The following is a 226377-nucleotide window of genomic DNA, read 5'->3' as shown; positions in this document are numbered from 1 at the left end:
CTCATTGATTTGGCTCAAAGAAATTGAGCGTCCCCAAGTGCGTATCTGGTGCTCTGACATGCGTTTTTTGCATGGAAAACGGCGCGAAAACACTTGCGCTTTGTGCGCCGCGGTCGCACATTGTTGCGGTGCGGTAGCGCCTCGCGCTATCGCTGCCCTCCTTGGGCGTTTCCTCCCTAGACTTGGGCCGCTTGCCATCGCAAGCGGCCCTTTTTTCTTTTGGCCTTTTGCGCGCCGCGCGACTGTCAGCGAGTCTTGTCAGTCCGCGCTTCGTCGGCCAGCGCCTCGTCGGCATGTGTCGTCGCCGCCATGCCGGCCGGCGCCATCAGTCTGCATCACCGGCCCGCGCATGATGCTTGTTACTCTGCAGCGGTCTGCAACGGTCCGAGATCGGCCTGCGGAATCGTGGCGAGCGCGTCGGCCAGCACGGTGAAATCCTCGGCGACCCGCTCGAAGCGCTCGCTGCGCTGGCGCAACCGTTCGTCCATATAGATCGCGCGGTTGAGTTCGACCTGCACGGCGTGCAGGCCGTTCGACGGGTCGCCATAGTGCTCGGTGATGAAGCCGCCCGCATAGGGCTTGTTGCGGCCGACCGAATAGCCTCGCGCCGCCAACGTTTCCTCGACCAAAGCGGGAATCAGCGGCGCGCAGCTGGTGCCGTAGCGGTCGCCGATCACGATGTCGGGCCGTCGCGGCTCGTCACGGGCGACGCCGACCGACGGCATCGAATGGCAATCGACCAGGATCACCGTGCCCCAGCTCTGGTGCGCCTTGTTCACCAGCCGGCGCAGCGCGCGATGATACGGCTTGTACAGCGTCTCGATCCGGCCGAGCGCCTCGTCGACCGGAATCCGCTCGCGATAGATCTCCTGGCCGTCGCCGACCATGCGCGGAATCGTGCCGAGCCCCCCGGCGACCCGCATCGAGCGGGTGTTGGCGAAACTCGGCAGCCGGCCGTGGAACATGCGGGGATCGAGTTCGTAGGGTTCGCGATTGACGTCGATATAGGACCGCGGAAAATGCACCCGGACCACCGGAAAGCCGCGGTCGTAAAGATGGTCGATCAACTCGTCCATGAACGAGTCCTCGGAGCGCCGCAGCGCCTCGAGGTCGATCCGGGAAGCGTCGAGGAAGGCGTCCGGATACACCGAACCGGAATGCGGCGAATTGAAAATGATCGGAGCACGCCAGACCGCCGGCTCGGCGATCGCAAAGGCCGGCGAGAATTCGTCGTCGAAGCCGGTCATCGTTGTCCGTCGTCCGTCAAATCGCCGACCTCCGGCTCGCCACAACCCTGCGGTGATATCTTGAACGATTGTCGGCGTTCGCTCCGGTCGTGCCAAGCAAAATCATTCCAAGCCGGGGCTAACGGGCGTCGTCGCGGAAAGTGCCGCGGATTGTTGCTTCGCCGGGGGATCGGGCGCAGAATCGATTTGACCTGCGAAAGGCCCGCGGCGGAAACTTCACCCGAAATTTACCGAGACGCCGTCTAACTGAATCGTAGTTCTCCGATCCGGATTGAAGCCAGCCCCATGCACAAGATTCTCCTCGCCGAAGACGACAACGACATGCGCCGGTTCCTGGTGAAGGCGCTGGAAAACGCCGGATTTCAGGTGTCCTCCTTCGACAACGGCATGTCGGCCTATCAGCGGTTGCGCGAAGAGCCCTTCGAGATGCTGCTGACCGACATCGTGATGCCGGAGATGGACGGCATCGAACTGGCTCGGCGCGCTTCGGAACTCGACCCCGACATCAAGATCATGTTCATCACCGGTTTTGCCGCGGTGGCGCTGAATTCGGATTCGGAAGCGCCGAAAAACGCCAAGGTCCTGTCCAAGCCCGTGCATCTGCGCGAATTGGTCAGCGAAGTGAACAAGATGTTGGCCGCCTAATTCCTTCTTTCGCGTCCTTGCCTAGCTCCTCAGGAGCCGATATAGGGACGCGTCCCGACTTCGACGGCGTTTAGGGCGCGTAGCTCAGCGGGAGAGCACCTCGTTGACATCGAGGGGGTCACAGGTTCGATCCCTGTCGCGCCCACCATCCCTGCCGGAATCCTCTGGCGGGACTGCCGTCTCATCCCCGGCCGACGATTCGGACGCAGACCCACCGATCCTCCGCTTGCGTGGTCATCTGCCCGGTTCGGCCGCGCTTCCGGCGCGGTAGCGCAGCCCGTCGATCAGCAGGCCGACCATGCGGCGCGTATGCGCCGGGTCGCCGCCGGGTGCCGAGGTGCAGAGCTGCGCCACCGCCTTCAGCAGATCGAACGGTTCGATGTCGCGCCGGATCTCGCCGGCCGCACCGGCCGCATCCAGCAGCGCCTGCAGCGCCGGCCGTAGCTTCTGCTCGAAATAGGCCGGCAGGCTGTCATAGGCCGGGTCGCCCGAATACAGCGCCGCGGCGAGCCCGCGTTTGGTGGCCACGAAGTCGACATAGCGTTGCATCCAGAGGCTGAGCGCTTCGAACGGCGCATGCGACGCGGCCAGCTCCGCTGCCGCCCCCGCGCAGGCATCGACCCCGTTGCGAAACACCGCGACGATCAGGTCCGACCGCTGTGGGAAGTGGCGATACAGCGTGCCGATGCCGACGCCGGCCTTCTCGGCGATCTCCCGCACCGGCGCTTCCACCCCGGAGGTCGCAAACACCGTCAGCGCCGCGTCGAGCAGCGTCTTCAGATTGCGCTGCGCATCCGCGCGGACCCGCCGCGGCGTGCCTTTCGGCGGCGGCTTTTCGGACACGAGAATACCTCTTGATAAACGGAACAATGTTCCGTATAAGGAGTTGCCGGTCCGTTATCTCACATCGATGCCTGCCGGGCTACGCAGCATCGGTGCCAGCAACCCAGGCCCAGAACCAATAAGCCGCTTCGCGGTTAGCGCTTTCTCCGTCCCGTGCAGCGATGCGGCGGATGCCGCCGGCTGCGCCTTTGTATCAAAACATCCTCGAAGGAGACCACATGACCGCCGATCGAAGTGCTGCTTCAGCCGGATCGATCCGGATCAATGGAGTCGACTGCCCGGTCCCGTCCGATCCCCGCGTCTCCCTGCTCGACCTGCTGCGCGAGACCCTGCATCTCCACGGCACCAAGAAGGGCTGCAACCAGGGCGCCTGCGGCGCCTGCACCGTGCTGGTCGACGGCGAGCGCATCGTCTCGTGCCTGACGCTCGCCGTGCAATATGCGGGGCGCGGCGTCACGACGATCGAGGGCCTCGCCGACGACCACGGGCTGCATCGGTTGCAGCAGGCCTTCATCGATCATGACGGCTTTCAGTGCGGCTATTGCACGCCGGGCCAGATCTGCTCCGCAATCGGCATGGCGGCCGAGCTGAAGCGCGGCCTGCCGAGCCACGTCACGCAGGACCTCGGCAGCGAACACATGGCGTTCAGCCACGACGAAGTCCGCGAGCGGATGAGCGGCAATCTGTGCCGCTGCGGCGCGCACAACGGCATCATCGATGCGATCAGCGAAACCTATGCGGAGGCTGCGGAATGACTCCTTTCGATTATTCCCGGGCCGGCGATGTCGCCGAAGCGCTGCGGGCCGGCGCCGGCGTGCAGACCAAGTTTCTCGGCGGCGGCACCAATCTGATCGACCTGATGCGGGAAACGATCGAGCGCCCGGCGGCGCTGGTCGATATCACCGGTCTGCCGGCCGAGATCACCGCGCGCGACGACGGCGGCCTGCTGATCGGCGCGGCGGTGCGCAACACCGCGCTGGCCGAGCACCGCGCCGTGCGGACGCGCTATCCGATGCTGTCGCGCGCCATTCTGGCGGGCGCCTCGGCGCAGATCCGCAACATGGCGACGGTCGGCGGCAATCTGCTGCAGCGGACGCGCTGCGCTTACTTCTACGACGATGCCGGCTCGCGCTGTAACAAGCGCCAACCGGGGCAAGGCTGCGATGCCATCGACGGCTTCAACCGCAACCACGCCATCCTCGGCGCGTCGGAGTCGTGCGTGGCGACGCATCCGTCGGACATGTGCGTGGCGCTCGCCGCGCTCGATGCGGTGGTGCATCTCGCCGGCAGCGGCGGCCAGCGCACGTTGCCGTTCAACGACGTCCATCGGCTGCCGGGCGATCGGCCGGACCTCGAAACCATGCTGCGGCCCGGCGAACTGATCACCGCGATCGAACTGCCGGCGCAGCCGATCGCGGCGCGCTCGACCTATCGCAAGGTGCGCGACCGCTCGAGCTACGCGTTCGCGCTGGTCTCGGTCGCGGCCGCGGTGGAGGTCGAGCGCGGCAGCGTCAAGGATTTGCGGCTGGCGCTCGGCGGCGTCGCGCACAAGCCGTGGCGCGCGCACAAGGCCGAGCAGGCGCTGCGCGGCGGTCCCGCCACGGTCGAGGCGTTTCGCGCCGCGGCCGAGGCCGAACTCGCCGACGCCGTGCCGCTTCGCGACAACGGCTTCAAGATCGAACTGGCAAAGCGCACCATTATTGCCGTGCTCGGCGAACTGGCAGGAGTGGCCCGATGAGGATCGCGGAAGAAACCAAGCAGGCCATGCGCGGCGCGATGCAAGGCGCGATGGAGAAGGTGATCGCGCTGGCGCCCGACAGCTGGATGCCGGGCGGCCAGCCCGATCCGCTGATCCTCAGCAAGCACGGCCAGATCGGCGCCTCGGTGCCGCGCGTCGACGGTCCGCTGAAAGTCCGCGGCGCGGCACCTTTCGCGGCCGAGTTCGCGCTCGACGGCATGGTCTATGCCGCGCTGAAATTCAGCACCGTGCCGAAAGGCCGGATCGCGTCGCTCGAGACCACGCAGGCGGAGGCGGCCCCCGGCGTCGTCGCGGTGATGACCCATCGCAACGCCCCGCGCATGGCGCCGATGCCGATGTTCATGACCGCCGAAAAAGCCGGCGGGAGCGACGAACTGCCGATCATGCAGGACGATCGGATCTACTGGAACGGGCAGCCGGTCGCGGTGGTGGTCGCCGAGACTCAGGAGCAGGCGGACTACGCCGTTTCGCTGATCCGCGCCACTTACGAATCCGACGCGGCCATCACCAGCTTCGCGACCGCCAAACGCAAAGGCACCGAGCCTGCCCTGTTCATGGGGCAGCCGCTGAAGGTGGAAAAGGGATCGGCCGACGCGGCGTTCAAGGCCTCGGCCGCCAAGGTCGACGAGACCTACACCACGCCGCGGCACAATCACAATGCGATCGAGCCGCACGCCGCCACGGTGACGTGGGACGGCGATCGGCTGATCGTGCACGATGCCTCGCAGGCGGTGTCGCACACCGCGTGGTCGCTGGGCCAAGTGTTCGGCATCGCCGAGGATCAGGTGCGTGTGACGTCGCCCTTCGTCGGCGGCGGTTTCGGCGGCAAGTGCCTGTGGCAGCATCAGGTGCTGGGCGCGGCAGCCTCGAAGCTTGCCGGCCGCCCGGTCCGGATCGCGCTTTCGCGCGAGGGCGTCTATCGCCTGATCGGCGGCCGCACGCTGACCGAGCAGCGCGTCGCCCTCGGCGCCGATCCGGACGGCCGCTTCAACGCCATCATCCACACCGGCGCGGTGGCGATGAGCAACCACAGCGTGATGCCTGAGCCGTTCATCCTGCCGACGATGTCGAGCTATGGTTCGCCGAACATCAAGCTGGACGTCCAGGTGGCGCGGCTCGACATGCTCGCCAACACCTTCATGCGGGCGCCTGGCGAATCCGTCGGCACCTTCGCGCTGGAATCCGCGATCGATGAGCTGGCGGTGGCGCTCGGCATGGACCCGGTCGAACTGCGCATCCTGAACCAGCCGGACGAGGACCCATTGAAAGGCACGCCGTTCTCGTCGCGACACATCGCCGAGGCGTGGCGCGCCGGCGCCGAGCGGTTCGGCTGGTCGAAACGCAACCCGACCGCCGCCAGCGTGCGCGACGGCGAATGGCTGGTCGGCACGGGCTGCGCCACCGCGACCTATCCGTATCACCGGATGCCGGGCGGGGCGGCGCGGATCACGCTGACGCGTGACGGCGCGGCCAAGGTCGAGGTCGCGGCGCACGAGATGGGAATGGGCACCGCCACCGCCCACACCCAGGTCGTTGCCGAACGCCTTGGGCTCACGCGCGATCAGGTGAGCTTCGCCTATGGCGACTCGCTGATGCCCGGCGTCGTGCTCGCCGGCGGCTCGCAGCAGACCGCCTCGATCGGCGCCTCGGTGATCGCCGCGCATCACGTGCTGATCGCCGAGCTGCTCAAGCTCGCCGGCAACGACTCGCCGCTGGCGGGGCTGGGCGCCGACGAGGTCGGCACGGTGAATGGCGGCCTCGCCAAGCTCGACGATCCGTCGCGGCACGAGAGCTACGTCTCGATCCTCACCCGCTCGGGCCGCGATCACGTCGCCGTCGAAGGCAGCGCCTCGGCGCCGCTCGAGACCCAGCATTGGTCGATGCATTCGTTCGGCGCGCTGTTCTGCGAGGTCGGCGTCAACAGCGTCACCGGCGAAGTCCGGGTCCGGCGTTTTCTCGGATCGTATGATTGCGGCCGCATCCTCAATCCGAAGACCGCGGCGAGCCAGTTCCGCGGCGGCATCATCATGGGCCTCGGCCTGGCGCTGATGGAGGAGACCCAGCTCGACGACCGCAACGGCCGGGTGATGAATCCGAGCTTCGGCGATTATCACGTCCCGGTGCATCTCGATGTGCCGGCGATCGACGTGATCTGGACCGACATTCCGGATCCGCGCGCCCCGATGGGCGCCCGCGGCATCGGCGAGATCGGCATCACCGGCGTCGGCGCCGCCGTCGCCAACGCGGTCTTCAACGCCACCGGCAAGCGCGTGCGCGATCTGCCGGTCACGCTCGACAAGTTGCTGTGAGCTGCGGGTCGGCGGCGAGGCCCGCCGGTCCGAAAACGTCGACGCCGACGTCGAACGGCCTCCCGAGCGGGAGGCCGTTTGTCGAGAGCGGATCGATTGCAGCGGGGCGTCGTTGCCCCGGACCTTCAGTCTGCGTCGGGCGGCGTGACGCCGGTGCAATCGCGGCATTGCCGCTTGCCGTGGGTGGCGATGCTGAGGCTCTTGCAGACCAGCCGCTTGGCCATCACCTGCAGCGGGCTGCGGGCGAGCTGAAGCATGAAATACATCTCGATCATTCGTCCATCTCCGAAGGTCGTTCGGAGATGGGGGCGGCGGGGGGTGCGTAGAAGTGCCGCAGGCGGCGGAGCTGCCATGCAGAATTAGATGCATCTGCATTAAAAGCGGCGGGGCGGCCCGGCGCCGTCGACATCCTCGCTGAACCGGTGCGACCGGGCGATCAGCAGGTCGAGAAAGCATCGGGCCCGCAGCGACATCCATTGCGTGTCGGCATAGACCGCATTCAACGGCAGCGCCGGAACGGCGAATTCCGGCAGCACGATCTCCATCTCGCCACTTCGCACCGCATCGGCGGCACTCCACGCCGGCAGAATGGCGACGCCGAGATTCTGCAGCACCGCCTGCTTCATCGCATCGGCGTCGTCGACCATAATGGAGGCGGAGATTTGCACGACATGGCGCCCCAGCTCGGAGTCGAAGGCCCATTGGTTGGCCGGCGACAGCCGCGCGTAGGCGATGCAATGCAGGTTCTTCAGATCGCCGGGGAGCTGCGGCTGCGGCTGCCGGCGCAGATAGGCCGGCGTCGCCACCAGGAAACGCCGCACCAGGCCGATCCGCCGCGCCTTGAGTGAGCTGGACTCCAGATCACCGATCCGCAACGCCAGTTCGATGCCGTCCTCGACCAGATTGACGGTCTGTTCGCTGAACCGGATGTCGACCTTCACCTGCGGATAGTCGCGCAGATATTGCTCGATCACCGGCATGATGTAGTGCCGGCCGAACGACGACGGCACGCCCAGCCGCAACATCCCGGTCGGCACCGCCGGCGCCTCCGCGATGCTCGCCCGCGCCATCTCGATACAGCTCAGCGCCTGCCGTGCCAGGTCGTAGATGCGGTGGGCCTCCCGGGTCGGCGTCAGCTTGCGGGTGTTGCGCATGAATAGCTGCGAGCCGAATTCCTTCTCGAGCAATGCGATCCGCTTGCTGACAGCCGGCTGGCCGAGACCGAGCTCTTTGGCGGCGCCGGAGAAACTGCCGCCTTCCATCGTCTTCACGAACGCTCTGAGGCAATCGAGACGATCCATCGATCATTCCTGAGTGGAATAAATCATATCCTGTTCATTCCGTAGACGCCCGTCAAGGCCGCTCCTACGCTGCGATCAACCAGAACAACAACTCATCCAAGGGAGGCTGACATGAAGCGGACGATCGGAATCATCGGGGCCGGCGTGGGCGGCCTGCATCTGGCCCTGTACCTGCAGAAACACGGCGTCGACGCCGTCATCATCACCGATCGCGAGCCGTCCGACTATCGTGACAGTCGCCTGCTCAATACCGTGGCGCACCATCACGTCACCCTCGCGCGCGAGCACTATCTCGGCATCGATCAGTGGTCGGCCGCCGAGCTGCACTACACGTATCACGACCACGTCTTCAATTTTCCCGAGCCGTTGCGATTTCGCGGCGACTTCAGCAGGCCGAGCCGCGCGGTGGACTACCGCGTCTATCTGCCGGTGCTGATGGAGGAATTCATGCGCCGCGGCGGCAAGATCGAATGCCGCAGGATCGAGGAAGACGATATCCCGGCGCTGGTCGATCGCTTCGAGCTGCTGGTGGTGTCGACCGGCAAGGGCGGCTTCGGGCAGTTGTTTCCGTATCGTCCGGATCTCACGCCCTACACCCAGCCGCAACGTCGCCTCTGTGTCGGGCTGTACAAGGGCGTCCGGCAGAACAACCCGATGAATGTCACGCTGTCGGTCTCACCCGGCCACGGCGAGATGATCGTGATTCCGACCCTGACCTTCGACGGCATCGCCACCGCGCTGCTGATGGAGAATGTGCCGGGCGGCGATCTCGAAGACCTCGCGACGCTCGACTATGCGAAGAACCGGGCGCATTTCCTGGACACGTTGCTGGCGAAGCTCGAGAAACATCACCCGACGACGTTCGACCGGATCGACACCGCGCGCTTCGACCTCGCGCAGGAGCAGGATCTGCTGCAGGGCGGCGTGGTGCCGACGGTGCGCAACACCACGTTCGAATTTCCCGACGGCAAATGTGCGATCGCGCTCGGCGACGTTCATTCGGTGGTCGACCCGATGATGGGGCAGGGCGCCAACATGGCTTCTTACGCCGCCTTCGTGCTCGGCGAGGAGATCGTCGCCAGCGAGGTACTGGATGTCCGCTTCTGCGAGAAGGTCGATCTGAAACGGCAGGACCGTGTGCTCGCGGCGTCGCGCTGGACCAATCTGATGCTGGCGCCGCCGTCGCCATCGCTCGGTGCGCTGCTCGGCACGATGGGCCAGAACAAGGCGCTGGCCGACGAATTCACCGAGAATTTCAACTATCCGGAAGTGCAGTGGGACCGGATTTCGACCCCGCGACGGATCGAGGCCTGGATCGCGCGTGCCAGCTCCGAGCGCGCGCAGCAGCCGCAGGCGGCGTGAGTGGTGTGGGCTTAAACCCCGTCATTGCGAGGAGCGAAGCGACGAAGCAATCCAGCTCGGTGCACTGCGCTGGATTGCTTCGCTTCGCTCGCAATGACGGAGAGAGAGTTGATGGAGAAGACCAATGCATTGCCTCACCGTACTGTATCCGCCGCCGGACGATCCGGCCCGCTTCAAGGATTACTACGTCAAGATTCACGTGCCGCTGGCGAAGCAATTGCCCGGGCTGGGATCCTGCGCCTACGGCTTCCCGGCGCCGCTCGGGCCCGGCGATGCGCCGTTCTGTGTGTTCACCGCGTTGTTCGATAGCGCCGAGGCGATGGGGCAGGCGCTGCAATCGGAGATCGGCGCCAAGGTCGCCGCCGACGTGCCGAACTACTCGCCGAAGGGTGCGCAGCTGATGCACTATGCGGTGGAGGGCTGAGCGATGCCGCGCGCCGATCCGGAGCGGTTTCGCGCGGCGGCGTCACGCTTCGCCACCGGCGTGACGGTGATCACGGCGCTCGACCGAGACGGCGAGGTCTGCGGCATGACGGTGAACAGCTTCGTCACCGTGACGCTGTCGCCGCCGACGGTGCTGTTCCTGGCGAAGCCCGGCCGTACCCGGGCGGCGATCACGGCGAGCGGCCGCTACGGCGTCAACGTGCTGGCGGACACCGCGGCAGCGCTGTCCAGCCACTTCGCCGGCCGCGGCGCTGCCCGCCACGACCTTCGCTACGAATGGACCGACGCGCTGCCGCGGCTGCCCGACTGTCTCGCCTTCTTCGCCTGCAGCCTGGTGCGACAGATCGAGCTCGGCGATCATCTGATGCTGATCGCCGAGGTCACCGCCTGCGATCATCGCGACGACGCACCGCTGGTGTTCTTCGGCAGCCGCTATCACGCCGGCGCCGGTGTGCCGGCGCTCGACGCCTGACCGGCCCGGCTGGGTGCGGCGCGCGGGATCGCGCACCGCGCCCGTCGCGGCCGATCAGCCGTGCAGCTTGATCGCGGTCTCGGCGATGGTCTTGCCCTGATAGCGCGCGCCGGCGAGTTCGTTGGCGCTCGGCTGCCGCGCGCCGTCGCCGCCGGTCAGCGTGGTCGCGCCGTAAGGGGCGCCGCCGGTGATTTCGCCGAGCGTCATCTGGCCCTGGAAGCCGTAATTGAGGCCGACCACCACCATGCCGAAATGCAGCAGGTTGGTGATGATCGAGAACAGTGTGGTTTCCTGGCCGCCGTGCTGGGTCGCGGTCGAGGTGAAGGCGCCACCGACCTTGCCGTTCAGCGCGCCCTTCGCCCACAGCCCGCCGGCCTGATCGAGGAAGTTCGCCATCTGCGACGCCATCCGGCCGAACCGGGTGCCGGTGCCGACGATGATCGCGTCGTAATTGGCGAGATCGTCGATGGTCGCGACCGGCGCGGCCTGGTCGAGCTTGTAGTACGACGCCTTGGCGACGTCCGGCGGCACCAGCTCGGGGACGCGCTTGATATCGACCGTCGCGCCGGCCTCGCGCGCGCCTTCCGCGACCGCATTGGCCATCGTCTCGATGTGGCCGTAAGCCGAGTAGTAAAGAACCAGAACCTTCGCCATGGGAGTCTCCGTTGGGGTGGGGATGGGTGGGGAGTCGTCGAGTTGTTAGTCAGCCGTCATGGCCGGGCTTGACCCGGCCATCCATCTCCTTCGTCAGGACTCTCTTGCGAAGAAGGATGGATGCGCGGGTCAAGCCCGCGCATGACCTGAGGGAAGCGATGCGACGCCATGCCAACGCACGGCGCCGCTTCGGGTTTGCGGCTGCAGCCTTACGCCGCGTCGACCAGCACCAGCTCGGCGTCTTCGAGCGCGGTGATCGTCAGCCTGGCTTCGTTGCGGATCGCGGCGCCGTCGCGGGCATCGACACGGACGCCGTTGACCTCGACGCTGCCCGCCGCCGGCACCAGATAGAGATGCCGGCTGGCGTCGGCGTCGTATTCGGCGCTCTCGCCGGCCTTCAGCGTGGTGGCGAGCACCCGCGCATCGGCCCGGATCGGCAGTGCGTCATGGTCGCCCTTGAGGCCGGAGGCGATGGTGACGAGCTTGCCGGAGCGGTCGGCCTTCGGGAACGGCTTGGAACCCCAGGTCGGCTGGCCGCCGGCCTGCGTCGGCTCGATCCAGATCTGGAAGATCCGGGTGGTCTCGGGCTCCAGATTGTATTCCGAATGCCGCACGCCCGAGCCTGCGCTCATCACCTGCACGTCGCCGGCCTCGGTGCGGCCGCGGTTGCCGAGCGAATCCTCGTGGGTGATGGCGCCGTCGCGGACATAGGTGATGATCTCCATGTCGCGATGCGGGTGCGGCGGAAAGCCGGTGTTGGGAGCGATCTCGTCGTCGTTCCAGACCCGCAGGGCGCCGTGGCCCATTTTGGCAGGGTCGTAATAGCTCGCGAACGAGAAGTGATGCCGCGCCTTGAGCCAGCCGTGGTCGGCGCCGCCGAGCTTGTTGAAGGGTCGAACTTCGATCATGGGAAATCTCCCGTGTTTGGCGCCGTCATCGGGCGCCGGTGAGGTGTTGGGTATTGGAATAGTGGCTCGCTTGCATTTCAGAAATAGAAATGATTGAAACTAATTGTTTCCAATAACGTCCTAATGCGAGCTGAGGCATGACCAAGCTGCCGGATTTCGAAGCGCTGGCGATCTTCGCCAAGGTCGTCGAGTTGCGATCCTTTGCGGCCACCGCGGCCGAGCTGGCGCTGTCCAAGGCGACGGTGTCGAAGGCGGTGACGCGGCTCGAGGCGCGGCTCGGCGCCCGGCTGTTCAATCGGACGTCGCGGCGGCTGGCGCTCACCGACGCCGGCCAGCGGCTGGCCGAGCGCGCCGCGCAATTGCTCGCCGACGGCGAGGCGGCGGAAAGCGAGGCGCTGGCGCAGTCGGCCGCGCCGCGCGGCCTGGTGCGGCTGGCGGTGCCGATGACCTTCGGCGTCAAGGTGATCGCGCCGCTGCTGCCGGACTTCCTCGCCGCCTATCCCGAGGTCTCGATCGACCTGCATCTGTCGGATGCGATGGTCGATCTGATCGGCGAGGGCTTCGACGCAGGCGTGCGGATCGCCTCATTGCCGGATTCGTCGCTGGTGGCGCGGCGGCTGTGCGCGATGCCGCGCTACACGGTGGCATCGAAGGCCTATCTGGCGCAGCACGGCCGCCCGACGCATCCGATGCATCTCGCCGCGCATCGCTGCTTCGGCTACGCCTATTTGTCGACGCCGAATGTCTGGACCTACACCAATGCGGAAGGCGAACAGGCGTCGGTGCGGCCGTCCGGCCCGCTCCGTGTCAACAATGGCGAGGCGGTGCTGCCGGCGGTGATCGCGGGGCTCGGCATCGCCGATCTGCCGGAGTTCATCGTCGGCGACGCCATCGCTGCCGGCGCGGTCGAGGTGATCCTGCAGGGCTGGCACCAGCGCGAAGGCTCGGTGCATCTGGTGATGCCGCCCGGCGGCCCCCGGCCGGCGCGGGTCGAGGTGCTGGCGGCGTTCCTGGCCGACCGGCTGGGGCCGAAGCGCCGCCTCCCGAGCTGAGCGCGCGCGTGCTGGCGCGACGCGCTCAGTTCAGATTGACGTTGAACTCGTAGGATTTCTCCGGCCCGACCAGGGTGAATTTCAGCGCCGCGCCTTCGGCATGCGCGCCCGAAGGCAGACCTTCGAGGGGAAAGGTGAAGCGTTGCACGCCCTCCGGTGCATTCGGACTCCGTTTCGGGATCGGCAGCGCCCAGTCCGGCGTCGGGCCTTCGACGAACAGGCGGACCTCGTTCGCCGGAGGCGCGACGACATCGACCCACACTTCGGTATCGCCGCGCAACACCACGTCGCGGATCGTCAGCGGATTGGGATCGCCGACATTGGCCGGTACCGGAACGGTGTCGAGCGCCGCGGCGAGCGCGCTGTCCTGCGTACTCGCCACGTTGTTGAAGGCGAGTTCGGCACTGGCTTCGACCGGAACGCACAGCTTCTCGCACACCGCGTAGCTGATCGCGGCGCGCAGCGTCACCGGCTTGTCGGCATTCTTCGCCACAATGCGCAGCGGCAGCACGACATGCGACTCGTAGCCGAGCGACGTGCCGCCCGCACCGTCGGGGAAGGCCGTCGGCGCCGGCCACAGGATCGTCACCGCCTCGACATTGTCGGACTTGGAGAAGTCGAACCGCGGCGGCACGCCGGAATCGCCCGGGGTGCGCCAATAGGTCTTCCAGCCCGGCTGCAACTGGAACGCAATTCCACCCAGCAGCACCGCGCCGCTGCGCGACCCGGCGAGCAGCCGCACGGCGGAATAGGGTTCATTGATCCACGGCGAGGCGTCGTCGGCGCGCGCGCCGGCGCAGACGACGAGGAGAGCGGTGAGCAGGGCCGCGCGGAGCGGAACGATTGCGATCATGTGACGTATTTACGCACTGGGACCAGGAAGAACCACTGAATTGGCCGTGATTCGGCGGCCAGCCTGCGGCGACTGGTTGATTGACAGGATGCGCACCCAATATCAGGATAATGATGCAACGCGAGGATCCCTGATGGTGACTAAGTCCAAAAGACCCAAGTCAGGCGATAGATCGGGCCGAGAGCCCGGCAACGCGGGGCCGATCGAGCAGGGCGACTATCTCGACGGTCAGTTGCTGATCGCGATGCCGGTGATGGAAGACGAGCGCTTCGCGCGGTCGGTGATCTACATCTGCGCGCATTCCTCGGAAGGCGCGATGGGCATCATCGTCAATCGCCCCGCCGGCAGCATCGATTTTCCCGAATTGCTGGTGCAACTCGACATCGTCGAGAAGCCCGAGCAGATCAAGCTGCCGGATCACGCCGAGTCCATGAAGGTGTTGCGGGGCGGGCCGGTGGAAACCGGCCGCGGCTTCGTGCTGCATTCGAGCGACTTCTTCATCAAGGACGCGACCCTGCCGATCGATGACGGCATTTCTCTGACCGCGACCGTCGACATCCTCCGGGCGATCGCCAGCGGCGCCGGCCCGAAGCACGCCATCCTGGCGCTCGGCTATGCCGGCTGGGCGCCGGGCCAGCTCGAGACCGAGATCCAGGACAATGGCTGGCTGCATTGCGACGCCGACGCGGATTTGGTGTTCGGCAACGACATCGAAGAGAAATACGACCGCGCGCTGCACAAGCTCGGCATCGAGCCGGGCATGCTGTCGGCCGAAGCCGGCCACGCTTAAAGTGTCTTCGAGGCAACTGCATTTATATTGCGACCAATCGGTGCACCATTTCAGAATCAGCTCTGACGTAATGACTCGTCTTCGACTCTATCCGGCTAGTGCGGGAAACGCCCGCCATAGCTTCGACCATCGAGGCGGACAGGATGATCGAGTTCGAAGAACATAGTGTATGCATATGAGATATGGGACGAAAATCCCGTAAGATCGTTGTGGGCGATGACTTCAAAGACCACGCTTGTCGGGTCATTGTATCCAAATCCCGGCGCAATTAGCCATGATGACCCCATAGTTTCCAAGCCAAGACGGGCATACTTCGAACGTGTGTTCAAAAATCCGATCAGTCTCTCAGAGACCGAAAGACGTTCAACGGAAAATGCGAGTCCCCATTCTCCACGCATCATTCCCCTTGGAGCCAATGGCCGCTCAATTGCTGCTGGAGGAGAATCTTGTGATAGATTGATCGGTCCCTCTATCTGTTGAAGTCTGTTTTGCAGCCGAAGTCCGATTCGAAAATCGTCAAGAAATACAATCCGATTTTCATCCGCTACTATACGCAGATCACCGAGTTCCATGAGTCTGTTCAATCTTTCAGAATTACATAGACGCATTGGAATTCCTCATGCCGCCCATTTGTTCGATGCATCTGCTATGTCCCAATATACGAGTCGATAATCTGCGAGTATCCCTGATGACAACACGAAGGCACTCGTTTTCTGCCGATTGAAGCGATACTGAAAAACCAACTGTCCCATCTCAAAAACGCGCTTAAATGCATTGAACGGGAAGCTAGCGAACCTTGGGCGAAGAGCCGACGTGTATCCGTGCTGCAGGAGCCAAGTGCGAGTGCGGGCTTCGCTGTCCGCGGATCCTCGGAAGTCGGCTCCAAAGCTGGGGAGAACATTTTGGCAGATGCTATGTAGTCGCGATTTTGTCCTCTCTTCCATTGAGACTGTTGAGAGCACTTCTATCGAAAAATTGTGAGCTCTGATGTGGGAATATTGAGCTGGGTGCATCGGTAGTCCATAGCAAACGAATTCTGGGATCGTATCGCCTCGCTGTAGATCGCTAGCATCAAAACCGGGGCCAAGGATCTCCGCGCGCCAGCATCCATCGCCATCGACGCCCAAGTTGATTGTGGTCAAATTTGTCAAGCGATTCGTTGGTTCTAGCGCAATAACGCCCCTTCCGGCTGTAAGCAATTGAGTCGTATATTCAGCAGCTTGGTCGAGGGAATAGCTATTACCCCCCCGCACGTATGATGCATTTTCCTTCCGCCTGTCTGTTCTTATCATGACTCGACTGTTCCCGATTACTTGGGAAAAATGTTGAAGCACGCCCCTTACCCCGGGAGTGGAAGGGATGATTTGATCCGGGTCTAGGAGCACTGCATTCAGCGTGGTTCCGCCCAAGCTGCGAAGCAAGCACATCGTATTCCACTTTGGGTAACGGTCGGCTTCGGCTTGGCAAAGGAGTTGATCGAGACTCAGAGTTTGCAACAACATGTGAGCATTCCCGACAAGCTTTTAAGCACTTCGGCGCCGCAAGTTATTCAAATCTTGAGGGAGAAGCATTTTGCATGCGAGCTTTGTCCGGACCATACGATCGACAAATGCATGCTCGCGCCAATTGAAATAGGGGCTAATGCCAAGGAGGTCTGCACATACGCGCCTAACAAATTGTCGGCCAAACTTGTGTGTTGCGCGCCAAAACTCGTAACGACCTCGATCGGTAGATAGCATTATATAGGGATCGCCGCGATAATTCTCGAAAGCGGCTGTGTCGCCGCAGACCGAAGGCTCGGCTCCAGCTTCCAGGAAAGCATTCCGGACCGCCGAACAGCGTTTCCCCATTGGGATCAGATGCAGATGGGCATGGTCGCAACAACCTGCGCCAAGATCGCAACTATCGGCGGCGCCATGCTCTGCAATGATAAAATCGCCGTACAATTGAGCGAGTCGCTCACGCGCATCTTCGGCTAAAGCCAAGCCCGCCTGCCTCTCGCCATGAGGGAGCGATGCATACGATACGGCATGCTTTCTTGGCAAAACGAGGCTGTACCCGTCAACGAAGCAGCCGATGGTGGGCATCACTACAAATCCATCTCGCTCGCAAGAAATCCTCGATTTCTCAGTCAGCGGACGTCTGAACTCCTCGCAAAAATCGCACATGACCAGATCTCGCTCTGTCGTTGTGACAAGCGAAATCTGCCGCTGAATGATCTTAGTGAAAAGGTTGGATTATCTGTCTTTGAGGCACCGATTGACGATAATTGGTCGAAAATGTTATAAACACAACCAATCGATTAGGACGGTTCCAATGGCAAAGGCGAATCCTGGAGTCGGTTCGGGCCGTTCCGCGCAACGTAGTCAGGTAACCTCCCTGGATACCTTTGTGAGAGACGAGCGTAATGCCGAGCTGTTCAAAATAACGCTTGAGCAACTCCGGCTCCTATACGTACTGGGCTCTGCCGGATCAATCTCTCAGGTGACGAAGCAGCTCCAGCCCAAGCACCAGTCTAGCGTTGTGAAATCATTGGAAAGCTTGCGAAATCACACCAGCACAATCCTAAAGTCTGAGCTATTCGACCGCAAGGCCGGAAGGGGGAGAAACCCCCTCACACCAGCTGGACGAGCTGCATTTGAGCTCGCGGAAAGCAGCTTGCTGGCTCTCAAAGAGTTTACGGAAAAGGTAACATCTGACGGCCGCTTCGTTGTCCACGTTGGGCTCACGACGTTCTTGCTGAATCTAGTCAAAGGGCTTGTTCCCCGATTGCATAGTGAGCGCCAGAGCTTCGAAAGCCGTCTTGTTCACTTGCGTACGGGAAAGCTAGAAGAAAGCGTCCTCAAACGCGAGGTCGACTGTGCATTCGGGGGCCGAACAGTAAAAATTGGTGAGTCTTCTGTGCAGGAAGTCGGGCTCAAAGTCAGAACAATAAGAGAAGATACGTTTGGATTTATGCTAAACTACACAACTAATAACGACCAGCTTACGATCAAAGATATATTTGCCGAGAGAATCCCGCTCATACTTCCAACTTCTGGAGTAGTCTTCGATTTCGTCCGCGAGAATCTCGGTGTTTCCAGTGTTGCCGAAATTCAGCAGCAAATAAATGTTGTGGAATGGTGCGATGACGTTCATTTCGCTTTCGAGATTATGCGCCTTAGGTTGCATGATGCTGGAATGTTTGTTTTGAAAGGAGTGTACGATGGCCACTTCCAGCGGTTTTACGATTCAGCGAATGGCGATGCGCCATTGACACGCTACTTTAGCCTCGCCGATGTGCAACACAAGAGTATGGTAACGTTTATGACCAACGAAGAGTTCGTCGCGTCGTTGTCAAAAGAACACCCGGTTAGGCAGTGCATTGCGGTAATAGATAGCTGGCTTGACAATGTTCAGCTTGACGCGGTTCAATGAACTTTGTTTGGCAAAATCTGCGTAAGCGTGGGCAGAACAAAGCCGCAATTCGATCACTGGAACGATTGGTCTCGTCGCCCTCCGCGGACTTGGTGTTGTTGCAGGAGACTTTTGCTCGACGTATACTTGAGATTGATCGTCTTGCTCATACTGTGCCAATTTACGTGTCGCGCGATTTGTCTGCATTTGTGGGGCCGGCCATCGGCAATGTTGCAGTATTCTGTGATGAGCCATTTGTTCTTGGCTTAACCCTCAATGCGCTTACGGTGTTGAACGTGCACCTTTCAGCATACCAGGGCGCCAAACGAAGCCAGCAGCTCGAGTGCATGCTTAGGCTTCTGGACAAATCAATCAATAACAATATCGTCATAGGTGGAGATTTCAATCTTGCTCCGTATGATCGTGATGGACTGTTCAACGGGGCCTTTAGTTCTTGGACACTTGATAGTGAACGTCGCGTACTCCGAGAGCTTATGAAGCGTCATGGCCTCTTTGACGTCTTGGGTGAAAGCCCACCGCAAGAGTTCACAATTGAGCGACATCTACGCGGGGGGTTGGTCCAATTCCGATGTGATTTTATTCTTTGCTCAGAGGCGCTACGATCGTCAGCGCAAGCGAGTTATATTCACGAGGCGAGGACGGGCTCGTGGGCATTCACTGACCACAGCGGAATGCGGTTGTCCTTGGAGACGAGAAAATGAATCGGAAGCAGTTCGACCTATTTGACGCCGCGCCGATTGACTATCGAAGGCCGCTTCAGCCGGCGCGGACTGCTATGCAGCGAAAAGAGGCTTCACCGGTGGCGCGGGAGCTGTTGTCTTCAGGTACTTTGCAGCAGTTTAATGTACGCACGATTCTCGATTTTGGCTGTGGAGTAGGTCAGGATGTAGCCTTTTACAGAGCTCATGGTTTAGTAGCTGCAGGTTATGATCCTCATCCTCAATTTGGCTTCGAAGAAGCACCTGTTGGCGAGTATGACCTCGTTTCTTGCCTTTTCGTTTTGAATGTGATCGCTGACGATATGGAGCGCCGCCAGCTGTGTGCGAAGCTTTTCGCTCATGCGCGAGATGGCGGTCTCCTGGTGGTAGCGGCACGGTCGCCGAGGGCGATAGAGCAGGAGGCCCATCGCAAAGGGTGGGTGAGGTTCCGTGATGGCTATCTTTCTTCACCGAAGAGGGGGACATTCCAACGTGGAATTTCGGAAGGGGAGATTCGAGCTTGCTTTGGAAGTGTTCCGTTGGTGTTACAAAGTAGTCCATTCTCAGTCCGGCCGGATGTCAGTGTGCTTGTATTTAGGAAGACAGCCACTGGCAAAACGAAATATTAAGTGAGGAATGCTTAGTGGCATTGGGGGGAAATTGTCCATGATCCTCAGCTCGCGGCTTCCAGACGTTCTTCCGTCAGCAGCCGCATCGCGGCGTCGGCGTCCATCGGCTCGCCGAAGGCGAAGCCCTGGGCGTATTCGCAGCCGAGCTGATACAATTCGACCGCGTCCGAATCCGTCTCGGCGCCTTCCGCCACCACGTCCATGCCGAGATCGTGCGCCAGCGCGATGATCGATTTCAGGATCACCGGGCGGGTGCCGCGGCTGGTGGTGCGGACGAACGACTGATCGATCTTGATGGTGTCGAACGGGAAGCGCTGCAGATAGGCCAGCGACGAATGGCCGGTGCCGAAATCGTCGAGCGACAGGCCGGTGCCGAGTTCGCGAATCCGCGTCAGCATCTGGGCGGCGTGCTCCGGATTTTCCATCACCAGCGATTCGGTGAGTTCGAGCTTCAGCGTGCCGCGGGCGATCGAGGAGCGCGACAGCACGGTGCGGATGTCGTGGAGCAGGTCGTGGCGCAGCAATTGCCGCGACGACACGTTGACGCTGGCGAAGATCGGCTCGCGCGCGCGCATCGCGCGCTGCCAGATCGCGAGCTGCTTGGCGGTCTGGTCCATCACGAACAGCCCGAGCTCGACGATCAGTCCGATCTCCTCGGCGATCGCGATGAATTCGGAGGGCGCCATCCGCCCGAGCTTGGGATGGTCCCAGCGCGCCAGCGCCTCGAAGCCGGCGACCGAGCGATCCTCCAGCCGCACGATCGGCTGATACAGGATGGTGATCTCCTGCCGCTCGATGGCGCGGCGGAGTTCGGATTCCAGCGTCAGGCGATCGGATTTGCGTGCGCGCATCGCCGGCTTGTAGACGTCGATGCGGTCGCCGCCGATCCGCTTGGAGTGATACATCGCCAGCTCGGCGTCCTTGATGATCTCGTCCGAGAGCTGGGTCTGCGGGTCGCTCAAGGCCAGCCCGATCGAGGCGGTGAGGAAGATCTCGCGGTCGTTGAAAGCGATCGGCGCCTTGATGGTCTTGCGGATGGTCTCGGCGAAGGCGGTGATCTTGGCGGGGTCCTGCTCCGACAGCAGGATCAGGCCGAACTGGTCGCCGGCGATCCGCGCCAGCGTGTCCTGCGGCTTGAGGATGCGGGTGAGACGGCGCGCCAGAGTCAGCAAGATGGAATCGCCGACCGCGATGCCGACGGAATCATTGACCTGCTTGAAGCGGTCGAGGTCGATCACCATCAGGGTCGGCCGCAGCGTCGGCATCGTCTTGGCGAAATTCGCCACCGCGCCGAGCCGGTCCATGAACAGCTTGCGGTTCGGCAGGCCGGTGAGATTGTCGTGCACCGAATCGTGCAGCATCCGTTCTTCGGCGTTCTTGGCCTCGGTGACGTCGGTCAGCGTGCCGACCACGCGGGTGACTTCGCCGTCGGCGCCGACCACCGGCCGCGCCTTCAGGGCGAACCACATGAAGTGCCCGTCCGGCGTGCGCAGCCGGAAATGCTGGGTCAGCCGGCCGCGGCGCTGGTCGAGCACCGAGTCGAGCGCGGCGCGAAAACGGTCCTGATCGAGCGGATGCAGCACTTCCAGCCAGCTCGCCGCCGAGCCTTCCAGCGCGCCGCGCTTCAGGCCCAGCAGCGCCTCGGTCTCCGGACTGGTGAACACCTTGTCGGCGGAGACGTCCCAGTCCCAGATGAGGTCGCCGGAGCCGATCAGCGCCAGCGCCCGGCGTTCGACGTCCGACACCACGCCGCCGGTGGCGCCCGAGCCAGCGAAGGCGTGCTGCATCACGGTGAAGCCGATCAGCATCACGATCAGCACCAGGCCGCCGAGCAGCGCCGGGCCGACGATGTCGTTGGTGACCGAGCCCGCGACTGCCATGCCGGACGCGATCACCCAGATCACCAGCAGGAACCAGGTCGGGATCAGCAGCACCGCGCGATCGAAGCCGTGGGTCGACAGATACACCACCAGCCCGAAACCGGCGAAGGCGATCAGCACCAGCGACATCCGCGCGATGCCGGACGCGACCGCGGGGTCGAACAGCGCCAGCCCCACCAGCGAGCCCAGGAAGGCGAGCCAGCCCAGCGTGATGTGCGAGTAGCGCACGTGCCAGCGACTGAGATTGAGATAGGCGAACAGGAACACCAGCAGCGTCGCGGCGAGGATCGCTTCGCCGGAGGCGCGCCACACCCGCTCGGCGCCCGCCGACATGTCGAACACCTTGCTCCAGAACCCGAAGTCGATGCCGATATAGACCAGCACCGCCCACGCCAGCGCCGCGGCGGCGGGGAACATGATGCTGCCCTTGACCACGAACAGGATCGTCAGCACCAGCGCCAGCAGGCCGGAGATGCCGATCACGATGCCATGGTACAGCGTGAACGAGTTGACCTTGTCCTTGTAGGCCTCGGGTTCCCATAGATACAGCTGCGGCAGCTTGTCGGTGCGCAATTCGGCGACGAAGGTGATCACCGAACCGGGGTCGAGCGTGACGCGGAAGATGTCGGCGGTGCCGGAGTCCTGACGTTCGGGGCGGTCGCCGGTCGAGGGTGTGATGGTCGCGATCCGCGACAGGCCGAGGTCGGGCCAGAACAGGCCGGACGACACCATCCGGTAATGCGGCGCGACGATCAGGCGGTCGAGCTGATCGTCGGTGTTGTTGGCGAGCGCGAACACCACCCAGTTCTGGCCGCCCTCGCGGGCGCGGACCTCGACGCGGCGGACGATGCCGTCGCTGCCCGGCGCGGTGGAGATCTGGATGCGGTCGGTGTCGCTGCGCTGGTGGTCGAGCACGCCAGTGAGGTCGATCGCCGGCGCGTCGCTGCGGACGCTGACGGCGTCGAGCGCATGTGCCTGCGGGGCGGCCGCAATCATCATCAAGCCGAGCGCCAGAAGCGCAAGGCATCGGGTCAGACGCAAGTCAGTTCTCCGCGTTCACACCGGTCTGGAAGCGCGGCCCCCGCGCGTGTCCGACGACGGATAAATGACATGAAACCCGGAGAAAACATAGGCGTAACAACCGGGGACCGATTCAGACCGTCAACACAATTTTGCCAATATGTTGGCTGGTCTCCATCCGCCGGTGGGCGGCGGCGGCGTCTTGCAACGCGAAGGTGCCGTCGATCAGCGGCTTGATCCGGCCTTCGGCGAGCAGCGGCATCACCCTGGTCTCGATCGCGGCGACCATCGCGGCCTTGTCGGCATTGCTGCGCGGCCGCAGCGTCGAACCGGTGTGGTGCAGCCGCTTGATCATCAGCTTGGTGAAATTCACCGTGGTCTTGGCGCCGCCGAGGAACGCAATCTGGACGATCCGGCCGTCCATTGCGGCGGCATCGTAATTGCGCTCGATGTAGTCGCCGCCGACCATGTCGAGGATCACGTCGGCGCCCTTGCCGCTGGTCGTTTCCTTGACGGCTGCGACGAAATCCTCGGTCTTGTAGTTGATCGCCCGGGTGGCGCCGAGTTTCAGGCAGGCCTCGGCCTTGTCGGGCGCGCCGACGGTGGCGATCACCTTGGCGCCAAATGCGACCGCGAGCTGGATCGCCATCGTGCCGATGCCGGACGAGCCGCCATGCACCAGCAGGGTTTCGCCGGGCTGCAGCGCGCCGCGCTCGAACACGTTGTGCCACACCGTCATCAGCGTCTCCGGCGTGGCGCCGGCCTCGATCATCGAGAAGCCGGCCGGCACCGTCATCGCCTGGGCATCCTGCGCGATGCAATATTCGGCATAGCCGCCGCCGGCGACCAGCGACATCACCTTGTCGCCGAGCTTGTGCCGGGTCGCGCCGTCGCCGATCGCCACCACCTCGCCGGCGATCTCCAGGCCGGGCAGGTCGCTGGCGCCGGGCGGCGGCGGATAGCTGCCGGAGCGCTGTGCCACATCGGGACGGTTGACCCCGGCCGCCGCGACCTTGACCAGGATTTCACCGGGGCCGGGCGTGGGCACGGCGCGCGTTTCCGGCAGCAGCACCTCGGGTCCGCCGGGCTTGCTGATCCCGATCACGGTCATTTGCGAAGGGACCGGTTCCATGATTTGTCCTTGGCTGGCGGGGTGGCGGGTGCCATCTGATGAGACAGCCTGATTAGACAGCCGCGGCGCGGCTGGCAACCGGACCGGATCACGAACGGCGTGAGGGACGCGATGGCGATCGAGGACGACGACAAGCCGAGCAGGAAAATCAGTCACGAGATCGGGCAGGATCTGTCGCTGCTGTCGGTCGAAGAACTCGCCTCGAGGGTCGGGCTGCTTCAGGAGGAGGTCGCCCGGCTGCAGGCGGCGATGACGATGAAGCGCGCCACCCGCGAAGCCGCCGACCGTTTCTTCAAGGCCTGAGCGCCGCCTGCCGCCTCGACCGAACTAACAGCCGTGGCCGGATGCCGCGGGTGATGCGGCTGCGCCGCGTCGCCGATTGTCTCGTTGTGGCACAGCGCTTGCGCGCGTGGCGCATGGCGAATGCTTTGTCAACAAAGTCGCTCATTTACGAGCGATTAAGCTTTCCGGTGTATTACTTCGATTGTCCATCTTTGGACCGAGTGGCTCCTGTCCACTCTGTTTTGACGCCTCCCTGTTATCAACTTCAAAGCCGCCGGAAACGGCGGCTCTTTTTTGCGCTTTTTTAACCCTGTCACGGGGTCGTCACCCGCCGTGGTGATCATCCGGGCGCCGCCGGCGTTAACCGTTGCAAGCGCGCGCGCTGGACTCCCGGCGTCGCCCGCGCAATGATTTGTTCATCATAAGTCGGCGTCTGAGCCGGCGGCGTAATCGATAGCGTGAGGCGTCTACCATGTCGGAAGTTTCGCAGAGCGAAGCCCCGCTCGTCGTTCTGAGCGAACGGCTCACCAATTCGGCGGCCTTCACCGCGCTGTTCCGCGAGGGGATGGATCTCGTCGAGGAAACCGCCGCCTATCTCGACGGCGATGGCCGCGCCGAGGCCAAGATGCTCGAACGCACGGTCAGCCTGACCTACGCCACCGAGAGCATGCGGCTGACCACGCGGCTGATGCAGCTCGCATCCTGGCTGCTGCTGCACCGGGCGGTGAAGGAAGGCGAAATGACGCTGATCCAGGCCAACCGGGAGAAGTCCAAGGTCAAGCTGTCGGCCGCCGATCCCGGCGCACCGGACATGCTGGAGCGGCTGCCCGAGCAATTGCAGTCGCTGATCGCCCGGTCGATGAGCCTGCAGGCGCGGATTCGGCGGCTCGATGCCTCGATGCACCTGCCGCCGCCGTCGGAGCGGGCCGCGATCGGGAACCCGCTGGTGCCGCAATTGAACATGCTCAAGGCGGCGTTCGAGCGCTGAGCCGGACGGCCCGCGCTGTCGAAGCGCCCCTTCGCAAACGCAAAACGCCCCGCAAGCTGCGGGGCGTTTTCGATTCCTGGGTTCGATTCCTGGGGCCGGATGGCGAGGCCGAAGCCGCGCGACCATCAATCTTTTTTGAGAAAGCCCGAAAATTTCTTCTGGAAGCGCGAGACGCGGCCGCCGCGGTCGAGCACCTGCTGGGTGCCGCCGGTCCACGCCGGATGCGAGCGGGGGTCGATATCGAGGTTCAGCTTGTCGCCTTCCTTGCCCCAGGTCGATCGCGTCTGATATTCGGTGCCGTCGGTCATGACGACAGTAATGTTATGATAATCCGGGTGAATTTCGGTCTTCATGGGATATCCCTTGCGCGCGATGGCGCCACGGTCGCGATGATGTCGGGCGAATTTGCGCGCTCTATATCGCAGCGGGGCCGGTAAGACAAGGTTTCGACGTGGTCAGGACCTCAATACCGCAATGTCCCGGATTTGCCAGCTGCAGCGGTTGGGGCCTATGTGGGGATCGGCTGGAAAAGCTCTAATTCAACGATGTCGCAGTTCGATTGGCAGTTCCGATGACGACAGCAAGCAAACGGCAGAGCTCAGAGTCCAAGGGGCTGGAGCCCAAGGTGCTGGAGCCGGCCACCTCGGCGATCGCCCTGTCGCTGGATGCGATCGCGGCCACCGAGAATGTCGGGCCGCGCACCGGCACGCTGCGCGCCGACGCCGATGTCAGCGCGGTCGAGGACGTCGCCAGGCGCGGCCGGCTGCGCCCGCTGCTGGCGCTGGCGCCCTACGTCGCGCGCTATCGCGGCCGGGCGCTGATGGCGCTCACCGCGCTGATCGTCGCCGCGCTGACCACGCTGATGGTGCCGCTCGCGGTGCGCCGGCTGATCGATATCGGCTTTTCCGGCGACGGCATCGAGCTGATCAACAGCTACTTCAGCGTGATGCTGATCGTCGTCGGCGTGCTCGCCGTCGCCAGCGCCGCGCGCTATTATCTGGTGATGACGATCGGCGAACGGATCGTCGCCGACGTCCGCCGCGACGTCTTCCGGCATCTCACCGCGCTGTCGCCGTCGTTCTTCGATTCGGCGCGCAGCGGCGAGCTGATCTCGCGCCTCACCGCCGACACCACCCAGATCAAATCCGCGGTCGGCGCCTCGGTGTCGATCGCGCTGCGCAACATCCTGCTGTTCGCCGGCGCCATCACCATGATGGTGATTTCGAGCCCGCGCTTGAGCGGCTTCGTGCTGGCGGCGATTCCGCTGATCGTGATTCCGCTGGTGGCGTTCGGCCGTTGGGTACGGCGGCTGTCGCGCAACGCCCAGGACACGCTGGCGGACGCTTCCGCTTTCGCCTCCGAACTGGTCGGCGCGATGCGCACGGTGCAGGCCTACACCAACGAGCGGCTCGCCAATGCGCGGTTCGGCGCCGAGGTCGAGCAATCCTACGAGGCGGCGCGCAGCTCGACCCAGGCCCGCGCGATCCTCACCGCGATCATCATCTTCATCGTGTTCGCCAGCGTGGTGGCGATCCTGTGGGTCGGCTCCAACGACATCGCCACCGGCACGATCACGCCGGGCCGGCTCGGCCAGTTCATCCTGTACGCGGCGTTCGCCGCCTCCAGCCTCGGCCAGCTCAGTGAAGTCTGGGGCGAAGTCTCCGCCGCATCCGGCGCCGCCGAGCGGCTGTTCGAGATCCTGCGGATCAAGCCGGCGATCGCCGCGCCGGCGAAGCCGCGCCCGCTGCCGGTGCCGGTGCGCGGCGAGGTCACCTTCGACAATGTTTCCTTCGCCTATCCGACGCGCCCGGATCATCTCGCCGTGAACGGTCTGTCGCTGTCGATCAGAGCCGGCGAGAAGGTGGCGATCGTCGGCCCCTCGGGCGCCGGCAAGAGCACGCTGTTTCACCTGCTGCTGCGGTTCTACGACCCCGCCGCCGGCACGATTTCGATCGACGGCGTGCCGATCGCGCAGGCTGATCCGCAGGCGGTGCGCGAGCGGATCGCGCTGGTGCCGCAGGACTCCGTGGTGTTCGCCGCCACCGCGCGCGACAACATCCGGTTCGGCCGCGACGACGCCAGCGACGCCGATGTCGAGCGCGCCGCGCAGCAGGCCCACGCCACCGAATTCATCACCCGGCTGCCGAACGGCTTCGAGGCCCAGCTCGGCGAGCGCGGCGTCACGCTGTCGGGCGGCCAGCGCCAGCGCATCGCCATCGCCCGCGCCATCCTGCGCGACGCGCCGCTGTTGCTGCTCGACGAGGCGACCTCGTCGCTCGACGCCGAAAGCGAGACGCTGGTGCAGACCGCGCTGCAGGGACTGATGCGTGACCGCACCACGCTGGTGATCGCGCATCGGCTGGCCACCGTGCTGTCCTGCGACCGCATCCTGGTGATGGAAAACGGCCGCATCGTCGAACAAGGCACCCACGCCCAGCTCGTCGCCCGCGGCGGCCTCTACGCGCGGCTGGCCAAGCTGCAATTCGAGGCGGCGTAGTCGTAACCCTCTCCCCTTGTGGGAGAGGGTGGCTTCGCAAAGCGAAGCCGGGTGAGGGGGTGCCGCAAGCACGGCATTCGAGGCACCCCTCATCCGTCGCAGGCTCCGCCTGCGCCACCTTCTCCCACAAGGGGAGAAGGGAAGAGGACCAGCCGATTACTTGGAGCGCAGCCTCACAGACCGTGCTTGTGATGAGGCCAGCCTAGCAATTCTCGGCTGCTCACGGCGCCCACCGCATGTTCAGCACCGGCCGGGCCGAGGAGTTCACCTCCTCGCCGGTGGTGATGAAACCGGCGCGCTGGTAGAATTTGAGCGCGCGAACATTGTCGGCGTTGACCTTGAGGGTGACTTCGCGCGGTGACAGCCGCTTGGCCTCGTCGACCAGTGCGGCAGCGAGGCCTGTGCCCCATTGCTCCGGGCCGACCACGAGCTGATCGAGATAGCCCGAGGCATCAATGGTGACGAAGCCGGTCAGCGCGCCGTCCTGTTCGGCGACGACGATCGCGGCTTGGGGGACCAACTCGCCGCGCCAGCGCGCGCGCCACCAGTCGACACGCTTGTCGAAATCGATCGCCGGATAAGCCAGCTGCCAGGTACGGTGCCACAGGTCGATCGCGGCGTCTTCGTCGGCGTCGCGATAGGGGCGGAGGGTGAAGGGCGTCATATGTGCACAATCGTCATGCCCGGACTTGATCCGGGCATCCATCTTCTTCGAAATCATTTCCCGTGATGGATGGCCGGGTCAAGCCCGGCCATGACGGCTGATAGGTGCCAATGCCATTCACCGCTCCGTCAGCTTCAGCTCGATGCGGCGGTTGCGGCGGTAGGCCTCATCTGTGTTGGCGGTGTCGAGCGGCTGGAATTCGGCGAAGCCGGCGGCGACCAGGCGCTGCGCCGGGACGCCGAGCGACACCAGATACTGCACCACCGAGATCGCGCGCGCGCTCGACAGCTCCCAGTTCGATTTGAACACGCCGGTGATCGGCCGCCGGTCGGTGTGGCCGTCGACGCGCAGCACCCAGGGGATCTCCGACGGGATCTTCTTGTCGAGTTCGGTCAGCGCGGCGGCGAGCTTGTCGAGTTCGGCGCGGCCTTCGGGCAGCAGCAGCGCCTGTCCGGTGTCGAAGAACACTTCCGACTGGAACACGAAGCGGTCGCCGACGATGCGGATGTCGGGGCGGTCGCCAAGGATCGCGCGCAGCCGGCCGAAGAATTCCGAGCGATAGCGCGACAGCTCCTGCACCCGCTGCGCCAGCGCCAGATTCAGCCGCTGGCCGAGATCGGCGATCCTGCCCTGCGATTCCTTGTCGCGCCTTTCGGTGGCCTCCAGCGCCTCTTCCAGCGCCGCGAGCTGGCGGCGCAGCGCCGAGATCTGCTGGTTCAGCACCTCGACCTGCGCCAGCGCCCGGGCCGAAAGCTGCTTCTCCGATTCCAGCGCCTTGCCGAGTTCGCCGGCGCGGCCGGCGGCGTCGCTGCCGGCGCCGGCGAGGCCGTCATACAGTCCCTTGACGCGGTCGCGCTCGCTCTGCGCCGCGGACAGGCCGGCGCGGACTTGCGACAGCTGCTCCTCGATATCAAGTTTGCCGAGCTTCTCCAGCGACAACAGATCGTTGAGCTGCGCGATCCGGGCGTTGAGCTCCTGCAGCGCCTTGTCCTTGCCGGTGACCTCCTGCGACAGGAAGAATTGCACCACCAGAAACACCGACAGCAGAAACACGATGCCGAGGATCAGCGTCGACAGCGCGTCGACGAATCCCGGCCAGTAGTTGAACCCTGTCTCCTGCCGCCGTCCGCGGGCCAGCGCCATTAATGAGCTCCTGTGAGCCGCAGCTCCGCAACGACGGCAGCGCGCTCCCTCTCCCCGCGCGCGGGGAGAGGGGTGGGGTGAGGGGGCGTCTCCGCGAGTCTGAGCCGCTCGGCCTCGGCGAGGCGCCCCCTCACACGGATCGCATCTGGCGATGCGATCCGACCTCTCCCCGCACGCGGGGAGAGGTGAGGCACCGCACGCGGGGAGAGGTGAGGCGCGCGCCGTTCGCGCACCGCCGCCATCAGTTCTTCTCCCGCTGGCGCACCATCGCGGTCAGCAGGTCCTTGATCTCGCGGTTCTGCTCGCCCTGGGCGTCGGCCCATTCGCGGATCATCTGCTGCTCGTTGCGCATATGGGCGACGAGATTCTGAATCGCGTCGGCGAGGTTGGCCATCGCCGCGGTGGTGGCGCGGTTGGCACCGCCGTCCTCCAGCGTCAGCCGCAGCCGTTCGATTGCGTTCTGCAGATCGCCGCTGCCGGCGATGCCGCCGTCGGCGGTGGCGCCGCGCACGGTCGAGGCCAGCCAGTCCTCGAGGTCGGTATAGAACCGGTTCTGCGCCTGGCTCGATTGCAGATCGAGGAAGCCGAGCACCAGCGAGCCGGCGAGGCCGAACAGCGACGACGAGAACGAGATGCCCATGCCGCCGAGCGGCGCGGCGAGGCCCTCTTTCAGCGTATCGAACAGCGAGCCGGCGTCGCCGGTCACCTTCAGCCCGCCGATCACCCCGCCGATCGCGCCGACCGTCTCGATCAGGCCCCAGAACGTGCCGAGCAGGCCCAGAAACACCAAGAGTCCGGTCATGTAGCGCGAGATGTCGCGCGCCTCGTCCAGCCGGGTCGCGATCGAATCCAGCAGATGCCGCATGATCTGCGGCGAGATCGTGATTCGGCCGCTGCGTTCGCCGCCGAGCAGGGCGGCCATCGGCGCCAGCAGCGTCGGCCGCCGCTCGATCGCCAGACCCGGATCGCTGATGCGGAATGTATTGACCCAGGCGACCTCGGGATACAGCCGGATCACCTGCCGGAACGCCAGCACGATGCCGATCAGCAGCACCAGGCAGATCAGACCGTTGAGCCCGGGATTGGCCATGAACGCGGCCATGACCTGCTTGTACAGCACCACCGTGATCAGCGCGCACAGCACCAGAAACACCAGCATCCGCACCAGGAAAATCCGCGGCGACGACAGCTTGGTGAGTTCGATCTCCATCGCCGGGCGGGAAGAGGGGCCAGATGCCATCGCGCGTTCGATCTCCGGTTTGCCGGGAGGGTTGTTTCCATCAATATGGCACAGTGCGACGCGGAAGGAAGGCTCGGCAGCGGTTATCCCGCACCTCCCTGCGCCACGCCGCGCAGCGCGGAACCGGCCGCTGAAACCGGGACTTGAACGATCGCGTATTTGCGGGGAACGTGGCGCGGCGATCAAGGATGATTTGATGACGGTTTTATATCTCGAGGCTCTGGTGGCGATCGGGCTGGCGCTGTCGGCGCTGATGGCGGGCGCCTGGGTGGTGCAGCAGAAGACCGGCAATTCCGGCTGGGTCGACACGATCTGGACGTTCTCGCTCGGCCTGACCGGCGCCGCCGCGTCGCTGTGGTCGGTCGACGGCGCGGAGGCGAATGCGCGGCAATGGCTGGTGGCGGCGCTTGTCGTCGCCTGGTCGGTGCGGCTCGGCTCGCACATTGCCGCGCGCAGCCGGCATATCGGCGATGATCCGCGTTATGCCGCCTTCGCCAAGGATTGGGGCGCCGACGCGCCGAAGAAGATGTTCGTCTTCCTGCAGCAGCAGGCCTACGGCTCGATCCCGCTGGTGTTCGCGATCTTCGTTGCGGCGCGCGCGCCGGCGGGCGACCTGCGGCTGCAGGACTGGCTCGGCATCCTGATTCTCGTGATCGGCATCGCCGGCGAGGGGCTGGCCGATTCGCAACTGAAGGCGTTCCGCCAAAATCCCGCCAACAAGGGCCAGGTCTGCGACGCCGGCCTGTGGGGCTGGTCGCGGCATCCGAACTACTTCTTCGAATGGTTCGGCTGGCTGGCCTATCCGGTGATCGCCATTCCGTTCGCCGATCCGTTGTCCTATCCATGGGGCTACGCCGCGCTGCTGGCGCCGCTGTTCATGTACTGGATCCTGGTGCACCTCACCGGCATTCCGCCGCTGGAGGAGCAGATGCTCAAATCCCGCGGCGAGCGCTACAAGGCGTATCAGGCGCGCACCAGCAAGTTCTTTCCGCTGCCGCCGGGGAACCCCGTGTCGAGAGGTCCTGCAACGTCATGAGTCTGATCTCCTCGATCATCGAGGCCGCCGAACGCGTTCCGCTGCCCGATCCGGTGATCCGCGTCGCGATCAACCGGCTGTGCGCGCGCACGGCGGCCAAGATGGCACGTGGCAACGAGGCCGCCGACGCCGCCTTCGCCCGCGAGATGGCGGCGCGCGCGGTCGCCGAGCACACCGACGCCGCCAACGCCCAGCACTACGAGGTGCCGGCGGCGTTCTTCGGCAAGGTGCTGGGCCCGCACCGCAAATACTCGTCGTGTTTCTATCGGGAAGCCGACACCACGCTGGCGCAGGCCGAAGAGGAAGCGCTGCGGCTGACGATGGACCACGCCGATCTGCGCGACGGCCAGAGCATTCTCGAACTCGGCTGCGGCTGGGGCTCGCTGTCGCTGGCGATGGCGCAACGGTTTCCGTATGCCCGCATCGTCGCCGTGTCGAATTCGGCGTCGCAGCGCAACTACATCGAAGCCGAGGCGATCGCCCGCGACCTGCCGAATCTGCAGGTCGTGACCAGCGACATGAATGTGTTCGAGCCGCACGCGCAGTTCGACCGCATCGTCTCGGTCGAGATGTTCGAGCACATGATGAACTGGCGCAAGCTGTTGACCTGGATCCACGGCTGGTTGAAGCCCGGCGGTCTGTTCTTCATGCATATCTTCACCCACCGCTGCGGCGCCTATCTGTTCGATCGCGCCGACCGCGCGGATTGGATCGCGCAGCATTTTTTCACCGGCGGGGTGATGCCGAGCCACAAGCTGATCCGGCAATATGCCGATCTGTTCAGCGTCGAGGAGCAGTGGCGCTGGAGTGGCCGACACTATCAGCAGACTGCCGAGCACTGGCTCGCCAATTTCGACGCGCACCAGGACGAGATCGAAAAGATCCTGCGCCCGGTCTATGGCGACGACACCGCGCTGTGGATGCGGCGCTGGCGCTGGTTCTTCCTCGCCACCTCCGGCCTGTTCGGCTACGCCGATGGGGACGAATGGGGGGTCAGCCACTACCGGCTGAAGCCGGTGTGAGTCGGTTGTGATGCTGCAATGCGTCCGCACCACTGGAACTGGTCACGACTTGGTGAGTCCGTCGACCCGGTCCACGTTCGCGGCGAAAAACGATTAACGTTCAAATAACTACACGCTATCATCGTGGCGTTCGGAGGGCTCCGCGAGGCGGCAAAATTGATCCGGCGCAATGCCGTCCAGCGGTACTGGCGTCTACCTTTCCGTCACCAAGACAGGAGATGTAGCGTGTATCTCAATTCGCTCGGTTCGTTGGTGTTGTTCCTGACCTGTGCCGTCGCGCCCGCATTGATTGCGTATCTGGTGGTCGACGACATTCGGCAGAGGTTGTTCCGCCGTGCACAACCGCGAAAGCCGGAACCGGTGGTGGCTGCGCCCGCGCCGGTGCGCGCGCGGAGGATCGGTTTGTTTGCTTGGGCGAATAGCTGATCTGACGAGACAGGCGGCGCACCCGCCGCCCACGATCCGGGTGCAAAGCAACAGAAACCACAGTGAGGATGAAGCCTTGACCATTGTTGCATTGATCGCTGCGATCTACGTGCTGGTCGGCCTGATCGGCATCGTCGCCCTGTTCGTCGGTGGACGTGAGATGATGTCCCAGACGGCGCACTGGAAGCGCTTCGACGACGCGCATTACTGGGACGAGACGGCCGAAGACTGGCGCCCCCACGAGCACCTCGCCGTCGCCTCGCAGGCGCGCTGAGGCGCGGCGCACGCGCATCCAAGACCGATGATTTGAAAGATACACCGGCATCCGCCTCGTCAGGCGGGTGCCGGTTTCGTTTCGGAGGTGCTCGCTTCGGAAGGATCGGGCACGAATTCGAGAATATCGCCGGGCTGGCAATCCAGCGCCGCGCAGATCCGCTCCAGCGTATCGAAGCGGATACCCTTCACCTTACCCGACTTCAGCAGCGAAACGTTCTGCTCGGTGATGCCGATGCGCTCGGCCAGTTCTTTCGAACGCATCTTGCGCCGCGCCAGCATCACGTCGAGATTGACCACGATCGCCATCGGTTACACGAAGCTCGCATTCTCGTCGGCGATCCGCGTCGCCTCGCGCATCACAGTCGCGACTGCGATCAGCACGCCGCCGACGATCACCGAGATGTAGTCGTTGCTGGAGAAGGTCAGCACCAGCAGCCGCTGACCCGGCGGGTTGCCGAGCGACAGCACCAGCGCCAACACGGTCGCCGTCAGCGGGCCGAGCGCGCCCTGCGCCGCCACCGCGATGCCGAACCGCTGCAGATGCGTCGCCGTCGCCGCCGTGAAGACGCGCCCACGCGCGAAGTCGCCGAACAGCGCGCGCACGTTCAACAATCCCCACACCAGCACGGCGACCGGCACCGCGATGATGATCGCCGCCAGCGCCTGATTGCCGGCGTCGAGCGGCAGCCGGTTGCCGACGTCGCCGAGCTTCGTCAGCAGCAGGTTGCGGGTCCAGTTCTGGAACACGAAGGCGGCGCCGAGCAGGCCGACGATCAGCACGATGCCACCCGTCGTCACCCATTCCATCGCGCGAGACAGCCGCACCAGGCGGGCCGCGGCCGGGTCATCAGGCGCCATCGAGGCGATCGTGGAAGGGGCTTGCATTGCGGAACTCCATCATCTATTTCGAGATGAAATTATCGTATAACGATAAATTATCATCGTCAAGGTAGGGTCCACTTATGAACATCTCAGCTTTCGCCAGACCGCTCGCCGCTGCTGCCGCCGTCCTGGCGGTCGCTGCGCTGACGGCCTGCAGCTCCGTGCCGGTGACCTCGATGGTCAAGCTGGCGCGCACCGATCTTGCCACGGCCGATCCGGCGGCGCTGCGCATTGCCGTGCGGCTGCCGCAGGGCCTGCGGCCGCGCCGCGTGACGCTGCGGATCGCTGTCGCGGTGGGCGCCGACAAGAGGGAGCAGGCGTTCGTGCTGGCCGATCTCGACGATCCGGCCGAATTGCTGTCGCTGGCGGGCGAAGTGACCAACGACACCATGATCTACGCCTTCCGCATCGCGCCGGCGGACGTGCCGCGCGTGCTGGCGCTGCGGGACGAGATGGCCGCGCACAAGGCGAAGGGTGAGCGCGGCTCGCTGACGCTCGGCGTCGGCGCTGAAGCGTGCCGCATCGGCGCGCTGCCCGCCAAGGCGCTGATCACCAGCTATCTGAAGACCGAGCGCGCCGGCGATTTCTTCCCGCTGACGCGCGACGTCGATCTGCGCAAGGATGTGCCGAAAGAGGCCGCCCCCGAACGCATTCCGCTGTGCGGGTAATGCGCGGGCAGCCTAACCTCTCCCCGCGCGCGGGGAGAGGTCGGCCCGGCGGAGCGTAGCGTAGCCGGGCCGGGTGAGGGGGCGTCTCCGCGCGCCTGAGCGTCTCGAACTGTTGTTTGTAAGTCCCGATGACCGCCATCCGCGCTCGGCCGCGCGGAGACGCCCCCTCATCCCACCCTTCTCCCCGCACGCGGGGAGAAGGAGCAGGCCGTGCATCGAAGGGGCTCATCAGCTCTTCGGACACGTCGGAGGCGTATCATCCGACCATTCCGGCGCGGACAATTGCAGATCGTCGAGGCCGAGCAGGCCGATCGCGCGCAGCGCGATGTGGTCGATCATCTCGCTCAATGAGCGTGGTCGCTGATAGAACGCCGGCGAGATCGGCGCGACGATGCCGCCGATTTCGGTGACCTGCGCCATGGCGCGGATATGGCCCAGATGCAGCGGCGTCTCGCGCAGCATCAGCACCAGCCGGCGGCGTTCCTTGAGCTGCACGTCGGCGGCGCGCACCAGCAGATTGTCGAGATTGCCGGTGGCGATCGCCGACAGCGTGCGGATCGAGCACGGCGCCACGATCATGCCGCTGGTGCGGAACGAGCCCGACGCGATGCTGGCGCCGACATCGTTGAAATCGTGATGGCGGTCGACCAGCTCGAGGGTGTGGTGGAGCGCCTTGTCGCCGACCTCGTAGGCGATGGTCCGCTCGGCCGCCGCCGACACCACGAGATGCAGCTCGCAATCCGTGGTGGCGAGCAGTTCGACGATGCGCAGTCCGACCGCGGCCCCCGATGCGCCGCTGATGCCGACCACGATGCGATGCGGCGTGCTCATCGCAGCAGCCTGCGTTGCGCCAGGGCCGGCGTCGGCGCCGGGGGCAGCCCGAGGCTCGACCACATTGCGTCGACCCGCGCGATCACGTCCTTGTCCATCTCCAGCACCTTGCCCCATTCGCGCTCGGTCTCGGTGCCGATCTTGTTGGTGGCGTCGATGCCCAGCTTGCCGCCGAGCCCGGATTTCGGCGAGGCGAAATCGAGATAGTCGATCGGCGTATCGCTGATCGACAGCATGTCGCGCGAGGTGTCGGCGCGGGTCGACACCGCCCACATCACGTCGGCCCAGTCGCGCACGTCGACGTCGTCGTCGACGATGATCAAAAGCTTGGTGTAGCTGAACTGCGGCAGCATCGACCACAGCCCCATCATCAGCCGCCGCGCCTGGCCGGGATAGCGTTTCTTGATCGAGGCGACCGCAATTCGATAGGAGCACGCCTCCGGCGGCAGCCACAGATCGACGATCTCCGGAAACTGCCGCCGCGCGACGGGGAGGAACACGTCGTTGAACGCCTCGCCGAGCCGCGACGGCTCGTCCGGCGGACGCCCCGTATAGGTCGACAGATAGATCGGACTGCGCCGCATCGTGATCGCGGTGATCCGCATCACCGGGAATTCCTCGACCGCGTTGTAATAGCCGGTGTGGTCGCCATAGGGGCCCTCCGGCGCGGTCTCGGTCGGCGACACGAAGCCTTCCAGCACGATCTCGGCGTCGGCCGGCACGTTCAGCGGAATCCCGACGCAGGGCGTCATGCTCGGGCGGTCGCCGCGCAGCAGCCCGGAGAATTTGATCTCGGAGATATTCTCCGGCAGCGGCAGCACCGCCGACAGGATCATCGCCGGGTCGGCGCCGATCACGATCGCGACCGGCATCTCGCGCCCCTCGGCCTTCCATTGGTGGTGATGCTTGGCGCCGCCGCGATGCGCCAGCCAGCGCATGATGATGCGATCCTTGCCCAGCACCTGGATGCGGTAGACGCCGACATTGTCGGTGCCGGGCGCGCCGGGTGGCGGCCTGGTGAACACCAGCGGCCAGGTGATCAGCGGCGCCGGCTCGCCCGGCCACGGAATCTGGATCGGCAGCCGGCCGAGATCGACCGCGTCCCCGGTCAGCACCACGTCCTGCGCCGGTGCGGTCTTGGCGGTCTTCGGCCGCATCGACAGCGCTGCGCGGGCCATCGGCAATTTGCTCAATGCGTCGGTGAGGCTTTGCGGCGGCGCCGGCTCGCGCATTTCGGCGAGCGCTTCGCCCAGCGCCGACAGATTTTGCGGTTCGATGCCGAGCCCCCACGCCACCCGCTCGACGGTGCCGAACAAATTGACCAGAATCGGCATCTCCGACGGCGTGCCGTCGGCCTTGACCGGATGTTCGATCAGCAGCGCCGGGCCGCCGGCGTGCAGCACGCGGCGATGGATTTCGGTCAGTTCGTGGACCACCGAGACCGGCTTCTTGATCCGGTGCAACTGCCCGCGGGATTCCAGATAGGCGGCGAAAGCGCGGAGGTCCGGAAAGGGCGGTTTGACGCGGCTCAGCATGGTGTCTCCGTGCGGACGCTTCTGGTCAGCACTTGGGATCGGGTCTGTCTTTGATCAGGCGCAAAGAAGTACCGGCGGGACTGGTTAAACGGAAGACTCCTCATAAGGTGGCCCATGTCGGTATCCAATTCGTCCGTCTCCAGGATGCCCGCGCCGCTTGCCCTCGCGACGCGGGTTCTGCCGCTGTTGCCCCTGCAGGTGTTGCTCGGCATTTGCCTGCGGGAGATCCGCAGTCGGCATCCCCGCATCTTCGATCGGCTGGGCTCGCACACCGGCAAGCGCTACGGCCTCGATCCGAGCGATCTGCCGATCGCCTTCGTGCTCGAGCCGCGACGGATGAATCCGCGCGTCACGGTGGTGCGCACGCTGCCGTCGAACATCGACGCGCGCATCGCCGGTCCGCTGTCGGCGCTGATCGGCATGACCGACGGCTCCTATGACGGCGACGCGCTGTTCTTCTCGCGCGACATCGAGATCGACGGCGACATGGAGGCGGTGGTCGCGCTGCGCAATGCGATCGACGATTCGCGGGTCGATTTCCTCAAGGAGTCGGTGGCGTGGTTCGGCCCGCTGGCGACGCCGATCGAGCGGATTCTGCGGAGCATCGTCGGCGCGCAGCCGACCTATCGCGAAGAAATGGGCGTCGGAGGCGGAGGCTAGAGCATGGAACTGATCTGTCCGGCGGGCACGCCCGCGGCGCTGCACGATGCCGTCGCGGTGGGGGCCGATGCGATCTATTGCGGCTTCAACGACGAGACCAATGCGCGCAATTTCCCGGGGCTGAATTTCAGCCGCGAGGAAATGCGCGAGTCGATCGCGCACGCGCATCGCTACGGCGTCAACGTGCTGGTGGCGATTAACACCTTCGCCCGCGCCGGCAATGTCGAGCTGTGGCAGCGCGCGGTCGACGACGCGGTCGAGGCCGAAGCCGATGCGGTGATCCTCGCCGATGTCGGCGTGATGGATTATTGCGCCAGGACCCATCCGCAGCAGCGCCTGCACGTCTCGGTGCAGGCCGCCGCGGCGAACGCGGATTCGATCCGGTTCTATGTCGACAGCTTCAACGCCAAGCGCGTGGTGCTGCCGCGCGTGCTCAGCGTGCAGGAGATCGCCGCGATCACGCGCGAGGTCAAGTGCGAGACCGAAGTGTTCATCTTCGGCGGGCTGTGCGTGATGGAGGAGGGTCGCTGCTCGCTGTCGTCCTACGCCACCGGCAAATCGCCGAACATGGACGGGGTCTGCTCGCCGGCGGGCGCGATCCAGTATCGCGAGGAGAACGGCGCGCTGATCTCGCGGCTCGGCGATTTCACCATCAACAAATTCGCCAAGGGCGAGGCGGCGGCCTATCCGACGCTGTGCAAGGGGCGCTACCAGACCGACGAGGGCTGCGGCTATCTGTTCGAGGACCCGGCTTCGCTCGACGCCACCACGATGCTGCCGGAGCTGCGCGCCGCCGGCGTCGCGGCGCTGAAGATCGAGGGCCGCCAGCGCGGCCGCGCCTATATCGAGCGCGTGGTGAAGACCTTCAAGGAGGTGCTGAGCGCGCTGGACGACGGAAGGCCGTTGCCGGTCGACGCGCTGCGCGGGCTCAGCGAGGGCCAGTCCAACACCACCGGCGCCTACAAGAAGACCTGGCGCTGAGCCACGCGTCGCCGCAGACCTGCAGCGCGACAACAAGGCGCGCAAACGCAGCACCGCCAACTCACAACGAGGCTATTCCCATGCAACTCACGCTCGGACCGGTGCTCTACAACTGGAAGCCGGAGGCATGGCGCGACTTCTATTTCCGCATCGCCGATGAAGCGCCGGTCGACGTCGTGATCGTCGGCGAGGTGGTGTGCTCGAAGCGATCGCCGTTCCTCGAGCCGCACATCCCGGCGGTGGTCGAACGGCTGTCGAATGCCGGCAAGACCGTGCTGATGGGCTCGCTGACGCTGATGTCGCTGCCGCGCGAGCGCAAGGCGATGCTCGAGCTCGCCGGCGACGATCAGTTCACCATGGAAGTCAACGATCTCACCTGTCTGGGGATGCTCGGCGGCAAGCCGCATGCGATCGGCCCGTTCGTCAACATCTACAACGAGGCCACCGCGAAGTATTTTGCCTCGCGCGGCGCGACCAGAATTTGTCTGCCGCCGGAATTGCCGCTGTCGGCGATCCGCGCGATCGCGCGCTCGCTGCCCGAGGTGACGTTCGAGGTGTTCGCGTTCGGCCGGGTGCCGCTGGCGATCTCGGCCCGCTGCTATCACGCCCGGCTCAACAAGCTGTCGAAGGACAATTGCCGATTCGTCTGCGAGCAGGATCCCGACGGCCTCGCGGTGACGACGCTCGACGACGAGCCGTTTCTGGCGATGAACGGCGTGCAGACGCTGTCCTACACCTGCGCCAGCCTGCTCGGCGACATCGACAAACTCCGCGACGCCGGCGCCGGCAGCCTGCGGCTGTCGCCGCAGCAATGCGACATGGTTGCGGTGGCGCAGCTGTTCCGCGACGTCATCGACGGCAAGCTGGCGGCGAGCGACAGTGCGGCGAAGCTGTCGGCGATCTATCCGCTGCAACAGTCCAACGGCTTCCTGTTCTCCAAGCCGGGCGCAGCGTTCATCACAGACTCGGGCGACGTGCGGCGGATCGTGCCGGCGGCGTGATAACCCTCTCACCGGGTGCTGACCAACCCTCTCCCCTCGTGGGAGAGGGTGGCTTCGCGCAGCGAAGCCGGGTGAGGGGGCCGCGGGCACGGCGTCCGCGTCGACCCCTCATCCGACGCGGACTTTCGTCCGCGCCACCTTCTCCCACAAGGGGAGAAGGAAGAAGCGCCACGCTCCGTCTCAGCTCAGCGGCTTCAGAATCTTCGCCAGCGTGCCGTGGATGATTTCGTTGCCGGCGACGATGTCGCCGGTCTTCAGCGGGTCGCCGCCGTTGATGTCGCCGACGGTGCCGCCGGCTTCGCGGACGAAGACGATGCCCGCGGCGATGTCCCAGGGCGACAAATTGCGCTCCCAATAGCCGTCGAAGCGGCCGGCCGCCACGAAGGCGAGGTCGAGCGAGGCGGTGCCCATCCGGCGCAGCCCCGCGACCTTCGGCTGCAGCGCCGCCATCTCGCGCTGGTTCTGGGCGAAGTCGCCGCGGCCGAGATGCGGCAGGCCGCAGGCGATGACGCAGTCGTGCAGTTCACGGCGGCCGGCGACGCGCAGCCGGTGGTCGTTGACGAAGGCGCCCTTGCCGCGTTCGGCGATGTAGAGGTCCTCGGTCGCCGGATTGTAGATAAGCCCGGCGATCAGCGTGTCGTCGCGCTGCAGGCCGATCGAGATGGCGAAATGCGGGATGCCGTGCAGGAAGTTGGTGGTGCCGTCGAGCGGATCGACGATCCAGGTGTGGCTCTTGTCGGCGCCCTCGCGGATGCCGCCCTCCTCGCCGAGGAAGCCGTAGCCCGGCCGCGCCTTGGTGAGGTCCTCGTACAGCATCTCCTCGGCGCGCTTGTCGGCGAGCGAGACGAAATTCGCCGGGCCCTTCAGTGACACCTGCAGGTTCTCGACTTCACCGAAATCGCGCTTGAGGCTGCGGCCGGCGCGGCGCGCGGCCTTGACCATGACGTTGATGAGGGCGGAATGGATCATGGACTGAGGTCTCGCAGCGACCTGCGACAGGTCTGAATGAGGTTTTTGGGGGGATTATGCCGAAGGGGTGCCCTGCGCAGGGGGGCGCGTCAACCCCGGATCATTTCCCGCCGACCCATTTCTTCGCGGCCTCCTGGGCCTTGGCGCGGTCCTCGGCGCTGAGCTGGGCCTGCGCCTCGTCGAGCATCAGGTCGCCCTTGCCGGCGGTCTTGGCGACCAGGTGCCATTTGATCGCCTCGACCGGGTCGCGCGGCGCGCCCTGGCCGCTGAGCAGCACATGCGCCAGCCGGTTCTGCGCGATCGGGTTGTTGGCGCGCGCCGCCTTGCGCAGCAGCGCCACCGCGGCCGGCTCGTTCTTCACCGTGCCGGTGCCGTTGTAGAGCGCGATCGCGTATTCGACCTCGGCGGGAACATTGCCGGCGACCGCCGCGGCCTGCAGCAGCCGCACCGACTGCTCGACGTTCTTCTCCACCCCGGTGCCCTCCTTGTAGAAGGTCGCCAGCGCATATTGTGCCTCGGGATTGCCGGCGTCGGCGGCCACCCGCAGCAGTTCGGCGGAGCGCTTGATGTCCTGCGGGAAGGTCTGGCCGTCGAGATACAGCAGCGCCAGATTATACGCCGCGCGCGGCTCGCCGAGCTTGGCCGAGGACGCCAGCCATTTGGCGGCTTCCTCGCGGTTCGCCGGCCCGCCGCCGCGCCCCGCCATCCGCGCCATGGCCAGCGCGAACATCGCCTCGCGGTCGCCGAGATCGGCGGCGCGCCTGTACCATTCCACCGCCTTGTCGTAGTCGCGCTTGATTCCGAGCGCGTTGGCGTAAAGCTCGCCCAGCATCGTCATCGCCTTGGGATCGTTGAAATCCCGGGCGCGCTGCAGCGCGATTTCGAACGCGGTCTTGTAGAACCCGCGCTGATACGCGCCATAGACCAGATCGACATTGGGATCGTCGACATCGGTGGTGGTCTCTGCGCCCTCCGCCGTAGCGCCGGACTTGGCCGCGCCGGCCTTGTCGGCGGAAGGCTTTTTCGCCTTGTCCTTGTCGGCCGGGGCGGCGGCAGGTTTCGGCCGCGGCTTGGGCTTTTCCGGTTCCAGCGGCTTGGGAAACGGGTTGGGCGGCGACGGCGTCAGCGACAATTGCGCCGACGCGCCGGTGGCGAGCAGCAGCATGGCCGCAGCGATCGAGATCGGGCGTAGCGCCTTCATGGATTATCCTTGCGCCGGCGCCGGCGCGGTCCCGGCGAAGCCCTGCTTCAGCGCCGCCTCGGCGTCCGCGAGCGCCGCCGCAGCGCCGTCCGCTTCGGCCCAGATGTGGTCGCCGACCAGCACGAAATCCGCGCCGGCGGCGGCGAATTCTCCAACCTCGTCGCGCGAGATCGCGTAGCCGACGCAGGGCGGCTCGAACAGTTCGGCCCACCAGTTCAGCCGGTCGGCGATCGCCTCGGTCGAGGGCCGGGTGCCATCCGCGGCCGGCTCGCCGAACAGCACATAGTCGGCGCCGGCTTCACCCGCGACCATCGAATCGTGCCGCGTCTCCAGCGCGCCGACGCCGGCGATGCGCTGCGGCTGCAATTGCGGCAGCCATTCCTGCATCGCGGCGAGCCCCGACAGATGCGCGCCATCGGCGCCGCCACGCGCCACCAGATCGGCGTGGCCGTCGAGCAACAGCGCCGCGCCGCCGGCCTGTGCGACCGCCGTCACCGCCTTGATCCGGGTGATCAGCGTGCGCGGGTCGGAGGGCGCGAGCCGCAGCAGCACCGCCGCCACATCGGCGGCGGCGAGCAGGTGCGGCAACGCTGCCAGCAACTGTGCGGGATCGTCCACGACCGGCGTCGCGAGATAGAGGCGCGGCGCCGGGCGCGGCGGGGCAGGCTTGGCCATCGGCGTTATGCGGCCTTCTTGCTTTCGAGGTCGGATGACCACTCGCCCTTGCTGGCGAGCGAGTTCATTTTCGCCCGGTGGGTGAATGCGGCCTGGCCGGCCGCGACGTTGTCGGCCTTGCCGGACCACGCCTTCTGCGGCGCGGCCTGCAGGGCACGGCCGTAGGAGAAGGTGAGGCCCCAAGGAAGGCCCGAAGTCAGGCCGCCGATTTTGTTCATGGCGTCGAGATGCGCGGTGGCGTCCTCGTCGGACTGGCCGCCCGACAGGAACGCGATGCCCGGCACCGCCGACGGCACGCAGGCCTTCAACAGCTTCACGGTCTTCTCCGCGACTTCCTGCACGCCGGCCGACTTGGCCGACTTCTTGCCGGCGACCGCCATGTTCGGCTTCAGCACCATGCCTTCGAGCGCGACCTTCTGGTAGTACAGCTCCTGGAAGGTCTCCTTGAGCACGAATTCGGTGACCTCGTAGCAGCGGTCGATGTCGTGGTCGCCGTCCATCAGCACCTCGGGCTCGACGATCGGCACGATCTGCGCCTGCTGGCACAGCGCCGCATAGCGCGCCAGCGCATGCGCGTTGGTGTGGATCGCGGCGTAGCTCGGAATGCCGGCGCCGATATCGATCACCGCGCGCCATTTCGCGAAGCGCGCGCCCTGCTTGTAATATTTCGCCAGCCGCTCGGCGAGCTTGTCGAGACCGACGGTGATGGTTTCGCCCGGGCAGTTCGGCAGTGGCTGGGTGCCTTCGTCGACCTTGATGCCGGGGATGCTGCCGGCCTGCTCGATCAGCTTCACCAAGGGCGTACCGTCGGCGGCGTTCTGCCAGATCGTCTCGTCGTACAGGATCACGCCGGAGATGTAGTCGTTCATCGCCTCTTTGGAGCGGAACATCATCTCGCGATAGTCGCGGCGGCTGGTCTCGGTCGATTCGACGCCGATCACGTCGAACCGCTTCTTGATGGTTCCCGAGGATTCGTCGGCGGCGAGAATGCCCTTGCCGGGCGCGACCATGGCGCGGGCGATCGTGTTCAGGTCGGCGAGATTCATCGGCTTCTCCGTTGGGCTGTTTTCTTGGTTGGTTTTGCGGTCCGCAAGGGTCTCGAACGTCCAGACCGTCTTAGACAATGCCCAGGAAAATGGCGAGGGCGCGATTGACCGCGGAGATTTCTTCGGGAGAGAGGCGGCCGATGACGGGGCCGGTCTTCTCGCGCAGAACTGTCGCGGGCTTGTCGACCATCACGAGCGAGCGTTCGCGCAGACCATTCATCGACGATGGTTCGATCAAGACGCGGCATGGCTCGCTGTCGGTCAGGTAGCTCGTAAGCGGCAGCACGGCGACGGAATTCAGATGCAAGTATCTATTCGACTGGACGATCAAGGCTGGCCTGGGTTTCCCGTATTCGCCCCGCAGCGAAACAGTGACCAGTTCGCCATACATCATCGCCAGTCGCTGAAGTCGCCGAGTTCCAGCATTCCTTCCAGAACCCGGCGGCTTTCTTCGTCCTCATTGATGACGTCGATGGCCCGCGCCAGTTGCGCCTTGAACTCGGGCGTGTCGACATCCGGAACCCAGATGGTCACCGGCTTCAACCCCATCGCCTTCATCCTCTCGCGGTGGCGCCGCACGCGTTCGGCGCTGGGGCTGCGCGACTTGGCTCTGCTCATCGTGGCCGCCCGCTTGCCCTTGGCGGGCTTGTCGGCCTTCTTATCCATCGCGGCCTCCGTCGGAAGCGTTACATGTAACGCAACATAGGCTTTGGATGGGCCGGCCGCAAGCCGGCGCCTGAGCGCCGGCCGCAGAGCCTCACTTCACCCGCAGCACCTCGACGCCGGGCAGCGGCTTGCCTTCCATCCATTCGAGGAAGGCGCCGCCGGCGGTCGAGATGTAGGTGAAATCGTCGGCCACGCCGGCGTGGTTCAGCGCCGCCACGGTGTCGCCGCCGCCGGCGACCGAGATCAGCATCCCGGCCTTGGTGCGGCGGGCGGCGTGCCTGGCCGCCTCGACCGTGCCCTTGTCGAACGGCGTCAGCTCGAAGGCGCCGACCGGGCCGTTCCAGACCAATGTTGCGGCGTCGTCGATCGCCGCATGGATGCGCTCGATCGAGCGCGGGCCGACGTCGAGGATCATGGCGTCGTCCGGAATCGCGTCGAGGCCGTAGGCGAAGGACGGCGCGTTGGCCTCGAAATGATACGCCACGGTGGCGTCGACCGGCAGGATGATCGCGCAGCTGGCGGCCTCGGCCTTGTTCATGATCCGCAGCGCGGTCTCGGCCAGATCCTTTTCGCAGAGCGATTTGCCGACCTTGAAGCCCTGGGCGTGCAGGAAGGTGTTGGCCATGCCGCCGCCGATCACCAGCGCCTGCACCTTGGTGACGAGGTTTTCCAGGAGGTCGATCTTGCTCGACACCTTGGCGCCGCCGACAATGGCGATCACCGGCTTGGTCGGCGCTTCCAGCGCCTTGTTCAGCGCCACCAGCTCGGCCTGCATGGTGCGGCCCGCATAGGCCGGCAGCTTGTGGCCGAGGCCCTCGGTGGAGGCGTGGGCGCGGTGCGCCGCCGAGAACGCGTCATTGACCCAGATGTCGCCGAGCTCGGCGAGCTTGGCGACGAACGTCGGATCGTTCTTTTCCTCTTCAGGATGGAACCGGGTGTTCTCGAGGCAGAGGATGTCGCCGTCCTGCATCGCCGCGATCGCTGTCGCGGCGGGCTCGCCGACACAGTCCTCGGCGAAGCCGACCGGCTTCTTGATGACGTCCGCGAGCGCGGCCGCGACCGGCTTCAGCGAGTTCTTGTCGTCCCGCCCCTTCGGCCGGCCGAAATGCGCCAGCAGGATCACCTTGCCGCCCTTGCCGGCGATCTCGGTGATCGTCGGCGCGACACGGTCGAGCCGCGTGGTGTCGGTGACCTTGCCGGAATCCATCGGCACGTTGAGATCGACGCGCAGCAGCACGCGTTGGCCTTTGACGTCGACGTCGTCGAGGGTGCGGAATGATTTGGTCATGTGATGTGTCCCGGACGCGGTGCAGCGCGAAGCGGTGCACCGCTGAGCCGGGACCGCCACAAACGATACGGTCCCGGTTCAGCAGCGCATCACGTCGTGCTGCGCTGCGCCCGGGACAAGTAACTCAGATCAGCTTGCTCATCGCGACAGCCGTATCGGCCATGCGGTTCGAGAAGCCCCATTCGTTGTCGTACCAGGACATCACCCGCACCAGCGTGCCGTTCTGCACCTTGGTCTGGTCCATGTGGAAGGTCGACGAATGCGGATCGTGGTTGAAGTCGATCGAGACGTTGGGCGCGAAGGTGTAGCCGAGGATGCCCTTGAGCTCCTGATCGGCGGCGCGCTTCATCGCCTCGTTGATCTCTTCCTTGGTGGTGGCGCGCTTGGCGATGATCTTGAGGTCGACCACCGAGACGTTCGGGGTCGGCACGCGGATCGCGACGCCGTCGAGCTTGCCCTTCAGTTCGGGCAGCACCAGGCCGATCGCCTTGGCGGCGCCGGTCGAGGTCGGGATCATCGACATCGCCGCGGCGCGGCCGCGATACAGATCCTTGTGCATCGTATCCAGCGTCGGCTGGTCGCCGGTGTAGGCGTGGATGGTGGTCATGAAGCCGGTCTCGATGCCGACGGTGTCGTTCAGCACCTTGGCGACCGGGGCGAGGCAGTTGGTCGTGCACGAGCCGTTCGACACCACCATGTGGTCCTTCGAGAGGGTCTCGTGGTTGACGCCATAGACGATGGTCGCATCGGCGCCGTCCGACGGCGCCGAGACCAGCACGCGCTTGGCGCCGGCGGTCAGCAGCGTCGCGGCCTTGTCGCGCGCGGTGAAGATGCCGGTGCATTCCATCGCGATGTCGACGCCGACGTCCTTATAGGGCAGCGCCGACGGGTCCTTGATCGCCGTGACCTTGATCTTGCCGCGGCCGATGTCGATGGTGTCGCCGTCGACCTTGACCTCGAACGGGAAGCGGCCGTGCACGGAGTCGAAGCGGAGCAGATGGGCGTTGGTCTCGACCGGGCCGAGATCGTTGATCGCGACGACCTCGATGTCCTTACGGCCGGATTCGTAGATCGCCCGCAGCACGTTGCGGCCGATACGGCCAAACCCATTGATCGCGACCCGGACTGCCATCCAAATTCTCCTCGCTGCTCGTGATTTTCAATTGTTGCGACGGGGCGACCCCCGTACTTGTGCGGTTTCATGCCCTGAATACCGAGCGGTTGCAATCCGCTCGTTCATGATTCAGATCAAAGCCTTACTTGCCGCCGAGACGGCTTGCCGCAGCCTCTGCGACCGCCTCGGCGGTAATTCCGAAATGCTTGTACAGATCCTTCGCGGGCGCGCTGGCGCCGAAGCTCGACATGCCGATGAAGCCGCCCTCCGGGCCGATCACCGCGTCCCAGCCGAACCGCACCGCGGCCTCGACCGCGACCTTGACCGGGGCGTCGCCGATGATCGCCTTGCGGGTGGCGTCGTCCTGCTGCAGCAAGAGATCCAGCGACGGCACCGACACCACGCGCGCAGCGATGCCCTTGGCGGCGAGCAGCTTGTGCGCCGCGACCGCGATCTCGACCTCGGAGCCGGTGGCGAAGATCGTCACCTGAGCCTTGCCGTCGGCGGCGATCAGCTCATAGGCGCCCCGGGCGCAGCGGTTGTCGTCGGATTTGCTGGTGCGCACCGGCGTCAGATTCTGCCGCGACAGCGCCAGCACCGTCGGGCCCTTGGTGTTCTCCAGCGCGAGCTGCCAGCATTCGGCGGTCTCGACCGGGTCGGCCGGGCGGAACACCCGCATATTGGGCATCGCCCGCAGCGAAGCGAGGTGCTCGACCGGCTGATGCGTCGGGCCGTCTTCGCCGAGCCCGATCGAATCATGGGTCATGATGTAGACCACCGGGACATGCGACAGCGCCGCGATCCGCATCGACGGGCGGGCGTAGTCGGCGAAGCACATGAAGGTGCCGCCGGCCGGCGCGAAACCGCCATGCATCGCGATACCGTTCATCGCCGCCGCCATGCCCATTTCGCGGATGCCGTAATGGATGTAGCGACCCGAGAAGTCGTCCGGGGTGACGTCTTTCGCGTGTTTGGTGCGGGTGTTGTTGGACGGCGTCAGGTCCGCCGAGCCGAGCAGCATTTCCGGCACCACCTCGACGATGGCCTCCAGCGCCAGCTCGCTGGCCTTGCGGGTGGCGATGGTCTGCGGCTCCGCGACGAGCCTGTCCTTGAGCTTGCGGATCGCGCCGTCGAGCGCCGCCGGCCGCTTGCGGTCGATCACCCGGCGCTGGAATTCGGCGCGCAGCTCCTTGTCCATCGCGTCGAACTTCGACTGCCATTCCGCGTGGGCCTTGGCGCCCTTGGCGCCGACCGCGCGCCAAGCGGAGAGCACGTCGTCCGGAATTTCGAACGGGCCGTAGTCCCAGCCCAGCGCCTTCTTGGCGCCGGCCAGTTCTTCGGCGCCGAGCGGCTCGCCATGCGCCTTGGAGGTCCCGGCCCGGGTGGGGGCGCCGAAGCCGATCGTGGTCTTGCAGGCGATCATGGTCGGCCGGTCGGAGGCTTTCGCGGCCTTGATCGCCTCGGCGATCGCCTTGTGATCGTGGCCGTCGATCCGCATCGCATTCCAGCCATGCGCCTGGAAGCGCGCGACCTGATCGACATTGTCGGTCAGCGTCAGCGGGCCGTCGATCGAGATGCCGTTGTCGTCGTAGAGGAAGATCAGCTTCGACAGCCTGAGATGGCCGGCCAGCGCGATCGCCTCGTGGCTCACGCCTTCCATCAGATCGCCGTCCGAGCACAGCACGTAGGTGGTGTGATCGACGATCTCGCCGAATTCGGCGGCGAGCAGACGCTCCGCCAGCGCGGTGCCGACCGACGACGCCACGCCCTGGCCGAGCGGGCCGGTGGTGGTTTCAACCGAATCTGTGATGCAGTTCTCCGGGTGCCCGGGCGTCTTGGAGTCGAGCTGGCGGAACGCCTTGATCTGGTCGAGCGTCAGCTCGGAATTACCGGTGAGGTACAACAGCGCATAGAGCAGCATCGAGCCGTGGCCGGCGGACAGGATGAAGCGGTCGCGATCCGGCCAGTGCGCATCGGCGGCGTCGAATTTCAGGAACTCGGTGAACAGCACTGTGGCGACGTCGGCGGCGCCCATCGGCAGGCCGGGGTGGCCGGATTTGGCCTTCTCGACCGCGTCCATCGCCAGCGCCCGGATTGCGTTCGCCATACGGGAATGATCGACCTTCGCCATGATGTAACCACCTGAAATCGTGTGTTTGCCGGCGTTCCGCGAGCCGGAACGCGCTGTCGGTCCGGCTCAGCCAGACATGCGATAAGGCCGAGAGTACCGGGGTGCCAGCGTGGCATAGCACCCTGATCAGGCGAGTCCAAGGCGAGCACCTGCGACAAACCCGAGGCCTGCGCTTTATGGTGCATAGTTGAGCAGCAGCGTTGCGCTCGGCTCTCTTGCCACGTAAATTTCGCGCTCTAAAGGCTTGTCTGATCGTGGCTTTTATTTTGGACGCCTGAAGCTGCGAGGGGTCGCGCAACAAACCATGACCGATCGTCCCGTCCCCGGTTCCATCAGCGCCGATCAGGCTCCGACCGAGATCGTCGCGGCGACGCGTCGTATTGCCGCTGCGCTCGAGGCACTGGAGAGCGCGGTGGAGCGTCGTGCCGAGGCCGATCGCGACGAGGACGAGCTGGCTTCGCGGATTCAGGCGCTCGGCGCCGACCGCTCGCGGCTCGCCGACGAGCTCGACGGCTCGCTGGTGCGCACCCGCCGGCTGGAGCGCACCAATCGCGAGATCGCGCAGCGGCTCGACGCCGCAATCGGCACCATTCGCGCCGTGCTCGACACCGAGCCGGCCGACGAGGAGGAGCCGTCATGAATCCGAAGGACGCGGCCGCCTCCGCCAATCATGTCAGCGTCACCATCAACGGCCGGCAATACCGGATGGCCTGCGAGCCCGGCCAGGAGCCGCAGCTGCTCGGCCTCGCCGACAATCTCGAGAGCCGGATCCAGAGTCTGCGTGGCCGGTTCGGCGAGATCGGCGATGCGCGGCTCACGGTGATGGCCGCGCTGATGATGGCCGACGAACTGCTCGACGTGCACGGCCGCCTCGCCACGTTGCAGCAGGAAGTCGAGGTGCTGCGCGAGGACCGCACGCAGGCGCTCGACCGCACCGTGACGACCAACCGTGCCGTCGCCGCCGCGCTGAATTCGGCGGCCGAGCGCATCGAACGCACCACGCAGGTGCTGAACCGCACCATCGGCGGCGGCATCGCGATCGGGTAGTTCGCGTTCTCGACCCGACACTCAACTACGTCATTCCGGGGCACGCGCGCAGCGCGTGAACCCGGAATCCCGAGGTTCAGAGCACATCGAGATTCCGGGTTCGCGAGCTATCGCTCGCGCCCCGGAATGACATGATCAACGAAACAACATTCAAGAGCCGCAGCCTTCACCTCTCCCCGCGCGCGGGGAGAGGTCGGACCGCATCGAAGATGCGGGCCGGGTGAGGGGGCGTCTCGCCAAGGCCGAGCGCTGCTATGAAATCGAGAAGTGGCCGCGGCGATGCAGTTGTGGTGATCGGCTGCTCCGGCTCGTCGCGACGCCCCCTCACCCGGTCCGACCGCGCTTCGCGCGCTCGGTCCACCCTCTCCCCGCAAGCGGGGAGAGGGTTGCAATGCGCGCCCCGGAACGACGAATGATAGCGTGTTGCTTGTTGCTGGACGCGCGGGAAGTTATTACTTCCGCAATACGCCCACCAATTCGACGTGCGGCGTGTATTTGAACTGATCGACCGGCGTCACCTTCTCCAGCCGATAGCCGCCGTCGATCAGGAGCTTTGCATCGCGCGCGAAGGTCTGCGCGTTGCACGACACCGCGATGATCAGCGGCACTTTGCTTGCCGCTAGTTGCGCGGCTTGCGCCTGCGCGCCCTGGCGCGGTGGGTCGAACAGCACGGCGTCGAAATCGAGCAGTTCCGGCGGCGCCAGCGGGCGTCGGAACAAATCGCGCGGTTCGGCCTTGATCGGCTTCAGCCCGGAGGTGGCCTGCGCGGCCTTCTGCAGCGCGTTCACCGCCGGCGCGTCGCTGTCATAGGCGACCACCCGCGCCTTGGTCGCGAGCCGCAGCGCGAACGGGCCGACGCCACAGAACAGATCGGCGATCAGCTTCACGCGCTTGATCTCGGAGAGCGCCAGTTCGGCCAGCGTCTGTTCGCCGAGCGCGGTCGCCTGCAGGAACGCGCCCGGCGGCAGCGTGACGCGTGCGCTGCCGATTGCGATCGTCGGCGGCGTGCGCATCAGCACCAACTCGCCGTGCCGCGTCAGCCGCGCCAGTCGGTGCTTTTCAGCGAGCAGCGACAGCGCGCCGATCAGCTTCGGCGGCAGCGGACCGGAGCCGCGGACGTCGACGTCGAGCCCGTTCTCGGCGGCGGTGACCTGGATGTCGAGCGGCTTGCCGATCAGGGTCAGCGCTTCGGCCAGCGCCCACGCCGCCTCGATCGCGCCGTCGAGCGCCGGGTCGAGGATCGGGCAGTGATCGATCGCGATCACGTCGTGGCTGGCCGCGGCGCTGAAGCCGACCTTCAGCACGTCGTGGGTGCCCTTGCGGGCGTGCAGGGTGATGCGGCGGCGACCCGCGCCATGGGCGTCGATCAGCGGACCGACGGCACAGTCGATCCCGGCCTGCGCCAGCGTTTCGACCACGAGATTGCGCTTCCACGCCTGATACGCATCGCTCTGCCAATGCTGGATCGCGCAGCCGCCGCACATCCCGAAATGCGGGCAGAACGGATCGATCCGCTGCGGGCTCGCGACCGCCACGCGCCGCAATTTGCGGCGGTCGGGATGGCCGGCGACCGGCTCGGCCTCGATCGTCTCGCCGCCGAGCGCATAGGGCACATAGACCGCGCCGCCGTGGCCCAGGCTGACGCCGTCGCCGCGGTGGCCGACGTGATCGATTGCGATGAGTTCGTTCATTGCGATCCGATAGGCTTCGCGCCGCGATGCGTAAAGCCGGAAGTGATCAGCTTTGCGCCGGAACCGGCGGCGGCGCGCGCGTCAGCAGATGGAATCGCGCCACCAGCAGCGCGGCATAGACCGCGAGCCCGATCGCCAGCCCGATCCAAACGCCGAACGGGCCGAAGCCGCCGGGGAAGCCGAGCAGATAGCTGAACGGAAAGCCGACCACCCAGAACCCCAGCACCGCGAACAGCAGCGGGATCCGGGTATCGCTCTTGCCGCGCAGCGCGCCGTTGGCGACCACCTGCAGGCCGTCGGCGATGAAGAAGCTGGCGCCGACCAGCAGCAGCGACGCGGTGAGCTGCGCGGTCTCCACGGCCGTCGTGGAATTGCCGAGAAACAGTTGCGGAATCTCGTGCCGCGTCAGCGCCACCAGCAGCGTCATCAAGGCCATGAAGACGAATCCGAGCCCGATCGCGGTGAAGCCGGCGCGGCGTGCGCCGGCCGGATCGTGACGGCCGATCGCATGGCCGACGCGCACGGTGGCGGCGAGCGAGATGCCGAGCGGCACCATGAACATGATGGCGGCGATCTGCAGCGCAATCTGATGCGCGGCGAGCGCCGCGGTGCCGATCTGGCCCATCAACAGTGCGGCGGCGCCGAACACGCCGTATTCCAGCACGGAGGCGCCGGAGATCGGCAGGCCGAGCGCCAGCAGCCGTCGCATCAGCGGCGCATCGAACTTCATCAGTTCGCCGAACACCTGATATTTGCGGAAAGGCTGCAGCGTCACGCAGGCCACCGCCGCGGCGATGCCCATCGCGATCGAGATGATGCTGGTGGCGAGGCCGGCGCCGAAAATGCCGAGCTGCGGCAGCCCGAACGCGCCGTGGATCAGCGCGTAGGCGAGCACGCCGTTCAGCGGCACCGCGGCGAACATGATCCACAGCGCCGGCTCGGGGCGGTTGACCGCGCCCATGAAGCTGCGCAGCGCGATGAAGATCCAGCCCGGCACCAGCGACCAGGCGAGCCCATGCAGATAGCGCCCGGCGAGCTCAGCCACCTGCGGCTCCTGGCCAGCGGCCAGCAGCATCCGCTCGCCGTAGAACTGGCTCAGCGTCAGCGGGATGCCGGCGATCACCGCCGCCCACATCCCGACGCGCAGCGATGCGCGGACCTGGCGCGGCTCGCGTGCGCCATAGGCCTGCGCCGCCAGCGGCGCCACGGCGGAGACGAGGCCGATGCCGAGCATGAAGGCGATGAACAGCACCGTATGGGCGAGCGCCGCCGCGGCCACGGCGGAATCGCCGAGCCGGCCGATCAGCGCGAGGTCGGTCGTCATCATCGCGATCTGGCCGAGCTGCGTCAGTGCCATCGGCACCGCGAGCCACAGCGTCTCGACGATTTCAGTCCGCCACGCAGACGATTGCGCCGGCGCGCGGGCGCCGGCGGCGAGGTGCAAATCCGAGGAGGTCATGGCGCGCACCATAGCCCAACTTGCGGCTGCAGCGTGACCATCGGATCACGACGTGCAAGAATATGAAACTCAACCCCTGCGTGCGCCGAGGAAGAACTCGATATTGCCGTCGCCGCCCGCGATCGGCGAGGCGAACACGGCGATATCGGTGCAGCCGAGCGAGGCCGCGAAGGCGGTGATGTCGTCGATCACCGCGCGATGCGCTTCGGCGTCGCGGACGATGCCGTGTTTCGACGGCACCTCGAATTGCGGCTTGATCAGCGCCAGGAGGCTCATCGGCGCGGCGGCCAGCGACAATGCGGCGGGCAGCACCAGTTTCAGCGAGATGAAGCTGGCATCGATCACCACCACGTCGGGCCGCTGCGGCAGCCGTTTGCCCTCCAGGCTGCGGATGTCGGTGGCTTCCATCGACACGATCCGGGGGTGGCCGCGCAGCGACGGATGCAACTGATCGCGGCCGACATCGACCGCGAACACCAGCGCGGCGCCGTCGGCGAGCAGTACTTCGGTGAATCCGCCGGTCGAGGCGCCGACGTCGAGGCAGACGTGATCCTCGATGGCGATCGGATAGCGCTCCAGCGCGCCGGCGAGCTTGACCCCGCCGCGCGACACCCACGGATGCGCCGGCTGCGCGTCGAGCGCGGCGTCGAGCGGGATCTGTTCGGACACCTTGGTAACTTGCTTGCCGTCGGCGAACACCAGCCCGGCCTCGATCGCCGCCTGCGCGCGGGCGCGGCTCTCGAACAGGCCGCGCTCGACCAGCACGACGTCGGCGCGCTTGCGGGGCGATGGATCGGTCGGCTTGGCCATGCTCAGCCCGATGGGAACGTCATCGCCGATCTCCAGAGCGTCAGGTGCAGGACATCGGCAGCGACGAGGTGGATCTTCATGATCCGTGAGAGCGTTGAGTACACCTCTCCCCGCGCGTGGCGGCGATCGCACCTGAAAGCTAGCGGTCGCCGCGAACATCACCCTCCCCTGGAGGGGGAGGGTCGCTCGCGCAGCGAGCGGGTTGGGGTGGCGAAGAGTTCATCCGCAGTGCTCGCGGCTCACCCCACCCCGGCGGGCACCGCGCTTCGCGCGCTACCCGCCGACCCTCCCCCTCCAGGGGAGGGTGAAGAGAGTCGGAAGCGTCGTGGCGCTTACGCCAGCTTGACGGTCTCGGCGGCGTGTTCCTTGCCGAGCGCTTCGAACACCTTCTTGACGATCGCCTTGGCGTCGAGGCCGGCGGCGGCGTACATCGCCGCGGGCGTGTCGTGGTCGAGGAACACGTCGGGCAGCACCATCGCCCGCATCTTGACCTCGCCGTCGAGCTTGCCGTGGTCGGACAGCGTCTGCATCACGTGGCTGCCGAAGCCGCCGATCGAGCCTTCCTCGATGGTGATCAGGATCTCGTGCTCGTTGGCGAGCTTGATCACCAGATCGACGTCGAGCGGCTTCATGAAGCGGGCATCGGCGACGGTGGTGGAGAGACCGAGCGTCGCCAGTTCCTCGGCGGCCTTTTCGCACTCGGCGAGCCTCGTGCCGAACGACAGCAGCGCGACCTTGTTGCCCTGGCGAATGACGCGGCCCTTGCCGATCTCGAGCGGGACGCCGACATCCGGCATCTCGACGCCGCGGCCTTCGCCGCGCGGATAGCGCACCGCGCTCGGCCGGTCGTTGATCGCGACTTGCGTCGCCACCATGTGCACCAGCTCGGCCTCGTCGGAGGCGGCCATGATCACGAAATTCGGCAGGCAGCCGAGATAAGCGTTGTCGAACGAGCCCGCATGGGTCGCGCCGTCGGCGCCGACGAGGCCGGCGCGGTCGATCGCGAAGCGAACCGGCAGGCTCTGGATCGCGACGTCGTGGACGATCTGGTCGTAACCGCGCTGCAGGAAGGTCGAGTAGATCGCGCAGAACGGCTTGAAGCCCTCGGTGGCGAGGCCGGCCGCGAAAGTCACCGCGTGCTGCTCGGCGATGCCGACGTCGAAGGTGCGGTCCGGGAAGGCCTTCTCGAAGATGTCGATGCCGGTGCCCGACGGCATCGCCGCGGTGATGCCGACGACCTTGTCGTCCTTGGCGGCTTCCTTGACCAGGCTCTGGCCGAACACGTTCTGATAGGACGGCGCGTTCGACTTGGCCTTGGCCTGGGTGCCGGTGGCGATGTCGAACTTGACCACCGCGTGATACTTGTCGGACGCGGCTTCGGCCGGGGCGTAGCCCTTGCCCTTCTGCGTGACGACATGGATCAGGAACGGGCCGGTCTCGGCATCGCGGACGTTCTGCAGGATCGGCAGCAGATGATCGAGATTGTGGCCGTCGATCGGGCCGACGTAATAGAAGCCGAGTTCCTCGAACAGCGTGCCGCCGCCCATCATGAAGCCGCGGGAATATTCCTCGGCGCGGGCGGCACGGTCGGCGATCAGCTTCGGCAGGTGCTTGCCGATCTGCTTGCCGGCCTCGCGCAGCGAGCGGTAGGTCTTGCCCGAATACAGCCGCGACAGATAGGCCGACATGGCGCCGACCGGGGGCGCGATCGACATGTTGTTGTCATTGAGAATGACGATAAGACGGGAGTTCATCGCGCCGGCGTTGTTCATCGCCTCGTAGGCCATGCCGGCCGAGATCGAACCGTCGCCGATCACCGCGATGACGTTGTTGGTCCCGCCGGCGAGGTCGCGCGCCACCGCCATGCCGAGGCCGGCGGAGATCGAGGTCGAGGAATGCGCGGCGCCGAACGGATCGTAGTCGCTCTCGGTGCGCTTGGTGAAGCCGGACAGCCCGCCGGCGGTGCGCAGCGTGCGGATGCGGTCGCGGCGGCCGGTCAGGATCTTGTGCGGATAGGCCTGATGGCCGACGTCCCAGATCAGGCGGTCGCGCGGCGTATCGAAGACGTAGTGGATCGCCGTGGTCAGTTCGACGACGCCGAGGCCGGCGCCGAAATGGCCGCCCGTGACCGAGACCGCGTCGATGGTTTCCTGCCGCAATTCGTCGGCAACCTGCTGGACCTGGTCGATGCGGAGCTTGCGCAGATCGTCCGGTGTGCGGATGGTGTCGAGAAGCGGCGTTTTACTCAATTCGGTCACGGCGATCTTCCAGTCTTGACTATGGGGGTGGTGAGGCCCGCGACGAATGGTCCGAACTTGTCCAATTCACGGGAGCCCACCTGGCTTCCGCCTCCTTGTGCAGGAGAAAATCAACGATCAAAGCGTAAGGTGCGCCTCGATCAGTCGAAGTGATCTGGATCACTTTATTGCGGCAGCACACGTCCACCGAACCTGACACTGCCATTGGGCATTTGTGTCACGCGCGGCACATAAGTTCATACCTTTACACAAAGCTGAATTCAAAGCCAACCATGGGCTGCCTAACGCCTGGCCAGCCTGCGTAAACTTTCGGCCAATAAGGTTGATCCACGAATTTCCGAAGCGGGTTGTTGCCTGTCGGTCACGGTTTCGAGACCGGCGGCGGGCGGTTCTGGATCAGCTAAGACGGATGGAAGCTGTCAGTTTCCTGAACGACCTGTCAGGTCGCATCTGGGGCGCATTTCGCGCGGAATCCTATCGAAATAGCCCGAAAATGCTCTACTGGACGTCGAGCGGCTCGGTTCCGACCGGCTGCCCCTGGGCATCGGTGGTAATCTTGTCCACGCGGGCCTCGGCCTGGCGCAGCAGTTCCTCGCAGCGCCGCTTCAGCGCCTCGCCGCGCTCGTAGATCGCGACCGACTCCTCCAGCGGAACCTTGCCGTCCTCGAGCCGCTTGACGATGGTTTCGAGTTCCTCCATCGCGCGCTCGAAGCTCAGCTTCTTGACATCGGCGGGGGCGGCGTCGGCCATCGGCGGCTCCTGGATGCGCCGCGGCGCGGCCGGCGGCTTGTTGTTGTGAGCCGTCGAGGCGGAGGCGCCGGTCAGGCGCCCATCAGCGCGCCGACATGAGCGGCGACCGATTCACTCAGGCCCTGCAAGTCATAGCCGCCCTCGAGCACCGAGACAATGCGGCCGCCCGCGGTCTTGTCGGCGACCTCCATCAGCTTCTGCGTCACCCAGGTGAAGTCTTCGGCCTTGAGATTGAGGCTGGCCAGCGGATCGCGGTAGTGCGCGTCGAAGCCGGCGGAGATCACGATCAGTTCCGGCGCGAACCGCGTGAGCTGCGGCAGGATCACGGTCTCGAACGCGAAACGGAACTCCTTGCCGCCGTCTTCCGAGGCCAGCGGCGCGTTGACGATGTTGTCGTGCTCTCCGCGCTCGCCGGCCGAGCCGGTGCCGGGGAACAGCGGCATCTGGTGCGTCGAACAGTACATCACGGTGCGGTCGCCCCAGAAGATGTCCTGCGTGCCGTTGCCGTGGTGGACGTCGAAATCCACCACCGCGGCGCGTTCGATGCCGTATTTGCGTTGCGCATAGCGCGCCGCGATCGCGGCGTTGCCGAAGAAGCAGAAGCCCATCGGCTTGGTGACTTCAGCGTGGTGACCGGGCGGCCTCGTCGCCACGAAGGCGTTGGCGGCCGAGCCCTTCATCACCGCGTCGACCGCCGACACCGCGCCGCCGACGCCGCGCAACGCGGCTTCGAACGTGCCCGGCGACATCGAGGTGTCGCCGTCGACATAGACGATGCCGGTCGAGGGCGCCATGTGGCGCATCTCGACGATGTGGTGATCGGTGTGGCACAGCGCGATGTGCTCGAGCGAGCCGATCGGCGCCTCGCCGCGCGACAGCATCGAAAACCGCTCCGCGGTCAGCGCCTCGTTGACGGCGATCAGCCGCTCGGCGCGTTCGGGATGGCCCTCCGGCGTGTGATGCTCGAGACACGCGGAATGGGTCAGAAAGAGCGTGGTCATGCGGGGAGCGCCTGCAACGTCCGGTGCGTGGTGACGACGATAACTTCAGATCAACCTAGTTATCCGTCGCGTGTCGCGAAAGGCCAGCTTAAGGCTTAGAGCATCTTTCGGCAAAGTGGAAACGGTCCGGCGCAAGAAAATGCTGCATTCGATCAGCAGCGCGCGCGGTGGCAATACGTTCACCACGTTTACGTGATACGCGCGCGGCCGCTCAGTTCATGCGCGAGATCCGGTCCAGCGGCGCCGGCGCGATCGGGCTGTGCGCCCGGAAATAGCCGAACAGGGCGTCGACGTCGTAGACGCCAGTCAGGCGGTCGGTGCCCTGCGTGAACGGCGTGAAGCCGTCGCCGCCGGCGGCCAGATAGGCGTTGATCGTGACGCGGTAGCTGCGCTCGGCCGTGATCGGCTTGCCGTGCAGCAGCATCCGCTCGGCGACGATGCGCGCGCCCGGTGCGGCGGTATTGTCCCACGCATAGCTGAAGCCGCGCGACACCTGCAGGATGCGCGGACGCGCCGGATCCTGCCATTGCAGCTCCAGCGCCGCTTTGAGCTGCGCGCCGGTCAGCGTCATCGTCACCAGCTGATTGCGGAACGGCTGCGCGGCGAAGACATCGCCGAACGTCACCTTTCCATCTTCCGCGGCGTTGATATCGGCGCGCAGCCCGCCGGGATTGGTGATCGCGATCTCGGCGCCGCCGGTCTCGCGGTCGCGCGTGGCGGCGAGATGAGCGTCGGCGACCAGATCGCCGAGCGCGCTTTCGCCGGCCGCATTCGGCATCCGCGACACCGCTGCGGTGACGCTGCCGGCGGGCCGCGCCGCGATCGGCCCGGCGAGCCTGTCGTAGCTGTCGATCAGCGCGGTCTGCGCCGGGTCCTTCGCCAGCGTCTCGGTGCGCACAACGACATTATCAGCCCTGGCGCTGACGACGTCGCGGGTCTTGGGATCGAGCACGAGGTCGATCGCGGTGACCAGCGTGCCGTACCGGTCGCCGCTGGTGACCAGCCGGCCGTCGATCGTGCAGGTGTAGGCGCGGTGGGTGTGGCCGCTGATCACCAGGTCGACGGCCCTGTCGAACTTCCTGACAATCTCGACGATCGGCCCGGAGATTCCCGGACAGTCGTTGATGCCGCCGGTCGGAAAGCCGCCTTCGTGGATCAGCACCACGATGGCCTCGACGCCGCGGGCCTTCAGCTCGGCGACCTGTTCGTTGACGGTCTCGGCCTCGTCCCTGAACTGCAGCCCGGCGACGCCCGGCGGCGACACCATGGTCGGCGTCGTCTTCAGCGTCAGGCCGATGAAGCCGACCGGGATGCCGCCGAAGTCACGCACCGCGGTCGCCGGCAGCAGGGTCTTGCCGGTCGCGGTATCCACCGTCGAGGCGGCGAGATACTGGAATTTCGCCCCGGTAAACGGATGCGGCCCGAGGCAGCCGTCGACCGGATGGCAGCCGCCGTGCTGCATCCGCAGCAGCTCGGTCCGGCCCTCGTCGAATTCGTGATTGCCGACCGCCGACAGCGCCAGCCCCATCAGCGACATCGATTCGATCGTCGGCTCGTCGTGAAACATCGCCGACAAAAACGGGCTGGCGCCGATCAGGTCGCCGGCGGCGACGAAGATGCTGTGGGCGTGTCCCGCGCGCAACTGTTGGACCAGCGTCGCCATGTGCTCGGCGCCGCCGGCCGGCACGCTGGTCTTCTTGTCCGGATCGGCCGGGTCGGGCAGCGCCAGGCCGCCCGGCGGCGGCTGCAGATAGCCGTGGAAATCATTGATCGCGAGAATCCGCAGCTCGACCGACGTCGCCGCATCGTCGGCGCGGAGCGCGGTCGAGGCCAGCGCCAGCGCCAATACGGGCGCGAGCAGGGCGAGGCGACGTTTCAAAAGGGTCATCATGTGTCCGGTGTGCTACGCTCGGCGCGGGCATCGCTCAGGCGGGGCGCGCTGGCAACCTGTTTGTGGCGCGTCGGCGCCGTCCATCGGCGCGGCCAAGCGCCGCTGCCGGGTGTTTACGCGGCGACGATTGAGGAATCGCAAACCGCCGATGCGGGCATCATGATCACCTGTCCGCGTCGCGCCGGTCGGCGCATTGTCTCTACAGGTGCCGCATGCGCTCGAAACCGGTCACGCTCGTCCTCGCCACGCTCCTGCTCGCCACCCTCGCGCCCGCCGCCGCGCAGCAGCCGCCGGCGCCGCAGCAGGCCGACGCCATCAAGCCCGGCAATTCGCGCCTCGCCGATCTGATGGAAGCCGCCCAAATGCGGCACATCAAGCTGTGGTTCGCCGGCATCACGGGCAACTGGAAACTCGCCGGCTACCAGACCCGCCAGATCAAGACCCGGCTGCAGGACGCCGCCTCGCTGTACCAGAGCCTGCCGGTCGACGACGTCACCACCATGGCCAAACCGATCGCCGCGCTCGCCGTCGCGATCGCCGCCGAAGACAGCAAGGCCTTCGTCAAAGCCTATGGCGACCTGACAGCCGGCTGCAATTCCTGCCACCGCGAGCTGAAGATCGGCTTCATCGAACTGAAAGCGCCCGCGGCGAACCCGTTCAGCGATCAGGTGTTCGGGGCGGGGAAGGGGAAGTAGTTAGGGCTCAGGGGCACAAAAAATCGACGCCCCTCATTCGTCATGGCCGGGCTTGTCCCGGCCATCCACGTCTTGCCACGCCGATGCGCTCCAAGACGTGGATGCCCGGCACAGGGCCGGGCATGACGGAGCCAAGGGTATCGACTTGCGGCGTGTCGTTCGAGGAGGTGGGCTCTCCGCGGCGAACTAATCGTCCCCGCGCTGCCTACCCCTTCTTCCTCTGAAAGAACCGCGTGAACGCCCCGATCGCTTCCTGCGACTTCATCCGCTCGCCGAACAGTTTGCTCTCCTGATCGATCCGCGCGATCAGATCCGTCGGTGACGGCTTGATCAGCTTGCGCGAGATCGCCACCGCTTCGGCCGGCAGCGCGCAGATGTCGCGGGCGGCTTTCATGGCTTCCTCTTCGGTGTGGCCGGGCGCCACCACGGCGTTGACGAAGCCGGCGTCGCGGGCGTCGTCGGCGGAGAGTTTGCGGCCCATCACCAGCATGGCGAAGGCGCGGTGATGGCCCATGGCGCGCGGCGCCAGCAGGCTGGAGGCGCCCTCCGGCACCAGGCCGAGCTGGATGAACGGCGTCGAGAACACCGCCGAGGTCGAGGCCAGCACATAGTCGCAGTGGAACAGCAGCGTGGTGCCGATGCCGATCGCCAGCCCGTCGACCGCGGCGATCAGCGGCTTGGTATTGCGCGCGAGCGCGTAGAGAAAATCCGTCGCCGCGGTGACGCGCGGCGCGCCGCTCGCATCGGTGCCGGCCTTGAGGAAATCCTCGAGGTCGTTGCCGGCGGTGAACACGCCGGAGCCGCCGGTGATGATCAGGCAGCGGATGGTCGGATCGTTCTGCGCGCTGTCGATCGCCGCGGTCATCGCCCGATACATGTCCTGCGTCAGCGCGTTCTTCTTCTCCGGCCGGCGCATGGTGATCACGCGCACGGCGTCTTCATCGCTGACGATCAGATAGTCCGACATGGCATTTCCCCCAAAAGCCCGCAATTGTGGCGCGGTTGTCGTGAATGCGTCGCCGTCTACGCGGTCAGCACGGCGTCGGCGGTGGCCAGGACCGCGGCGGCGTCGACCACGCTGCGCTCCAGCGCGCCCGCCTGCACCGCGACGGTCTCGGCGAAGAACCGCGCCAGCGTGATCGCGCGCGCCGGATCGCTCGCGCCGTCGAGGTTGCGCGCGGCCAGCGCCTCCGCGGCCAGCGCGCAGCCGCCGAGCGTCGATCCGAACAGCCGCAGATACGGCGTCGCGCCGGCCAGCGCGTCGTTCGGCGAGGCTCCGAGCTTCTCCAGCAAGTATCTGCTGGTGCGGTCGAGCGCGCCCAGCGCGTCGCGCAGCCGCACGCCGGTGGCGCCGAACGCCGGATCGTTCGAGGCTTCGACGTCCTTGACGATGATGGATAGTTCGTCGAGCAGCGCGAACACCGAGGCGCCGCCTTGGGCGCCGAGCTTGCGGGTGACGAGATCGATCGACTGGATGCCGTTGGTGCCTTCGTAGATCGGCGCGATGCGCGCGTCGCGATAATGCTGCGCGGCGCCGGTTTCCTCGATGAAGCCCATGCCGCCGTGGATCTGCACGCCGAGCGAGGCGACCTCGGTGCCGATGTCGGTGGAGAACGCCTTGGCGATCGGCGTCAGCAGCGCCGCGCGCGCGGCCGCCGCGGCCTTCACCTTCGGATCGCTGCTGCGCGCCGCGATGTCCAGCGCCACCGCGGTCGAATAGCAGATCGTGCGCGCCGCGCCGGTCAGCGCCCGCATCAGCAGCAGCGTGCGCTTGACGTCGGGATGCTTGATGATCGGGTCGGAGCCTTTGCTGTCGCTACCGATGGCGCGGCCCTGCTTGCGCTCCTGCGCATAGGCCAAGGCCTGCTGATAGGCGCGGTCGGCGATGCCGACGCCTTCGAGGCCGACGCCGAGGCGGGCCTGATTCATCATCGTGAACATGCACTGCATGCCGCGATTTTCCTCGCCGATCAGATAGCCGATCGCGCCGCCCTGATCGCCCATCTGCATGGTGCAGGTCGGCGAGGCGTGGATGCCGAGCTTGTGCTCGACGCCGCTCGGGAAGATGTCGTTGCGCGCGCCCAGCGTGCCGTCGGCATTGACCAGGAATTTCGGAATCAGGAACAGCGAAATGCCCTTGGTGCCGGCGGGCGCATCGGGCAATCGCGCGAGCACGAAATGCACGATGTTGTCGGTCATGTCGTGGTCGCCATAGGTGATGAAGATCTTGCTGCCGAAGATCCTGTAGCTGCCGTCGGCCGCGCGCTCGGCGCGGGTGCGCAGCGCGCCGACGTCGGAGCCGGCCTGCGGCTCGGTGAGCTGCATCGTGCCGGTCCATTCGCCCGACACCAGCTTGCCGAGATAGATGCGCTTCAACTCGTCGCTGCCGTGCGCATGCAGCGCATCGATCGCCGACAGCGTCAGCAGCGGGCACAGCCCGAACGCCATGTTCGACGCCGCCCAGAGTTCGGTGCATACCGCGTTGAGCGCGCCCGGCAGGCCCTGGCCGCCGAAGTCCTCCGGGCCCGACACCGCATTCCAGCCCGCCGCGATCCAGCGCTGATAGGCGTCCGGCCAGCCCGGCGCGGTGGTGACGGCGTTGTGCGCCAGCTTGATGCCGTGCTTGTCGCCGATCCGGTTCAGCGGCGCCAGAATGTCGCCGGCGAACTTGCCGGCCTCTTCCAGCACCTGCGCGGTGAGCTCGCCGTCATAGTCGCCGAGATGCCCCGCCGCCACCGCGGCTTGCAGGCCGGCGCCATGGTTGAGGGAGAGCAGGATGTCGTCGATCGGAGCGCGATAGGTCATGGCGTTGTCCCGGCAAAGGAAAGCTGGCCCGCCTTCTTCCATGAAACGCCGCTGCTCTCAACCTTTCGTCACCTCCGGCCGCCCGGCTGCAATTTCGCGGTTCCATGCGGGCCCTCAGCGGTTGAAAACCGGCCGCCGTCTCTATAGACCGGCGGGGCCGGCCGGCGATTCAGCCGCTGCGGTCGCCTTGGCGCGGCCGTGCGGCCGATGATGGGGCGTAGCCAAGCGGTAAGGCAGGGGATTTTGATTCCCCCATGCGGAGGTTCGATCCCTCCCGCCCCAGCCAATGATTTCAATAGCTTGTATGAGCAGCTGACCGCCTCTGTGTTGCGGCATTCTTTCGAGTCGACCCCGAGTCGTCGACCCCAAGTCGACCCCAAGTCGACCTAATAGGTTCGAACTGGAATCTCCAGAATCCGACGTCCGTCACCGACGTGCAAACCATCGCGCTATTCACCGCGCTGCTGCCGAGCATGGTGGTGCAGGAGCAGGCACATCCGGGTCAGCCCCTGACGACTCGGTCGGCGGGGTTCCGGTGTCAGGAATTGCGGCACAAGGTCTTGCTTGAGCATGTTCACCTAGAGCGGCACGCGCGCGAACACCGCCGTGCCCTTTTCTGGATGAGATTCGAGTTCGACCGTTCCATTGACGAGAGCCAGCCGCTCGCGCATACCCAGCAGGCCCAGTCGACGCGACGTTTTTTCAGCGACGCCCGACTCGACCTCGGGCACACCGCAGCCATCGTCTTCGACGATGCAGATCAGTTCGTTGCCCCGCATCTCCAGGATCACCCCGACCCGGGTCGCCTTTGCGTGGCGCACCACGTTGGTGATGCCTTCCTGAATTACGCGATACAGGGCGCTTTCGACATCAGGCGGCAACCTCCGGTCGCCGAGCCCGAAGTGAAGATCGAAGCACAGGCTGCAATGCGGCTCCCACTCGGCGACGAGCTGGCCGATCGCGTCCTCCAGGCCGAGTGCATCGAGCGCCGTCGGGCGGACCTCCCAGGCGATCCGATGCAGGCTCCTACTCATATCGTGCGTGATGCGTTTCAACGACGCGGCCTTGCTCGCGATGTCGCTCTGCGCCGACGCGCTGCGTGCGATCGAGTCGAGGCCGAGCTGAACCAGCGTTACCGACTGGCCGAGATTGTCGTGCATTTCCCGGGCAATCCGCTGACGCTCGGCCTCCTGGTCCGTCATCGTCTGTCTGAGCACCTGGAGAACATCCGCCTCGGCGGCGGCGCGCCGCTTGGTCTGCTCCATTAGTTCGCGGGCGGTCGCCCTGCTTTCGACCAGGCGGCGTCCCACCTCCGCAAGCGCGTCGGCGTTGCGCGAGGCATAACGAATCGACCGCTCGAGCAGCACCGCGTCGAACTCCCCCTTCACCAGATAATCGTTGGCGCCAGCGTCGGTCGCCGCCTTGTCGACCGCCGCGCTGCCGTGGCCGGTCAACACGATGATCGGCTTCGTCATTCCGTTCACTCGTGCACGACGCACGAGATCGAGGCCGTTGTCCGGACCGAGCCGGAAATCGACGAAATACAAATCGTGCTGGTCGCGATCGAACGCCACGAGCGCATCGGCATAGGTCGAGACCCAATCCAGTTGCAGGCGGTGGAAGGGAATCTTGTGTAACTGGCGCTCGAAAGCGAGACATTCAATCTGCGCGTCGTCGACCAGCAGAATCCTGGTCGCGAGCCTACTCATGGCCGAACCTCTCCGTCATCGGCAGAGACGCAGTCTTCATCCAGAATTGCCAGAGCGATTCGATCGCGGAGACGTAGTCGGGGATACTGGCCGGCTTGACGAGGTAGGCGTTGATCCCAATCGAGTAGGCCTCGGTGATGTGCTTCGGGCTCTCCGAGGTGGACAGCGCGATCACCGGCAGATGGCGAATAGCCTCGTCGGCGCGCAGGATGCGGATCACCTTGCGCCCGTCCAACCGCGGCATGTTGAGGTCGAGCAGGATCAGCGTCGGCGTCGGCGCCGAGCCCTCCTCGGCGTAGTGGTGGCGGCGCTTGAGATAGTCGAGCATCTGCTCGCCGTCACTGACGAATCGGATATCCGCCTTGATGCCGGCTCGACCGAACACTTCGGTCAGGATCAGCTTGTCGTAGTCGTGGTCCTCGGCGACCAGCACCGTCGGCAAAATCGGATCCCGGTTCATGACGGCCGCTCCGCATCATCCGCGCCGCGCAAAGGCAGTGTGAAGTCGAACACCGAGCCCTCGCCGGGCCGGCTGGTGGCCGTGATCGACCCACCATGGCGGCTGACGATCTTGCGGCAGATCGCCAGCCCGATGCCGGTTCCCTCGTATTCGTCCGGACCGTGCAGGCGCTGAAACGGCTCGAAGATCTGTTCGACGTATTTCGGGTCGAAGCCGATGCCGTTGTCGGCGATGCTGACGCGCAGCCGGCGAACACTTTCGCTGCCGGTGGATTCGTTCTCGACCACCGAGCCGATCGTGATTTGCGGCGCGCGGCCGTTGTCGCGATATTTGAGCGCGTTGGAGATCAGGTTCTGCAACAACTGGCGGATCTGGCTGGCATCGCACAGCACGACGGGAAGATCGCCGGCCGTCACCGCCGCGCGGGTGTCCTGCAGAATCGGCTTCAGATCGGCGAGGACTTCGGACAAAACCTCGTTCAGCGAGATCGGGGCCAGTGGACGTGCCTGCCGTCCGACCCGCGAATATTCGGCGAGGTCGTTGATCAGCGCTCGCAGGCGCCGCGACGAGGCTTCGATGCCGCTGACCATGACGTTGAGTTTGGCCTTGGCCTCAGGGGCGAGCAGATCGCTCAACAGACCGGCGAACGCCTCGATGTGCCGCAGCGGTTCCTTGAGATCGTGAGCGGCGACATAGGCGAAGGATTCCAGCTCGTCATTGCTGCGCGAGAGTTCTCGGTTCGCGCTCTCCAATTGCTCCGCCTTGCCGAGAATGACATCGACGACCAGGTCACGGATTTCGACGGCCGCAGCGATCTCGTGGCTGCGCCACGGAATCGAGCGGCCGCGCACCTCCTCGCGCCAGGCGTCGAACGACGCTCGGGTTTGCAGCCGTCGACCGTGCGGGCCGATCCGCACCGGCTTGTGCGGATCGCCGCCCCACGTCACCGTCTGCGCGACTTCCGGCCGGAACCACAACAACAGGGTTGTCGATGCCCGTCCGAGCGGGATGCCGAGCACGCCGCTGGTGATATCGCTGTAAGTCGCGGCCTCGTCGTAGATTGCCGCGAGGCGGTCGGTCTCGAATACGCCGTTGGGCTGGGTGCAGTTGATCCAGCGCGCGAGGTCGCGCAGTTGCACCGGCGACGGGGTCTGCCCGAACGACGTGATGTTGTCGAATCCGCACAGCGCAAATCCGGAGGCGCTCATCAATGCGAGCAGTTCGTCCCCGATCCGGCTCAGCCCTCCGTGGAGGCTCTGCTCGTCGCCGAACTGGTGCAGCAGCTTGTTCTGCGTGGCGCGCACCTGGACGCTGTGATGGACGATCTCGGCTTCCTCGAGCACGCTGATCTGCCAGGTCAACACCTGCGCGATCAGTTCACAGGCCTGACGGATCTCGTAGGCGACGAAACGGGGCGAGGTGTTGTGGCACGAGATCATGCCCCAGAGGCGGCCCTCGCGCACGATCGACACCGACATCGCCCCGTACACCGCCATGTTGACCATGTATTCGACGTGGATCGGCGAGACGCTGCGCAGCACCGAATAGCTGAGATCGATCGGACCGCCGGTCACCGGATTGCGGTCCGGCAACAATGGAGACGGGCGATAGCCGATATCCGGAATGATCCGGACGGTGTTGCTGGTGTACAGCGCGCGCGACTGCGCCGGAATATCAGAGGCCGGAAAGTGGAAATCCAGCAGCGATGGAATGCTGTCGATACGATCTTCGGCGATCACCTGTCCGCTCCAATCGGCCGAAAATCGATAGATCTTGATGCGGTCGAAACCGGTGATCCGGCGCACTTCGCGGGCCGCGATGTCGCAGGCCATCAGCACGCTGGTCGCCTTCTGCAGCCGCCTGATTGCAGCGCGAACGCTTCGGAAGAATTCGCTGGACGATTCGGTGGTGTCGCGCGGCTCCAACTCCAGGATGCAGAGACTATCGTGACGATGCAGAATGCCGTTGAAGGTCCGGGTGCCCGAACTGGTCAGGAATTCGACGTGAAGTGGATTGGCCGCGGCGAGGTCGCCGGACAGCGCATCGCGGAGCAGGCTGGCGCTGTCGGCCGACAGATGCGCCGACAACGGCTCCGCCAGCACGGCCTCCGGCGATAGTCCGAGCACCGCTTCGATGTTGGCGCTGACCGAGACGGGTCGCAGATCAGGTTCGGCGAGAGCGATCAGAACGCCGTGAGGCTGGATCGAACCGGGAATGTGGATCGGCTCCCGATCGCATTCGGTGAGATCGGCAGCCAACGCAAATTCATCCCGCACCTGGGAGGATGCGTCTGGCGCGGTCGTCGGTGGTTGCGGTTCGTTCATCGCGGTGTCCGGTTCAAGGCGTGGCCGACAGGGCGACCGCAATCGGCAGCGTGAACCAGAAGGTGGAGCCAGAACCGGGGATCGTGTCGACGCCGACCTGGCCTCCGTGCCGCTGCACGATCTTGCGGCAGATCGCGAGCCCGATGCCGCTGCCCTCGTAGTCGTCGGGGCCATGGAGACGCTGAAACGGCTCGAAGATCTGCTCGGCGTATTTCGGGTCGAAGCCGATGCCGTTGTCGCTGACGCAGATCCGTGTGGAGGCGGCCGCCCTGCCGACCTCCCCGCGAGGCTCCTCCGCGCTGCGCTGCTCGGCGTACACGCGAATTCGGCAGGGTCGGCCGGGATGCCGATACTTCAATGCGTTCGACAACAGATTCTGTAGAACCTGCCGCATCTGGTTGCGATCGCATTGCGCGACCGGGAGCTGTTCGATCCCCACGACCGCCGCCGCCTCTTCGATCCGCTGATGCAGATCGGTGGCGACGTCCTGGGCGACTTCCATCAAAGACGTCTGTGCGAGCGGCTTGGAGCGGCGGCCGAGCTGCGAGAATTCGGCGAGGTCGTTGATCAGAATGCGCAGCCGCTGCGACGACTTTTCGATGCCGCTGACCATCAGGCCGAGGCGCTCGTCGCCCATCTCGCGGATCGACTCGCCGAGCAGTCCGGCGAAGGCCTCGATGTGACGCAGAGGCTCCTTGATGTCGTGCGAGGCCACGTTGGCGAAAGCCTCGAGTTCTTCATTGCTGCGCGCGAGCTGAGTGTTCACGCGTTCGAGCTTCTCGGTGTTGCGCAGGATCACGTCGATGACCAGATCCCTGATCTCGACCGCGGCCGCGATTTCATGCGGCTGCCAGGGCAACGCGCGCCCGCTGGTTTCCTCGGTCCAGGCGACGAACGATGTCCGTGGCCGCAATCGCCCGGACTCCGCCCTGACCGATTTGTCGGGATTGCCGGCCCAATAGACGGTCTGCGACACTTCCGGGCGAAACCACAGCATCACCCGCCGCGGCGTCGTGCGCGACAGCGGAACGGCGAGCACCCCGCTGGCGACGTCGGCGAAGGCTTTGGCCTCCGGAAACAGGGTGGACAGCTGATCGGTCGCGAACAGCTCGGCGCTGTCATTGCGCCCGACCAGACCGGCCAGCATCTCGATCGCCGCTTCGGGTGGCGTGCGGCCGATCGAGGTGATGCCTTCGCGTCCGAACAGGCACAGGCCGGACGCCCCCATCAATTCGAGCAGGGCTTCGCTGTTGCGCACCAGACCCGCGCGATGGTCGTGCAATTGTTCGATGTCGCTGATCAGGCTGCGCTGGATCGCCTTTCCCTTCAGGGTCTGGCGGGTCGCAGCCTGCTCCTCCATCACGCCGACCTGCCATGCCAGCACCTGTGCGACCATGTCGCAAGCCTGGCGAGCGTCGTGGCCGACGTAGCGCGGCTGCCGGTTGTGGCACGCGATCAGCCCCCACAGCTTGTCGCCGCGGAGGATCGAGACCGACATCGTGCCGCGCATGCCGATATTGCGCATATATTCGAGATGGATCGGCGAAACGCTCCGCAGCACGGCAAAACTCAGATCGATCGCCTGCCCGGTGGACGGATCGTGGCCGGGCACGATCGGAACGGGGATGTAGTCGATATCGGGAATGATCCGGATCGGATTGGTGGCGTAGAGCCTGCGCGCCTGCGCCGGGATATCCGACGGCGGAAAGTGCAGCCCGAGAAACGACTCGACGCCTTCGGTACGGTCCTCCGCGATCACTTCGCCGCTGAAGTCGGGCGCGAAGCGGTAGATCTTGACCCGATCGAATTCGGTGATCTCGCGCACTTCGCGCGCCGCAGCGCTGCAGGCGCCTTCCAGGCTCTGCGCCGCCTGCAGGCGCTTGATCGCGCCGCTGGTCCGGCAGAAGAACGCGTGCGACTCCGCCGCCTCGTGCCGTGGTACTTCGAGTTCGAGAAACGTCAACCCGCCGTGGCGATGCCAGAGGCCGGTGAACTCGGCGTCGCGCCGGCGCAGCCGGATGGCGACCGGCGAACCGCTGGCATCGACCGGCTCACGCATGGCGCTGCGGAGCCGCGCCTGGCTGTCGGCGTCGAGTGCCTCGGCGAGCGATCTGCCGAGCAGATCGTCCGGGCCGAGGTCGGCGAAGGTCGCGATGTTGGAACTGACGGCAACCGCCCGCAGATCATCGTTGAACGCGATCAATAGTCCATGCGGCTGGATGGACCCGGGAATGTGTATCGGCTCGCGGTCACAGTTCGTCAGGTCGACGTCACCGGCAGCCGAATTCATGCCCAACTCACGTGCACTTGCTGGTCCGGATCGACCGATCTCGAGAATCGGCCGCGACCGCGGGCGCGGCCGGGTCCTTGGAACGATGAAGCAAGCCTTGCGCCGATGGCTCCCATCGATGTTGCGATAGATCAAGGGTCGGCATCGGTTGCAGGAGCCCGAGGTCCGGGGACAGACTATCGCGCAGGAGCCACCGTCACGGCTCCGCGCTCTCCAGCCAGCCCATGCTGAGAGCGAAGCGGATCAACTCGACCCGGTTGGTGAAACCGAGTTTGTCCATGGCGCGCGCCTTGTAGGTCTCGACGCTCTTGGAACCGACCTGGAGTTTGGCGGAGATCACCTTGTTGCTGTGGCCGACAGAGGCCAGCCGCAGGACTTCCAGCTCGCGGGTGCTGAGCTCCGAGATCGGGCTGGTTTCGCTGTCGATGGACACCTGCTGGACGCCCCGACCGATGGCGCGCCCCGCGATCGCCGGATCGAGATACAACCCGCCGGCTGCGACGGCGTGGATGCCGCGGATCAGTTCGTCGGTCGCCGAGCGCTTGAGGATGTAGCCGCCGACGCCCATTTTGAGCAGCCGCCGCAGATAAGCACCATCCTCGTGCACCGATAGGACGAGCACGCGCGCCTTCGGCTGCGCCTCGAGGTACTTCTCGGTGACGTCAATTCCGTTCATGCCCGGCATCGACAGATCGAACACCGCGACGTCGGGCCTCAGCTCGATGGCGCGCCGCAGCGCCTTGGGTCCGTCATTGGCCTCGCCGACCAGCTCGAGTTCGGGATCTTCGGCGACGAGCATCTTCATCCCACTCAGAACAATCGGATGATCGTCGGCGAGAAAGATCCGCAAACGTGAGCCATGGGGTGGGTTCGGTGATTTCGCGTCCATCGTTCACACAGCCAAACCCACACAGCTTGGCTGCCTCCTCGAGCGACCGCACGATTTCGGCCGACTGCATTGCAGGACCCGCGTTCCGATGCTGTAGGGCCCGACCAGCTCGCCTCGTGACTACGCCGGTCGTCGGATTATGGGCTTGGCCCAAATCAATTCCCGGCGTCAGGAAAACCTGACCGCTGTACCGACTACTCCAGCAAGATACGGACGCCGCGCTTCTGTCAACACAAATTGACTAACTCGTGTGTCAAGTTGATTTTACAGTCACTGGGAGCGGAGACGTCTCCCGGCGACTATCCAACAGGAAATCTGGCACCGCCTCGCATCGGCACTGCGCATTCACCCCTTTCAGCCGTTTTGGGCGAAGGCGCAACTGTCGAGGCAAGGCAAGGACAGTGCTGCGACCACACGAACTCGCGTTCGAGGCCGCGGCGAAACGACCTACGTGCAGGTTCAGCACGGAACTAATCGTAAGTCTCTTAGGAGGTTTCACTATGGCAGACGATCCCAACAAGGTCTGGCCGACTGGCCTGACGATCGCGGAGTCGGAAGAACTCCACAAGCACGTCATCGACGGTACGCGCATCTTCGGCGCGATCGCGATCGTCGCGCACTTCCTGGCGTATGTTTACTCGCCCTGGCTGAAATAAGGAGTATCGACAATGAATCAAGGTAGAATCTGGACTGTGGTCAAGCCGACCGTCGGCCTTCCCCTGCTGCTCGGCAGCGTTGCCGTGATGGTTGTGCTGGTTCACTTCGCCGTCCTCACCCACACCACCTGGGTCGCGAAGTTCATGAACGGCAAGACCGCGGCGATCGAGAGCTCGATCTCCATCGGCTGATAACAGCGTCTGTTGCTGTTCGGCTGGCCGGGACCCATGGGTCCCGGCCGGTTGTCCAGCGGCGGAGCCGGCAGAGAAGCCGGACCGCCCCTCGCATGCCGGAGAGCGCGGCGGCGAGTTTGTATCGGAGACAGTGTCGACCATCCCTGTCCCCCGCTTTGGACCCAAGACTTTGGACCCAAGACGATGAACCCCGTCAGCCAAAAAGCGATGAAGCTGTGGGCCTCCTTGGGGTCTCGCTTTCTGCCGTTCGCGGATGCGGCGACGCCGGATCTGCCGCTGTCGCGGTTGCTGCGCCTGTCGCTGTTTCAGGTGGCGGTGGGCATGTCGCTGGTGCTGCTGGTCGGCACTTTGAACCGCGTGATGATCGTCGAACTCAACGTGCCGGCCTCGATCGTCGGCGTGATGGTGTCGCTGCCGTTGCTGTTTGCGCCGTTCCGCGCGCTGATCGGTTTCAAATCCGACGTCCACAAATCCGTGCTCGGCTGGCGCCGCGTTCCCTTCCTCTATAAGGGCACGCTGGTGCAATTTGGCGGCCTGGCGATCCTGCCGTTCGCGCTCCTGGTGCTGTCCGGCAGCGGCGATGCGGGCAACGCCCCGGTGTGGATCGGACAATTCGGCGCGGCGCTGGCGTTCCTGCTGATCGGCGCCGGCGTGCACACCACCCAGACCGTCGGCCTCGCGCTCGCCACCGACCTCGCCTCGCCGGAATCGCGGCCGAAGGTCGTCGGCCTGATGTACACCATGCTGATGTTCGGCATGATCGCCGCGGCGATCGTGTTCGGCATGCTGCTCGCTGATTTTTCGCCCGGCCGCCTGATTCAGGTGATCCAGGGCTCGGCCGTCGTCACCATCGTTCTCAACGGCATCGCCGTCTGGAAGCAGGAAGCGCGGCGCACCTCCGGCGCGACGCAGGCGACCGCGCATCCCGGCGCGCCCTCCGCGAGCTTCCGCGAATCCTGGGACGTCTTCATCCAGGGCAAGGACGCGATGCGCCGGCTGATCGCGGTCGGCTTCGGCACCATGGCGTTCAGCATGGCGGACGTGCTGCTCGAACCCTATGGCGGCCAGATCCTGTCGATGTCGGTCGGCGACACCACCAAGCTCACCGCGGCGCTCGCGGTCGGCGGTCTGCTCGGCTTCGGCCTCGCCTCGCGGGTGCTGAGCCGCGGCGCCGATCCGTTCCGGATGGCGAGCTTCGGCTCGCTGGTCGGAATCCCGGCCTTCCTCGCGGTGATCTTCGCCGCCGAACTGCAGGGCGCCGCGTCGGTGCTGACATTCGGCTGCGGTACCGCGCTGATCGGCTTCGGCGCCGGCCTGTTCGGCCACGGCACGCTGACCGCGACGATGAACGCCGCGCCGAAGGACCAGGCCGGCCTCGCGCTCGGCGCCTGGGGCGCGGTGCAGGCCTCCGCGGCCGGCGTGGCGATCGCGCTGGGCGGCATCATCCGGGATGTCGTGACGGCGTTCGCTCCGCAGTTCGGCCCGGCCGCCGGCTACAACGCCGTCTACGGCCTCGAGCTGCTGCTGTTGCTGGCGACGCTCGTGACGATGGTCCCGCTGATCAAGCGACGGGACACATTGTTGATGCAGGGACAACTGAACTGATGCAGGGCGGCTCTCTCCGCCCTGAGACTGAAACGGAGTAACTATGACCCAGATTGTCACCCGGTTGTACGATTCCAGCAGCAAGCTCGCTGCGTTGGAAACCGACCTGAAGACGAACAACTACAAATATGCCGTCGTCACCGGCACTCAGGCCGGCAAGTCGAGTTCGGTGGACGACATCATCGCGGCGATGGGCCGGGCTTACGTGTCGCGCGGCGACGCCCGGACCTATGCCGACTACGTCAAGAAGGGCGCCGTCGTGGTCGCGGTTCAGGCCGAATTCGGCTTCGCCGCCAAGGCGACGACGATCCTCGACAGCTACGGTCCGAACAAGATCAGCGTGCAATCGTCGGCCTCGGCCGCCATGGAGATGAGCGAAGCGACGCCGTTCTCCAACATGATTCACGCCAAGACTCTGCTCGACACCTCGGGCAAGTACAAATCCTATTCCGGCGACTGGCTGCTCGTCGACAGCGACAAGACGTTCTCCGGAACGCCGCTTGTGATCAGCAGCAAGGGCCCATACCAGTCGTTTTCCGGAACGCCGCTGCTGCTCGACAGCAGCGGTCCCTACAAGTCCTTCTCGGGGACTCCTCTGTTGCTGGACGACAGCGGTCCGTACAAATCCTATTCGGGCGAGCCGCTGCTGCTCAACAATCCGACCATCTTCTCCTCCTGGCTGGGCCTGCCAGTGCTCTCCAAGTAAAGGAATTTGACCATGAGCGAATACAAAGGACACTCCGGCACGCCGCTGATTCTCGAGCAGAAGGGCGAGTACCAGAGCTTCTCCGGCACGCCGCTGCTGCTGAAGCAGGAGGGCGAATACCAGTCGTTCTCCGGCATGCCGCTGCTGCTGAAGCAGGAAGGCGAGTACAAGTCGTTCTCCGGCTATCCGCTGCTGCTCAATCTCTGGGACTAGTGGACCGTCCCCATCACAGGCGGATGGCCACAGCCGTTCGCCGAAAGGAAGTTCGATGTCGAACGAACAATATCGATCGCTCTCCGGAACGCCGTTGCTCCTGAACACGTCGGGCTCCTATCAATCGTATTCCGGAACCCCGCTGATCATCGCGCAGAAAGGCGAGTACCATTCGTATTCCGGCTCGCTGATCCTGCTCCCGGCCCTGAAATCGTACTATTCGTTCTCGGGGACGCCGCTGCTGATCAATACGACCGGACCGTACAGATCGTTCTCGGGAACACCCCTGCTTCTGAGCCAGAACGGGGCCTATCGATCGTTCTCGGGAATGCCGCTCCTCATCGGAACTTCCGGACTCTACAAGTCGATGTCCGGAACGCCGCTGATCCTCCAGCAGAAGGGGGCCTATCGGTCGTTCTCGGGCCGCCCCCTGCTGATCGACCGGCCGACACCGTTCTCGTCGCTGTTCGGTCTGCCGACACTCTTGAAGTAACTGGACCCAACGAGCCGGGAACGTCACGCCCGGCTCGCACCTCCCAGGTTACTCCATTGCGCCGACGTCTCCCCGAAGGTTCGGGGAGACGTCGGCGTGTCGTGGCTGCTCCGTCCGCAACGAACGACGAAACGAACGACTCCGGCGAAGGCCGTTAGCGTCGCCATGCGAACGCTTCCACAATGACAGGACAGCGGCTCGCCGGGCCTGCCGAAGGGCGATGTGCCGACCACGCCGCGACTCGCGCTAGTGGATGCTGTTCCGCTTCAGATTGTCGACGGTCTCGATGAAGAGGTTGAGTCCCACCCGCCGGGCCGACTGCCGGAGAATCAACTCCCCGTCGGTCCTGTCGGCCAGGAAGTGCGGATCCAGATAAAGACCTCCGGCCGCCACCGCGTGGATGCCGCGAGCGAGCTCGTCGGTCGCCGAGCGTTTGAGAATGTAGCCGGTCACGCCACATTGCAGGACCTTGCGCAGATAGGCCGCGTCTTCGTGGACCGTCAGCACCAGCACGCGGGATGTCGGGCAGATCGACAGAAACTGGCGGGCGACATCCAGCCCTCTGAGACCCGGCATCCACAGGTCGAGGACCGCGACATCCGGCTTCAATTCGATCGCGCGCTGGAGTGCGCTCGGTCCGTCGGAGGCGTCGCCGACGAGTTCCAGGCCGGCGTCGTTCCCGATCAGCATCTTCATGCCGCGGAGCACGAGCGGGTGGTCGTCGGCCAGGAAGACGCGCAGGCGGGGTGTTGTTCGACCATCCATGGTTCATGGTCCCGACGGAGCGAAGAAATGGCAAGATAGATTTGCACGGCTACGAAGGATGCGCCTAGCGGCATCGCCGTAGTCCAATCACTGGATGAGGCGATCGTGAGGACGTCGTGTGAACACGAAATCCCGTGCCGCTCGGCTCGAAGCCTCGACCATGCGACCGTTCGACAGAACGCGACGGCTGGTGCGGAGGTCCTGCTCACGGCAGTGCGGCTTGAGCCTAGATCGTCGCCGTGACGGCAACCATAGCGAAGAGGAAGCGGCGTCCTCGGAAAAGGCCGCCGCTTCCGGGAGGTGTCTACTTCTTGGCGGGGGCCGCGGGAGCGGCGGGGGCCGGCGCAGCCGCGACGACCTTGCCGTTCATGAACGCCGACACCCAAGTCGTGTTTTGGAGCACGGCGAAGTGCACGAGAAACGCCATGGTCGCCACGCCGCCGAGAAGCAGCGGCAGGCCGACGGTGGGATTGACGACGGTCCAGAGTTTACCTTGATTCATGATCGATACTCCTCAGTGCAGCCAGGGCGAATAAACATACGCCAGGAAGTGAGCGATGATCGCGATCGCGCCGAACACGCGCGTTCCGTCGATCACGTGCTTGTGGAGTTCTTCCGACTCCGCGATCGTCAGGCCGGTCGGCCAAACCTTGTTCAGATCTTCTGCCATTCCAAACTCCCAAAAAATAGAACTCTGGAGCGTCGCGCCACGCGCAGCCGCTCGATTGATACTCGCAGCGGCCGAACCACGGTCGCGGCAAGTCGCTTCTGATCGGAACTGGCGCGGAATCCGGATGGTCTCGCCCGAACTTACCTTCGAGCGTGATTGCGGACTCCGCCAGTGCGACTGAGGTGATCGCGCCGACGCCGGCCCAACTCAGAGAGTAACGCGAGACTAACCGGCTGCGTTCCTCGGTCAATTTGGGAACGCGCTGTCCGACGGTCCGTTTGATCCCTGAAACGACGAAACAACGTCAGGATATCCCGCTTCAATCGGCCCCGAGACGCCTGCGGCGGCATCGACCTTCGCAACGGCGCGCGACGACCGACGTCGAGCGGCAGGAATCTGAAGCAGATCTCGTCGTCAGGATTTCCCCAATCGAAGGATCATTCAAATTGCCGTATGCGAGTTCGTCACAATTCTGGATCGACTGATGCGAGACAAAGAATGTTGCGACTTGTGTCAAGCTATCAAGAGCTTGCTGAACAGTCCACTGCGCCCGGGCTATGAGGTTCTCGAACTGGTCTGTCCCAAGTGCGGCACGGAGATCGGCGTCGTCGTAAGAACCGACAAGGTTTGCAAACGCGCCGAGCAAACGGAGTGAATGCGCAGATGCGCGTGGCGGGCCGTTGGCGGCAAGCCATCGCGCAATGCTGACCGGCAAGGAGCTGCCCCAGGAGGACGAGGAAGCATCGGCGTTCGAGACCTCGCGGGCCGACACCGAACGCCTGGTCGCCGGCACGCTTGCTGACATCGTCATGCTGGTGCGCTACGCCCTCGGCGAGGCTGAGTCGCTGGACTCCTTGCCCTCGGTCGTGGCCGGCCGGTTCAACCTCTGGCTCGGCCGCGAGGAGAAGGCCGGGCGAAGCTATACGGATGAGCAACGGGCCTGGCTGACGGCGATCCGCGATCATGTCGGCGTCAACATCGAAATCCGCCCCGAAGACATGATGGATGCCCCGGAGTTTTCTGCGCGCGGCGGTATCGTCAAGGCGCGGGCGCTGTTCGGTGCGCGGCTGCCCGGCCTTCTGGACGAATTGACCGATGCGCTGGTCGCATGATAGATATCAATGGTGAATACCAATCTTGAGGGCCGCCGATGTCTTCACCCGCCAGCAAGTCCGGCACTGCACGTCGCAACGCCAAGGGAGCGCCCGGACCGGACGCGCCGGCGACCGCGAAGCTTTTCATGCATGGCCGCAGCCAGGCCGTGCGGCTGCCCAAGGAGTTCCGCTTCGAGGGCACCGAGGTGCGCGTCCGCCGGGTCGGCGACAAGGTGATCCTGGAGCCGATGGAGAAGAAACCGTTCGATTACGCCGCTTGGCGCGCGCGGCTGGATGCACTCGGCGCGCGAGATTTCCTCGCCGATGGCATGCCGGACGATCCGTCGGTCCAGCCCGAAGATTTCGGGATCGATTGAGTATGATCTGCCTCGATACGAATGTTGTCATCGGCATCATCAATGGCCGTGCCCCCCAACTAGAAGCGCGATTTCGGGAAACCATCGGCGTTGTGCCCGTCGCCTTGCCGGTGATCGCGCTGTTCGAATTGCGCTATGGCTACGCCAAGAGTCATCGGCGGGTACAGATGGAGGCCTTGCTGGGTGAGTTTCTCGCGCCCGGAGTCACCATTCTGCCGTTCGGCGAGGAGGATGCAGCCGAGGCGGGCGACATCCGGGCCAATCTCGAGGTGCAAGGCGTGCCGATCGGTTTCTATGATGTGCTCATCGCCGCGCAGGCGCGCGCCCGCGGCGCGATCCTGGTCACCGCCAACCGGCGGGAGTTCGAACGCGTGCCCGGGCTTATGGTGACCGATTGGGCGGCGTGACGGGTTGAGCGTGCGCTGATCGCGCACGCGGGCCCGACCTGTTGGATGAGTTGAACTGGTGGTGGCGTAATGGATTGTCGCGTTGCGTTGGCGGAAGAAAGTCGGCAGTCGTCCGATACGCAACAGTCGCCTGCGCTTTGGTATGGCAGTGCATGTCGATCTCGAACGAACCGACCCTGTTCGACGCCATGCCATAGGTGACGACCGGGCGCGTGACCTCGTCGGGCTCGATCCAGTCGGACGCAACGGAGCTGTCGGTGAGAATGGGCATCGTTCAATCTACCATGGCGCTTGGCGAAAATGGATAATTATCTATCCAGACTTCGTAATGACGCCAATGCGGTCTCCCTTTACGCATACCGAGGGTCGCGGCCGAAGCGATCTCGGCATCACCGAAAGGGACTTTCATGACCGTGCTGAGCAGCGAGCGCGTCGCACAGACGCTCGACAAACTCCATGCCGACGCCGACGCGGCCGATCGCGACCTGATGACCAGGATGATGGCGCAGGTCGAGACCTCCGGTGCGACGGATCTACCTTGCGGCTGCGCTTCGCGACAATGGCGGCGGCAAGCTGATCGGCTCCGAGCTCGAATCCACGAAAGTGACGCGGGCGCGGGCGCATCTCGAAGCGGCGGGGCTTGCCGATCTGGTCGAGATCCGCGAGGGCGATGCGCTCGACACGCTCGCGGACGTCGGCGGCGAAGTCGATGTTCTATCGATCGACGGCGCGTTTTCGCTGTATCTGCCGGTGCTCAAAATGATCTAGCCACGGTTGACGCCCGGCGCGGTGATCCTCGGGGAGAACGCCTTTGCGCAGGATTATCTCGACTACGTCCGCACGCCCGCCAATGGTTATTTCTCCCGGTCGCTCGACATCGACGAAGGTCGCGGCAACGAATTCACCGTGCGGGTCGGGTGACGCTGCGGCGCGGCCGATGGGCGGCTGCGTCTCGCGGCGTAGTCCGTCGGAATTGAAGCTGGAATGGCCCGCAGATTGATCTGCTGCGCGGGCGGAGGCCGGCGGAAAAATGCGAGGCACTTTTCCGGCCGGGCTCCGAGCGTCGGGGGCCGGTCAGTTCGCCAGCGAGACTTCCTTCAGGATCTTGACCTTCTTGTCGGCCACGCCTTCGATCAGCACGACCTTGCCACCCTGGTTGTGGTCGTCGAAGGTGACTTTGGCCCCCATGACGTTGGTGAACTCGATCTTCTTGATCGCGTCGCGGATCGCCGTCGGGTCGGTCGCGCCGGCGTTCTTGATCGCCGCCAGCAGCAGGCGCATGGCGTCGTAGCCGGCCCAGGTCTGCAGCACCGGCGTTGTCTTGTGGCGCTTCTCGATCTCCGCGGCGAAGGCCTTGTTGGCGGCCGTATCGACCAGATAGCTGTAGGTCCACGCGGTGATCGAACCCTCCATGCCGCCGGCCTGGATGATCTGCAGATTGTTGCCGCCGGGGTCGAAACGGCCGATGAACGGAATCCGCACGCCGAGCTGCATCGCATTGCGCAGGAAGTTGAGCTGATCGCCGGCGAGCTGGAAGATCGCGATCGCGTCCGGCTTGCTCTGCTGGATACGCGTCAGCAGCGCGGTGAAGTCCGGATAGCTCTGCGGGTGGAAGTCGGTCGAGATCACCTCGAGTCCGTGCTTCTTGGCGACCGCCGCGAAGGCCGCGGCGCCGCCGCGTCCGAAGTCGGTGTCCTCGCCCAATATGGCCACACGCTTGATCTTCGAGCTGCCGCTCAGATAGATGCCGAGCGCGTTCATCATGTCGTCGTCGGAGGGGTTGATGCGGAACGTCCATTCGTTGCCGCCGACGCCGGACAGATCGGTGATCTTCGGGCTCGACGCGATGCCGTCCACCAGCGGAATCTTCGCCGCGGCGATCAACGGCATCGTGGCGAGCGTCGCCGACGAACAATGCGCGCCGACGATGGCGACGACTTTGGCCTCGATCAGCTTGTTGGCGACGTTCACCGCTTCGGACGGATTGCAGCGGTTGTCGTAGGCGAGCATCTCGACTTTCTTGCCGAGCACGCCGCCCGCCGCATTGGCCTCGTCGAGCGCCAGCTGGTAACCCCACCGCTGCCATATCGCGGGCGCGGCGGCCGGCCCGGTATCGGGGATGCTGGCGCCGATCACGATGTTCTGCGCATCGGCCGCCACCGGCGCAGCGAGCGCAAGCCCGATCGCCACCATCAATCTCTTCATCAGCATCGTCGTGCCTCTCTCGACTACGGGTTCAGGTTACAGCAACAGCAATGTTCGTTTCGCGTCGTGCTCACGCCGCGCCCCGGGCGGCGCTCACGAAGGCGCGGACGTCGTCGGCCGAGGTCGCGAAGGACGTCACCAGCCGAACCAGAACGTCGTTCGTCCCGAGCGTCAGCATCCGCCCGAAGCCGCGGTCGCCCCATTCGTAGTAGCGCGCGCCGGCCTTCCTGAGCGCCGCATCGACCGGACGGGGCAGCGCGGCAAAGAGCTGATTGCCGCGCGGCTCGAAAGCCAGCCGCACGCCAGGCACCTTGGTGAGGCCGTCCGACAATTCGGCGGCGCGCCGGTTGGCCAGCCGCGCGAGGTCGAGCCAGTGTCCGCCGGCGAGATAGGCCGCCATCTGCGCGCCGAGCATCCGCCCCTTGGACAGGACGTGTCCGGCGCGCTTGCACTGATAGGCGAACGCCGCGGCCTTCGCCTCGTCGAAGAAGATCACGGCCTCGCAGGCCAAAGCGCCGTTCTTGGTGGCGCCGAAGGAGAGGACGTCGATGCCGGCCTTCCGGCTCATCTCGGCCGCCGTGCATCCGATCGCGACCAGCGCATTGGCGAAGCGCGCGCCGTCCATATGCACCGCCAGGCCGCGATCGTGGGCGATGGCGGCGAGTTCGGCGATCTCGCCGCAGTCGTAAAGAGTGCCGCATTCGGTCGCCTGCGACAGCGACAGCGAGGCCGGCTGCACCTGCCGCACCGTGCCCGCGGGAAATCCGCTGAGGATGTCGCGCAGGGCGGCCGGATCGATCTTGCCCTGCACGCCGTCGACGCCGATCAGTTTGGCGCCGGCGGTGAACATTTCCGGCGCGCCGCATTCGTCATTGGCGATGTGGGCCTGGTGATGACAGAACACCGCGCCCCAAGGCGGGGTGATCGCGCCGAGCGCGAGCGCGTTCGACGCCGTTCCGGTCGCGACGAAGTAAGCGGAGACCTCGCATTCGAACACCTCGTTCAGCAGCGCGCGCGCGCGGTGGCTGTAGCAATCGTGGCCATAGGCCGGCTCGGCGCCGTCATTGGCCGCGAGGAGAGCCTCGAGCACACGCGGGCTCGCGCCGACGGCGTTGTCGCTGGCAAAATCCATCACGGCCGATACGCCATTGCCAATGTTCCGATTAAGAGAACGTCGTTCCGAAACAGATTAGAGAAGACGGGCGCCGGCCTGTCAAGCGACGCACTGCCCATGAAACCATCGAACGCTGCACAGATTGCGGGACGAGCCGACAAGCGGTGAGCAGACGCCGTGCTTTCGGCTTGGAATCCAGCCGCCCCGTCGCTATAGATGAACGCTGTTACGTTTATCGGAATGGTCGGGATGGGTGCTGAAAGTCAGTCGGTTGCACGCGCGGTCGATATCCTGCAGCTGCTGTCCGACAACGGTTCGCTCGGCGTGCGTGAGATCGCCCGGCGCATGGAGTTGTCGCCGACCATCGTGCATCGGCTGGTGAGCACGCTGGCCTCGACGGGCCTCGCGGAGCAGGCCCCGGACACCCAGAAGTACCGCATCGGCTATCGCGCATTCCGCATCGGATCGTCGTTCCTGTCGCAGAACGATCTCGACCGCGCCAGCACGCCCGAACTGGTGGCACTCGCCGAACAGCATCAGATCAGCAGCTTCCTCGGCGTGCTACGTGGCGGCGCGATGGTCTATCTCAAGGTCGTCAAGAGCAACGGCCCGATCGCGATCAACAATCAGCCCGGCTCGCTCGCCGCGATTCACTCCACCGCCTTCGGCAAGGTGATGCTCGCTGCGCTGCCCGACAAGGAGGCCGCCGAGGTGCTCGGCAAGGAACCCTACAAGCGGCTGACGAAGAAGACCAAGGTGACGTTCCGCGCGCTGCTCGGTGAGTTGCGCGAGATCCGCGAGACCGGGATCGCGATTTCCGACGAGGAGAATCTGGTCAACGTCTATTCGGTCGGCGCCGCTGTGCGGGACGCTTCGGGCGAGGTGATCGCCTCGCTCAGCGGTGCAGTGCCGCGACAGGGGATGACCAAGCGCGAGATCGAACACGTCAACGCGCTGGTGAAGTCGGCGGCCGACAGCGTCTCGCGCAAGATGGGGGCGCCGTCGGCGCCATCCGGCGGCCGCGGGCGCTGACGCAACTATTCGAGCGCCTCGAGGAGTTGCCGCAGCTCCGCGGGGGTGCCCATGCCGGACGCCACGATCTCGTCGACGCCGACATCCTCATACGCCGCGAACGCCGCACGGACCTGCTCCGGCGTGCCGCTGGCGCTGTGGCGCATCACCACGTCGTCCGTCACCAGCGCGTTCACCGCGTCCCAGTCTTCGCGCGCATAGGCCGCGGCGAGCGCGGCCTGGTCGAGCTTCGTGCCCGCGAGTTCGAGATTGCGGGCATGGTGCTGGCCGCGCAGGATGAAACCGAGGGTGCGGCGCAGGCGGTCGCGGGCGGTGGTCTCGTCGGCATCGGCCGAAACATAGACGAGCGCCGTCTTCTTGATGACCCGGCCGGCCTTCTCTTCGCCCTTGCGGACGAGATCGAGCGTCCAGCGGATGAAAGCCGGCGAGGTCGCCGCGCTGATCAGCACGCCGTCGGCGGCGGCGCCGGCGAGTTCGAGCATCTGCGGGCCCGAGGCGGCCAGATAGATCGGGACGGCGCGCGCGCCGGTCGACAGCCGTCGGCCCGAGACCTTGAAGCGCTCACCTTTGAAATCGACCGTTTCGCCGCCGAGCAGCGCACGCGACAGCGCGATCGCCTCGCGCAGGGTGCCGAGCGGATGCTCGGCGACGAGGCCCGCAGCTTCGAGATCGCGCGGCGCGCCGACGCCGAAGCAAAGTTTGACGCGGCCGGGAAAATACTCGTCCAGCGTCGCCGCGGCCATGGTGGCGTAGAGCGGATGCACCGAATACGGGCTCATCGCCATCAGGGCGATGCTGATCCGGCTGGTGGCGCCGAGTGCGATCGCAGCCGAGGAGATCGGTTCGCGCTGGAACAAATGCGAGGCGAGCCAGGCCGTCGAGGCGCCGCCGCGATCGCCCAGTTCGATCATCGCGCGAAATGAGTCGGAGGTCTCGCCGCCGTCGAAAGAGAGGCCGAGCGTGCTGGTCATGGGGCGCCTTTCCGGAAATGCGCGATGCGCGGTGTCACTCGATCCGCGGCATCACCTCTTCGGCGAAGAATTGCATCTGGTCCAGCAGTTCCTGGACGTCGTTCGCCGCGAAGTACATGCCGAGCAGATGGGTGACGCCGGCGTCCTTCAGCTTTGCGATCTTCTCCAGAATCACGTCCGGCGTGCCGATCAGGTTGATGTCCTCCATCGCCAGCCCGGCTTCCTCCTTGAGCGTCGATTTCGACAGCGACAGGAGGTGCTTGTGCATTTGGCTCTGCTTGTAGCGGGCGACGGCGGCTTCCTGATTCCTGGCGCCGTGGACGATGAATTGCGGCGCGACGGAAATCTGCGCGGGATCGCGACCGTTGGCCACCACCATCTCCATCATGCGCGCGGCCATGCTCTTGAGCTTGGCAGCCGGCATGCCGGCCGGGATCCAGCCGTCCGCGGTCTCCGCGACGCGGCGGATGTGGTTCTCGTTGTTGCCGCCGAAATAGATCGGCAGCCGCGCCTGCTTCGGCTTCGGGAAGAACTCGACGTCCTTGTAGTTGTAGTACTTGCCCTCGAACGAGGCGACGCGGTCCTTGAACAGCAGTTGCAGCGCCTTGACGCCCTCCTCGACCATGTCGCCGCGATGGGCGCCGCCTTCGGGACGGAGCGCGTCGAATTCCTCCTTGTAGGCGCCGACGCCGACGCCGATTTCGAGCCGGCCATTGCTGAAGTGATCGAGCGTCGCGATCTGCTTGGCGACGACCACGATGTCGCGGCGCATCGGCAGCACGAGGATGCCGGTGCCGAAGCGCAGCGTCGTGGTGTTCGCGGCGATGAACGCGTAGGTCATCAGCGGTTCCCAGAACCGCGGCGGCACCGGGAATTCCTCGCGCACATAATGCTGCGTGGTCATGTGGTCGTTGCCCCAGACCGAGTGATAGCCGAGCTTCTCGGCGTGCTGGGCGATCTTGATCAGCGTCTCCGGGGTGGAGAAGGGGATCGGATAGGTGAGGCCTTCCATTCCAGTGGGCAGGCCGGCGCTCAGGATCAGGCTCATCTTCGGTTTCCTCGGCGAATGTGGAATCGGTGTGGATCGGATCAGGCGCGATGGCCGCGGCGTGCGGCGGTCGCGGTTTCGTCGACGGAGTGGTCGCCGCGCAGCACGACGCCGTAGGCCGTCTCGGCGGCCTCGCGCGACACCATGCCGAGATGCACGTCCGCGGCGACCGCCGCGGCATCGCGGCTGAAGGGATCGCCGAGGCCGCCGCCGCCGGGCATTTCGATCAGCACGGCTTCGCCGCGCGGAATGGTCTGCTGGCCCTTGCTCTTCAGCAGCCTGCCGGAGCCGAGCGAGATCTTGCCGGCCTTGCCGTCGGCGCCGCCGTCGCGGCCGCGGGCGGGGAAATCGACGCGGTCGTAGTTGGCGGAGATCGCGAAGGCGGTGTCGTCGAGGCTGACGACTTCCATCACCTGGCCGAGGCCGCCGCGGAATTGGCCGGGGCCGCCGGAGTCGGTGCGATATTCCTTGCGCTTGATCAGCAGCGGCGACATCGCCTCGGTGACCTCCACCGGCACGTTGCGCACGCCGCTCGGGAAGGCGGTGGCCGACAGGCCGTCCTTGCCCGGCCGCGCGCCGGTGCCGCCGGAATGGAACGACATCACGTTGAACACGCGGGCCCGCATCATCTCGGTGGAGTCGGCGTCGATCTGGCTGGAGCCGCCGAAGGCGAACAGGTTCCAAAGACAGGAGGTGCCTTCCGCCGGGACGTTGCCGTGAAGCGCCTGGCCGAGGCAGCCGATCACCAGATCGGGCAACATCTGTCCGACGATATGGCGCGTGGCGACGGGCAGCGGCGGCTGCGCGTTGAGGATGCAATCCGCCGGTGCGCGCATGCGCAGCAAGGCGAGCGAGCCCTCGTTGTTCGGGATCTTCGGTGCGATGATGCATTTCACGCCGAAGCTCGCATAGGCCTCGGTGTAGCAGAACGGCACGTTGATGCCGAAGGACGAGGGCGGCGAGGTGCCGGCGAAATCGACATCGATGCCGTCGTCGGAGATCGTCATCGTCGCGACCAGATCGAGCGGCCTGTCGTAGCCGTCGACGCGCATGCTGTTGCGGAACGTACCTTTCGGCAGCGCGCGGATCGCTTCCAGCGTGGCGACGCGTGACCGTTCCAGAATGTGATCGCCGAGACGGTCGAGAGTCTCGATACCGAATTCGTCCATCATCTTCAGGAGCTGCCGGCCGCCGACATCGTTGCAGCCGGCCAGCGAATAGAGGTCGCCGACGACCTGCACGGGCTCCCGGACATTGCCCTTGATGATCTCGAGCAGCGTCTCGTTGGTGCCGGCGGCGCTGGCGAAGCGCATGATCGGGATGAAGACGCCTTCCTCGAACACTTGGCGGGCGTCCGGGCCCATGCCGCGTCCGCCGATGTCGATGACGTGGCAGGTGCTGGCGAACAGCGCGACCAGCCGGTCGGCGCGGAAGACGGGCGTCACCACCGTGAAGTCGTGGAGATGGCCGGTTCCCTTCCACGGATCGTTGGTGATGAAGATGTCGCCGGGCTGCATCGTCGTCGCGGGAAACTTGTCGAGGAAATGCACCACCGCGCGCGCCATCGAATTGACGTGGCCGGGCGTGCCGGTGACGGCCTGCGCGAGCATGTGACCGGCGGTGTTGAACACGCCGGCCGAGACGTCGCCGGCTTCGCGGGTCGAGGTGCTGAAGCCGATCCGGATCAGCGTCTGGGCCTGTTCTTCGACCACGGAGATCAGGCGATCCCACATGATCTGCTGATGGATCACGTTCATCGGATCGGCGTGAGGGGCGTGGACGTCCATGATCAGGTCCTCGTCATGACGATGCTGCCGAGCGCGTCGATGCGGGCGGTGTAGCGGTGGGTCACCATCGTCGTGGTTTCGTCCTCGACGATCAGCGCGGGGCCCGCGACGATCGCGCCCGGCACGAGGTCGCGGCGAGTGTGGAGCGCGATGGATTCCGTCTTGCCGGTCTGCGGCGCCACGACATCGACATGCGCCGCCGGCTCGGCGGCCGTGCCGGACGGCATTGGCGGGCAGGGGAGGATCGGCGGACTGACGGTGGCGAGCCGCAGCGACCAGCCGAGAATCTCGACGTCGAGGTCGGGAATCCGGCGGCCGAATTGCTGTTCGTAATCGGCGAGGAACAGCCGCTCCAGCTCGGCGACCGAGCCCGCGGTGAAATCGCTCGCCGGGATGGTGACGGTGAGTTCGTGGCCCTGGCCGCGATAGCGCATGCTGGCGCTCCAGCCTTCCACGAGCTCGGCGGTCGGCGCGCCGAGGCGGACGACGTCTTCGGCCTCCTTGCGCATCTCGCTGCGCAGCGCGTTGAGCGGCGCCGGATCGAAACCGTCATCGAGCCGCACATGGCGCGTGCGCACCACCTCGTAGGCGATCGGCGCCAGTAGGAAGCCGAAGGCGGAGCCGACGCCGGCGCCGGCCGGGACGATCACCGTCGCAATGTCGAGCTTCTCGGCGAGGCGGGCGGCATGAATCGGTGCGGCACCGCCGAACGCGATCATGACGCGATTGGCGAGTTCGCGGCCACGCTCGACCGCATGGACGCGCGCGGCATTGGCCATGTTCTCCTCGACCACCTCGATGACACCGAGCGCCGCCGTCGCGGCATCGAGCGACAACGCGCGACCGACCGAGGCCTGCAGGGCGGCGGCCGATGCGTTGGTATCGAGCTGCATTTTGCCGCCGGCGAAGCGATCGGCCTGCAGACGCCCGAGCAGCAGATTGGCGTCGGTCACCGTGCCGTTCGCGCCGCCGCGGCCGTAACAGGCCGGGCCCGGCTCGGAGCCGGCGCTCGCCGGGCCGACCTGGACGCGTTGCATGGCATCGACCGACGCGATCGAGCCGCCGCCGGCGCCGATCTCGACCATCTCGATCACCGGGATGCGGATCGGAATCCCGCTGCCCTTCAGAAAACGATATTGCCGCGCGACTTCGAAGGAGCGTTCGAAATGCGGCTCGCCATGATCGATCAGGCAGATCTTCGCGGTGGTGCCGCCCATGTCGAACGACACGATATGATCGTGCCGGCGTTCGTTGGCGATATGCGCGGCCAGAATGGCGCCGCCGGCCGGGCCGGATTCGACGAGGCGGATCGGGAAGCGCCGCGCGATCTCGACGGTGGTCAGGCCGCCGGCGGACGTAATGAGATAGATCGGACAGCGGAAGCCGCGGGCGCGCAACGCTTCCTCGAGCAGCTTCAGATAGCGGTCCATCACCGGCTGCACATAGGCGTTGGCGCAGGCCGTGGACCAGCGCTCGTATTCGCGCATCTCCGGGCAGACCTCGCTCGACATGGTGATGGCGAGGTCGGGCGCCAGCGTGGTGAGGATGTCGCGGCTGCGGATCTCGTGGGCCGGATTGGCGTAAGAGTGCAGATAGCCGAGCGCGACGCTGGTCACGCCTTCGGCGCGCAAGATCGGCACGAGACCGGCGAGGGCGGCCTCGTCGAGCGGTTCGACGACGCCGCCGTTGGCGTCGATGCGCTCCGGCACTTCGAGGCGCAGATTCCGCGGCACCAGCGGCGGCGGCTTGTCCATGAAGATGTCGTATTGCTCGAAGCGATGCTCATAGGCCATCTCGATGGCATCGCGAAAACCGCGCGTCGCCAGCAGCGCCGTCTTCGCGCCCTTGCGTTCGATGATCGCGTTGGTGGCGAGCGTGGTGCCGTGAATGATCAGGCCGAGATCGGAAGGCGCGAGGCCGGCATCCTGCATGATCAGGCCGACGCCGGTGAGCACGCCCTGTTCGGGCGCGGTCGGCGTCGTCAGCACCTTGCGGCTGTAGCGCTTGTCGCCCACTTCGAGCGCGAAATCCGTGAACGTGCCGCCGATATCGACGGCCAGGCGGGCGGGCGTCATTCCTCGATCGTCTCCTTGATGTTGCCGCCCAGATAGGCCTCGCGGATGCGCGGATCGTCGCGCACTTCGCGGGCAGGGCCTTCGAGAAACTTGCGGCCGAGCTCCATCACGATCGCCGTATCGGAAACCAGCAGCGCGCCATGGACGTTCTGCTCGACCACCAGCACGGTGACGCCGGCGCCGGCGATCTCCTTGGCGACGGCAAAGACCTCGGCCTGGGTCTTCGGCGACAGGCCGAGCGACGGCTCGTCGAGCAGCAGCAGTTGCGGACCGGTGAGCAGCACCATCGCGGTCTCCAGCACCTGCTGTTCGCCGCCGGAGAGGTTGCCGGCCAACTCCGACCACTTCCGCTTCAGCATCGGAAATTGCTCGGTGACGCGCGCGATCGCCGCCTGATGCTTCCGGCCGGGCAGCGTGTAGCAGCCCATTTTCAGGTTCTCGGCGACCGTCATCTGCGGGAAATTGCAGCGCCCCTGCGGTACGAAGCCGACGCCGCGCTTGAGCCGCTCCGCCGGGCTGAGTTGATGGATCGGCTCGCCATCGAGCACGATCTGGCCGGCGAACCAGCGATTGGTGCCGTAGATCGCCCGCAGCAGCGTCGATTTGCCGGCGCCGTTGCCGCCGATCAGCGTGGTGATCGAGCCGGGCGCGAGGCGGGTGGAGAAATCGCGCACGATCGGCACATCGGCGTAGCCGGCGCTGAGATTGATGATCTCCAGTTTCGGGTAGCTGCTCATGATGCCTCGGCCTCCGCCGCCGCGGCGGCCGGCCGGGCGATGCCGAGATAGGCCTCCAGCACGCGTGGATCGTTGCGGATCTGCGCCGGCGTGCCTTCCGTCAGCTTGCGGCCCTGTTCGAGCACGATCACCTTGTGACAGAGGCTGTTGATGAACTCGACATTGTGCTCGACGATCAGGAAGGAGATGCCGGTGGCGTTGGCCTTGCGCAGGATGTCGGCGACTTCGTTGACCCGCGTCGGGTTGACGCCGGCGACCGGCTCGTCGAGTACGATCAGGCGCGGCTTCGCCATCATCGCCGCCGCGAAGGCGAGCAGCTTCTTCTGGCCGTAGGACAGCACCGTGGCCGGCGCATCGCTGAGCCGGGTCAGACCGACCAGGTCGATCAGCCCGCGTGCGCGGTCCTCGGCGGCGTCGCGGACCCGGCGATAGCGCGGCGTCCGCGCCAGCGCATCGAACCAGTTCAGATCGCGGAAGGCTTCTCCGGCGACGAGCAGATTGTCGAGCAGGCTGTAGGAATCGTAGACGCGCACGTTCTGGAAGGTGCGGATCATGCCGGCCTTGGCGATCTCCGCTGGCCGCAGCCCGGTGATGTCGCGCTCGCCGAGCAGGACGCGGCCGGCATCGAGGGTCTGAAAGCCGCTGATGCAGTCGATGGTCGTGCTCTTGCCCGAGCCGTTGGGGCCGATCAGGCCGGTGATACTGCCCGCTTCCACCTCGAACGACGTGCCCTGCACCGCATGCACGCCGCTGAAGGCCTTGCTGACATCCGCGACGTTCAGGATGGCGCTCATCGCAGCGCCTTCCGCAAGGCGGCGATCCGCCGATCCTCGAGCCAGCCGGCCACGCCGCGCGGCATGAACATCATCACCGCGACCAGCACCACGCCATAGATCACCATGCGCAGTTCGTTGGAAAAACGCAGGGCTTCAGGCAGCACGACCATCGCGGCGCCCGCCAGCACGACGGCCCAGAAGCTGCCGGCTCCGCCGATGATGACGATGATCAGGAAGGTCTGCATGTAGTAGAAATCGAGGAAGCTCGGATCGATCACCTTGAGGTTGAACGCATAGATGCCGCCGGCCATGCCGGTGATGACCGAGGCGATCACGAAGGCGGCGAGCTTGTAGGGGCCGGGCGCGATGCCCTGGGATTCCACCAGCGGATCGTTCTGTTTGATAGCCTTCAGGATCAGGCCGATGCGCGAGGTCTTCAGGCTGTACAGGAAAGCCAGCGCGATCAGCGCGAAGACCAGCGCGATGTAGTAGAACCGGGCGCCGGTGTCGAAGGCGAATCCCATCAGGCTCGGCGGCGGCAGGCCGGGGATGCCGAGCGGGCCGCGGGTCACGCCCACCCAGTCGCGTGCGATCAGGCCGGCGAGCAGCGCGAAGGTCAGGGTCACCACCACGAAGGCGTGGCGCGTGGTGCGTGTGATGACGATGCCGATGACGACGGAGAGCAGCAGGTTGACGACCCCGGCAAAGGCGATGCCGAACCAGAAGCTCTGCCCGAGATCGACGACGGCGATCGCCGCGCAATAGCCGCCGACGCCCCAGAAGCCGAGCTGTGCGAAGGAGAGTTGGCCGGCATAGCCGTAGACGAGGTTGAGCGCCGCCGCGGCGGTGAGGAAGATCAGCCCCGAAATCGCGATGCCGACGATGTAGTTGGAACCGGTCATCAAAGGCAGCGCCGCCAGCAGGGCGATCGCGACGAGAACGGCGTAGGGAGTCCAGCGGGGCTCGGTCATCCGACGCGCATGCTCCCGCGCTTGAAAAGTCCGTCCGGACGGAGCAACACCGCGACGATCATGATCACGAAGATCGCGCCTTCTTGCCAGACGATGCTGAAGAAGCCGCCGATCCAGCTCTCGATCATGCCGAGCGCGATGGCGACCACGACGGCGCCGGTCATGTTGCCGAGGCCGCCGATGACGACCAGAGCGAAAGCCTTGAAGATCATCGCCTGGCCCATCGCCGGGTGCAGCAGCTGGATCGGCGCCAGTGCAGCACCGGCGAGGCCGCACAAGGCGGCGGCGAGCGCGACGGCATTGCGGGCGACGTGGCGCGGCTTGATGCCGACCATCAGCGCGGCTTCGCGGTTCTGGGCGATGGCCCGCATGGCGCGGCCGAACTGGGTGAATCTCAGCAGACAATAAAGACCCGTGAAGGCGGCGACCGACAGCGCGCCGGCGATCAGGCGGGTCAGCGTGATGCGGATCGAGCCGATCTGGACACCGTCGAACCCGTAGGCGGTGTCCACCATCATCGGCGTCGCCGTGAACAGGTACTGCATGCCGTAAAGCAGGATCATCGAGATGCCGAGCGTGGTCAGGATGCTGCGCTCGAATTCCTTCTGGCCGATGTGACGCAAGAAGACTTCGTAGAGCACGACGCCGACCAGCGAAGTCACGATCACGGCGACCAGCAGCGAGGGCCAATACGACAGGCCGACCAGCGGCAGAGTCAGCGCCATGGCGTAACCGCCGAGCATCAACAGCTCGCCATGGGCGAAGTTGATCACCTCGAGCACACCGAAGATCAGTGCCAGGCCCACCGCGATCAACGCGTAGATCAGGCCGAGCATCAGGCCGTTCATAAGTAGTTGCAGCAGATATGTCGCGCTGACTTCCATTGCATCCCGCGTCTGACGTCTCGACAAGTGTTTCGATAAAGAGAACACCGTTCCGGTCAATCTAGGGGAGCGGGATCGGCGCGTCAATTTGCCAATGAACGCGCGTTGCTCATTCCCGCGGCAAAGCTTGCGCATTTGCCGGTCATTCGGCTTCTGCGGCGCGGATGTTGCGGGCAGCCGCGACCGAGCCGCTTGACCCGCCGGAACGGCGCCGCCTACATCACTTCATTCACAACAGCGTCGTGCGCAGTTTCGGAACGATCGCCGTGCGGCGACCGCTGTCCTGCAGGGCGAAATGTTCGGACGATCCCGGCTGGTCGGGCTGCGCGGATTGACTTGCGAGGCCGGGACTGTCAGATTTATCGAAACATCGTACCGATAAGCGGTACGCCACCGCGGGTCCGCCCGATGATCGCGTCCCGATCGGACGACGATGTTCGAACCCAAGACGAACGCCGTGGTCGGCGGCACAATGAGATGAAGGTCGACGACATGGTGTGGGACACGCGGGACGCCGAAGCTCTGTTGCGGGCGTACCAGGCGATGCCGATGGCGGAACTGCTCGACGAGGCCGCGACGCTCGCCCGCGACGGTCACCGCCATGTGATCAGCTACTCGCGCAAGGTGTTCGTGCCGCTGACCCGTCTGTGCCGCGACAGCTGCGGCTACTGCACCTTCGCCAAAACGCCGCGCCAGGTCGAGGCGGCCTTCCTGTCGCCGGACGATGTGCTGGCGATCGTCCGGGCCGGGCAGGCGGCTGGCTGTCACGAGGCGCTGCTGACGCTCGGCGACAAGCCCGAGGCACGCTACGCCGCCGCGCGAGAATTTCTTGCGGCGCAGGGCGTCGCGACGACGGTCGACTACGTCGAGAAGATCTGCAAGCTGATCCTGGCCGAGACCGGCCTGCTGCCGCACGTCAATGCCGGCGTGATGAGTGAAGCGGAGACCGCGCGGCTGCGCAAGGTGAGCGTGTCGCAGGGCATCATGCTGGAGAGCGTGTCCGAGCGGCTGTGCGCGCGCGGCGAGGCGCATTTCGGCTCGCCCGACAAATTGCCGGCGGTGCGGCTGGACGCGATCGCGGCCGCGGGCAGGCTGCGGGTGCCGTTCACCAGCGGAATTCTGATCGGCATCGGTGAGACCCGCCTCGAGCGGGTGCAATCGCTGCTGGCGCTGCGCTCGCTGCATCGGCGCTACGGGCATCTGCAGGAAATCATCGTGCAGAATTTCCGCGCCAAGGCCGATACGCGGTTCGCGGACCGGCACGAGCCCGGACTTGAAGACCTGCTGTGGACCGCCGCGGTGGCGCGCCTGATCTTCGGGCCGAAGATGAACATCCAGGTGCCACCGAACCTCAGCTACGCGGATTATCCGCGGCTGCTGGAAGCCGGCATCAACGACTGGGGTGGGATTTCGCCGGTCACCGCCGATCACGTCAATCCGGAAGCGCCGTGGCCGGAGATCGCGCGGCTGCAGCAGGCGACCGAAGCGGTCGGGCTGACGCTGCAGCCCCGGCTCGCGGTGTATCCCGCCTATGTTCGCCACGCCGCGGACTGGATCGATCCGGCGCTGCTGCCGAAGGTCCTGAAAGCGGTCGACGCCGACGGCTTCCCGCGCGACGATGGTTGGATGCCGGGCGGTCTGGCGCCGATCCCGCCGACCGGCGCCGCGCGCCGCAGCGACCCTTCGCTGGAGGCACTCGTCGTCCGCGCGGCGGGCGGGACGCGGCTGTCGCAGCCCGAGGTGCAGGCGCTGTTCGGCGCGCGCGGCGGCGACGTCGACATGATCTGCGAGGCGGCCGACGCGGTGCGAGCGGCGTCGAGCGGCGAGACCGTGCGCTACGTCGTCAACCGCAACATCAACTACACCAATGTCTGCAGCTACGCCTGCAAGTTCTGCGCGTTCTCCAAGGGCAAGACCCACGACCATCTGCGCGGGAGGCCCTACGACCTGTCGCTCGAGGAGGTTGCGCGTCGCGCCCGCGAAGCGTGGGATCGCGGCGCGACCGAAGTCTGCATGCAGGGTGGCATCAACCCGCACTACACCGGCAAGACCTATGTGGATCTGTTGCGCGCGGTGAAGAACGAAGTGCCGCAGATGCACGTCCACGCGTTCTCGCCTTTGGAAGTGAGCCAAGGTGCGGCCACCCTGGGCATGTCGGTGTCGAACTTCCTGTCGATGCTGCGCGACGAAGGCCTCGGCTCGCTGCCCGGCACCGCTGCCGAAATCCTCGACGACAAGGTGCGGCAGGTCATCTGCGCCGACAAGCTCGACACGCAGATCTGGCTGGACATCGTGCGCAGTGCGCATCGGGTCGGTCTGCGCACCACGGCGACGATCATGTTCGGCCACGTCGAAGGATCCGACAGCTGGGCCGCGCATCTGTTGCGAATTCGCGATCTGCAGGAGCAGACCGGCGGCTTCACCGAATTCGTGCCGCTGCCGTTCATCCATATGGAAGCGCCGATGTCGCTGCGCGGCCAGGCGCGCAGCGGCCCGACCTGGCGCGAGGTGCGGCTGATGCATGCGGTGGCGCGGCTGGTCTTGTATCCGCTGATCACCAATATTCAGGCCTCCTGGGTGAAGCTCGGCGAGGACGGCGTCGCGAGTCTTCTGCGGTCCGGCGTCAACGATCTCGGCGGCACGCTGATGAACGAGAGTATCTCGCGCGCCGCCGGTACCCAGCATGGGCAGGAATTGGCGCCCGAAGCGATGGAAGCCCTGATCACGCGAGCCGGCCGGGTCGCCGAGCAGCGGACGACGCTGTATCGCCCGGTCGATGCCGAGCGCCGCGACGCCAGCTTCGCCGCGCCGGAGCTGCAGGATCTGGTGATGACACCGTTCGTGCCGAAGCAGATGGCGCTGGCACGATGACCCACGTTCTGATCCCCTGCAAACCGCTCGCGTTCGGCAAGTCGCGCCTGGCGAGCGCGCTCGATCCGATCGGCCGGCGCTGGCTGTGCGAGCGCATGCTGCGCCGGACGCTGGCGGCGGCCGTTGCGGCCGTCGGTGCCGAGCAGGTGAGGGTGGTGAGCGCGGACGCGCATGTCCACCGCGTCGCCGCGTCGTGCGGCGTGAGCGCGATCGACGACGAGGCCGACGGTCTCAATGGCGCCCTGGCCGTCGCGCGGCGCCAGCTGCTCCGGGACGTCACGACGCTGGCGCGCCTGATGATCCTGCCGATCGATCTGCCCTATGTCGAGCCGGAGATCCTGCGCCGCGCCGCCGCCGAAGCCGCGGCGGTGATGATCGGGCCGGACCGCAAGTTCGATGGTACCAACCTGCTTTGCGTCGACGCGTGCTACGTGGCTTCGTTTCCGTTCCGCTACGGCCCGGCCAGCTTCCAGCGGCACGCCGACGCGGCGCGCGCGCTCGGAACGACGCCGGCCATCATGGTCGATCAGCGTATCGCCTTCGATCTCGACGCGCCGGACGACTATCGGGAGTGGGCGAATCACGCGGCCGCCTGAAGCGGCGAAAGGCACCGTCCGTCCCATGCCCATGTCGGTCGCGAACGCGCGAGGCCGTTCGGCTTCGTCCGCGGCGCCCTTGTTGCCGCATGCGGTGTCCGACGCCGAGTGCCGATCGCGGGCGTCCGTCGCCTCACTGATCACCATCCGGGGACGGCACCGCAACTTGACGGCGCTGCGGAAAATCCCGTACTGTTCTTTCAATGGGAACGATGTTCCGAAATTCGGAACGAAGCAAGTATGGACAGTGCAATGCTCGCCAACATCGAACGGCTCAACGCGGGAATGAAGCAGGCGTCGCTCGCCGCGCTCGTCGCGACGATGCCGGAAAACGTCACCTATGCGAGCGGCTTCTGGGCGATGAGCCAGTGGATCCGCCGCGGTCCGCAGGCCTATGCGCTGCTGCCGGCGCCGGGCGGTGGAGAGCCGGCGGTGATCGCCTCGACCGGCCTGATCGATCTCGCCGCCGACTCGGAAGTCTGGGTGAAGGATATTCGCCGCTTCGGCGGGTTTTCGGTCAACAAGGCGGAAGGCGTGGAGCTCGATGCGCAGGATCGGCGCATCGACGCATTGCTCGCGCAGGGCGACTGCGGCGACGCCGTCAAGGCCCTTGTGAAGGTGATCAAGGACCGCGGCCTGCAGAACGCGCGGATCGGCGTCGACGAGATCGGCATCCTGCCGCAATATTGGGATCAGCTCGCCGAGGCGCTGCCCGGCGCCACGCTGGTGAGGGCCGCGGACATTTTCCGCTACGGGCGGGCGATCAAGACGCCGGAGGAGATCGCGCGGCTGCGCAAGTCGGCGCAGATCGCCGACATGTCGATCGATGCGGCGCTGGCGGTGGCCAAGGTCGGGGCCACCGAAAACGATCTGGCGCGCGCATTTCACACCAAGACCATCGTCGAGGGTGGAATGCCCGTGCTCGGCTGCATCGGCGTCGGCGCCCGCAGTGCGGGGACCAATGTGCAGCCGACCGATCGCGAACTGATCGCCGGCGATATCATCCGCTTCGACGTCGGCGGCCGCTACAAGCACTATCGCGCCGATATCGCCCGCAACGGCGTGCTCGGCGAGCCGGACGCCAAGACGCGCAAGTATCATCGCGCGATCTGCGTCGGTCTCGATCGCGCGATCGAGATGATCAAGCCGGGCGTCAAGGCGGCCGATGTGTTCAATGCCGCGGTGGAGGCCGTGCGCCGCGAGGGCATCCCGCATTATCAGCGCAGCCATGTCGGTCACGGCATCGGCCTCGACGGCTACGACGCGCCGAACATCGCGCCCTCCAGCAAGGACGTGTTCGAGGAGGGGATGGTGATCTGCGTCGAGACGCCGTACTACGAGATCGGTTACGCCGGTCTGCAGGTCGAGGACACGCTGGTCGTCACCAAGGACGGCGTCGAGTCGTTCATGCTGTCGAACACGGCGCTGCGGGTGCTCTGATGGCAAAGGTCAAAGGGCTGCAGTGCCTGCGCTGCGGCGCCCTTTATGCCCCGGATCATTACGCCGAGGACTGCCCGGCCTGCCGGCCGGTGGTGCGGAGCAATCTCATCGTCGTCTACGATGAGCCGCTCGCCTTGCGCAAGCCGGACGCGGCCGGCGCCGGGCCGTCGAGCGGCCTGTGGCGCTACGGCGACGTGCTGCCGGTGAGCGAGGCCGACGCCGTGTCGCTCGGCGAGGGCGGTTCGCCGCTCCGCCAACTGCGCGCGGTGGGCGATCAACTCGGTCTCAAACGGCTCTACGGCAAGGACGAGAGCGGCAATCCGACCTGGTCGTTCAAGGACCGTCTCGCCTGCATCGCGGTGTCGGTCGCCAAGCAGATGGGCGCCAAGACTATCGTGTCGAGTTCATCCGGCAACGCCGGCGCCGCCGCCGCCGCTTATGCGGCGAAAGCCGGCATCCCCTGCGTGGTGTTCACGTTCGGCTGGGCCGCAGGTCCGATGGTGACGCAGATGCGCGCCTATGGGGCCAAGGTCGTCACCGTGCCGCAGAAGGAAGACCGCTGGCGGTTCATGGAGCACGCCGTGCGGCAGTATGGCTGGTTTCCGACTTCGCCGTTTTTCGGCCCGGCCGTCGGCTCCAATCCTTACGGCATCGAAGGCTACAAGACGCTGGCCTACGAGACCGTCGAGCAGCTCGGCTGGCGGGCCCCGGATTGGTGCATCCTGCCGGTGTGCTACGGCGACGCGCTGATCGGGATGTGGCGCGGCTTCACCGAGATGAAGGCGGCGGGCTGGATCGATCGGATGCCGAAGATGGTCGCCGCGGAGGTCTACGGCTCGATCGGCCGGGCGCTCGACGACGACCTCGAAGCGCCGCCGGCGATGCCGAAGACCTTCGACACGGTGTCGGGCTCGATCGGCGCCGTGCAGGGCACCTATCAGGCGCTCGAGATCGTGCGAAAATCCGGCGGCCGAGCGGTGACGATCTCCAACGACGACACCATGCGATGGCAGCGTCTGCTGGCGACGCGTGAGGCCCGCTATCTCGAGCCGGCGTCCGCCGGCGGACTGGTCGCGGTCGAGCGGCTCGCAAAATCGGGAATCATCAAGCCGGACGACGTCGTCGTCTCGCTGCTCACGGCGTCGGGTCTGAAAGACCCGGCGGTCACTGCCGCCACCCAGGGCGACACCATGGCGGTGCCGTCCGATCTGTCGGCAGCCTGGCAAATCCTGCAATCGGCGGGAATAGTTCCAAGCAACTGAGGCGAGATGGAGATGGACATGAAATCGAAAATCGTCGGAGCTGTCGGTCTGGTGTTGGCGGCGCTCCTGCCGCAGGCGGCGGCCGCGGACTATCCCGACAAGCCGATCACGCTGATCGTTCCGTGGGCCGCCGGAGGCAGCACCGACCAGACCGCGCGCGTGCTGGCCAAGGCGGCCGAAGCCTCGCTCGGCCAGACCATCGTGGTGATCAACCAGCCGGGCGCCTCGACCTCGATCGGCATGGCCGCCCTCGCCAAAGCCCAGCCGGACGGCTACACGATCGGCACGCTGTCCAGCACCAGCTATCTGGCCGCGTTGCAGGGACGTCAGCTACCCTTCGACCCGATCAACGCGTTTTCGTACATCAGCTACTATGGCGACAATCTGATCGGCATCGCCGTGAAGGCCGATGCGCGCTGGAAGACGATCGACGATCTGATCGCCGAGGGCAAGGCGAAGCCGGGAGCGATCAAGTACGGCACCGCCGGCGTCGGCACCACCCAGCATCTCACCAGCGAGGCGCTGCAATTCGCCACCAAGGCGAAGTTCGTCCATGTGCCGCAGCAGGGCTCCGCGGCCTCGGTGCCGGCGCTGCTCGGCGGCCACGTCGACTTCATCATGGAGACGTCGGTCTGGGCGCCTTTCATCGAGAGCAAGGAAGTGCGGCTGCTCGCGGTCACCACGCCGCAGCGCTCGAAATCGTATCCGGACGTGCCGAGCCTGTCGGAGAAGGGTCTCAAATCGCTGCGGTCGGTGCAGGCGATCATCGGACCGGCCGGGATGCCGGAAGACGTGCGCATGAAGCTCGAAACCGCCTTCCGCAAGGCGATGAGCGACAAGACGTTCCAGGACACGATGGAGCGGCTCGGCATGGTGCCGCTCGACCTGCCGGGTGCCGAGGTCAAGAAGCTGGTCGAGGGCGAATACGCCTCGGCGCGCGAAATCCTGCAGGACATCGGCAAGGCGAAATGAGCCGCCCCATCGCCATGGCACGGCTGACGACGCCGACCTACGTGGCGGTCCTGATGCTGCTGGCGCTGGCGCTGACCTTCGGGCTCGGCGCCTTCCGCCTCGGCTTCTGGGTCGACGACGCGCCGGGGCCGGGGGTGCTGCCGCTGGCGGTGTCGATCGCGCTGCTGGGGCTGCTGGTGCTCGTGGTGCGTGAGCGGCTGCCGGCCGACGAGAGCCGCTTCGCGCTCGCGCCGGGTTTGGCGATCCTGACGACGATCGTCTACGCGATCGTCGTTCCCTACACCGGCTTCGTGATCGCGACGCTCGTCCTGCTGACGATCTGGATTCGCGGATTCTATCGCCAGAGCATGCTGCGCGCCGTCATCGCCAGCGCCGGCCTCACCGGCTGCGGGCTGGTGATCTTCCCGTTGTTGCTCAAGGTGCCCATGCAATTGGGGCCCGCCTGGTGATGTTCGACGCCCTGGAAAAACTCGCCTACGGTATCTCGCTGTCGCTCGAGCCGTCGAACCTGCTGTACGCGGCGATCGGCTCGGTGCTCGGCACGCTGGTCGGGGTGCTGCCGGGGCTCGGCCCGGTGACGACGATCGCGGTGCTGCTGCCGCTCACCTATCACGCCGGCTCGCCGCTCGGCGCCATCATCATGCTGGCCTCGATCTATTACGGCGCGATGTATGGCGGCTCGACCACCTCGATCCTGCTCAAGGTCCCGGGCGAGGCCGCCTCGGTGATCACCTGCATCGACGGCTATCAGATGGCCAAGAAGGGCCGCGCCGGCCCGGCACTGGCGATCGCCGCGATCGGGTCGTTCATCGCCGGCACCGTCGCAGTGTGCGCGCTGGCGCTGGTCGGCCCGCTGTTCGCCAAATTCGCCGTCACCTTCGGGCCACCCGAGTACTTCGCGCTGGCCCTGTTCGGGCTGTCGTTGAGCGCCACGCTGTCCGGCGGCTCGCCGGTCCGCGGCATCACCATGGTGCTGGTCGGGCTGCTGCTCGGTCTGGTCGGCATCGACACCATCACCGGCGTCGAGCGCTACACTTTCAACATCATGGCCATCACCGACGGCATCGATCTGGTGCCGATGCTGATGGGCCTGTTCGGCGTCGCCGAGATCCTGCACAATCTCGAGGAGAAATCGCGCGGCTCGCTGCTGTCGACCAAGATCGGCCGGCTGTTTCCGAGCCGCCAGGATTGGCGCGAATCCAGTGGCCCGATCGCACGCGGCTCGGTGATCGGGTTCTTCGTCGGGCTGATTCCCGGCGGCGGCGCCATTCTCGCCTCGCTGATGAGCTACACGCTGGAGAAGAAGCTGTCGAAGACGCCGGAGCAGTTCGGCCACGGCGCCATCGCCGGCGTCGCCGGGCCGGAATCGGCCAACAATTCGGCGGCGACGGCCTCGTTCATTCCGCTGCTCACGCTCGGCCTGCCGGGCAACGCGGTGACGGCGGTGCTGTTCGCCGGTCTGCTGATCCAGAACGTGCAACCCGGCCCATTGATGCTGGTGAAGAATCCCGACGTGTTCTGGGGTGTCATTGCGTCGATGTATGTCGGCAACATCATGCTGCTGGTGCTGAACCTGCCGCTGGTCGGGCTGTGGGTGCAGTTGCTCCGCGTGCCGTCCTGGCTGCTCAGCGCCACGATCCTGCTGATCGCGATCTTCGGCACCTACAGCCTGCGCAGCAATTTCGCCGACGTGACCACGCTGATGCTGTTCGGCGGCATCGGCTATCTGCTGCGCAAGGCCAGCCTCGACGCCGGTCCGCTGATCATGGCGTTCATCCTCGCCAACATTCTCGACACCGCGCTGCGGCAATCGATGCTGATGGGCGACGGCAGCCTGCTGATCGTCCTGCAGCGGCCGATGTCGCTGACGATCCTGCTGGTCGCCGCGGTCATCCTGACGGCCCAGCTGTGGTCGCATTTCGGCCGCACGCGCCACCGCGCCGTGCCGTCGGAGGGCTGAGATGACCGCCGCGGCACGTCCCGATCGCGTTGACTTCCTCGACAAGGTGACCGGCCGCGCCGCGTTCATCTCCGATCTGGTCGTGCCCGGCATGGCTCACGGCAAGGTGCTGCGCAGCACGATGCCGCACGCGCGGATCACCGGCATCGACATCGCCGCCGCGCTTGCGATGCCGGGCGTGATCGGCATCGTCACGGGCGCCGATTTCGACGGCATCGACGCGATCTGGGGCGTGTCGCTGAAGGACCGGCCGCTGATCGCGCTCGATCGCGTGCGCTATGTCGGCGAGCCGGTGGCGGTGGTGGTGGCCGAATCCGAGGCCGCGGCCGAAGAGGCGCTCGATGCGGTGATGGTCGATTACGACCCGTTGCCTTACGTCACCGAGGCCGCCGATGCTTTGGCGCCGGATGCGCCGCTGCTGCACGCCGCCGTCCAGCCGCTCAAGGACTTCTACTTCAAGGGCGAAGCCAAGCCGGTCGCCGGCACCAACATCTTCCAGAGCTACGCTTACGAGACCGGCGACGTCGCGGCGGCATTCGCGTCGGCGGATCGCGTGTTCGAAGACAGCTTCGACTTCCCGATGGTCTATCACTACGCGATGGAGCCGCATTGCGGCATCGCGTCGTTCGGCGACGACGGGCTGACGGTGTGGAGCTGCGGCCAGGCGCCGACCGCGGTGCAGAAGGTGCTGTCGCGCATCTTCGATCTGCCGATCGCCAAGGTGCGGATCATCACGCCGCTGATCGGCGGCGGCTTCGGCGGCAAGGCCTCGGTGAAGATCGATCCGCTGGTCGCGGCGGTGGCGTGGAAGATCGGCCGCCCGGTGCGGATCTGCTTCTCCGCATCGGAATCGATGCTGACCGCGCGGCGGCTGAGCGCGACGATCAACCTGAAGACGGCGGTCAGCGCCGACGGCATGCTGCAGGCGAAATCCGTCGAGGTGCTGATGAACGGCGGCGCCTATGCGGACACCGGGCCGGCCGTGGCGATCAAGGCGGCGATCCGCGCCATCGGCCCGTACAGGATTCCGAATCTGCGGCTGCGGAGCACGGCGGTCTACACCAACACCGTGCCCGGCGCGGCGTTTCGCTCGATCGGCGGACCGCAGGGCGTATGGGCCACCGAATCCCAGATGGACATCATCGCCGACGCGCTCGGCATCGATCCGGTCGAGCTGCGCTACCGCAACATGCTGAAACGCGGCGAGCATGTCCGCCCCGATCTGACGCCGATCGACGTCGATATGGCGGAAGCGATGGGGCTGGCGTCGCAGGCGATGAGCCGGCTCGACGCGCAGGGGCCGCACGGCAGGATCGTCCACGGCACCGCGCTCGGCGTCGCCGATCCGGCGAACTCGCCGGTCGCCGGCGTGCTGCTGCGGCTCAAGATCGACGGGTCGATCGCGGTGATCTCCTCCAGCATCGAGGTCGGGCAGGGCATTCGCGAGGTGCTGTGCCGCGTTGCCGCCGAACAGCTCGGCCAGCCGGTGTCCGCGGTCAGCGCGCTGACGCCCGACACCGCGATTGCGCCGTTCGACTGGGGCACCGGCGCCAGCCGCTCGTCGCTGATGATGGCGCTGGCGATCGAGGACGCCGCCGCCGACATCAAGGCGCAGATCGACGACATCGCCGCGTCGACGCTCGGGCTCGATCCCGCGAGCATCGCGCTGGTCTCGGGCGGCTTCACGTCGGCAGGCCGGCGCTACAGCTTCGCCGATCTGCTGCATCCTTATTTCGGCATCGACAGCGGCGAACTGATCGGCATCGGCCGGATCTCGCCGCGGTCACGCGGCGGCGCGCTGGCCAAGGCGCCGCTGTTCTGGGAAACGGCGGCCGGCCGCTGCGGCATCACGCTCGACGAGGACACCGGCGAGATCGCAGTGAAGCGCTATGTCAGCGTCGCCGACATCGGCCGCGCCATCAACCGCAGCGGCGCCGAAGGACAGGACGAGGGCGCGGCGATCATGGGGCTCGGCCACGCGCTGTTCGAGGAACTGATCTACGCCGACGGCCAGCCGGTCAACGGCACCATGATCGACTATCACGTCCCGACCATCGACGACGTGCCCGAGCAGTTTGAAACCGTGCTGATCGAAAACGGCGGCGGGCCGGGGCCGGGCGGCATGCGCGGCATGGGCGAGGGCGCGATCCTGCCGATCGCGCCGGCGATCGCCAATGCGCTGGCGACCGGCTTCGGCATCCGCGTCAAACAGTTGCCGCTGACGCCGGAGCGCGTCTGGCGTGCGCTGAAGGACAGGAAGGACCGCTGAGATGGAATTCCGGATGGAGGCCGATCTACCCTGCACGCCGGACCGGCTGTGGCCGATCATGCTCGACATCCGCGAGATGGCCGGCTGTATTCCCGGCATCGAGACGATCGAGGAGAAGGAGCGGTTGAAGGCCTATTCGGCGCTGATGAAGCAGAAGATCGGGCCGTTCAAGCTCGAGGTGCCGGCCGAGATCGTGGTCGAGGCGTTTGGCGAGTTGGAATTCGTGATCGCGCAGGCCACCGGCAAGGACAAGTTCACCGGCACCACGCTGCGCGTCAATTTCGACCTGCGGCTCGAGGTCATCGCGGCGGAGCTGACGCGGCTGGCGGTGCAGGCCGATCTGCAGATCGCCGGGCGGCTGGCGTCGCTCGGCCATTCGATGATCAAGAAGAAGGCGCAGGAGAACTTCGCCGAATTCGAGGCCAATTTCCGCAAGCGCCTGGAAGAGATCTGATCGTGCGGCTCGCCCCGTTCCAGTTGCATCGTCCGACCGAGCTTGAGGCCGCGCTGGCATTGCGCGAACAGTTCGGCGACGACAGCGCGTATTATGCGGGCGGAACGGAGCTGCTGCTGGCGCTGAAGGCGCGCGTCCTGCGCTACGAGCATCTGATCGATCTGAAGCGCATCGCCGGATTCGACCGGCTCGCGCGCGACGGCAACGAGCTGGTGATCGGGCCGCTGGTGACGCATCTGCGGCTCGCCACCGACCCGCTGATCCGCGAATTCCTGCCGGCCTACGCCAAGCTCAGCGACAACGTCGGCAACATCCGCGTGCGGGCGTCGGGCACGCTCGCCGGCAATCTGTGTTTCTCGGAGCCGCACGCCGATCCCCCGGCGCTGCTCTGCCTGCTCGGCGCATCGGTGACGTTGCACGGGCCGGACGGCCGGCGTAGCGTGCCGATGGCCGAGTTCATCCTCGGTCCGTTCACCACCGCGCGCGCCGACGACGAGATTCTCACCGCGATCCGCGTCCCGCTGCCGACCGCCGGCGAGCAATTCTGCTATCGCAGCTTCGGTCACCTCGAATACCCTGCCGTCGGCGTGGCGGCGGCGTATCAGTCGCAGGCCGGCGCGCCGCGCTACCGCGTCTGGATCGGCTGCATCGGCGACAACCCGATTCATGCGGAGCCGGTCGAAGCGGCACTCGCGGGCGTGCCGCCGCAGGCGCTGTCCGACGTCTTGCCGCAGGCGGCCGAAGCCATGGCGGCCGAACTGCCGGCGTCCGACGACATCTACGGCAGCGCCGACTACAAGCGGCATCTCGCCGCCGTGTTCATCGGACGCGCAGTGCTGGACAGCGCCGGCGTGGCAGGAGGGCGCTGACATGGCCGATATCGCTTCGCTCGACATTTCCTTCACGCTCAACGGCGCGCCGCAGACTCGGTCGGTGGCGCCGTTCGAACTGCTGATCGACTTCCTGCGCGACGATCTTGGACTGAAAGGCACCAAGCGCTCCTGCGACGTGCAGGTGTGCGGCGCCTGCACCGTGCTGGTCGACGGTCTCCCGGTGAGTAGCTGCACGTCGCTCGCCGCCGACATCGACGGCAGATCGGTGGTGACGATCGAAGGGCTGGCGCAGCGCGGCGAACTCAGCCCGGTGCAGCAGGCGTTCGTCGACCACGCAGCGATGCAGTGCGGATTCTGCACGCCCGGCATGGTGCTGGCGACCACGGCTTTGCTGGAGCACCATCCGCATCCGACCGAGCAGGAGATCCGGCATTATCTGCGCGGCAACATCTGCCGCTGCACCGGCTACATCAAGATCCTCGAAGCGGTGAAGAGCCTTGTCTGAACTCTCGATCTCCAGCGACGGCAGAGACGAACCGGCCGTGTTTCGCGACAAGGTCGCGGCCGGCGAAGCCGGTGGCGCCGACACGATCTGGATCGCCAACCATCTGTTCCTGCGCGATCCGGCGGTGCTCGGCGCGCTGACGCTGTCGGAGACGCGGCGCCTCAAGGTCGCGCTGATGGCGGTGAGCCCGCTGACGCAGCATCCCGTGCAGATCGCCATGGCCACGGCGACGCTGGCGGAACGCTTTCCGGGGCGACTCAAGCTGTGCCTCGGCGTCGGCGCGCCCGCCGACCTCGCGGCGATCGGGGTCGACGGCGCCAAGCCGCTGCGGGCGATGCGCGAAGCGCTGCTGCTCGTCCGCGCGCTGCTGTCGGGCGAGACGGTCACGTTCCAGGGCGAGACGTTTCGCGTCGATCGCCGCCGACTGGCGGCGGCCGGGGCCGAGATTCCGATCGTGCTGGCGGCGTCGGGTCCGCAGATGCTCGAGCTGGCCGGCGCCGAGGCCGACGGCGTGCTGATCAGCGCCGGCGCCTCGGTGCCGTTCGTGGCGCAGACGCTGCAGAGCGTCGCGCGCGGCGCCAAGGGGCGCAAGGTCAAGACCTCGGGCCTGGTCTACGCCTCGGTCGACGACGACGAGAGGCGTGCCAACGACCGTCTGCGGCGGATTCTCGCGATTCTGCTGCGCGGCTCACATCACAAGACCAATCTCGGTCTGGCGGGTACCACGCTCGATCAGCAAGGGCTGAACGACGCGGTGCTGGCGGAGGATTGGAGCCGCGCCGAAGCGATGATCGGCGACGACATCGTCGCCCGCCATGCCGCCAGCGGAACGCCCGAACAATTGCGCCGGCGGCTCGCCGAGTATCACGCCTCCGGGCTCGACGAGATCGTCATCGCCGGCGTGCGCGACGACGCGCAGATCAAAGCCATCCTAACATCGTCATGAGGAAACGCATGAAGTTCAGTGTCTGTCTGTCGACCGGATTCGAAGGCGTGATGTATCCGATCCCGTTCGCGGGGCCGGAGGATTTCATCGCCCAGGCGCAGCTCTGCGAGCGCCTCGGCTATGATTCGGTGTGGGGCAACGATCACATCACCACCCAGAACTACGTCCGCGAACTGTTTCCCGGCAAGCCGCCGAACTTCTACGAGCCGCTGATCGTGCTCGCCGCGATCGCCGGCGCCACCAAGACGATCAAGCTCGGCACCGCGCTCACCGTGCTGCCGATGCGCGATCCGGTGTATCTCGCCAAGCAGGCGATCTCGCTCGACCAGATGTCGAACGGGCGGTTCATCATGGCGGTCGGGCTCGGCGCCTATCGGGAGGAATTTCTCGCCTGGGGCGGCTCGCGCGCCGCCAAGGCGCGGCGCGGCGACATGATGGACGAGGGGCTGCTGGCGCTCGACATGCTGTTCAACGAGCCCAGCGCCAGCCACGAAGGCGCCTACTACTCGTTCAAAGACGTCGAGATGTTTCCGAAGAGCAAGGTGCAGCCGTTCCCGCTGTATATCGGCGGGCACAATCTCGAGGCAATCGAGCGCGCCGCGCGTTACGGGCAGGGCTGGCTGCCCGGCTGGCGGCCGCTCACTGAGATGGAGCAGCGCATCAAGGACCTCAAGGCGCGGGCCGCCGAACTCGGCCGCGACCCGGCGTCGATCGAGATCGCCCCGCAGTTTTCCTGCACCATCGCCAAGACCATGGAAGAGGCCGAGAAGCGCTACATGGAGAGCGGCCTGGTCGCGCATCGCGTATCGCTCGCCTACACCGGCCGCGACCTCAGCCACCAGGTGATCGCCAATCTGGTCGGTTCTCCCGACGTCATCCTCGAGAAGATCGAGAAGCTGCGCGCGATCGGCATCCAGCACTGCAGCGCGCTGATGTTTCCGGCCGACACGGTCGAGGAGATGAACGAGCAGATCGAATGGTTCGGCACCGAAGTGATGGCCAAGGTGCCGGCATGAGCGAACCGGCGGCAGGCGCGACGGAGGAGCGGTTCGATCAGATCGATCTCGCCGCGCTCGGCCGCGCCGACCGCTACAAGATGCTGACCGGCGCGGTGATCCCGCGGCCGATCGCGTTCGTCACGTCGCTCGGCCCGGGCGGCATCGTCAATGCCGCGCCGTTCAGCCAGTTCGTGATCCTCGCCGTCGATCCGGGCCTGCTCGGCTTTTCGGTCGGGCCGCGCACCGGCAGCGACGTCGCCAAGGACACGCTGGCCAATGTGCAGCGCGCCGGCGAGTTCGTCATCAACATGGTGCCGGAAGGCTGGGAACAGAGCGTCCAGCAGGCGAGCGAAGAGTATCCACCCGACGTCAGCGAGGTCGATCTGCTCGGCTTCGCGACGCTGCCGTCGCGCCATATCCGGACGCCGCGGCTCGCCGGCAGCAAGATCCAGTTCGAGTGCCGGCTCGACCAGGTGCTGACCTTCGGCGATGCCCCCAACCATCTGGTGGTCGGGCGGATCGTCGCGATGCACGTGGCCGCGGGATTGACGCAGAACCACAAGATCGATCCCCGGGCCTATGCCCCGGTCGCCCGCATCGGCGGCCGCAACTACGTGCGGCTCGGCGACATCGTCGAAGTATAAGCCGTCGCTGATAGCAGAACAGAGGATGCCATGACTGCAACAATTCATACGATCTGTGTCGTCGGCGGCACCGGCGCCGAAGGCGGCGGACTGGCGCTGCGCTGGGCCAAGCACGGCCACCGCGTGATCATCGCCTCGCGCGACGCCGCGAAGGCCAAGGCGGCGGCCGACGAGCTCAATGCCCGTCTCGGCGGCGGCACAGCCGAAGGCGCCGACAGCGCCTCCGGCGTGGCGGAAGCCGACATCGTGGTGTTGACCGTGCCGTATCAGGCGCAGATCGCGACCGTGCAGGGGCTGAAGGACGCGCTGCAGGGCAAGATCCTGATCGACGTCACCGTGCCGCTGGTGCCGCCCAAGGTCACCCGGGTGCAGCTGCCGGAGACCGATTCCTGCGTCGTCGCGGTGCAGACGCTGCTTGGCGACGGCGTGCGGGTGGTGTCGGCGTTCCAGAACGTCTCGGCCCACAAGCTGAAGGATCCGGACTACGCGATCGACTGCGACGTGCTGGTCGCCGGCGACGACAAGGAGGCGCGCGCCACCGTGATGCAGCTCGCCGTCGACGCCGGCCTGCGCGGCATCGACATCGGGCCGCTGGCCAATTCGGTGGTGTCGGAGAGCCTCACTTCGGCGCTGATCTGGATCAATAAATTCTATAAGATTCCCGACGCGGGAGTGCGGATCACCGGCCTCCCCTGAGGAGAGTCGATTGTCGGTCCGACGTGCTTTGGAGATATTTGCCCTGGAGGGCGTGCCGCTGGTCGAGCCCGGTGACGACCTGGCCGGTCTGATCCTGGCATCGCTGGCGGATTGCGGCCGGCACCTGCAGGATCACGACATCGTCGTGATCGCGCAGAAAGTGGTCTCGAAGGCCGAGGGCCGCGGCGTCGATCTGGCGGCGGTGACGCCGTCGCCGCGCGCTGTCGAGATCGCCGCGCAGGCCCACAAGGATCCGCGGATCGTCGAATTGATCCTCGCGGAATCGAGCGAGGTGCTGCGCGTTCGGCCGGGCGTGATCATCGTCGAGCACCGGCTCGGCCTGGTGCTCGCCAATGCCGGCATCGATCGCTCCAATGTAGAGGGCGAAACCGCGCTGCTGCTGCCGCTCGATCCCGACGGTTCGGCGCAGCAGATCCGGGAGCAGCTGATCGCCGGGACCGGCGCGACCGTCGGCGTGATGATCATCGACAGCATCGGTCGCGCCTGGCGCAACGGCACCATCGGCACCACGATCGGCGCCAGCGGCATCGCCACGATGCGCGATCTGCGTGGTCAGCCCGATTTGTTCGGCCGCAAGCTCGAGACCACCGAGGTCGGCGCCGCCGACGAAGTCGCGGCAGCGGCGTCGCTGCTGATGGGGCAGGCCGCGGAGGCGACGCCGGTCGTCGTGGTCCGCGGGGTCGATCTCGCCGGCATCGGCACCGCGCGTGATCTGCTGCGGCCCAAACACATGGATTTGTTTCGATGACCGCGCCTGTTGCAGACGATCACATCATTGCACTCGCCGGCGGCGTCGGCGGCGCCAAGCTGGCGGACGGTCTGGCGCATGCGCTCGGCGACAAGCTCACCGTCATCGTCAACACCGGCGACGATTTCGAGCATCTCGGCTTCCACATCAGCCCCGATCTCGACACGGTCACCTACACGCTCGGCGGCGTCGCCAATGCGCAGCAGGGCTGGGGCCTCGAAGGCGAGACGTGGGGCTTCATGGAGCAATTGGCGCGGCTCGGTGGACCGGCCTGGTTCAAGCTCGGCGATCGCGACCTCGCCACCCACGCCTATCGCACCAACCGTCTGCGCGAAGGCGCGACGTTGACCGAGGTCGCCGCCGAACTGAGTGCTGCGCTCGGCATCGCCGCGCGCCTGCTGCCGATGTCGGACGATGCGGTCCGGACGGTGATCCACAGCGGCGGCCGCGCAATCGCCTTCCAGGAATATTTCGTGCGGCTGGCCTGCGGCGTCCCGGTCGATCGCATCGCGTTTGCCGGCGCTGCGGAGGCACGGCTCAATCCTGCGATCGGCGCGCTGCCTCAGCCGGCGGCGGTGATCATCTGCCCGTCGAATCCGTATCTCAGCATCGATCCGATCCTGGCGGTGCCGGGTGCGCGGGCGTGGCTGACGGAACTCGGCGTGCCGATCGTGGTGGTGTCGCCGATCGTCGGCGGCGCCGCCATCAAAGGTCCGGCGGCCAAGATCATGCAGGAACTGAATGCGCCGGTGTCGGCGCTCGGCGTCGCCGCGCATTATCGCGGCCTCGTCGACGGCATCGTCATCGACCGCTGCGATGAGGCCTTGGCGCCGGAGATCGCATCTCTCGGCATGGCCGTCCATGTCGTGCCGACGGTGATGCGCTCGCACGCTGACCGGGTGGCCCTGGCCGACAGCTGCCTCGACTTCGCCCGCGCGCTGATCCGAACCCGCGCGCCGCACCCCGACCAGGGTTCGACCAAATAGGCTTTGAAATGATGCCGGCAACCGAGTATCCGCATTGCCTGCCGATGCCGTGTCGTCGCGCGCTGAACGGCAGCAGTTTCTCGCTGGGACGAAATCCAGATGGTTAGTGTGGGAAAGACGGCGACCGGCAGTCAGACCGTCGCGCGTGCTTTGGCGGTGCTGGAGTTGCTGGGGCAGGAAGGGGAGCTCGGCGTACGCGAACTGGGCCGCCAGCTCGGCGTGGCGCCGAGCATCGCGCAGCGCTTGATCAACACTTTGTCCGAAGCCGGCTTCGTCGAGAAGTCGCTGGGAAATTCGAAGTGGAAGATCGGCTACAAGGCATTCCAGATCGGCTCGGCGTTCCTCGCCTCGACCGACCTGAACGCCGCCACTGCACCTGAACTGCACCTACTTGCCGAGCAGCACCAGGTCAACAGCTTCCTTGGCGTGCTGCGCGGCCAGGATGTCGTGTATCTGGCGACGGTGCAGAGTGGCGGCCCGATTTCGATTACTAACGCGCCGGGATCACGCACCTATCTTCATTCGACCGCGCTCGGCAAAGCTCTGCTGCTCGACAGATCGGACGACGAAGTCCAGGCTCTGCTCGGCACCGGCCCGCTCAAACAGCTGACGAAGAAGACAAAGCGCTCGGTGTCCGCAATCCTCAAAGATCTCAAGGAGGGTCGTCGGCTGGGCTACGTCATCTGCGACGAGGAAAACCTCGAAAACGTCTTCGCCGTCGGAGTCCCCGTTCGCGACGCCAGCGGCGGTATCATCGCCGCCCTGAGCGGCGCCGTGCCACGGCAGCGATTGTCGGCTCGCGCCATCGAAGAGCTCTGCGAGCTGGTCAAGGCATCTGCGACCCGAGCGTCTCGGCGGCTCGGCTCGCTCAAGTGAATATCCACTCCGCTGAACTATGGGGCAAGTCCACTCGCCGTCGCCGGGCACATCCCGGGCAGAACCAAGCGAGCTGCGACAGTCACTCGCGTGAACGCTTGTGGTCGTCGCGATGTCGTCCCGCAGAGCGTAGACCGATTATAAGCTCGTGCGATTGTGCCCTGCGAAGAAGATCTCTATTCGTATTTCGCTGCGGGCCTCAGCGACACTTTTGACGAGCCCGCCGGCATATTTGTGACCGTGGATGCCGACGGCGGCAGGCGCGCGGATTGTCGTGCGGATCGCGCCGACGGAAACATCTGTGGCGTCATCACTCGGACGATGTCGTCGGGACTGCCCGCGGCTATCGGCGGCCGAGCGACGGCCGACGGCTCGATCGTCGCTCGGCGACGAAGGGCAGAGAGCTCCGCCAGTCCCGATCCGGTTTTGCCGCTGAACTCGGACGGGACCTCGCGGTTTCCGCGTCTGCGCGATGGCGCTGCATGTCTCGAAGAAATGGAAGCCGAAGCCGTCATGCCGCAGCACATGCTCGCCAAGTTCTTCGCCTACTATCGGCCGTGGAAGACGCTGTTCATCCTGGATTTCTCCTGCGCTGTGGTGTCGGCCCTGCTCGAACTCGGCTTTCCGATGGCGATCAGGGCGTTCGTCGACGATCTCCTGCCGACCCAGCAATGGGGGCTCATCCTTCTCGCCTCTGCGGGCCTGCTCGTGATCTATCTCACCAACACCGCGCTGATCGCGGTGGTGGTGTATTGGGGCCATAAGCTCGGCATCAACATCGAGACCGAGATGCGGCGCAAGGCCTTCGACCATTTGCAGAAGCAGTCGTTCCGCTTCTTCGACGACAACAACAGCGGCCATCTGGTGGCGCGGGTCACCAAGGATCTCGAGGAGATCGGCGAGGTGGCGCACCACGGCCCGGAAGACCTGTTCATCGCGGCGATGACGTTCGTCGGTGCGTTCGCGTTGATGTTCGCCGTCAATCCGAAGCTGGCGCTGATCACCGCCGCCATCGTGCCGCTGATCGCCTGGATCACCTCGCGCTACGGCGCGCAGATGACCGCCAATTGGCAGCAGATCTACAGTCGGGTCGGCGATTTCAACGTCCGCATCGTCGAAAATGTCGGCGGCATCCGCATCGTCCAGGCCTTCGCCAACGAAGATCACGAACGCCGGCTGTTCGCGCGCGACAACGCGAATTATCGCCGCACCAAGCTCGAGGCCTATCGCATCATCGCCGCAAGCAGCTCGTTGAGCTACATGGGCACCCGTCTGATCCAGCTGGTGGTGATGGTGGCCGGCAGCTATTTCGTGTTGCGGGGCGAATTGTCGAACGGCGGCTTCGTCGGCTTTCTGCTGCTGGTCAACGTGTTCTTCCGGCCGATCGACAAGATGCTGTCGGTGATCGAGACCTACCCCAAGGGGATCGCCGGCTTCCGCCGCTATCTCGCATTGCTGGAGTCCGAGCCGGAGATCGTCGACCGTCCGGGCGCCGTCAGCGTCACCGCGTTGCGCGGCGACGTGCGCTACAGCGGCGTCAGCTTCGGCTACGCGAAGGGACGGTCGGTCTTTCGCAACGTCGATCTCGAGATCCGTGCCGGCGACACCGTCGCCGTGGTCGGACCATCCGGCACCGGCAAGACCACGCTGTGTTCGCTGTTGCCGCGGTTCTACGAGATCGAGGCCGGCTCCATCACCATCGACGGCATCGACATTCGCGATATGACGCTGGTGTCGCTGCGCAGTCAGATCGGCATCGTGCAGCAGGACGTCTTCCTGTTCGGCGGCTCGATCCGCGACAATATCGTCTATGGCCGGCTCGGTGCTTCCGAAGCCGACATCCTCGAAGCGGCGCGCCGGGCCCGCCTCGACGACATGATCGCGGCGATGCCGGACGGGCTCGACACCGTGATCGGCGAGCGCGGCGTCAAACTATCGGGCGGCCAGAAGCAGCGGCTGGCAATCGCACGGATGTTCCTGAAGAACCCGCCGATCCTGATTCTCGACGAAGCCACCTCTGCGCTCGACACCCGCACCGAGCGGGAAATCCAGCGTTCGCTGGAGGAACTCTCGAGGGGGCGCACCACCCTGGTGATCGCGCACCGGCTGGCGACAATCCGCAATGCCGACCGCATCGTGGTGGTCGATCACAGCGGCATCGCCGAACAGGGCACGCACGACGAGCTGATGCGACGGGGCGGGGCGTACAGCAGCCTGCATGTGCTGCAATAGCGCGCGTGTCGCCGCCGCTCCTCGCGCGGCGGTCACTTCCAGTCGAAGTGGAGCGTCTCGCGAAACGCGAAGCGCTCGATATGGTCGACCACGACCTTCTGCAGGGTCGCGAGACCCGTGGCGTCTGCGGCCGTAAGATCGATCACCAGGCTTTCCGGTTCGGCCGTCAGCCGCGTCTCCCCGAGGGGAAGCGCGATCCGGCCCCGGACGGAATCGAACTCGGTTTCGAATTTATGCGACCAATGCTTGCAGAGCTGCTGCAAGTATCGGCTCGCATGCGCCGTGTTCACGGTCCCGCGGCTGGTGTGCGTGATGTCGTCCGACTGCAAATTCATCGATGCGTCCTGAGCTCGAATTGCGACATGATCGTGATGCCATGGCGCAATCCACTGGCCGGATCCGGGCATGCCCCCTCGGTGGAGCCGAAGGTGGGCATCGTTCCGGATCGCGATCAGAAATTGAACGTCGCCGACACCATGTAGGTCCTCGGTGCACCGACTGCGAGATAGCCACGCGCGGCGGAGAGATAGTAGGCCGTATCGGCCACGTTCTCGATGGTGGCCCGCAGCACGGCCGGCTTGCCCGAAGGCCCCGTGAACGCATACCGCGCGCCGATGTCGAACCGTGTCCAGTCGGAGACGGTCTGCGTGTTCGCCTGATCGTAGAACACGTCGCCGGTGTAGATCGCCCGGCCGGTCACCGTCACGCCCTGCGCCAGCCAATGGGGCAGATCGTATTCGCCATAGAGGTTCAGCGCGGTGACCGGAACGCCGGGCGCGTCGTTGCCGTCGTAGCGGCCGCCGATCGTGGAAACGAGCTTGGCGTCCATGAGGGTGACGCCGCCGAGCAGACGGACGCCCTTGACCGGTTCGCCGAAAACGCTCAGCTCGATGCCGCGGTTGCGCTGCAGACCGCTGACGGAGAAGATGTTGGTGGTCGGATCGGTGAAGGCGTTCGGCTGTTCGATCTGGAACAGCGACGCCGTCAGCCCGACGATTCCGAGATCGTATTTGGCGCCGACCTCCTGCTGCTTGCTGACCACCGGCGGAAACACCGTATTGCGATTGTTCGCGAGGGCCGGCGCCGTCGGTCCCGATTCGAGCGACTCGATGTAGTTTCCGTAGAACGACAGCTGATCGGTCGCGCGGATCACCGCGCCCACGGCCGGGCTGAAACGAGCCTCCTGATAGCGCGACGATTCCGTGCCGAGGGTGGGGCCCGACGCCGTCACAAATCCCCGCAGCAGGATGTCCTGCCAGCGACCGCCGAGCGTCACAAGCAGCCGGTCGTCGAGCAGCGACAGCGTGTCGGATATCGCGGCGCTGCGAGCGGTGAGCCGCGACAGCAAGGGCCTGTCGTCGGATGTGGCGAAACCGCTGGTCTGGAACCTGCCCTGCGGCAGGCGGACCGGATCGTAGATGTTGGTCACGTAGCTGAAGGAGGTGAAGCCCAGAGTGCCGCCGCGGTAGAGCTCGTTGTTCGCTTCGACCGCCGAGACGTTCAACTGATGACCGACGACGCCGGTCCGGAATTTCGAACGCACGCCGATCTCGCCGGTGTATCCTTCGAGCTTCTGGGGCTGAACCGCGAGCGTGTTGGTGGCCGTGCCGTTCGAATTGGTGATTCGGTAGGACGACGTGAGGAAGTCCTCGTTGTATTGGCTGCCACCGCCGGCCAGGTACATGGTGGTGTCCGGCAAGAGATCGTATTCGGCGCGTCCGGCGATCATCTTGTAGCGGCTGTCGATGAATTCGTCGCGGCTCGACGTATTGATGCGGCCGTTCGGCGCGGGTGGGACGACGATGTTCGCGGCCGCGGAATTGAACAGCGACGTCGGTGCCGTGATGTTCTGAATCGAGCCGTTGAGGTCCAGCGACGCCCGGAAGCGTTCGCTGCGATAGTCGAGACCGAGGGCGGCGACACCGACCTCGGCCGAATTGAGATCCAGCGGCGTGTCGCCGTTGCGGTAGGAGCCGTTGAAGCGGACGCCCCACTCCTTGTTGTCTCCGAAGCGACGACCGAGATCGAGGTGGTTCCAGATTTGCGAGTTGCTGGTGTAGCTGGTCGTCAGCCGCGTCAGCGGTTCGTCGGTGGCGCGCTTCGGAATCAGATTGATGGTTCCGCCGACGCGCCCGGTGCCGCCGCTGAGCAATGCGCTCGGGCCCTTGAGGATTTCGACACGCTCGATTCCTTCGAGGAAGGCGCGGCGCGGATTCGCGAGGTAGAACAGCCCGTCATAGGCGGTGTCGAGATTGGTCACCGAAAAACCGCGGATAAAGAACGAGTCGCGTTCGCTGAACGGCGGCGCGTCGTTACGCACCGAGGGATCGTTGAGGACGACGTCCGCGACACTGCGCGCCTGCTGATCCTCCATGAGCTTCGATGTGTACCCCGTGACGCTGAACGGCGCCGTGAAGACGGAGGTGTTTCCCAGGAAACCAAGCCGCGCGCCGGTTCCGACCTGTCCGCCCACATAGGGCACCGGGGGCTGCCCGACGGTTGCGGTCTGCGGGGGGACGGCGGGCACGGGAGGAGCGGACGTCGGGGTTGCAACCTCACGCGGGCGTGGCCGGGTCGCCGCTCCGCGACGGGGATTCTGCGAAGCGCGAACGCGGCCCGGGGGCCGCGGCCGCACCTGCGGGGCGATGATTTCGACCGGTGCGAGCGTCGTGGCGGCCGGCGAAGACGGCGCCTGTGCCAGTGCGCTTTCGGAAAGCGACAGCGCGCTGAGGCTCGAGACAAACAGAGCAGCCGGACCAACTGATTTTTTCATGCACCCCTCCGATCAATTTCCGTTCAATGCAGATTTGCGTTCGGTATGAAGTCGTCGCTCAGTTGCGATTTGCGTGTCGATCATCGCAATCGCGCCATGCAATGGGCGTCGACGAACGCGCCTTCTCTGAAGGTGGCCGCCTTGTGGGTGCCTTCGATCTCGAAGCCGAAATTGCTGTACAGCGCCAGCGCGCCGATATTGTCGGTGAAGACCGTCATCTCGATCCGCTTGATGTTCAGCCAATTGTCGGCGGTGTCGATCATGGCCGCGAGCAGTCGCGTGCCGATGCCGCGTCGGGCGTAGTCTTCATGCACGCCGATCCAGAACTCGGCGGCGTGGGCGCGGCGTCCGTAGAACGGGCGCAACGCCGACGCGCCGACGACACGACCGTCCAGTTCCGCCGAGAAATGCAGGTCGCGCGGTGACTGCGGCTCGAGCCACTTCTTGATCGTGTCGAACGATTCATAGGGGAGAGACAGCGTCCAGAAGCGAAACGCGCGCTGATTGACGATCTCGAAGATTTCGACCGCGTCCTCGCTGCGCATCGCGCGAATGGTAACGTCCATTTTGGATCTCCGGAGAACGGGCAGTCGGTCACGCTGTTGCGATAGGGCCGCCGAACAGCGTCGGTTCCGACATCGTCGGAACCGACGCTGTCGATAGGCTCAGAAGTCGAGCTTGGCGCTGACCAGCACGGAGCGGCCGGGTTCGTACAGAGGCCGCACGACGCCGGTGCCGTATTCGAGGCCGTAGGTGCCGCGGGCCGCGTAGTTCCTGTTGAACAGGTTTCTGACTTCACCGCGCAGCGTCAGCGACGGCAGCGCGAACGGGCGATGCTCGACGAAGGCGTTGAGGACTTCGTAGCCTTCGAGCTTGCCGATTCCGGTCACGGGATTCAGCAGCTTGTCGTAGTCGAACACGATCTCGACGTCGCCTCCGAAGGTCAGATTCCACGGCACGACGGTGTGCGCGAGCTGAAAGGTCAGCACGTCGCCGATCGGCGCCGTGAGGTACTGGCCGAGATAAGTATCGGCCGGCTTGCCGTCGATCTCGGCGTCGGTGCGCGCGAACCGCACCCGCGCGAAGCCGTCGCCCCAGTTGTAGGTGCCGCCGACGTGGAAGCCCTGCGTCTGTACGTCGAAGGCGCGCAGCGCCTGGTTGGCGGCCCACAGCGGCACGCGGGCATCGTTGATCTGGGTGCGGAACACGCCGCCCTCGAAGCGGAAATCCCCGTAGTGAGCGACGAGACCGGCGGTGTAGTTGTCGGAGGTCACCGATTTCGGGCCGACACCGTAGATCCACGCCGGGTTCTGGACGTAATTCTCGGCGAGCGGCACGCCGGCCCAGACGTGCGAATAGCCGGCCTTGGCGCTGAGGAAGCTGGTCAGCTCGTATTCGCCCGAAGCGTTCCCGCTTAAGCCCTGGTCGCTGGAGCTGAAGCCGTTGACGCCTTTGAAATTCTGGTGGTCTCCGCGCATGCCGAAGGAGAGCTTGGTGCGTTCCCACGGCCGCAGCCGCGCCTGGGCATAGGCGCCGATATTGTCGGCCTTCTCCATCGTCCGATAGCTCACGTCGATGTATTCGGCGCGGTCCCGGTAGAAGTCGATGCCGGCGACGACGTCGCCGATGGAGAAGGCGAACTTGTTTTCCAGCTTGCCGTTGAGGCTGTCGCTGATTCCCTGGCTGGTGTAGCTGTAGGTACTGAGCGTGGCGCCGGTGTATTGGTCCACCGCGGCTTTCGAGCGATTGTAGCCCAGCACGAATTTGGGGTCCCACCATCCGTCGGGGGAGACGTTGGTGTAGGTGAAGACGGTGTTCTGCCGGTCGAGCGTGTAGGGGCGCACCAGCGGCGTCGGCTTGCCGCCGATGATCTGCACCGCATTGGCCCGGAACGGCCGCAGGGCGTCGTCGCGCATCTGCTCGTGGCTCAGCGAGAAGCGGTGGCCCTCGAGGCTCTGATAGGCGATCTTGCCGAGCCCGCTGAGGAAATTGGTCGCGGTGCCGAGCACGTCCTGGCCGTTGCCGGCCTTGAACTCGCTCCCCTTGGCATAGGTGAAGGAGCCGAGCGCTTCGAAGCCGCCCTGGCGCGTGTAGCTGGTGAGATTGTTGGTCGAGGTGTTGCCGTTGAAGTTGAAGGTCGACTTGATCGAGCCGCCGAAGCCGTCATTGGGCAGGTAGTCCCGCGCGTCCTTGGTCACATAGGCGATCGCGCCGCCGAGTGCGCCGGGGCCGGCGTCGGCGGGCGCCACGCCGGCATCGACCCGCACCGCCTTGAGCAGGCTCGGATCGATCATCGTGGTCGCGTTGTGATGGAACACCTTGTTGTTCTGCCGCGAGCCGTCGATCGAAACCGCGAGATTGGTTTCCTCGATGCCCTGCACATAGAGCTTCTGCGACATCGGCAGCGAGGAGCCGACCAGGATGCTCGGCTCGCCGCGGAACAAGCCCTTGACGTCGGTCGCATTGCGACGCTCGATGTCCACGCTCGTGATGTTGATCTCGCTGACGCCGTCGCGGCCGATCCCTTGTCCGGCGCCGGTCACGCTGATCGTATCCAGCGCGATGCCGCTGCCGGCCACGGCGCCGCCCGCGCCCGCTGCGCCGCCCGGCGCCTCGATCGCGACGGTGCGCGGCCCCGTGAAGCGATAGTTGAGGCCGGAGCCGGCCAGAATCGTCCGGAGCGCCGTATCGGCAGGGTAGCGACCGCTCACCACCGGGGAGGTGCCGCCGATCGCCCCCGCCCCCTGATGCACCACCTGGATCCCGGTCGCCGCGGTGAAGTCCGCGAGCGCGGCGAGGCGCGATTTGGCCGGGATATTGAAACTGTAAGCGTTGTTTGCCTGCGCCCGCGCTTCGGGCACATCGGCAACGGCAAGCGCCACTGCAAACATCGATACGCCGCAGTTCAGCACGGCAGCACTTGCGAATTTTCGCATGGTCTAGAGGTCCCCACTCCGCTCGGGGCGCGCGACTAACGGCCCCTCCCGTTGTTCAACGAGCAAGTGGGGTGGACCCCGCAAAAATACTGGAGACCCTCAGCGGTAGATCAGCGTCGCGAAGCCCGGGACGGAGACGGTGCGGAGCCCGAGCGCGCTCCGCAGGGCTTCCAGCACGGCGCCGGGCTCGTCGGTGCGAAAGGCGCCGGAGAGCGTCAGGCGCTTCAGCTCCGGATCGGCGATCAGCACGCGGCCGGGCGCCATTTTGTCGAGTTCTTCGACGACCTGCGACAGCGGCGCACGATCGAGAATGATCAGCCCCCGCCGCCACGCGAACATCTGCTCCGGGTCGACCGTGACCGGCGCGCCCAGCGTGCCGTCCTGAAGCGCAACGCGCTGCCAGGCCGTCAGCTTGACCGGGCCGAGCCGACTGTCGACGCCGGACACCGCGACCTCGCCGCGCTCGACGGTGACCGCGGCGGCCTCGCGATTGACCTCGAAGGCGGTGCCGAGCACCCGGGCATCGACGCCTCCGGCATGCACCGTGAACGGCCGCGCTGGATCGCGGGCCACATCGAGCCAGACCCGGCCGCGCAACACGGTCACGTCGCGGCGGGGGCCGCTCATGTGGCTCTTGAGGGCCGTGTCGCCATCGAGAACAGCAAGCGTCCCGTCGGCGAGACTCACTTCGCGCCGCTCGCCGGGATGCGTCGCGACATCGGCGAAAGCCCGGTCGAGCAGCCCTGGATCGCGCCACACGGCAAGGCCGCCCGCCAGCGCGACGACGACGACGGCGGCGGTCGCGAACCTCGATCCCGTCGCGAACCATCGGCGCGGCCGGGGTGCCGGTTCGTCGGCGGAGCGGTGCCAGCCGGTGCTGGCGAGCTGCGCGGCGGGCCGATCGAGCGCGCCCCACAATTCGGAGACGTCGCGGATCGCTTCGCGATGCGCGGGGTCGGCCATCAGCCAATCCCGGTAAGCCCGCCGCGTGTCGTCGGTGGCGAGGGGGTTCTGCAGACGCACGAACCACTCGGTCGCCTCTCGCGACGCCCGCTCCCGGTCCTTGCTGTCGTCGGATGCGAATTCCATCGCCGCGCATTCTCTCGCAAAAGCGTCTGCTGTTATGGCAAGCGCCGCTCTTCCACGCCGCACCGCGAACAGCCCCTGGGGGCAGGCGGAGAGGGGTGATGACGATCAGTCCCGGTCCGCGACGTCAGCGGCGATCCGACGCGATATGGGATCTGCTGAGAACGCGCATCTGGAATTGTCCCAGGCATCTTTTCACTACAGGTGATTCAGCACAATCGGTTTCCCGCGATAGGTTTCGACCGGCATGTCATAGCCGAAGATCTGCCGCAGGCTTGCGGTATTCGCGATCTGGCCTGGCGGGCCCTGCGCGATCACGGCGCCGCCTTTCATCGCGACGATGTGGTCCGCATAGGTCACGGCCTGATTGATGTCGTGGAGCACGATCACGATCGCGCGGCGTTCGCTGTCGGCGACGTCCCGCAAGGAGCGCATCAGTTCGCGGGCATAGAACATGTCGAGATTGTTGAGCGGTTCGTCGAGCAGCAGCCATCGCGTGCCCTGGCAGAACGTCATCGCCACCAGCACCAGCTGCCGTTGCCCGCCCGACAGCGTGTCGATGAAGCGGTCGGCGAAGCGGGTCAGGTCGAAGCGTTCGAGCGCGGCCTGCGTCAGCGCCCGGTCCTCGTCCGTGGCGCGGCCGTTGTTGTGCGGAAAGCGGCCGAACGCCACCAGCTCGCGCACCCGGAGCCGGCTGGCGATCGCCGGATCCTGCCGCAGGATCGCCAGCCTGCGCGCCAGCACGCGGCTCGGCGTGTGCCCGATCGGCTGCCCGTCGACGCTGATCGAGCCGGTCTGGATCGGCTGAAGCCGCGCGATCAGCGACAGCAGGCTGGATTTTCCGGCACCGTTCGGGCCGATCAGTGCGGTGACGCCGGTTTCGGGAATCTCCAGATTGATGTCCCGCAGGATCCTCGCGCCCTGGTAGGCGAGCGAGATGTTCTTCACGACGATCATCGCCGCACTCCGTGGAGAAGCATTGCGAGGAAGACGAGGCCCCCCACGAACTCGATGACGACGCCCAGCGTGGAGACGCCGCCCAATCCATGCTGCAAGATGGTCTGTCCGCCGACAAGCACGATGATCGCCACCAGCGCCGCGGTGGGCAGCAGGATCGCATGGCGGCGGGTGTCGATCAGCCGCTCGCCCAATGCGACCACGAGCAGGCCGAAGAACGCGACCGGCCCGACCAGCGCGGTGGAGACGGCGACCAATGCGGCGACCAGCATGATCATCCCGGCGACGACGCGGGTCCATTCGAGGCCGAGGCCCGTCGCGGTGTCGCGCCCGAGTGCGAGAACATCCAGCACGTGGCGCATCCGCCATGCGATCGCGATTCCGATCGCGGACAACACCCCGGCCGCGACCAGGAGCTCGCCGTGTATCTTGCCGAAGCCGGCATAGCTCGCGCCTTGCAGGAGGGCGAAGTCGTTGGGGTCGATCAGGCGCGCGAGCAGCGACGACAGGCTTCGGAACAGCACGCCGATGGTGACGCCCGCCAGCAGCATCAGGATCAGGTCGACGCGCGATCTGAGCAGCGGCAGGAACAGCAGCGCCGCGAGCGCGACCATCACCAGCGCCTCACCGGCGAATTTGAGCCGCGGGTCGAGTGACGCGAAGCCGAGCCCGCCGACGGCGAAGACCAGCAGCGACTGGCTGAAGACGTAGAGCGCGTCGAGCCCCATGATCGACGGCGTCAGTATCCGGTTCGCCGTCACGGTCTGGAACACCACCGTCGAGACGGCAATGGAAATCGCGACGAGTATCAGGGCCAGCAGGCGTGTGCTGCGCAGTTCGAGCGCGAACGCCAGATTGCCGCGCAGTCCGATCGTCATGAAGGCGCCGATGCAGGCGAGTGCGGTCAGGCCGAGCGCCGCCAGCACGATCGTGGAGCGATCACGCATGGGCCGGCCTGCGAAACAGCAGCCAGAGGAAAGCCGCGGCGCCGACCACGCCGAGCACGGTGCCGACCGGGATCTCGTAGGGAAAGCGCAGCAGCCGGCCGATGATGTCGCAGACCAGAACCAGCGCCGCGCCGCTGCCCGCCACCCAGGGGATCGCCGACCGCATGTTGTCGCCCATCAGCCGCGAGACCATGTTGGGGACGACGAGGCCGACGAACGGGATCAGCCCGACGATCACGACCGTCAGCGCGGTGACGACCGAAATGATGACGAGGCCGATCTGCATCATCCGCGCATAGTCGAGGCCCAACCCGACGCTGACGTCGCGCCCCAGCGACATCAGGGTGAAGCGGTCGGCGAAGATCCATGTCGCCGCCAGCATCGCCGCCGAGACCCAGAGTAGTTCGTAGCGCCCGCGTAGCACGCCGGAGAACTCGCCACTGGTCCAGATCTCGACGAATTGCAGCAGATCGGCATGCCAGGCGACGAAGGTGACGGCCGCGCCGACGACGCCGCCATAGACCAGCCCGAACAGCGGCACCAGAAACGGCTGCGTCGGCGGCAGCCGGTGTGCGATCGACAGGAACAGCGATGTGCCGGCGAGCGCGGTCACGCTGGCGACGAGGGTCTTCGTCGCGATCGACGCCGACGGCATCAAGAGCGTGACGAGCAGAATGCCGAGCGCGGCGCTCTGGCCGGTGCCCGCCGTCGTCGGTTCGACGAAGCGGTTGCGCGCCAGCGTCTGCATCACCAGGCCTGCGATCGCGAGGCCGGCCCCCGTCAGCACGGCGGCGAGCGTTCGCGGCAGGCGACTCGCGGCGATGAGATAAAGCGCATCGGGATCGGTGAAGGCGTCGCGGAGCGAGACCTCGCCGACGCCGACGAACAGGCTGGTGATGAACAGCCCTGCCAGCACCAGAAGCGCGGCCGCGCCGACAGGGCGCCCGACCGGCCGTTCGACGGGCATCATGGCGTGGCCGAGAATCCGCGGGTGATCGCCGCGAGCACGCGGGTCATGGCCTGGATGCCGCCTCCCGCAATGTACAGATCGGCCGCGGGAAGATAGATCACGCGGCCCTGCTTCCACGCCTTGGTGCTACGGACCAGCTCGTTGTCGAGCGTCGCACGCGCCTGGCTGTCGCCGGCGCCGATCGCGAGCGCGCGATCGACCACGATCAGCCAGTCGGGATCCGCCTTGCGGACGAATTCGAACGACACCGCTTCCCCGTGGATTCCGGGGCTCATCGGGTTCACGGCGGGTTCGATGCCGAGCGTCGAATGCAGCCAGCCGAACCGCGACCCGACGCCGAAGGCCGAGATCTTGGGTCCGTTGGTCATCAGGATCAGCGCCCGACCCTTGCCCTTCGCCGCCTCGCGCGCCGCGGCGACGGCGGCGATGAAAGTCTGCTGCGCCTCGCGCGCCGCCTGCTCGCGGCCGAACAGCCGGCCATAGCCCTCGAGGCGCACTTCGGCGTCCTTGATGAGGTCCTGTCCGTCGATCGACATGTCGATGGTCGGTGCGACGCGCGCGGTCTGTTGCAGTTTCGGTGAGGAGCGTCCGCCGAGAATGATCAGATCCGGGCCGAGTGCGCTGAGCGCTTCGAGGTCCGGTTCGAACAGAGTGCCGACGACTTCCGCGCCGGCGGCAGCCTTTTTCAGCTCGGGCAGATACACCCGATCCGGCACGCCGGCGGCCTTGACGCCGAGCAGATCGAGCGTGTCGAGCGCCGCCATGTCGAACACCGCGACGCGTCGGGGCTTGGCCTGCAGCGCCACCACCCCGCGCGCCGTGCTGATGTCGACGGCCTCGGCGAAGGCTGCTGCCGGAAGCACGCAAGCGGCCAGAATGGCGATCAACCGGATCATGAACATGGTTTGCCTTTGAACAGAACGTGGCCGCAAGCCCGGCGCGGGGCGATGATCACAGGGTGACGGAGACTGCATAGCGGGAGCTTCATCCTGCTACCAATCGGTTTTCGGATGAGGAGCCGGGCGCCCAGCCCTGGTCGACGCACCAGGCGAGAAACACCGCGCGCAGCCGCGCCTTGATGGCGGTCTCGAGCGCGTCGAGGCTGTCCAGCGTCTCATGGATCTTCGCGGCGTGGCCATGATCGCGGGTCTGCGCCAGCCGCAGGATCATGAAGTGCAGGCCCTTCAGGCCGAGCGCGAGCTCTTCGATCTTGTCGCACCAATGCAGGAATTCGCCGTTCGGCAGGCGCAGCGCTCGCCAGAAGTAAGCGAAGCCGTGCTCATAGGCCCATTTGCGGATCGAGATCACCGGCAATTCGCGCAGCGCGGTGTCGAGGTCGCGCACGCCCAGTCCGTTGCGACCTTCGACATGCGCGGCGACGATCTCGCGCACCCGACGGATCAGAGGATTGTCGTCGGCCATGAAGCAGGCGAGGAAGAAATCGCGGATGTCCGCGGCCGCGGGCGGCCTCACCGCGCGGCGGTCGAACACATAGCCGCCCGCGACGCTCGGCTGGGCGATGGCGTTGAGCAGACGCTCGCGCGCGATCGGGCCCTCCCAGCGAAAATCCGGGTCGCGTACATGCCAGATCTCGGGGGCTCCGGTCGGCTCCACCATGAGGTAGTGCGGGAACGGGTTCTGGTTGAACTTGTTCTCACGCTCCGGCAGGTGAAACAGGTCCAGCATCACCATGATGCTGTCGGTCGGCCGGTATGCGGCCATCAAGCGAAGTAACGTGTCGAGATTGGCCTGCTTCGACGCGGAACGGTCGTACCACTCGGTGATCCGCACGCCGTAGAGCCGCTGAAACCAGCGGCGGAAGACATCGTGGCTGATCTGCGGCGTGTGATACAGCAGTTGGTAGCGTTCGGAGACCGCGAAGTCCGCGTCCCAGATGCTGAAATACATCGGCCGGTGATCGAGTCCGGCGGCCTTCACCGCGTCGCACAGGCACGACACGAAGCAGTGGACCTTGATGTCCTGATAGACCTCGCCGTGCACGTCGGGCGCGGTGGTGTCCGCCGCGGTCGTCGCATCCTTGGGAGCGGGCATCTCGTCGGCCAACAACGCCGCGAGGTCGCCGACCGTCGTGATATCCGAACCCGCGACGGTTTCCTCGGGCGCGGGAAGGCCATGGTCGAGCTCCAGATGCAGAAACAGGTTCAGCATCAGCACCGAGTCGAGATACAGATCGGCGTTCAGCCGGGACTGCGGGCCGAAGCCGTCGAGGTGTTTGTTGTCCATCCGCTCCGCGAGCACGGCGCGGATCGCGGCGATGATCGCTTCGCGGGTCATGCGGTCGCCTCTGCAGCAGGACGCTCGTCGAGCCGGCCCTCGGCATACAGGCGCGCGATCTCGCGCCGGTTGATCTTGCCGTTTGCCTGTCGCGGCACCTGAGCGACGCGCACCGCCTCGATCGGCACCTGGTGGGCGGCGAGGTTCTGCGCGCACCATTCGCGCAAGCTGGCGGGCGCAACGACGTGTTCGGCGCTGAAGGCGAGGGCCACCCGTTCGCCCGCGAACGGGTCGAGCTTGCGGAACGCCACGGCGTCGGTGACGCCGGGCATCGCCATCACCACGTCCTCGACCTCTCGCGGATAGACGTTGAGGCCGGAGACGTTGATCGTATCGTCGAGCCTGGCGACGAAGACGAGGCGGCCGTCGGCTTTCAGGTAACCGAGGTCGGCGGTGCGAATCTCGCGCTCGCCGGCGCGCAGGACGATTTCGCGCGGGGCGTCCATGGTGCCGGTGTCGAGGCTGTGATGGGGCAGGGGGTACCCCATCTCGTCGGCGGCGGTCAGATCGGGATTGATCGCGATGCATCCCGCTTCCGAGCAGCCATATTGCTGAAAGAAATGCGTGGTGCGGGCGCGGATCGTCGCGAACCAGCTGTCCGGCAGAAGCGTGCCCGAGGTCATCGCGGCGAAGATCGTCTCGCCGGCCGGCAGCAGCCTTGCGATCGTGTGCAGCATCGCAGGCGATGAGTACAGCAGCGGCCGGTGAGTTTCGCGCAGGCGGGCGATGAGAAATTTCGGATTGCCGGTGCTCAGAAGATGCGGCACCTGTCCGCGCCTGAGCGCCACGAGCAGGCCGCAGATCAGCCCGTAGGAATGCGTGACCGGGCAGGCGATCACGGGCGCCATGTCCTGCGGTTCGCGAAACGACGAGACGTAGCTGTCGATCTCGCGATCGATCTCGGCCCAGCTCCGCGCGATCCGCTTCGGCTCGCCGGTGGTGCCGGAGGTCGTCTGCAGCAAACGTCCGGGACCGGCAGCGCCGCCTTCGAGGTGTTCGATGACGAAGCCATCGCAGATCAGCCGATGGCAGCCGACGCTGTTCGCCAGCCGACGCGCCGCGGCGCGCGGCGTCGAGGGGTGGATCGGGATCACGCTGGCTCCGGCGTCGCGGATCGCGAAGAAACTCGTGAGGAATTCAGCGGGGTCGGACAGGCACAATGCGTAGCTGAGGCCAGCGCCATCCGCGATCCGCAAGGCGAGGGCCGCGCGTTCGCTCATCGCCCGCAGCAGGGCGCCGTCGTAGTGTCTGTCGTCGATACGGATCATGCGGGCTCTCGGGTCATCAGCGAAAGGCCGGCAAGCGCATTCGGGACCTTGTGCTGAAAGTCGGGGCCATTCAGGCCGAGTTTTCGCGCGAGCAGGCTTTCGGTCACGATCTCGCGCGTGCCGAAGCCGAGCCGGGCGACACGGGGATCGAGGTTGTACTCGGCGACGTCGGCCAGGAGACGCTGCGTCACGCGATACCAGAATGCGCTCTCGTTCAGGCCGTAGAAACTCTGCAGCAGATGCGAGATTTCGGAGAGGTTGAACACGAACAGGCAATCGACGAACAGGTCGCGCAAATCCTCGGGTCGTTGCATCCAGTAATATTGGTTGGGCTGAGCGTCGCGATAGAAGGGATTGAGCGTCTCGAAATCCGGCGCCAGCGCCGGACTGGCCAAAAATCCCGGCACGAACTCCAGGCTGTCGTGGAAGTCGCGCAGGATCAGCCGCTCGGGCCAGCCGTCGCGGTGAACTAGCACCATGTTCTGACCGTGCGCCTCGGTCGCGATGCCGTGAACGACGAGGAGTCGCCAGACCGGCAGCACGGCGGCCTCGATGAAGCGTTCGATCCATTCGTCGATGCCGTAGCGGATCAGCCACGGCTCGATGAACGGTCGCCCGTCCGCCTCCACCGCCATCAGCGCGTTCAACGGCGCCGCGGCCTCGCCACCGGCGAGCTTGCTCTCGACGCTCTCGCGCCAGATCGCCGCGATCTGCCCGCCGAGCGGTCCGTCGCGGTCCACGATCGCGCCGGCATGTTCGCGCAGGATGTCGAGCCGGTAGCGGTCGCGGAACAGGGGATCGCGACTCACGACTTCGCCGAGCCAATGCGACAGAACCGGGGCGGTGCCGACCGAATGCGGTTCGATCGTGCGGCGCGTCGACGTGTTGACGATGTTCATCGCGAGTTTGACGCCGCTCGCGCGTGGGTCGCGCGCATTGCTCAGCGAGCGCACCGACTGGCTGGCGCGGCGGGGATCTCCCGCCGACCCGAGGTGGTGCACGCGCCCGGATTGGATCAGGGGTCTCAATCGATGGTCGGACAGGTCGCGCCATTGCCATGGGTGGATCGGCATCAGTCCGAAGCCGCGCTCGTCGAGGCCGAGCGCAGCGGCCCGCGCGCGAAGCCGTTGCAGATCCTCCGCGCCGATCTCGCGCTCCCAGAATACGTCTTCACGCGCCGGCAGCGACAGATGCAGCAGGTCGCGCGCGACGGCGAGCCAGACCACCCGGAATGTGTGGGCGGCTTCCGGTCCGTAGGCGCGGTGGTCGGCTTCGCTGAAGCCGGTCCGCGACTTGAAGCAGGGGTGATAGGGATGGCCTTCGTCGATCGCCGCGTCGAGTTCGGAGAAGGTCATCTGCCGTCGGTCACGACGCGGCAAATGCTGCAAGTTCGAGCGCATCAGGGCGGCGGTCTGCGCGAGTTCGCGGCCGAGCTGGGTTCGGTCATGCTCTGCACAGGGTAGGGCCGAGACCACGTCCTCGATCGACGCCTGCCGCCACTCGCTGCTCGCACGCCAGGCGACTGTTCCGGCTTCGAGCCGCGGGCGTCCGAAGGCTCCGAGACGGCCGCGCGCCCGCCAGGCGCGGCCGTTGCTGCACCATGAGAAGCTGCGCGCGTCGCCTCCGGTCTGATCGACCGCTCCGAACAGGTTCTCGTACAGTGCCGCCGCCGTGAGCTGGCGGACCACGCGCTCTTCCGGCCGGTCGACGATATCAAAGGGCAGCGGCACGGGCGCCTCCCTGCCGCGCGGCACGGCTTGCCGTGAACAGCGGATTCGGCAACTGCACATAGATCGCGCGGCCGTCCTCGACCTCCAGTTCGTCGATGTCGAGCATCCGTGTGAGCAGGTTGGCCTTGGCGGCGACGGTCGGCCGGCTGAGAAAACTCGCCGCGAATTCGCCGCCGACCCCGGTGAGCTCGGTCGCGAGGCGCTTCAGCCGGTCGCGGAGCACGGCGAGCAGCGCCTCTTCGGCGACCAATTCGTCCTGGCCCATGCGCGCGATCACCGAGCACACCTGATTGACGATCAAGTAGTAGCCGAAGCGTTCCTGGATCACGCAGTCGTCGAAATACAGCCCGCCAATGCCGGCGGTTTCCGGCACCAGCGCCGTCAGCCGGTCGCGGTGGGCGTTGGACAAATAGAAGCCCTGATTGTCCCGATAGTAGAACGCGCTCGGGAGGCCGGACGAGACGTCGAGCAGGCCGTTCTGCTGATGCGCCTCGAACGCCACGCCGAGTTCGTCGTAGATCCGGACCAGCGGATCGAGCGCGCAGTCGAGATAGGCCGCGAACCAGCGCCTGCAGACGTCCCCCACCGCCTCGCCGCTCCGCGCGGCGAGTTCGCGGATGATCCGATCGAGCCTGGAGCGCGCTCCAGGCGGCGGATCGGCGGTCAAGGCCGCGATCGTCACGCCGTTGTTTTCGAATCCTCTGGTGAACGGGTTCTCGCGGAAGACGACCTCGAAGCCGCTCTCCTTGCGACCGGGCAGTTCGAGCGTGACATAGGCGGGATCGCGGATCAGGCGAAAGCTCGGATGGCGCGCGACAAAGTCCGTTCGCGCGAACAAGCGCGAGACCGCGACGCCCGCTGCCAGTTCGGACATGCGGTTCACGCGCAACGAATTGGTGATCCGCACCGGCAGCGAGAACTTCAGCATCCACGGCACCTCCGCGCTGTAGAGCGTCCGGACCGAGGAGGTCGGGGAGAAAAAGGCGCCGATCGGACCGAGGCAGCGCAACCGTCCCGCAGCGGCAAGCTCGGCAATCGCGGGATCCAGCATCAGCGCCTCGGCTTGCAGCGGATGCATGGGAATCAGCGCCTCACCTGGATGCAATCGGGGACGTTGGTCCGGCGGAACCAGGGCTTCGAGAATGTCGGGCAGCGAACAGCCGGGCGCGGCATCCTGCCGCAGTAGCGCCGCGTCGACCGCGAAGAACACAAGCCGGAAGCGCCTGCGGTACTCGGGCGCGTAGGTCGGCCGCTGCCAGTCCGTGATGCCTTGAAGGCTCTTGGGGGTCGGGTGCATCCAGTGCCCGAATATCAGGCTCTGCTCGCCATCGATGAAGCTCGGTCCAGCGGGTCCTGCCGCCGATTCCAGGCCGTCGGCGATGCCAAAGTAGCTCGTCAGCACGCGACCCAGCAGTCCTGCCTCCTCGTGGCGGAGCGCATCTGCCCGCTCTGCGCCCATGCCGGCGTAGCATTCCTGGACCATCAGATAGAGTGCCCGCAGCGGAGCGATCTCGCGCCACTCGTTCTCCTGCGCCCGGCAGACGAAAATTCGCCCGAAGCGGAGCGGCCCGCACAGCGAATGCCGCTCGATTTCGGCACGGAGCGATGCCGCGGCGGCGGGGCACGACCATTCGATGGAGTCGACCGGCGCGCCGCCGCGTTCCGGCTGGTGCGCAGACGGAACGCCGGGGTCGACCTCGCGCAGATAGCAGTTGGCAAAGCTCTGGAATGTCGCGCGTTCAGCGACCTGGCGCATGGACAAAGGCATCGGCATGGCTACTTCCGCGAAACGCCCCGGGCAGGTGGAGCCTCATGGGGTAAACGGTCCGCAGCGGCAAAAGCCGTAAACGAGAGCCCGATGCACAGTTTAGAATTCAACCAGTCGGCAATCGCAGGGGTGTCGTTGCCGTTGACACTGTCGAGCGTATTGCGGTTAGAGTACTACTCAGTAGTAACCACTGAAGACATCGCTTTTGAATCGTTAAAAATAGTGATGCGGCAGCCTTAATATTGTCTCCGGACGCTTGCTGTTCGGATCGGGCTGATGCGCGACGATGAGGGTACCATGTCGTCTGCGACAGAACTGCTCAATATCTTCGGAACGGAGCAAGGCCACCTCCAGCGGCTGGTCCGCCGCATCACAGGCGATGCCCATACCGCCGAGGACGTCGTCCACGAGACCTTCATCAAGCTGATGAACCGAGATGTCGGCCAGCGCGACGTCGGTCTTGTCGTGACGACTGCGCGAAATCTCGCGCGCGACGCCATGCGGGCGGAACGCGTGCGTACCTCCTATGCGGAGAGCGTGTCGCGTGAGCAGCTTCAGCCCGGCGTCGTCGGTCCCGAGGATGCGGTTGCGAGCCGGATGGATCTCGACGCGCTGTTGCGCTCGCTGCAGACGCTGCCTCGACGCACCCAGCGCATCTTTCTTTTGAGCAGGGTCGACGGCATGACCTATCCGCAGATCGCCCGCAAACTGGGTGTCTCGGTCTCGACCGTCGAGAAGGAGATGATCTCCGCCCTCGAATTCTGCCGCAACTGGCGGCGCCGGCGCGAGACCCTCTGAGCCCCTGCCGTATTCGGACGGTGAATAGGATTTGCCCAAGGCCTGGTTCGGAACACCGTGCCTGTGAGCGCCGCGGCCTGCGAAACTACGCGGAGAGGAATGCGACCACTCTCGCGGGAGCTGCCGACGCGCCCTGGAGCCGCAATGGGAACACGCCGACGTGGAATCCCTGGGCGGGCAGGGCCTCGAGACCGCGAAGCTGTTCGATGTGCCAATAGGGTTTGCGTCGGCCGACGAGGTGGCCGGCCCAGAACAAATCATTGCGCCCCTCGCTCCTGCTGCGGCGAATCTGATGGTGGAAGGGCAGGTCCCAGCCCCACTGATCGATGCCCATGACGCGGACGCCGTGGTCGATCAGCCACTCCGTGGCCGGGGCGCCGACGCCGGTCCCGCGCTTCCAATAGTCCGGCTGGCCCTGATATTGGTCGCGTCCGGTCCGGATCAGGACGATCGTGCCCGGCGCAAGCTGCAAGTCATGCATGGTGAGGGCTTTGACCAGGTCGGGGACGTCGATCTCCTCGCCGTCCTGCTTGTGAGTCATGTCGAGAACGATGCCCGGACCGAACATCAGGTCGAGCGGCATCTGCTCGATCGTCGGCAACGGGCGCCCTTCGTGATCGGTCGGGCCATAGTGCCACGGGGCATCGACATGAGTTGTCGCATGAACGCCGAGACGGGTGATCGTGTCGTCGGCCCAGCCGTCGAAGTCTCTTGGAAACAGCCGGAAGGGGAGGCCCAACAGCCGGACCAGCCAGCGGGCTCGCCGGTGTCGGTGATGCTTCACCTTCACACGCATGAAGAACGGGTCGGCCGGATTGTCGACGATCTCCTTGGAAAGATCGACGATCCGCGAAGGCTGAAGGCGTTTCAAGCAGGCCTCGTCATCGGGTGGGACTCGGGTGGACGGGTGGTCGCCTTGGTCGGTCGATCGTGTCTCGCCCCACGCGCGGCGCACCACGTCTCGTCGGGAACACATCGGATCGGCCGCGCATATCCGGACGATGCATTCGGCCCTGCGAATGTTGCCGCGTCATTTCAAATCAGCTCGGCCTTGATTGCATCCGTAACGTTCGGATCGAAAGCCCGACCTGCTGCGCGGCCGAGGAGCTTCACATCGCGCGGTGGATCTGCATCGACTCCCGGCGCGTCGATCTCGCGGATCGGGACTTACTTGCGCGGCGCACGGGGTCGGCTGCGCCGTGGGCGGTCGGCCGTCGCGTTGCCCGCCCAGGCGCGGGCGAGGCTGATGAAGGCCTTCATCGCCGCCGAGGGATTGCGCCGTCCCGGGTAGTAGAGACACAAGCCGGCGAAGGGCGGCGTCCAATCCTCGAGCACCCGGATCAGGCGTCCCGCCTCGATGTCGCCGACCACGTCCTGCTCCATGAAGAAGCCGATCCCGATGCCTTCCAGCGCCGCCGTCCGCGCCAGGCTCGCTTCGTCGAGCGTGATCGGCCCGTCGACGTCGATCTGCACCGCGCGCCCGTCCTTCTCGAACTGCCAGCGAAGCAGCGCGCCGTTGGGCAGACGCGCGCGGATGCAGCGGTGATCGACGAGGTCGGACGGCCCCTGCGGTTTGCCGTGCTCCGCGAAATAGCGGGGCGACCCGGCGACGGCGTAGCGCTGCGGCCTGCCGAGCGACACCGCGATCATGTCGCTGGGGACCAGATCGGCGACGCGGACGCCGAGATCGAAGCCCTCCGCGACGATGTCGACCAATCGTCCTTCGGTGACGAGATCGACGTGAACGTCCGGATATCGGCGCAGGAATTCGAGGATCAGCGGCGACAGAATCTCGCGTGCGGCCATCGCGAAAGCGTTGATCCGCAAGCTGCCCGACGGCGTCGCCTGCCGGGACCGGGCGGTTTCGACCGCCGCCCGAATGTCCTGAAGCGCAGGCCCGACCTGTTTGAGGAACACCTGTCCTGTGTCCGTCAGCGATACGCTGCGCGTCGTCCGGTTGAACAGGCGGATGCCCAGGCTCGCCTCGAGCTTGCCGATCGCATTGCTCAGCGCGGTCGTCGACACGCCGAGATCCAGCGCGGCCGCACGAAACGAGCCCCGCCGCGCGATCGCGGCCACCGCCTCCAGATCCTGCAACGAGGCTCGCAGCATTGTCCCGAATTTCGAAATTCTTCATCCTCATTATAGGTGATTATCGAAATGGTTGTCCACGGCTAGTCAGGCCTCATGGCCGATCTATCGGCCGCCGATCCGGCTCCAGCCGCGGCCAAGGCCGCGCGAGGCGCCGCCACCGCAAGGAACAACGTCATGCCCCTCGTGCTGCCGCTCCCGATCTCCAAATATTTCTCCACGCACGGGCGCAGCAGCGCCGACATCGCGGATCTGTTCGTTGCAGCTGCCACCGTGACGGACGAGGGGCGCACCCATCAGGGCGTCACTGCGATTGCACGGTGGGTGGAGGAGAGTTCGGCCAAATACGACTTCACCACGCAGCCGATCGAGTCCGAAACCGTCGACGGGGCGAGCGTGGTGACGTGCCGGGTCACCGGAAACTTCCCCGGCAGTCCGGTCGATCTCCGCTACCGCTTCCGGCTCGCCGGCGACAAGATCGCGTCGCTGGAGATCGTCCCATGAGCTTCGATCTCGGGTTGAAAGGCCGTCGTGCGCTGGTCACCGGCGGCACGAAGGGAATCGGCGCGGCCGTGGTCCACGCGTTGGCCGAGGCCGGAGTCGAGCTGGTGACGACCGCAAGGTCGGTGCCGGACGCGCGCGTGAGCCATGCCGACTACGTGGCCGCCGATCTGACGACCGCAGCCGGCTGCGCCCGGGTGGCCGACGCGGTCAGGCAACGGTTCGGCGGCATCGATATCATCGTCCATGTCGTCGGCGGATCGACGGCGCCCGCCGGCGGCTATCTGGCGCTCGGCGATGCCGTCTGGGCCGATGAAATCAACGCCAATTTGATGGCCGCGGTGCGGCTGGACCGCGCTCTGGTGCCGCTGATGGTGGCGCAAGGGTCTGGCGTCGTCGTTCGCGTCACCTCGATTCAGCACGAGCTGCCGTTGCCCGACTCCACGACCGCCTACGCGGCGGCCAAAGCAGCGCTCTCGACCTACAGCAAAAGCCTGTCGAAGGAAGTCACGCCCAAGGGCGTCCGCGTCCTTCGCGTGGCGCCGGGCTGGGTCGAAACCGAAGCCGCAGTCCGCCTCGCCGAGCGCATCGCGGCCGAGGCCGGTACCGACTACGAAGGAGGCAAGCGGATCATCATGGCCGGCCTCGGTGGCGTGCCGCTCGGCCGCCCGAGCCGCCCGGACGAAGTCGCGGACCTCGTCACCTTTCTCGTATCGGCCCGCGCCAGCGCCGTCACCGGAGCCGAATATCGCATCGACGGCGGCACAGTGCCGACGGCGTGATGCGCGCACGAGCTCGAAGCACAGGCCATGGTGCTTCGCGATCCGATGCGGGCCGGACGACGATTGCAATTGTAGCGCGGTCGGAGCGCCGCGACATCGAACCGCAAGATACGGATCGGAAAACCCAGCATCGCCTGGAAGCTGGATTGCCCCCATGTCTCGCATCGTCATGTCTCGCATCGTCACGATCGCCACGACGTTCGCCGCTGTCGCGCGGGATGCGTCGCTCCGCGCGCGCGGCTACGGCCCGCTCACGGCGTTGCCGCTGCCCGCGGGCTATCCGGTCGGCGGCCTGGCCGGCGAGCAGTGGCGGGTCACGGCGTTTCAGCTCGCAACCGATCAAGCCGGAATGGTCGCTGTGCTGATCGTCGCATGGGTCCTGACGTGGTCGCGGGCGCGCGGGGGCCATCATGGCTAGTATCGATCGCCACGATCGACTGGCGCAGTCGCTGTCGTCCTGCCTCGCCGCGGTGCTGCGCTGGACGGCCCTCGCATTGTCGAATGTGAGGTCGGAATGGCAGGTGTGCGTTCTCCTCGACCGTTTTCATCACGAAGAAGGTGCGCGTCTGCCGAACGCCGGGCAGGGCGATCAGCTTCTGGCCGTGGAGCTTGTTGAAGTCCTCGATGTCCCGGACGCGGATCTTCAGCAGGTCGTCGAAGTCCCCCGCGACCAGATTGCAGCCGAGCACCTCCTTCATTCGAAGCACGGCGCCCTCGAAGGCCGCAAATCCGAGCTGGGCCGTGGAATCTTCTTCCATAGTCGGATCGCCATACGAATGAAATGTTCAGTAACGCACGCGCCGCATGACGCGTATCAGTATCGTCCGCAAGTCGAGAGCACGTTCCGGCCGAATTCGTCTGTTTTCCGCAGCAACTGACCGAGAGCGAAGTTCGCATCCCATTGCGATGACGCGGGCTGCGCCGCGCCGTCCTGGAGTCCGACGTGAAACACATCCTTGTCGTGGACGACGACAGCAGGCTGCGAAGCATGCTGGTCGATTATCTCACGCAGCATGCCTTCCGCGCGAGCGCCGCGAAGGACAGCCATCAGCTCGGTCAAATCCTCGCCAATGATCCCGCGGACCTCATCATCGTCGACCTCAATCTCGGGCGAGAAGACGGCCTCGAGATTGTCCGCTCCCATTCCACCAAGTCGGACGCGCCGATCATCATCATCAGCGGTGATCGGCTGGACGAGGCGGACAAGGTCGTCGGCCTCGAGCTCGGCGCGTCCGACTACATCACCAAACCGTTCGGTCTGCGGGAATTCGTCGCCCGGATACGCGCCGCGCTGCGGGTGAAGTCCCCCGCCGTCCTGCCGGATCGCAGCATCTATCGGTTCGGCGACTGGATGCTGAACGCCAAGCGGCGCCAGCTTGCGTCGCGTGCGGCCGGAGAGGTCAAGCTGACCGCCGCCGAGTTCAATCTGCTGATGGCCTTCCTCGGCGCGCCGAAGCAGGTGCTGTCGCGCGAGCAGTTGCTCGCTGCCAGCCGCGTTCACAACGAGGAGATCTTCGACAGAAGCATCGACGTGCTCATTCTGCGCCTTCGCCGCAAGCTGGAGCCCGACCCGTCGAATCCCAAGCTGATCGTGACCGAGCGCGGCGCCGGCTATGTCCTCGACGCGGACGTGGCGGTGGAGCATCGCCCCGTCGGCAGGAAAATGTAACGGCCGTGCAAAGCAGCAGGCCGGCCCGCCGTCCCCGATCCAGGCTGAGCGGTCTGTGCGCGGCGCTGCTGTGCTCGGTGGTCGACTGTGCGGCGGCCGAAATGCGGGAGTTGCGCACGTTCGCCCCGCTCGAGGCGGCATCGTCGCTCGACGCCGACAAGGTCGCGCTCGGCCGGATGTTGTTCGGCGATTCGATTCTGTCGAGGACGCGGGCGATCGCGTGCACATCCTGCCACGACCTCGCCCGTGGCGGAACGGTGCCGCTGTCCCGCGCCATCGCCGAAGACGGCCGGGAGCACGGCTTCAATGCTCCGACGATCTTCAACGTCGCGGCGAACTACCTGCTGGGCTGGCGCGGCAAGCAGACGTCGCTCGAGGCCGTCAGCGAGAAAGTGCTGCTCGACGGCCGGTTGATGGCCGCCGATTGGGAGCTGCTGACCGCAAGGCTCGAACAGAGCCGATCGTATGTGTCGTGGTTTCGCCGCATCTACGGGCGCAAGGCCGATCGGGCGAGCCTGCTCGACGCGCTGGTGACGTTCCAGCGATCGCTGCTGACGCCGAACTCCCGCTTCGATCGCTACCTGCGCGGCGACGGCTCCGCACTGACGCCGGGCGAACGCGAGGGGCTGAAGCTGTTCATGAGCTACGGGTGCGCGTCGTGTCACCAGGGAGTCAATCTCGGCGGCAATATGCGTCAGCGCTTCGGAATCTTCCCGGAGCCGGACGGACCGCCGGAATCCCCTTCGAAGGCTGCGCCGCCGGACGCGTCCGAGCAAAATCTGTTTCGGGTGCCGAGCCTGCGAAACGTCGCGGTCACCGCACCGTACTTCCACGATGGAGGCGTCGCGAGTCTGTCGGAGGCGGTGTCGATCATGGGGCGACGCCAACTCGGCCAGACCCTCTCCGCCTCGGACACGGACGCCATTGTGTCCTTCCTGAAAACGCTCACCGGCGAATACGATGGTCGCGAACTCGAAAATCCGGCGCCGGCACGTGTTCCGTGAGCACTGGCGGATCGGTCTGCTGGCGCTCTTCGCTGCGGTGTTCGGAACCGTCGCCCTCGGTCTCGTGCCATCGCGCGATCGCCACGACGGCATCCTCGCGACTTTGCGCATGATCGAGTTGCAGAACGCATCCTTGCAGCGCGACGTTCTGCAGGCGCGCGCCGGGCTGCTCAAGAACTACGACCCGCTCGTCCGTGCGATCGCCGGGCTCAACGCGACGACGGACAATCTGCGGACGCTGCTGATCGCCAGTCGACGCGACGGGATCGCCGGACTGGACGGCGAGCTGGATGCGATTTCCGGTTCGATCGCTCGCGACGAGAGTCTCGTCGATCGGTTCAAGACCAGCAATTCGCTTCTGCAGAATTCCATCGAGATCTTCAATCAGCTTCTCGGCCAGCGCTATCGGGACCCGTATTTCGAGGGGCAAACGCCGAGCGAACAGGCCGGACAGCTCGGCAATCTGATGATGCGGTTCGCGTCCAACCCCTCGGCCGACCTCGAACTGCAGATCAGGGCGGAGCTGGAAGGCCTGAAAGGTCGCGCGGACAGCCGGCCGGGCTATCTGCGAGGGCTGACATCCCACGCGGTGATGATCCTGAGAACGCTGCCTCTGGTGGATCAAACGACCCTCGCGCTTCAGGGAGCCGAAACGCTGAACGCGGCGGACGGTCTCCGCAAGCGCTACCTCGACGTCTACGAGGCGATGACCGAACGATCGACGCGGCACCGTGTGATCCTCGGTGCCGTCTCGCTCGCGATGTTCGGCTTCGTCGCCATGCTGGTTCAGCGGCTTCGCGAGAGCCGCCGGATGGCGGCGTATCAGAGCCGGTTCGAAGCCGCGCTCGACAAGGTCCGGCGGCTGTTCGATGACGACTCCACGACGCTCGAAGCCGCCGTCGAAGCCGCCTTGGACATCTTTGCGAAGTCGTTCGGCGGAACGACGGGGCGCTTCACGATTTTCGATCCGCGGACCGGCGAGATCCTGCACGATGTCGGACTAACGGGTTGCGAGGTGTGGGAACATGCCGTTGGACGAGCCGGGGAGCGGATGAAGGTGCAGGCCTCCGCGGCCAATCGGGCCGCCTCGGCGCAGAGCCGCGATATCGTGACGGTGCGGCGGGGAAACGCGATCGATGCGTCGGGAATGTTTCAACTGCAGCCCGGCAGCACGGCCTTGCTGCAGTTGAACGTCGGCGAGCCGTCCCTGAGGGACGACACCGGTTTGCCGAGGCTGCTCCAGCAGGCCGCGGAGTGTCTCGTCGACTGCGTCAGGCTGGTGCAGGATCGCGAGGAAAAGGAGGCGCTCCACGCGCGACTGGAGCATTCGCAGCGGCTCGAGGCCGTCGGCACGCTCGCAGGCGGGATTGCGCACGAATTCAACAACATCCTGCTGGCGATGATGGGCTACAGCGAGATGGCGCTGGATGCGAGCGCGGACGGATCCGCCGCGGCGCGCTATATTCAGGAGACCATCGACAGCGGCCATCGGGCCAAGCTGGTGATCGATCAGGTTCTGGCGTTCAGTCGAAAGGGCGCGCGGATCAGCAGGCCCTTCGACATCTGCGAAGCCGTGCGCGACGTGCTGCCGCTGCTGACGGTGTCGATTCCCGAGCACGTCGCGCTGGATGTCGATCTGCCTCGCCGTCGTGTGACGGTCACGGGCAATCCGATCGAGGTTCAGCAGATCGTCATGAACATCTGCCGGAACGCAGCCCAGGCTTGCCGCGATGCGGCGGTCGTCACCATCACCCTGTCGGCCGTCGAACTGCGGACCGTGACCCGACTGTCGCACGGCAACGCGCCGCCGGGCGGCTATGCGGTTCTCCGCGTCGCCGATACGGGCGACGGAATCGAGCCAGGCGTTTTGCCGCATATTTTCGAGCCGTTCTTCACGACGCGATCCGAGGCGGGAGGCACCGGGCTGGGGCTGGCCGCGGTGCACGGCGCGATCGTCGGCATGGGAGGCTGTGTCGACGTGCAAAGCCGCGTCAGCGCCGGCACGCGGTTCGATCTGTACTTCCCCATCACCCATCGACCGTCCGTCGCGCTGCGCGACTTCACCGCCGATCAGTCCGTCCCGATGGGGGCCGGGCAGACGATCGTCATCGCGCAGGCGGATGATGCGGCGAGGATGATGTACGAAGAAAAGGCGGCGGCCCTGGGCTATGAGCCGATCGGCTTTTCAAGACTGAGCGACCTCGACGGCTGGATCGCGAAACGCGGACACGTCGCCGATCTGGTGATCCTCGACGCCGGCCTTTGCTCCGACCAGCTCGATGCGTTGACTGTCGAGCGGCATTTCAGACCGATCCCGGTGCTGCTGATCGGAGAATCCAAGACCTTCGCAGCCGCTGAGAGAGCGGCTGTCGACCGGCCGCACGTCTTGAAGGGTCCGGTGACGACGACCCGCCTTGCATGGGCGATCGCGACGGCGCTGGCCGAGGCCGGGGTAGAGGCAGAGGCGATCGGGCCCACGCGCGCGCTCTCGCCGGAATTGGACTAGCGGACAGCCGCTCCGCCCACGACCAGGACGATCACCACCTCGCGCGTCGGCTCTCCTCTTTCATTTGTAACGCTCGGCGCCGCCGCAGCAACATCCCTGACATTTGCCCCCGACATTGGTCTCTCGCTCCGATGCGGAGAAAGCGATGCGTCGATCCGATCGCGTCGGACCGTCGGGCGCTGCCGCCTTCCGTTTCACCTCCATCGATGCCGTCGGACCGGCACCAATCAAGGATCATGTGATGACACAGGACACGCAGGACATCGATCACGCCCGGGCCGTGGCGGAGAACCAGACTCGTCTGCGCGCGCGATTGGCCGACGGCTTCGATTTCATCGTGTGCGGCGCCGGCTCGGCGGGCTGCGTGGTCGCGGCGCGTCTGGCCGAGAAGCCCGACGTGCGGGTGCTGCTGCTCGAAGCCGGCGACGGCGAGATGTCGCCCAGGCTCGTGGAGCCGGCGATGTGGCCGATGAATCTCGGCACCGAGCGCGACTGGGCGTTCGAATCGCAGCCGACGCCGACCCTGAACGGGCGGCGCCTTCCGCTCAACATGGGCAAGGGGCTCGGCGGCGGCTCGAGTATCAACGTCATGGTCTGGGCGCGCGGTCACCGCGCGGATTGGGACTACTTCGCCGCCGAGGCGGGCGACGGCTGCTGGGGTTACGAATCCGTGCTCGACACCTATCGCCGCATCGAGAGCTGGCAGGGCCATCCCGACCTGCGTCGGCGCGGGACCGGCGGCCCCGTGCATGTCGAACAGCCGGCCCAGCCGCGGCCGGTCGCCAGCGCGATGGTCGAGGCCGCGAGCATGCTCGGCCTGCCGCGCTACGCCAGTCCGAACGGCGAGATGATGGAATCCGCCGGCGGCGTGGCATACGCGGATCTGCGGATCAAGAACGGGAAGCGGCAGTCGGTCCATCAGTCCTACACCTATCCGCGCATGCACCAGCCGAACCTCACGGTGCTGACCCACGCGACCGTCGGCCGGCTCGTGCTGGACGGCCACAAGGCGGTCGGGGTGCAGGCCCTGGTCGGCGATCGGCTGATGACCTTCGATGCGCGCCGCGAGGTCGTGCTGTCGCTCGGTGCGATCAACACGCCGAAGCTGCTGATGCAGTCCGGCATCGGCCCCGAGGACGAACTGCGCGCCCACGGCATCGAGGTGGTGCAGCATCTGCCGGGCGTCGGCCAAAATCATCAGGACCATGTCGCCTTCGGCTGCACCTGGGAATATCTGCGGCCGCAGGAGGTCGGCAGCGGCGGGTGCGAGGCGAAACTGTACTGGAAGAGCGATGCCCGCCTGGACGCGCCCGACATCCTGCAGTGTCAGCTCGGATTCGCCGTGCCGTCGCCGGCCGAGGTGGGGATCGCGCCACCGCAGCACGGCTGGACGATGTTCGCCGGGCTGGCTCAGCCGAAGAGCCGCGGGCGTGTGCGGCTGTCCGGGCCCGATATCGGCGACGCCATGCTGATCGAGCCCAACGCGCTCAGCGAGCCCGAGGACATGGCCGCGGCGCGGGCGACCATCGAGCTCTGTCGCGAGATCGGCAATCATCCGGCCTTCGGCCGGCAGGTGCAGCGCGAGGTCGTGCCCCGGCTGGGCGACCGCCTGGCCATGGACCAGTTCATCCGAAACGCGGCGGTGACCTACTGGCATCAATGCGGCACCGCCAAGATGGGCCGCGACGCGATGGCCGTGGTCGACCGGCGGCTCCGGGTCTACGGGATCGAGAATCTCCGGATCGCGGATGCGTCGATCATGCCGCGGATCACCTCCGGCAACACGATGGCGCCCTGCGTCGTGATCGGCGAGCGCGCCGCCGACATGATCTGCGCCGCGCATGACGACTCGTTCGACGTCGTCGAGCCCATCGGCGCGTGAGCGGCCGACGTCCGACAGGGCGAGCGGGCGGCATGTGGATCGGCCGCCCGCTCGACATCGACGAAGGCCGCGGCAACGAATTCACCATGCGGGTCGGGTGACGCCGCCCAGCAGAGCAATGGCCCCGCCGGGGGTCGACCAACCGCGCCGCGCCGGCGGATCGGCGCGGCGGAGAGAATAATGGTTTTGCGTCCGGTCCGATCCGGAGAGAAATCATCTCGCTTCGCCGGACGCCGGGGCAAGTTTCGTCTTAGTTTCGGGCTGGTATTTACCGCGCGCGGCCCGCGTGACTATGTCTGCTGCCGGACCCGCGTATCGCGGCGAGGCAGGAGACGACCATGCAGATGCCCGAACTCGTCATCGTCCTGGGATTTGCGCTCGGCGCCGCGCTCGGCGTGGCCGGGTTGCTGAGCGGCTTCTGCCTGATGAGCGGGCTGCGCGACTACTGGACCCGCGACGACGGCCGCAAGCTGCGCAGCTTCGCGCTGGCGCTGGCCGTGGCGATCGCAGGCACGCAGGCGATCGGCGGTGCCGGTCTCGTCGAACTCGACAAGTCGATCTATCTGCAGCCGTCGTTCTCGGCGCCGCTGATTTTTCTCGGCGGCCTCATGTTCGGCATCGGCATGGTGCTGGCGAATGGCTGCGCGTCGCGGGCGCTGATCCTGCTCGGCAAGGGCAATCTGCGCTCGCTGGTGGTGATCGGCATCATCGCGGTCGCGGCGCAGATCACGCTGAAGGGGTTGCTGGCGCCGGCGCGGCTCGCCGTCCTGCAATGGACGCAAGTCACACCCGGCCACGTCTCGGTGCCGGAGCTGCTCGGCAGCTTCGGGATCGGCGAGAGCGTCGCGCGGATCGCGGCGGTGCTGATCGTCAGCGGCGCGCTGATCGCCTTCGCCTTCTCCGACCGCGCCTTCCGCAGGAGCCCCGGCCAGATCGCCGCCGGCCTCGTCATCGGCCTGCTGGTGGTCGCGGGCTGGCTCACCACCGGCTGGATCGGCGCCGACGACTTCAATCCGCTGCCGGTCACCTCGCTGAGCTTCGTCGCGCCGCTGGCCGACACGCTGCAATACGCGATGCTGTCGACCGGGCTGTCGCTGTCCTTCGGCGTCGCACTGGTCGCCGGCGTCCTCGCCGGCAGCGTCGCCACCGCGTTGCTGAGCGGGCGCTTTGCGCTGGAAGGCTTCACCTCGGCGCCGCATATGCTGCGCTCGGTCGCCGGCGCGGCGCTGATGGGCGCGGGCGGCGCGATGGCCTATGGCTGCTCGATCGGACAGGGCCTCACCGGCCTGTCGACGCTGGCGCTGCCGTCCTTCATCGCCGTCGCCGGCATCGTCGCCGGTGCTGCGCTCGGCATTCGCCGCCTGGCGCCGGTCGCGGCGCTGGCGGTGCGCTGAAGCCGCATCGCCGGACTCATCGCCAAGTATCACGATCGCGTGCTGCGGATGACAGTCGCGCCGCGCGCCGCTAACCTGCCCTCAACAAACATATCAGGGAGGCTCCCATGAAGCTGCTGTTCGGCGCGGTCGCCGCCGTCGCGATGTTGGCGTTCGGCATGGCGCCGGGTGTCGCTGCCGGCGCCAAATCCCACCGGGTCGCGATCCAGGTCGATCAGAACGATCCGGCGGTGATGAATCTGGCATTGAACAACGCCGCCAACATCATGGAGGCGTACAAGGCGAAGGGCGAGGACGTCGAAGTCGAGGTCGTCACCTATGGTCCCGGGCTGCATATGCTGCGCAACGATACTTCGCCGGTGAAGGATCGCATCAAGCAGATCGCCGATGCGAGCTTCCCCGCCACCATCAAATTCACGGCTTGCGACAACACCAGGCTGGGTATGGAAAAGCACGAGGGCCGTGCGGTCGGCGTCATTCCGCAGGCGAGCGTGGTGCCGTCGGGCGCGGTGCGTCTGATGGAACTGCAGGAAGACGGCTGGAGCTATCTGAGGCCCTGAGTGGCATCGGCGGGCGACGCCGGAGGGCGCCGCGCAGCCGGCCCCAGCTGCGGCCGATCAATTCCGCCGGCGAACCGTCGACCAGCACGGCGATCCCCATCCGGGCGCCGAGCATCATGCCGCCGATCGCGATCGGCCACGACAGCGCCATCATCGAGCCGGCGGTGATGCCCTGGCCGATGGTGCAGCCGCCCATCAGGATGCCGCCCACGCCCATCAGCGCCGCGCCGCCGAGATGACGGCGCATCTCGTGGTCGTCGTCGAACGCCTCCCAGCGCAATTCGTCGGCGCGCCACGCCGCGATGAACGACCCGAGCACCACGCCGAACACCGTGCCGACGCCGAAATCGGCGAAATTCGCGGCGTTCAGCAGCCCCGCATAGATCGCCTTGCCGATGGTCGAGACGAAGGTCAGGCTTTGCGGATGCACCGGCCCGGCGAATTCGTCGGCCAGCCTGGTCGTCGCCAGCCAGCCGGCGATGGTGAGCAGGCCGAGCGCGATGCCGGCGGTGAGCAGCCGCGGCGTGCGCCGCAACCGCTTGTCGCCGAATGCCAGCAGGCACAGCGCACCGCCGCCGAGCGCCGCGATCGCGGCACGCAGATCCATGCCGAACAGATGCCGGGTGAGCGATGCGAGGTCGGTGCTGACGCCCTCCGGCATCGCCACCGACAATTGCTCGAGGCCGGTGATGCGGACGCCGGAGAACACGCCGCGCAGCGTCGCATAGGCGGCGCCGCCGAGCACCAGGATCACCACGAAGCTGCGCAGATCGCCGGTGCCGAGCCGGACCAGCGATCCGAAGCCGCAGGTGCCGACCATCGCCATGCCGATGCCGAACAGCACGCTGCCGAGCATGATCGAAACCAGCGGCAAGGCCGGCGCGGTGTAGTTGGTCTGCCCGGGATCGAGCACGCCGGCGATCACCAGCGCCTGGGTGCCGATCAGCGCGATGCCGAGGGCGAGGCCGAAGATCCGCAGCCGCCGCGTGTCGCCGCCCATCAGCGCGTCCTCGACCGCGCCGAACGAGCACAGCCGCGCCAGCCGCACGAAGAATCCCGCCGCCGTCCCGATCCCGAGGCCGGTCAGCGCGAGCAGCCAGGCGGACGTGTCCTGCATGGGGTTCCCTCGAAAGCGCGCACGCGCCGCGTCGGTCGCGGGGCCGTTGTGCGCTGCGGCGAGGGTCGGATTACTTCTGCTCGCCACCTCTCGCCGAGCTGCAGAAGATATCATAGATCACGGAGATCACGCGACGGACATCGTCGTTGGCGAGACTATAGTAGATGGTCTTGCCGTCGCGCCTGGTATCGACCATGCCGTCGTAGCGCAGTCGGGCGAGCTGCTGCGACACCGCCGACTGCCGCAGCGACAGGATGTTCTCCAGTTCGGACACCGAGCGCTCGCGCTCGGCCAGCAGACACAGCAGCAGCAGCCGGTTCTCGTGCGACACCGCCTTGAGAAAACTGCTCGCCTTGCGCGCGCGGCGCATCAGCATGTCGAGCTCGGGCGAGTATTCCGCGCCGTCGCGGAATTCGGTCTCGATATCCGGGTCGAGGATCGATGTCATTTCGTTCAATTGGCCTCGGGTTGCGCCGGTCGGGCTTCAGGTGTGCTTGGGATCGGGCGGCGGCGTGAGCTTCGCGACCATGGTCCCGAGCAGCCCCCAGAACGCATCGTCGTTGATGTAACCGGTGATGCGGCCGATCTCGCGGCCATTGTCCATCACCACGAAGGTCGGCGTGAAAATCACCGGCGAATTTACCGCAACGCCGGACGGCTTGTCGCGGTCGATATTGACGCGCCGCAGCGGAAGCAGTTTGGCCTCCGCGGTCTTGCCGTAGATCGGGCCGACCTCGCGGTCCCAGCGCGCGCACCAGACGCAGCCGTCGCGCTCGAACATCACCAGTTCGGCCGCCCATGCGCCCGCCGGGGCGAGCGCCGACGCCAGCATTGCGCAGAGCAGCATCGATTTCAGAAGCATTCGGGCCATGATATGATACATATAGACGAATTCGCATGTTTATTCCAGCGTCGAGAACGCCGTGGCTTCTAGTATCTCTCTCATCGGCGCGTTCGGGGCGGGGGTGCTGTCGTTCCTGTCGCCCTGCGTGCTGCCATTGGTGCCGCCGTATCTGTGCTTTCTGGCCGGCGTCAGCCTAGACCAGCTCTCCCGCGGTTCCGATCAGCCGGCGAAGGCGGTCGATTGGCGCGTGGTCGGGTCGGCGGTGGCCTTCGTGCTGGGATTTTCGACCGTGTTCGTCGCGCTCGGCGCGTCGGCCTCGGTGGTCGGCAAGGTCGTCACCGAGTATTTCGAGACGCTGGCGATCGTCGCCGGGGTGGTCATCGTCATCCTCGGATTGCATTTTCTCGGCGTATTCCGGATCGGGCTGCTGTTTCGCGAGGCGCGCTTCCATAATGTCCGCCGCGGTGCCGGTTTTCTCGGCGCCTATGTGGTCGGGCTCGCCTTCGCGTTCGGCTGGACGCCCTGTGTCGGCCCGGTGCTGGCGACGATCCTGCTGGTCGCCGGCGTCGAGGGCGCGGCGGCGCGCGGCGCGGCGCTGCTCGGCGCCTATTCGCTGGGGATCGGGCTGCCGTTCCTGCTGGCGGCGCTGTTCTCCGGCGGCTTCATCCGGCTGATGGCGCGGATGCGCGCCCATATGGCGACGATCGAGAAGCTGATGGGCGCGGCGCTGGTCCTGACCGGGGTGCTGTTTCTGACCGGCGCGATGCCGAAAATTGCCGGATGGCTGCTGGAGACGTTTCCGGCGTTCGGAACGATCGGATAGCGCGCGCCAAACAAGGAGGGCAGTGATGATCGACCGTCCAATGTCTCGCCGCCATGCGCTGGCCGCGCTCGGCGCCGGCGCTCTCGGTTTGCGGATGATGCCGGCCTTCGCCAAGCCGGTGCTCGGCGACGACGGGCTGTATCAGCTCGACTGGTACTTGCAGAGCTTCCTCGATCTCAAAGACGATCTCGACGGCGCCACCGCCAAGGGCAAGCGCTTCGCCATCCTGTGGGGCCTGAAAGGCTGCCCGTCCTGCAAGAAGATGCACGAGGTCCATCTCAGCGACCCGGCGATCGCGGGCTATATCCGCGACCATTTCGAGATCCTGCACCTCAACCATATCGGCGCCCGCGAGGTCACCGATTTCGACGGCGGCAGGCTCGGCGAGAAGGCGTTCGCGCAGGCCTATGGCATCCGCTTCACGCCGACGCTGCAGTTCTTTCCCGACAGCAGCGAGGGCCTCGCCGCGCGCAAACCGCAGGACCGCGAAGTGGCGCGGATGCCCGGCCTGCTGGAGCCGCCGGAGTTTCTGGCGATGTTCAGATACGTCCGCGAGAAGGGCTATCAGTCGGCGCCGTTCACCGAGTGGCTGAAGAAGCCGGCGTAGCAAGCGCACTTCCTATCCGCCGTCATTCCGGGGCGCGAGCGCAGCTCGCGAACCCGGAATCTGTCGTCCCCGCGCAGGCGGGGACCCATACGCCGCAGCATCTCGATTGAAGCACTGAGGCGGAGGCCTTCTTTCACTTGGGAGGCCAGGGGGTATGGGTCCCCGCCTGCGCGGGGACGACTCGTTGTGGATGCTTTCGCTCGCGCATCGGAACGACTCGTGGTGGCTCTAGAAATCCAGCCGGTCCCTGATCGCCTCGATGCCGGCTTTGGCGCAGGAATCGTCGGCGTCGCCGCCGGGCGCGCCGGAGACGCCGATGCCGCCGACCAGCGAGCCGCCGGCCTCGATGATCAGGCCGCCGCCGAGCACGACCACATTGGGCAGATCGCGCAGGCCGGATTGCGGCATGCCGGGCTTGGTGATCGCCTGCAGATCCGTCGTCGAGGTCTTGAACGACACCGCGGTCCAGGCCTTGCCGGTCGCGGTGGTGGGCGAATGCGCGCCGGCGAAGCGGTCGCGCAGCATCACCTGCGGCAGCCCGGTGCGGTCGACCACGGCGACCGCGACCTGAAAGCCCTGCTTGCGGCATTCGGCGAGCGCGGCTTTCGCGCTGTCGAGCGCCAGCTCGGGGCTGAGCGATTTGGTGACGACCAGCGCGTCCTGCGCGCCGGCCGGCAGCGTGGTGAGAAGCGCGCCGGCGATCATCGCGATCGCCGGAATCGAGTGTCGGGTCATCGGATCCCCCTTCGGCCGCAGGGCCGTTACTTGTTGACCGGCGATTCCGGATCGAACAGGAACGCCATCACGTCCTTGATCTGCTGCTCGGTCAGGAAGTTGTTGGTGCCGAACCGCGGCATGTTCGAGCACGGCACCACCGCCTGCGAGTTGTAGATCTTGGTGTAGGCCTGCTTGATCTCGGCTTCGGTGTAGTTGCGGTCCTTGCCGTAATGCGTGAGGCTCGGGCCGAGCGTGCCGAACGACACTTCCGACGGCGCCATCTGGTGGCAGGCGTAGCAATTGCCGCCGTTGACGGTGTCGGCCTTGTCCGAGAACTGCCCGCCGCGGCCGTTATTGGCGATCTTGGCGCCGGCCTTCCAGTCGCCGAGCAGCTTGCCGTCGGCCGGGAACACCACCTTCTTGATCTCGCGCTGCATGATCGCTTCGGCGATGTCGGTCGGCACTTCGTTGCGGAATTTGTTGCACGCCTTCATCGTGTCGTCGGGGACGATCCTCTGCTGCCATTCTTCCGGCGCCTTGCCGAAGGTGGCCTTGACGTAGGCGTCGACGGTTTCGGCCGACACCTTGTGAATCGCCGCGCTCGGCGTCGCCGCGGCGTCGGCCTTGGTCGCCGCCGGCTTGGTCGTCGGTTCGGTGGCCTTGCTGGTCGCCGCGACCGGCTTCGGCGGGATCGCCTGATCGGCGGCGTGAGCCGCGATCGGACCGCAGGTCAAAGCGCCGAGCGCGAGCGCCAGCATCGAGAACTTCGTCAATGTCGTCATGATGCGGCCTCCCTCAGCGCTTGATGGACGGAACGACGAGTTCGCCGCCCGCCGCGATCTTGTTGAGATACGATGTCAGCGCGGTGATGCCCTCGGAGCCGTACTCCGGGGCCGGCCAGCGTTGCTGGCGGTAGCAGTCCCAGATCCGGTGCTGGAAGGTCCGCAGCGCGCTCTGCGACACGCGATAGGTCGGCCAGCTCGCCATCGTCAGTTGGGCGTCCTTGCCGGGGCCGGCGAGATACGGCAGTCCCTGCAGCCGGATGCGCTTGCCTTCGGCGCCGTGACAGGTCGAGCAGGAGAAATCCATCACCCCGCCGCGACGGTGAAACAGCTCCTCGCCGACCGCCGCCATTTCCTGTTCCTTGGGATGTTTGAGCTGTGGCTCGATCGCCATGCCGCTCGACTTGTTGGCGATGAACGCCACCAGGTCCTCCATATCGGAGACCCGGCCGGGGCCGGAGAAGCGTCGGGCGACGACGTCCTTGGTATCGAGCCCCTGGATGTTCTGCATGCACCAGAGAAGGCGCTGCTCGAGATCCATCACCCGGTCGGCGTCCTTGAAGTAGCGCGGCAGTTGCGCGAAGGCGCCGTCCAGCTTGCCGGCGCCGAGGCCGAGATCGCAGCCTTCGAGCGAGACGTTGTTGCTGCCGCGCTTCGAGGCCCAGAGCTGCTCGCCGCGATCGACCGCGAGGAAACCGGGATTCGACATCGGGTCGGAAATCATCGCGCGATAGCGCTCGATCTCCTTTTCGCTGGCGTCCTCGGCGTGAACGCGAAACGGCATTGTGCAGAGCACAAACGCAGATAGCACTGCTAATCCGATGGATCTCATCTCGCACCCTCCCTCTGTCGACCGTCTTGTGCGGTCTAAAAACCCGGTAGCCCACCGGATATCTTTACATTCAAGAAAAACAATATCATGATGTTTGCGGATCATGACCGATCACGCTTGGAAACGTCAAGCGGTAGCTGAAGGCAAGGGACGCGAAAGACTCCCTGAGGAGATGCCCAAATGAATCTGATGAAGGTTGAGCCGAGCCGACGCGACGCGCTGGCGTTTGCAGGACTCGCGGGCCTCGCCGCGCTGCTGGCGCCGCGCATGGCGTTCGCCGATGTCGCTGCGGTCGATGCCGAGATCAAGAAGCTCTACGGCGACAAGAAGCCCGAGAGCGGCAAGATCAAGCTCGACGTGCCGGAAATCGCCGAAAACGGCCTGGTGGTCCCGGTCAATGTCGAGGTCGAAAGCCCGATGACCGAGGCCGACTACGTCAAGGCGGTACACGTCTTCGCCGACGGCAATCCGCTGCCCGGCATCGTCAGCTACAAGTTCACGCCCGCCTGCGGCAAGGCCGCGGCCTCGACCCGGATGCGGCTGGCGCAGACCCAGAACATCATCTGCATCGCCGAAATGTCGGACGGCAAGCTGTATTCGACCAAGGCCAGCGTCAAGGTCACCATCGGCGGCTGCGGCGGCTGAGCCCGGCGGCATCGAAGCCGACAGCAAGAAACAGACAGGCGAGGACATTCAGATGGCGATCACTCCCACCCCCCGCGTTCGCGTTCCGACCCAGGCCAAGCCGGGCGAACTGATCGAGATCAAGACGCTGATCTCGCACGAAATGGAATCCGGCCAGCGTAAGGACGCGTCCGGCAAGATCGTGCCGCGCAAGATCATCAACACCTTCGTCGCCGCGTTCAACGGCAAGACGGTGTTCGAAGCCGAATGGAATCCGGCGATCTCGGCCAACCCGTATCAGTCGTTTTTCTACAAGGCGTCGGAGTCCGGTGAACTCGTCTTCACCTGGAAGGACGACGACGGCTCCAACTACACGTCCAAGCACAAGCTGACCGTCGCCTAACGACGGCGCGTCGGCGCTGATTCGCATCGACCGTGGGCGTGCAGCCCGCGGATCGCGGAGTTGCGCCGAATTTTTAGTCGAGCGGATCGGGCCCGTGCGCAATGCAGGGCCGCGTCTGCGCGGACAAGGGAACGGAAACGATGATCTCGCGGCGGGAATTCCTGCAGGCCACAGCGGCCGCATCGGCGCTCACGATCGGCAGCGGCCTCGGTCCGATTGGGCGGGTGGCGGCGCAGCAGCGGCTGACGCAGGCCGACATTCTGAAGTTCGATCCGCTCGGCACGCTGACGCTGCTGCACGTCACCGACATCCACGCCCAGCTGATGCCGCTGCATTTCCGCGAGCCGTCGGTCAATCTCGGCGTCGGCGAGGTCAAGGGCAAGCCGCCGCATCTGACCGACGCGGAATTCCGCAACTACTTCCACGTCGCCACCGGATCGCCGGACGCCTTCGCGCTCACCGCCGATGATTTCGTCGCGCTCGCCCGCAATTACGGCCGGATGGGCGGCATGGACCGCATCGCCACCTTGGTGAACGCGGTGCGCGCCGAGCGCGGCGCCGACAAGGTGCTGCTGCTCGACGGCGGCGACACCTGGCAGGGCAGCTGGACCTCGCTGCAGAGCAAGGGCCAGGACATGATCGACGTCATGACCGCGCTGAAGCTCGACGCGATGACCGGCCATTGGGAATTCACCTACGGCGCCGAGCGGGTCAAGCAGGTCGCCGACTCGGCGCCGTTCGCCTTCCTGGCGCAGAACGTCCGCGACAACGAATGGCAGGAGCCGGTGTTCGAGGCGCGCAAGATGTTCGAGCGCGGCGGCGTCAAGATCGCGGTGATCGGGCAGGCGCTGCCGCGCACCGCGGTCGCCAATCCGCGCTGGATGTTTCCGAACTGGGAGTTCGGCATCCGCGAGGAGGACATCCAGAAGCAGGCCGACGACGCCCGCGCCGAAGGCGCCGAGGTCGTGGTGCTGCTGTCGCACAACGGCTTCGACGTCGACCGCAAGCTCGCCGGCCGGGTCAAGGGCCTCGACATCATCCTCACCGCCCACACCCACGACGCGATGCCGGGCCTGATCAAGGTCGGCGACACCGTGCTGGTGGCGTCGGGCTCGCACGGCAAATTCGTGTCGCGGCTCGACATCGCGGTGAAGGGCAAGAAAGTGTCCGACATCCGCTTCAAACTGATGCCGGTGTTCGCCGACGCCATCGCGCCGGACCCGGCGATGAAGCAACTGGTCGAGAAGCTGCGTGCGCCCTACGCCAAGGATCTCGCGCGCGTCGTCGGCAAGACCGATTCGCTGCTGTATCGCCGCGGCAATTTCAACGGCACCTTCGACGACCTGATCTGCGACGCGATGCTGAAGCAGCGCGACACCGAGATCGCGCTGTCGCCGGGCTTCCGTTGGGGCGGCACGCTGCTGCCGAACGAGGACATCACCTGGGAGGCGATCACCAACGCCACCGCGATCACCTATCCGAACTGCTACCGCAGCGAGATGACCGGCGAGCAGCTCAAGAACGTGCTCGAGGACATCGCCGACAACATCTTCCACCCAGACCCGTATTTCCAGGGCGGCGGCGACATGGTCCGCACCGGCGGCATGGGCTATTCGATCGATATCGGCAAGGAGATCGGCTCGCGGATCTCCGGCATGGTGCATCTCAAGACCGGCAAGCCCATCGAGGCGTCGAAGACCTACACCGTCTCCGGCTGGGCCAGCATCAACCAGAACACCGAGGGCCCGCCGATCTGGGACGTGCTGGCCAAGCACGTCGCGCAGGCGGGGCCGGTGAAGATCGATCCCAACAGCGCCGTCAAGGTGTCGGGCGCCTGAGATGACGACCGCCTCCGACGCTCCCCGACCGCTGCAGTCGCGCATGGTGATAGCAAAAGGCAATCCGGCATGAGTGAGAAGCCCCCCTCCGACATCCTCGATCGCCGCCGGTTTCTCGGCGCTGCCGGCCTCGCCGGCGCCGGCGCGCTGCTGCCGCTCGCCGCCAAGGCCGGCGAGGCGGCGAAGCCCGACCCGATGATCACCGAGCTGCAGGACTGGAATCGCTTTCTCGGCGACGGCGTCGACAAGAAGCCCTATGGCGTGCCGTCGAAATTCGAGAAGGACGTGATCCGCCGCGACGTGTCGTGGCTCACGGCGTCGCCGGAATCCTCGGTCAATTTCACGCCGCTGCACGCGCTCGACGGCATCATCACGCCGTCCGGCCTGTGCTTCGAGCGCCATCACGGCGGCGTCGCCGAGATCGATCCGGCGCAGCACCGGCTGATGATCAACGGCCTGGTCGACACCCCGATGGTGTTCACCATGGACGACATCCGGCGGATGCCGCGGGTCAACAAGGTGTACTTCCTGGAATGCGCGGCGAATTCCGGCATGGAGTGGCGCGGTGCGCAGCTCAACGGCTGCCAGTTCACCCACGGCATGATCCACAATGTGATGTACACCGGCGTGACGCTGAAGACGCTGCTGGATCAGGCCGGGCTGAAGCCGAACGCCAAATGGCTGATGCTGGAGGGCGCGGACTCCGCCGGCATGAACCGCTCGCTGCCGGTGTCGAAAGCGCTCGACGACGTGCTGATCGCGTTCGCGATGAACGGCGAGGCGCTGCGTCCGGAAAACGGCTATCCGCTGCGCGCGGTGATTCCCGGCTGGCAGGGCAATCTCTGGGTCAAATGGCTGCGCCGCATCGAGGCCGGCGACATGCCGTGGCAGGCCCGCGAGGAGACCTCGAAATACACCGACCTGATGCCGGACGGCCGCGCCCGCAAATACACCTTCGTGATGGACGCGAAAAGCGTGATCACCAATCCGTCGCCGCAGGCGCCGCTGAAATTCAAGGGCCGCAACGTGCTGAGCGGCGTCGCCTGGTCGGGGCGCGGCACCGTCAAGCGCGTCGACGTCACCATGGACGGCGGCCGCAACTGGCGCGAGGCGCGGATCGACGGGCCGGTGCTCGACAAGTCGATGGTGCGTTTCTACGTCGATTTCGACTGGAACGGCGAAGAGTTGATGTTGCAGTCGCGCGCCATCGACGAGACCGGCTACGTGCAGCCGAGCAAGGCCGAGCTGCGCAAGGTCCGCGGCGTCAATTCGATCTACCACAACAACGGCATCCAGACCTGGCTCGTGCATCCGGACGGAGTGACTGAAAATGTCGAGATCGCTTAGTCTCATCGCCGGTCTCGCCGCCGCCGCGCTGGTCGCCGTGCCGCTGACCGGGGCAATCGCCGAGAAGGCCGCGCCGAAGCCGTCGAAGGCCGCGGCGACCAAGACGGTTGCGCCGCCGCCCGCGCCGGTGAAACTCGGCCTCGGCCGGCAGGCGCTGCCGGAAGAAATTCACGCCTGGGACACTGATGTGCGTCCCGACGGCGTCGGCCTGCCGCCCGGCAAGGGCACCGCGAAAGAAGGCGACGCGCTGTTCCAGGAGAAGTGCTCGACCTGCCACGGCGAATTCGGCGAAGGCGTCGGCCGCTATCCGGTGCTGTCCGGCGGGGTCGGCACGCTGACCGCCGATCGCCCGGACAAGACCGTCGGCTCGTATTGGCCGGACGCCACCACGGTGTACGACTACATCAGCCGCGCCATGCCGTTCGGCAATGCGCGCTCGCTCACCGCCGACGAGGCCTATGCGCTGACGGCCTATCTGCTCAACATGAGTGACGTGATCAAGGATCCGGATTTCGAACTGAACCAGGGCAACCTCGCGAAGGTGAAGATGCCCAACGCCGACGGCTTCTACCTCGACGATCGCGAGGTTTCCGAGAAGCAATTCTGGAACAAGAATCCGTGCATGACGAATTGCGGTCCCGCGCCGAAAGTGATCGGACGCGCGATCTCGGTCGACGTCACGCCGGACGAGAAGGCCGGGCCCAGGGTGGACTGACGATGAGTGCGATACACGGCCGCGCGCCGTGGGCGCGAAGTAACAATTGCGGGAATTCGGCGGTGCGGCGAAGTCGCGTTGCGCCAGATCAATGCCCGATCGGAGGATCGACACACTATCTGATAATTATCCTGGGCTTGCGCGCCCCGACGATGCGGCGCGGAGGAAACATCCTTGAACCTCGAGCAGTTCATCGAACGCTTCGGCGAAACCGCCGCGCTGACCGCCGGCGGTCTGGCGGTGGGCATCGCTTTCGGGGCCTGCGCCGAGCGCAGCAAGTTCTGTCTGCGCGCGGCGGTGATCGAATTCTCCGAAGGTTCACTCGGGCCCAAGCTCGCGGTGTGGCTGCTGACGTTCTCGGCCGCGGTGGCCGCGACCCAGGCGGCGATTGCCACCGGCCTGCTCGACGTCTCCGAAGCGCGCCAGCTCGCCGCCACCGGCAGCCTGTCCGGCGCGGCGATCGGCGGGCTGATGTTCGGCGCCGGCATGATCCTGTCGCGCGGCTGCGCCAGCCGGCTGCTGGTCTTGTCGGGAACCGGCAATCTGCGCGCGCTGGTCACCGGACTGATTTTGACGATCGTGGCGCAGGCCTCGCTGCGCGGCGTGCTGTCGCCGGCGCGGGAATTCCTGTCGCAGCTCTGGACGCTGCCGGGCGGCGCGGCGCGCAATCTGCTCAGCGTCGCGCATGTCGGCTCGGTGGTCGGGGCATCGCTCGGCGTGTTCGGGCTCGCCGTGGCCTTCTGGCTGGCGTGGCGCAACCGGATCGGCATCGTCAACGGGGTCGCGGCGATCGGCGTCGGCCTGGCGGTGACGGCCGGCTGGCTGGTCACCTACACGCTGTCGCTGTATGCGTTCGAGCCGACCACGGTGAAGAGCGTGAGCTTCACCGGGCCGTCGGCCGATACGCTGATGGGGCTGATCAATTCGCCCTCGGTGCCGCTCGGCTTCGATATCGGGCTGGTGCCCGGCGTGTTCGTCGGCTCGCTGGTCGCCGCGCTGATCGGCCGGGAGTGGAAGCTGCAGGGCTTTCACGATGGGCTGAGCATGGGGCGCTACGCCGCCGGCGCGTTCCTGATGGGCTTCGGCGGCATGCTGGCGGGCGGCTGCGCGGTCGGCGCCGGCGTCACCGGCGGCTCGATCTTCGCGGTCACCGCCTGGCTGGCGCTGGCGGCGATGTGGCTCGGCGCGCTGGTGACGCATACATTGATTGACGCCAAAGCGGCGGCGCTCGCGCCGGCGCTGACGACGAACCAGACCGGCAAGTAAGCCGGCATCGACAGTAGACGGGAAACCTCTGGGAGGAAGCAGGATGGCCACGACCGGCCAAGCGCCGCCGCGTGCCGCGCGAGGAACGCGGGCGATACGTGCGGTGCGGGCGATGCGCCCGGCGCGCGGCGTATCCGCGGCGCTGCGCGCGGCCGTCGCCGGCGTGGCGTTGTGCGGCGCGGCGAGTGCCGCCGCGGCCGGCGACCGCGAACTCGGCGAATATCTCTCCAGCGAATGCGTCACCTGCCATCAGCTCAGCGGCCGGTTCGACGGCATTCCGTCGATCGTCGGCCGCGCCGAGCCCGAACTGATCGAGGCGCTGACCGAGTATCGCGCCAAGCTCCGCGACAATCAGGTGATGCGCGCCATCGCCGCCAAATTCAACGACGAGGAGATCGCCGCGCTCGCGAGCTATTTCGGCAGCCTCGAACAAGACAAGAACGAGCACAACATCGACCGGACCGGGGACGTCCGGGCATTCACATCGACCATGGAGGGCAAGAAATGACCATCGACAGACGCCAATTCTCGACCGGCCTGCTGGCCGCCAGTCTCATCGCCATGCCCGGCGTGCTGCGCGCGCAGGCCAAGCCGCGCGTCGTGGTGATCGGCGGCGGGCCGGGCGGCGCGACGGTGGCGAAATACGTCGCCCGCGACTCCCAGGGCGCGATCGACGTCACCATGGTCGAGCCGCTGGAGCAGTTCATCACCTGCTTCCACTCCAACCTGTTCCTCGGCGACATGCGCAGCATGGCGTCGATCACCCACCCCTACAAGCTCGGCGGCTACGGCGTTAAGCACGTCCGGCAGATGGCGGCGGCGATCGACCGCGACAAGAAGCAGGTCCGGCTCGCCGACGGCAGCGTGCTCGACTACGACCGGCTGGTGGTCGCGCCCGGCATCGACATCAAGTTCGACTCGGTGCCCGGCTATTCCGAGGCCGCCGCCGAGATCATGCCGCACGGCTGGAAGCCCGGCGCGCAGACGCTGCTGGTGAAGAAGCAACTCGACGCGCTGGAGGACGGCGCCACCATCGTGATGCTGGCGCCGCCGAATCCGTATCGCTGCCCGCCCGGTCCGTACGAGCGGGTCTCGGTGATGGCGATGGTGCTGAAGGCCAAGGGCCACACCAAGTCGAAGATCATCGTGATCGATCCGAAGGACAAATTCTCCAAGATGGCGCTGTTCCAGGAGGGCTGGCAGAAGCACTATCCCGGCATGGTCGAATGGATGGACCCGAAGATGCACGGCGGCCTGAAATCGGTCGATCCCAAGGCGATGACGGTGACCACCGATTTCGAAACCATCAAGGCGTCGATGGTCAACGTCATCCCGGCGCAGATGGCCGGCAAGATCGCGCGCGATTCCGGCCTCGCCAATCCGTCCGGCTTCTGCCCGATCGATGCGGCCAGCATGAAGTCGACCATCGATCCCAACATCTACGTGCTCGGCGATGCGGCGATCGCCGGCGCGATGCCGAAATCGGCGTTCTCCGCCAACAGCCAGGCCAAGGTGGTGGCGAATGCGGTGCGCGGCGACCTGACCGGCGCGCGCACCTTCCCGGCGCGCTATGCCAATACCTGCTGGTCGGTGCTGGCCAAGGACGACACCGTCAAGGTCGGCGGCCGCTACGAGCCGAAGGACGGCGCCATCGCCGAGGTCGAGGGCTTCGTCTCCAAGACCGGCGAGGAGTCCGGCCTGCGCTTCCAGACCGCCGAAGAGAACATGGGCTGGTATGCCGGCATCACCGCCGACATCTTCGCCTGAGACCCCGAGCGAGTCGGCGCCGCCGCGCCGACTCGCGTTCCCCGTTCGGAGACATCACGTGCCGAAACCGATCCTGATCAGCCGTCGCGGCGTGATCCGCGCCGCCGCGGCATCCACGGCGTTGCTCGCCTGCCCGGCGATCGCCAAAGCGCGTCCGAAGGTCGTGGTGATCGGCGGCGGCGCCGGCGGCGCCACCGCGGCGAAGTATCTGCGCCACGGCGACGATTCCGTCGAGGTGACGCTGGTCGAGGCCAACCGCATCTACGTCACGCCGTTCACGTCGAACCTGTATCTCGGCGGGCTGAAGCCGTTCGAGGCGTTGAACTACGGCTATGAGGGCATTGCGGCGCGCGGCGTCGGCATGGTGTTCGACAGCGTCGCCGCGATCGACCGCGACGCCAAACAGGTGCGCACCGCGAGTGGGGCGCGGCTGTCCTACGACCGCCTGGTGCTGTCGCCCGGCATCGATTTCCGCTGGGACGCGATCCCCGGCTATTCCGAGGCCGCCGCCGAGACGATGCCGCACGGCTATCGCGGCAGCGCGCAGTTCCAGTTGCTGAAGCGCCGGCTCGACGCGCTGTCCGACGGCGCGCTGATCGTGATCATCGCGCCGCCCAATCCGTATCGCTGCCCGCCGGCGCCTTACGAGCGCGCCTCGATGATGGCCCATGCGCTGAAGAGCCGGGGCGTGAAGAACGCCCGCATCGTCATCCTCGACGCCAAGGATCATTTCGCGATGCAGACGTTGTTCATCGACGGCTGGGAGCGGCATTATCCCGGCATGATCGAATGGCAGGACCCGACCATCCACGGCGGCATCAAGGCAGTCGATCCGAAGGCGATGACCGTGACCACCGATTTCGAGACCCACAAGGCGGCGCTGGTCAACGTCATCCCGCCGCAGATCGCGGGGAAGCTCGCGCGCGATTCCGGCCTCGCCGACGCCAGCGGCTTCTGCCCGGTCGATGCCGGCACCATGATCTCGCTGATCGATCCGTCGATCCAGGTGATCGGCGATTCCGCGACCGGCGGTGAATTTCCCAAATCCGGCTTCGCCGCCAACAACGAGGCGAAGGGCGCGGCGATGATCCTGCGCGCCGAATTGCTCGGCGAGCGGCGGATGCCGATCCGCTTCACCAACCATTGCTGGAGCGACATCGCCCCCGACGACGCCGTCAAGAACGGCGCCCGCTACACCCCGCAGGACGGCAAGATCGTGGCGTCCGATCCCTACACCTCGCAGCTCGACGAAAGCGCGGAGCTGCGCGCCAAGCAGGCGCGCGAGGCGGCGGGCTGGTACATCGGCATGACGACGGACATCTTCGGCTGAGCGCGGCGCGTCGATCCGATCGCGCGCGGCGCTATTTGACCACCACCTTGGCGCCCTTCGGCACGCGCGCGTACAGGTCGATGACGTCCTGGTTCAGCATCCGGATGCAGCCGGACGACACCGCCTGGCCGATCGTCTCCGGCTCGGTGGTGCCGTGGATGCGGTACAGCGTGTCCTTGCCGTCCTTGAACAGATACAGCGCCCGCGGGCCGAGCGGATTGGTGGCGCCGCCGTCCATGCCGCTCGCCCATTTGCCGTAGCGCTGCGGCTCGCGGGCGATCATGTTCTTCGTCGGGGTCCAGTGCGGCCATTCGGCCTTGCGTCCGACATGGGCGGTGCCGCTGAATGCCAGCCCGGCCTTGCCGACGCCGACGCCGTAGCGCAGCGCCTTGCCGCCTTCCATCACCAGATAGAGAAAGCGCCGGTGCGGATCGACCACCACGGTGCCCGGCGGCTCGTCGGTCTTGTAGTCGACCAACTGCCGTACATAGGCCGGCTGCAGATCCTCCGGATCGATGCCGGCGATCGGGTGTTTGTCGGTGTCGATCGCCGCATAGCGCGCCGCGATCGCCGGCCCCACCGTGCTCTTCGGCGGGCCGAGATCGAGTTCGGCTTCGGACTGGGTGACGCAGCCGCCGAGCGTGACGGCGACGGCGGCGAGGGCGAGCAACGACCGGAGGGACATCGGCAATCGAACGATCACGCCGCTCACTTCGCGGGCGGGCGCGCGCGCGCCTGATCGACCACCTTCTTGAACGCGGCGGCATCGAGCGCGGCGGCGACCTTGTACGGCCCGATCAGATACACCGGCGTGCCCTGCAGCCCCATCGCGTCGGCCTGCGACAGCGTGCGGCGCAGCAGCGCCGTGATGGCGTCGCCATGGGTGCCGAGATCGCCCTGCAGCCGCGCCATGTCGACGCCCGCGGCGGCGACGGCGTCGCGCATCTGGTCCTTCGAGATTCCGCGGCCGGGGATCGCCATCAGCGCGTCGTGCGCCGCCTGATACTTGCCCTGATACTTCGCGCCCAGCGCCATCTGCGCGCCGTAGACCGACGCTTCGCTCAGGATCGGCCAGTCCTTGTAGACCAGCCGGATCTTGCCGTCGTCGCGCACCACTTTTTCGAGATCGGGCTCGGATTTCTTGCAGAACGGGCAGTTGTAGTCGAAATACGTCACGATCGTGAGGTTGCCCTTCGGATTGCCGGTCTCCGGCGCGTCCGGGTCGTTCAGGATCGCCTTGACGTCGACGCCTTCGGCCCAGGCCGAGGGTGCGCCGAAGAACTTCACCAGCGGCACGGTCGCGAGCGCGCCGAGGATCATCAGGGATTGTCTGCGGTTCATGGTCGACTCCGGTTGAAAGAGTGTGGGTCAGGACGCCGCGCCGACGCGCTGCAGCGTCTTGACGAAGCTGTCGGCGGTCACTTCGCCGACGGTGCGGGCGGCGGTGATTTCGCGGCCGTCGCGCCGATCGAGAAACACCACCGTCGGTGGCCCGACGACGTCGAAGCGCTTCATCAGCGCCGCGGTCTCGGCGTCGGACCGGGTGACGTCGGCGCGGATCAGCGTGAGATCCTGCAGCCGCTGCCGGATCGCGGGATCGCCGAACACCTCGCGCTCCATGGTCTTGCACGAGGTGCACCAGTCGGCGGAGAAGTCGATCATGATCGGCTTGCCGCGCGCGCGGCCGTCGCTGATCGCCTGATCCAGCGCGCGGATCGACGTCACCGGCGCGGCGAACATCGCGGCCGCCGCTGGCTGGTCGGCGCCGAACACCGCGAGCGGCCGCAGCGGATCGTCGCTGCCGCCGGCGGCGCCGACGATCAGCGTCGCGCCATAGACGAACACGGCGACGCCCGCCGCCTTGCCGAAACGCCGCGTCGCGCCGCCCTGCGGCGCGAGCCGGTCGAACGCGCCGAGAAACGCCGCGAGGCCGATGGCGAGGCCGGCCCACAGCAGCAGCGCCACCGATCCCGGCAGCACCCGCGCAATCAACGCCACCGCGAGGCCGAGAAAGGCGAAGCCGAACAATTGGCGGATCGTCACCAGCCACGGCCCCGAGCGCGGCAGCACGCCGGCGCCGAACAGCCCGACCAGGATCAGCGGAAAGCCCATGCCGAGGCCGAGCGCGAACAGCGCCGCCGCGCCGCGCAGCATGTCACCGGTCTGTGCGACGTAGAGCAGCGCCGCGGCGAGCGGTGGGGTCACGCACGGCCCGACGATCAGCGCCGAGGTGAAGCCGAGCGCGGCGGCGCCGAGCAACGGTCCGGCGCGGCCGTGCAGGCGGCCGGCGAGATCGCCGCCGAACCGCGCCGGCAGTTGCAGCTCGAACAGGCCGAAGCTCGACAGCGCCAGCGCGACATAGATCGCCGCCATCACCGCCAGCGCCAGCGGCGCCTGCAACGCGCTCTGCAGATTCTGCCCGGACCACGCCGCCGCGACGCCGAGCGTCGCATAGGCCGCGGCCATCGCCAGCGTGTAGATCGAGGCCAGTGCGAAGCCGCGCGCCGGCGAGAGGTTGGGGCCGGAGCGCGTCAGCATGCCGGCGACGATCGGCATCATCGGCAGCACGCAGGGCGTGAACGCCAGCAGCAGCCCGAACCCGGCGAACGCCAGCAGCAGCGGCAACCAGCCTTGCGTCATCGACGGCAGCACCGAAGCCGCGAAGGGTGCGGGCGTCTCCGCGGGCGCGGCGAGGTCCGGCAGCGCCGGCATGTCCGAGGGCCAGGCCGGGCTCGCACTCGGCGTCGCGCCGCCGGCGATCGACACCTGATAGGTGCCGAGATCGACGCTCGCCGTCACCGGCGGATAGCAGATGCCGCGCTCGGCGCAGCCCTGATAGCTCACCGTCAGCCGGCTCGCGCCGTTCACCGCGTCGGCGGGGATCGTCGCGGTCAGGCTGCGGTGATAGATTTCGGTCATGCCGAAATTCGGATCGTCCTTGATCTCGCCGGCCGGCGTCCGCAGCGCGACGCGCGCGCCGTCGGCGGTGGTGACGACGATCTTGTCGCGATAGAGATAATCGTCCGGGGCGATCCGCCAGGTCAGATCGACGCCGTCGGCGCCGGGCTGTACGCTGAGTTCGAACGGCGCGGCCTGCGCCGGACCGGCGGCGAGCGCGCCGTGGACGCCGGCTGCGATCGCGACGAGCAGGATGAGCGCGCGGAAAAGTCGGTCTGTCATGGTTCCCCGATGCCTGACTTGAGCACCGGCAATGTCGACGCCCAGCTTAAGCCAGCCTTAAGGCTGGCGGCCGAGAGCAGGCACGTGGAGAACAGCTCGCGATGAGAATCCTGGTGGTCGAAGACGACGCGATGATCGCGGACGGCATTCGTGCCGGGCTGACGCTGGCCGGCGCCAGTATCGATTGCGTCGCCAATTGCGAGGATGCGGCGGCCGCGCTCGCCGCCAATACGTTCTCGGCGGTGGTGCTCGACGTCATGCTGCCGGACGGCAGCGGCCTCGATCTGTTGCGCAGATTGCGCGCCGGCGGAGACGCCACGCCGGTGCTGCTGCTGACCGCGCTCGACGAGGTCGGCGACCGGATCGCCGGGCTCGACTCCGGTGCCGACGATCATCTCGGCAAGCCGTTCGACCTCGACGAACTCGGCGCGCGGTTGCGCGCGATCATCCGCCGCCGCGACGGCCGCGCCGCGACCTGCCTCGAACACGGCGCGATCCGGCTGTTTCCGGCGGAGAGCAACGCGACGCTCGACGGCGCGCCGGTGCCGCTGTCGCGCCGCGAATTCGCGGTGCTGCACGCGCTGATGGAGCGGCCCGGCGTGATCCGCTCGCGCGGCGAACTCGAAGAGCGGCTGTACGGCTGGGGCGACGAGGTCGACAGCAACGCCGTCGAAGTTCACATCCACAATCTGCGCGCCAAGCTCGGTCGCGCCGCGATCGAGACCGTGCGCGGCGTCGGCTATCGGATCAAACCGCGATGATCGGCTCGCTGCGCCTTCGGCTGTTTCTGGTGCTGTTCGGCGCCACCGGCATCGTCTGGATCGCCGCGGTGATGTGGATCTACACGAGCAGCCAGCGCGAGCTCGAACACGTGCTCGACGCGCGGCTGCAGGAGGCGGCCCGCATGGTGGTGTCGCTGGTCGGCAACATGGAGGGCCGTGTTCCGGAAGCGCTGCCGGATGTGCCGGCGGCGCCGGCGACGCCAGGCAATTACGAGCGGCAATTGTCCTGCCAGGTGTGGTCGGTGCAGGGCCGGCTGATCGCGCGCTCGGGCGGTGCGCCGGAGCAGAGTCTCAGCGATCAGGGGGCGGGATTTTCCGAGCGGCAGATCGACGGCGAAACCTGGCGGATCTATGCGACGGAGGACGCCGCCCGCGGCTTTCGCGTGCTGGTCGGCGACCGGCTCGGCTTGCGCGAGCGGCTCGTCGCCGATCTGATCAAGGGATTGCTGTGGCCGGCGCTGCTGATCGCGCCGCTGCTCGGCCTGCTGATCTGGATCAGCGTCGGCCGCGGGCTGCGACCGCTGCAGGCGATTGCGTCGGATCTGGTCGGGCGCGACGCCGACGACATGCGGCCGGTCGATGCCAGCCGCACCCCCTCCGAAGTGATGCCGCTCGCCCGCGCGCTGAACGCGCTGTTCGACAAGGTCGCGCTGGCGCGGCGTCACGAGCGCGAGATCACCGCCTTCGCGGCGCACGAGCTGCGCAGTCCGCTCACCGGCCTCAAGACCCAGGCGCAAGTCGCGCTGGCGACCACCGATCCGGCGGTGGCGCGGGCGGCGCTGCAGCAGATCCTGGTCGCGGTCGATCGCGCCACCCGGCTGGTGCGCCAGTTGCTGACGCTGGCGCGGCTCGACGCCCAGGCCGGGACCGACGATCACGGCAGCGTCGCGATCCGGCCGCTGATCGACGAGGTGGCGCGGATGACGCCGCGCCCGGCCGGCGTCGCGGTGGTGATCGACGACGATCTCGCCGGCGCCGACTGGCGCGGCAATCGCGAATGTCTCGAACTGGCGATCCGCAATCTGCACGAGAATGCGATCCAGCACATGCCGGGCGGCGGCGAGGTGCGCTGGCGCGCCGGCGCGTCGCCGCGATCGGTGGTGATCGAGGACAGCGGTCCCGGCGTGCCGGAGGACGAATTGCCGAAACTCGGTCAGCGCTTCTTCCGCGGGCGAAACAAATCGGCGATCGGCAGCGGCCTCGGCCTGACCATCGCGGCGCTGGCGCTGGAGCGCACCGGCGCGGAGCTGCAGTTCGGCAACCGCCCCGACCGCCGCGGTTTTCGCGCCGAAATCGTCCTGCGCCGAACGGTGTGATGCCGATCGATGACGGCGTCTGCGGCCTTGGGTCTTGCGGCAAGCCCTGCCACAGCTTTGCCACCGGTTTGCCGCATCCCGGCAAGAGCCTGCCGGCGGCCCGGGAAGCCCTTAAAACGTCAGCAATGTCAGGGATTTGTGCTGGTGCTGCCGGGGAGGATCGAACTCACGACCTCTCCCTTACCAAGGGAGTGCTCTACCACTGAGCTACGGCAGCGTCAGCCGCTCCGGGAATCAGCCTCGACGGCCCCGTGCGACGGGCCGATCCTTGCCACAGGGCATCCGCCGGCGCAAGCGCGCCGCGCGGTCAGGGCGGTGAAAATGCGCCCGGCGTCCCGAACGCGCCGGTCTGCAAAGCGCAATGGATAACAAAGGGATGCCGGCAGAACGCCGGGCTCGGGCCGCGATGCGACTTTAGCCCGGGTCCGGTTTGAGTTTCATGTCCAGCAGCCGCGGCCCGATCCGGCGGCCGACCGATTCGGCGACCGCCGACAGGGCTCGCAGCGGCCGCATCATCACCTCGAATTCGACGATCAGCCCGTCGTCGCGGAAACGCATCAGATCGATGCCGGTGAGATGAAATTGGCCGATATCCGCGCTGAATTCGAGCGCGGCCTCGCATGGTCCGGCGACGAAGGTCCGCCGATAGCACATGTTTTCAAGCACATCGACGACCGTGGCCAACACCAGCAACGAGGCATCACGGCCCCGGACCGGCGTCTGGACGGCGGGCGAATGAAACGTCACCTGTTCGGCGAGCAGATTCCGCAAAGTGTCCACGTCGCCGGTCGGAAGCGCCTGGTGCCAGCCTGCGATCGTCCGTTGCGGCGCTGCCGCCAGCGCATATGTTTGAATGGGCATTCCGTCTCTCCAAAATCGATGATTCAAATGCAGCACAGCGATCGCAAAATAATGAAGGCGACGATCGCCGAAGGTCGTCAGCAAAGCACGCCATGAACGATACGCCTATCCGATCGCCACAGGATTCCACCGGCCGCCAGGCACGATTGCGCGATGCGTTGCGCGAGAACCTGAAGCGTCGCAAGCTGCAGGCGCGCGGCCGCGCGGGGCGGGCGAACGATCCCGGCGATGATGCCGGAATCGTTCAAGACAGCGATATCGGGAAAGCCGATGACGCCACCTGATACGACAGCATGGCGGGCCGAAGGACACGATCGATGACCGGCTATGAGTTCGACGGAACCGACCTCGACGGCGGCGAGCGGGTCTATCCGCGCTATGACCAGACGTTTCCGGTACTGACGCCGGCCGAAATCGAACGGATGCGCCGTTTCGGCGAGATCCGGCGCTTCGCCGATGGCGAGATGCTGTTCGAAACCGGCAAGATCGGCCCCGGCATGTTCGTGGTGCTGTCGGGCCATGTGGCGGTCACTCAGCGCGACGGCCTCGGCCATGTCACCCCTGTGGTCGAGCAGGGCCCGGGGCAATTCCTCGCCGAAATCAGCCAGTTGGCCGGCCGGGTCGCGCTGGTCGACGGCCGCGCCGACGGTGACGTCGAATGTCTGCTGATTCCGCCGGAGCGGCTGCGCGCGCTGCTGGTGGCCGAGGCCGATCTCGGCGAGCGCATCATGCGGGCGCTGATCCTGCGCCGCGTCAATCTGATCCAGGGTGGCGTCGGCGGACCGGTGTTGATCGGCTCGGCGACGTCGTCGGATGCGGTGCGGCTGATGGGCTTCCTGACCCGCAACGGCTGGCCGTTTCATCTGCTCGACCCTGCGACCGACCGCGACGCTGCCGATCTGGTGACGCGTTTTTCGCCGGGGCCGCACGACCTGCCGCTGGTCGTCGCCTCCGATGGTACGGTGCTGCGCAATCCGCGGGAAGCCGACCTCGCCCGTGCCATGGGCATGATCGGCAAGCTCGACCCCGCCAAGGTCTACGACGTCGCGATCGTCGGCTCCGGTCCTGCGGGCTTGTCGACCGCGGTGTATGCGGCGTCGGAGGGCCTGTCGGTCGCGGTCTGCGATCAGCGTGCGTTCGGTGGGCAGGCCGGTGCCAGCGCCCGGATCGAGAACTATCTCGGATTCCCGACCGGCATTTCCGGCCACGCGCTGACGGCCCGGGCCTTCAATCAGGCGCAGAAATTCGGCGCGGACATCATGATCCCGGTCGAGGTCAAGTCGCTCGAATGCGGCAGCAACGACGGCACCTTCGCGCTGTCGCTGGACGACGGCGCAGCGCTGCGCGCCCGTGCGATCGTCGTCGCCAGCGGCGCGCGCTATCGCCGGCCCGAGATCGCCAACCTCGCCGCGTACGACGGTCGCGGGGTGTACTATTGGGCGTCGCCGATCGAGGCGCGGCTGTGCAAGGATCAGGAGGTCATCCTCGTCGGTGGTGGCAACAGCGCCGGCCAGGCCGCGGTGTATCTGTCGACGCATGCGGCGCGCGTCCACATGGTGATCCGCGGCGGCGGGCTCGCCGCCAGCATGTCGCGCTATCTGATCGAGCGGATCGAATCGACGGCGAATATCGAACTGGTGTTCAACACCGAGGTCGCCTCGGTGGACGGATCGCCCGATGGCGGCCTGGAGCGGGTGTCGTTGCGCAGCCGGCTGTCCGGTGATGATTGGACGATGGACGTGCGCAATCTGTTCCTGTTCGTCGGCGCCGACCCGGCCACCGGCTGGCTCCATGGCTGTGGCGTCACGCTCGACCGGGCCGGTTTCGTGGTCACCGGGGCGCCCGCCGAAGACGACCGCCAGCGGCCGGCGCAGGCGCTCGAAACCTCGGTGCCGGGCGTGTTCGCCGTCGGCGACGTGCGCTCGGGCTCGGTCAAGCGCGTCGGTGGTGCGATCGGCGAGGGCGCGCAGGTGGTGGCCGCGCTGCACGGCTTTCTCGCGGATTCGCTGCAGCCGGTGAAGTAGTCGGCATGCGTGCCTGCGCCGCGGGCATGATGCCGCCAATCGAAACGGCAGCGGCTTTGCTAACACGCTATGGAAAGATGATGGCGGTCATGTTATACGAGTGACAAGCAGTCGCAGGAGCGCGCTATGATCCTCGGTATGAGTCTGACGACGTTCACGCTTGTCCATACGATCATCAGCCTGATTGCAATCGTCGCCGGATTGGTGGCGATGGCCGGCCTGCTCGGCTCCAGATCCTTGCCCGGCTGGACGGCGCTGTTTCTCGTGACGACCATCCTCACCAGCGCGACGGGCTTCCTGTTTCCCTTCTTTCAGTTGCTGCCATCGCACATCGTCGGGATCATCTCGCTGGTGCTGCTGGCCGCTGCGGTGATCGCGTATTACGGCTTCCGGCAGCGCGGTTATTGGCGCGCCGGCTACGTCGTCACCGCCATGCTGTCGCTGTATCTCAACGTCTTCGTGCTGATCGTGCAGGCGTTCCAGAAGATCGGGCCGCTGCGCGACCTCGCACCGAACCAGAACGAGCCGCCGTTTCTCGCCGCGCAAGCGATCGCCCTGCTGATGCTCGTGGCTGCGATCGTGGTGGGGCTGCGCCGCGGCGGCCCGGCACCCCGCTTCGCTTGAGGCTGTCGAGGCCGAGTTTCTCCACCGCAGAAACGCCCAGACAAAAGCCCCGGCTCGCGCCGGGGCTCTGGTCGTCGGTTTGTTCAGGTCGGATGTGAAACGCCGATCAGCGTCCCATGCCGGACCGGGTGCCATTGTTGTTGCCGGCCGGGCCGACATCGCCTTGGGTCGAGGACGGGGTCGGATGATTGGCGCCGTTCATGCCTTTGCCGCTGCCGGTGGTGGTGCCAGGCGCCATCGTGTGACCGGGCGCCGTGGTCGCACCGGGCGCCATGGTCGCACCGGGCGCCATGGTGTTCGGCTGGCCGTTGCCGACGTTCTGCGAGCCCATCGCGTTGCCGCGCGAGTTGGTCTGGCCCTGCGCCGACGCAGCGAGCGTGGTGGCGAACAGAGCCGCGGCCGCGATACCAGTCATCTTGGACATTCGGGACTTCATGAGACCTCCATCTGATTGTTTGCTCGTCCAGTCCTTCACCAACGGCATGATGTGTGGTCCGTTCCTGGGGAACATCGATTGCAGGGGAGGCCTAGCCTCGGCCGGATTGCAGTGACATATGTCGGATAACGCTCGTCGAGGAACGAGAGCGAGGGGACAGGGTTTGTCGACCATCACGGAGAAAATCAGATGAAACACAGTTTGAAGGACCTGAGCCCACGGACCCGCCTCGCGGCGTTCGCACTGGCCTCGGCAGTGGTCGTCGGCGGCTTGCTGGGAGCAGCGCCGGCGCAGGCGCGCGACTATCCCTATTGCCTGACCTCGCCTGGATACGGCTACCCGGGCGATTGCAGCTATGCCTCCTACCGGCAGTGCAGGACGGCAGCGTCCGGCCGGTTGGCCGACTGTATCGTCAATCCGCGCGTCGCTTTCCGCGAACCGCGCCGCCAGGATTACAGGACCTACGGCGACCGCTGGTAAACCGACGTCTTTCGGACACCGGATCGGCGGGCGACCGCCCGCCGATCCGTGAGCGAATGCGGATGACGCAGCGGCAGCTCATGAAATCGCCTTAAATTCCACGCTTTTGCCATAAGCGGCGCTCCTGCCGTATACACGTCCACGGCAAACAGCGGGAATCGGCATGGATCGCATTCGGATTATCGGCGGCAACAAGCTGCATGGCACCATCCCGATCTCCGGTGCCAAGAATGCTGCACTGCCCTTGATGATCGCCGCGCTGCTCTCCGACGAAACGCTGATCCTGGACAATGTGCCGCGGCTGGCCGACGTCGCGCTGTTGCAGCGGATCCTCGGGAATCACGGCGTCGACATCATGGCCGCCGGAAAACGCCCCGGGGACCATGAATATCAGGGCCAGACCCTGCATATTTCCGCAAAGAACATCATCGACACCACCGCGCCCTATGAGCTGGTCTCGAAGATGCGGGCGAGCTTCTGGGTGATCGCGCCGCTGTTGGCGCGGATGCACGAGGCCAAAGTGTCGCTGCCCGGCGGCTGCGCCATCGGCACCCGCCCGGTCGACCTCTTGATCATGGCGCTGGAAAAGCTCGGCGTCGAATTGTCGATCGATGCCGGCTACGTCGTCGCCAAGGCGCCCGGCGGCCTGAAGGGCGCGACCATCGAGTTTCCCAAGGTCACCGTCAGCGGCACCCATGTCGCGCTGATGGCGGCGACGCTCGCCAAGGGCACGACGATCATCTCCAATGCCGCCTGCGAGCCGGAAATCACCGACGTCGCCGATTGCCTCAACAAGATGGGCGCCAGGATCACCGGCGCCGGCACGCCGCGAATCCTGATCGAAGGCGTCGACAAGCTCCACGGCGCGCGCCACACCGTGCTGCCGGACCGCATCGAGACCGGCACCTATGCGATGGCGGTGGCGATGACCGGTGGCGAGGTGCAGCTGTCCGGCGCCCGGCCGGAATTGCTGCAGTCGGCGCTCGACGTGCTGACGCAGGCCGGCGCTACCATCACGATCAACAACGACGGCATCAAGGTCGCGCGCAACGGCGCCGGCATCAGCCCGGTCACGGTCACCACCGCGCCGTTCCCGGGCTTCCCGACCGATCTGCAGGCGCAATTGATGGCGCTGATGACGCGCGCCAAGGGCGCGTCGCACATCACCGAGACGATCTTCGAGAACCGCTTCATGCACGTGCAGGAGCTCGCGCGGTTCGGGGCGAAGATCTCGCTCGACGGCGAGACCGCGACGATCGACGGCGTCACCAAGCTGCGCGGCGCGCCGGTGATGGCGACTGATCTGCGCGCCTCGGTATCGCTGGTGATCGCAGCGCTCGCCGCCGAAGGCGAGACCATGGTGAACCGGATCTACCATCTCGACCGCGGCTTCGAGCGGCTCGAGGAAAAACTCTCCGCCTGCGGCGCGACCATCGAGCGCATCAGCGGATGAACGCCGTCGTGGGGGCTGCCTTGGGCCAGTTGAAGCTGCTCGCGCTGGATCCTGACGATCTCGCCGTGATCTCGGCGCACGTCCAGGATGCGCGGGTCGAGACCGGCGACATCGTCTGGCGCCAGACGGAGAAGCGGCTGGTGGTCGGGCTGCACCGGCTCGACTGGGAGCAGACGCTGTCGGGCGAGCCGGTCCCCGGCCGGCTGATCGCGGCATTGCGATTCGACCGCGTGCTCGCCTGCAAATCCCGCAACATCGCCATCGATGCGCCGGAAACCGCCCTCGAACTGCTCGGCATCGAGTTCTATCCGGCGCAGGAGCCGCCCGGCGGCAGCGTGGTGCTGATGTTCTCCCGCGGCGGCATGCTGCGGCTCGATGTCGAGTGCCTCGAATGCGCGCTGACGGATCTCGGCCCGGACCATCTCGGTACCGGCGGCAATAGCGGCGACGCGCCTGACGACCTCGGCGGTCTGGACTGAGTCGGTCTCGCCGGCCGATCGAAGCCGTTCGACAGGTCCGGCAAGACCCTGCGGGCATAAGGGTTGACGGCGGTAGGGCGGCGCGCCATTGAGCATTCGCGGCCTTGTGGGCCTTTGTGACTCCGGAAGCTTCCAAATGCCAGTTCGCCTCGACGCCGCCAGTACCGATTTTCCTCAGCAGTTCAAGGCCTTCCTGGCCATGAAGCGCGAGGTCGCGGCGGATATCGAGGCCGCCACGAGGGCCATCGTCGACGACGTCGCGGCGCGCGGCGACGCCGCGCTGCTGGACGCCACTGCGAAGTTCGACCGGCTGACGCTGGACGCGGCCGGCCTGCGCGTCACCGCGGCCGACATCGATGCCGCGGTGCAGGCCTGCGACCCTGATACCGTCGACGCGCTGAAATTCGCCCGCGACCGCATCGAGTTCTTCCACCGCCGGCAATTGCCCAAGGACGACCGCTTCACCGATGCGCTGGGCGTCGAACTCGGCTGGCGCTGGAGCTCGATCGAGGCGGTGGGTCTGTACGTGCCCGGCGGCACCGCGGCCTACCCGTCCTCGGTGCTGATGAACGCGATCCCGGCCAAAGTCGCCGGCGTCGACCGCGTCGTGATGGTGGTGCCGTCGCCGGACGGCAAGCTCAACCCGCTGGTGCTGGCCGCCGCTTCGCTCGGCGGCGTCACCGAGATCTACCGCGTCGGCGGCGCCCAGGCGGTGGCGGCGCTGGCTTACGGCACCGCGACGATCGCGCCGGTGTCGAAGATCGTCGGCCCCGGCAACGCCTATGTGGCGGCCGCCAAGCGGCAGGTGTTCGGCCGCGTCGGCATCGACATGATCGCCGGCCCGTCCGAGGTGGTGGTGGTCGCCGACAGCACCGGCAATCCGGACTGGATCGCCGCGGACCTGCTGGCGCAGGCCGAGCACGACGCCAATGCGCAGTCGATCCTGATCACCGACGACGCCGAACTCGCCGACGCCGTCGAACGCGCCGTAACGGCGCAACTCACGACGCTGCCGCGCGCCGAGATCGCCCGCGCCTCGTGGGAGGCCTATGGCGCCATCATCAAGGTCGCGCGTCTCGACGATGCGGTGGCGCTGGCGGACGCGATCGCGGCCGAGCATCTCGAGATCATCACCGCCGATCCGGAAGCCTTCGCCGCGAAGATCCGCAATGCGGGCGCGATCTTCCTGGGCGCGCATACGCCGGAGGCGATCGGTGACTATGTCGGCGGCTCCAACCACGTGCTGCCGACGGCGCGCTCGGCGCGGTTCTCGTCTGGGCTCGGCGTGCTCGACTTCATGAAGCGCACCTCGATCCTGAAATGCGGCCCCGAGCAGCTCGCCGCGCTGGGCCCGGCTGCGATGACGCTCGGCCATGCCGAGGGTCTGGAGGCTCACGCGCGCTCGGTGGGACTGCGTCTGAATCGGCGATGAGCAACCCGCAACCAGACGATTCCAACAATCGCATCGTCGCGGTGACGCTCGACGAGGAATCGATCGGGCGCTCCGGGCCGGACATCGAGCACGAGCGCGCGATCGCGATCTACGACCTGGTCGAGAAGAATCTGTTCGCGCCGGAAGGCGCGGGCGAGGGCCCGTTCACGCTGCATATAGGCATCACCGGCTCGCGGCTGATGTTCGACATCCGCCGCGAAGACGGCACGCCGGTGGTGGCGCATTTGTTGTCGCTGTCGCCGTTCCGCCGCATCGTGAAGGACTACTTCATGATCTGCGACAGCTACTACCAGGCGATCCGCACCGCGACGCCGGACAAGATCGAAGCCATCGACATGGGCCGCCGCGGCATCCACGACGAAGGCTCCCGCACGCTGCAGGAACGGCTCGCCGGCAAGGTGCGGATCGACTTCGAAACAGCGCGGCGGCTGTTCACGCTGATTTCCGTGCTGCACTGGAAGGGCTGAGGCGGATGATCGGGATGGTCCGCCTGTCGAAGCGAGCCTGACCTGATGGCGCCAGCGCGGCAGCCGCAAGCGGTGCTGTTCGCCTGCGGCATGAACAGCGTTCGCTCGCCGATGGCCGAAGGCTTGCTGCGCAGCATCGCGCCGCGCACGATGTATGTCCGCTCCGCCGGCGTGAAGACGCAGCCGCTCGATCCGTTCGCGGTGGCGGCGATGGCGGATCGCGGCATCGACATCTCCAAGCACAAGCCGATCACCTTCGACGACCTCGACGATTACGAGGGGATGAATTTCGATCTGATCGTCACGCTGTCGCCGGAGGCCCATCACAAGGCGCTGGAGCTGACGCGCAGCCACGCGATCGACGTCGAATATTGGCCGACCTTCGACCCCACCGGCGCCGAAGGCAGCCGCGAGCAGAAGCTCGCCGCCTATCGCGAGGTCGCTGACGGCTTGATGCAACGCATCTACAAACGCTTCGGCCGCCACAGCGGGGGAAACGAGTAGTTCGCTGCTCTTGCGTGCTGAGGTTTTGCAACCGGCACTGCGTAACCTCTCCCCGCGCGCGGGGAGAGGTCGGTCCGCATCGCCAGATGCGGACCGGGTGAGGGAGCATCTCGACGAAGCCGAGAGTCAGCGGCTCGCGTCGCCCCTCACCCCGACCTTCTCCCCGCAAAGAGCGGGGCGAGGGAGCGCGCTGGGCGTGGTGAAACTCATCGTTCAGACACAGCGCCCGATAGACGCAGGCAGATGCTGACGCCGCGCATGTGAAACGGCGCCGTCGATCTGGTATTCAAGCGCTGAACGTAACGCCTCCGCAGGTGAGGGATGATCACGCGACTCGCTGTTTCCGGCTACCGATCGCTGCGCGACGTGCGGCTGTCGCTCGGTCCGCTCAACGTCGTCACCGGCGCCAACGGCACTGGCAAATCGAGCCTGTATCGGGCGCTGAAGCTGCTCGCGGACATCGCGCAGGGCCGGGTGATCCAGTCGCTCGCCGCCGAGGGCGGGCTGCCGTCGACATTGTGGGCCGGGCCCGAAACGCTGTCGCGGTCGATGAAGCAGGGCGTGCATCCGGTGCAGGGCACGACGCGCAGCAAGCGGGTCGGCCTCAAGCTCGGCTTTGCCGGCACCGACTACGGCTATGCGATCGACCTCGGATTGCCGCAGGCGCCGAACAGTTCGTTGTTCGCGCGCGATCCCGAGATCAAGGCCGAGAGCGTGTGGACCGGCGAACTGCTCGGCCGCGCCAATGCGTTTGCCGAACGCCGTGGCCCCTCGGTGCGGGTGCGCGACGAGGGCGGCCAGTGGCGGGAGACCTACCGGACGCTCGCCACCTTCGACAGCATGATGACGCACTGCGCCGATCCCAAGGATGCGCTGGAACTGCTGCTGCTGCGCGAGCGCATGAACGGCTGGCGGTTCTACGATCAACTGCGCACCGACCGCGATGCCCCGGCGCGGCGGCCGCAGATCGGCACCTACACGCCGGTGCTGGCGAGCGACGGCGCCGATCTCGCCGCCGCGATTCAGACCATCATCGAGATCGGCAATCCGGACCAGCTCGACGACACCGTCGCCGACGCCTTTCCCCGCGCGCGCCTCGCCGTCGCGGCCCTCGACGGCTATTTCGAACTGGAGATGCAGCAGCACGGCTTGCTCCGCCCGTTGAAGGCGGCCGAACTGTCGGACGGCACGTTGCGCTATCTGCTGCTGGTCGCGGCGCTGCTGTCGCCGCGGCCGCCGGACCTGATGATCCTGAACGAACCCGAGGCGAGCCTGCACCCCGATCTGCTGGCGCCCTTGGCCCGGCTGATTGCGGCGGCTGCGGAGCGGTCGCAGATCATCGTGGTCTCGCACGCGCCCGGCCTGGTGTCGGCGCTGGACCGCACAGCCGACAGCCGGCGGATCGTGCTGGAGAAGCAACTGAGCGAGACCCTCGTGCAGGACGACACGCCGCCCGCCTGGGCGTGGCCGTCGCGCTAGCGCAGGATCCCGCAAAGCGGAGACCGGTTTTCGGACACGATCATGCGCCATGGACTTGCCGATCGTTTCCGCCGGCCGGCTGTTGTCGTGCCCTCTGCCTTCCGATAGGTTCCGCGCGCCTTTCCCTGCCATCGCTCGAATCAAAAGTTCCGCATGCTCGGCCGTCCCAAACTCGTTCTCGCCTCCGGCTCGCCGCGACGGCTCGCGCTGCTCAACCAGGCCGGGATCGAGCCCGATGCGCTGCGCCCGGCGGATGTCGACGAGACCCCGACCAAGGGGGAGCTGCCGCGCGCCTGCGCCAACCGGCTGGCCCGCGCCAAGGCCGAGGCGGCGCTCAAATCGGTGCAGCTCGACGACGATTTGCGCGGCGCCTTCCTGCTCGCCGCCGACACCGTGGTGGCGGTCGGCCGCCGCATCCTGCCCAAGGCCGAGCTGGTCGACGAGGCCTCGCAATGCCTGCGGCTGCTCTCTGGCCGCAACCACCGGGTCTACACCGCGGTGTGCCTGGTGACGCCGAAGGGCAGCTTCCGCCAGCGCCTGATCGAGACCAAGGTCCGCTTCAAGCGGCTGTCGGAGGAGGACATCGACGGCTATGTCGCCTCCGGCGAATGGCGCGGCAAGGCCGGCGGCTACGCCGTGCAGGGCATCGCCGGCAGCTTCGTGGTCAAGATCGTCGGCTCCTACACCAACATCGTCGGCCTGCCGCTGTACGAGACGACGTCGCTGCTCGGCGGCGAGGGCTACCCGATCCGGTTCGGCTGGCTCAATGCCTCCTGAGCCGCCCGCCGCCAAGCCGGCCAAACCTCTCAAGACGAAACCCTGCCCGATCTGCGGCAAGCCGGCGACGGAGGCATCGCGCCCGTTCTGCAGCGAACGCTGCCGCGATGTCGACCTCAACCGCTGGCTGTCCGGCTCCTACAAGATCCCGGCCGCCCCGGCGGACGACGACGAGGACAACTGAGGCGGCGGGGCGGGCCCAGAGGCCCTGCCGAACGGACTCGGCCATTGGCCCAGTCGCCACCTCGTTGTGGGTTGAACGGCTCCATCCCCTTCTTGGCACCGGCTGCCGGGACGCTCCGGCCGCGCCGCCCGGGTCTGCCCCGGCACGCCCGCATTGCGGAAATCCCGGTGATTTTTCCCCGACAAAGGCACCCTTGGACGGGTGGACAGCGCCGCCGCGGCTGACTATAACCCGGCGCTCCCCGGCCTTCGCGCCGGCGGAACGCCCAGGTAGCTCAGTTGGTAGAGCATGCGACTGAAAATCGCAGTGTCGGTGGTTCGATCCCGCCCCTGGGCACCATTCCCCTGAGACTTGCGACCCCGGCGATCGCTGTGATTTGACGGAGCCGTTTGAATCGACGATCTGGATCGTCCGACGATGGCTCGCCACGACCGATCATCAGCGCCGGCGCTGCGGACCACGACAGCAGCAAAGCCGAACGTGTCGCTCACGGGTCGAAGCCGCGTCCGACAGAGAGACGATCACCATGCATGAAGCATTCGAGTCGGACCTGCGCGAACTCGCGGGCCGGGGGCGGCTGCGCACGTTACGCGAGCGTTCGGGAATCGACTTCACCTCGAACGATTATCTCGGACTCGCCGAATCCGACGAGTTGCAGCGCGCGGCGGCCGCCGCGGTGGCGCGGGGGGTGCCGGTGGGGTCGGGCGGCTCGCGGCTGCTGCGCGGCAATCATCCCGAGCACGAGGCGCTCGAGACCGAGGCCGCGGCGTTCTTCGGCGCCGAGACGGCGCTGTATTTCGGCGGCGGCTATGTGGCCAATCTGGCGCTGTTCGCGACGCTGCCGCAGCGTGGCGATCTGGTCGTCCACGACGAACTGATCCATGCCAGCGCCCATGAGGGGATGCGCAGGACGCGCGCCGAATGCGTCAGCGTGGCGCACAACGATACGGACGCGTTCGACGCCGCGATCAAGCGCTGGCGCGCGGCCGGCGGCAAGGGCCGGCCATGGCTCGCGGTCGAGAGCCTCTACAGCATGGACGGCGACAGCCCCGATCTCGCCGCGCTGATGGCGGTCGCCGACCGCCACGACGCGATGATGGTGATCGACGAGGCGCATGCCACCGGCGTGCTCGGGCCGCAGGGCCGTGGGCTTGCCGCCACCTTCGAGGGTCGCGACAACGTCGTCACGCTGCACACCTGCGGCAAGGCGCTCGGCACCGTCGGCGGCTTCATCCTGGCGCGGCGCTCGATCCGGGATTTCCTCGTCAACCGCGCCCGGCCTTTCATTTTCGCGACCGCGCCGTCGCCGCTGGTCGCGGCGATCACGCGCGCGGCGATCGAATTGTCGCGCACCAATCCCGAGCGGCGTGAGCGGCTCGCGCGGCTGGTGCAGTTCGCCGGCGGCGAGCTTCGCCGCCGCTGCGGCATCGCGCCGTCCGGGTCGCAGATCCTGCCGGTGATCATCGGCGCCGACACCGCCGCGGTCGCGGTCGCGGCCTCGTTGCAGAGCCGCGGGTTCGATGTCCGCGCGATCCGCCCGCCGACCGTGCCCGAAGGCACCGCGCGGCTGCGCATCGCGCTCACCGCCAATGTCGGCGAGGCGACGATCGCGGATCTGTTTGCGGCGATCGCCGAAGACATGCGGAAGGCGGCATGACCAAGCCCATCGTCGTCACCGGCACCGACACCGGCATCGGCAAGACCGTGTTCGCCGCTGCGCTCGCCGGCGCGCTCGATGCTTTCTACTGGAAGCCGGTGCAGGCCGGCATCGAGGACGAGACCGACCGGCAGGCGGTGCTGCGGCTGTCCGGCCTGCCTGACGCGCGCCTGTTGCCGGAGGCGTATCGGCTGAACACGCCGGCCTCGCCACATCTGGCCGCGGAGATCGACGGCGTGACGATCGATGCCGAAGCGCTCGCGCTGCCGGAGATCGACGGACCGCTGGTGGTCGAGGGCGCCGGTGGGCTGCTGGTGCCGCTGACGCGCGCGATCACTTACATCGATATCTTCGCACGATGGCGCGCGCCGGTGGTGCTGTGCGCGCGCACCACGCTCGGCACCATCAATCACACGCTGTTGTCGATCGAGGCGTTGCGTGCGCGCGCGATTCCGCTGCTCGGCGTTGCCTTCATCGGCGACGAGAATGTCGAATCCGAGCGCGTCATCGTCCAGATCGGCCGCGTGCCGCGATTGGGCCGCCTTCCGCGCCTGGTCGAGGTGACCGCCGATGCGTTGCGCGCCGCGTTCGCGCAGAACTTCAATACCGACGACTTCCTGAAAGACCCCGCTTCATGACATCGACTTCGCCGGTCTGGCATCCCTTCACTCAGCACGCGGTGCAGCCCGAGGCGACGTTGATCGCCAAAGGCGAGGGCGCCTGGCTCGAGACCGCCGACGGCCGCCGGATCTACGACGCGATCTCGTCCTGGTGGGTGGTGACCCACGGCCATCGTCATCCGCGGATCGTTCAGGCGATCAAGGATCAGGCCGACCGTCTCGATCAGGTGATCTTCGCCGGCTTCACCCACGAGCCGGCCGAGCAGCTCGCGCGGCGGCTGGTCGCGATCACGCCGCCCGGGCTCGACTACGTGTTCTTCTCCGACAGCGGCTCGACCGCGGTCGAAGTCGGGTTGAAGATGGCGCTGGGCTTCTGGCGCAATCGCGGCGAGAGCCGCAGTCGCATCCTGGCGCTGCAGGGCGCTTACCACGGCGACACCATCGGCGGCATGTCGGTCGGCGAACGCGGCGTCTTCAACGCGCCCTACGATCCGCTGCTGTTCGAGGTCGACCGGCTGCCGTATCCGGCGGAAGGTCGCGCGCAGGCGACGCTCGATGCGCTGGAGAGGTCATGCCGCGCCGGCGGCGTCGCAGCATTGATCGTCGAGCCGCTGGTGCTCGGCGCCGGCGGCATGCTGATCTATCCGCCTTCGGTGCTGGCGGAGATGAAGCGGATCTGCGCCAGCCACGGCGTGCTGCTGATCGCCGACGAAGTGATGACCGGCTGGGGCCGCACCGGCACGCTGTTCGCCTGCGAACAAGCCGGCGTCGTACCGGACATCGCCTGCTACTCCAAGGGCCTCACCGGCGGCTCGGTGCCGCTGGCGGTGACGCTGTGCAGCGCCGAGATTTTCGACGCGCACTACTCGACCGATCGGACCAAGACGTTCTTTCACTCCAGCTCGTACACCGCCAATCCGATCGCCTGCGCGGCGGCGGTGGCCAATCTAGAGATCTGGGACGAAGAGCCGGTGCGCGAGCGCATCGCGCGACTGGGCGCATGGCACGCGACCAGGCTCGACCGCTTCCGCGACGATTCGCGGTTCGCCAATATCCGCCAGATCGGCACTATCGCGGCGCTCGATGTCGTCGCCGGCGACGCCGGCTACATGGCGAATATCGGCCCGTATCTGTACGAGAGTTTCCGCGCGCGTGGACTGCTGGTCCGACCGCTCGGCAACACGATCTATCTGATGCCGCCTTATTGCAGCACGGAAGCCGATCTCGATCTGGTCTACGACGCGATCGGCGAAATCGTGGATGGGATCGGCTGAACCTGCCGCGCCCCACGGGTGATGCGGGCGACGGGGAATGCGGGCGGAGCCGCGCCTCAGCCGAGTTCCTGGACGACATGGTCGCAGTTGGAGCAGCGGAAGACGACCTTCGACGGCTGATGCGCGCGCCGCGGCAGACGACCGAGCAGTTTCATGTCGCCACCGCAGATCTCGCATTTCCGCGAAGGTGTTTCTGTAGGATGTGTCATGGATATGGGTTGATAGGACTGTAAAGTTTACTTTACACATTGCTCAAGCCGTTGTCAGGGATGATTTTTATGCATTTTTGGAACGTCGGCGGCGGCTTTTTGAGTGAAAGAGTAAAATGACACCATCAGCATTGATCTTCGACGTCGACGGGACGCTCGCAGAGACCGAGGAGCTTCACCGGCAGGCCTTCAACGAGACCTTTGCGGCGGAGGCGCTGCCGTGGAATTGGGACGCACCAGCCTATCGGAGACTGCTGGAGGTTGCCGGCGGCAAGGAGCGCATCGCGCATTTTCTGCAGTCGCAGCCGGACGGCGCGGCGCGGGCCGTGGGCCGCATCGCCGAACTGCATGCGGCCAAGACCGGCCGCTATACCGCCCTGGTGGCCGCCGGCGCGACGCTGCGGCCCGGCGTTGCGCGGCTGATCCGGGAGGCCAAGGCGGCCGGCGTGCGGCTGGCGATTGCCACCACCACCAGCCTGCCGAATGTCGAGGCGCTGCTCGGCGCGTCGCTGGGGCAGGGCGCGATGACGTTGTTCGACGTGGTCGGCGCCGGCGATGTCGTGCCGGCCAAGAAGCCCGCCGCGGATATCTACCAATATGTGCTGGAGCGCCTCGCGCTGCCGGCCGCGCGCTGTGTCGCCTTCGAGGACTCCACCAACGGCGTGCGGGCCGCGCTCGGCGCCGGCCTCGCCACCATCGTGACGCCGGGGATCTACACCGAGGGCGATGATTTTTCCGGCGCGCTGGCGGTGCTGAGCGATCTCGGCGAGCCGGAGGCGCCGTATCGGCATCTCGCGGGCGCCGGCGCCGCCGACACGATGGTGACGCTCGACGCGCTCGGACGCTGGCTCGAATCCGCCTGAACCACCCGCTGGGCGCAGCGGGTCAGCGCGGTCGCACGATCTTGAACACGCCATTGGCGAGGATGACGCAGCGGCCATCGACGCTCACTTCGGTCGAGGTGAAGATCAGGCTGCGGGTCGCGCGCACCACCCGCGGCCGTGCGATCAAGAGATCGCCGATCTCGCCCGCATCGACGAAATGCGTGTCGAGTTGCACGGTGGCGACATGCGGCGCGCCGGACTGTTCGCGCGCGGCCATGCCGGAGGCGCGATCCGCCAGCGTCATCATCAGCCCGCCCTGCACCAGTCCGCGGCGGTTGCGGTGCTTGGCAGCCGTGGCGATCGCGTATTCATGCTGGCCGTCGACGACGCGATGCCACAGCGGCCCGACCAGATCGATGAAGCCGTCGTCGTGGATCACGGCCCAGCCGTCGGCTTTCAGGCTGCGGGCAGTCTCGGTCATGCGCGGTGTTTCCTCCGCCACGGAAACGCCGCGGCGATGGTTTCCTCGGGCACGCCGCCGGTGTAGTCAAGCCGGATGAGCCATCCGCACAACGACACTTTGCGCGCCGATATCGCCGCGCGCTGCCGCGTCTTTCCGCGCCACGACGACGGGCTGACGCCGCACGGCCTCAAGCGCGCCGCCGTCGCCATCACGGTGGTGGCCGGCGACGACGGCGCGGCCGCGTTCCTGCTGACGTTCCGGGCCGCGCGGCTGCGCGCGCACAGCAACCAGTGGGCGTTGCCGGGCGGCCGCTGCGATCCGGGCGAGACCGCCCCCGAGACCGCGCTGCGGGAATTGCACGAGGAACTCGGGCTGGAACTGCGGGCCGGCGACGTGCTCGGAATGCTCGACGACTATCCGACCCGCTCCGGCTATCTGATCACGCCGGTGATTGCCTGGGCCGCTACCGCGGCGGTGCTCGCGCCCAATCCCGACGAGGTCGCCTCGGTGCATCACATTGCTCTCGCCGGCATCGCCCGGGAAGACGCGTTCGATTTCACGCGGATTCCGGAGAGCGAGCGTCGCGTGGTCAGGTTCCGCCACGACGGTGACTACATCCACGCGCCGACCGCGGCGCTGATCTATCAGTTCCGCGAAGTGCTGGCCGGCCGGGTGACGCGCGTCGCAGATCTGGAACAGCCGGTGTTCGCCTGGAAGTAGCGTCCGCTGGCGCGCGCATCGGGTTTGCGATTTGCCGCAGGAGGCGAAGCCGGGATGAAGCGATTCATTCACCCCTGAATGCGATATGATTCGCCGTATGCTGATCGCCTTGATTCGGAACCCGTCCCGCCGCGCGTCGATGCCGCGCAAGTCGAGCGTCGCGTTGCTGATGCTGTTTGTGACCGCGTCGCCGGCGCTCGCCGAAACCGCCCCGCCGCTGCCGTTCGCGGTGGCCAATGCGCGGGCGCAAGCCGCCTCGCCGCAGGCGATCGCCGAGTATCGCTACCGGCTGCAGCAATATCAGGCCGCACGCGCCGAATACGACGCCGACGCCGAGGCGTATTGGACCGCGATCGCCGACAAGCGCCGCACCCGCAACGCCAAGCGCCGCGCCGGCGACCGGATCACGGCGGATGACTACGTGCTCGCGCAGCCGCCGGTGTACAACGGACCGAAGCGTCCGGTCGATCCGGAACCGACGCCGCAGCCGCCGCGCGAGCGCCGCAGCATTCCGGTGGTCGCCGATTTTCTCAAGGCGGCCGCGCAGCATTATCAGTTCACGCCGCAGCGGCCGGCGGCGGAGATCGAGTTCAAGCGCGCCTATGCGCGCACCGCGATCGCGATGGGGCTGACCCGCGACCAGGCGGTACGGGTCTATGCGTTCGAAACCGGCGGCAATGGCGATCACGACATGCAGTCGGGGCTGAGCAAGTCGCGGCCGGGCTCGCGCGCGATCTCCACCGCGATCGGCTACAATCAGTTGCTCACCACCAACACGCTGGTGCTGCTCGCCGAGCAGGGCAACCACATCCTCAAGGCGCTGAACGACAAGGCGGCGCGCTTGTCCGGCGCGCCACGTGCCGCGCTGGAGCGCAAGATCGTGGTGGTGAAGCGGATGGTGGCGTTGGCGCGGTCGATCCCGGGCAATTGGAGCGAGCACGAAAAACTCGGCCGCACGCCGCAGGGCTGGGGCGTGCATGCGCTGGTGCTCGACATCGATGTCGGCCCGTTGCTGCAGACCCACAAGCTGCTGACCTCGGTGAATTTCGCCCGGCAGAAGGGCTACATGCAGCCGTTGACCGCCGCCGAGCTGGAAATGATGAATCTCACCGGCGACAGCACCGGGCTCGACATGGTGACGATGCCGCAGGCGCTGCGCGAAGTGGTGCCGACTGCGAATTTCTTTCAGCGCTCGGGCTACGAGCGCAATCCGGTAGCGATCCGCCACAACACCGTGGCGAAGCTGCTCGCGATCACCGATTCGCGGATGGATGCCAACAGCGCCAATCCCGGCGCGCGCGAACTCGCCGCCGCGTTCTGATTGTGCCGGCTGCGATCAGCGGTCCGGCCCGAATTTGAAGCTGCCATCGTCTTCCAGGAACGGTCCGGTGCGCATGTAGAGCTGGCCGTTGGCGCCGAGGAAGAACAGCGTGTTCTTCGGCACCTTCTTGGCGCCCTTGAACAGCTCCTTGGCGTTGCTGGTCCCCATCTTGTAGGCGAAGGTCTTGCTGTCGCGGGTGTAGCCATACCCCATGTCGGGCGACAGCACCCACGGCGCCGGCTCCTCGGCGCGCGCGGCGAGCGGCAGTGCGAGCGCGCCGACAACCGCCGCCGCCAGCAGCGTCTCGAGGGATCGGGCGATCATGGCTGTCGTCTCCTTCGACTTCCGACTTCGACGTCCGCTGCGGGGCGTCGCATGTGACGATCACATGAATGATTTGGCGGTCTGGTCGCGCTTTTGAACAAATCACGAACGACGCGGCGGCGTCAAGCAGCCCGCAGGTGTGGTATCAACAGCCTCGCTCCCACACACGATTTTTCTTCCGCCGGTCCGGGACTCTTTCGCCCGCGCCGATTCCGGACTAGAGCTTCTCCGGTTCTGATGGAATCAGAACGGGAGCTCTGGATTGTCGATTTGACGCGTTTTCTTCACGCGAACCGGTATCCACTTCGCTCGAAAACGCTGTAAAAGCGGCGACCAACACGATCGAGGGGGCGGACGATGCGCGCAAGGTCATGGCAGGCTTGGATGACGACCGCCGCGGTGGCGCTGGCGTCACTGACCGCGCTGACGGGCGCGGCGCGCGCAGACGAGTTCAAGCTCAGTAACAACCAGCGCATCGCCTGCAGCCGCGGACTCAGTCCCGGCAAACTCACCACCGCGACCTGCCGTTCCTACGCCTATCTGTTCAACGTCAAGACCTCGGAATACTACCGTTGCGCGGTCAGCCTGGCGATGACCCGGGACAACAAGGAAGTCATCAACGTCCAGACCGATGGCGGCTGCTTCAAGCGTCCGCGCATCTTCGACACCGACGGCGCCTACCAGTTCGACGCCGCGGAGACCGAATCGGCGAATACCAATTCGTTCTTCGGCCCGGGCGGCTACGCGGTCTGGGCCAGCGACACGGCCAACCGCAAGGTGCGCGGCTGCGTCATCATCGCGTCGGGTCTCGGCGGCGACGTGTCGAAGTGCCTCGACATGACGTTCGAGGAGTAGCGCGCCGCTATTCCAGCGTGCCGAGCGACTTCGTCGTGGCGGCGCGGGCGAATTTCTTCAGCCCCATCGGCTTGCCGAACAGATAGCCCTGGACCAGATCGAAGCCGATCTCGTGGGCCGCGACGTAGTCGGAGCGGCTCTCGATTCCGGTCGCGGTGCAGCGCGCGCCATAGTCGGCGGCGAGGTCGACGATCCGCCGGCACACCGTCCGTTTCAGCCGATCGTCGGCGCAGCCGGTGACATAAGCGCGGTCGACCTTGAGTTCGACGAACGGAAACGCCGCGCGATGCATCAGTTCCGGCCAGTCGGCGCCGACCTTGTCGATCGAGATCGCAACGTTGTGCAGCCGCAGCCGGCGCGCGGCGTCGATCATCGCGTCGATATGGTTGGCGGCTTCGGCGGCGTTGATCTCGACGATCAATCCGCCGAACGCCGGATGCGTCGGGATCCACGCACACAGATCCTCGACCGCCTGCGCGTCGAGCAGGAAGTCGACCGGAAGATTGATCGACAGATCGACCGGGCCGTGATGATCGAGCAGATAGCGCCAGTCCGCGATCGCGCGCGCGACGACGAATTCCGACAGCGCGCGGAAATGCGGGTCGTTGCGGTCGGGCAGGAACGCGGACGGCACCACCACGCCCCAGTTCGGGTGCCGCATCCGCACCAACGCCTCGGCGCCGCAAGGTATCAGCGACCGCGCGTCGAGCTTGCGCTGGTACCACAGCTCCAGCCAGCCGGTCTTCAGCGCCTCGGCGACATCGACCTGGGGGCGGGGCGGAGGCTCTTGCGGCAGCAGCGGCGCGAGACTCTCGCGCAGCATCTGCGCGCTGAACGGCGTGGTCAGCGGCGGCAGCATGGTCAGGCCACGCTCGAGGCCGTGGTGCAGAATGCCGCGCAGCGCAATGCTCTCGCGCGCGGAGATCAGCATCACGCTGCCGCGGAATCCGGCGTCGCCGGCGACGTCGAGAATCCGGGCCGCCTCGACGCCGCCGACCGAGGCGCCGACCACCAGCATGTCGGGCTGCTGGGCGAGGATACGCTGCGACAATTCCTCGACACCGCCGCACTCGCTGGTGACGAAACGCAACTCCTCCAGCGTGTCGGCGAGGAACGTCCGCAGATGCGGTTTGCCGTCGATGATGCAGGCGCGGGGCGAGACTTTGCGGCGTCCGAACCCAGCGGGCGCCGCGCATTCGTGTCGTTCGATCGTGGTGGTCGTCATCGTCGTTCCCCCGTTACCCGTCGCAGTTTTACGGGTCGGAACGCGTTCGAATTGTGGAATTGTTCCGCGACCCACATGAAGTCCCGGGTAGGGTTAAACCGGCGATAGCTATTTAAATTGCGATGATCGGGAACGCGCGATGATGCGCGCGGCGCGTGCGAAAAAGCGTCCGAAAGGCGAGCCAGGTGCGAGGTTTTGCAATGCTTCCGTGTGACCGGCGGAAGCCTCACGCGGCGGCGTCTTGCCGTCGCGCGAGGTGATGATCGTGGGTCGATCGCGGGACGGCTGTTACTGCGGCTCGATCTTGGCGAACTTCGCGACCTTGCCCCATTTTTCGGTTTCGGCGAGCACGAAGCGCTGCATGTCCGCGGGCGAACCGCCGACCGGATCGGCGCCGAGCTTGCGCAGCCGCGCGGTGCCCTCCTCGGTCTTGATGAATTTGTCGACGCTGGCGTTGAGCCTGGCGACGATGTCCGGCGAAATCTTCGCGGGCGCGCCGATCGTGAACCACGCCGCGGCGTCGTAGCCGGGCACGCCGGCCTCGGCGATGGTCGGCAGGTCCGGCAGCAGCGGCCATCGCGTCGCGGTCGAGACCGCGAGCGCGCGGATCGTTCCGCCGTCGGCGTGGGGTTGCGACGCCGGCAGATTGTCGATGGTGAAATGCACGCGGCCGGCGATCAGGTCGGTCAGCATCGGCGCCGAGCCCTTGTAGGGCACATGCGTCATCGGCGCGCCGGTCATCGACTTGAACAGCTCGATCGAGACATGCGCGGTCGAGCCGAGGCCGGGTGTGCCGTAGAATATTTCGCCCGGCTTCGACTTGGCGTAGGCGATCAGTTCGGCGACGCTCTTCACCGGCAGCGCATTGGTCACCGAGCACAGGTTCGGCACCTTGGCGATGACGATCACCGGCGCGATGTCCTTGGCCTGATCGTAGCTCAGCGACTTGAACACGAACTGATTGATGGCGTGCGTGCCCGGCGTGCCGACGATGAAGGTGTAGCCGTCGGGATCCGCCTTGGCGACGAAGTCGGCGGCGATGTTGCCGCCGGCGCCGGCCTTATTTTCGACGATGAATTGCTGGCCGTACTCCTCCGACATCTTCTGCGCCACCAGCCGCGCCAGAATGTCGGTGGTGCCGCCGGCCGCGAACGGCACGATGAACTTCACCGGCCGGCTCGGCCAGCTGTCGGCGCGGGCGATGCCGGGCAGCAGCGGCAGCGCGCCGAGCGCTGCGGCGCCGCGCAAGATGGTCCGGCGGTCGGGTCGGAACGGCGGGCGGGTCGAAGACGGCATGCAGACTTCCTTCTCACTGCTCTCGTTGGGAGGCGGACGACGATGAAAAGCCGGCGTGCGAAGCGCGCCGGCGCTGGATCGATGCAATCAGTTGCGGCCGGCTCGCGCCGAGGCGCGAGCGATCGTGCAGTGCGGGGTGAAAGGCAGGTGTCTGCGGTCAGTTGCGGCGTGCGAAAGCGCGGCGCGCTGTCGAGCGGTCATGCCTGGCGTTCTCCCGGTCCGACCGGCCTCTTGCGGGCCGGTGCGGGCGCCAGACTACGCGGTCGGCCGCGGCCTGACCAGTGCGATGGCTCGGGGGCGCCGCAATGCCGGCACGGCCGGCAGGGCTCAGTTGCCGATCAGCCCCGGCCGGCTTCGACCATCAGGGTTTGGGCGGTTGTGACCGGCTCTCCGCGGGTCGCGACGCTGTCCACCGTGCGGAAATCGGCCTGCCAGCGCGCCGGCGTCACGGTGTGGCGGGTGTAGCCGCGCCGGTCGCTGAAGAATTTCAGATGCGGGTTGTTGCGATACAGCGCCGCCAGCTTCTCGGCCGTCGCCGGGCCGTCACCGGGCGACGAGATCGAGGTCGACAGGAATTCGACGCCGATGCGCGGCGAGTCGGGATCGCGCCAGTCGCGGCGCAAGTCCAGCGCCATCGCCCGGTGCAGGTCGCCGGTCAGCACCACCGGATTGGCGATGTTCGCTTCGGCGAGCATCGCCGTCACGCGGTCGCGCGCGGCGCTGGCGCCGCTCCAGGTGTCGAGATCGAGTACCGGCGCGTCGGTCTCCTTGACGAACGGAAAGCCGCGCCAGTCGAACGGCGCGAACTGCACTTGCTGCGCCAGTACCTGCCAGGTCGCTTTGCTCTGCTTCAGCCGCTGCGCCAGCCACTGCTCCTGCGCTGCGCCGAGCATGGTGCGACCGGCCGCATCGGCCTCGTCGCAATGCGCGCGGAAGCCGTCGCCGCAGGGCTGGCGCGAGCGATACTGCCTCGTGTCGAGCACGGCGATGTCGGCGAGTGTGCCGAAACGGAAGCCGCGATAGGCGCGCACGTCGGGGCCGCGCGGGAGCTGCGCGCGGCGCACCGGCATATGCTCGTACCAGGCCTGCAGCGCCATCGCCCGGCGGAACAGAAAGGCGTCGGGCGGGGTCTGCTTCGGGTCGCTGTCGGCGGCCCAGTTGTTGACGACATCGTGGTCGTCGAAACTCGACAGGAACGGACAGGAGGCGTGCGCCGCCTGCAGGTCCGGGTCGCCCTTGTACAGCGCGTAGCGGCGGCGATAGTCGGTCAACGTGAAGCAGACCGGAAAGTCCGGCGGCATCGTGCGCGGGTAGGGCTTGCCGTCCCTGTCGTGCGCCGCGAAGGCATATTCGTAGATGTAGTCGCCGTAGTGGAATACGAAGTCGAGCTGATCGTCGGCGATCGCCCGCCAGGCGGTGTAGTAACCGCCTTCCCAGCGCTGGCAGCCGGCCGCAGCGAAACGCAGCCGCGCCGGCGTCTCGCCGGGCGCGGGCAGGGTGCGGGCGCGGCCGATCGGGCTTTCGGCGTCGCCGGCGCGGAAGCGATAGAAGTAATCGCGCCCCGGGGCGAGGCCTTCGATTTCGGCATGGACCGCGTGCGCGAGTTCGAGCCGGGCGGTGGCCGTGACGGTGCGTATCACGCGCGCCATCGCCGCATCGTCGGCGATCTCGACGGTGACCTCGACCGGCGCGGGCGTCATGCCGCCACGTGCCTCGAGCGGCTCCGGCGCCAGTCGGGTCCACAGCACGAAGCCGTCGGGCGCCGGATCACCCGACGCGATCCCGAGCGTGAACGGGTCGGACTTGAAGGCGACGCGCTCCGCCGCGCCGGCGGCGGCCGGCAGCGCGCCGGCAAGGCCGGCCCCGAGTGCGCCGCGCAGCAGCATGCGGCGGTCGAAGGCGAGGCCGGAGGAGGGTGGGTGAGGGGACATCGACGGTACCATTCGGCAAGCAGTTGCCGCCGGTACATCGTGCATCGGCGGATCTGAGGTGCGGCAAGTGAACTCGGCCACGTGAACGCGCGGCGACAACCTACTCAGCCGGCATGGTCGGGGCCAGCCCAATGGGCGGCAGCGCGGTCTGGCGGGTCTCGGGCATCAGGACGACGAACAGCACCAGCCCGAGCGCCGCGACCGCGGCGAGGGTGAGAAATGCAGCGCTGTACCCGGCGGTGACGACGATTAGCCCGGCGACCGCGGTCGACAGCGCGCCGCCGATCCCGGTCGCGGTGGCGATTGCGCCCTGACTGATGTTGAAATGGCCGGTGCCCCGGGTGAGGTCGGCCACCACCAGCGGAAACAGCGCGCCGAAAATGCCGGCGCCGACGCCGTCGAGCATCTGCACCCCGACCAGCCAGAACGGATTGTCGGACAGCGGATACAGCGCGCCGCGCAGCGCCAGCACGCCGAGCGCGACCGCGAAGATCGGTTTGCGACCCCAGACATCGGCCTTGTGCCCGACCAGCATCGCCACCGGCACCATCACGATCTGCGCCGCGACGATACACACCGACATCAGGGTGGTGCCGAGCTCCCTGTTCACCAGGGTGAGCTTCTGCCCGACCAGCGGCAGCATCGCCGCATTGGCGAAATGAAACAGCACGGTCGCGGCGGCGAAGATCAGCAGCGGTCGGCAGGTGAACAGCACCTTGAAGCCGGACGGCTGGTCGTGGCGGGCGGGTTCGCCTGCGTTAGGTCCGCTGATAGGGGCGAGGCCGCGCGCGACCTGATCGTCGATCGCTTTCGCCGGGATCGACAGCGTCGCCACAATGCTGGCGACCGCCATCGCCGACATCAGCCAGAACACCACCACCGGACCGAAATAATAGGCCGATACGCCCGCCAGCGTCGCCGCCACCGCGTTGCCGGCGTGATTGAACGCCTCGTTGCGCCCGGTGCGGCGGGCGAAGGCGCGGGGACCGACGATCCCGAGGGTCATCGCCGCGACCGCGGGTGCGAAGATGGCGCCGGCCGCCCCGGCCAGCGCCTGGGTCGCCGCGACCGCTTCGAAGCTGTGCAACAGCGGCAGCAGCACCGACGCCAGTGTCACCACGGTCGCGGCGGCGATCAGCAGGCCGCGCTTGGCCGTCGAACGGTCGATCAGTGCCCCGGCCGGCGTCTGCGCGACGATCCCCGCGATCGCGGCGATCGCCATCACCAGGCCGATCGACGCCTCGTTCCAGTTCTGCACCGCGAGCAGATAGATCGCCAGATACGGGCCGAGCCCGTCCCGAACGTCGGCGAGGAAAAAGTTGAGCGCATCGAGCGATCGCTGCCGGCCGGGCGTTTGCTGCTGGGACACGCGCACCTCGGGCTCGGACTGTCGCAGGGCAGCAAACTTCCGGCGCTGGCGGTTTGTTCCCCGGGGCGGCGGTCCGCCGCCGATTTGACGGGTTGACCGCGGCGTTCCGGCCGTTCAGTTTCGCTGCCAAACAACCTAGGGGAGAAAACTGTTCATGAAGGCCAGATTTTTGGGTTTCGCCGCGGCTGCGGCCGTGCTCGTTTCGGCGCCGCAGGCTCACGCCCAGCAGTTCGTCAACGTGCTGACCGGCGGCACGTCCGGCGTGTATTATCCGCTCGGCGTCGCGATCGCGAAGATCTACGGCGACAAGATTCCGAACGTGAAGTCGCAGGTGCAGGCCACCAAGGCGTCGGTCGAGAACCTCAATTTGCTGCAGCAGGGCCGCGGCGAGATCGCCTTCACGCTCGGCGACTCGCTGAAAGCGGCGTGGGACGGCGATCCTGAGGCCGGCTTCAAGGCCAAGCTCGACAAGCTGCGCGTGATCGGCGCGATCTATCCGAACTACATCCAGATCGTCGCCACCGCGGAGTCGGGGATCAAGACGCTCGCCGACCTCAAGGGCAAGAGCCTGTCGGTCGGCGCGCCGAAATCCGGCACCGAGCTGAATTCCCGCGCCATCCTCAAGGCCGCCGGGATGGATTACAAGGACATGGGCAAGATCGAATATCTGCCGTTCGCCGAATCCGTCGACCTGATGAAGAACCGCCAGCTCGCCGCCACGCTGCAATCCGCAGGCCTCGGCGTCGCCTCGCTCAAGGATCTCAGCAACTCCTCCGAGATCAACGTGGTCTCGGTGCCGAAGGACGTGGTCGACAAGATCGGCCCGCCGTTCGTCGCCGAAACGATCCCGGCCGGCACCTACAAGGGCCAGGACAAGGACGTTCCGACCGCGGCGGTGATCAACTATCTCGTCACTTCGACCGCGGTGTCCGACGATCTCGCCTATCAGATGACCAAGCTGGTGTTCGACTCGCTGCCGGACCTCGCCAGCGCCCACGCCGCCGGCAAGGGCATCAAGCTCGAGACCGCCGCGGCCGGCAGCCCGGTTCCGCTGCACCCCGGCGCGATCAAGTACTTCAAGGAAAAGGGCGTGCTGAAGTAAGCTCGTCGGCGAACATCGCACGACATCGTCATGCGCGGGCTTGACCCGCGCATCCATCATGTTTCGAAAGATGGATGGCCGGGTCAAGCCCGGCCATGACGCTGGAATAACAAGCCACATGGCAGACCACGCGCGGGGAGCGATCGTCGATGTTGCAGCCTGAGGCTACGGTCGATCACGCGCCCGCGCCGGTGAAAGTCGAGTTCGACAATTTCGAGCACGGCTTTCCAGCCGGGTTCGGGCCGCGCGGCTGGCGCCATCTGGCCTATGGGGTGGCGATCGCCTTCGCGGTGTTTCAGCTCGTCATCGCGGCCTGGAACGTGCTGCCGAGCCAGGTGGTGCGCGGCGTCCATGTCGGCTTCCTGGTGCTGCTGACCTTCGGGCTGATCGGCAATTTCACCGCGCGCAGCGATTTCGGCCGCGCGGTGGCCTGGTCGATCGGCGCGCTCGGCTTCCTGTGCGGGCTGTATCAGTGGATCTTCTATGCCGATCTGATCCTGCGTGACGGCGATCCGACCCATCTCGACCTCGCGGTCGGCACGCTGCTCGCGGTGCTGATCTTCGAGGGCACGCGGCGGCTGATGGGCCCGGCGCTGCCGATCATGTGCGGCGTCTGCCTGCTGTACTGGTTTCTCGGCCAGTATCTGCCGGCGCCGTTCAATCATCGCGGCTATGATTTCGATCAGGTCGTCACCCATCTGTCGTTCGGCACCGAAGGTTTCTACGGCGTGCCGATCTACGTGTCGGCGACCTACATCTTCCTGTTCATCCTGTTCGGCTCGTTCCTCGAGCGCGCCGGCATGATCCAGCTGTTCACCGATGTCTCGCTCGGCCTGTTCGGCAGCACCCGCGGCGGCCCCGCCAAGGTCGCGGTGTTCGCCTCGGGGATGATGGGCACGATCTCCGGCTCCGGCGTCGCCAATGTCGTCACCGTCGGCCAGTTCACCATTCCGCTGATGATCCGCTTCGGCTATCGCCGGGCCTTCGCCGCCGGCGTCGAGGCCACCGCCTCGATGGGCGGGCAGATCATGCCGCCGGTGATGGGCGCGGTCGCCTTCATCATGGCCGAGACGCTCGGCGTCGACTATTCGGTGGTGGTCAAGGCCGCGGTGATCCCGGCGTTCCTGTACTTCGCCTCGGCGTTCTGGATGGTGCATCTGGAGGCCGGCAAGCACGGCCTGGTCGGCATGAAGAAATCCGAGATCCCGAGCGCGATGCGCGCGGTGATCGACCGCTGGTACCTGATCCTGCCGCTGGCGGCGCTGGTCTACATGCTGTTCGAGGGCTTCACGCCGCTCTACGCCGGCTCGATGGGGCTGGCGCTGACGGTGGCGCTGATCCTCGGCGCCAGCATCGTGCACGGCTTCTCCAACCAGGTGCTGCGCTACGTGTTCTGGATCGGGCTGGCGCTGGTGGCCGGCGCGGTGCTGAACGACGGGCTCGACATCATGAAGGTGATCGTGGTGGTCGCGGTGCTGATCGCGTTCACCGCGATCACCCGCGGCGGCCGGGCCACGCTGGCGGCCTGCCGCGATTCGCTGGCCGACAGCGCCAAGTCGGCGCTCACCGTCGGCATGGCCTGCGCCATCGTCGGCACCATCATCGGCATGATGACACAAACGGGGGTCGGCACCGTGTTCGGCGGCTGGGTGATCAGCTTCGGCGAGAAGAGCCTGTTCCTGGCTCTGGTGATGACCATGCTGCTGTCGATCCTGCTCGGCACCGGTATCCCGACGATCCCGACCTACATCATCACCGCCGCATTGGCCGCGCCGGCGCTGGCCCAGCTCGGCGTGCCGCTCTTGGTCAGCCACATGTTCGCGTTCTACTACGGCATCATGGCGGATCTGTCGCCGCCGGTGGCGCTGGCGGCGCTCGCCGCCGCGCCGATCGCCAAGGAAAATCCTGACAAGATCGGCTGGGAGGCGATGCGGATCGCGCTCGCCGGCTACGTCATCCCGTTCATCGCGGTGTACTCACCGGCGCTGATGCTGCAGCCCGGCGACCCGATGGCAGCGCAGCTCGGCTTCTACGGCGCGGTGCTCTACGCCACGTTGAAGGCGCTGATCGCGATCGGCCTGTTCGGCATGGTGTCGATCGGTTTCCTGTACACCCGCATGAACGTGCTCGAGCGGCTCGTCGCCTTCGCCGCCAGCGTCTGCCTGCTCGGCGAATTTCCCTACAGCGACTATGTCGGCTTCACCATCGCGGCGCTGGTGGTGGCGTGGCAATGGCGGCAGCGGTCGCGCAACGCGGTGGCGGCTGCGTGAACCTCTGCCTCGCTTCCGCCGGCGTGGTGAAGACGCTGGCGGTCGCCGCCTTCACGCTGGTCTGGACGCACTCGATCGAGAAAACGGCGTGGCAGGAGGACTGGCGGGTCACGCCGCAGGGGCTCGATCTGGTGCAGGCGCGCGTCAAGGGCACCGGCGCCGGCATGGAGCCGCCGCCCGAGGCGCGGCTGGTCGACGGCTGGTTTCAATGGACGCCGAAGCGCAAACCGTTGCGCGAAGTGGTGCTCGCCAATTCCGGCCTGGCCGGCGAATGGCGACTGTGCGCTGACGGACAATGCCGGACTCTGTCGCAGATCATCGGCCACGAGATCGGCCCGCAGCCGACGACGATGAGCGCGTGTCCCGAGTAGTCTACTAGTGCCTTAGCGCTCGCTCTCAACGCGCTGTCTTCACCTCTCCCCGCGCGCGGGGAGAGGTCGGTCCGCATCGTCAGATGCGGGCCGGGTGAGGGGGCGCCTCAACGCAGCCGAGCGCTGCGACTCGCGGAGACGCCCCCTCACCCGGTGAGCATGCGCTTCGCACATGCTCACCACCCTCTCCCCGCAGGCGGGGCGAGGGTGCGCCGTGCCGGTTGCGCTTCGCTTCATCCGGGCTACAACGCTTCCCAAGACGCAACGACGAAAGAAGACACGCATGCCACGACTTGAAGGCAAGACCGCGCTGGTGGTCGGCGCCGGTTCGATCGGGCCGGGCTGGGGCAACGGCAAGGCGACCGCGGTGACGTTCGCGCGCGAGGGCGCGCAGGTGTTCTGCGTCGACCGCAATCGCGACGCCGCGCAGGAGACCGTCGACATCATCAAATCGGAGGGCGGCCGCGCCATCGCGTTCGCCGCCGACGTGTCGCGCGCGGCCGATGTCGAGGCGATGGTGAAAGCCTGCGTCGACGCCTGGGGCGGCATCGACGTGCTCGACAACAATGTCGGCATCGCCGAAACCGGCGGCGTGGTCGAGGTCTCCGAGGCCGAGTGGGACCGCGTGTTCGCGGTCAATCTGAAGAGCGCCTTCCTGGCGATGAAACACGTCGTCCCGATCATGCAGCGCCAGGGCGGCGGCTCGATCATCAATATCTCGTCGATCGCCTCGATCCGGCATCTCGGCATCTCCTACGTCACCTACGCGGCGTCGAAGGCGGCGATGAATGCGATGACGCGCACCACCGCAGTGGAATACGCCAAGGACCACGTCCGGGTGAACTGCATCCTGCCCGGCCTGATGAAGACGCCGATGGTCGCGCATTCCGCGGGGCTGGCGGCGAGCTACGCCGCCGGCGACGTCGAGGCGATGTGGCGCGCGCGCGACGCGCAGGTGCCGATGGGGCACATGGGTGACGCCTGGGATGTCGCAAATGCCGCATTGTTTCTCGCCAGCGACGAGTCGAAATACGTCACCGGCCTCGAATTGGTGGTCGACGGCGGCCTGACGCTGAAGGTGAACTGAAGTGATGGGTCGCGGCCGTCATCCTGAGCGCAGCGGGCCTCGAAGGATGAAAGCGAGTCCATGCCGGCTCATCCTTCGAGGCGCGCGCAAGAGCGCGCGCACCTCAGGATGACGGATCGCATGTTGGACGGCAGAACCAATCGATCCATGCGTTGGTTGTCCGCAGCAGGTGTTTTGCTCGCGCTGCTCGCCGCGGCGCCGGCGCTCGCGACCGGCGTCGACGATCTCGACGATCCGACGCTCGATCCGGCGCCGTGTCTCGCCGCGGCGGCGCAGCGGGACGACGATCGCGCAGTCGAGTTGTGCGGCAGGCTGATCGCCAAACGCAATACCGGGCGGGACGACCGCATCAAGGCGCTGATTGCGCGCGCCGGCGCGCTCATCCGCAAGCAGCAGATCGACCGCGCGCTCGCCGATTACGACGACGTGCTGCGGCTCGATCCGAAGCAGCCGGATATCCACAATGCCCGCGGCGAGCTGTGGCTCGGCAAGGGCGATCACCCCAAGGCACTGGCGGATTTCTCCGCGGCACTCAAGCTGCGGCGCGATCACCCCGCCGCGCGCGCCAATCACAGGGCGCTGGCGACCGAGCTGGAGCGGCTCGGCGTGCAGAAGGCGGTCGACGGCAAGCCGAGCTTCGACTGCCGACGCGCCCGCCGCGCCGTCGAGAAGGCGATCTGCGGGGATCGCGATCTCGCCAATCTCGACCGCGAGATCGCCGCGATGCACCTCCGCATCCTGCAGGACAAAGCCAGCGCGAAGCCGGCCGAGCTGCGCGCGCTGAAACGTGCGCAGGCCGACTTCCTCGCCAACCGCAACGCCTCGTTCGGCCGGCCGGGCTACGATCTGCGCGCCGCGATGAAGACGCGGCTGCAGCAACTGACCGGCGCGGCCGGCGGCCGATAGAGGCTGTTCCGGGCCGACGCCGGGATTTGCGAACCTCGGTATCCCCCCGGACGTGTCCGTTTCGGCCTTGAAACCCGGGCGCACCCGGCCACAATGCCGCCCGGCGACCGGCCGGCGCAGCGCCCCTGCTTGATTAGGAACAAAGGCGGGGTTGTCAGCAGCGGCTAAAAGCCGGACATGGCGGGCAAACCGCCCGAGATCGATGGGAGCAGACGCCATGAATATCCAGGACAAGAGCCGTTATCGCGAGGTTCATGCCCGCTCGCTGGCCGACCCCGAGGGCTTCTGGGCCGAGGCCGCGCGCGAGATCGACTGGATCGTGCCGGCCACCAAAGTGTTCGATCCCTCGCAAGGCCTGTACGGCCGCTGGTTCGCCGGCGCCAAGGTCAACACCTGCTACAACGCGCTCGACCGCCACGTCGCCAACGGCCGCGCCGACCAGGTGGCGCTGATCCACGATTCGCCGCTGACCGGCACGATCAGCACCTTCACCTATGCGGAGATGCTGCGCGAAGTGCAGGCGCTCGCCGCGGTGATGCAGGATTTCGGCGTGGAGAAGGGCGACCGCGTCATTCTCTACATGCCGATGGTGCCGGAATCGATGGTGGCGATGCTGGCCTGCGCCCGCATCGGCGCGGTGCATTCGGTGGTGTTCGGCGGCTTCGCGGCGAAAGAACTCGCCACCCGGATCGACGACGCCAAGCCGAAGCTGATTCTCTCCGCGAGCTGCGGCATCGAGCCCGGCCGCATCGTCAAGTACAAGCCGCTGCTCGACGAGGCGATCGGCCTGTCCTCCGCCAAGCCCGACGCCTGCATCATCCTGAAGCGGCCGCAGCAGGATTGCGACCTGGTCGAAGGCCGCGATCACGATTGGGGCAAGCTGCGCTCCGAGGCGCTCGCCGCCGGCAAGACGGCCGAATGCGTCGCGGTCGACGCCACCGATCCGCTCTACATCCTCTACACCTCGGGCACCACCGGCAAGCCGAAGGGCGTAGTGCGGGACAATGGCGGCCATCTGGTCGCGCTGAAATGGTCGATGGAGAATCTCTACGGCGTCAAGCCCGGCGAGGTGTGGTGGTGCGCCTCCGACATCGGCTGGGTGGTCGGCCACAGCTACATCATCTACGGCCCGCTGATCCATGGCGCGACCTCGATCATGTATGAAGGCAAGCCGGTCGGCACGCCGGACCCCGGCGCGTTCTGGCGGGTGATCGCCGAGCACGGCGCTGTGGCGCTGTTCACGGCGCCGACGGCGTTTCGAGCGATCCGCAAGGACGATCCCGACGGCAGCTTCATGCGCAAATACGATCTGTCGAAACTGCGCACGCTGTTCCTGGCCGGCGAGCGCGCCGATCCGCCGACGGTGGAATGGGCCGAGCAGCAATTGAAGGTGCCGGTGATCGATCACTGGTGGCAGACCGAAACCGGCTGGTGCATCGCCGGCAATCCGGTCGGATTGGGTCTGTTGCCGGTCAAGCACGGCTCGCCGACGGTGCCGATGCCGGGTTACGACGTCCGGGTGGTGGACGAGGGCAGCAAGCCGGTGCCCGCCGGCACCATGGGCTCGATCGTGATCAAGCTGCCGCTGCCGCCCGGCAACCTGCCGACGCTGTGGCAGCAGGACGAGCGCTGCCGCGAGAGCTACTTCGCCGACTTTCCCGGTTACTACAAGACCTCCGACGCCGGCTACATGGACGAAGACGGCTACGTCTTCGTGATGGGCCGCACCGACGACATCATCAACGTCGCCGGCCATCGGCTCTCGACCGGCGGCATGGAGGAGATTCTCGCCTCGCATCCGGACGTCGCCGAATGCGCCGTGCTCGGCATCAACGACACCATCAAGGGTGAAGTGCCCTGCGGTCTCATCGTGCTGAAGAGCGGCGTCACCCGCGATCACGCCGAGATCGAGAAGGAGATCGTCAAGCTGGTGCGCGACAAGCTCGGCCCGGTCGCCGCCTTCAAGCTGGCGATCACCGTGCCGCGGCTGCCCAAGACCCGCTCCGGCAAGATCCTGCGCGGCACCATCAAGAAGATCGCCGACGGCGACGAATGGGCGATGCCGGCCACGATCGAGGACCCGACCGCGCTCGACGACATCTCCTCGGCGCTGAAGAGCCATAGCTGAGCGCAGGGCGCCCGAGCGAGGCAGCGCGCGCTGCGGACTTACAAACTCCGCAATTGGCGGTAAACAGGCATCGGCCTCTCAACGGTCATTCCGGGGCGCCGCGCAGCGGCGAACCCGGAATCTCGCTTCGCCGAACACCTCGGGATTCCGGGTTCGCGCTCCGCGCGCCCCGGAATGACGGACGCTTAGGGTCTTGAATGTTGCTCACCACGAAACGCCTGATCGCCCTGTCCGTCATCGCCATCGCGCTCGCCGGATGCGCCAGCCGCTACGATGCGCCGGCCGATCTCGGCGACGACGACGCGTTCTGCAAGCAGAACGGCGTTGCGGTCGGTTCGCCGGAATACGTCGCCTGCCGCAAGGACCGCGACGTCCAGCGCTCCAACGCCGTCACCCGCGCCAACCGCGCCCAGCGCGATCTCGGCGACTACATGATGCAGAACCCGAGCCGGCCGTAACGCGAGCCTCATCCCGAGCGCTGCCGGATTGCGCGAGGCCGCGCGGGTTTGCTCGTAACTTGAAGCTCAGTTGCGAGCCGGTCGAAGAAACTGTGTCCCGCGGAACACGCGCCGCGACAGCCTGCCGCAGCTACTTTCGTCGTTTGATCTAGATCAAACGTGCGGGTTCCCGAGAGGCATTGGTGCACCGCGAGCGTGTGCGGTAGCTCACGCCAACGACATTCAAGGGGCACCTATGACAAAATTTCTGACTGCAGTGTCGGCGCTGGCAATGGCGGCGGCATTGAACGGCCTGCCGAGCAGCGCCGTCGCCGCCGATCTTTCCGCCAAGCCGATCTACAAGGCTCCGGTCGTCGAGGCCTGGAATCCCTGGATGATCCGCCTGCGCGCGCTCGGCGTGGTGACCCGCGACTCCGGCTATGTCGACCAGGTCGCCGGCTCCGGCCTGAAGACCACCGACACCTTGGTGCCGGAACTCGACATTTCGTACTTCTTCACCAAGAATATCGCCGCCGAACTGATCCTCGGCGTCACCAAGCACAGCGTGTCCGGCACCGGCACGCTCGCCAATGTCGACGTCGGCAAGGCGTGGCTGCTGCCGCCGACCCTGACGCTGCAATATCACTTCACCGAGTTCGGCGCGTTCAAGCCCTATGTCGGCGCCGGCGTGAACTACACCTTCTTCTTCAGCCAGAAGGCCGCGGGCGGAACCGTGGTCGAGAGCCACCTCAAGGACAGCTTCGCCCCGGCCGTGCAGATCGGCTTCGACTACATGTTCGACAAGCATTGGGGCTGGAACGTCGACGTCAAGAAGCTGTGGCTGCGTCCGGAATGGAGCGGCACGCTGGCCGGCGGCACGCCGGTCACCGGCAAGGTCAATCTCGACCCGTGGCTGATCGGCACCGGCATCACCTACAAGTTCTGATCCACATCGGAATCACGGTGGCGCGGAGCGATCCGCGCCACCGTTTCGACCGGCAGCGCGCTCGAGCATTGCCAGCGCGCCGGAACCCTGCTTGATCGGCGCCATCGCGCGTCGCGCATTCTCAGGGCACTCGAAAGGCACCGCATGGACATCAAGGTCAAGGACAGCAACGGCACTCTGCTCGCCGACGGCGACAACGTGACGTTGATCAAGGATCTGAAGCTGAAGGGCTCGTCCACCGTGCTCAAGCGCGGCACCGTGATCCGCGGCATCCGCCTCACCGACAATGAAGACGAGATCGAAGGCCGCACCGACAAGATCAAGGGCCTAGTGCTGCGCACGGAATTTCTGAAGAAATCCTGAGGGCCGTCCGCGGCGCCGACGCGCGCGGTCGGGTTGCATGCCGGGAACAGGTTAGGCGTCAGCGCGTACCGATGCGTTGGTGTCGCAGCCAGAAACCGGCAAAATGAGCTGCGTCCGCCATCCCTGTTACGGCCGGTTGTCACCCGGCATACGGGAGCTGAACGCGGCAGCGGCGCACGCGTTCCCGACCTCGCCGGCGGACGCGGCACGATCCACGCTATCGCACGCGCGCACTGACGCTCGCTGACCGCCGCCGGTGGTGACATCGTCACAGACGGCGAGGCCGCGTCAGCAGAAACGGGGTATGCGGCTATGGGGCTGGTTTCGGCTTCGTTCCGCGCCATCTGCACCCCGCCTGCCCCGAAGGGAGACCCCGTGCCGCATCGGACGATCGAGAGGCGAGCCTTCGAGCGGAGAGCGTTGGCCGTGCCCAGTTCGCGGCTGTCGCGGCTGGCGCAATTGGGCGGGCTGGCCTCGTCCATTGCCGGCAACGTCGCTGCCGAGGTGGTGGGGCAACTCGCGCGCGGCCAGCGCCCGCGGATGGAAGACCTGCTGCTCACGCCGTCCAATGCGCTGAAGGTGGCCGACAGGCTGGCGCAGATGCGCGGGGCGGCGATGAAGGTCGGCCAGCTGATCTCGATGGATGCCGGCGACATGCTGCCGCCCGAGCTCGCCGACATCCTCGGCCGGCTGCGCTCGGAAGCGCATCACATGCCGCTCATGCAGCTCAGGCGGGTGCTGACCGAGGCCTGGGGGCGCGACTGGCAGCGCCGGTTCGAGGTGTTCGACGCCCACCCGGTCGCCGCGGCCTCGATCGGTCAGGTCCACCGGGTGCGCACCACGGACGGCCGCGACCTCGCGATCAAGGTGCAATATCCCGGCGTGCGCCGCAGCATCGATTCCGACGTGAACAACGTCGCCTCGCTGATGCGCATGGCCGGCCTGGTGCCCAAGGGCGTCGACGTCGCGCCGATGATCGCCGAGGCCAAGCGGCAGTTGCACGAGGAGGCCGACTACCAGCGGGAAGGCCGATGCCTGTCGACATTCGGCGCGCTGCTCGCCGATCGGCCCGAATTTCGCGTGCCCGAGCTGCACGCCGACCTGACGACGCCGAACGTGCTGGCGATGAGTTACGTCGAGGGCGTGCCGGTGGACAACCTCGCCGACGCGCCGCAGGCCGAGCGCGATCGGGTGATGACGCTGATGATCGGCCTGATTTTCCGCGAGCTGTTCGAATTCCGGCTGATGCAGACTGATCCGAACTTCGCCAATTATCGCTATTCGCCGGCGACCGGGCAGGTGATGCTGCTCGACTTCGGCGCCACCCGCGCCTTCCCGGAGGATTTCGCCGACCTCTACCGGCGGCTGTTGCGCGCCGGGCTGGCCGGCGACCGTCCGGGCGTCCGCGCCGCCGCGCTCGAGATCGGCTTCCTCGCCGGCGACACGCCCGCCCGGCTGGAACAGGCGATGCTTGAGATCTTCGAAATGTCGCTCGAGCCGCTGCGGCAGGACGGGCCGTTCGACTTCGGCGCCAGCGACCTCGCGGTGCAGATGCGCGAAGCCGGCATGGCGATGGCCCAGGACCATACGTATTTCCGCATCCCCCCGATGGACACGCTGTTTCTGCAGCGCAAATTCGGCGGCATCTACATGCTGGCGACGCGGATGCGGGCGCGTGTCGACCTGCGCGCCATCGTCGAGCCGCATCTGTGACCGCCCGGCTGGAAGGACCCGCGATGGCTGCGATCCATCAGGTGAAATTCTGGGACAAGGTCGCCGACCGCTACGCGGCGCGGCCGATCAAGGACCCGGCCGCGTTCGAGGCCATGCTGGCCGACGCCGCCGGCCGGTTGCGCCCGACCGACCATGTGCTGGAGATCGGCTGCGGCACCGGCTCGGCCGCGATCCGCCTCGCGCCGCATGCGGCGGAATGGATCGCGACCGATTTCTCGGCCGAGATGCTGCGCATCGCCCGCGCCAAGCCGGCGCCGGCCAATCTGCGCTTCGTCCTCGCCGACGCAGAGCGCGCCTTCGACGGCGGACCGTTCGATGCGATCTGCGCCTTCCAGGTGCTGCATCTGGTCGGCGATCTGCCCGGCACGCTGGCGCAGATCCGCGCCCATCTGAAGCCCGGCGGTCTGCTCATCAGCAAGACCTGGTGCTTCGCCGACATGTCGCTCAAGTTGCGCGCGCTGTTTTTCGTGCTGCGCAGCATCGGCCTGTTCCCGCGCGCCCAGGCACTCACCAAACCCGCGCTGCGCCAGACCCTGCGCGACGCCGGCTTCGAGATCGCCGACGAACGCGTATTCGGCGACAATCCGCACGGGCCGTATATCGTGGCAAGAAGGCCGGGGGCGACTTGAGGGCAGCGCAGCGTTGAGACGTTCAGGTCTCGATGTATTCCGCCAGGCTGGTCGGCGCGGGCACCGGCAGGCCGTCTTCCTTTAAGCCGTCGATGTGAAACCGGATCGCCTCGCGGATCTCGGCCTCGACCGCCGCGACGCTGTCGCCGGTCGCGACACAGCCGGGCAGGTCCGGCACATAGGCCGAATAGTTGCCCTCGGTCTTTTCGATGACGATCGCGTAGCGCATCAGCGCCGCTCCTTCAGACCTGCTTGTTTCAAGATACTGGCAAACGTGCCGGGAGCAAGATCATCAGAAGGCTTGCCTGCGATCGTCACGCGGCCGGTCTTCCTCGGATGCTTGTACTGCCGATGGCTTCCTCGGGTCGCAATGTGGACCCATCCGTCTGCTTCGATCAGAAGAATTGCGTCCCGAACCTTCATTGAAGCGCGCGTCCCGCCTTCGGTCGGATCGGATCTAGCCTATGTCAAAGACAGTACGTGCCCTTGCTGCTTTGGTCGTACGCCCCGTCGCCCCCTTGACTCCTTTCCGCCCCGATGCTGCATTGCCGCGCATGTGCACGTCGATCCGCCAGACCCGGCCGTCCCAGACCCGTCGTTGGTGGCGCACCTCCTGAGAGGTGGCCGTGCGATTTTCCGTTTTTTGAATCGTCCCGAGGCCGCCCCACAGTGGCGGCCTTTCGTTTGTCCTGTGTGGCGTTCCTCCGGCAAGTTGAGATAAGAGGATGCCATGAACAGGACCGTTTTCTCGCTTCCCGCGCAGAGCGACTACAAGACCGCCGCGGGCCTCGCCGTGTCGCGCACGGTGGCGGCCTTCACCGGCGGCAGGGCGCTCGATGATCTGATCGACCTTCTGGACCGCCGCCGCGGCGTGATGCTGTCGTCCGGCACTACGGTGCCCGGGCGCTACGAGAGCTTCGATTTCGGCTTCGCCGATCCGCCGCTGGCGCTGACCATCCGCGCCGAGCAGTTTTCGATCGAGGCGCTCAATCCGCGCGGCCATGTGCTGGTCGCGTTCCTGTCCGACAGGCTCGACGAGCCCTGCGTGGTGGTCGAGCAGGCCTGCGCGACGAAGATCAGGGGCCACATCGTTCGCGGCGAGGCGCCGGTCGATGAGGAGCAGCGCACCCGCCGCGCCAGCGCGATCTCGCTGGTGCGCGCGCTGGTGGCGGCGTTCGCCTCACCGGCGGACCCGATGCTCGGCCTGTACGGCGCCTTCGCCTACGATCTGGTGTTCCAGTTCGAGGATCTGGCGCAGAAGCGCGCGCGCGAGGCCGACCAGCGCGACATCGTGCTGTATGTGCCGGATCGGCTGTTGGCCTATGACCGCGCCACCGGCCGCGGCGTCAATATCGCCTATGAATTCGCCTGGAAGGGCAAATCCACCCAGGGCCTGCCCAACGACACCGCCGAGAGCGCCTACACCCAGACCGGCCGGCAGGGCTTCGCCGACCACGCGCCGGGCGAATACGCCAAAGTCGTCGAGGTCGCCCGCGAGCATTTCGCCCGCGGCGATCTGTTCGAGGCGGTGCCCGGGCAGTTGTTCGGCGAACCCTGCGAGCGCTCGCCGGCCGAAGTGTTCAAGCGGCTGTGCCGGATCAATCCGTCGCCCTATGGCGGGTTGCTCAATCTCGGCGACGGCGAATTCCTGGTGTCGGCCTCGCCGGAGATGTTCGTCCGCTCCGACGGCCGCCGGATCGAGACCTGCCCGATCTCCGGCACCATCGCCCGCGGCGTCGACGCCATTGCGGATGCCGAGCAGATCCAGAAGCTTTTGAACTCCGAGAAGGACGAGTTCGAGCTCAACATGTGCACCGACGTCGACCGCAACGACAAGGCGCGGGTCTGCGTGCCGGGCACCATCAAGGTGCTGGCGCGGCGCCAGATCGAGACCTATTCGAAGCTGTTCCACACGGTGGACCACGTCGAGGGCATGCTCCGCCCCGGCTTCGACGCGCTCGATGCCTTCCTCACCCACGCCTGGGCGGTGACGGTGACCGGCGCGCCGAAACTCTGGGCGATGCAGTTCGTCGAGGATCACGAGCGCTCGCCGCGGCGCTGGTATGCCGGCGCGTTCGGCGTCGTCGGCTTCGACGGCTCGATCAACACCGGCCTCACCATCCGTACCATCCGGATGAAGGACGGCCTCGCCGAAGTCCGCGTCGGGGCGACTTGTCTGTTCGATAGCGACCCGGTCGCCGAGGACAAGGAGTGCCAGGTGAAAGCCGCCGCGCTGTTCCAGGCGCTGCGCGGCGATCCGCCGAAGCCGCTGTCGGCGGTGGCACCGGATGCCACCGGCTCCGGCAAGCGCGTGCTGCTGGTCGATCACGACGACAGCTTCGTGCACATGCTGGCGGACTATTTCCGCCAGGTCGGCGCCCAGGTCAGCGTGGTGCGCCACATCCACGCGCAGAAGATGCTGGCCGAGAATGCCTATGATCTGCTGGTGCTGTCGCCCGGCCCGGGCCGGCCGGCGGATTTCAAGATTGCGTTGACGATCGACACCGCTCTGGCGAAGCAACTGCCGATCTTCGGGGTCTGCCTCGGCGTGCAGGCGATGGGCGAATATTTCGGCGGTACGCTCGGCCAGCTTAAGCAGCCGGCGCATGGCCGGCCGTCGCGGATCCAGGTGCGCGGCGGCACGCTGATGCACGGCCTGCCGAACGAGATCACCATCGGTCGCTATCATTCACTCTATGTCGACATGCAGGACATGCCGGATGCGCTCGACGTCACCGCCTCGACCGAGGACGGCATCGCGATGGCGATCGAGCACAAGACGCTGCCGGTCGGCGGCGTCCAATTCCACCCGGAATCGCTGATGTCGCTCGGCGGCGAGGTCGGGCTGCGGATCGTCGAAAACGCCTTCCGGCTGGGCCGGCCGATGGCCTGATCCTGAAATTGATCGAAACACGTGTGTCGTCGGGAGTGGGCTGCTAACACGCCCCGGCGGCAGTTATCCGAATTACCGGATTGCCTCCGACGCCCCGCAATGACGAATTGAGCCACCCGCAACAGAGATCGCGCCGATGACCCCCGAACTTGCCCATGATTTGAAGGCCAGTGTCCGGACCATTCCGGACTATCCCAAACCCGGCATCATGTTCCGCGACATCACCACGCTGATGGGTGATCCGCGCTCGTTCCGCCGCGCCGTCGACGAACTGGTGCAGCCCTGGGCCGGCTCCAAGATCGACAAGGTCGCCGGCATCGAGGCGCGGGGCTTCATCATCGGCGGCGCGATCGCCCATCAGGTGTCGTCGGGCTTCGTGCCGATCCGCAAGAAGGGCAAGCTGCCGCACACCTGCGTGTCGATGGAATACACGCTGGAATACGGCACCGATCACATCGAGATTCACGTCGATGCGATCACGCCGGGCGAGCGCGTGATCCTGGTCGACGATCTGATCGCCACCGGCGGCACCGCCGAGGGCGCCATCAAGCTGCTGCGCCAGATCGGCGCCGAAGTCGTCGCCGCCTGCTTCATCATCGACCTCCCGGATCTGGGCGGCGCCGCCAAGGTCCGCAGCATGGGCGTCCCGGTCCGCACGCTGGTCGAGTTCGGCGGGCACTGAGCTCTCCTGCTGCGCGTTCGCGCCAGGCGATCGCCGCTAGCGCTCCGTCATCCTGAGGTGCCGCCGCGCAGCGGCGGCCTCGAAGGATGAGCCGCAAGCACACGTCGCCGCATCCTTCGAGGCGCGCAAGGGCGCGCACCCCGGATCAAGTCCGGGGCAGGCTCTCAGGATGACGACGCAGGGGACTGTGGCGCGTCACACCCGCGCCTGCGTCATTTCCAGTTCGATGTCGCGGAAGCTGGTGTAGTTCTTGCGGATCCACTGGTTCAGTTCGGTCGAGGCGTCCGGCTCGGCGCGCAGATAGCCGGTGAAGGAAAAGTTCAGCCGGTCGATATAGGTCTTCAGGAACGGCGGCAGCGCGCGGATCCGGACCACCCTGCCGTCGGTGAACACACGCGGCATCTCGCCGTGCATCACGTGCTCGTTGTCGATCGCGATCAGTTGCCGCGGCGGGACGATGTCCTGCAGCGTCGCGAACGCGCGCGCCGAATTGCGGTCGGTATCCGGCACGAACAACACCACCGGGGCGACCTGCCGCCGCGCGGCCTCCTTGATGAAGCCGACTTCGCCGAACGTGCCGAAGAATTCGTCGAAGGCGTGGAAGCCGAGGTCGATCACCTTGGCGACGTCGTCGCCGACGATCAGCCGGTCCATCAACTGCACCTTGCCGAAGGTGTCGCCGACATCCGCCGTCTCGGTCAGCCGCGGCAGATAGTCCAGTAGCGACGGCTCCTTGACGTTGACGTCGAAGGCGAGCACGGAGCCGCGCGCGAGCAGCAGGAATTCGCTGAGCAGCCGTGCGATCAGGGTCTTGCCGACGAACGGCCGCGGCGAGCAGACGATGTAGACGGGGGTGCGGGACGGCGTGAGGGACATGGCGTCGATCGGGCTTTCCGGCCGGCGTTCATTCGCCCGGCCGGAATGTCGTTCCCGATATAGCTAAAATCCGCGGCGAGGCGAATTATTTCTCGCCGGCTTCCGCCACATTGGTGCTGCGGCCGCCCTTGTCCTTGCCGACGAGGTCGGTGAGCTTGATGCGGTCGAACTCGCTCCAGACATTGGCGAGCCAGTGCCGGACATAGCCGCGCAGCACGAAGGAGTAGTTCGCCGGTTCGTCCTGGACGCCCTTGTTGGCGACGAATTTCAGGAACGGCACCGACGACACCTCGACCTGCTCGTAGGCCATTTCGTTGAGCTTCGGAATCGTCAGCTCGGTGGCGTCCTTGATGCGGTGGAAGTACGAATTGTAGGTCGCCTGGTCCCACTCGAAGAAGCTGGTGTTGTTGATGAAGTTCTTCACCAGATAATATTTCGCGCCGATCATGAAATTGGCGGTCTCGGCGATCTCGTCCAGGGAGGCGATCGACGGGCCGAGGATGTGGAACACCGCGAAGGTGATCTGGCCGGAGCGCGCGGCGTCGAGGAAGCCGATGTCGCGGAGCGAGGCCAGCGCCGGCGACAGCAGGCCGGCGCGGACGTCGATCACGGTCACCGACGGCGTCGCGGTGTTGAGCGTGTCGAAGATCTTCATCTGGTCGGCCGTCGTCGTCATGTCGACGATCTCGGTGATGCCGGGATGGAAGCGCTTCAAGGTGCCGCGCGGCGATTCGGTGTCGAAGGCGCGGGTCGGGATGTTGTTGGCGCTGAAATAGTCCAGCAAGGTTCGCGACACCGTGGTCTTGCCCACGCCGCCCTTGTCTGCGCCTACGACGATCACTGCTGGCTTCGCCATGAGATTCCTTTTCGGGCCCGGTTGATCCCCCACCGCGGAACCGCGGTGCAAGGCCCCTCTTTGGGCGCGAACATGGCAGAAACATGGGATAATTCAATTGTTGCCGCTGCACAGGACGGCAATCTCAACAAAATCGTTCCGATCGGGGGCGATTGCGTCCGGTTGGCCCGTGTCACACCCGCTTGCCCCACGGCCCGCGAAGGAATCGCCGCGCGCGCGGTGGCGAAGGCTCGCTCCATGGGCCAAGCGGGGCTGCGTCGTCCGGCGCCGCAGGCGCGGCTGAATCGTCGGCCGACGGCTCCGTTGCATCGGCCGGCGACGGCAGCGCCAGCGGGCCGGGATCGCGGCCGCCGGCGAATTGCACCAGCGCCGCCACCCGCTTTTCGACCGAGGGGTGGGTGGCGAACAAATCGGCGAAGCCCGAACGCGGATTGTCGACGCACATTTCCATCACCGCCGAGGTCGCGCCTTCCAGTTCGCCGCGGTTTTCGATCTTGCGCAGCGCCGAGATCATCGCGTCGGGGTTCTTGGTCAATTCCACCGAGCCCGCGTCGGCGAGATATTCGCGCGCGCGCGACAGCGCCAGCTTGACCACTTGCGACAGTAGCCAGGCCAGCACGATCAGCGCGATCGCCAGGATCACGACGAAGATCGCGCCGCCACCGCTTTTGCGGTCTCCCGATGACGACGACGAGGAGGACGACGACCCGCCGCTGCCGCCGCCGAAGCGGAAGCCGCCCTGGAAAAACAGCCGGAACATCATCTCGCCGAAGAACCCGACCACGCCGGCGATGATCACGGCGATCACCATCATCTGCACGTCGCCGTTGCGGATGTGGGTCAGCTCGTGGCCGAGCACCGCCTCGATTTCAGCGTCGTCGAGATTGGCCAGAAGGCCGCTCGTCACCGTGATGGCGTATTGCTTGGGATTGAGGCCGCTGGCGAAGGCGTTGAGCGCCGCGCTGTCCATGATCTTCAGTTGCGGCATCGGGATGCCGCGCGAGATGCACAGGTTCTCGAGCAGATTGTACAGCCGTGGCTGCTCCTGCCGCGTCACCGCATGGCCGCCGGTGACGGCGTCGATCAGCTTCTGATGGAAGAAATACGCGATCACAATCCACAGCGCCGCGCCGAGCGTGGCGAACGGCAGCGCCTTCACCAGGTCGACCGCCGCCGCATTGAGATAATACGCGACCGAGCGCCCGCCATCGATCATCACCTCGGCGATCAACGCGCCGGCGAACACCAGCACATAGATCAGCAGAAACAGCCCGATCAGCAGCGCGACCGAGCGGGTCCTGTTGGCGGCGATGTGCGTATAGAGACCGTAGGCGGCCATGAGGGCGATCCGTTAGTGTCGCAGCGCCGGCCTAAATTTCCCTCCCCCTTGCGGGGAGGGTGGCCGGCCGTAAGGCCGGTCGGGTGGGGGTGGGCCGCACACTCGGTGCCCGTGGACCCCCACCCCCCGACCCCTCCCCGCAAGGGGGAGGGGAGCAGATTAGAACTTCACCTGCGGCACCTGCTCGACCTGCGTCCTTGTCTCTCCGAGGTCGAAATAGTCCTTGTGGGTGAAGCCGAGCGGGGCGGCGAACAGGGCGGCCGGCATCTGCTGGATGCCGGTGTTGTATTCCTGCACGGCGTTGTTGAAGAACCGGCGGCTGGCCGCGATCTTGTTCTCGATGTCGCTGAGCTCGCTCTGCAATTGCTGGAAATTGGCGTTGGCCTTGAGGTCCGGATAGGCCTCGCTGAGCGCGATCAGCTTGCCGAGCGCGCCGGACAGCATGTTCTCGGCGGCGGCGACCTGGCCGGGGCCCTGCGCCGACATCGCGGCGTTGCGCGCCTTGATGACGTCGTCGAGCGTGCCGCGCTCATGCGCGGCGTAGCCCTTCACCGTTTCGATCAGATTGGGAATGAGGTCGTGCCGCTGCTTGAGCTGCACGTCGATGTCGGCGAAGGCCTGGCCGACGCGCTGCCGCAGCGCCACCAGACGGTTGTAGGTCATCAGTGCGAACACCGCGATCGCGACGATGATGCCGAGAAGGATCCACATATCAGCCGACTCTCCATGAATGGACGACGCGCCGACTCTATCCGAACTCGCGGCCGGGCGGCAGGCCGCGCGACGCGCGCCCTTGTTGGGTCGTCCGGAACGGCGGAACCGTTCAAGCGGCGGGATGCCCTGCGCAGTCCGGGGTGTGCCAATTGGACCGACTCGCAGTTCCGCTTGCAGCGGGACACCGTCTGCCGCATGCATCGTCGGCGTCAGCCGGTCGCTGCCGCCGGCCGCTCCGTCCCGCACCCGCGAGTCCCCTTGTCGTCGATCATCCTCGATCCCTGGTTCTATGTCGCCGCCGTACCCGCGGTGTTGCTGCTCGGGCTGGCCAAGGGCGGCTTCTCGGGGATCGGCATCGCGGCGACGCCGCTGCTGGCGCTGTTCCTGCCGCCGCTGGAGGCCGCCGCGCTGCTGCTGCCGGTGCTGATCAGCCAGGACATGATCTCGCTCTACGTCTATCGCCGGCATTGGGACGCGCGCAGCCTGAAGATCATGCTGCCGGGCGCGCTGGCCGGGATGGGCCTGGCGTGGTGGACCGCCTCGATCGTCTCCGACGACGTGGTGCGGCTGATCGTCGGCGGCGTCGGCGTCGCCTTCGTGCTCAATGTCTGGCTGCGGCCGCAATTGTCGCCGGCGAAGGGCTCGACCGCGGCCGGAGTGTTCTGGGGCGGCGTCTCCGGCTTCACCTCGTTCATGACCCAGGGCGGCGGGCCGCCTTATCAGGTCTACATGCTGCCGCAGCAACTGCCGAAGCTGGTGCTGGTCGGCACCACCACGATCTTCTTCGCAATCCTCAACGTGCTGAAGATCGGGCCGTATATCCTGCTCGGCCAGTTCAACACCGCCAATCTCGCGACCTCGATCGCGCTGCTGCCGCTCGCCGCCGCCGCGAATCTGGCGGGGATCTGGCTGATCCGGCGGATGCCGACCGCGCTGTTCTACCGGATCGCCTATGTGTTGCTGTTCGTCGTCTCGCTGGCGCTGGTGCTGCAGGGCCTCGCCAACATACTGCGCGGCGCGAACTGACGCGGCCTGGAGCCCGCGCCAGTTGGTCCGTCAGTTGGTCGGCGGCACGAAGTGATCGGTCGCGGCGGCAGTTTCGCCGGTGGCCGGGTCCTTCACCTCGAAGGTGATCCTGACCGATTTGGCCGGCACCAGGTCGGCCGGCACCTGCACCGAAATCCGCAATTCGCGGCTCTGGTCCTGGCCGATCTCGACGCCGATCTGCTCGCCGGCGCCATGGCCGACGCCGGGCGTCTGCATCGTGGCGCCGGGCACGCCGAGCACGGAGATCGTCACCGCCCGCGCCGTCGGCCGCTTGTTGAGCAGCCGCACGGTGTAGTCGTTGCGCACGCCGCCGTCGGACAGCGCCACGAACAGCGGGTTGCGTTCGTGCAGCACGTTGACGTCGAGCGAGCCGCGGGTCGCCAGCGCATAGACCATCACCGCGCCGGTCAGCACGATCATCGCCGAGTACATGATGGTGCGTGCGCGGATCGGCCGGTACACCGGCGGCTTGCCTTCCAGCCTGCGCTGGCCGTTGATGTCGGTGTCGTAGGCGATCAGTCCGGTCGGACGGCCGACCTGCTGCATCACATGGGTGCAGGCGTCGATGCACAGGCCGCATTGCACGCAGCCGAGCTGCAGCCCTTCGCGGATGTCGACGCCGGTCGGGCAGACATTGACGCATTGATGGCAGTCGACGCAGTCGCCGGCGCTCTCGCCGTGCTGCCGCGCCAGCTCGGCCTTCTTCACCGACATTCGCGGCTCGCCGCGGTCGACCCGGTAGGTGACGTTGAGCGCCCATTCGTCGGTCAGCGCCGCCTGGATCCGCGGCCACGGGCACATGTAGATGCAGACCTGCTCGCGCATGAATCCGGCGAGCGTGTAGGTGGTGAAGGTCAGAATGCCGATCCACACATAGGCGACCATCGGCGCCTGGAACGTCACCAGTTCCTTCACCAGCGTCGGCGCGTCGGCGAAATACAGCACCCAGGCGCCGCCGGTCCACCAGGCGATCATCAGCCAGATGAAATGCTTGGCGGCGAGTTCGCCGGCGCGACGCGCGGTGAAGCCGTGCTGGTCCTTGAGGATGCGATGGCGGCGGTCGCCTTCGATGAAGCGCTCGACCGCGTAGAACAGGTCGGTCCACACCGTCTGCGGACAAAGATAGCCGCACCACAGCCGGCCGGCCAGCGCGTTCATCAGGAACAGCGCCAGCGCCGCCATGATCAGGAGGCCGGTGAAGTAGTACACCTCCTGCGGCCACAGCTCGATGAAGAAGAAATAGAAGCGCCGGGCCGGGATGTCGATCAGCACCGCCTGGTCGGGCAGGCCGGGGCCGCGATCCCAGCGCAGGAACGGCGTGAAGTAGTAGATCGACAGCGTGATCGCCAGCAGCGTCCATTTGATCCGGCGGAAGCGGCCGTGCACCGCCTGCGGATAGATCTTCTTGCGAGGAGCGTAGAGCGGCCCCTCGATATTTGTTTCTGTCATGGCGAACGCTTTTGTTGAAGCGCGATCCGGAGACGAGATCGGGCGTCGAGAACCGATCGGACGAGGACGACGATCCGCAGGGCGTCGTCCATTCCGGTCAACGGACGGAGGGGCGGGCGATCTTGCGTGCGACCAGGAACGACACCGGCATCGCCAGCACGAAGCCGGCGGCCACGGCCAGTGGAATCCACGTCATCGCCTGCTCCGACAGGCTCGGCACCGCCAGCACGGCGACCATCAGCATCCCCGCCAGCGTGGCGCCGCCGATGATCCAGAGCACGACTGCTACCTTGAACATCATTCTCTCCTGCTATTCGGCCGGAACGATCCGGGCCTTGAATTCGGTGGAAGCTGCGTGGGACCCGTCGACATCCGACCCGAGATCGTCGCGCCACGGGCGCCACCGCTCCATCAACGCCAGCACGGCGATCAGCATCACTGCCAAACCGACGGCGCCCTGCCAATACGGAAGACCCACAAGGTCGGTGAAGATCAGCGGCTTGCCGGTGCCGATCAGGTTGGTGGCGATCCAGGGCTGCGCGTAGGAAAACGCCACCGCGCCGGCGAGGCCGCCGAGCAGGGTGAAGATCGCGTCCCGATAGCCGACGCCGATCTGCGCCAGCGTGGTGCCGGGGCAGGCGCCGGCCAGCGCGATTCCAACGCCGAGCAGCAGCCCGCCGACGATATCGGCGGCGTACAGCGCGGCCTTCGGATGCAGCTTGACGAAGCCGAAGCCGTGCAGCACCGCGAGCACCAGCGCGCCGGTCGCCACCGCGGTGAGGAACATCTTGAGCATGATGAAATTGCGCAATTGCATCTGCCCGACGATCATGCCCGGCTCGAACACCCGCGATTTCTCCAGAGCGAAGCCGAACACGATCCCCATTGCGAGGCCGATTGCGACGGCCGTCCAGACTGAACCCATCATCGACGCTCTCCTCGGTTTCAGATGCGACGCAGCAGCAGCGTCGCCGTGACGATGCCGCCGACGAACATCGCGGCGACCGCGACGGTGGAGCCGACCGACAATTGCGCGACGCCGGAGACGCCGTGGCCGCTGGTGCAGCCGTCGGCGATCCGCGCGCCGAACAGCATCAGGAAGCCGGCGACGAAGGCGACTGCGTAGCGCAACGTGGCGGAGGAGGAGCCGAGCGCGCGGCTCCAGATCGGCGAGATCGGCTGGCGCCGGGCGCCGGATAGTTTCATCGACAGGAAGGCACCGATCGCGATGCCGCCGACCAGCGCGACCTGCCAGAGGTTCTTGGCCGTCGGCGCGACATGACTGGCGGCGTATTTGATCTGCAGCAGCGAGGGATCGATCCAGCTCGCCAGCGCGTCACCGACGGTGACGAACGACGACGAGGCGCCGAGCGCGGTCTGGATCATCAGAAACGCCGGGATCTGCAGCAGTCCGATCACCACGCCGGCGACGTAGGGCGACCAGGCCTTGTCGAGGAAGGACGGCATCATGCCTCTCCTTAAACATTCGAATATATCAAAACGATATGTCTTTGCGGCTTGTGCCGTTTGATCTGGATCAATGGAGTTGCGCTAAAAGGTATCCTTGGAATGGGGGTATTGAGTATCCGGGCACCGATTGTGCGGCAGGGGCGCCGCTCTGGCGGGCTGATCGAAGATATATCTTTACAACCCCCGGGCTGGGGCGTACTTACGATATATCTTCGTGAGGTTTGGCCATGGAAGGCATCGACAACGGCTTGCGGCGATGCGGCTCCGGATGCCGCTGGGGCCGCCGTGGCTTCGGCGGGCGTGGCGCCGGCAACGGCGAGACGACCCGCGCCGGCCGGATGCTGGCGCAGGGCGACCTCAAACTGATCGCGCTGGCGCTGATCGCCGAGCAGCCGCGCCACGGCTACGACATCATCAAGGTGATCGAGGAGAAGACCGCGGGCTGGTACGCGCCGAGCCCCGGCGTGGTGTACCCGACGCTGACCTATCTGGAGGAGATGGGCCACGTCGTCGCGCAGCCGGAAGGCGCCAAGAAACTCTACGTCATCACCGACGACGGCCGCGATCAGCTCGCGGCGAACCGCGTGCTCGCCGACGCGGTGTTCGAGCGGCTGGCCAGCTTCGGCGAAATGATGCGCCAGCAGACCGGCAATGGGGGCGGCGCCGAGGGCGGCGATGTTCCGCCGCTGCTGCGCGCCGCGCTCGACAATCTGCGCGACGTGGCGATCCGGCAGATCGCCAAGGACGCGGACAATGAAGCCGAGCTGGTCGCGATTCTCGCGCGCGCGGCGGGTGAACTACGCAAAGTTTAGCCACGAGAGCGGGGCGGCCCCGCAGGACATTCGGCTGCGCATCGGATCGATCCGGAATGCAGCCGCTACTCAGGAGACCAAGATGACCGCAATCACATCCGCACAGCCCAATCGGCGCGACGTGCTGTTTCTGGCCACCGGCGCGCTCGCCACGGTCGGCACAGCGGCGGCAATCTGGCCGTTCGTATCGCAGCTCAATCCCGACGCCGCGACGATCGCCGCCGGCTTCCCGCTGGAGGTCGATCTCGCGCCGCTCGCCGAAGGTCAGGTGATCAAGGTGTTCTGGCGCGGCCAGCCGATCTTCATCAATCACCGCACGCCGAAGGAAATCGAATCGGCGCAGACCGCGGACTGGAAGAGCATGCGCGATCCGCAGCCGGATTCCGAGCGGGTCAAGGCCGGCCACGAACAGTGGCTGGTGGTGTCGGCGATCTGCACCCATCTCGGCTGCATCCCGACCGAGCATCAGGGCAATTACGACGGCTGGTTCTGCCAGTGCCACGGCTCGCAATATGATTCCTCGGGCCGCATCAGGCTCGGGCCGGCGCCGCTCAATCTGGCGCTGGTGCCGTACAAATTCACCGCCGACGACAAGGTTCTGATCGGCGAAGCCTGAGCGCGCCTGCCGCGCCGCATCTGAGCTGACCGGCCGCGCCTCGGCGCAGCGGTCGACCTGCGCCGACCGTCCGGCACCGTCCGCTGTTCAGCGCGCGGCCGATCAACGGCGCGCGCCCGGACTCCACTCCAACCACCGAAAGACCAGAGCCATGCTGATCGCCGTCGCCAGCCAGAATTTCCGCACCGTCACCGGCCATGCCGGCAAGTCCCGCCGCTTCATGGTGTTCGATGCGGCGCCCGGCCGCGCCCCGCAGGAGGTCGATCGCCTCGACCTGCCGAAGGAGATGTCGATTCACGAATTCACCGAGCAGGGCCCGCATCCGCTCGACGCCGTCGATGTGGTGATCGCCGGCAGCGCCGGTGCCGGCTTCATCAGCCGGATGGCCGCGCGCGATGTCATCGCGATCACCACCGCCGAAACCGACCCGGTCGTCGCGGTGCAGACCTATCTCGCCGGCACGCTCGCCCCCGCCGCGCCGCACGATCACGACGACGAGGCGGAAGAAGAAGGCGGCTGCGACTGCCATTGCGGCCAGGCGGCGGGCTGAATTCTCTTCTCACGGATCGCGCATGCATCAATCAACACCACCTCATACTGAGAGGCTGACTCAAAATGAGCGCAACAAGATCAGGCACTTGAGTTCGTCATTGCGAGGAGCGAAGCGACGAAGCAATCCAGAAGCCTCATACTCGGCGCTGGATTGCTTCGCTTCGCTCGCAATGACGGGGATAGGGCTTTGATTTGGCGGTCTGCATGTCCAGTCAGACTCTGAGCAGCCCGGTTTCGCTCGCAGAGCGACGCCGGGCGTCTCGAAGGATGGCGGCGGGAGCCGGCTTCACAGCGGCGCAGAGCAGCTCATGGTTCGAGACGGCGCTGCGCGCCTCCTCGCCAAGAGGGCTCGGCTTTTGTTACTTCGTCATGCGCGGGCTCGGCCCGCGCATCCATCCCGGTTTTTCGCAGGATGATGGATTGCCGGGTCAAGCCCGGCAATGACTGGGTTGTGTCGTTCGACGCGCAACCCGCCTCACGAGAACGCGTTGCCGCTCTTGACGCCGAGCTTCTTGAACACGATCGCCGCCGGGCAGAAGCCGGTGAACGACGCCTGGATCATGTTGACGCCGGCGAACGCCGCCAGCAGCAGCCAATAGGGGCTGACCAGCCAGCCGAGCGCGAGGCTTGCGAGCACCACGACGCCGGCGAAGGCGAGCACGGTCTGATCGATATTCATTGTCGTCTCCATTTGCTTCGAGCGTGATTGAGCGGACCCGACGGACCGTTCTGGGCGCGCGGGCCAAAATCCGTTCCGCCTGAATTCGTGATTGACGTTATATTCGAATAATCGTATATACGCAACTATGAAAATACAGGTCGAGCTCATGGAAGCCGCTGCCGATCAGGCCAGCGACTTGTTGAAGGCGCTGGCGAACCGGCATCGGCTGTTGATCGTCTGCCAGCTCATCGGCGGCGAACGCTCGGTCGGCGATCTCGCGGAGGTCCTGAGCCTGCGCGATTCGACCGTCTCCCAGCACCTCGCGCTGTTGCGCAAGGACGGGCTGGTGGCGGCCCGCCGCGACGCCCAGACGATCTACTACTCGATCGCGAGCGAGCCGGCTCGCGAACTCCTGACCACGCTGTACCGGCTGTACTGTCCGGCGCCGCCCGCGCGGAAGACGGCAAGCAAACCTGAGAAGGCATGACGATGCGGATTCGCGACATGATCACGGCCGGTGCCTGCGCCGCCCTCCTGCTCGGCGCGGCGGCGACGCCCGCGGCGGCGGCGACGCTCACGGTGGCGGAGCAGAAGGTCTCGGACGAGAAGGCGGTGTTCGCCACCGTCGAGAGCATCAGCGTCGTGCCGGCGCGCAGCCGGATCGGCGGCACCGTGATCGCCCTGAAAGTGCGCGAGGGCGACAGCGTCGCCCGCGGCCAGGAAATCGCGACGATCGGCGACGACAAGCTGACGCTGCAGATGAATTCGCTCGACGCGCAGATGCAGGCGCTGCTGGCGCAGGCGTCGCAGGCGCAGATCGATTTCGACCGCACCAGCGGCCTGGTCGAACGCGGCACGCTGGCGCGCACCAAGCTCGACGAGGCGCGCACCACGCTCAACGTGGCCGAGAACAATCTGCGCGCCAAGACCGCGGAGCGCGCGGTGGTGCAGCAGCAGTTCAAGGAGGGCCAGGTGCTGGCGCCCGACGACGGCCGCGTGCTGAAGAAGATGGTCGCGGTCGGCTCGGTGGTGCTGCAGGGCGATACCATCGTCACGGTGGCGCAGCAGCACTACAAGCTGCGGCTGCGGGTGCCGGAACGGCACGCGCGGTTCCTCAAACAGGGTGATCGCGTTCGCGTCGACGGCGCCGAGTTCGGCGACCACACGGCGAAGTTCGGCACGATTGACCTCGTCTACCCGCTGATCGAGGACGGCCGCGTCGTCGCCGATGCCTCCGTCGAGGGGCTCGGCCAGTATTTCGTCGGCGACCGGCTGCGGGTGTGGGTCTCCGGCGGCGAGCGCCCGGCCTTCGTCATTCCGTCGCGCTACATCAAGACCGAATTCGGCATCGACTACGTCCAGCTCGGCGAGCCGGGCAAGACCGTCGCGGTGCCGGTGCAGCGCGGCCGCGATCATCCCACGCCGGACATGCCGGACGGCCTCGAGATCCTCTCGGGCCTGCGTAATGGTGACAGGTTGGTGCAGCCGTGAACCTCGGAATCTCGGGCCGCCTGACCAAGGCCACCATCCTTTCCCCGCTGACGCCGCTGTTCCTGCTGGCCTCGCTCGTCGTCGGGCTGTTCGCGCTGGTCGCGATCCCGCGCGAGGAGGAGCCGCAGATCAGCGTGCCGATGGTCGACATCCGCATCAATGCCGACGGCCTGCACGGTCCCGACGCGGTCGAGCTGGTGACCAAGCCGCTGGAGGCCATCGTCAAGGGCATCGACGGCGTCGAGCACGTCTACAGCCAGACCGAAGACGACCGCGTGATCGTCACCGCTCGGTTTCTGGTCGGCACCAAGGCCGAGGATGCGATCCTGCGCGTCCACGAGAAGATCCGCGCCAATCTCGACCGGATCCCGGTCGGCATCGCCGAGCCGCTGATCGTCGGCCGCGGCATCAACGACGTCGCCATCACGGTGCTGACGCTGTCGCCGAAGCCGGAGGCGGCCAGCCGCTGGACCGACAAGGACCTCTATGAGCTCGCCGACAAGCTGCGCTCCGAACTGATGAAGGTCGACAATGTCGGCCTGACCTACATCTCGGGCGGCGGCGCGCAGCAGATCCGGGTCGAGCCCGATCCGGAGAAGCTGTCGTTGTACGGCGTGACGTTGCAGCAGCTCGTCGCCAAAGTGAAGGACGCCAACCGCTCGTTCCTCGCCGGCTCGGCGCGCGACGGCGGCGGGATGCGCAGCGTTTCCGCCGGCCAGACGCTGATGGGGATTCCCGACATCGGCCTGCTGTTGATCGCCACCCGCGACAACCGCCCGGTCTACGTCAAGGACGTCGCCTCGGTGATCGTCGGACCGAATGCCGCCGAGCACCGTGTCTGGAACGATGCGCGCAGCGGTGACGGCAATTGGGACCGCGTGCCCGCGGTCAGCGTCGCGCTCGCCAAGCGCGCCGGCGCCAACGCCGTGGTGGCGTCGCACGACATCAAGACGCGGCTCGCCGCGCTCGAGGGCACGCTGATTCCGAGCGACGTCGCCGTCACCGTGACGCGCGACTACGGCGAGACCGCCAACGAGAAGGCCAACGAACTGCTGCTGCATCTCGGCATCGCCACGATCTCGATCGTGGTACTGATCGCGATCGCGATCGGCTGGCGCGAGGCGGTGGTGACTGCCGTGGTGATCCCGACCACGATCCTGCTGACGCTCTTCGCCGCCAATCTGATGGGCTACACCATCAACCGCGTCAGCCTGTTCGCGCTGATCTTCTCCATCGGCATCCTGGTCGACGACGCCATCGTGGTCGTCGAGAACATCGCCCGGCATTGGGGGATGAAGGACGGCCGGCCTCGGCTGCAGGCCACCATCGAGGCGGTGGCCGAGGTCGGCAATCCCACCGTGATCGCGACGCTCACCGTGGTCGCGGCCTTGTTGCCGATGCTGTTCGTGTCCGGGCTGATGGGCCCCTATATGGCGCCGATCCCCGCCAATGCGTCGGCGGCAATGCTGTTCTCGTTCTTCGTCGCGATGGTGGTGGCGCCGTGGCTGATGCTGAAGCTCGCGCCGCGCGCGGGCGCCGCTGTCGCCGCGCATGATGCGCATGACGAGGGCCGGCTCGGCCGGCTGTATCGCCGCATCGCCTCGCCGATCGTCGCCAGCAAGCGCGCGTCGTGGATCTTCCTGCTCGGCGTCGGCGTCGCCACGCTGGCCTCGATGGTGCTGTTCTACACCAAGTCGGTGACGGTGAAGCTGCTGCCGTTCGACAACAAGAGCGAGATCGCGGTGGTGCTCGACCTGCCGGAAGGCGCGACGGTGGAAGATACCGAGCGGACGCTGTTCGCCGCCGCCGACATCGCCCGTGGTCTCCCTGAAATCACCTCGGTGCAGAGCTACGCCGGCACGCCGGCGCCGTACAATTTCAACGGCCTGGTGCGCCAGTATTACTTGCGCGAACGCCCCGAGCTCGGCGAATTGCAGGTCAATCTCGCCGCGCGCGGCGATCGTTCGCGCCCCAGTCACGCCATCGCGCTCGATCTGCGCGAGCGGCTGAAGGCGCTGTCGGTCCCGGCCGGCACCAGCCTCAAGGTCGTCGAAGTGCCGCCCGGCCCGCCGGTGATGGCGACGCTGTTGGCCGAGATCTACGGCCCCGACGCCGCGACGCGGCGCGCGGTCACCGCGGAGGTGAAGAAGATCTTCAAGGACGTGCCGTTCATCGTCGATATCGACGATTCGATCGGCCAGCCGCGGCCGCGACTGCGGCTGTCGATCGATCAGGACCGACTGGAGTTCTTCGGCGTCGAGCAGAAGGACGTCTACGACACCATCGCGACGCTGTTCGGCGGCACTTCGATCGGCTACTCGCATCGCGGCGAGGACCGCAACCCGATCGCCATCAACGTCGCCCTGCCGAAGCGCGACCTGGTCTGGAACGAGGCGCTGGCCTCGACCCCGGTGCCGGCCAACACGCTGCCGGGCGCCAAGACCGTCGTCGAACTCGGCCAACTCGTGAAGGCGACCCGCGAAGTCGGCTCGCCCTTGATCTTCCGCCGCGACGGCCGCTTCGCCGACATGGTGATGGCTGAACTCGCGGGTAAGTTCGAGGCGCCGCTGTACGGCATTCTCGAGGTCGACAAGCGCATCGAGGCGCACGACTGGGGCAAGCTGCCGAAGCCGGCGATCAGCCTGCACGGTCAGCCGTCCGACGAATCCCGTCCGACGCTGCTGTGGGACGGCGAATGGGAGATCACCTGGGTGACGTTCCGCGACATGGGCGCGGCGTTCGGCGCGGCGATCGTCGGCATCTACGTGCTGGTGGTGGCCCAGTTCAAGAGCTTCAAGCTGCCGCTGGTGATCCTGACGCCGATCCCGCTGACGCTGATCGGCATCCTGATCGGCCATTGGCTGCTCGGCGCGCCGTTCACCGCCACCTCGATGATCGGTTTCATCGCGCTCGCCGGCATCATCGTGCGCAACTCGATCCTGCTGGTCGATTTCATCCGCCATTCCGGCGGCGCGGGCAAAACCTTGCGCGAGGTCGTGCTGCAGGCCGGCGCGGTGCGGTTCAAGCCGATCCTGCTCACCGCGCTGGCGGCGATGATCGGGGCGGCGACGATCCTGCTCGATCCGATCTTCCAGGGGCTGGCGATCTCGCTGCTGTTCGGGCTCGCCTCGTCGACGCTGCTGACGGTGCTGGTGATTCCGGCGATCTACATCGTGCTGCGCGACAAATCGCCGACTCCGCCCGCCGGTCCGGTGGCAAAGGGATAGCATCGCCGGCCGATCCGGGGCACAAAGGTCCGATCCCGCCACGATGGAATTGGAACCGATGATGATCACCCGACGATCGGCGCTGATGACCGCCCTGTCGCTCGCGCCGGCGCTGGCCGCGTCGAAGGCGTGGGCCGCACCGGCCGCGCCGGCGTCGGACGACAACGTGCTGTCGACCGAGGCGGTGCTGCGCGATCCCGACATTCCGGTCGCCGGCAATCCCGACGGCGACATCACCATCGTCGAGTGGTCGGACTATCGCTGTCCCTACTGCAAGAAGGTTGCGCCCGATCTCAGGCAGGTCGTGAAGGACGACGGCAAGGTTCGTCTGGTGCTGAAGGACTGGCCGATCTTCGGCGGCATCTCGGTCGATGCGGCCAAGATGGTGCTGGCGTCGAAATATCAGGGCAAGTTCTTCGAGGCGCACGACGCGCTGATCGGCAGCACCGCGAAACTGACGTCGGCCGGCCTCACCGAATTGCTCGGCGCCGGCGGCGTCGACGTCGCGCGCGCGACCAGGGACCTCGACACCAACGGCGCCGCGATCGAGGCGATCCTGGCGCGGAACGATGCGCAGGCGAAGGCGTTCGGCTTCCAGGGCACGCCGGCCTTCATCGTCGGCCGGTTCCGGGTGCCGGGCGTGCTCGACGTCGCAATGTTCAAGCAGGCGATCAAGGACGCCCGCGCGGCGGCGGCGCAGCAGAAGAAATAATCGTCGCCCGAGCGCGGAGCGAACAGGGGCGGCACCGCTGGTCGCGGCTCCGTTGGTTGATCTGAATCATCAAAGCGACGCAGCCGTGCGCTAGGCTGCGACGCCTCATCGACAGCAGGACGACGCTCATGCTGTGCAGACTCATCGCGATCGGTCTCATCGTGCTTCTCGGCGGGACGGCTGTTCAGGCCGTTTCGGGTGCAGCGCGTGCCGCGCCATGGCGCGCCGACGAGGGCAATACCCGCGGCTGGATGCTGATGTCGCCGCAGGAGCGCATCGCGCATCAGGCGCGGGTGCGCGGCTTCACCGATTACGAGTCCTGCGAAGCCTATCGCGCCGAGCATCACGCCTTGATGGTGCAGCGCGCGCGCGAGCGCGGCCTCGATCTGCCGGGCGGCCATTGGGATTTCTGCAGCCGCCTGAAACGCGGCGCGCCGCCGCGGCCGGATTGAGCCGGTGGCATCCCCCGCCGCGGCGCTGCAACGCTGGTCGATCCCGCTGCTCACGCTTTCCGTGCCGCTCGGATTCGTGGCGTGGGCGTTTCCGACAGGCCTCGCGCCGCTGCGCGCGGCCGGCATCGTCACCGGCTGGCTCGGCTGCGGGCTGCTGCTGGTGAGCCTGCTGCTGATGCTGCGCGAGCCGCGGCTCGCCTATTGGCTCGGCGGGCTGGAGCGGATGTATCGCTGGCATCACGTCACCGGCGTCGTCGCTTATGTGGCGCTGCTGCTGCATCCGCTCGCGCTCGCCGCCGGCAATCTCGCCGCGTCGCCGCGCCTCGCCTGGCAGACGTTGTCGCCGGCGACGGAGAGCTGGCAGGTGTGGTCGGGTTGGCTCGGCCTGCTGCTGTTGATGGTCGGCCTCGCCACCACTTTCACCCCGAGCATCCGCTACGGCCTGTGGCGCTGGCTGCACGCGCTGCTCGGTATCGGCGTGGTGATCGGTCTCGTGCATCTGATCCTGCTCGGCATCGACGAGCCGGTGCTGCCGATCCTCGCGGCGGCGGCAGGAATCCTCGGCTGGCGGCTGCTGCGCGGCGATCTCGGCCTCGCGGCGCGGCCCTATATCGTCGCGGCGGTGCGCAAGCTGACGCCGCAGTCCGTCGAGATCGAATTGCGCCCGCTGGCCGATCCGGTGACCGTGACCGCCGGGCAATTCGTGCTGGTCGCGTTCGGCAACGGCCCGCTGTATCGCGGCTGCGGCGAATTCCATCCCTTCACCATCAGCGCGATCGATCGCGACGGCGCGCTGCGCCTGGCGGTGAAGGCGCTCGGCGATTGTACGCGGCGAATGCTGTCGATCGAGCCCGGCGTCGCGGCGCGGGTGATCGGCGGCTTCGGCGGCCTGCTCGGCGACGCCGGCGCATCGCCGCAATTGTGGATCGCCGGCGGCATCGGCGTCACGCCGTTCGTCGCTCTGCTGAACGAGGGCAGGCTGCGCCAGCCGGTGCGGCTGCTGTATCTGTATCGCCGCGAGGCCGATGCGACCTATCTGCCGGAGCTGCGCGCGATCGCGGCATCCGATCCGCAACTGAAATTGCAGGCGGTCGCCACCGGCGACGATCTGCCCGATCTCGATCGCCTGCTGCCCGCTACCAGCGAGTTGTCAGGCGTCGAGTGCTATCTGTGCGGGCCGGCGGGCCTGGTCGCGGCGCTGCAGCGGGCGCTCGGCGCGCGCGGGGTCGCCGCCCAGCACATCCACTTCGAAAACTTCGAGTTCAGATAATGCGCAGATTGTATTTCGCCGCCACCGCGACGTTCTGGATCGCCGTACTCGGCTTCTGGGCCGGCAGCGCGCTGACGCCGGTCACCCGGCAGCCGGCGGTCGCCGCCGACCGCGACATCACGGCGGCGGAACTCGCCCGCCACGCCACGCCCGCCGATTGCTGGATGGCGATCCGCGGCAGCGTCTATGATCTCACCGGCTATCTGCCGGACCATCCGTCGCGGCCATCGATCATCGAGCCGTGGTGCGGCAAGGAGGCGACCGACGCCTACAACACCAAGAGCAAGGGTCGCGCCCATTCCGGCGAAGCCGATGCGATGCTGCCGAAATACCGGATCGGCCGCTTCGTCACCGGCAGCGCGCAATAAGACTGGTTTGCAGTTGGCGCCGGCGGCGCCGCGAGCGGTTGTGTGACGGGCGGCGTCAGCATTCTGTCAGGCGATCAGGCCTAGAACCGGGCTGGTCGCAAAGGCTGCGGGAGCCTGCGCGCCGTCGGCCGTCCGCCGGCCAAGCCAGCGAGATTCCAAGACAGTCCATGCGCCGTCATTCGCCCATCGCCATCGCCTGTCTTGCTGCGCTGCTCGCCGCCGGCGTCGCGCGCGCCGGCGATGAGCTGCCGATCTCGCCGGTGCAGGCCGAGCGCGTCGGCATCGAGACCTCGCCGCTGGAGCAGCAGCCGGTCGCCGTGGGCCTCAGCTTTCCCGGCAAGATCACCGTGCCGCCGGATCGCACCCGGCTGATGAACGCGCCGTTCGGCGGCCGGATCGAGCGCCTGCTGGTGCGCACCGACAGCGCCGTCAAGGCCGGCGACGTGCTGGCCGAGCTGCAGAGCCCGGCGCTGGCGCACGCCCAGGCCGAATATCTCGTCGCCTACAACAAAGAGGGTCTGCTGAAGACCAATCTCGACCGCGAGGAGCAGCTCGCGCCCTATGGCGCGGTGCCGAAGAAGCAGGTCATCATCACCCGGAACGAATACGACCAGGCCCGCGCCACCGCGGCCGAGCGCCGCCAGGCGCTGTCGCATGTCGGCATGACCGAGCCGCAGATCGAGAAGCTGACGTCGAGCCAGAAGCTCGATCCGAAGCTGACGCTGATTGCGCCGATCGACGGCGTGGTGCTGGAGAGCGCGACGATGCCGGGCCAGACCGTCGAGGCGCTGGCGCCGGTGTTCAGGCTGGCGCAACTGTCGCCGCTGTGGGTCGAGATCCAGGTGCCGGCGTTGCGTGCCGAGCAGTTCGCCGTCGGCGCCCGCGTCACCGTGCGCGGCCACGATTGCGTCGGCCGCGTGGTGTCGATCGGCTCGAGCGTCGAGCCGACCTCGCAAACCGTGATCGTCCGCGCCGAATTCGACGAGCCCGATCCGGATCTGCGCCCGGGCCAGATGATCGAGGCGCAGATCACGTCGGCGACCACCGGCGAAAGCGAATGGCGGGTGCGCACCGGCGCGATGGTGCGGCGCGGCGGCGACGCCTTCGTATTCGTGCAGACCTCGGGCGGCTTCGTCGCCACCCCGGTGAAGATCCGCGAGGAACTGCCGCAATTCGCCGTGGTCAGCGGCAGCTTCCGCGGCGACGAACGCATCGCGGTGCGTGGCTTGGCTGCGCTCAAGGGCGCGTGGCAGGGTCTCGGCGGGGTCGAGTAAATGCTCGCGCGTCTGGTCGAGTTCTCGCTCGCGCATCGCCTGCTGGTGGTGCTGGCCACCCTGCTGCTGATCGGCGCTGGGATCTATGCGGTGCGCGGCCTGCCGATCGATGCCTTCCCGGACGTCTCGCCGGTGCAGGTCAAGATCATCATGAAGGCGCCGGGCATGACGCCCGAGGAGGTCGAGACCCGGGTGACGGCGCCGCTCGAGCTGGAAATGCTCGGCATCCCCAACAAGACCATCCTGCGCTCGACCACCAAATACGGCCTCGCCGACGTCACCATCGATTTCGCCGACGGCGTCGATATCTACTGGGCGCGCAATCAAGTCGCCGAACGGCTCGCCGCGGCGATGAAGGACATGCCGGACGGCCTGACCGGCGGCATGGCGCCGATCACCACGCCGCTCGGCGAGATGTTCATGTTCACCATCGCCGGCGGCGACCTGTCGCTGGCCGAACGGCGCACGCTGCTCGACTGGACGATCCGTCCGGCGCTGCGCACGCTGCCCGGCGTCGCCGACGTCAATTCGCTCGGCGGCTATGTCCGCTCGTTCGAGATCGTCCCCGACAATCTGGCGATGGCGTCGCGCGGCATTTCCATCGACATGCTGGAGAAGGCGATCAAGGCCAACAACCGCAATGGCGGCGCCGGCCGGCTGTCCGCCGGCGAGGAAGTGCTGCTGGTCCGCGTCGACGGCCAGGTCCGCACGCTCGACGATCTGCGCAACATCGTGCTGGCCTCGCGCGACGGCGGCATGGTGCGGGTGCGCGACGTCGCCGAGGTGCGGATCGGCAGCATCACCCGCTCCGGCGCCGTGACGCGCGACGGGCAAAGCGAGGCGGTGCAGGGCCTGGTGCTCGGCCTGCGCGGCGCCAATGCCCGCGACGTCGTCGAGGGCGTCCGCGCCAAATTCGCCGAGCTCGCGCCGACGCTGCCGAAGGGCGTGACGCTCGACGTGTTCTACGATCGCGGCGATCTGGTCGGCCGCGCCATCAGCACGGTGTCGAAATCGCTGCTCGAAGCCACCGTGCTGGTGATCCTGCTGCTGGTCCTGTTTCTCGGCGACTGGCGCGCCGCTCTGGTGGTGGCGCTGACGCTGCCGCTGTCGGCGCTCGCCACCTTCGTGCTGATGCGCTGGGCCGGGATGTCCGCCAACCTGATGAGCCTCGGCGGGCTCGCGGTGGCGATCGGCATGCTGATCGACGCCGCCGTCGTGGTGGTCGAGAACATCGTCTCGCATCTGGCGCACGACCGCCACGGCGCGCGGGTGCCGCTGCTGCACCGGATCTACCAGGCGCTGCGCGAAGTCGTGGTGCCGGTGACGTCGGGCATCGCCATCATCGTCATCGTGTTCCTGCCGCTGCTGACGCTGCAGGGGCTGGAAGGCAAGCTGTTCATTCCGGTGGCGCTGTCGATCGTGTTCGCGCTCGGCTCCTCGCTGCTGCTGGCGCTGACGGTGGTGCCGGTGCTGGCGTCGCTGCTGCTACGCACCTCCGGCCATCACGACACCTGGCTGGTTCGCAAGATCAGCGCGGCCTATGCGCCGGTGTTGCATTTCGCGTTGCGCCGCGAAAAGGCGGTGCTGGCGGTCGCGGTGCTGGCGCTGGTCGCGACCGGCTTCGCCTATGTCCAGCTCGGCAAGATCTTCATGCCGACGATGGAGGAAGGCACGCCGATCCTCAGCGTCGAGAAACTGCCCTCGGTGAGCCTCGAGGCGAGCGTCGATCTCGACCTGAAGATTCAGAAGGCGGTGATGGCGGCGGTGCCCGAGGTTTCGAGCATCGTCGCGCGCGTCGGCTCCGACGAAATCGGCCTCGATCCGATGGGGCTCAATCAGACCGATACTTACGTCATCCTGAAGCCGCCGTCGGAATGGCGCCGGCCGGACGACAAGGACTGGCTGATGGGCGAGATCCGCAAGGCGCTCGCCGAGTTTCCCGGCATCGGCTTCAGCTTCACCCAGCCGATCGAGATGCGCGTGCAGGAGATGATCATCGGCGCCCGCGGCGACGTGGTGGCGAAGATCTTCGGCACCGACATCGCCACGCTGAACAGCCTCGCCGAACAGATCACGGCGACGATGAAGACGCTGAAGGGCGCCGAGGACGTCCGCACCACGCTGAACGAGGGCTTCGAGTATTACAGCATCGGGATCGACCGGCTGCAGGCCGGACGGCTCGGGCTCGACGTCGACCAGCTCACCAGCGCGCTGCGCACCCAGATCGACGGCCAGCCGGTCGGCATCGTCGTCGAGGAGGGCCGCCGCACCCCGATCTCGATCCGCGGCACCGACGCCTTGCGGGAATCGCCGGCGCGGCTCGCCGGCCTCAGCCTGGTGATCGCCGACGGCAAATCGGTGCCGCTCACCAATGTGGCGCGGCTGGAGCGGATCGACGGCCCGGTCAAGATCGACCGCGAGAACGGGCAGCGGCTGGCGCTGGTGATGAGCAACGTCACCGGTCGCGATTTGGTCGGCTTCGTCGACGAGGCCAAGGCCGCGGTCGCCGCGCGGGTCAAATTGCCGGAGGGCTACCGCATCGTCTGGGGCGGCCAGTTCGAGAACCAGCAGCGCGCCGCCGCAAGGCTCGCCATCGTGGTGCCGATCGCGCTGGCGCTGGTGTTCCTGCTGCTGTTCGTCACCTTCGCGTCGCTGCGGCAAGCGCTGCTGGTGTTCGTCAACATTCCGTTCGCGCTGGTCGGCGGCGTGTTCAGCCTGCTGGTCTCCGGCGAGTATCTGTCGGTGCCGGCCTCGGTCGGCTTCATCGCGCTGCTCGGCATCGCGGTGCTGAACGGGCTGGTGCTGGTGACCTATTTCAACACGCTGCGCGGTCAGGGCCTGTCGCCGGATCAGATCGTCGAGCTCGGCTCGCAGCGCCGGCTGCGGCCGATCCTGCTCACCGCCAGCATCACCGCGTTCGGGCTGGTGCCGCTGCTCTACGCCACCGGCCCGGGCGCCGACGTGCAGCGTCCGCTGGCGATCGTGGTGATCGGCGGGCTGGTGTCGTCGACGCTGCTGACGCTGGTGATCCTGCCGGTGCTGTATCGCCGTTTCGGCATCGTGGCGGAGAAGGCGGCATGAGCCTGGTGATGCTGACGCTGGTCGCGCCGATGGCGCTGAAAGAAGACCTGGTCGCCGCGATGCTGGCGCACGGACCGACCGCGCAGGCCGGCTTTGTTGCGCGCGAGGTCGAAGGCTGTGGCGACCGCGTCGCCTACGACAGCTCGATCGAGCGGGTCCGCGGCCACAGGCTCGCCGTCGAGATCGTGGTGACCGCGCCGGAGCACGACATCCGCAGCCTGCTCGACGCGCTTCGCGCCG

Annotated in this window: 223 protein-coding genes, 4 tRNA genes and 2 pseudogenes (1 of these 229 cut by a window edge); 129 read left to right on the top strand and 100 right to left on the bottom strand. The window is 66.5% G+C overall.

Annotation, left to right across the window (positions count from 1 at the left end; all coding sequences use genetic code 11):
- Positions 1-359 precede the first annotated feature (359 nt).
- Positions 360-1247: an N-formylglutamate amidohydrolase gene (locus tag RPB_RS22740; RefSeq protein WP_011443382.1), complete on the bottom strand. Its 888-nt coding sequence runs from the start codon at positions 1245-1247 to the stop codon at positions 360-362.
- Between the two features lie 285 nt (positions 1248-1532).
- Here RPB_RS22740 and cpdR point away from each other — a divergent pair, with 285 nt between their 5' ends.
- Both cpdR and RPB_RS22730 read left to right on the top strand, forming a co-directional pair.
- Positions 1533-1892, top strand: a complete 360-nt coding sequence (gene cpdR / locus RPB_RS22735; RefSeq protein WP_011443381.1) for a cell cycle two-component system response regulator CpdR — start codon at positions 1533-1535, stop codon at positions 1890-1892.
- A gap of 73 nt (positions 1893-1965) precedes the next feature.
- Positions 1966-2040: transfer RNA gene (locus RPB_RS22730), tRNA-Val, on the top strand.
- 86 nt (positions 2041-2126) lie between these two features.
- On the opposite strand, the gene RPB_RS22725 is transcribed toward RPB_RS22730, so the two are convergent.
- Complete coding sequence (locus RPB_RS22725) at positions 2127-2735, bottom strand: TetR/AcrR family transcriptional regulator (protein ID WP_011443380.1); 609 nt, start codon at positions 2733-2735, stop codon at positions 2127-2129.
- A 218-nt stretch (positions 2736-2953) separates the two neighbouring features.
- Between RPB_RS22725 and RPB_RS22720 the strand changes: the two genes are divergently transcribed.
- The 3 genes from RPB_RS22720 to RPB_RS22710 are packed head-to-tail and all read left to right on the top strand — an operon-like array spanning position 2954 to position 6803.
- The gene (locus tag RPB_RS22720; RefSeq protein WP_011443379.1) at positions 2954-3490 is read left to right on the top strand and encodes a 2Fe-2S iron-sulfur cluster-binding protein; all 537 of its coding nucleotides are present in this window, start codon (positions 2954-2956) and stop codon (positions 3488-3490) included.
- Entirely contained in the window at positions 3487-4473 is a 987-nt protein-coding gene (locus RPB_RS22715; protein WP_011443378.1) for an FAD binding domain-containing protein, read from the top strand. The genes RPB_RS22720 and RPB_RS22715 overlap by 4 nt, the downstream gene beginning before the upstream one ends.
- 50 nt (positions 4474-4523) lie before the next feature.
- Positions 4524-6803 (top strand): xanthine dehydrogenase family protein molybdopterin-binding subunit, encoded by a 2280-nt coding sequence (locus tag RPB_RS22710; protein WP_198135194.1) that lies wholly within the window; start codon positions 4524-4526, stop codon positions 6801-6803.
- 125 nt (positions 6804-6928) lie between these two features.
- Here RPB_RS22710 and RPB_RS24985 read toward each other — a convergent pair whose 3' ends face one another.
- Together RPB_RS24985 and RPB_RS22705 are read right to left on the bottom strand one after the other, a co-directional pair.
- Positions 6929-7078: a hypothetical protein gene (locus tag RPB_RS24985; RefSeq protein WP_198135139.1), complete on the bottom strand. Its 150-nt coding sequence runs from the start codon at positions 7076-7078 to the stop codon at positions 6929-6931.
- Between the two features lie 99 nt (positions 7079-7177).
- Positions 7178-8104 carry a LysR family transcriptional regulator gene (locus tag RPB_RS22705; protein ID WP_011443376.1) on the bottom strand — a complete coding sequence of 309 codons (927 nt, stop codon included), beginning with the start codon at positions 8102-8104 and terminating at the stop codon, positions 7178-7180.
- Between the two features lie 111 nt (positions 8105-8215).
- On the opposite strand from RPB_RS22705, the gene styA reads away from it, so the two are divergent.
- The 3 genes from styA to RPB_RS22690 all read left to right on the top strand — a co-directional run bounded on the left by styA (position 8216) and on the right by RPB_RS22690 (position 10382).
- Positions 8216-9466 (top strand): styrene monooxygenase subunit StyA, encoded by a 1251-nt coding sequence (gene styA / locus RPB_RS22700; RefSeq protein WP_011443375.1) that lies wholly within the window; start codon positions 8216-8218, stop codon positions 9464-9466.
- Between the two features lie 124 nt (positions 9467-9590).
- Positions 9591-9890 (top strand): EthD family reductase, encoded by a 300-nt coding sequence (locus RPB_RS22695; RefSeq protein WP_011443374.1) that lies wholly within the window; start codon positions 9591-9593, stop codon positions 9888-9890.
- 3 nt (positions 9891-9893) lie between these two features.
- Positions 9894-10382 (top strand): flavin reductase family protein, encoded by a 489-nt coding sequence (locus RPB_RS22690; RefSeq protein WP_011443373.1) that lies wholly within the window; start codon positions 9894-9896, stop codon positions 10380-10382.
- Between the two features lie 54 nt (positions 10383-10436).
- On the opposite strand, the gene wrbA is transcribed toward RPB_RS22690, so the two are convergent.
- Both wrbA and RPB_RS22680 read right to left on the bottom strand, forming a co-directional pair.
- Positions 10437-11036 carry an NAD(P)H:quinone oxidoreductase gene (gene wrbA / locus RPB_RS22685; protein WP_011443372.1) on the bottom strand — a complete coding sequence of 200 codons (600 nt, stop codon included), beginning with the start codon at positions 11034-11036 and terminating at the stop codon, positions 10437-10439.
- Positions 11037-11245: 209 nt separating this feature from the next.
- Positions 11246-11944 (bottom strand): pirin family protein, encoded by a 699-nt coding sequence (locus tag RPB_RS22680; RefSeq protein ID WP_011443371.1) that lies wholly within the window; start codon positions 11942-11944, stop codon positions 11246-11248.
- A gap of 137 nt (positions 11945-12081) precedes the next feature.
- Here RPB_RS22680 and RPB_RS22675 point away from each other — a divergent pair, with 137 nt between their 5' ends.
- Positions 12082-12996, top strand: a complete 915-nt coding sequence (locus tag RPB_RS22675; protein WP_011443370.1) for a LysR family transcriptional regulator — start codon at positions 12082-12084, stop codon at positions 12994-12996.
- Between the two features lie 25 nt (positions 12997-13021).
- Here RPB_RS22675 and RPB_RS22670 read toward each other — a convergent pair whose 3' ends face one another.
- Complete coding sequence (locus RPB_RS22670) at positions 13022-13849, bottom strand: protein-disulfide reductase DsbD domain-containing protein (RefSeq protein WP_011443369.1); 828 nt, start codon at positions 13847-13849, stop codon at positions 13022-13024.
- Between the two features lie 133 nt (positions 13850-13982).
- Between RPB_RS22670 and RPB_RS22665 the strand changes: the two genes are divergently transcribed.
- A complete protein-coding gene (locus RPB_RS22665; protein ID WP_011443368.1) occupies positions 13983-14639 on the top strand; it encodes a YqgE/AlgH family protein in 657 nt (218 codons plus the stop codon).
- Positions 14640-14734: 95 nt separating this feature from the next.
- On the opposite strand, the gene RPB_RS24765 is transcribed toward RPB_RS22665, so the two are convergent.
- Both RPB_RS24765 and RPB_RS24760 read right to left on the bottom strand, forming a co-directional pair.
- Positions 14735-15211 carry a hypothetical protein gene (locus tag RPB_RS24765; RefSeq protein WP_011443367.1) on the bottom strand — a complete coding sequence of 159 codons (477 nt, stop codon included), beginning with the start codon at positions 15209-15211 and terminating at the stop codon, positions 14735-14737.
- Positions 15212-16162: 951 nt separating this feature from the next.
- Positions 16163-16726 (bottom strand): hypothetical protein, encoded by a 564-nt coding sequence (locus RPB_RS24760; protein ID WP_157038888.1) that lies wholly within the window; start codon positions 16724-16726, stop codon positions 16163-16165.
- 229 nt (positions 16727-16955) lie between these two features.
- Between RPB_RS24760 and RPB_RS24755 the strand changes: the two genes are divergently transcribed.
- From RPB_RS24755 to RPB_RS24375, 3 genes are read left to right on the top strand one after another with little or no spacing between them, the layout of a single operon-like run.
- Positions 16956-18056 carry a LysR family transcriptional regulator gene (locus RPB_RS24755; protein WP_157038887.1) on the top strand — a complete coding sequence of 367 codons (1101 nt, stop codon included), beginning with the start codon at positions 16956-16958 and terminating at the stop codon, positions 18054-18056.
- Positions 18053-18757 carry an endonuclease/exonuclease/phosphatase family protein gene (locus RPB_RS25310; protein ID WP_011443363.1) on the top strand — a complete coding sequence of 235 codons (705 nt, stop codon included), beginning with the start codon at positions 18053-18055 and terminating at the stop codon, positions 18755-18757. The genes RPB_RS24755 and RPB_RS25310 overlap by 4 nt, the downstream gene beginning before the upstream one ends.
- Positions 18754-19383: a methyltransferase domain-containing protein gene (locus RPB_RS24375; RefSeq protein ID WP_011443362.1), complete on the top strand. Its 630-nt coding sequence runs from the start codon at positions 18754-18756 to the stop codon at positions 19381-19383. The genes RPB_RS25310 and RPB_RS24375 overlap by 4 nt, the downstream gene beginning before the upstream one ends.
- A gap of 44 nt (positions 19384-19427) precedes the next feature.
- On the opposite strand, the gene RPB_RS22645 is transcribed toward RPB_RS24375, so the two are convergent.
- Positions 19428-22304 (bottom strand): EAL domain-containing protein, encoded by a 2877-nt coding sequence (locus tag RPB_RS22645; protein WP_011443361.1) that lies wholly within the window; start codon positions 22302-22304, stop codon positions 19428-19430.
- A gap of 112 nt (positions 22305-22416) precedes the next feature.
- Positions 22417-23415 (bottom strand): NAD(P)H-quinone oxidoreductase, encoded by a 999-nt coding sequence (locus RPB_RS22640; RefSeq protein WP_011443360.1) that lies wholly within the window; start codon positions 23413-23415, stop codon positions 22417-22419.
- 111 nt (positions 23416-23526) lie between these two features.
- Between RPB_RS22640 and RPB_RS22635 the strand changes: the two genes are divergently transcribed.
- Both RPB_RS22635 and RPB_RS22630 read left to right on the top strand, forming a co-directional pair.
- Positions 23527-23718 (top strand): DUF1192 domain-containing protein, encoded by a 192-nt coding sequence (locus RPB_RS22635; RefSeq protein WP_011443359.1) that lies wholly within the window; start codon positions 23527-23529, stop codon positions 23716-23718.
- A 451-nt stretch (positions 23719-24169) separates the two neighbouring features.
- Complete coding sequence (locus RPB_RS22630) at positions 24170-24685, top strand: DUF1465 family protein (protein WP_011443358.1); 516 nt, start codon at positions 24170-24172, stop codon at positions 24683-24685.
- 125 nt (positions 24686-24810) lie between these two features.
- On the opposite strand, the gene rpmE is transcribed toward RPB_RS22630, so the two are convergent.
- Positions 24811-25038 carry a 50S ribosomal protein L31 gene (gene rpmE / locus RPB_RS22625; RefSeq protein WP_011443357.1) on the bottom strand — a complete coding sequence of 76 codons (228 nt, stop codon included), beginning with the start codon at positions 25036-25038 and terminating at the stop codon, positions 24811-24813.
- Positions 25039-25256: 218 nt separating this feature from the next.
- On the opposite strand from rpmE, the gene RPB_RS22620 reads away from it, so the two are divergent.
- On the top strand, positions 25257-27182 hold the full coding sequence (locus RPB_RS22620) for an ABC transporter transmembrane domain-containing protein (protein ID WP_011443356.1): 1926 nt from the start codon (positions 25257-25259) through the stop codon (positions 27180-27182).
- 220 nt (positions 27183-27402) lie between these two features.
- On the opposite strand, the gene RPB_RS22615 is transcribed toward RPB_RS22620, so the two are convergent.
- From RPB_RS22615 to RPB_RS22605, 3 genes are all read right to left on the bottom strand, one after another.
- Positions 27403-27846 (bottom strand): GNAT family N-acetyltransferase, encoded by a 444-nt coding sequence (locus RPB_RS22615; protein ID WP_041799005.1) that lies wholly within the window; start codon positions 27844-27846, stop codon positions 27403-27405.
- 117 nt (positions 27847-27963) lie between these two features.
- Positions 27964-28989 carry a peptidoglycan -binding protein gene (locus RPB_RS22610; protein ID WP_011443354.1) on the bottom strand — a complete coding sequence of 342 codons (1026 nt, stop codon included), beginning with the start codon at positions 28987-28989 and terminating at the stop codon, positions 27964-27966.
- 241 nt (positions 28990-29230) lie between these two features.
- A complete protein-coding gene (locus RPB_RS22605) occupies positions 29231-30229 on the bottom strand; it encodes a hypothetical protein (protein ID WP_011443353.1) in 999 nt (332 codons plus the stop codon).
- A 196-nt stretch (positions 30230-30425) separates the two neighbouring features.
- Between RPB_RS22605 and RPB_RS22600 the strand changes: the two genes are divergently transcribed.
- From RPB_RS22600 to RPB_RS22585, 4 genes are all read left to right on the top strand, one after another.
- Positions 30426-31265, top strand: a complete 840-nt coding sequence (locus RPB_RS22600) for a DUF1295 domain-containing protein (protein ID WP_011443352.1) — start codon at positions 30426-30428, stop codon at positions 31263-31265.
- Positions 31262-32287 carry an SAM-dependent methyltransferase gene (locus RPB_RS22595; protein ID WP_011443351.1) on the top strand — a complete coding sequence of 342 codons (1026 nt, stop codon included), beginning with the start codon at positions 31262-31264 and terminating at the stop codon, positions 32285-32287. Before RPB_RS22600 ends, RPB_RS22595 begins: the two co-directional genes overlap by 4 nt.
- A gap of 225 nt (positions 32288-32512) precedes the next feature.
- Positions 32513-32713, top strand: a complete 201-nt coding sequence (locus RPB_RS22590) for a hypothetical protein (protein ID WP_011443350.1) — start codon at positions 32513-32515, stop codon at positions 32711-32713.
- 76 nt (positions 32714-32789) lie between these two features.
- Positions 32790-32987 carry a hypothetical protein gene (locus RPB_RS22585; RefSeq protein ID WP_041798429.1) on the top strand — a complete coding sequence of 66 codons (198 nt, stop codon included), beginning with the start codon at positions 32790-32792 and terminating at the stop codon, positions 32985-32987.
- Between the two features lie 59 nt (positions 32988-33046).
- Here the strand turns inward: RPB_RS22585 and RPB_RS22580 are convergent, their stop codons facing one another.
- Positions 33047-33295, bottom strand: coding sequence for a helix-turn-helix domain-containing protein (locus RPB_RS22580; protein WP_011443348.1), 249 nt, complete (start codon positions 33293-33295; stop codon positions 33047-33049).
- A 3-nt stretch (positions 33296-33298) separates the two neighbouring features.
- Positions 33299-33874: a DUF2975 domain-containing protein gene (locus tag RPB_RS22575; protein WP_011443347.1), complete on the bottom strand. Its 576-nt coding sequence runs from the start codon at positions 33872-33874 to the stop codon at positions 33299-33301.
- Positions 33875-33951: 77 nt separating this feature from the next.
- On the opposite strand from RPB_RS22575, the gene RPB_RS22570 reads away from it, so the two are divergent.
- Complete coding sequence (locus RPB_RS22570; RefSeq protein ID WP_011443346.1) at positions 33952-34539, top strand: hypothetical protein; 588 nt, start codon at positions 33952-33954, stop codon at positions 34537-34539.
- 228 nt (positions 34540-34767) lie between these two features.
- Here the strand turns inward: RPB_RS22570 and RPB_RS22565 are convergent, their stop codons facing one another.
- Both RPB_RS22565 and RPB_RS22560 read right to left on the bottom strand, forming a co-directional pair.
- Positions 34768-35370, bottom strand: coding sequence for a UbiX family flavin prenyltransferase (locus RPB_RS22565; RefSeq protein ID WP_011443345.1), 603 nt, complete (start codon positions 35368-35370; stop codon positions 34768-34770).
- Entirely contained in the window at positions 35367-36905 is a 1539-nt protein-coding gene (locus RPB_RS22560) for a UbiD family decarboxylase (RefSeq protein ID WP_011443344.1), read from the bottom strand. Before RPB_RS22560 ends, RPB_RS22565 begins: the two co-directional genes overlap by 4 nt.
- A gap of 114 nt (positions 36906-37019) precedes the next feature.
- Between RPB_RS22560 and ubiT the strand changes: the two genes are divergently transcribed.
- The 3 genes from ubiT to RPB_RS22545 all read left to right on the top strand — a co-directional run bounded on the left by ubiT (position 37020) and on the right by RPB_RS22545 (position 39547).
- A complete protein-coding gene (gene ubiT / locus RPB_RS22555; protein ID WP_011443343.1) occupies positions 37020-37565 on the top strand; it encodes a ubiquinone anaerobic biosynthesis accessory factor UbiT in 546 nt (181 codons plus the stop codon).
- A 3-nt stretch (positions 37566-37568) separates the two neighbouring features.
- Positions 37569-38546 carry a ubiquinone anaerobic biosynthesis protein UbiU gene (gene ubiU, locus RPB_RS22550; protein WP_011443342.1) on the top strand — a complete coding sequence of 326 codons (978 nt, stop codon included), beginning with the start codon at positions 37569-37571 and terminating at the stop codon, positions 38544-38546.
- Between the two features lie 80 nt (positions 38547-38626).
- Positions 38627-39547, top strand: coding sequence for a U32 family peptidase (locus tag RPB_RS22545; RefSeq protein WP_011443341.1), 921 nt, complete (start codon positions 38627-38629; stop codon positions 39545-39547).
- Positions 39548-39727: 180 nt separating this feature from the next.
- Here the strand turns inward: RPB_RS22545 and RPB_RS22540 are convergent, their stop codons facing one another.
- From RPB_RS22540 to tkt, 9 genes are all read right to left on the bottom strand, one after another.
- Positions 39728-40516, bottom strand: a complete 789-nt coding sequence (locus RPB_RS22540) for an inositol monophosphatase family protein (protein WP_011443340.1) — start codon at positions 40514-40516, stop codon at positions 39728-39730.
- Between the two features lie 100 nt (positions 40517-40616).
- On the bottom strand, positions 40617-41717 hold the full coding sequence (locus tag RPB_RS22535) for a tetratricopeptide repeat protein (RefSeq protein ID WP_011443339.1): 1101 nt from the start codon (positions 41715-41717) through the stop codon (positions 40617-40619).
- A gap of 3 nt (positions 41718-41720) precedes the next feature.
- Complete coding sequence (locus RPB_RS22530; RefSeq protein WP_011443338.1) at positions 41721-42392, bottom strand: thiamine phosphate synthase; 672 nt, start codon at positions 42390-42392, stop codon at positions 41721-41723.
- 5 nt (positions 42393-42397) lie between these two features.
- Positions 42398-43438, bottom strand: a complete 1041-nt coding sequence (locus RPB_RS22525; protein ID WP_011443337.1) for a class I fructose-bisphosphate aldolase — start codon at positions 43436-43438, stop codon at positions 42398-42400.
- 70 nt (positions 43439-43508) lie between these two features.
- Entirely contained in the window at positions 43509-43829 is a 321-nt protein-coding gene (locus RPB_RS22520) for a type II toxin-antitoxin system PemK/MazF family toxin (RefSeq protein WP_349644119.1), read from the bottom strand.
- Positions 43829-44104 carry an antitoxin MazE family protein gene (locus RPB_RS22515; RefSeq protein ID WP_011443335.1) on the bottom strand — a complete coding sequence of 92 codons (276 nt, stop codon included), beginning with the start codon at positions 44102-44104 and terminating at the stop codon, positions 43829-43831. Before RPB_RS22515 ends, RPB_RS22520 begins: the two co-directional genes overlap by 1 nt.
- A gap of 91 nt (positions 44105-44195) precedes the next feature.
- On the bottom strand, positions 44196-45392 hold the full coding sequence (locus RPB_RS22510; RefSeq protein WP_011443334.1) for a phosphoglycerate kinase: 1197 nt from the start codon (positions 45390-45392) through the stop codon (positions 44196-44198).
- A 124-nt stretch (positions 45393-45516) separates the two neighbouring features.
- A complete protein-coding gene (gene gap / locus RPB_RS22505) occupies positions 45517-46524 on the bottom strand; it encodes a type I glyceraldehyde-3-phosphate dehydrogenase (protein ID WP_011443333.1) in 1008 nt (335 codons plus the stop codon).
- Positions 46525-46648: 124 nt separating this feature from the next.
- Positions 46649-48637: a transketolase gene (gene tkt, locus RPB_RS22500; protein WP_011443332.1), complete on the bottom strand. Its 1989-nt coding sequence runs from the start codon at positions 48635-48637 to the stop codon at positions 46649-46651.
- Positions 48638-48941: 304 nt separating this feature from the next.
- Between tkt and RPB_RS22495 the strand changes: the two genes are divergently transcribed.
- Both RPB_RS22495 and RPB_RS22490 read left to right on the top strand, forming a co-directional pair.
- Positions 48942-49277 carry a DUF4164 domain-containing protein gene (locus RPB_RS22495; RefSeq protein ID WP_011443331.1) on the top strand — a complete coding sequence of 112 codons (336 nt, stop codon included), beginning with the start codon at positions 48942-48944 and terminating at the stop codon, positions 49275-49277.
- A complete protein-coding gene (locus RPB_RS22490) occupies positions 49274-49684 on the top strand; it encodes a cell division protein ZapA (RefSeq protein WP_011443330.1) in 411 nt (136 codons plus the stop codon). The genes RPB_RS22495 and RPB_RS22490 overlap by 4 nt, the downstream gene beginning before the upstream one ends.
- Positions 49685-50136: 452 nt before the next feature.
- On the opposite strand, the gene RPB_RS22485 is transcribed toward RPB_RS22490, so the two are convergent.
- From RPB_RS22485 to RPB_RS22455, 7 genes are all read right to left on the bottom strand, one after another.
- Positions 50137-51375, bottom strand: coding sequence for a class I SAM-dependent RNA methyltransferase (locus RPB_RS22485; protein WP_011443329.1), 1239 nt, complete (start codon positions 51373-51375; stop codon positions 50137-50139).
- Between the two features lie 46 nt (positions 51376-51421).
- Positions 51422-52834: an MATE family efflux transporter gene (locus RPB_RS22480; protein WP_011443328.1), complete on the bottom strand. Its 1413-nt coding sequence runs from the start codon at positions 52832-52834 to the stop codon at positions 51422-51424.
- Positions 52835-52903: 69 nt separating this feature from the next.
- Positions 52904-53644 carry a TlyA family RNA methyltransferase gene (locus tag RPB_RS22475; protein ID WP_011443327.1) on the bottom strand — a complete coding sequence of 247 codons (741 nt, stop codon included), beginning with the start codon at positions 53642-53644 and terminating at the stop codon, positions 52904-52906.
- Positions 53645-53976: 332 nt separating this feature from the next.
- Positions 53977-55893 (bottom strand): 1-deoxy-D-xylulose-5-phosphate synthase, encoded by a 1917-nt coding sequence (dxs, locus tag RPB_RS22470; RefSeq protein ID WP_011443326.1) that lies wholly within the window; start codon positions 55891-55893, stop codon positions 53977-53979.
- Between the two features lie 507 nt (positions 55894-56400).
- A complete protein-coding gene (locus RPB_RS22465) occupies positions 56401-56652 on the bottom strand; it encodes an exodeoxyribonuclease VII small subunit (RefSeq protein WP_011443325.1) in 252 nt (83 codons plus the stop codon).
- Between the two features lie 71 nt (positions 56653-56723).
- A complete protein-coding gene (locus RPB_RS22460; RefSeq protein WP_011443324.1) occupies positions 56724-57653 on the bottom strand; it encodes a histone deacetylase family protein in 930 nt (309 codons plus the stop codon).
- Between the two features lie 211 nt (positions 57654-57864).
- The gene (locus tag RPB_RS22455) at positions 57865-59541 is read right to left on the bottom strand and encodes a bifunctional metallophosphatase/5'-nucleotidase (RefSeq protein ID WP_041799003.1); all 1677 of its coding nucleotides are present in this window, start codon (positions 59539-59541) and stop codon (positions 57865-57867) included.
- A gap of 215 nt (positions 59542-59756) precedes the next feature.
- On the opposite strand from RPB_RS22455, the gene RPB_RS22450 reads away from it, so the two are divergent.
- Positions 59757-60239 carry a hypothetical protein gene (locus RPB_RS22450; protein WP_011443322.1) on the top strand — a complete coding sequence of 161 codons (483 nt, stop codon included), beginning with the start codon at positions 59757-59759 and terminating at the stop codon, positions 60237-60239.
- A 205-nt stretch (positions 60240-60444) separates the two neighbouring features.
- On the opposite strand, the gene RPB_RS22445 is transcribed toward RPB_RS22450, so the two are convergent.
- Together RPB_RS22445 and RPB_RS22440 are read right to left on the bottom strand one after the other, a co-directional pair.
- Positions 60445-61206: a crotonase/enoyl-CoA hydratase family protein gene (locus RPB_RS22445; protein WP_011443321.1), complete on the bottom strand. Its 762-nt coding sequence runs from the start codon at positions 61204-61206 to the stop codon at positions 60445-60447.
- 56 nt (positions 61207-61262) lie between these two features.
- Complete coding sequence (locus tag RPB_RS22440) at positions 61263-63044, bottom strand: acyl-CoA dehydrogenase (protein WP_011443320.1); 1782 nt, start codon at positions 63042-63044, stop codon at positions 61263-61265.
- Between the two features lie 211 nt (positions 63045-63255).
- On the opposite strand from RPB_RS22440, the gene RPB_RS22435 reads away from it, so the two are divergent.
- Positions 63256-63330: transfer RNA gene (locus RPB_RS22435), tRNA-Gln, on the top strand.
- Positions 63331-63622: 292 nt separating this feature from the next.
- Here RPB_RS22435 and RPB_RS22430 read toward each other — a convergent pair.
- From RPB_RS22430 to RPB_RS22410, 5 genes are all read right to left on the bottom strand, one after another.
- Positions 63623-64753 carry a hybrid sensor histidine kinase/response regulator gene (locus RPB_RS22430; protein ID WP_011443319.1) on the bottom strand — a complete coding sequence of 377 codons (1131 nt, stop codon included), beginning with the start codon at positions 64751-64753 and terminating at the stop codon, positions 63623-63625.
- A complete protein-coding gene (locus RPB_RS22425) occupies positions 64746-65213 on the bottom strand; it encodes a response regulator (protein ID WP_011443318.1) in 468 nt (155 codons plus the stop codon). Before RPB_RS22425 ends, RPB_RS22430 begins: the two co-directional genes overlap by 8 nt.
- A complete protein-coding gene (locus tag RPB_RS22420) occupies positions 65210-67537 on the bottom strand; it encodes an ATP-binding protein (protein WP_011443317.1) in 2328 nt (775 codons plus the stop codon). The genes RPB_RS22425 and RPB_RS22420 overlap by 4 nt, the downstream gene beginning before the upstream one ends.
- A 13-nt stretch (positions 67538-67550) precedes the next feature.
- The gene (locus RPB_RS22415; RefSeq protein WP_011443316.1) at positions 67551-69827 is read right to left on the bottom strand and encodes an ATP-binding protein; all 2277 of its coding nucleotides are present in this window, start codon (positions 69825-69827) and stop codon (positions 67551-67553) included.
- A gap of 196 nt (positions 69828-70023) precedes the next feature.
- Positions 70024-70716 carry a response regulator gene (locus RPB_RS22410; protein WP_011443315.1) on the bottom strand — a complete coding sequence of 231 codons (693 nt, stop codon included), beginning with the start codon at positions 70714-70716 and terminating at the stop codon, positions 70024-70026.
- A 500-nt stretch (positions 70717-71216) separates the two neighbouring features.
- Here RPB_RS22410 and pufB (RPB_RS22405) point away from each other — a divergent pair, with 500 nt between their 5' ends.
- The 6 genes from pufB (RPB_RS22405) to RPB_RS22380 all read left to right on the top strand — a co-directional run bounded on the left by pufB (RPB_RS22405) (position 71217) and on the right by RPB_RS22380 (position 74584).
- Positions 71217-71372 (top strand): light-harvesting antenna LH1, beta subunit, encoded by a 156-nt coding sequence (pufB, locus tag RPB_RS22405; protein WP_011442910.1) that lies wholly within the window; start codon positions 71217-71219, stop codon positions 71370-71372.
- Between the two features lie 12 nt (positions 71373-71384).
- Positions 71385-71564, top strand: a complete 180-nt coding sequence (locus RPB_RS22400) for a light-harvesting protein (RefSeq protein ID WP_011443314.1) — start codon at positions 71385-71387, stop codon at positions 71562-71564.
- Between the two features lie 186 nt (positions 71565-71750).
- Positions 71751-73172, top strand: coding sequence for a PucC family protein (locus tag RPB_RS22395; protein WP_011443313.1), 1422 nt, complete (start codon positions 71751-71753; stop codon positions 73170-73172).
- A gap of 43 nt (positions 73173-73215) precedes the next feature.
- Positions 73216-73878 (top strand): hypothetical protein, encoded by a 663-nt coding sequence (locus RPB_RS22390; protein ID WP_011443312.1) that lies wholly within the window; start codon positions 73216-73218, stop codon positions 73876-73878.
- Positions 73879-73890: 12 nt separating this feature from the next.
- A complete protein-coding gene (locus tag RPB_RS22385; RefSeq protein ID WP_011443311.1) occupies positions 73891-74091 on the top strand; it encodes a hypothetical protein in 201 nt (66 codons plus the stop codon).
- A gap of 55 nt (positions 74092-74146) precedes the next feature.
- Complete coding sequence (locus RPB_RS22380) at positions 74147-74584, top strand: hypothetical protein (RefSeq protein WP_011443310.1); 438 nt, start codon at positions 74147-74149, stop codon at positions 74582-74584.
- A 363-nt stretch (positions 74585-74947) separates the two neighbouring features.
- Here RPB_RS22380 and RPB_RS22375 read toward each other — a convergent pair.
- From RPB_RS22375 to pufB (RPB_RS22365), 3 genes and pseudogenes are all read right to left on the bottom strand, one after another.
- Positions 74948-75349: pseudogene (locus tag RPB_RS22375) on the bottom strand (response regulator); the annotation flags it as partial.
- Positions 75350-75653: 304 nt separating this feature from the next.
- Positions 75654-75851: a light-harvesting protein gene (locus tag RPB_RS22370; protein WP_011443308.1), complete on the bottom strand. Its 198-nt coding sequence runs from the start codon at positions 75849-75851 to the stop codon at positions 75654-75656.
- A gap of 12 nt (positions 75852-75863) precedes the next feature.
- A complete protein-coding gene (gene pufB, locus RPB_RS22365) occupies positions 75864-76019 on the bottom strand; it encodes a light-harvesting antenna LH1, beta subunit (RefSeq protein WP_011443307.1) in 156 nt (51 codons plus the stop codon).
- Positions 76020-76720: 701 nt separating this feature from the next.
- Between pufB (RPB_RS22365) and RPB_RS22360 the strand changes: the two genes are divergently transcribed.
- The 5 genes from RPB_RS22360 to RPB_RS25300 all read left to right on the top strand — a co-directional run bounded on the left by RPB_RS22360 (position 76721) and on the right by RPB_RS25300 (position 78818).
- Positions 76721-77131, top strand: coding sequence for a type I restriction-modification enzyme R subunit C-terminal domain-containing protein (locus tag RPB_RS22360; RefSeq protein ID WP_041798425.1), 411 nt, complete (start codon positions 76721-76723; stop codon positions 77129-77131).
- A gap of 38 nt (positions 77132-77169) precedes the next feature.
- Positions 77170-77490 (top strand): antitoxin, encoded by a 321-nt coding sequence (locus RPB_RS22355; protein ID WP_011443306.1) that lies wholly within the window; start codon positions 77170-77172, stop codon positions 77488-77490.
- A 2-nt stretch (positions 77491-77492) separates the two neighbouring features.
- On the top strand, positions 77493-77897 hold the full coding sequence (locus tag RPB_RS22350; protein WP_011443305.1) for a type II toxin-antitoxin system VapC family toxin: 405 nt from the start codon (positions 77493-77495) through the stop codon (positions 77895-77897).
- Between the two features lie 522 nt (positions 77898-78419).
- Entirely contained in the window at positions 78420-78665 is a 246-nt protein-coding gene (locus RPB_RS25305) for an O-methyltransferase (RefSeq protein WP_245258279.1), read from the top strand.
- Between the two features lie 6 nt (positions 78666-78671).
- A complete protein-coding gene (locus RPB_RS25300; RefSeq protein ID WP_245258278.1) occupies positions 78672-78818 on the top strand; it encodes a hypothetical protein in 147 nt (48 codons plus the stop codon).
- Positions 78819-78971: 153 nt separating this feature from the next.
- On the opposite strand, the gene RPB_RS22340 is transcribed toward RPB_RS25300, so the two are convergent.
- Together RPB_RS22340 and RPB_RS22335 are read right to left on the bottom strand one after the other, a co-directional pair.
- Entirely contained in the window at positions 78972-80108 is a 1137-nt protein-coding gene (locus RPB_RS22340; protein WP_011443304.1) for an ABC transporter substrate-binding protein, read from the bottom strand.
- 64 nt (positions 80109-80172) lie between these two features.
- Entirely contained in the window at positions 80173-81234 is a 1062-nt protein-coding gene (locus RPB_RS22335) for a threonine aldolase family protein (protein WP_011443303.1), read from the bottom strand.
- Between the two features lie 231 nt (positions 81235-81465).
- Between RPB_RS22335 and RPB_RS22330 the strand changes: the two genes are divergently transcribed.
- A complete protein-coding gene (locus RPB_RS22330) occupies positions 81466-82248 on the top strand; it encodes an IclR family transcriptional regulator (RefSeq protein ID WP_049824717.1) in 783 nt (260 codons plus the stop codon).
- 5 nt (positions 82249-82253) lie between these two features.
- Here the strand turns inward: RPB_RS22330 and RPB_RS22325 are convergent, their stop codons facing one another.
- From RPB_RS22325 to RPB_RS22290, 8 genes are read right to left on the bottom strand one after another with little or no spacing between them, the layout of a single operon-like run.
- Positions 82254-83219 (bottom strand): LLM class flavin-dependent oxidoreductase, encoded by a 966-nt coding sequence (locus RPB_RS22325; RefSeq protein ID WP_011443301.1) that lies wholly within the window; start codon positions 83217-83219, stop codon positions 82254-82256.
- Positions 83220-83253: 34 nt separating this feature from the next.
- Positions 83254-84267 carry a TIGR03619 family F420-dependent LLM class oxidoreductase gene (locus tag RPB_RS22320; protein ID WP_011443300.1) on the bottom strand — a complete coding sequence of 338 codons (1014 nt, stop codon included), beginning with the start codon at positions 84265-84267 and terminating at the stop codon, positions 83254-83256.
- 41 nt (positions 84268-84308) lie between these two features.
- On the bottom strand, positions 84309-86054 hold the full coding sequence (locus RPB_RS22315) for a hydantoinase B/oxoprolinase family protein (protein ID WP_011443299.1): 1746 nt from the start codon (positions 86052-86054) through the stop codon (positions 84309-84311).
- A 2-nt stretch (positions 86055-86056) separates the two neighbouring features.
- Positions 86057-88129: a hydantoinase/oxoprolinase family protein gene (locus RPB_RS22310; RefSeq protein WP_011443298.1), complete on the bottom strand. Its 2073-nt coding sequence runs from the start codon at positions 88127-88129 to the stop codon at positions 86057-86059.
- A complete protein-coding gene (locus RPB_RS22305) occupies positions 88126-88866 on the bottom strand; it encodes an ABC transporter ATP-binding protein (RefSeq protein WP_011443297.1) in 741 nt (246 codons plus the stop codon). Before RPB_RS22305 ends, RPB_RS22310 begins: the two co-directional genes overlap by 4 nt.
- On the bottom strand, positions 88863-89660 hold the full coding sequence (locus tag RPB_RS22300) for an ABC transporter ATP-binding protein (protein ID WP_011443296.1): 798 nt from the start codon (positions 89658-89660) through the stop codon (positions 88863-88865). The genes RPB_RS22305 and RPB_RS22300 overlap by 4 nt, the downstream gene beginning before the upstream one ends.
- The gene (locus RPB_RS22295; protein ID WP_011443295.1) at positions 89657-90613 is read right to left on the bottom strand and encodes a branched-chain amino acid ABC transporter permease; all 957 of its coding nucleotides are present in this window, start codon (positions 90611-90613) and stop codon (positions 89657-89659) included. The genes RPB_RS22300 and RPB_RS22295 overlap by 4 nt, the downstream gene beginning before the upstream one ends.
- Positions 90610-91632, bottom strand: coding sequence for a branched-chain amino acid ABC transporter permease (locus RPB_RS22290; RefSeq protein WP_198135138.1), 1023 nt, complete (start codon positions 91630-91632; stop codon positions 90610-90612). Before RPB_RS22290 ends, RPB_RS22295 begins: the two co-directional genes overlap by 4 nt.
- A 342-nt stretch (positions 91633-91974) precedes the next feature.
- Here RPB_RS22290 and cofH point away from each other — a divergent pair, with 342 nt between their 5' ends.
- The 19 genes from cofH to RPB_RS22195 all read left to right on the top strand — a co-directional run bounded on the left by cofH (position 91975) and on the right by RPB_RS22195 (position 112806).
- Entirely contained in the window at positions 91975-94368 is a 2394-nt protein-coding gene (gene cofH / locus RPB_RS22285) for a 5-amino-6-(D-ribitylamino)uracil--L-tyrosine 4-hydroxyphenyl transferase CofH (protein ID WP_041798423.1), read from the top strand.
- Positions 94365-94964 carry a 2-phospho-L-lactate guanylyltransferase gene (gene cofC / locus RPB_RS23900; RefSeq protein ID WP_011443292.1) on the top strand — a complete coding sequence of 200 codons (600 nt, stop codon included), beginning with the start codon at positions 94365-94367 and terminating at the stop codon, positions 94962-94964. The genes cofH and cofC overlap by 4 nt, the downstream gene beginning before the upstream one ends.
- 240 nt (positions 94965-95204) lie before the next feature.
- Positions 95205-96404, top strand: coding sequence for a M24 family metallopeptidase (locus tag RPB_RS22275; RefSeq protein WP_011443291.1), 1200 nt, complete (start codon positions 95205-95207; stop codon positions 96402-96404).
- Positions 96404-97666 carry a pyridoxal-phosphate dependent enzyme gene (locus RPB_RS22270; protein WP_011443290.1) on the top strand — a complete coding sequence of 421 codons (1263 nt, stop codon included), beginning with the start codon at positions 96404-96406 and terminating at the stop codon, positions 97664-97666. Before RPB_RS22275 ends, RPB_RS22270 begins: the two co-directional genes overlap by 1 nt.
- Positions 97667-97684: 18 nt before the next feature.
- Entirely contained in the window at positions 97685-98638 is a 954-nt protein-coding gene (locus RPB_RS22265; protein ID WP_198135137.1) for a tripartite tricarboxylate transporter substrate binding protein, read from the top strand.
- Complete coding sequence (locus RPB_RS22260) at positions 98635-99087, top strand: tripartite tricarboxylate transporter TctB family protein (RefSeq protein ID WP_011443288.1); 453 nt, start codon at positions 98635-98637, stop codon at positions 99085-99087. The genes RPB_RS22265 and RPB_RS22260 overlap by 4 nt, the downstream gene beginning before the upstream one ends.
- The gene (locus RPB_RS22255) at positions 99087-100598 is read left to right on the top strand and encodes a tripartite tricarboxylate transporter permease (protein WP_011443287.1); all 1512 of its coding nucleotides are present in this window, start codon (positions 99087-99089) and stop codon (positions 100596-100598) included. Before RPB_RS22260 ends, RPB_RS22255 begins: the two co-directional genes overlap by 1 nt.
- A 1-nt stretch (position 100599) precedes the next feature.
- The gene (locus RPB_RS22250) at positions 100600-102867 is read left to right on the top strand and encodes a xanthine dehydrogenase family protein molybdopterin-binding subunit (RefSeq protein WP_011443286.1); all 2268 of its coding nucleotides are present in this window, start codon (positions 100600-100602) and stop codon (positions 102865-102867) included.
- Between the two features lies 1 nt (position 102868).
- Entirely contained in the window at positions 102869-103321 is a 453-nt protein-coding gene (locus RPB_RS22245) for an SRPBCC family protein (protein ID WP_011443285.1), read from the top strand.
- A 2-nt stretch (positions 103322-103323) separates the two neighbouring features.
- Complete coding sequence (locus tag RPB_RS24980; RefSeq protein ID WP_011443284.1) at positions 103324-104190, top strand: FAD binding domain-containing protein; 867 nt, start codon at positions 103324-103326, stop codon at positions 104188-104190.
- A 1-nt stretch (position 104191) separates the two neighbouring features.
- On the top strand, positions 104192-104659 hold the full coding sequence (locus RPB_RS22235) for a (2Fe-2S)-binding protein (RefSeq protein WP_011443283.1): 468 nt from the start codon (positions 104192-104194) through the stop codon (positions 104657-104659).
- Positions 104652-105605 (top strand): LLM class flavin-dependent oxidoreductase, encoded by a 954-nt coding sequence (locus RPB_RS22230; protein WP_011443282.1) that lies wholly within the window; start codon positions 104652-104654, stop codon positions 105603-105605. The genes RPB_RS22235 and RPB_RS22230 overlap by 8 nt, the downstream gene beginning before the upstream one ends.
- Positions 105606-105613: 8 nt before the next feature.
- A complete protein-coding gene (locus RPB_RS22225) occupies positions 105614-106621 on the top strand; it encodes an LLM class flavin-dependent oxidoreductase (protein WP_011443281.1) in 1008 nt (335 codons plus the stop codon).
- Positions 106618-107247: a flavin reductase family protein gene (locus RPB_RS22220; protein WP_011443280.1), complete on the top strand. Its 630-nt coding sequence runs from the start codon at positions 106618-106620 to the stop codon at positions 107245-107247. The genes RPB_RS22225 and RPB_RS22220 overlap by 4 nt, the downstream gene beginning before the upstream one ends.
- Before the next feature lie 30 nt (positions 107248-107277).
- The gene (gene npdG, locus RPB_RS22215; protein WP_011443279.1) at positions 107278-107943 is read left to right on the top strand and encodes an NADPH-dependent F420 reductase; all 666 of its coding nucleotides are present in this window, start codon (positions 107278-107280) and stop codon (positions 107941-107943) included.
- A gap of 10 nt (positions 107944-107953) precedes the next feature.
- Positions 107954-108712: a coenzyme F420-0:L-glutamate ligase gene (cofE, locus tag RPB_RS22210; RefSeq protein WP_011443278.1), complete on the top strand. Its 759-nt coding sequence runs from the start codon at positions 107954-107956 to the stop codon at positions 108710-108712.
- A complete protein-coding gene (gene cofD, locus RPB_RS22205) occupies positions 108709-109698 on the top strand; it encodes a 2-phospho-L-lactate transferase (protein ID WP_011443277.1) in 990 nt (329 codons plus the stop codon). Before cofE ends, cofD begins: the two co-directional genes overlap by 4 nt.
- Positions 109699-109797: 99 nt before the next feature.
- Positions 109798-110574, top strand: coding sequence for an IclR family transcriptional regulator (locus tag RPB_RS22200; RefSeq protein ID WP_011443276.1), 777 nt, complete (start codon positions 109798-109800; stop codon positions 110572-110574).
- A 525-nt stretch (positions 110575-111099) separates the two neighbouring features.
- Complete coding sequence (locus tag RPB_RS22195; RefSeq protein ID WP_011443275.1) at positions 111100-112806, top strand: ABC transporter ATP-binding protein; 1707 nt, start codon at positions 111100-111102, stop codon at positions 112804-112806.
- A gap of 32 nt (positions 112807-112838) precedes the next feature.
- Here the strand turns inward: RPB_RS22195 and RPB_RS22190 are convergent, their stop codons facing one another.
- The 13 genes from RPB_RS22190 to RPB_RS22130 form a co-directional block, all read right to left on the bottom strand.
- Positions 112839-113141, bottom strand: a complete 303-nt coding sequence (locus RPB_RS22190; protein WP_011443274.1) for a DUF2218 domain-containing protein — start codon at positions 113139-113141, stop codon at positions 112839-112841.
- 116 nt (positions 113142-113257) lie between these two features.
- A complete protein-coding gene (locus tag RPB_RS22185) occupies positions 113258-115579 on the bottom strand; it encodes a TonB-dependent receptor (RefSeq protein WP_011443273.1) in 2322 nt (773 codons plus the stop codon).
- 80 nt (positions 115580-115659) lie between these two features.
- A complete protein-coding gene (locus RPB_RS22180) occupies positions 115660-116145 on the bottom strand; it encodes a GNAT family N-acetyltransferase (protein WP_011443272.1) in 486 nt (161 codons plus the stop codon).
- 99 nt (positions 116146-116244) lie between these two features.
- On the bottom strand, positions 116245-118515 hold the full coding sequence (locus tag RPB_RS22175; protein WP_011443271.1) for a TonB-dependent receptor: 2271 nt from the start codon (positions 118513-118515) through the stop codon (positions 116245-116247).
- A 99-nt stretch (positions 118516-118614) separates the two neighbouring features.
- On the bottom strand, positions 118615-119604 hold the full coding sequence (locus RPB_RS22170) for a FecR family protein (protein ID WP_041798419.1): 990 nt from the start codon (positions 119602-119604) through the stop codon (positions 118615-118617).
- A 195-nt stretch (positions 119605-119799) separates the two neighbouring features.
- The gene (locus RPB_RS22165) at positions 119800-120558 is read right to left on the bottom strand and encodes an iron ABC transporter ATP-binding protein (protein ID WP_011443269.1); all 759 of its coding nucleotides are present in this window, start codon (positions 120556-120558) and stop codon (positions 119800-119802) included.
- Complete coding sequence (locus RPB_RS22160) at positions 120555-121505, bottom strand: iron chelate uptake ABC transporter family permease subunit (protein WP_011443268.1); 951 nt, start codon at positions 121503-121505, stop codon at positions 120555-120557. The genes RPB_RS22165 and RPB_RS22160 overlap by 4 nt, the downstream gene beginning before the upstream one ends.
- Positions 121498-122475, bottom strand: a complete 978-nt coding sequence (locus RPB_RS22155) for an ABC transporter permease (RefSeq protein ID WP_011443267.1) — start codon at positions 122473-122475, stop codon at positions 121498-121500. Before RPB_RS22155 ends, RPB_RS22160 begins: the two co-directional genes overlap by 8 nt.
- Positions 122472-123377: a siderophore ABC transporter substrate-binding protein gene (locus RPB_RS22150; protein WP_041798418.1), complete on the bottom strand. Its 906-nt coding sequence runs from the start codon at positions 123375-123377 to the stop codon at positions 122472-122474. Before RPB_RS22150 ends, RPB_RS22155 begins: the two co-directional genes overlap by 4 nt.
- 82 nt (positions 123378-123459) lie before the next feature.
- Positions 123460-124770, bottom strand: coding sequence for a DUF6005 family protein (locus RPB_RS22145; RefSeq protein ID WP_011443265.1), 1311 nt, complete (start codon positions 124768-124770; stop codon positions 123460-123462).
- Positions 124767-126038, bottom strand: coding sequence for an AMP-binding protein (locus RPB_RS22140; protein ID WP_011443264.1), 1272 nt, complete (start codon positions 126036-126038; stop codon positions 124767-124769). The genes RPB_RS22145 and RPB_RS22140 overlap by 4 nt, the downstream gene beginning before the upstream one ends.
- A complete protein-coding gene (locus RPB_RS22135; protein WP_011443263.1) occupies positions 126035-127768 on the bottom strand; it encodes an IucA/IucC family protein in 1734 nt (577 codons plus the stop codon). The genes RPB_RS22140 and RPB_RS22135 overlap by 4 nt, the downstream gene beginning before the upstream one ends.
- Complete coding sequence (locus tag RPB_RS22130) at positions 127752-129524, bottom strand: IucA/IucC family protein (RefSeq protein ID WP_433993722.1); 1773 nt, start codon at positions 129522-129524, stop codon at positions 127752-127754. Before RPB_RS22130 ends, RPB_RS22135 begins: the two co-directional genes overlap by 17 nt.
- Before the next feature lie 288 nt (positions 129525-129812).
- On the opposite strand from RPB_RS22130, the gene RPB_RS22125 reads away from it, so the two are divergent.
- Entirely contained in the window at positions 129813-130334 is a 522-nt protein-coding gene (locus RPB_RS22125) for an RNA polymerase sigma factor (RefSeq protein ID WP_245258277.1), read from the top strand.
- A gap of 85 nt (positions 130335-130419) precedes the next feature.
- On the opposite strand, the gene RPB_RS22120 is transcribed toward RPB_RS22125, so the two are convergent.
- Both RPB_RS22120 and RPB_RS22115 read right to left on the bottom strand, forming a co-directional pair.
- Positions 130420-131205: a cyclase family protein gene (locus RPB_RS22120; protein ID WP_041798982.1), complete on the bottom strand. Its 786-nt coding sequence runs from the start codon at positions 131203-131205 to the stop codon at positions 130420-130422.
- Positions 131206-131501: 296 nt separating this feature from the next.
- Positions 131502-132446, bottom strand: a complete 945-nt coding sequence (locus RPB_RS22115; protein WP_011443259.1) for a LysR family transcriptional regulator — start codon at positions 132444-132446, stop codon at positions 131502-131504.
- Positions 132447-132521: 75 nt separating this feature from the next.
- Here RPB_RS22115 and RPB_RS22110 point away from each other — a divergent pair, with 75 nt between their 5' ends.
- The 3 genes from RPB_RS22110 to RPB_RS24975 all read left to right on the top strand — a co-directional run bounded on the left by RPB_RS22110 (position 132522) and on the right by RPB_RS24975 (position 134126).
- Positions 132522-132929, top strand: a complete 408-nt coding sequence (locus RPB_RS22110) for a nuclear transport factor 2 family protein (RefSeq protein WP_245258276.1) — start codon at positions 132522-132524, stop codon at positions 132927-132929.
- Positions 132926-133708, top strand: a complete 783-nt coding sequence (locus tag RPB_RS22105) for an SDR family oxidoreductase (protein ID WP_011443257.1) — start codon at positions 132926-132928, stop codon at positions 133706-133708. The genes RPB_RS22110 and RPB_RS22105 overlap by 4 nt, the downstream gene beginning before the upstream one ends.
- Positions 133709-133862: 154 nt before the next feature.
- A complete protein-coding gene (locus RPB_RS24975) occupies positions 133863-134126 on the top strand; it encodes a hypothetical protein (RefSeq protein WP_041798417.1) in 264 nt (87 codons plus the stop codon).
- 94 nt (positions 134127-134220) lie between these two features.
- On the opposite strand, the pseudogene RPB_RS24360 reads toward RPB_RS24975, so the two are convergent.
- Positions 134221-134436 (bottom strand): annotated as a pseudogene (locus RPB_RS24360) (Lrp/AsnC ligand binding domain-containing protein); the annotation flags it as partial.
- A 215-nt stretch (positions 134437-134651) separates the two neighbouring features.
- On the opposite strand from RPB_RS24360, the gene RPB_RS22090 reads away from it, so the two are divergent.
- The 6 genes from RPB_RS22090 to RPB_RS22065 all read left to right on the top strand — a co-directional run bounded on the left by RPB_RS22090 (position 134652) and on the right by RPB_RS22065 (position 142723).
- The gene (locus tag RPB_RS22090; RefSeq protein ID WP_011443256.1) at positions 134652-135377 is read left to right on the top strand and encodes a response regulator; all 726 of its coding nucleotides are present in this window, start codon (positions 134652-134654) and stop codon (positions 135375-135377) included.
- Between the two features lie 5 nt (positions 135378-135382).
- Entirely contained in the window at positions 135383-136381 is a 999-nt protein-coding gene (locus RPB_RS22085; protein ID WP_011443255.1) for a cytochrome-c peroxidase, read from the top strand.
- Positions 136338-138887, top strand: coding sequence for a two-component system VirA-like sensor kinase (locus tag RPB_RS22080; RefSeq protein ID WP_049824715.1), 2550 nt, complete (start codon positions 136338-136340; stop codon positions 138885-138887). The genes RPB_RS22085 and RPB_RS22080 overlap by 44 nt, the downstream gene beginning before the upstream one ends.
- Before the next feature lie 241 nt (positions 138888-139128).
- Positions 139129-140769 carry a GMC family oxidoreductase gene (locus RPB_RS22075; RefSeq protein WP_011443253.1) on the top strand — a complete coding sequence of 547 codons (1641 nt, stop codon included), beginning with the start codon at positions 139129-139131 and terminating at the stop codon, positions 140767-140769.
- Positions 140770-141107: 338 nt separating this feature from the next.
- Positions 141108-142163 carry a YeeE/YedE family protein gene (locus tag RPB_RS22070; RefSeq protein ID WP_011443252.1) on the top strand — a complete coding sequence of 352 codons (1056 nt, stop codon included), beginning with the start codon at positions 141108-141110 and terminating at the stop codon, positions 142161-142163.
- A 107-nt stretch (positions 142164-142270) separates the two neighbouring features.
- Positions 142271-142723, top strand: coding sequence for a DsrE family protein (locus RPB_RS22065; RefSeq protein ID WP_011443251.1), 453 nt, complete (start codon positions 142271-142273; stop codon positions 142721-142723).
- Here the strand turns inward: RPB_RS22065 and RPB_RS22060 are convergent.
- The 3 genes from RPB_RS22060 to RPB_RS22050 form a co-directional block, all read right to left on the bottom strand.
- Positions 142638-143840, bottom strand: coding sequence for a YeeE/YedE family protein (locus RPB_RS22060; RefSeq protein ID WP_011443250.1), 1203 nt, complete (start codon positions 143838-143840; stop codon positions 142638-142640). The two genes, RPB_RS22065 and RPB_RS22060, sit on opposite strands and share 86 nt — an antisense overlap.
- Positions 143841-143910: 70 nt before the next feature.
- The gene (locus RPB_RS22055; protein ID WP_011443249.1) at positions 143911-144288 is read right to left on the bottom strand and encodes an ArsR/SmtB family transcription factor; all 378 of its coding nucleotides are present in this window, start codon (positions 144286-144288) and stop codon (positions 143911-143913) included.
- Positions 144289-144324: 36 nt separating this feature from the next.
- The gene (locus RPB_RS22050) at positions 144325-144723 is read right to left on the bottom strand and encodes a thioredoxin fold domain-containing protein (protein ID WP_011443248.1); all 399 of its coding nucleotides are present in this window, start codon (positions 144721-144723) and stop codon (positions 144325-144327) included.
- Between the two features lie 40 nt (positions 144724-144763).
- Between RPB_RS22050 and RPB_RS22045 the strand changes: the two genes are divergently transcribed.
- Together RPB_RS22045 and RPB_RS22040 are read left to right on the top strand one after the other, a co-directional pair.
- Positions 144764-145507, top strand: a complete 744-nt coding sequence (locus RPB_RS22045; protein ID WP_011443247.1) for a cytochrome c biogenesis CcdA family protein — start codon at positions 144764-144766, stop codon at positions 145505-145507.
- Between the two features lie 25 nt (positions 145508-145532).
- Positions 145533-146114 carry a SoxW family protein gene (locus RPB_RS22040; protein WP_011443246.1) on the top strand — a complete coding sequence of 194 codons (582 nt, stop codon included), beginning with the start codon at positions 145533-145535 and terminating at the stop codon, positions 146112-146114.
- A gap of 228 nt (positions 146115-146342) precedes the next feature.
- Here RPB_RS22040 and RPB_RS22035 read toward each other — a convergent pair whose 3' ends face one another.
- From RPB_RS22035 to soxA, 3 genes are read right to left on the bottom strand one after another with little or no spacing between them, the layout of a single operon-like run.
- A complete protein-coding gene (locus tag RPB_RS22035; RefSeq protein ID WP_011443245.1) occupies positions 146343-146849 on the bottom strand; it encodes a GlcG/HbpS family heme-binding protein in 507 nt (168 codons plus the stop codon).
- A 26-nt stretch (positions 146850-146875) separates the two neighbouring features.
- Positions 146876-147613: a sulfur oxidation c-type cytochrome SoxX gene (gene soxX, locus RPB_RS22030; RefSeq protein ID WP_011443244.1), complete on the bottom strand. Its 738-nt coding sequence runs from the start codon at positions 147611-147613 to the stop codon at positions 146876-146878.
- Between the two features lie 13 nt (positions 147614-147626).
- Positions 147627-148397, bottom strand: a complete 771-nt coding sequence (gene soxA / locus RPB_RS22025) for a sulfur oxidation c-type cytochrome SoxA (RefSeq protein WP_433993721.1) — start codon at positions 148395-148397, stop codon at positions 147627-147629.
- 228 nt (positions 148398-148625) lie between these two features.
- Here soxA and soxY point away from each other — a divergent pair, with 228 nt between their 5' ends.
- From soxY to RPB_RS21980, 9 genes are all read left to right on the top strand, one after another.
- Positions 148626-149090: a thiosulfate oxidation carrier protein SoxY gene (gene soxY / locus RPB_RS22020; protein ID WP_011443242.1), complete on the top strand. Its 465-nt coding sequence runs from the start codon at positions 148626-148628 to the stop codon at positions 149088-149090.
- 52 nt (positions 149091-149142) lie between these two features.
- On the top strand, positions 149143-149472 hold the full coding sequence (gene soxZ / locus RPB_RS22015) for a thiosulfate oxidation carrier complex protein SoxZ (RefSeq protein WP_011443241.1): 330 nt from the start codon (positions 149143-149145) through the stop codon (positions 149470-149472).
- 140 nt (positions 149473-149612) lie between these two features.
- Positions 149613-151310, top strand: coding sequence for a thiosulfohydrolase SoxB (gene soxB, locus RPB_RS22010; protein ID WP_041798973.1), 1698 nt, complete (start codon positions 149613-149615; stop codon positions 151308-151310).
- A gap of 69 nt (positions 151311-151379) precedes the next feature.
- Complete coding sequence (soxC, locus tag RPB_RS22005) at positions 151380-152657, top strand: sulfite dehydrogenase (protein WP_011443239.1); 1278 nt, start codon at positions 151380-151382, stop codon at positions 152655-152657.
- Positions 152641-153372 (top strand): c-type cytochrome, encoded by a 732-nt coding sequence (locus RPB_RS22000; RefSeq protein ID WP_011443238.1) that lies wholly within the window; start codon positions 152641-152643, stop codon positions 153370-153372. The genes soxC and RPB_RS22000 overlap by 17 nt, the downstream gene beginning before the upstream one ends.
- Positions 153373-153546: 174 nt before the next feature.
- Positions 153547-154638: a YeeE/YedE family protein gene (locus RPB_RS21995; protein WP_011443237.1), complete on the top strand. Its 1092-nt coding sequence runs from the start codon at positions 153547-153549 to the stop codon at positions 154636-154638.
- 43 nt (positions 154639-154681) lie between these two features.
- A complete protein-coding gene (locus RPB_RS21990) occupies positions 154682-155146 on the top strand; it encodes a c-type cytochrome (protein ID WP_011443236.1) in 465 nt (154 codons plus the stop codon).
- Positions 155143-156405 (top strand): NAD(P)/FAD-dependent oxidoreductase, encoded by a 1263-nt coding sequence (locus RPB_RS21985; RefSeq protein WP_011443235.1) that lies wholly within the window; start codon positions 155143-155145, stop codon positions 156403-156405. Before RPB_RS21990 ends, RPB_RS21985 begins: the two co-directional genes overlap by 4 nt.
- Positions 156406-156463: 58 nt before the next feature.
- Entirely contained in the window at positions 156464-157735 is a 1272-nt protein-coding gene (locus RPB_RS21980) for an NAD(P)/FAD-dependent oxidoreductase (RefSeq protein WP_011443234.1), read from the top strand.
- A 31-nt stretch (positions 157736-157766) separates the two neighbouring features.
- On the opposite strand, the gene RPB_RS21975 is transcribed toward RPB_RS21980, so the two are convergent.
- Genes RPB_RS21975 through dsbD form a run of 3 tightly spaced genes read right to left on the bottom strand, consistent with a single transcriptional unit; the run spans position 157767 to position 160915 of the window.
- Positions 157767-158420, bottom strand: coding sequence for a L,D-transpeptidase (locus RPB_RS21975; RefSeq protein WP_011443233.1), 654 nt, complete (start codon positions 158418-158420; stop codon positions 157767-157769).
- Positions 158421-158443: 23 nt separating this feature from the next.
- Positions 158444-159076, bottom strand: a complete 633-nt coding sequence (locus RPB_RS21970) for a DsbA family protein (protein WP_011443232.1) — start codon at positions 159074-159076, stop codon at positions 158444-158446.
- A gap of 27 nt (positions 159077-159103) precedes the next feature.
- Positions 159104-160915: a protein-disulfide reductase DsbD gene (gene dsbD, locus RPB_RS21965; RefSeq protein WP_011443231.1), complete on the bottom strand. Its 1812-nt coding sequence runs from the start codon at positions 160913-160915 to the stop codon at positions 159104-159106.
- Positions 160916-161016: 101 nt separating this feature from the next.
- Between dsbD and RPB_RS21960 the strand changes: the two genes are divergently transcribed.
- Both RPB_RS21960 and RPB_RS21955 read left to right on the top strand, forming a co-directional pair.
- On the top strand, positions 161017-161676 hold the full coding sequence (locus tag RPB_RS21960) for a response regulator (protein WP_011443230.1): 660 nt from the start codon (positions 161017-161019) through the stop codon (positions 161674-161676).
- A complete protein-coding gene (locus RPB_RS21955) occupies positions 161673-163013 on the top strand; it encodes a sensor histidine kinase (protein WP_011443229.1) in 1341 nt (446 codons plus the stop codon). The genes RPB_RS21960 and RPB_RS21955 overlap by 4 nt, the downstream gene beginning before the upstream one ends.
- A 142-nt stretch (positions 163014-163155) precedes the next feature.
- On the opposite strand, the gene RPB_RS21950 is transcribed toward RPB_RS21955, so the two are convergent.
- Positions 163156-163230: transfer RNA gene (locus RPB_RS21950), tRNA-Thr, on the bottom strand.
- A 197-nt stretch (positions 163231-163427) separates the two neighbouring features.
- Positions 163428-163958 (bottom strand): nuclear transport factor 2 family protein, encoded by a 531-nt coding sequence (locus RPB_RS21945; protein WP_349644117.1) that lies wholly within the window; start codon positions 163956-163958, stop codon positions 163428-163430.
- A 74-nt stretch (positions 163959-164032) separates the two neighbouring features.
- Between RPB_RS21945 and RPB_RS25205 the strand changes: the two genes are divergently transcribed.
- The 3 genes from RPB_RS25205 to RPB_RS21935 all read left to right on the top strand — a co-directional run bounded on the left by RPB_RS25205 (position 164033) and on the right by RPB_RS21935 (position 166522).
- Complete coding sequence (locus tag RPB_RS25205) at positions 164033-164158, top strand: hypothetical protein (protein ID WP_283804834.1); 126 nt, start codon at positions 164033-164035, stop codon at positions 164156-164158.
- 33 nt (positions 164159-164191) lie between these two features.
- Positions 164192-165898, top strand: a complete 1707-nt coding sequence (locus tag RPB_RS21940; RefSeq protein ID WP_011443227.1) for an FAD-dependent oxidoreductase — start codon at positions 164192-164194, stop codon at positions 165896-165898.
- Positions 165899-166024: 126 nt separating this feature from the next.
- On the top strand, positions 166025-166522 hold the full coding sequence (locus RPB_RS21935; protein WP_011443226.1) for a hypothetical protein: 498 nt from the start codon (positions 166025-166027) through the stop codon (positions 166520-166522).
- 106 nt (positions 166523-166628) lie between these two features.
- Here RPB_RS21935 and RPB_RS21930 read toward each other — a convergent pair whose 3' ends face one another.
- Positions 166629-166958 carry a hypothetical protein gene (locus tag RPB_RS21930; protein WP_011443225.1) on the bottom strand — a complete coding sequence of 110 codons (330 nt, stop codon included), beginning with the start codon at positions 166956-166958 and terminating at the stop codon, positions 166629-166631.
- Between the two features lie 189 nt (positions 166959-167147).
- Here RPB_RS21930 and RPB_RS21925 point away from each other — a divergent pair, with 189 nt between their 5' ends.
- The 14 genes from RPB_RS21925 to RPB_RS21860 all read left to right on the top strand — a co-directional run bounded on the left by RPB_RS21925 (position 167148) and on the right by RPB_RS21860 (position 178857).
- Complete coding sequence (locus RPB_RS21925) at positions 167148-167438, top strand: DUF3551 domain-containing protein (protein WP_011443224.1); 291 nt, start codon at positions 167148-167150, stop codon at positions 167436-167438.
- A 163-nt stretch (positions 167439-167601) separates the two neighbouring features.
- The gene (gene murA / locus RPB_RS21920) at positions 167602-168891 is read left to right on the top strand and encodes a UDP-N-acetylglucosamine 1-carboxyvinyltransferase (RefSeq protein ID WP_011443223.1); all 1290 of its coding nucleotides are present in this window, start codon (positions 167602-167604) and stop codon (positions 168889-168891) included.
- Between the two features lie 20 nt (positions 168892-168911).
- Positions 168912-169370 carry a DUF2948 family protein gene (locus tag RPB_RS21915; RefSeq protein ID WP_011443222.1) on the top strand — a complete coding sequence of 153 codons (459 nt, stop codon included), beginning with the start codon at positions 168912-168914 and terminating at the stop codon, positions 169368-169370.
- A gap of 136 nt (positions 169371-169506) precedes the next feature.
- Positions 169507-170802: a histidinol dehydrogenase gene (gene hisD / locus RPB_RS21910; protein WP_041798414.1), complete on the top strand. Its 1296-nt coding sequence runs from the start codon at positions 169507-169509 to the stop codon at positions 170800-170802.
- Positions 170799-171290, top strand: coding sequence for a UPF0262 family protein (locus RPB_RS21905; protein WP_011443220.1), 492 nt, complete (start codon positions 170799-170801; stop codon positions 171288-171290). The genes hisD and RPB_RS21905 overlap by 4 nt, the downstream gene beginning before the upstream one ends.
- Positions 171291-171335: 45 nt before the next feature.
- A complete protein-coding gene (locus RPB_RS21900) occupies positions 171336-171794 on the top strand; it encodes a low molecular weight phosphatase family protein (protein WP_011443219.1) in 459 nt (152 codons plus the stop codon).
- A gap of 321 nt (positions 171795-172115) precedes the next feature.
- Entirely contained in the window at positions 172116-173273 is a 1158-nt protein-coding gene (locus RPB_RS21895; protein WP_011443218.1) for an AAA family ATPase, read from the top strand.
- A 153-nt stretch (positions 173274-173426) separates the two neighbouring features.
- Positions 173427-174050 carry a Maf-like protein gene (locus tag RPB_RS21890; protein ID WP_011443217.1) on the top strand — a complete coding sequence of 208 codons (624 nt, stop codon included), beginning with the start codon at positions 173427-173429 and terminating at the stop codon, positions 174048-174050.
- The gene (yacG, locus tag RPB_RS21885) at positions 174040-174234 is read left to right on the top strand and encodes a DNA gyrase inhibitor YacG (RefSeq protein WP_011443216.1); all 195 of its coding nucleotides are present in this window, start codon (positions 174040-174042) and stop codon (positions 174232-174234) included. The genes RPB_RS21890 and yacG overlap by 11 nt, the downstream gene beginning before the upstream one ends.
- Before the next feature lie 263 nt (positions 174235-174497).
- Positions 174498-174573, top strand: a tRNA-Phe gene (locus RPB_RS21880).
- Positions 174574-174760: 187 nt separating this feature from the next.
- Positions 174761-175891, top strand: a complete 1131-nt coding sequence (locus RPB_RS21875; protein WP_011443215.1) for an 8-amino-7-oxononanoate synthase — start codon at positions 174761-174763, stop codon at positions 175889-175891.
- Positions 175888-176529, top strand: coding sequence for a dethiobiotin synthase (bioD, locus tag RPB_RS21870; protein ID WP_011443214.1), 642 nt, complete (start codon positions 175888-175890; stop codon positions 176527-176529). The genes RPB_RS21875 and bioD overlap by 4 nt, the downstream gene beginning before the upstream one ends.
- Positions 176526-177785 (top strand): adenosylmethionine--8-amino-7-oxononanoate transaminase, encoded by a 1260-nt coding sequence (locus RPB_RS21865; protein ID WP_011443213.1) that lies wholly within the window; start codon positions 176526-176528, stop codon positions 177783-177785. The genes bioD and RPB_RS21865 overlap by 4 nt, the downstream gene beginning before the upstream one ends.
- Before the next feature lie 325 nt (positions 177786-178110).
- A complete protein-coding gene (locus RPB_RS21860; RefSeq protein WP_011443212.1) occupies positions 178111-178857 on the top strand; it encodes an HAD-IA family hydrolase in 747 nt (248 codons plus the stop codon).
- Positions 178858-178879: 22 nt separating this feature from the next.
- Here RPB_RS21860 and RPB_RS21855 read toward each other — a convergent pair whose 3' ends face one another.
- Positions 178880-179299: a PaaI family thioesterase gene (locus RPB_RS21855; RefSeq protein ID WP_011443211.1), complete on the bottom strand. Its 420-nt coding sequence runs from the start codon at positions 179297-179299 to the stop codon at positions 178880-178882.
- Positions 179300-179374: 75 nt separating this feature from the next.
- Here RPB_RS21855 and RPB_RS21850 point away from each other — a divergent pair, with 75 nt between their 5' ends.
- Together RPB_RS21850 and RPB_RS21845 are read left to right on the top strand one after the other, a co-directional pair.
- On the top strand, positions 179375-180001 hold the full coding sequence (locus RPB_RS21850; RefSeq protein WP_011443210.1) for an NUDIX hydrolase: 627 nt from the start codon (positions 179375-179377) through the stop codon (positions 179999-180001).
- A 97-nt stretch (positions 180002-180098) separates the two neighbouring features.
- Positions 180099-181322 (top strand): hypothetical protein, encoded by a 1224-nt coding sequence (locus RPB_RS21845; protein WP_049824714.1) that lies wholly within the window; start codon positions 180099-180101, stop codon positions 181320-181322.
- Between the two features lie 15 nt (positions 181323-181337).
- Here the strand turns inward: RPB_RS21845 and RPB_RS21840 are convergent, their stop codons facing one another.
- Positions 181338-181646: a hypothetical protein gene (locus RPB_RS21840; RefSeq protein WP_011443208.1), complete on the bottom strand. Its 309-nt coding sequence runs from the start codon at positions 181644-181646 to the stop codon at positions 181338-181340.
- 384 nt (positions 181647-182030) lie between these two features.
- Between RPB_RS21840 and RPB_RS21835 the strand changes: the two genes are divergently transcribed.
- Complete coding sequence (locus RPB_RS21835; RefSeq protein ID WP_041798413.1) at positions 182031-182501, top strand: hypothetical protein; 471 nt, start codon at positions 182031-182033, stop codon at positions 182499-182501.
- 7 nt (positions 182502-182508) lie between these two features.
- Here the strand turns inward: RPB_RS21835 and RPB_RS21830 are convergent, their stop codons facing one another.
- The 4 genes from RPB_RS21830 to RPB_RS21815 all read right to left on the bottom strand — a co-directional run bounded on the left by RPB_RS21830 (position 182509) and on the right by RPB_RS21815 (position 188322).
- Complete coding sequence (locus RPB_RS21830; protein WP_011443206.1) at positions 182509-183726, bottom strand: EAL domain-containing response regulator; 1218 nt, start codon at positions 183724-183726, stop codon at positions 182509-182511.
- Positions 183727-184014: 288 nt separating this feature from the next.
- Positions 184015-185022, bottom strand: coding sequence for a Bug family tripartite tricarboxylate transporter substrate binding protein (locus tag RPB_RS21825; RefSeq protein ID WP_011443205.1), 1008 nt, complete (start codon positions 185020-185022; stop codon positions 184015-184017).
- Between the two features lie 338 nt (positions 185023-185360).
- Positions 185361-186953 carry an alkaline phosphatase D family protein gene (locus tag RPB_RS21820; RefSeq protein WP_049824765.1) on the bottom strand — a complete coding sequence of 531 codons (1593 nt, stop codon included), beginning with the start codon at positions 186951-186953 and terminating at the stop codon, positions 185361-185363.
- Between the two features lie 100 nt (positions 186954-187053).
- A complete protein-coding gene (locus tag RPB_RS21815) occupies positions 187054-188322 on the bottom strand; it encodes an MFS transporter (protein WP_041798964.1) in 1269 nt (422 codons plus the stop codon).
- A 154-nt stretch (positions 188323-188476) separates the two neighbouring features.
- On the opposite strand from RPB_RS21815, the gene RPB_RS21810 reads away from it, so the two are divergent.
- The 11 genes from RPB_RS21810 (at position 188477) to RPB_RS21760 (ending at position 200295) form a co-directional block, all read left to right on the top strand.
- A complete protein-coding gene (locus RPB_RS21810) occupies positions 188477-189424 on the top strand; it encodes a TAXI family TRAP transporter solute-binding subunit (RefSeq protein WP_011443202.1) in 948 nt (315 codons plus the stop codon).
- 149 nt (positions 189425-189573) lie between these two features.
- Positions 189574-191694: a TRAP transporter permease gene (locus RPB_RS21805; protein WP_011443201.1), complete on the top strand. Its 2121-nt coding sequence runs from the start codon at positions 189574-189576 to the stop codon at positions 191692-191694.
- Positions 191655-192065 carry a DUF1850 domain-containing protein gene (locus tag RPB_RS21800; RefSeq protein WP_198135136.1) on the top strand — a complete coding sequence of 137 codons (411 nt, stop codon included), beginning with the start codon at positions 191655-191657 and terminating at the stop codon, positions 192063-192065. The genes RPB_RS21805 and RPB_RS21800 overlap by 40 nt, the downstream gene beginning before the upstream one ends.
- Before the next feature lie 283 nt (positions 192066-192348).
- Positions 192349-193152, top strand: a complete 804-nt coding sequence (locus tag RPB_RS21795; RefSeq protein ID WP_041798411.1) for an SDR family NAD(P)-dependent oxidoreductase — start codon at positions 192349-192351, stop codon at positions 193150-193152.
- Between the two features lie 147 nt (positions 193153-193299).
- On the top strand, positions 193300-194058 hold the full coding sequence (locus RPB_RS21790) for a tetratricopeptide repeat protein (RefSeq protein WP_080507817.1): 759 nt from the start codon (positions 193300-193302) through the stop codon (positions 194056-194058).
- 217 nt (positions 194059-194275) lie between these two features.
- Positions 194276-196186: a propionyl-CoA synthetase gene (locus tag RPB_RS21785; RefSeq protein WP_011443197.1), complete on the top strand. Its 1911-nt coding sequence runs from the start codon at positions 194276-194278 to the stop codon at positions 196184-196186.
- Between the two features lie 197 nt (positions 196187-196383).
- Positions 196384-196644, top strand: a complete 261-nt coding sequence (locus RPB_RS21780) for a hypothetical protein (RefSeq protein WP_011443196.1) — start codon at positions 196384-196386, stop codon at positions 196642-196644.
- Between the two features lie 235 nt (positions 196645-196879).
- A complete protein-coding gene (locus RPB_RS21775; protein ID WP_011443195.1) occupies positions 196880-197569 on the top strand; it encodes an OmpW/AlkL family protein in 690 nt (229 codons plus the stop codon).
- Between the two features lie 144 nt (positions 197570-197713).
- A complete protein-coding gene (locus tag RPB_RS21770; RefSeq protein WP_011443194.1) occupies positions 197714-197932 on the top strand; it encodes an alkylphosphonate utilization protein in 219 nt (72 codons plus the stop codon).
- Between the two features lie 426 nt (positions 197933-198358).
- The gene (locus RPB_RS21765) at positions 198359-199645 is read left to right on the top strand and encodes an ABC1 kinase family protein (RefSeq protein ID WP_245258275.1); all 1287 of its coding nucleotides are present in this window, start codon (positions 198359-198361) and stop codon (positions 199643-199645) included.
- Positions 199646-199668: 23 nt separating this feature from the next.
- Positions 199669-200295 carry a class I SAM-dependent methyltransferase gene (locus tag RPB_RS21760; RefSeq protein ID WP_011443192.1) on the top strand — a complete coding sequence of 209 codons (627 nt, stop codon included), beginning with the start codon at positions 199669-199671 and terminating at the stop codon, positions 200293-200295.
- A gap of 22 nt (positions 200296-200317) precedes the next feature.
- Here RPB_RS21760 and RPB_RS21755 read toward each other — a convergent pair whose 3' ends face one another.
- Positions 200318-200524 (bottom strand): type II toxin-antitoxin system HicB family antitoxin, encoded by a 207-nt coding sequence (locus RPB_RS21755; protein ID WP_011443191.1) that lies wholly within the window; start codon positions 200522-200524, stop codon positions 200318-200320.
- Positions 200524-200718 carry a type II toxin-antitoxin system HicA family toxin gene (locus RPB_RS24350; protein ID WP_011443190.1) on the bottom strand — a complete coding sequence of 65 codons (195 nt, stop codon included), beginning with the start codon at positions 200716-200718 and terminating at the stop codon, positions 200524-200526. Before RPB_RS24350 ends, RPB_RS21755 begins: the two co-directional genes overlap by 1 nt.
- Before the next feature lie 307 nt (positions 200719-201025).
- Here RPB_RS24350 and RPB_RS21750 point away from each other — a divergent pair, with 307 nt between their 5' ends.
- Together RPB_RS21750 and RPB_RS21745 are read left to right on the top strand one after the other, a co-directional pair.
- Positions 201026-203188 carry an anthranilate synthase component I gene (locus RPB_RS21750; RefSeq protein WP_011443189.1) on the top strand — a complete coding sequence of 721 codons (2163 nt, stop codon included), beginning with the start codon at positions 201026-201028 and terminating at the stop codon, positions 203186-203188.
- Between the two features lie 136 nt (positions 203189-203324).
- Positions 203325-203870, top strand: coding sequence for an adenine phosphoribosyltransferase (locus RPB_RS21745; protein WP_011443188.1), 546 nt, complete (start codon positions 203325-203327; stop codon positions 203868-203870).
- A 195-nt stretch (positions 203871-204065) separates the two neighbouring features.
- Here RPB_RS21745 and RPB_RS21740 read toward each other — a convergent pair whose 3' ends face one another.
- The 4 genes from RPB_RS21740 to RPB_RS21725 form a co-directional block, all read right to left on the bottom strand.
- Positions 204066-204746: a hypothetical protein gene (locus RPB_RS21740; protein WP_011443187.1), complete on the bottom strand. Its 681-nt coding sequence runs from the start codon at positions 204744-204746 to the stop codon at positions 204066-204068.
- A gap of 85 nt (positions 204747-204831) precedes the next feature.
- Positions 204832-205602 (bottom strand): hypothetical protein, encoded by a 771-nt coding sequence (locus RPB_RS21735; protein WP_011443186.1) that lies wholly within the window; start codon positions 205600-205602, stop codon positions 204832-204834.
- 172 nt (positions 205603-205774) lie between these two features.
- The gene (locus RPB_RS21730; RefSeq protein ID WP_011443185.1) at positions 205775-206941 is read right to left on the bottom strand and encodes a M48 family metallopeptidase; all 1167 of its coding nucleotides are present in this window, start codon (positions 206939-206941) and stop codon (positions 205775-205777) included.
- A gap of 159 nt (positions 206942-207100) precedes the next feature.
- On the bottom strand, positions 207101-207652 hold the full coding sequence (locus RPB_RS21725; RefSeq protein WP_011443184.1) for a LemA family protein: 552 nt from the start codon (positions 207650-207652) through the stop codon (positions 207101-207103).
- 261 nt (positions 207653-207913) lie between these two features.
- Here RPB_RS21725 and RPB_RS21720 point away from each other — a divergent pair, with 261 nt between their 5' ends.
- Positions 207914-208681 carry a sulfite exporter TauE/SafE family protein gene (locus tag RPB_RS21720; protein ID WP_041798962.1) on the top strand — a complete coding sequence of 256 codons (768 nt, stop codon included), beginning with the start codon at positions 207914-207916 and terminating at the stop codon, positions 208679-208681.
- Between the two features lie 30 nt (positions 208682-208711).
- Here RPB_RS21720 and ccoG read toward each other — a convergent pair whose 3' ends face one another.
- The 4 genes from ccoG to RPB_RS21700 all read right to left on the bottom strand — a co-directional run bounded on the left by ccoG (position 208712) and on the right by RPB_RS21700 (position 211621).
- A complete protein-coding gene (gene ccoG / locus RPB_RS21715; protein WP_011443182.1) occupies positions 208712-210151 on the bottom strand; it encodes a cytochrome c oxidase accessory protein CcoG in 1440 nt (479 codons plus the stop codon).
- A gap of 97 nt (positions 210152-210248) precedes the next feature.
- Entirely contained in the window at positions 210249-210449 is a 201-nt protein-coding gene (locus RPB_RS21710) for a hypothetical protein (RefSeq protein ID WP_011443181.1), read from the bottom strand.
- A 12-nt stretch (positions 210450-210461) separates the two neighbouring features.
- Positions 210462-211079, bottom strand: a complete 618-nt coding sequence (locus RPB_RS21705) for a YeeE/YedE thiosulfate transporter family protein (protein WP_011443180.1) — start codon at positions 211077-211079, stop codon at positions 210462-210464.
- Positions 211080-211096: 17 nt separating this feature from the next.
- Positions 211097-211621 carry a YeeE/YedE thiosulfate transporter family protein gene (locus RPB_RS21700; protein ID WP_011443179.1) on the bottom strand — a complete coding sequence of 175 codons (525 nt, stop codon included), beginning with the start codon at positions 211619-211621 and terminating at the stop codon, positions 211097-211099.
- Between the two features lie 227 nt (positions 211622-211848).
- Here RPB_RS21700 and RPB_RS21695 point away from each other — a divergent pair, with 227 nt between their 5' ends.
- The 3 genes from RPB_RS21695 (at position 211849) to RPB_RS21685 (ending at position 213599) form a co-directional block, all read left to right on the top strand.
- Positions 211849-212433: a PadR family transcriptional regulator gene (locus RPB_RS21695; protein ID WP_011443178.1), complete on the top strand. Its 585-nt coding sequence runs from the start codon at positions 211849-211851 to the stop codon at positions 212431-212433.
- 82 nt (positions 212434-212515) lie between these two features.
- Positions 212516-213049, top strand: a complete 534-nt coding sequence (gene petA, locus RPB_RS21690) for a ubiquinol-cytochrome c reductase iron-sulfur subunit (protein WP_011443177.1) — start codon at positions 212516-212518, stop codon at positions 213047-213049.
- Positions 213050-213200: 151 nt separating this feature from the next.
- Entirely contained in the window at positions 213201-213599 is a 399-nt protein-coding gene (locus RPB_RS21685; RefSeq protein ID WP_011443176.1) for a NifB/NifX family molybdenum-iron cluster-binding protein, read from the top strand.
- Positions 213600-214076: 477 nt separating this feature from the next.
- On the opposite strand, the gene RPB_RS21680 is transcribed toward RPB_RS21685, so the two are convergent.
- Entirely contained in the window at positions 214077-214280 is a 204-nt protein-coding gene (locus RPB_RS21680; RefSeq protein WP_011443174.1) for a YgaP family membrane protein, read from the bottom strand.
- 148 nt (positions 214281-214428) lie between these two features.
- Here RPB_RS21680 and RPB_RS21675 point away from each other — a divergent pair, with 148 nt between their 5' ends.
- The 10 genes from RPB_RS21675 to RPB_RS21630 form a co-directional block, all read left to right on the top strand.
- Complete coding sequence (locus RPB_RS21675) at positions 214429-214749, top strand: ArsR/SmtB family transcription factor (protein WP_011443173.1); 321 nt, start codon at positions 214429-214431, stop codon at positions 214747-214749.
- A 2-nt stretch (positions 214750-214751) separates the two neighbouring features.
- Positions 214752-215753 (top strand): efflux RND transporter periplasmic adaptor subunit, encoded by a 1002-nt coding sequence (locus RPB_RS21670; RefSeq protein WP_041798409.1) that lies wholly within the window; start codon positions 214752-214754, stop codon positions 215751-215753.
- Positions 215750-218980, top strand: a complete 3231-nt coding sequence (locus tag RPB_RS21665) for an efflux RND transporter permease subunit (RefSeq protein WP_011443171.1) — start codon at positions 215750-215752, stop codon at positions 218978-218980. The genes RPB_RS21670 and RPB_RS21665 overlap by 4 nt, the downstream gene beginning before the upstream one ends.
- 58 nt (positions 218981-219038) lie before the next feature.
- On the top strand, positions 219039-219692 hold the full coding sequence (locus RPB_RS21660) for a DsbA family protein (protein WP_041798958.1): 654 nt from the start codon (positions 219039-219041) through the stop codon (positions 219690-219692).
- 128 nt (positions 219693-219820) lie between these two features.
- Entirely contained in the window at positions 219821-220144 is a 324-nt protein-coding gene (locus RPB_RS21655; RefSeq protein ID WP_011443169.1) for a hypothetical protein, read from the top strand.
- Between the two features lie 4 nt (positions 220145-220148).
- On the top strand, positions 220149-221414 hold the full coding sequence (locus tag RPB_RS21650; protein ID WP_011443168.1) for a ferric reductase-like transmembrane domain-containing protein: 1266 nt from the start codon (positions 220149-220151) through the stop codon (positions 221412-221414).
- Positions 221411-221782, top strand: a complete 372-nt coding sequence (locus tag RPB_RS21645) for a cytochrome b5-like heme/steroid binding domain-containing protein (protein ID WP_041798956.1) — start codon at positions 221411-221413, stop codon at positions 221780-221782. Before RPB_RS21650 ends, RPB_RS21645 begins: the two co-directional genes overlap by 4 nt.
- Before the next feature lie 167 nt (positions 221783-221949).
- The gene (locus RPB_RS21640) at positions 221950-223056 is read left to right on the top strand and encodes an efflux RND transporter periplasmic adaptor subunit (RefSeq protein WP_011443166.1); all 1107 of its coding nucleotides are present in this window, start codon (positions 221950-221952) and stop codon (positions 223054-223056) included.
- A complete protein-coding gene (locus RPB_RS21635; RefSeq protein WP_011443165.1) occupies positions 223057-226137 on the top strand; it encodes an efflux RND transporter permease subunit in 3081 nt (1026 codons plus the stop codon).
- On the top strand, positions 226134-226377 hold the 5' portion of the coding sequence (locus tag RPB_RS21630) for a DUF3240 family protein (protein ID WP_011443164.1). It continues 62 nt past the right edge of the window; 244 of the gene's 306 nt are visible here — the first part of the coding sequence; its start codon is at positions 226134-226136; its stop codon lies off the right edge, out of view. Before RPB_RS21635 ends, RPB_RS21630 begins: the two co-directional genes overlap by 4 nt.

It is taken from the genome of Rhodopseudomonas palustris HaA2, from assembly GCF_000013365.1.
Lineage (GTDB): Bacteria > Pseudomonadota > Alphaproteobacteria > Rhizobiales > Xanthobacteraceae > Rhodopseudomonas > Rhodopseudomonas palustris_J.
The sequence above is the reverse complement of the archived record's forward strand: the minus strand, read 5'-3'. Positions and strand labels throughout refer to the sequence as shown.

Bases quoted from the DNA above. Each gene is read 5' to 3' on its own strand.
- RPB_RS22400 (WP_011443314.1), top strand. From the start codon at position 71,385: ATGAATCAAGGTAGAATCTGGACTGTGGTCAAGCCGACCGTCGGCCTT.
- RPB_RS22330 (WP_049824717.1), top strand. From the start codon at position 81,466: ATGGGTGCTGAAAGTCAGTCGGTTGCACGCGCGGTCGATATCCTGCAG.
- pufB (WP_011443307.1), bottom strand. From the start codon at position 76,019: ATGGCAGAAGATCTGAACAAGGTTTGGCCGACCGGCCTGACGATCGCG.
- RPB_RS22455 (WP_041799003.1), bottom strand. From the start codon at position 59,541: ATGACCCTTTTGAAACGTCGCCTCGCCCTGCTCGCGCCCGTATTGGCG.
- RPB_RS22560 (WP_011443344.1), bottom strand. From the start codon at position 36,905: ATGCTGAGCCGCGTCAAACCGCCCTTTCCGGACCTCCGCGCTTTCGCC.
- rpmE (WP_011443357.1), bottom strand. From the start codon at position 25,038: ATGAAGACCGAAATTCACCCGGATTATCATAACATTACTGTCGTCATG.
- RPB_RS21975 (WP_011443233.1), bottom strand. From the start codon at position 158,420: ATGTCCCTCCGGTCGTTGCTCGCCCTCGCCGCCGTCGCCGTCACGCTC.
- RPB_RS21700 (WP_011443179.1), bottom strand. From the start codon at position 211,621: ATGATGCCGTCCTTCCTCGACAAGGCCTGGTCGCCCTACGTCGCCGGC.
- RPB_RS22610 (WP_011443354.1), bottom strand. From the start codon at position 28,989: ATGGCGCTGGCCCGCGGACGGCGGCAGGAGACAGGGTTCAACTACTGG.
- npdG (WP_011443279.1), top strand. From the start codon at position 107,278: ATGACTGCAACAATTCATACGATCTGTGTCGTCGGCGGCACCGGCGCC.
- RPB_RS21725 (WP_011443184.1), bottom strand. From the start codon at position 207,652: ATGTGGATCCTTCTCGGCATCATCGTCGCGATCGCGGTGTTCGCACTG.
- RPB_RS22530 (WP_011443338.1), bottom strand. From the start codon at position 42,392: ATGGCCAAGCCTGCCCCGCCGCGCCCGGCGCCGCGCCTCTATCTCGCG.
- RPB_RS21810 (WP_011443202.1), top strand. From the start codon at position 188,477: ATGAAGGCCAGATTTTTGGGTTTCGCCGCGGCTGCGGCCGTGCTCGTT.
- RPB_RS22545 (WP_011443341.1), top strand. From the start codon at position 38,627: ATGCAACTCACGCTCGGACCGGTGCTCTACAACTGGAAGCCGGAGGCA.
- RPB_RS22520 (WP_349644119.1), bottom strand. From the start codon at position 43,829: ATGTATGGCGAACTGGTCACTGTTTCGCTGCGGGGCGAATACGGGAAA.
- RPB_RS21785 (WP_011443197.1), top strand. From the start codon at position 194,276: ATGAATATCCAGGACAAGAGCCGTTATCGCGAGGTTCATGCCCGCTCG.
- RPB_RS22525 (WP_011443337.1), bottom strand. From the start codon at position 43,438: ATGAATCTCGCCGACCTGAACACGATCGCCCGCGCCATGGTCGCGCCC.
- RPB_RS21730 (WP_011443185.1), bottom strand. From the start codon at position 206,941: ATGGCCGCCTACGGTCTCTATACGCACATCGCCGCCAACAGGACCCGC.
- RPB_RS21925 (WP_011443224.1), top strand. From the start codon at position 167,148: ATGAAACACAGTTTGAAGGACCTGAGCCCACGGACCCGCCTCGCGGCG.
- RPB_RS24375 (WP_011443362.1), top strand. From the start codon at position 18,754: ATGAATCGGAAGCAGTTCGACCTATTTGACGCCGCGCCGATTGACTAT.
- soxB (WP_041798973.1), top strand. From the start codon at position 149,613: ATGATCTCGCGGCGGGAATTCCTGCAGGCCACAGCGGCCGCATCGGCG.
- RPB_RS22715 (WP_011443378.1), top strand. From the start codon at position 3,487: ATGACTCCTTTCGATTATTCCCGGGCCGGCGATGTCGCCGAAGCGCTG.
- RPB_RS22270 (WP_011443290.1), top strand. From the start codon at position 96,404: ATGGCAAAGGTCAAAGGGCTGCAGTGCCTGCGCTGCGGCGCCCTTTAT.
- RPB_RS21825 (WP_011443205.1), bottom strand. From the start codon at position 185,022: ATGCCGTCTTCGACCCGCCCGCCGTTCCGACCCGACCGCCGGACCATC.
- murA (WP_011443223.1), top strand. From the start codon at position 167,602: ATGGATCGCATTCGGATTATCGGCGGCAACAAGCTGCATGGCACCATC.
- RPB_RS22110 (WP_245258276.1), top strand. From the start codon at position 132,522: ATGGCCGATCTATCGGCCGCCGATCCGGCTCCAGCCGCGGCCAAGGCC.
- RPB_RS24760 (WP_157038888.1), bottom strand. From the start codon at position 16,726: ATGCCCACCATCGGCTGCTTCGTTGACGGGTACAGCCTCGTTTTGCCA.
- RPB_RS21865 (WP_011443213.1), top strand. From the start codon at position 176,526: ATGACATCGACTTCGCCGGTCTGGCATCCCTTCACTCAGCACGCGGTG.
- RPB_RS22165 (WP_011443269.1), bottom strand. From the start codon at position 120,558: ATGATCGTCGTGAAGAACATCTCGCTCGCCTACCAGGGCGCGAGGATC.
- RPB_RS21670 (WP_041798409.1), top strand. From the start codon at position 214,752: ATGCGGATTCGCGACATGATCACGGCCGGTGCCTGCGCCGCCCTCCTG.
- ubiU (WP_011443342.1), top strand. From the start codon at position 37,569: ATGGAACTGATCTGTCCGGCGGGCACGCCCGCGGCGCTGCACGATGCC.
- RPB_RS21900 (WP_011443219.1), top strand. From the start codon at position 171,336: ATGGCGCCAGCGCGGCAGCCGCAAGCGGTGCTGTTCGCCTGCGGCATG.
- RPB_RS22335 (WP_011443303.1), bottom strand. From the start codon at position 81,234: ATGGATTTTGCCAGCGACAACGCCGTCGGCGCGAGCCCGCGTGTGCTC.
- RPB_RS21940 (WP_011443227.1), top strand. From the start codon at position 164,192: ATGACCGGCTATGAGTTCGACGGAACCGACCTCGACGGCGGCGAGCGG.
- RPB_RS22535 (WP_011443339.1), bottom strand. From the start codon at position 41,717: ATGAAGGCGCTACGCCCGATCTCGATCGCTGCGGCCATGCTGCTGCTC.
- RPB_RS22355 (WP_011443306.1), top strand. From the start codon at position 77,170: ATGTCTTCACCCGCCAGCAAGTCCGGCACTGCACGTCGCAACGCCAAG.
- RPB_RS22640 (WP_011443360.1), bottom strand. From the start codon at position 23,415: ATGGAACCGGTCCCTTCGCAAATGACCGTGATCGGGATCAGCAAGCCC.
- RPB_RS22350 (WP_011443305.1), top strand. From the start codon at position 77,493: ATGATCTGCCTCGATACGAATGTTGTCATCGGCATCATCAATGGCCGT.
- RPB_RS22570 (WP_011443346.1), top strand. From the start codon at position 33,952: ATGAACATCTCAGCTTTCGCCAGACCGCTCGCCGCTGCTGCCGCCGTC.
- RPB_RS22105 (WP_011443257.1), top strand. From the start codon at position 132,926: ATGAGCTTCGATCTCGGGTTGAAAGGCCGTCGTGCGCTGGTCACCGGC.
- cpdR (WP_011443381.1), top strand. From the start codon at position 1,533: ATGCACAAGATTCTCCTCGCCGAAGACGACAACGACATGCGCCGGTTC.
- RPB_RS22430 (WP_011443319.1), bottom strand. From the start codon at position 64,753: ATGAGTAGGCTCGCGACCAGGATTCTGCTGGTCGACGACGCGCAGATT.
- RPB_RS22600 (WP_011443352.1), top strand. From the start codon at position 30,426: ATGACGGTTTTATATCTCGAGGCTCTGGTGGCGATCGGGCTGGCGCTG.
- RPB_RS22485 (WP_011443329.1), bottom strand. From the start codon at position 51,375: ATGAACGAACTCATCGCAATCGATCACGTCGGCCACCGCGGCGACGGC.
- RPB_RS22150 (WP_041798418.1), bottom strand. From the start codon at position 123,377: ATGTTCATGATCCGGTTGATCGCCATTCTGGCCGCTTGCGTGCTTCCG.
- RPB_RS22440 (WP_011443320.1), bottom strand. From the start codon at position 63,044: ATGACCTATCGCGCTCCGATCGACGACATCCTGCTCTCCCTCAACCAT.
- RPB_RS22320 (WP_011443300.1), bottom strand. From the start codon at position 84,267: ATGAGCCTGATCCTGAGCGCCGGCCTGCCCACTGGAATGGAAGGCCTC.
- RPB_RS22515 (WP_011443335.1), bottom strand. From the start codon at position 44,104: ATGGATAAGAAGGCCGACAAGCCCGCCAAGGGCAAGCGGGCGGCCACG.
- RPB_RS22260 (WP_011443288.1), top strand. From the start codon at position 98,635: ATGAGCCGCCCCATCGCCATGGCACGGCTGACGACGCCGACCTACGTG.
- RPB_RS22195 (WP_011443275.1), top strand. From the start codon at position 111,100: ATGCTCGCCAAGTTCTTCGCCTACTATCGGCCGTGGAAGACGCTGTTC.
- RPB_RS22325 (WP_011443301.1), bottom strand. From the start codon at position 83,219: ATGACCAGCACGCTCGGCCTCTCTTTCGACGGCGGCGAGACCTCCGAC.
- RPB_RS21740 (WP_011443187.1), bottom strand. From the start codon at position 204,746: ATGTCCCTCACGCCGTCCCGCACCCCCGTCTACATCGTCTGCTCGCCG.
- RPB_RS21845 (WP_049824714.1), top strand. From the start codon at position 180,099: ATGCTGATCGCCTTGATTCGGAACCCGTCCCGCCGCGCGTCGATGCCG.
- RPB_RS22695 (WP_011443374.1), top strand. From the start codon at position 9,591: ATGCATTGCCTCACCGTACTGTATCCGCCGCCGGACGATCCGGCCCGC.
- RPB_RS21710 (WP_011443181.1), bottom strand. From the start codon at position 210,449: ATGTTCAAGGTAGCAGTCGTGCTCTGGATCATCGGCGGCGCCACGCTG.
- styA (WP_011443375.1), top strand. From the start codon at position 8,216: ATGAAGCGGACGATCGGAATCATCGGGGCCGGCGTGGGCGGCCTGCAT.
- RPB_RS22265 (WP_198135137.1), top strand. From the start codon at position 97,685: ATGAAATCGAAAATCGTCGGAGCTGTCGGTCTGGTGTTGGCGGCGCTC.
- RPB_RS22680 (WP_011443371.1), bottom strand. From the start codon at position 11,944: ATGATCGAAGTTCGACCCTTCAACAAGCTCGGCGGCGCCGACCACGGC.
- RPB_RS22235 (WP_011443283.1), top strand. From the start codon at position 104,192: ATGGCCGATATCGCTTCGCTCGACATTTCCTTCACGCTCAACGGCGCG.
- yacG (WP_011443216.1), top strand. From the start codon at position 174,040: ATGCCTCCTGAGCCGCCCGCCGCCAAGCCGGCCAAACCTCTCAAGACG.
- RPB_RS21795 (WP_041798411.1), top strand. From the start codon at position 192,349: ATGCCACGACTTGAAGGCAAGACCGCGCTGGTGGTCGGCGCCGGTTCG.
- RPB_RS21850 (WP_011443210.1), top strand. From the start codon at position 179,375: ATGAGCCATCCGCACAACGACACTTTGCGCGCCGATATCGCCGCGCGC.
- RPB_RS21970 (WP_011443232.1), bottom strand. From the start codon at position 159,076: ATGAACCGCAGACAATCCCTGATGATCCTCGGCGCGCTCGCGACCGTG.
- RPB_RS24985 (WP_198135139.1), bottom strand. From the start codon at position 7,078: ATGATCGAGATGTATTTCATGCTTCAGCTCGCCCGCAGCCCGCTGCAG.
- RPB_RS22050 (WP_011443248.1), bottom strand. From the start codon at position 144,723: ATGTATCATATCATGGCCCGAATGCTTCTGAAATCGATGCTGCTCTGC.
- RPB_RS22415 (WP_011443316.1), bottom strand. From the start codon at position 69,827: ATGAATTCGGCTGCCGGTGACGTCGACCTGACGAACTGTGACCGCGAG.
- RPB_RS21775 (WP_011443195.1), top strand. From the start codon at position 196,880: ATGACAAAATTTCTGACTGCAGTGTCGGCGCTGGCAATGGCGGCGGCA.
- RPB_RS22705 (WP_011443376.1), bottom strand. From the start codon at position 8,104: ATGGATCGTCTCGATTGCCTCAGAGCGTTCGTGAAGACGATGGAAGGC.
- pufB (WP_011442910.1), top strand. From the start codon at position 71,217: ATGGCAGACGATCCCAACAAGGTCTGGCCGACTGGCCTGACGATCGCG.
- RPB_RS21685 (WP_011443176.1), top strand. From the start codon at position 213,201: ATGCTGATCGCCGTCGCCAGCCAGAATTTCCGCACCGTCACCGGCCAT.
- cofC (WP_011443292.1), top strand. From the start codon at position 94,365: ATGACCCACGTTCTGATCCCCTGCAAACCGCTCGCGTTCGGCAAGTCG.
- RPB_RS22385 (WP_011443311.1), top strand. From the start codon at position 73,891: ATGAGCGAATACAAAGGACACTCCGGCACGCCGCTGATTCTCGAGCAG.
- RPB_RS22080 (WP_049824715.1), top strand. From the start codon at position 136,338: ATGGTCGCGAACTCGAAAATCCGGCGCCGGCACGTGTTCCGTGAGCAC.
- RPB_RS21745 (WP_011443188.1), top strand. From the start codon at position 203,325: ATGACCCCCGAACTTGCCCATGATTTGAAGGCCAGTGTCCGGACCATT.
- RPB_RS21755 (WP_011443191.1), bottom strand. From the start codon at position 200,524: ATGCGCTACGCGATCGTCATCGAAAAGACCGAGGGCAACTATTCGGCC.
- RPB_RS21905 (WP_011443220.1), top strand. From the start codon at position 170,799: ATGAGCAACCCGCAACCAGACGATTCCAACAATCGCATCGTCGCGGTG.
- RPB_RS22315 (WP_011443299.1), bottom strand. From the start codon at position 86,054: ATGGACGTCCACGCCCCTCACGCCGATCCGATGAACGTGATCCATCAG.
- RPB_RS24975 (WP_041798417.1), top strand. From the start codon at position 133,863: ATGTCTCGCATCGTCATGTCTCGCATCGTCACGATCGCCACGACGTTC.
- RPB_RS22000 (WP_011443238.1), top strand. From the start codon at position 152,641: ATGTCGAGATCGCTTAGTCTCATCGCCGGTCTCGCCGCCGCCGCGCTG.
- soxC (WP_011443239.1), top strand. From the start codon at position 151,380: ATGAGTGAGAAGCCCCCCTCCGACATCCTCGATCGCCGCCGGTTTCTC.
- ubiT (WP_011443343.1), top strand. From the start codon at position 37,020: ATGTCGGTATCCAATTCGTCCGTCTCCAGGATGCCCGCGCCGCTTGCC.
- RPB_RS22065 (WP_011443251.1), top strand. From the start codon at position 142,271: ATGAAGCTGCTGTTCGGCGCGGTCGCCGCCGTCGCGATGTTGGCGTTC.
- RPB_RS21990 (WP_011443236.1), top strand. From the start codon at position 154,682: ATGGCCACGACCGGCCAAGCGCCGCCGCGTGCCGCGCGAGGAACGCGG.
- RPB_RS22605 (WP_011443353.1), bottom strand. From the start codon at position 30,229: ATGGCATCTGGCCCCTCTTCCCGCCCGGCGATGGAGATCGAACTCACC.
- RPB_RS21985 (WP_011443235.1), top strand. From the start codon at position 155,143: ATGACCATCGACAGACGCCAATTCTCGACCGGCCTGCTGGCCGCCAGT.
- petA (WP_011443177.1), top strand. From the start codon at position 212,516: ATGACCGCAATCACATCCGCACAGCCCAATCGGCGCGACGTGCTGTTT.
- soxZ (WP_011443241.1), top strand. From the start codon at position 149,143: ATGGCGATCACTCCCACCCCCCGCGTTCGCGTTCCGACCCAGGCCAAG.
- tkt (WP_011443332.1), bottom strand. From the start codon at position 48,637: ATGGCGAAGGTCGATCATTCCCGTATGGCGAACGCAATCCGGGCGCTG.
- RPB_RS22480 (WP_011443328.1), bottom strand. From the start codon at position 52,834: ATGACCTCCTCGGATTTGCACCTCGCCGCCGGCGCCCGCGCGCCGGCG.
- RPB_RS22690 (WP_011443373.1), top strand. From the start codon at position 9,894: ATGCCGCGCGCCGATCCGGAGCGGTTTCGCGCGGCGGCGTCACGCTTC.
- RPB_RS24765 (WP_011443367.1), bottom strand. From the start codon at position 15,211: ATGGAACTCGGTGATCTGCGTATAGTAGCGGATGAAAATCGGATTGTA.
- RPB_RS22250 (WP_011443286.1), top strand. From the start codon at position 100,600: ATGACCGCCGCGGCACGTCCCGATCGCGTTGACTTCCTCGACAAGGTG.
- RPB_RS22145 (WP_011443265.1), bottom strand. From the start codon at position 124,770: ATGACCCGCGAAGCGATCATCGCCGCGATCCGCGCCGTGCTCGCGGAG.
- RPB_RS21820 (WP_049824765.1), bottom strand. From the start codon at position 186,953: ATGTCCCCTCACCCACCCTCCTCCGGCCTCGCCTTCGACCGCCGCATG.
- RPB_RS22170 (WP_041798419.1), bottom strand. From the start codon at position 119,604: ATGGAATTCGCATCCGACGACAGCAAGGACCGGGAGCGGGCGTCGCGA.
- RPB_RS22220 (WP_011443280.1), top strand. From the start codon at position 106,618: ATGAGCGAACCGGCGGCAGGCGCGACGGAGGAGCGGTTCGATCAGATC.
- RPB_RS21660 (WP_041798958.1), top strand. From the start codon at position 219,039: ATGATGATCACCCGACGATCGGCGCTGATGACCGCCCTGTCGCTCGCG.
- RPB_RS22130 (WP_433993722.1), bottom strand. From the start codon at position 129,524: ATGCGCCAGGTCGCTGAACGCGCGACATTCCAGAGCTTTGCCAACTGC.
- RPB_RS21770 (WP_011443194.1), top strand. From the start codon at position 197,714: ATGGACATCAAGGTCAAGGACAGCAACGGCACTCTGCTCGCCGACGGC.
- RPB_RS22190 (WP_011443274.1), bottom strand. From the start codon at position 113,141: ATGAATTTGCAGTCGGACGACATCACGCACACCAGCCGCGGGACCGTG.
- RPB_RS22075 (WP_011443253.1), top strand. From the start codon at position 139,129: ATGACACAGGACACGCAGGACATCGATCACGCCCGGGCCGTGGCGGAG.
- RPB_RS22200 (WP_011443276.1), top strand. From the start codon at position 109,798: ATGGTTAGTGTGGGAAAGACGGCGACCGGCAGTCAGACCGTCGCGCGT.
- RPB_RS21680 (WP_011443174.1), bottom strand. From the start codon at position 214,280: ATGAATATCGATCAGACCGTGCTCGCCTTCGCCGGCGTCGTGGTGCTC.
- RPB_RS22490 (WP_011443330.1), top strand. From the start codon at position 49,274: ATGAATCCGAAGGACGCGGCCGCCTCCGCCAATCATGTCAGCGTCACC.
- RPB_RS22510 (WP_011443334.1), bottom strand. From the start codon at position 45,392: ATGACCAAATCATTCCGCACCCTCGACGACGTCGACGTCAAAGGCCAA.
- RPB_RS21955 (WP_011443229.1), top strand. From the start codon at position 161,673: ATGATCGGCTCGCTGCGCCTTCGGCTGTTTCTGGTGCTGTTCGGCGCC.
- RPB_RS22255 (WP_011443287.1), top strand. From the start codon at position 99,087: ATGTTCGACGCCCTGGAAAAACTCGCCTACGGTATCTCGCTGTCGCTC.
- cofH (WP_041798423.1), top strand. From the start codon at position 91,975: ATGAAGGTCGACGACATGGTGTGGGACACGCGGGACGCCGAAGCTCTG.
- dsbD (WP_011443231.1), bottom strand. From the start codon at position 160,915: ATGACAGACCGACTTTTCCGCGCGCTCATCCTGCTCGTCGCGATCGCA.
- RPB_RS22420 (WP_011443317.1), bottom strand. From the start codon at position 67,537: ATGAACGAACCGCAACCACCGACGACCGCGCCAGACGCATCCTCCCAG.
- RPB_RS22465 (WP_011443325.1), bottom strand. From the start codon at position 56,652: ATGGCCGACGCCGCCCCCGCCGATGTCAAGAAGCTGAGCTTCGAGCGC.
- RPB_RS22620 (WP_011443356.1), top strand. From the start codon at position 25,257: ATGACGACAGCAAGCAAACGGCAGAGCTCAGAGTCCAAGGGGCTGGAG.
- RPB_RS22035 (WP_011443245.1), bottom strand. From the start codon at position 146,849: ATGACCCGACACTCGATTCCGGCGATCGCGATGATCGCCGGCGCGCTT.
- soxY (WP_011443242.1), top strand. From the start codon at position 148,626: ATGAATCTGATGAAGGTTGAGCCGAGCCGACGCGACGCGCTGGCGTTT.
- RPB_RS22395 (WP_011443313.1), top strand. From the start codon at position 71,751: ATGAACCCCGTCAGCCAAAAAGCGATGAAGCTGTGGGCCTCCTTGGGG.
- RPB_RS21840 (WP_011443208.1), bottom strand. From the start codon at position 181,646: ATGATCGCCCGATCCCTCGAGACGCTGCTGGCGGCGGCGGTTGTCGGC.
- RPB_RS22185 (WP_011443273.1), bottom strand. From the start codon at position 115,579: ATGAAAAAATCAGTTGGTCCGGCTGCTCTGTTTGTCTCGAGCCTCAGC.
- RPB_RS22575 (WP_011443347.1), bottom strand. From the start codon at position 33,874: ATGCAAGCCCCTTCCACGATCGCCTCGATGGCGCCTGATGACCCGGCC.
- RPB_RS21935 (WP_011443226.1), top strand. From the start codon at position 166,025: ATGATCCTCGGTATGAGTCTGACGACGTTCACGCTTGTCCATACGATC.
- RPB_RS22565 (WP_011443345.1), bottom strand. From the start codon at position 35,370: ATGAGCACGCCGCATCGCATCGTGGTCGGCATCAGCGGCGCATCGGGG.
- RPB_RS22295 (WP_011443295.1), bottom strand. From the start codon at position 90,613: ATGACCGAGCCCCGCTGGACTCCCTACGCCGTTCTCGTCGCGATCGCC.
- RPB_RS22390 (WP_011443312.1), top strand. From the start codon at position 73,216: ATGACCCAGATTGTCACCCGGTTGTACGATTCCAGCAGCAAGCTCGCT.
- bioD (WP_011443214.1), top strand. From the start codon at position 175,888: ATGACCAAGCCCATCGTCGTCACCGGCACCGACACCGGCATCGGCAAG.
- RPB_RS21635 (WP_011443165.1), top strand. From the start codon at position 223,057: ATGCTCGCGCGTCTGGTCGAGTTCTCGCTCGCGCATCGCCTGCTGGTG.
- RPB_RS24350 (WP_011443190.1), bottom strand. From the start codon at position 200,718: ATGAAGGTTCGGGACGCAATTCTTCTGATCGAAGCAGACGGATGGGTC.
- RPB_RS22055 (WP_011443249.1), bottom strand. From the start codon at position 144,288: ATGACATCGATCCTCGACCCGGATATCGAGACCGAATTCCGCGACGGC.
- RPB_RS22380 (WP_011443310.1), top strand. From the start codon at position 74,147: ATGTCGAACGAACAATATCGATCGCTCTCCGGAACGCCGTTGCTCCTG.
- RPB_RS22615 (WP_041799005.1), bottom strand. From the start codon at position 27,846: ATGACGCCCTTCACCCTCCGCCCCTATCGCGACGCCGACGAAGACGCC.
- RPB_RS22675 (WP_011443370.1), top strand. From the start codon at position 12,082: ATGACCAAGCTGCCGGATTTCGAAGCGCTGGCGATCTTCGCCAAGGTC.
- RPB_RS22495 (WP_011443331.1), top strand. From the start codon at position 48,942: ATGACCGATCGTCCCGTCCCCGGTTCCATCAGCGCCGATCAGGCTCCG.
- RPB_RS22740 (WP_011443382.1), bottom strand. From the start codon at position 1,247: ATGACCGGCTTCGACGACGAATTCTCGCCGGCCTTTGCGATCGCCGAG.
- RPB_RS21875 (WP_011443215.1), top strand. From the start codon at position 174,761: ATGCATGAAGCATTCGAGTCGGACCTGCGCGAACTCGCGGGCCGGGGG.
- RPB_RS21830 (WP_011443206.1), bottom strand. From the start codon at position 183,726: ATGACGACCACCACGATCGAACGACACGAATGCGCGGCGCCCGCTGGG.
- RPB_RS21695 (WP_011443178.1), top strand. From the start codon at position 211,849: ATGGAAGGCATCGACAACGGCTTGCGGCGATGCGGCTCCGGATGCCGC.
- RPB_RS22290 (WP_198135138.1), bottom strand. From the start codon at position 91,632: ATGCGCAAGCTTTGCCGCGGGAATGAGCAACGCGCGTTCATTGGCAAA.
- RPB_RS21655 (WP_011443169.1), top strand. From the start codon at position 219,821: ATGCTGTGCAGACTCATCGCGATCGGTCTCATCGTGCTTCTCGGCGGG.
- RPB_RS22580 (WP_011443348.1), bottom strand. From the start codon at position 33,295: ATGGCGATCGTGGTCAATCTCGACGTGATGCTGGCGCGGCGCAAGATG.
- RPB_RS21895 (WP_011443218.1), top strand. From the start codon at position 172,116: ATGATCACGCGACTCGCTGTTTCCGGCTACCGATCGCTGCGCGACGTG.
- RPB_RS25310 (WP_011443363.1), top strand. From the start codon at position 18,053: ATGAACTTTGTTTGGCAAAATCTGCGTAAGCGTGGGCAGAACAAAGCC.
- wrbA (WP_011443372.1), bottom strand. From the start codon at position 11,036: ATGGCGAAGGTTCTGGTTCTTTACTACTCGGCTTACGGCCACATCGAG.
- RPB_RS21835 (WP_041798413.1), top strand. From the start codon at position 182,031: ATGACGACCGCCGCGGTGGCGCTGGCGTCACTGACCGCGCTGACGGGC.
- RPB_RS22665 (WP_011443368.1), top strand. From the start codon at position 13,983: ATGGTGACTAAGTCCAAAAGACCCAAGTCAGGCGATAGATCGGGCCGA.
- RPB_RS24755 (WP_157038887.1), top strand. From the start codon at position 16,956: ATGGCAAAGGCGAATCCTGGAGTCGGTTCGGGCCGTTCCGCGCAACGT.
- soxA (WP_433993721.1), bottom strand. From the start codon at position 148,397: ATGCCGTTTCGCGTTCACGCCGAGGACGCCAGCGAAAAGGAGATCGAG.
- RPB_RS21800 (WP_198135136.1), top strand. From the start codon at position 191,655: ATGGCGGCAGCGGTCGCGCAACGCGGTGGCGGCTGCGTGAACCTCTGC.
- RPB_RS22115 (WP_011443259.1), bottom strand. From the start codon at position 132,446: ATGCTGCGAGCCTCGTTGCAGGATCTGGAGGCGGTGGCCGCGATCGCG.
- RPB_RS21930 (WP_011443225.1), bottom strand. From the start codon at position 166,958: ATGAAGTCCCGAATGTCCAAGATGACTGGTATCGCGGCCGCGGCTCTG.
- RPB_RS21675 (WP_011443173.1), top strand. From the start codon at position 214,429: ATGGAAGCCGCTGCCGATCAGGCCAGCGACTTGTTGAAGGCGCTGGCG.
- RPB_RS21860 (WP_011443212.1), top strand. From the start codon at position 178,111: ATGACACCATCAGCATTGATCTTCGACGTCGACGGGACGCTCGCAGAG.
- RPB_RS22630 (WP_011443358.1), top strand. From the start codon at position 24,170: ATGTCGGAAGTTTCGCAGAGCGAAGCCCCGCTCGTCGTTCTGAGCGAA.
- RPB_RS22540 (WP_011443340.1), bottom strand. From the start codon at position 40,516: ATGATCCATTCCGCCCTCATCAACGTCATGGTCAAGGCCGCGCGCCGC.
- RPB_RS22720 (WP_011443379.1), top strand. From the start codon at position 2,954: ATGACCGCCGATCGAAGTGCTGCTTCAGCCGGATCGATCCGGATCAAT.
- RPB_RS22070 (WP_011443252.1), top strand. From the start codon at position 141,108: ATGCAGATGCCCGAACTCGTCATCGTCCTGGGATTTGCGCTCGGCGCC.
- cofD (WP_011443277.1), top strand. From the start codon at position 108,709: ATGACCGCGCCTGTTGCAGACGATCACATCATTGCACTCGCCGGCGGC.
- RPB_RS21855 (WP_011443211.1), bottom strand. From the start codon at position 179,299: ATGACCGAGACTGCCCGCAGCCTGAAAGCCGACGGCTGGGCCGTGATC.
- RPB_RS21790 (WP_080507817.1), top strand. From the start codon at position 193,300: ATGCGTTGGTTGTCCGCAGCAGGTGTTTTGCTCGCGCTGCTCGCCGCG.
- RPB_RS22460 (WP_011443324.1), bottom strand. From the start codon at position 57,653: ATGACCACGCTCTTTCTGACCCATTCCGCGTGTCTCGAGCATCACACG.
- RPB_RS22595 (WP_011443351.1), top strand. From the start codon at position 31,262: ATGAGTCTGATCTCCTCGATCATCGAGGCCGCCGAACGCGTTCCGCTG.
- hisD (WP_041798414.1), top strand. From the start codon at position 169,507: ATGCCAGTTCGCCTCGACGCCGCCAGTACCGATTTTCCTCAGCAGTTC.
- RPB_RS22475 (WP_011443327.1), bottom strand. From the start codon at position 53,644: ATGGCCAAGCCGACCGATCCATCGCCCCGCAAGCGCGCCGACGTCGTG.
- RPB_RS22305 (WP_011443297.1), bottom strand. From the start codon at position 88,866: ATGAGCAGCTACCCGAAACTGGAGATCATCAATCTCAGCGCCGGCTAC.
- RPB_RS21705 (WP_011443180.1), bottom strand. From the start codon at position 211,079: ATGATGGGTTCAGTCTGGACGGCCGTCGCAATCGGCCTCGCAATGGGG.
- RPB_RS22370 (WP_011443308.1), bottom strand. From the start codon at position 75,851: ATGAATCAAGGTAAACTCTGGACCGTCGTCAATCCCACCGTCGGCCTG.
- RPB_RS22445 (WP_011443321.1), bottom strand. From the start codon at position 61,206: ATGTCGGACTATCTGATCGTCAGCGATGAAGACGCCGTGCGCGTGATC.
- RPB_RS22245 (WP_011443285.1), top strand. From the start codon at position 102,869: ATGGAATTCCGGATGGAGGCCGATCTACCCTGCACGCCGGACCGGCTG.
- gap (WP_011443333.1), bottom strand. From the start codon at position 46,524: ATGGCAGTCCGGGTCGCGATCAATGGGTTTGGCCGTATCGGCCGCAAC.
- RPB_RS22225 (WP_011443281.1), top strand. From the start codon at position 105,614: ATGAAGTTCAGTGTCTGTCTGTCGACCGGATTCGAAGGCGTGATGTAT.
- RPB_RS22060 (WP_011443250.1), bottom strand. From the start codon at position 143,840: ATGCAGGACACGTCCGCCTGGCTGCTCGCGCTGACCGGCCTCGGGATC.
- RPB_RS22300 (WP_011443296.1), bottom strand. From the start codon at position 89,660: ATGAGCGCCATCCTGAACGTCGCGGATGTCAGCAAGGCCTTCAGCGGC.
- RPB_RS22635 (WP_011443359.1), top strand. From the start codon at position 23,527: ATGGCGATCGAGGACGACGACAAGCCGAGCAGGAAAATCAGTCACGAG.
- RPB_RS21780 (WP_011443196.1), top strand. From the start codon at position 196,384: ATGTTGCTCACCACGAAACGCCTGATCGCCCTGTCCGTCATCGCCATC.
- RPB_RS22340 (WP_011443304.1), bottom strand. From the start codon at position 80,108: ATGCTGATGAAGAGATTGATGGTGGCGATCGGGCTTGCGCTCGCTGCG.
- RPB_RS22275 (WP_011443291.1), top strand. From the start codon at position 95,205: ATGGACAGTGCAATGCTCGCCAACATCGAACGGCTCAACGCGGGAATG.
- RPB_RS22160 (WP_011443268.1), bottom strand. From the start codon at position 121,505: ATGCGTGATCGCTCCACGATCGTGCTGGCGGCGCTCGGCCTGACCGCA.
- RPB_RS22140 (WP_011443264.1), bottom strand. From the start codon at position 126,038: ATGATCCGTATCGACGACAGACACTACGACGGCGCCCTGCTGCGGGCG.
- ccoG (WP_011443182.1), bottom strand. From the start codon at position 210,151: ATGACAGAAACAAATATCGAGGGGCCGCTCTACGCTCCTCGCAAGAAG.
- RPB_RS21735 (WP_011443186.1), bottom strand. From the start codon at position 205,602: ATGGCGAAGCCAGCAGTGATCGTCGTAGGCGCAGACAAGGGCGGCGTG.
- RPB_RS21750 (WP_011443189.1), top strand. From the start codon at position 201,026: ATGAACAGGACCGTTTTCTCGCTTCCCGCGCAGAGCGACTACAAGACC.
- RPB_RS21640 (WP_011443166.1), top strand. From the start codon at position 221,950: ATGCGCCGTCATTCGCCCATCGCCATCGCCTGTCTTGCTGCGCTGCTC.
- RPB_RS22710 (WP_198135194.1), top strand. From the start codon at position 4,524: ATGGAGAAGGTGATCGCGCTGGCGCCCGACAGCTGGATGCCGGGCGGC.
- RPB_RS22360 (WP_041798425.1), top strand. From the start codon at position 76,721: ATGCTGACCGGCAAGGAGCTGCCCCAGGAGGACGAGGAAGCATCGGCG.
- RPB_RS21960 (WP_011443230.1), top strand. From the start codon at position 161,017: ATGAGAATCCTGGTGGTCGAAGACGACGCGATGATCGCGGACGGCATT.
- RPB_RS22450 (WP_011443322.1), top strand. From the start codon at position 59,757: ATGCGCTCGAAACCGGTCACGCTCGTCCTCGCCACGCTCCTGCTCGCC.
- RPB_RS22040 (WP_011443246.1), top strand. From the start codon at position 145,533: ATGATCGACCGTCCAATGTCTCGCCGCCATGCGCTGGCCGCGCTCGGC.
- soxX (WP_011443244.1), bottom strand. From the start codon at position 147,613: ATGACGACATTGACGAAGTTCTCGATGCTGGCGCTCGCGCTCGGCGCT.
- RPB_RS21890 (WP_011443217.1), top strand. From the start codon at position 173,427: ATGCTCGGCCGTCCCAAACTCGTTCTCGCCTCCGGCTCGCCGCGACGG.
- RPB_RS21805 (WP_011443201.1), top strand. From the start codon at position 189,574: ATGTTGCAGCCTGAGGCTACGGTCGATCACGCGCCCGCGCCGGTGAAA.
- RPB_RS22155 (WP_011443267.1), bottom strand. From the start codon at position 122,475: ATGATGCCCGTCGAACGGCCGGTCGGGCGCCCTGTCGGCGCGGCCGCG.
- RPB_RS21760 (WP_011443192.1), top strand. From the start codon at position 199,669: ATGGCTGCGATCCATCAGGTGAAATTCTGGGACAAGGTCGCCGACCGC.
- RPB_RS22125 (WP_245258277.1), top strand. From the start codon at position 129,813: ATGCGCGACGATGAGGGTACCATGTCGTCTGCGACAGAACTGCTCAAT.
- RPB_RS22310 (WP_011443298.1), bottom strand. From the start codon at position 88,129: ATGACGCCCGCCCGCCTGGCCGTCGATATCGGCGGCACGTTCACGGAT.
- RPB_RS22670 (WP_011443369.1), bottom strand. From the start codon at position 13,849: ATGATCGCAATCGTTCCGCTCCGCGCGGCCCTGCTCACCGCTCTCCTC.
- RPB_RS22175 (WP_011443271.1), bottom strand. From the start codon at position 118,515: ATGCGAAAATTCGCAAGTGCTGCCGTGCTGAACTGCGGCGTATCGATG.
- RPB_RS22425 (WP_011443318.1), bottom strand. From the start codon at position 65,213: ATGAACCGGGATCCGATTTTGCCGACGGTGCTGGTCGCCGAGGACCAC.
- RPB_RS22410 (WP_011443315.1), bottom strand. From the start codon at position 70,716: ATGGACGCGAAATCACCGAACCCACCCCATGGCTCACGTTTGCGGATC.
- RPB_RS22180 (WP_011443272.1), bottom strand. From the start codon at position 116,145: ATGGACGTTACCATTCGCGCGATGCGCAGCGAGGACGCGGTCGAAATC.